Consider the following 224,593-nt stretch of genomic DNA (forward strand, 5'->3'; position numbering starts at 1 on the left):
GGTGCTGACGGTGCGCAGCACCGCCTTCGCCTCGGCCTCGGAGGGCGGCTCGGCCTCGGTCGAGCGGATCGGGGGGGCGGGCGATCCCGGCCTGTCGCGCTTCGTCGAGGAGCGGCTGGCGGAAAGCGAGCGGCCGGAACTCGCGAGCGCGAAGATCGTGGTTTCGGGCGGCCGGGCGCTGGGCTCGAAGGAGAAGTTCGAGGAAGTCGTCTTGCCGCTCGCCGACAAGCTCGGCGCGGCGGTCGGCGCGTCGCGCGCGGCGGTGGATGCCGGCTATGCGCCGAACGACTGGCAGGTCGGCCAGACCGGCAAGGTCGTGGCGCCGGACCTTTACATCGCCTGCGGCATTTCGGGCGCGATCCAGCATCTCGCCGGCATGAAGGATTCCAAGGTCATCGTCGCCATCAACAAGGACGGGGAAGCGCCAATCTTCCAGGTCGCCGATTACGGCCTCGTCGGCGACCTGTTCCAGGTGCTGCCGGAGATGAAGGACAAGCTCTGACGAGCCGTTCCGGGGAGCCGCCGGTCGCCTCTGCGGCAGGGTCGGCGGTTCCTTCAAATTTGACCCGTTTACCTCAATTGCTCACAGAATCGTCGCTTCGCTTGTTCCCCGGACCCGCCTCCGTTAAATGTTTGTAAATTAACAGGCTGCGGGACTTAATTTCGGGCAGGCGGCCGAATCGATCGCTGCGGGCATGAGTCGGAAGTTTTCAGTTCTCGTCGTATTCTGCCTGTTCCTGCTGGGGGCGATCCTTGCGGGCTACTGGGACATGCTGAGCTCCGAACGGCTTCGGCAGGTCCGCGACCGCGCCTCGCAATCCATCACCGAACTTGCCGAGACGGCCCGCTCGTCCATCGCCGATCCGGCGCCGACGCCGACCGCTCCGGCTCCGGCGGGCGACAAGCCGGCAGCGGGCGAGGGCGCTCCGTCCCTCGCTTCCGCCACGCCGGCGCCCGTCGCCGAGGCGAAGGCGGATGCCGGTGCAGGCAAGCCGGCCGGTAATCCCGATGCGCCGAGCTTCGACATCCTGCGCGTCGAGCCCGACGGCTCGGCCGTCATCGCCGGCCGGGCGAAGCCCGGCAGCGAGATCCGCCTGCTCGACGGCGAGAAGGTCGTCGGCAGCGCCAAGGCCTCCGCCGAGGGCGAATTCGCCATCGTGCTCGACCAGCGCCTTGCCGTCGGCGACCATCAGCTGCGCATCGAGGCGGCGCAGCCGGACGGCCGGACCATCGTCTCGGCCGATGCCGCGATCGTCAGCGTGCCGCAGCCGCACGAGCCGGAGAAGCTTCTGGCCATGATCGAGACGCCCGGTCAGCCCTCGCGGCTGATCGCGGTGCCGAAGGCCGAGCCCGCCGCGCCGCCGGCCACCGATCCCGCCGCCTCGACCACGGTCGCCACGGCCATGCCGGCGCCGACCGCGCCTTCGGCCGCTCCGCCGGCCTCGAGCTTCGCCGTCGATGCGGTGGAGATCGAGAACGGCCGCATCTATGTCGCCGGGCAGGCGGCCGGCTCGCAGCCGGTGCGCGTCTATGTCGACGATCGCCTCGCCGGCGAGGATCGGCGACGCGCCAATGGCCGCTTTCTCGTGACCGCCACCCTGCCGCTCGGCGAGGGCGAGCACCGCATCCGCGCCGATATGATCGGGCCGAACGGCGCGGTCGCCTCGCGCGTCGAGGTGCCCTTCGTCAAGCCGCATGGCGACACGATGTCGGCCGTCGCCGCCGCCGAGCCCCGCACTGTCGCGCCCGAAGACGCCAGTGGCGCGGCCGCCGGCGTCGCGACGGCCACCCAGCCGGCGATGGAGACGGTGCAGGCGCGCGTCCTCATCCGGCGCGGCGATTCGCTCTGGCGCATCTCGCGCAAGGCCTATGGCCAGGGGCGGCGCTATACGGTGATCTATCTCGCCAATGGCGACCAGATCCGCAATCCGAACCGCATCTATCCCGGCCAGCTCCTGCAGGTGCCGAAGGATGAGGCGGCGCAGGCGACCCCGGGCGAGACGGCCACCCGCTAGGGCGCGGATGGTTGACGGAGCGGGCGCCGGGCGCCCGCTTTTCTTTGGGATCGTTCCAGCCTAGATCGGGGATGTCACGGCCGCGCCGCGCGCGGCGTTCCGGATTCGAAAATTCCCTTGTCCCATCCACAGCCTAGAACCGTCGATAGCGGGCGCACCTTCGCCACGCTACGCAATCTCTGGCCCTATATGTGGCCGCAGGAGCGGCCGGACCTGCGGGCCCGCGTCCTTTGGGCGAGCTTCTATCTGGTGCTCGCCAAGCTCCTCACCGTCGCCATCCCCTATTTCTACAAATGGGCGACCGACTCGCTGACCGGCGCCAACAGCGCGACGAAGGTGCTGCCGCTGGTGCTGACCGGGGCCGTCACCCTGGTCGTCGCCTATAATGTCGTGCGCATCGTCTCGGTGGCGCTCAACCAGCTGCGCGACGCGCTGTTCGCCAGCGTCGGCCAATATGCGGTGCGGCGGCTCGCCTTCCGCACCTTCGTGCATCTCCATCGTCTGTCGCTGCGCTTCCATCTGGAGCGACGCACCGGCGGTCTGTCGCGCATCATCGAGCGCGGCACGAAGGGCATCGAGACGATCGTGCGCTTCACGATCCTCAACACGCTGCCGACCATCCTGGAATTCGTGCTGACGGCGGCGATCTTCGGCTTCGCCTACGGGCTCTCCTACGTCATCGTCGTCGCGGCCACCGTGTTCCTCTATTCCTGGTTCACGATCTGGGCGAGCGACTGGCGCATCCGCATCCGCAAGGAGATGAACGACTCGGATACCGAGGCGAACACCAAGGCGATCGATTCGCTCCTGAATTTCGAGACCGTCAAATATTTCGGCAACGAGTCGATGGAGGCCGATCGCTTCGACCAGTCGATGGCGCGTTACGAGAAGGCGGCGACGCAGACCTGGGTGTCGCTCGGCTGGCTGAATTTCGGTCAGGGCGTCATCTTCTCGGTCGGCATGGGCGCCGCGATGGTCATGTCGGCGCTGGAAGTGCGGGCCGGCACGCAGACGCTCGGCGATTTCGTGCTGATCAACTCGCTCCTGATGCAGCTTTCGATTCCGTTGAACTTCATCGGCTTCATCTATCGCGAGATCCGCCAGGGCCTCACCGATATCGAGGAGATGTTCACGCTGCTCGACGTGCCGGAAGAGGTGGAGGACCGTCCAGACGCCGCGCCGCTCGCCGTCACCGCCGGCGCGATCCGCTTCGAGAATGTCCGCTTCCGCTACGAGGCGGGGCGCGAGATCCTGAAGGGCATCAGCTTCGAGGTGCCGCCCGGCAAGTCGGTGGCGATCGTCGGCCCGTCGGGGGCCGGCAAGTCGACGCTGTCGCGCCTTCTCTTCCGCTTCTACGATCTCGAAAGCGGGCGCATCACCATCGACGGGCAGGATATCGCGCGGGTGACGCAGTCCTCGCTGCGCGCCGCCATCGGCATCGTGCCGCAGGATACGGTGCTGTTCAACGATACGCTCGAATACAATATCCGCTACGGCCGGATGGAGGCGAGCGAGGCGGAGCTGCGCCAGGCGGCGGAACGGGCCCAGATCGGCCGCTTCATCGAGCTTCTGCCGGAGGGCTTCGCCACGCGCGTCGGCGAGCGCGGCCTGAAGCTGTCCGGCGGCGAGAAGCAGCGCGTCGCCATCGCCCGCACCCTCCTGAAGGGTCCGTCGATCCTCGTCCTGGACGAGGCGACCTCGGCGCTCGACACCCATACGGAACAGGAGATCCAGTCGGCGCTGGACGAGGCGGCGCGCGAGCGCACCACCCTCACCATCGCGCATCGCCTGTCGACCATCGTCGCGGCGGACGAGATCCTCGTCCTGAAGGCCGGCGAGATCGTCGAGCGCGGCAGCCATGCGGGCCTGCTTGAAGCCGGCGGCCTCTATGCCGAAATGTGGCGCATGCAGCGCGAGGCGACCGAGGCGGAGGAAGCCCTGCGCCGCGCCCGCGCCGCCGACGAGTTCGGCATCGTCGATCGCCAGCGCATCGCCTGACGCGCGGCATTCGCGCCGCGAGGCTTGCAACCGCGACCCGTTTCGGGCTTCAACCCGAGGCGACGCGCTCCGACCCGAAAGGACCCCGCGAGGGATGGATATCCTCACCTCGATCCGCAACGTTCTCGTGCCCATCCACCGGGCGGGCTATCCCTTCATCGCGGCCTTCTTCGTCGCCTCGGTGATCCTCGGCTTCTTCTGGCAGCCGCTGTTCTGGATCGGCCTGATCCTGACGCTCTGGTGCGTGTTGTTCTTCCGCGATCCCGAGCGCGTGACGCCGCTCGCCGACCATGTGACGGTGAGCCCGGCCGATGGCCGCGTCTCGCTCGTCGGTCATGTCTCGCCGCCGGCCGAGCTCGAACTCGGCCCCGATCCGATGCTGCGCATCTCGATCTTCATGAACGTCTTCGACTGCCACGTGAACCGGGCGCCGATGCGCGGGCGCATCGCGCGCATCGCCTATCGCGAGGGCGAGTTCAAGAATGCCGAGCTCGACAAGGCGAGCGAGGTGAACGAGCGCAATTCCATGGTGATCGAGACGCCGCGCGGCGAGATCGGCGTCGTGCAGATCGCCGGCCTCGTCGCCCGCCGCATCCTCTGCTTCGCGGCGACCGGCGACCGGCTGGAAGCGGGCGAGCGCTTCGGCCTGATCCGCTTCGGCTCGCGCCTCGACATCTACCTGCCGGAAGGCGCCAAGCCGCGCGTCGCCGAAGGCCAGAAGGCGGTGGCCGGCGAGACGGTGATCGCGGAATTCGCCGATGGCCCGTCCACCTATCCGGCGCGGCGCGACTGACCGATGAAATCGCCCTTCCAGCCCTTCGAGCCGCCGGCGCCCGGATACGAGGGGGGCGAACGCGCGGCGCCGAGCGAGAAGCGGCGCATTCCGCTGCGCCATATCGTGCCGAACCTCATCACCATCGTCGCGATCTGCGCCGGCATGACCGGCATGCGCCTCGCCTTCGAGGGCCGGTTCGAGCTGGCGGTCGGCCTCGTCATCGCGGCGGCGCTGCTCGACGGTATCGACGGGCGGATCGCCCGGATGATGAAGGGCCAGAGCCGGTTCGGCGCGGAGATGGATTCGCTCGCCGATATCGTGAATTTCGGCGTGGTGCCGGCGATGGTGCTCTATGCCTATTCGCTGCACGACGCGGGCTCGGCCGGCTGGATCGCGGCCCTGCTCTATGCCGCCACCTGCGCCCTGCGCCTCGCCCGTTTCAACACGATGCTGGACGCGCCGAAGCCCGCCTGGCAGACCAAGTTCTTCACCGGCGTGCCGGCCCCGGCCGGGGCGGGGCTCGCCTTCTTTCCGGTCTATCTCGGCTTTTCCGGCTTCGATTTCGGCATCGGGCCGCGTCCCGCGGCGCTCTTCGCCGCCGCCTATCTGCTCTTCGTCGGCTTCCTGATGGCGAGCCGCATCCCGACCTTTTCCGGCAAGACGATCAGCATCCGCGTCCGCCGCGATCTCGTCATCCCGGTCACGCTCTGCGTCGTCCTCTACATCGTCCTTCTCGCCAGCTTCCTGTGGGAAACGCTGGTGGTGACGGTGATCGCCTATTTCGTCTCGATCCTCTTCTCGATGCGCGACTACCGCCGTTCGGTCCGCCGCTATGGCATGGCGGTGGAGCCGCTGCCGACCGACGAACGCACGGACACCGATCCTTCCGGGGCATAGCGACATGGCGAAGCAGTTCGGCGAACTCTCGGACGCGCATCGCGAATTCATCGCGCGGCAGCATGTGTTCTTTACCGCGTCCAGCACTCCGGAGAGCCGGGTCAACATCTCTCCGCGAGAGACGCTGAGCCTGCGCGTGCTTGGACCAAAGCAAGTCGCCTTTCGCGATCTGACCGGCAGCGGCTGCGAGACGGCGGCCCATTGTCTCGCGGATGGGCGGTTGACGATCATGTTCTGTGCCTTCGAAGGCCAGCCGCTGATCATGCGCCTTTACGGACGGGGCACGACCCATCGCGTCGGCACGACGAGCTTCGACAAGCTGTTGCAGGACCATTTCGGGGCGGAAGCGCCGCTCGGCACGCGCCAGATCGTTCTTCTCGACATCGATCTGGTGCAGACGTCCTGCGGCTATGGCGTGCCGCTCTTCGATTACGTCGGCGAACGGCCCAATCTCGCACGCTGGGCCGAGCATAAGGGCGAGGCCGGCCTCGTCGCCTATCGGGCCGAAAAGAATGTCGAAAGCCTCGACGGTCTGCCGACGGGTTTTGCCGCCGAGCCCGCCTGACTACACGATGCCGAGGGCGAGAAGGTCCTTCAGCTGAACCAGGCCGGCGATGGCGCCGCCGGCTTCGGTAACGAAGAGCTGCGAGATGCGGCGTTCCTCGCAGAGCGCCAGGGCATCGACGGCGAGCCGCCCGGCATCGATGGAACAGGGCTTGGCGGTCATGATGTCGCGGGCCGCGCGGTCAAGCGTCGGCTGGGCGTCGAGGGCGCGGCGCAGGTCGCCATCGGTGATGACGCCGGCGAAGCGCTCGCCGTCATAGACGGCGGTGGCGCCGCGCTGCCCTCGGCCGATCGCGGCGATCACGTCCGTCATCGGGCTCGCCAGGGCGACGCGCGGCACTTCGCGCAGATGCGGCAGGCGGTCCAGCACCTCGTGCATGCGCAAGAGCTGCGCGCCGAGCCGGCCGGCGGGGTGGAATTTGGCGAAGTCGTCGCGCTGGAAGTTGCGCACCCGGATGAGGGCCGAGGCCAGCGCATCGCCGAGCACCAGGGTCATCGTCGTCGAGGTCATCGGGGCCAGCGACAAGGGGCAGGCCTCCGCCGCGTTCGGCAGGCGCAGGATCGCGTCGGCATGGCGGCCGAGCGAGGAGTCCGGCCGCGACGTCATGGCGACCAGCGTGACCCGGAAGCGCCTGCAATATTCGATCACCGGCTGCAATTCCTGGCTTTCGCCGGAATTCGAGATGGCGATGACGAGATCGGCGCCGCCGATCATGCCGAGATCGCCATGCGCCGCCTCGGCCGCGTGGAGGAAGAAGGCGGGCGTGCCGGTGGAGGCGAGCGTCGCCGCGATCTTCTGGCCGACATGGCCAGACTTGCCGATGCCGGTCACGACGACGCGCCCCTCGCAGGCTTCGATCAGCGCGACGACGCGGTCGAACTCGCCGTCGATCGAGGCCGCCAGCGCGCGCAGTCCCTCGATCTCGATCTCGATCGTCCGGCGCGCCGTGTCGATCGGGCCGAGACCGTCTTCGTGCAGGGAAGCGAGCGCTTGCGACATGGTGTGCGGTGTCTCGTGACGGATGGCGGTCAGGACGGCGTGCGATAGGCGAGGAAGCGGTTCTCGCGCACGTTGAACAGCCCGCCGGTCTCGGTGACGGCGTCGAAGGCGAGCGGCAGGATGCGCGCCGCGACCTCGGCGGCCGAGGGCAGGGAGGCCGGGTCCTCGCCGGGCATCGCCTGCTTGCGCATCGCGGTGCGCGTCGCGCCGGGATCGACGGAATTGACGCGCAGCGGCAACGTGTCCGTCTCGTGCGCCCAGGAGCGGACGAGCGCCTCGCAGGCCGCCTTGGAGGCGGCATAGAGGCTCCAGAAGGCCTTGGCGCTATGGGCGGCGCCCGACGACATGACGATCGCGCGCCCCGCTTCCGCGCGGCGCAGCAGCGGATCGACCGACCGGATGAGACGCCAGGTCGCCGTGACGTTCACCGCCATCGTCTTCTCGAAGACCTTCGCCTCGATATGGCCGATGGGCGACAGGACGCCGAGCAGCGCCGCATTGGCGACGAGCACGTCGAGCCGGCCCCAGCGCTCGGCGATCGCCCCGCCCAGCCGGTCGATGCCGGCCATGTCGGTGAGGTCGAGCGGCACCAGCGTCGCGCTGCCGCCGGCGCCCTGGATCTCGTCGTCGAGCTCTTCCAGGCCGCCGACCGTACGCGCGACGGCGACGACATGGGCGCCTTCGCCGGCGAGAAGCTTCGCCAGTTCCCGGCCGATGCCGCGCGAGGCGCCGGTGACGAGGGCGATCCGCCCGTCGAGCCGCCGTGCCGTGTCAGACATTGCCGGCGAGCACCGGCAGGGCGCGGACATTGTCCGCCGCGTCGAGATCGGTCAGCGAGGTCGGATAGTCGCCGGTGAAGCAGGCATCGCAGAATTGCGGCGCGTGCGGATTGCGCGCCGGCTCCTCGGTCGCGCGGTAGAGACCGTCGATGGAGATGAAGGCGAGCGAATCGACCTGGATGAACTCGGCCATCTCCTCGATCGTCATGCGCGAGGCGAGGAGCTTCGAGGTTTCCGGCGTGTCGACGCCGTAGAAGCAGCTCGACCGCGTCGGCGGCGAGGCGATGCGCATATGCACTTCCTTCGCGCCGGCCTCGCGCACCATGCGCACGATCTTCTGCGAGGTCGTGCCGCGCACGATCGAATCATCGACCAGGATGACGCGCTTGCCCTCGATCATCCGCCGATTGGCATTGTGCTTCAGCTTCACGCCCATATGGCGGATGGCGTCGCCAGGCTGGATGAAGGTGCGGCCGACATAGTGGTTGCGGATGATGCCGAGCTCGAAGGGCAGGCCGGCCTCCTGCGCGTAGCCGATGGCGGCCGGCACGCCGGAATCGGGCACCGGCACCACGACATCGGCGGCGTTCTTCGTCTCGCGCGCCAGTTCCGCGCCGATCCGCTTGCGGATCTCGTAGACATTGCGCCCTTCCACGAAACTGTCCGGCCGGGCGAAATAGACATATTCGAAGACGCAGAAGCGCGGACGCCGCTTCTGGAAGGGGAAGAGGCTCTCGATGCCGTCCTCCGAGATGACGACCATCTCGCCCGGCTCGATGTCGCGCACGAACTCGGCGCCGATGATGTCGAGGGCGCAGGTCTCGGAGGCGAGGATCGCCGCGCCTTCCAGCGTGCCGAGGACGAGCGGGCGGATACCCAGCGGATCGCGCACGCCGATCATCGTCTTCGGCGACAGGCCGACCAGCGAGAAGGCGCCTTCGAGCCGCGACAGGGCGTCGATCAGCTTCTCGTTGAAATGGCGCGCGCCGCTGGTGGCGACGAGATGCAGGATGGTCTCGGTGTCGGAGGTGGAGGAGAAGATCGAGCCGCGCCGCTGCAATTCGCGCTGCACGGTCATGGCATTGGTGATGTTGCCGTTATGGGCGACGGCGAAGCCGCCGGACGAGAGCTCGGCGAAGAAGGGCTGCACGTTGCGCAGGCCGCCGCCGCCGGTCGTCGCGTAGCGCGTATGGCCGATCGCTGTCTGGCCGGGCAGGGCCTCCAGGACGCTCTGCCGGGTGAAGGTGTCGCCGATCAGCCCGCTATGGCGCTCGACATGGAACTGCGCGCCGTCATGGGAGACGATGCCCGCCGCCTCCTGGCCGCGATGCTGCAGGGCGTGGAGGCCGAGCGCCACGAAGCGCGCCGCGTCCGGCTTGTTGAAGATGCCGAAGACGCCGCATTCCTCGTGGAGGGAATCGTCGTCCGGATCGCCGAAAGGAACTTCACCCATGGAACGAGCTCGCCTGCAAAACGGCACGGAAGGCGCCGGCCCGGGAGAGGGGACGGCGGGTGCCGAGCGTCGTTGAAACACTCATATGGTCGTCGTGGCGCCGCGCTGCGAGGTCGCCCGCGGCATGATCATGAACGGGCGCGACATCCGGGGACGGCATCGCCCGCTCCTCTCAGTTCGAGCGCGGCTGGGCCGGCTCGTCGGCCGGCGCCTCGCCGGAATTGCCGATCACGCCCTCGATCGTGTTCGGCTCCTGGCCCGGCTCCTCCGCCGGCGGCTGGTGCTCCAGCTTCTGGCGCAGGCCCGCCGGCAGAAGCTCCATCGGCTTCTGCGGCACCGCCGCCTCGAGCTTGCGGCCGAGATCGTCCAGCATGGGCTTCGACCGGGCATTGGCGACCCAGGTCGGCTGGCTTTCCGGCGGCGTCAGGAAGTTGAAGAGCAGCATCGCCACCACGACGAGGAGGATGCCGCGCGCCGCGCCGAAGGCGAAGCCGAGCATGCGGTCGAGCGCGCCGACCCGGCTGTCGATGATGAAATCGGCGATGCGCAACGTGATGAAGGAGACGACGATCAGCGTGAGGGCGAAGACGATGCCGGCCGCCGCGATCATCGCGATCTTCTCGTTGTCCACATATTTCTGCACATAGGGCGTCACCGGCCCGTAGAGGAAGAAGGCCGCCGCCGCCGCCGCCACCCAGGAGAGGATCGACAGCACCTCGCGGGAGAAGCCCCGGACCATGGCGAGCAGGGCCGAGATCAGCGTCACGCCGAGAAGGATCCCATCCAGCAAGGTGACGGTCATCAGGTCGGGGCCTCGTATTCGCCGGCGCGCCGCGGGCAGCGCGGGGTCAAAAGCACGAAAAGCGCCCGGCGCGCGGCGCCGGACGGTGGGTCACCCGTGTCATAAGCACTTTTTTCTCAGGAATCATAGTCGATCGCGCGATCCTGTCCCCGGCGGCGGCCGCTGCCGGCGACGCGCGCCACGAGATCGGGCAGCGACTCGACCTCGTGGGTGATGCCCTCGCGCATCTTCTGCCCTTCGGCGGCGGCCTGCGGCAGCACCGACTGGGCGAAGCCGAGCTTCTCCGCCTCCTTGATGCGCTGGGCCGCATGGGCGACGGGACGCACCGCGCCCGACAGGCTGATCTCGCCGAAATAGACGCAGTCGGAAGGCAGAGCCATGCCGGACAGGGAGGAGACGAGCGCCGCCGCGACGGCGAGATCGGCCGCCGGCTCCGAGATGCGATAGCCGCCGGCGACGTTCAGATAGACGTCGTGCTGGCCGAGCCGGACGCCGCAATGCGCCTCCAGCACGGCGAGCACCATGGCGAGCCGCGCCGAGTCCCAGCCGACGACCGCGCGACGCGGCGTGCCGAGCGAGGTCGGCGCGACGAGCGCCTGGATCTCGACCAGCACCGGCCGCGTGCCCTCCATGCCGGCGAAGACGGCGGCGCCAGGGGCCTTGGCGTTGCGCTCGCCGAGAAAGAGCTCGGACGGGTTCGCCACCTCGCGCAGGCCGCTGTCGCCCATCTCGAAGACGCCGATCTCGTCCGTCGGTCCGAAGCGGTTCTTCACCGTGCGCAGGATGCGGAAGTGATGGCCGCCTTCACCCTCGAAATAGAGCACCGCGTCGACCATGTGCTCGACGACGCGCGGCCCGGCGATCTGACCGTCCTTCGTCACGTGGCCGACGAGAATCACCGCCGCGCCGCTGGATTTCGCGTAGCGCACCAAAGCCTGCACGCCGGAGCGCACCTGCGTCACCGTGCCGGGGGCGGAATCGGCGAGATCCGACCAGAGCGTCTGGATGGAATCGATGATCACGAGATCCGGCCGCCGGTCGGTGGCGAGCGTCGCCAGGATGTCCTCGACATTCGTCTCGGCCATCAGCTGCACGTCGGTCTCGGCCGCCTTCAACCGTTGGGCGCGCAGGCGCACCTGCGCCACGGCCTCCTCGCCGGAAACATAGACGACGCGGTTGCCGGAACGGCTGAGCCCGGCCGCCGCCTGCATCAGGAGCGTCGACTTGCCGATGCCCGGATCGCCGCCGATGAGAATCGCCGAGCCGCGCACGATGCCGCCGCCGGTCGCCCGGTCGAATTCGGCGATGCCGGCGCGGATGCGCGGCGCCTCCTCCAACTCGCCGGAGAGCGGCAGGAGCGCGACCGGCTTGCCCTTGCGCAGCGAGCCGCGCTGCGGGCCGCCGCCGATGCCGCCGGCCGTGTTCTCCTCGATGATCGTGTTCCACTCGCCGCAGGCCTCGCACTTGCCCTGCCAGCGCGAGGTGACATTGCCGCAGTTCTGGCAGACGAAGGAGAGTTTCTGCTTGGCCATGATCGATCGCGAAGGATACGTCTCCGCCGAAGATGGCATGCGAACAAAAGGGAAACAAGGCCGCCGGCCCGAAAGGCGCGCGGCTCGGCGTCGATCGTCCCGCCTTCTTTTCCACGGCATCGCATGCGATCCGGCCGAACGGAGGGTTTCGCCTTGCTCACCACGCTCGCCATTTCCGGCTATCGGTCCTTGCGCGATCTCACCGTGCCGCTCGATCGGCTGACGATCGTCACCGGCGCCAATGGCAGCGGCAAGACGAGCCTTTACCGCGCGCTGCGGCTTCTGGCGGAAACGGCGCAGGGGCGGCTGGTCGCGACGCTCGCCGCCGAGGGCGGTCTCGCCTCGACGCTCTGGGCCGGGCCGGAGATGATCGGCCGGGCGGTGCGCGCCGGTCTCCATCCGGTGCAGGGCACGGTGCGCCGAGGTCCTGTCAGCCTGAAGCTCGGCTTCTCAGGAGACGATTTCGGCTTCGCGATCGATCTCGGCATGCCGAGCGCGGAGAATCCCTTTCCGCACGACCCCGCGATCAAGGTCGAGGCCATGTGGACGGGCGCGTCGCCCGGCCGCGCCTCGCTCTTTGCCGAGCGCCGCAACGGGCTCGTCCGCCTGCGCCGGGCGAAAAGCCACGAATGGCGCGAGGCGATGACGGACCTCTCGCCCTTCGATTCGATGGTGACGCATTGCGCCGATCCCCAGGACGGCGCCGAACTCCTGGCGATGCGCGAGCGGATGCGGAACTGGCGCTTCTACGACGCGCTGCGCACCGATCCCGACGCCCCGGCCAGGCGCCGCCCGGTGATGACCTATACGCCGGTTCTGGCCGGCGACGGCGCGGATCTCGCCGCCGCCATCGCCACGATCCGCGCCATCGGCGACGCGGAAGCGCTGGACGCGATCGTGGCGAGGGCCTTTCCGGGCTCGTATCTTGCCAGCGATCCCGGCGGTCTCGCCCTCCATCAGCATGGGCTGCTGCGTCCGCTGGGGGCGGCGGAGCTGTCGGACGGGACGCTGCGCTATCTCCTGCTCGCCGCCGCGCTGCTGTCGCCCCGGCCGCCCGAACTGATGGTGCTGAACGAGCCGGAGGCGAGCCTGCATCCATCGCTGATGGAGCCGCTGGCCGAGCTTCTGGCCGTCGCGTCCCGGCGCGGCCAGATCGCCATCGTCACCCATAGCGAAGCGCTGCTCGCCGCGCTGCGGACCGGCGGCGCGGCGGCGGAGATCCGTCTGGAGAAGAGCTTCGGCGAGACCGGCGCGCCCGATCTCGACGCGCCGCGCTGGACCTGGCCGAAGCGGTAGCGCCGAAGGCTCCGCGTCGCCGCGCCTCCTACTCGAACCGTTCCGGCAGATAGGCTTCCTCGGCGAGGTCGCTGAAGCGGGTATATTCCGCCTGGAAGGCGAGGGGCGCCGTGCCGGTCGGTCCGTGGCGCTGCTTGGCGATGATGACCTCCGCCTTACCGCGCGCCTCGTTCATCGCCGTCTCCCAGGTGATGTGCTCCTGGGTGCCGAATTTCGGCTCCTTCGACTGGAGGTAGTATTCCTCGCGATAGACGAAGAGCACGACGTCGGCGTCCTGCTCGATCGAGCCCGATTCGCGCAGGTCCGACAGCTGCGGCCGCTTGTCGTCGCGCGATTCGACCTGACGCGACAGCTGCGACAGCGCGACGATCGGCACGTTCAGCTCCTTGGCCAGCGCCTTCAGGCCGGTGGTGATCTCGGTGATCTCCTGCACGCGGTTGCCCGAGGTCTTGGAGGAGCCCTGCATGAGCTGCACATAGTCGATGATCATGACGTCGAGGCCGCGCTGGCGCTTGAGGCGCCGGGCGCGGGCCGCGAGCTGCGCGATCGAGATGCCGCCCGTCTGGTCGATATAGAACGGGATGCGCTGCATCGTCTCCGAACAGGCGATGAGCTTCACCAGTTCGGAATCGTTGATCGTGCCGCGCCTGATCTTCGAGGAGGAGATCTCCGTCTGTTCCGAGATGATACGGGTGGCGAGCTGTTCCGACGACATTTCGAGACTGAAGAAGGCGACGACGCCGCCGTTCTTCGCCGTAACCGAACCGTCCGACTGCTGCGCCGGCTCGTAGGCCGCCGCGATGTTGAAGGCGATGTTGGTGACGAGCGAGGTCTTGCCCATCGCCGGGCGGCCGGCGAGAATCACGAGGTCGGAGCGCTGCAGCCCGCCGAGGCGCCGGTCGAGCCCGGCGATGCCGGTCGAGATGCCGGATAGGCCGCCGTCGCGATCCTTGGCGGCAGTCGCCATCTGCACGGCGAGCGTCAGCGCCTCGGTGAAGGGCTGGAAGCCGCCGTCGTAGCGGCCGGTCTCGGCCAATTCGAACAGGCGGCGCTCGGCCTCCTCGATCTGGTTCTTCGGCTCCATGTCGACCGGCGCGTCGAAGGCGACATTGACCATGTCCTCGCCGATGCGGATCAGCGAGCGGCGGATCGCCAGATCGTAGATGGCGCGGCCGTAGTCGTTGGTGTTGATGATCGTCGTCGCCTCGGCGGCGAGACGCGCCAGATATTGCGCCACGGTGATCTCGCCCACCCGGTCGCCCGCCGCCAGGAAGGTCTTGATCGTCACCGGATTGGCGATCTTGCCCATCCGGATCATCTCCGACGTCTTGGCATAGATCTCCCGATGCAGCGGCTCGTGGAAATGATCCGGCTTCAGGTAGTCGTGGACGATGTAATAGGCGTCGTTGTTGACGAGAATCGCGCCGAGCAGCGCCTGTTCCGCCTCGATGTTGTTGGGTGCTTCGCGATACGGCGAGGCCGCGTCGCCGTGAAGCTTCAAGACCGCTTCCGCCATGGCCGCCCTTTTCCTTCGATGTCCGAACCCTCGCTTCTACCGAAAGATGGGGGTTCTTTCCAACGGCGAAACCGTCGCGGACAGGAAAATCTTCTTATCCACAGCTGCGGGGAGAAGGTTGTGGAGCCTTTGTGGACGACCTGTGGATTTCGGGCCGCGCCTATTCCGCCGCCTGGCAGGCCGTGCCGCGCAGGTCGAGCCCGGCCTCGCGCAGGCGAAGCTGCCGTTCGGCTTCCGCGATATAGTCCCGCGTGATCGGCACCGCGCCATGGCGCCTGGCAATCTGGAACTGGAAGACGTTGAGGTCCCAGAAGCGGAAGGAGGCCTCCGACCCCGCGAGATAAAACTCCCACATGCGGCAGAAGCGTTCGTCGTAGATCGCCTTCGCCTCGTCGCGCCGGGCGAGGAAGCGCTGCCGCCAGTGCCGCAGCGTATCGGCATAGTGCAGACGCAGGATCTCGACATCGGTGACGATCAGGTCGGCGCGTTCGATCGCCGGCGTCATCTCCGACAGGGTCGGCAGATAGCCGCCGGGAAAGATGTATTTCGCGATGAAGCTGTTGGTGTTGCGCGGCGGCTGATAGTGGCCGATCGTGTGGAGGAGCATCACGCCGTCGCGGTCGAGGAGACGCGCCGCCTGGCCGAAGAACTCGTCGTAGAAGTCCTTGCCAACATGCTCGAACATGCCGACCGAGACGATGCGGTCGAACGGCCCCTCGGCCCGGCGGTAATCCAGGAGCTTGAAGTCGGCGCAGCGCGACAGACCGGCCGCCGCCGCGCGCTGGACGGCGATGGCCTGCTGTTCAGTGGACAGCGTCACGCCCGTCACCCGGGCGTCGGCATGGGCGGCGAGATAGAGGCCGAGGCCGCCCCAGCCGCAGCCGATGTCGAGCACGGAGAGATTCGGCCGGTCCATCACCAGCTTCGCCGCGACATGGCGCTTCTTGGCGAGCTGCGCCTCGTCGAGCCCCATCTCGGGATGCTCGAAATAGGCGCAGGAATATTGCCGGTCGGGATCGAGGAAGAGCGAATAGAAATCGGCGGACAGGTCGTAATGATGCCGCACGTTGCGGCGGGAGCGGGCAAGATCGTTGTGCTGGGCGGCGCGGCGCCAGAGCAGCCGGGCCGTCTCGATGGCCTTCATCCAGACCGTGCCCCAGCCGGGATCGGTGGAATTGATCGCGACGACCTCCAGCACGTCGTAGATCGTGCCGTCGAGGATGTCGATCTCGCCGTCCATGAAGCATTCGCCGAGCTTCAGCGAAGGATTGAGCGCCACCGCGCGCTCGGCCGCGCCCGTGTTGAAGCGAATATGCGCGGAAGGTCTGGCGCCGTTGCCGTAACGGTGCCTGCCGCCGCCGGCATCGGTGACCTCCAGCGTTCCGACACGGATCAGGCGAGCGAGGAAATAGGACAGCAGCCGAAACATCGCGGGCAACTCTCGACGAATGCCGGCTTTTCGGACGGACGGACCCCTGGAAAAGCCGCTCTCAACCCTTGCGAACTGACGAGTTCGATCAAACGATAAGGTGTTGCGGCGCGAAGACAAGGGCTCGCTTCGTTGCAAAGCAAAGGGCCCCGGAGTGGAAAACTCCGAGGCCCCCGTTGCGTTTTTCCGAAAGATCAGGCGGAGGCTTCTTCTTCGCCCGCCTCTTCCTCCTCGACGAGTTCCTCGTCGTAGTTCTCTTCCTCGTCATCGCCATAGATGGCGGCGGCCGAGGTCAGGCTCTCGCCGCGCGCCTGGCGGTCGGCCTCGTCCTGCGAGCGGGCGATGTTGAAGGTGACCTCCAGCTCGACTTCCGGATGGAGCGACAGCAGCACCGGATGCAGGCCGATCGTCTTGATCGGCTGCTTCATCTGCGCCGCGTTGCGGCTGACCTTGACGCCTTCGGCATTCAGGAGATCCGCGACGTCGCGGGCCGAGACCGAGCCGTAGAGCTGGCCCGTCTCGCCGGCCGAGCGGACGATCACGAAGGTGCGGCCGCGCAGCTGGCCGGCGACGCCGAAGGCTTCCTGCTTGCGCTCCTCGTTCCGGGCGATGAGCTCGGCCTTCTGCGATTCGAACTTGGTGCGATTGGCCTCGTTGGCGCGCAGCGCCCGGCCGCTGGGCAGGAGATAGTTGCGGGCGAAACCGTCCTTGACGCGGACGGTGTCGCCCATCTGGCCGAGACGCGCGATGCGCTCGAGGAGAATGACTTCCATGGTTCTTTCCTTTCGAGATGCTTGGAAGCTTCAGGGTGAGGGGATCGCGCTCGGCCGGCGCGCCGTCTCGGACAGGCCGATGATGGTCGCGACGAAGAGCGGGAAGGTGAGGAGCAGGATCGCCATGTAGAGGGCAAAGAGGATCAGCCCGCGCGAGCGCGTCGCCCGCGTCATGCGGTGGATCGCGGCGAGGCCGGCAAGGGTGAAGCCCATGCCGAAGCTGCCGGCGACCACCGCGCCGACATTGCCGAGCGTGCCCGGCGCGAAGCTCGCGACGAGGCCGGCGCCGAAGACGAGAAGCGCCGGGCGCGGCAGCGCCGAGGCCTTCGCCGGCAGGTCGTCGCGCGGCCGGGCGAGCTTGCCGGACAGGCGGGTGATCGAGGCGGCGAAATAGAGGCAAACGGCGAGCATCGCGACGAGCAGCGCCGGCTGCAGGAAGGGAATCAGCGTCACCACCTGATGGGCGAGACGGTCGACCTGGTCCTGGGAGGCGGGATCGCCGATCTGCGTGCTGAGGGCGCGGCCGAGCTCGTCGCCGATGGCGGCGGCGTCGAAGCCGACCAGCCAGCCGACGAAGAGACAGGCGAGCGCGGCGACGAGCGCGATGGCGAAGAGAATGCGCGGCACCGGGAACCAGTCGAGCGCCGGCGCGCCGTTCGGGCCGGCCGGCCGGCCGTCGTCGGCAAGGCGCGCGAGGCCGGCGACATGGCCGATCGCGGCGGCCAGCAGCGCGATGGCGGCGAAGAGCAGGAGGCCGCTCGCCGGCGCGCCGGTGATCGCGCCGATGGTGACGGCGGCCGCGCCCGCCGCGACGAAGCCGACGAGGCTGCCCCAGCCGAGACTGGCGATGAAGATGGGAAGCGGCGCGATCAGCGACAGGACCACGGCCAGCATCGATTGCAGCACCACGCCGGCGAAGAGCAAGGCGGAGGCGAAGCCGGCGGCAAGGCCGATGAGGATCGCGAGCGGGTTCATGCGGAAGGCGCTGTCCTGCGGTGGGGCAGTTAGGAGCGGTGGCGCTCCAACATGGCGGGAATGTCACGCCATCCCGGAGCCGGCGGGATGGGGAACGGCGGGCTGATGCCCGCCGTCGTCATGGCATGAGCCTTACTTCAGGACGTAGGGCAGGAGGCCGAGGAAGCGGGCGCGCTTGATGGCCTGGGCCAGGGCGCGCTGGTTCTTCTGCGACACGGCCGTGATGCGGGACGGAACGATCTTGCCGCGCTCGGAAATGTAGCGCTGCAGCAGGCGCACGTCCTTGTAGTCGATCTTCGGCGCGTCGGACGCGGCGAAGGGATCGGACTTGCGGCGGCGGTGGAAGGGCCGACGGGTCGGCATCTGGGAAATATCGACCATGGCCTATCACTCCCCATCCATGCCGCGGTCGCGGCGCGGCGGACGGTCGTCGCGGTCGCGGCGCGGACGGTCGTCACGGTCGCGGCGCGGACGGTCGTCGCGCTTCTGCATCATGACGGACTGGCTCTCCTCAAGAGCGTCCACCTTGATGGTGATGTAGCGCAGGATGTCCTCGTTGAAGCGCATCTGGCGCTCCATCTCCTGCACCGCCGCCGGCGGGGCGTCGATGTTCATCAGGGTGTAATAGGCCTTCCGGTTCTTCTTGATCCGGTAGGTGAGGGTCTTGAGACCCCAGTTCTCGACCTTGCCGACAGAGCCGCCATTCTCTTCGATCACGCCGCGGAACGCATCCACGAGCTGATCGACCTGCTGGCCGCTGATGTCCTGGCGGGCGAGAAACACGTGCTCGTAAAGAGCCATGGCGCTTCGCCTTTCCTGGTTTTCGTTTCGTCCTGCCCGGAACAGCGGCTAAGCCTCTGCGACTCTCCTGCGCGGGCCGCGAGGGCCGCATGGTCGGAAAGGCGCGTCGTAACGGACGGTCGAGAGCGGGGACACGGGAAGCGGACGCGCGAGGCGACCTCATGCCGGCGAGCCGGCATCCTCCGTTCAGCCCCCGGCTTGTCGCCGGGCAATGACGTTGCGGCCGTTACAGCATCCGAACGGGGATGGCAAGCTTGGACGGCGCCGCCCCGCACTCGCGCCGGCGGGGCGGCGTCCGACTTCGCGTCCTTCTTGACAGATCCTTAACCATGGGCTGATGACGCGCCCACCAAAGGAGTGGGCGATGAGTTTTGCCTTGATCTTCCCGGGACAGGGAAGCCAGAGCGTCGGCATGGGACGGGCGCTCTACGACGCCTTTCCCGAAAGCCGGTCGGTCTTCGAGGAGGTCGACGCGGCGCTCGGGGAGAAGCTGAGCCAAGTGATCTTCGAGGGGCCGGAAGACGCGCTGACCCGGACCGCCAATGCGCAGCCGGCGATCATGGCGGTGTCGCTCGCGGCCTTCCGGGCCCTGGAAGCGCGCGGTTTCGATGCGGCGAGGGCGGCCTTCGTCGCCGGCCATTCCCTGGGCGAATATTCGGCGCTCGCCGCCGCCGGCACCTTCTCGGTCGGCGAGACCGCGCGGCTGCTGCGCATTCGCGGCGAGGCCATGCAGAAGGCCGTGCCGGTCGGCGAGGGCGCGATGGCGGCGATCCTCGGTCTGGAGGCGGAGGCGGTGGCCGCGCTCTGCGCCGAAGCCGAGCGCGAGGGAGGAATCTGTCAGCCGGCGAACGACAATGGCGGCGGGCAGATCGTCGTCTCGGGCTCCGCCGAGGCGGTCGCCCGCGCCGTCGCGCTGGCGCCCGAGCGCGGCGCCAAGCGCGCCATTCCGCTCGCCGTTTCCGCGCCCTTCCATTGCCGGCTGATGCAGCCCGCCGCCGAGGCGATGGCCGAGGCGCTGGCCGGGGCCGAGATGCGGGCGCCCCGCGTGCCGCTCGTCGCCAATGTCACGGCTTCGGCTCTGACCGATCCGGCCGAGATCCGCGCCCGGCTGGTCGAACAGGTGACGGGCCAGGTGCGCTGGCGCGAATCCGTGGAATTCATGGCGCGGTCCGGCGTCGAGACCCTGGTCGAAATCGGCAACGGCAAGGTGCTGGCCGGTCTTGCCAAGCGCATCGAGAAGGCGCTGAAGGTGGTGAATGTCGGCCTGCCGGCCGAAGTCGAGTCGGCCGAGGCCGCGATCGGCCGATAAGAGCCGGACGTCGAGGAACAAGGGAGGCGACATGTTCGATCTGACCGGCCGCAGGGCGCTCGTCACGGGCGCCAGCGGCGGCATCGGCGAGGCGATCGCGAAGGCGCTGCATGCGGCGGGCGCGAGCGTCGGCCTGCACGGCACGCGCCGCGAGAAGCTGGAGGAACTGGCTGCGGCGCTCGGCGAGCGCGCCCATGTCCTGCCCGCCGATCTCGGTAGCCGCGAGGGCCAGACGGGGCTCGCCGAGGCGGCCGAGGCGGCGATGGACGGCGTCGACATCCTCGTCAACAATGCCGGCATCACCAAGGACGGGCTCTTCGTGCGCATGAGCGACGAGGACTGGGACAAGGTGCTGGAAGTGAACCTCACTGCGGCGATGCGTCTCACGCGCGCCCTGACCCATCCGATGATGCGCCGCCGCTTCGGCCGCATCGTCAACATCACCTCGGTCGTCGCCGTGACCGGCAATCCCGGCCAGGCGAACTACTGCGCCGCCAAGGCCGGCATGATCGGCTTCACCAAGTCGCTGGCGCAGGAGATCGCCTCGCGCAACGTGACGGTGAACTGCATCGCGCCCGGCTTCATCGAAAGCGCGATGACCGGCAAGCTGAACGACAAGCAGAAGGAGGCGATCATGGGCGCCATCCCGATGCGCCGGATGGGGATCGGCGGCGACATCGCCGCCGCCGCCCTCTATCTGGCCTCCGACGAGGCCGCCTATGTCACGGGGCAGACGCTGCACGTGAACGGCGGCATGGCCATGATCTGAACCGCCGCTGCCCGTTGATTCGGCTCGTTCATGCGGAAAACTTCGGCATGACGAAGTCGGAACGGCGAGCAAAGCTTGATTCAACCGCTCGCCGCGTCTAACCAGAGCGGCGAAATTCTCCCAACCGAGGAATACACATGAGCGATGTCGCTGAACGCGTGAAGAAGATCGTGGTCGAGCACCTGGGCGTCGAAGCCGACAAGGTGACGGAGAACGCGAGCTTCATCGACGACCTGGGCGCGGACAGCCTCGACACGGTCGAGCTCGTGATGGCCTTCGAGGAAGAGTTCGGCGTCGAGATCCCGGACGATGCCGCCGAGACCATCCTGACGGTCGGCGACGCGGTCAAGTTCATCGAGAAGAACCAGTCCTGACGCGGTCCTGACGCGCACGTCTGGTTGATTGGGAGCGTAATGAGACGAGTCGTCATTACCGGCGTCGGGATGGTGAGCCCTCTCGGCGCCGGGGCCGGCATCACTTGGAAGCGCCTTCTGAGCGGCCGGAGCGGAGCGCGTCGGATCGAATCCTTCGAGGTTTCCGACATTCCTTGCCAGATCGCCTGCGAGATTCCTCGCGGCGACGGTTCCGACGGAACCTTCAATCCCGACCAGTGGATGGAGCCGAAGGAACAGCGCAAGGTCGACGACTTCATCATCTATGCCGTCGCGGCGGCCTCCGAGGCGCTGGACGATGCCGACTGGCATCCCGAGACCGACGAGGACCAGTGCGCGACGGGCGTTCTGATCGGCTCGGGCATCGGCGGGCTGCAGAGCATCCACGACACGTCGCTGCTCCTTTCCGAGAAGGGGCCGCGCCGCGTCTCTCCCTTCTTCATCCCCGGCAGTCTGATCAACCTCGCCTCCGGCCAGGTCTCGATCCGCAACAAGCTGCGCGGGCCGAATTCCTCCGTCGTCACCGCCTGTTCCACGGGCGCGCATGCGATCGGCGACGCCTCCCGGCTGATCGCCCTCGGCGATGCCGACGTGATGGTGGCGGGCGGCACCGAGTCGCCGGTCTGCCGCATCTCGATGGCCGGCTTCTCCGCCTGCAAGGCGCTCTCCACCCATTTCAACGACGACCCGACGCGCGGCTCGCGGCCCTATGATCGCGATCGCGACGGCTTCGTGATGGGCGAGGGCGCCGGGATCGTCGTCCTCGAGGAGCTCGACCATGCCCGGGCGCGCGGCGCCAAGATCTATGCCGAGGTGATCGGCTACGGCATGTCGGGCGACGCCTTCCACATCACCGCCCCGGCCGAGAGCGGCGACGGCGCCTATCGCTGCATGACGGCGGCGCTGAAGCGCGCCGGCATCCGGCCGGACGAGATCGACTATATCAACGCCCATGGCACCTCGACGCCGCTCGGCGACGAGATCGAGCTTCGGGCGATCGAGCGGCTGCTCGGCGACGCCGCCGAAGGCCGCCTGATGTCCTCGACGAAATCCGCCATCGGCCACCTTCTCGGCGCGGCGGGCTCGGTCGAGGCGATCTTCTGCGCCCTGGCGATCCGCGATCAGGTCGCGCCGCCGACGCTCAATCTCGACAATCCCTCCGTCGAGACGAAGATCGATCTCGTGCCGCACGAGAAGCGCGCCGCGAAGATCGACGTCGCTCTGTCGAACTCCTTCGGCTTCGGCGGCACCAACGCCTCGCTGGTGCTGCGGCGCCTCGCCGACTGACGGCGCCCAGCGGAGCCGCAAGCTCCGCTCATCCGTCTTTCGCCACATTGGAAAACTACTCCGACGCGGATCGTTTCGTCCCGCGGGACGAAGCCGGAATTTGGGGTGAGGGGCCTTGAGCGAGGAACCGAAACAGGCCGATGCCGGGCCGCGCGGAGCGGGGCCGGACGCGGGCAAGGGACCGCGCCCGGTGCGGCCGCCGCCGCGCTCGCGCCGCGCCCGCAGCCGCATCGTCGTCTTCTTCAACACGCTTCTGTCCGGCGCCCTCGTCGTCTGCCTCGCCGCGGCCGTCCTCTTCTTCTGGGGGCGCTCCGAATTCGAGAGCCCCGGCCCGCTCGAGGTCGAGAAGGCCGTGGTCGTGCCGCAGAAGGCGCGCGCCGAGGCGATCGGCGACATTCTCGAACGCGCCGGCGTCATCAGCAATGCCCGCGTCTTCCAGGCGGGCATCTGGGCCGAGAAGGCCGGCGCGAAGCTGAAGGCCGGCGAATACGGCTTCGAGCCGGGCATCTCGATGCGCGGCGTCCTCGACAAGCTGATGCGCGGCGACTCGATCCTCCATTCGGTGGTGATCCCGGAAGGCTGGACCGTAAAGCAGATCTTCGACCGCGTCGGCGCCGAGGAGGTGCTGACCGGCGACCTGCCGCCCATGCCCGCCGAAGGCACGCTGCGGCCGGACACCTATCGCGTCCAGCGCGGCATGGCGCGGGCCGAACTCATCCGCAAGATGCAGGAGGCGCAGACCGACCTCGTCGCCGAGGTCTGGGAGCGGCGCGACAAGGACCTGCCGCTGAAGGATATCGGCCAGTTCGTGACGCTCGCTTCGATCGTGGAGAAGGAAACGGGCAAGGCGGACGAGCGGCCGCGCGTCGCCGCCGTCTTCATGAACCGGCTGAAGAAGGGCATGCGCCTCCAGTCGGACCCGACCATCATCTACGCCGTCTGGGGCGGCGCCGGCAAACCCTCGGACGAGCCGATCCGCCAGTCGCATATCCGCAACGAAAGCCCCTACAACACCTATGTGGTGAAGGGACTGCCGCCGGGGCCGATCGCCTGTCCGGGCCGCGCCGCGCTCGAAGCCGTCGCCAATCCGGCGACGACGAAGGACGTCTATTTCGTCGCCGACGGCGATGGCGGCCATGTCTTCGCCTCGACGCTCGAAGAGCATAACGCCAATGTCCGGCGCTATCGCGAGATCGAGAAGCAGCGAAACCTGCCGGTTCCCGCCACCGTCGGTCTGGACGACCCGGTTCTCGCGCAGTAATCCCTGGCCGGGCGCCGCCGCCGGCGGCCGGAAGGGAGACGGCCGATGCCTGTCGCGAGCATGACGGGCTTCGCCCGCGCCGAAACACGCCATGCGGACGAAAGCTTCGTCTTCGAATTGCGGGCGGTGAACGGCAAGGGGCTGGAACTGCGCCTGCGCCTGCCGCCCGGCTTCGAGAGCCTGGAGCCGGAGATCCGCCGCCTCGCGGCCTCCCGGCTGACGCGCGGCAATGTCCAGATCGCCCTTTCGGCCGGCAAGACCGAAAGCCGGACGCGCTTTTCCGTCAACGAGGCGGTGCTGGCCGAGGTGCTGGCCCTCAGCGACCGGCTCGTCGCCGCCGGTCATGCCGTGACGCCGACGGCCGACGGCCTTCTGTCGCTGCGCGGCGTGATCGAGAACGGCGAGGCCGGCATGGCGGAGGCCGCGCCCGGGCCGGAACGGATCGAAGCCGCCCAGGCCGGCTTCGCCGAGGCGCTGGAAGCGCTCGTCGCGGCGCGGCGGGCGGAGGGCGCCGCGATCGCCGACGTGCTCCGGGCCCGGCTCGACGAGATGGCCATCCTGGTCGAACGCGCCGAACGCGATCCGGCGCGCCAGCCGAATGCGATCCGCGAGCGGCTCGACGCGCAGCTGGCGCTGTTGTTGCAGGGCAAGGGCGGGCAGATCGACGAGGCGCGGCTTCTCGGCGAAGTGGCGCTGCTGGCGACAAGGGCCGATATTCGCGAGGAGCTCGACCGGCTGCGGGCGCATCTCGACGCGGCGCGCGCTCTTCTGAACGAAGGCGGCGCCATCGGGCGGCGGCTGGATTTCCTTTCACAGGAATTCAACCGGGAGGCCAATACACTATGCTCCAAATCCAACGCGACGTCGCTGACGGCGATCGGCCTTGAGCTGAAGGTCGTCGTCGATCAGTTCCGCGAGCAGGTGCAGAACATCGAATGACCCTCTCCGCCGCCAAGACCTCGCATGCCGGCATCGAGCGCCGGGGCATCATGCTGATCCTCTCCTCGCCCTCCGGCGCGGGCAAGTCGACCATCGCGCAACGCCTGCTCGAGACCGACGAGCGCTTCTCGCTGTCCGTCAGCGTCACCACGCGCGACCGGCGGCCGAGCGAGATCGAAGGCCGGCACTACCATTTCATCGGGCGCGACGAGTTCGTGCAGCTGCGCGAGGCCGACGCCCTCCTGGAATCGGCCGAGGTGCATGGCAATCTCTACGGCACGCCGCGCGCGCCGGTGGAAGCGGCGATGCAGGCCGGGCGCGACATGCTCTTCGACATTGACTGGCAGGGCGCCGAGCAGATGCAGGCGAAGGCGAAGGCCGACATCGTCTCCGTCTTCATCCTGCCGCCGACCATGGCGGAACTGCAGAAGCGCTTGACGCGGCGGGCGGAGGATTCCAGCGGGACGATCGAGAAGCGGCTGCGCAATGCCCGGCAGGAGATCGCGCGCTGGGTCGATTACGATTACGTCGTCGTGAACTACGATCTCGAACAAGCCTTCGCGGAAGTGCAGGCGATCGTCGCGGCCGAGCGGCTGCGCTGCGCCCGGCGCCCGGGCCTGCGCCACTTCGCCGGCTCGCTCATCGAGCAGAAGCTGGCGGGCCTCGACGTCTGATGGTCAGAGAAGCCGCGCCAGCCGGCAGAATTCCTCGACCGAGAGCGTCTCGGCCCGCCGCTGCGGGTCGATTTCCGCCCGCACCAGCAGAGCCTCGCCGCCGAGGCTCTTCAGGCTCTGGCGCAGCATCTTACGGCGCTGGCCGAAGGCGGCAGCGGTGACCGTTTCGAGCGACTTCAGCGGCACGTCGATCGGCTCCGGTCGGGGCACCAGCCGCACGATGGAGGACGTGACCTTGGGCGGCGGCGTGAAGGCCTCGCGCGAAACGTCGAAGAGAATCGCGGCATGCGCCCGCCAGCCGGCCAGGACGCCGAGCCGGCCATAGGCGGCGATTCCGTGAGTGGCGACGATGCGCTCGGCCACCTCGCGCTGGAACATCAGCACCATCTCGCTCCAGAGCGGCGGCCAGGCGGCGGGCGTGAGCCAGTTCAAGAGCAGCTGCGTGCCGACATTGTAGGGCAGGTTGGCGACGATCTTCGCCGGCCGGCCGCCGGTCAGGCTCGCGATGTCGACCGTCAGCGCATCGGCCTCGATCACCGTCAGCCGGCCCGGATAATGCGCGGCGATCTCGGCCAGCGCCCCGAGGCAGCGGGGGTCCTTCTCGATGGCGACGACGCGCGGCGCGCCCTCGGAGAGGAGCGCGCGCGTCAGCCCGCCGGGACCGGGGCCGACCTCGATCACGACATGATCGTCGAAGGGCAGAGCCTGCCGCGCGATGCGGCCGGTGAGATTGAGATCGAGCAGGAAGTTCTGGCCGAGCGCCCGGCGCGGATCGAGTCCGTGCTCGGTCATCACGGCGCGCAGCGGCGGCAATCCGTCCATGGCGGTCAAGCCGCGGTCGAGGCCGGCCGGCCCGCGCGTTCCGCCATGCGGGCGGCGAGGCGGATCGCGGCGATCATGCTGGCCGGGCGCGCCGCGCCGGTGCCGGCGAGGTTGCTCGCCGTGCCGTGATCGGGCGAGGTGCGGACGAGCGGCAGGCCGAGCGTCACGTTCACGGTCTCGTCGAAGGCGAGGGTCTTCGCCGGGATCAGCGCCTGATCGTGATACATGCAGAGCGCGACGTCGTAGCCGTGCCGGGCTTCCGGGTGGAACATCGTGTCGCCGGGCAGGGGGCCGAAGGCGTCGATGCCCTCCGCCCGCAAGGCCTCGACGGCCGGGCGGATGACGCGCTCGTCCTCCTCGCCGATGGCACCCCGCTCGCCGGCATGCGGATTGAGACCCGACACGGCGAGACGCGGTTCGGGAAAGCCGAGGCGCTCGCGCAGGTCCCGCGCGGTGATGCGCGCCGTCGCGACGATCAGCTCGGTGGTGAGCTGCTTCGGCACTTCGGATAGGGGAATGTGGATCGTCACCGGCACGCAGGAGAGTTCCGGCCCGGCGAGCAGCATCACCGGCATGAAGGGCCGGCCGAGGATCGCGGCGCAGAGATCGGCGAGATATTCCGTATGGCCGGGATGGCGAAAGCCGGCATCGTAGAGCGCCTTCTTGTCGATCGGCGCGGTGACGATGCCGCAGCAGCGCCCTTCGAGCACCAGCCGCACGGCGCGATCGATCGCCTCGATCGTCCCGAGCGCATTGGCGGTGTCGAGCCGGCCCGGCGTCTCCTCGTGGCGATTGGCGAGCGGCAGCACGGGCAGGGCGCGCGGGAAGAGGTCGATGGCCGCTTCCGGCGCCTCGATCGCCTCGATCGCGAGGGACAGGCCGAGGCGCGCGGCGCGGCGGTGCAGCATCGCCGGATCGGCCAGCATCAGGAAGGGCGGCAGGCCGAGCGCGGCGCGGGCCTCGAAAGCCGCGAGGGCGACATCCGGCCCGATGCCGGACGGCTCGCCGACCGTCAGAGCCAAAGGCAGCAAGGAGGGCCCCGCCGCGACGCTCAACGCCGGATGATCGCCGCCTTGGACTTCAGCTTGGCGAGGAGCTTGGCATCCGGCCCTTCGCCGCCGCTGCGGCTCTTCTCCAGATCCTGCGTCTGGAACACCATCGCCGCGACCTTGTCGTCGGAAATGCTGCGGGTGGAGCAGACGGCGATGAACTCGACGCCCTTCTCGGTGGCGAGCGGCGGCGTGGTGCCGCTGCTCGAAATCTTCGAGATCGCATCCTTCCAGGCCTCGGGCAGTTCGGGCTGCGAGACGCGGCCGAGCTCGCGCACCGTCACGTCGCGCAGACCCTTGGCGATCGTGTAATTGCCCTCGCAGCCGCTGAAGCGGTTGCGCATGCCGTTGGCCTCGGTCATCCGCGCCGCCTTCATCGCGTCGCGCTTGGCCGGCGGAATGACGAAGATCACCTGCTGGAGCTGATATTCCGTCGTGCTTGGCTTGTTGCCGCCCTGCGCCAGCATCCGCTGCACGACATCGGTTTCGGACAGGCGCTGGCCGCCGCCGCGCATCGAAGCCTGGACCGCCTGGCCCCAGCCCATCTGCACCCGTATGTAGTCCTTGAAGGCCTTCGGCGAGAAGCCGGCATGGCCGAGAACCTGGCCAAGCTGATCCGCCGTCAGCTTGTTGTCATTGGCGAATTTCGCATAGGCGGCCTCCACCGCCTCGTCCGGCACGCGGATGCCGAGGCGTTTGGTCTCCTGCTTCTTCAGCGCCTCGTCGATCAGCTCGTCCGTCGCCGCCTGCTTCAGGTCGCCCTTCACATGGCGCAGACGCAGGAACGGCACACGCTGCTGGATGGCGAAGCTCGTCACCGGGTCCTTGTTGACGATCACCGCGATTTCCGACTCCGCCAGCGCCGGCAGCGACGCGGCGAGCGTCGATCCCGCGACGACGAGCGCGAGCGCGGTCCGCTTGAACAGATGGCCTCCGATCATTCCCGTGATGTCCCCGATCATCCTGCGGGCGGCCCCGTGGCCGCGCGTCGTCCCCTTAGGCTTCGCAGCGCTGGCTAGCGCGAAGCTTTGGCGAAACAATGGTCAGTCGCCCTCGCCGAGCTTGTATTTGTATTGCGCGTCCGCGACCGTGCGCAGCGAGAGCTTGAACATGATCTCGTTCTGGGAATCGCTCAGCTGGTAGTTGTCGTCCGTCTGCGTGTACTGCGCGAGCAGGCTGAAGCATTCGTCGAGATAGCCGAGACCGAAGGATTTCGAGATCACCGCGTCGTTCTTGATGTCGTAGCCGAGCGAGCCATAGGCCGTCCATTCCTTGGTCAGTTTGACGTTGGCGCTGATGCCGGCCTGGCTGCGATCGACCGGGAACCCGTAGATCGGCTGGGCGGCGATCTGCGAATAGGTGAGGCCGACACCGAAGCGCGAGCCCGAATAGGCTGAGGACAGATCGGTGCGCTTGACGTCGAGCGTCTCCTCGTCGAGCCGCGTGCCGACGCCGAATTGCAGCCCGATCGGCGTGCCGACGGCGACGGAGCCGACATAGTCGGACCGGTTGGTCTCCAGCCCCGAATCCGCTCCGACCAGCGCCAGATCGTAATCGGCGAAGGAATTGCGGCCGGCGAGATGGAAGGATTCGCCGGCGGTGGCGTTCACCGTGTAGCCCGTCTCGTAGGTGCCGGAATAGCGCAGGCCCACATTGGCGCGCGTGCCGCCCTCGATCCGGTCGTAGCCGGAGAACTTGTCGATCGCGAAGAGATTGGTTGTGTTGAAGACGAGGCTCTGCGCGTCCTCGTTCGGCAGGTTGCCGATGCTTGTCTCGTTCGGACGAACGATCAGCTGCGCGATCGGCTCGATGACATGGGTGGAGCCCTGCGCGTCGATGACGATCGGATAGCGCGCGTCGACACCCGCCGCCGCCATGCCGCGGAAGCCGGACGTGTCGATCTCGGTATCGCCGATCGTGATCGTCGGGTTGGTGATGCTGTTGATCGCGAGGAACGGATCGGTGGGCGCGCCGGAATAGCCGTCCGTCGACATGTCGGCGCGATAGAGATCGCCGCGCAGGCTGGCGAAGGGCGTCAGCACCAGACCGCCGTCGGTGGTGAAGGTGCGGCGCCATTCGGCCTCGACCGTGCCGCGCGAATAGTCGCCTTCCAGCGCCCGGCGCCGGAAATAGTCGGTGCGGTAGGGGAAACCGGACAGGAGTCCGGCATTCACCGCCGCGGTGCTGCTACAGCTGCCGTCGATGAAGAAGTCCGGATCGCAGAGCAGGAAGTTCTGGAGATCCGCCTCGTCGCGCCGGATATTGACGAGATTGGCGTTGAACTGCACCTCGCCGCCGAGCGGGCCGTCCTCGATCCGCTCGTAGTCGAAGGTGGGCAGCACCCAGGGCTGCACGTCCTGGTCGCTCTTCACCCGGGTCTGGATGTCGAAGCGCTGGGCGCGCAGGTCGAAGAAGCTGCGGTCGCCGAGGCCGGTCAGATAGACTTCCGACGTGTGGAAGGTCTGGTTGAAGTTCTCGATGTCGTAGGTGTTCGAGAAGTTCTGGTCGCTCTGGGCGAGAATGTCCCAGCCGAAGGTCCAGTCCTCGTTGAGCGCGAAGCGGCCGGTCGTGCCGATCATGCCGCGCTCGGTATTGGTATAGTCCGGCGACAGGCTGACGCCGGTGATCGGATCGCGCGGATCGGTCGTGCGGTCGAAGGCTTGCGGGTCCTGCTGTGACAGGCCGGCAGCCTGAAGCGTGTAGTAGCCGTTGCCGAAGGCCTGACGGAACTCGACTTCGCCGAGGAAGCCCTGCTTCGAGTAATAGGTGCCCGCCACCGTCGCGTCGTAGCTGTCCGACAGGGCGAAGAAATAGGGCACGCGCAGGCCGAAGCCGCGCGCGTCCGACTGGGTGAAGCTCGGCACGAGGAAGCCGCTCTTGCGCTTCACCGTCGGGTCGGGCTGGGCGAAATAGGGCAGATAGGCGAGGGGCGCGCCGAAGAACTCGAAGGCCGCGCCATAGTAGCGCACCACCTTCTTCTGCTGGTCCCAGACGATCTTGCGCGCCCGCACCTGCCAGAGCGGCGCGCGCTCGGGATGCTCCCGGCAGGCTTCGCAGGCCGTGTAGATGCCTTTCTCGAAGGTCGTGACGCTGCCGTTCTCGCGCACGGCGCCCTGCGCCGCGAAGCGGGTATTGTCCGGCGTCTCGATGCGCAGCGCGCGCACGAAGCCATCGGCGAAATCGTCGGTGATGTCGGCGCTGTCGGCATAGACCTTGTTGCCGTCCGGCTGCACGAGCTGCACGTCGCCGGTCGCGATCAGGCGCCGCGTCTTCTGGTTGTAGATGACCTTCTTCGCGACGAGCTTGTAATTGCCGTAGTCGATCTGCACGCCGCCAGCGGCCGTCACGACCGCCGCGTCGCTCTCGTAGGTGACCGTGTCGGCCTCCAGGAACAGCTTCGCGTCAGGCGGCACCGATACCGAGGCCGGCAGCGGATTGATGGCCGCCGCGCCCTGCGCGGCGGCCCCCGTCGCGGCGCAGACGAGCGCGCATAAGGCGACGCCCGCCGCGAGCAGCGTCCGGCGTCCCCATGCATGCACCGGCCGCGAGTTACCCCTCGCCATCATTCTAACCGTCCTCCTGGTGCAGCAGGATCGTCACCCCAAACAACCCTGCCGCGACAACCGGGAACCACGCCGCGACGACCGGCGGAACCACCGAATTGCTTCCCAGCGCCTGCGCCAGGAATGTCACGACATAAAGCACGAATCCGGCGGCGACGCCGCCGAAAATCGTCCTACCAGACTGGCCGGTTCGGGCAAACCGGACAGCGACCGTCGCGGCGACCAGCGTCATGGCGACGAACAAGGCCGGCTTGGCGATCAAGGTATTGAAATGCATCGCGAATGCCTGGGCGTTATAGCCAAGGCTGCGGGCGATCTCGATCTTCGAATAGAGATCCCAGATGGGGATCGCCTGTGGATCGGCGAGGCGCTGCTCGACGAATTCGGGCCGGAGCGATGTCGGCAGGCGCAGGCTGTCGACCCGATGCGGCGTTTCGCCGATCTCGGTCACGGTCGGCGTGTCGAGGATCCAGGCGCCCGGCTCCAGCCGCGCCTTCGGGGCGTCGACCCGCTCCTTGACCTTGCCCTCGCCGTCCATCACGAAGGCGGTGACGCCGCCGAGCGTCAGCCCGTGATCCGACACGGCCTTGGCGCCGATGATCGAATCGACCCCCTCGCTGTTCTGGCGCAGCCAGGGCGCGAGCCGCGTCTCGGTCGGCGCCTTGCCGGCGAGGCTGGTCTCGATCTGGTTGGACAGCGCCTGCGTATAGGCCGCCAGCGGATTGTAGAGGAGCGTCGCGGCTATGCCGAGCAGCACCGATCCGACGAGGAAGGGCCGCAGGATCTGCCAGACCGACACGCCCGCCGCCCGCGCCACCACGAGCTCATAGCGGCGGTTGAGCGTGATCAGCGTGAAGACCGAGGCGAAGAGCACGACGAAGGGAAAGGCCTGCTCGACGAAGGACGGCACGCGCAACGCCGACATGACGGCGACGAGCGTGAAGGGCACCTCGTCGAACTTGCCGCGCCGCGACAGTTCGATGACGTCGATCAGATAGACGAGGCCGAAGATGGCGACGAGCGTCGAGAAGAAGTTCGACAGATAGCGTCGCAGGAAGTAGCGGCTCAGCGTCCCGGCCATGGCTCAGCGTGCTCCGCTATGGGCCGGATCGCGGCGGAACAGCTGGCCGATCCAGCGCAGGCCGTCGCCGAGGCCCGTCAGCAGGCGCGAGCCCGCGACATCGACATCCGCCCAGAGGAAGACGGCGCTGGAGGCGATGGAGGCGAGCGGCAGCAGATAGGCGAGGATCTGGTAGGACGTGTCGTGGTCGATCAGCGCCAGCACGACGAAGCTCAGCGCCTTGAGACCGAGCGCGCCGGAGAGGCCGAGCGCCATGGCCGGGCCGGCACCCTGGCGGTTTGTCCGCGGACGGCCGGCGACGACCAGCGCCCAGAGGGCGAAGGCCAGCGGATAGAGCCAGTCGGAGAAGCGTTGCGTCAGTTCCTTCGCGAAGGCGGACGGGTTGTTCTGCACCGACTTGTCGGTCGCGTCGGCGCGCAGGAGGTCGAGGGTCGAGCGTTCGGAATTGCGGATCCAGTCGCCGTCCCCTTCCGGGCGCAGCGTCGCCAGATCGAAGGCATAGGTCTGGAACTGGATGACCGAGATCGCGCCGTCGGCGACGGTGCGGCGGTGCACCTGGCCGTCGCGCAGCAGGAGATAGCTGTCGTCGTCCCGCTCGGCGATCTGCGCTTCCTTGGCGAAATAGGCGAGGTCGGTCGTCGGGTCGCGCTGATCGGAGATGAAGAGATTGGAGATGGTCGAGCCGCGCACGTCGCCGACGCCGACCACGAACTTGTCCTGGATCTCCTCGAAGCGCCCCGGCGTGAGGAAGAGCGTGATCGCGTCGGCGTTCACGGCGCGCAGGCCGTTGAAGAAGGCGCCCTGCGCCATCGGCCCGATCAGATGCGAGATGACGAGGATCAACGCGGCGCCGGAAAGGCCGAGCGCGACGATCGGCCGGATGACGACGCTGTTGCGCGCCCCGGAGGCGGCGATCACGGCGCGTTCGGAATCGGCGTTCAGCGAGTTCAGCGCCTGGACCGCGCCGATCACCACGGCGAAGGGCACGACGCCGGCGAGAAGGTTCGGGATCAGCATCGTCGCGATCCAGAACATGTTGCCGGCCGCCGATGCGCTGGAGCGCACGATGTCGACGCGCTGCAGCGCCTGGACGATCCACACGATGAGGACGAGCGAGCCGAGGGAACCCAACGAAAAGGTGAGGGCCCTTCGGAAGATGTAGCGCTCGAGAAGGCTCATTGAGTTGTTGTCGTCTTCTCGAAACGCCGGTGGGCAGCCCAACGCGACGCCGGGCCAGCCTCCCGCCGATGCTCGCCCCGTTTGGCTAAGAAAACGCAAACGAAGGCGGTTAACGGTTTCTTAACCGCAGACCGAACCCTTGCAAAGCGGTGCCCCGCATCCACCATTCGCATTGTGTCCTTTGCAACACGATTGCGGTTGTGCGACACCCGTGCCCCGACGCTCCGTCGAACGGGGCGGCCCGATCCGAGCCTTCGCCAGGAGTTCCGATGTCCGAACGTCCGACCGTCCGTTTCTCCGCCCTGGACGTGCCCTCCAGCGGCGTGCTGGTGGTTCTCGCCGGCGAAAATGGCGCCGTTTCGGCCGCGCTGCCCGGCACGCTCGGCGAGACGCTCGCCCGCGCCGCCTCGAAGGCGAAGTTCAAGGGCAAGAGCCTCTCCACCCTGGAACTGATCGCCCCGGCCGGCACCGATCTCGACAAGATCCTTCTCGTCGGCACCAAGGCCGACAAGGCGCTCGGCGCGGAGGACTGGCTGAAGCTCGGCGGCACGATCGCCGCCAAGGCGAAGGGCGCCAGCGCCGTCACCGTGCTCTGCGCGGCGGAGGGCATCGAGATCAGCGCCGCCGAAGTCGCGGCGCTCGGCGCCGGCATCCAGCTGCGTGCCTATGCCTTCGATCGCTACAAGTCGAAGAAGGGCAAGGCGGCGGGCGAGGGCGAGGAGGAGGCCGAGGTTTCCGCCGCCTTCACGCTCGGCGTCGCCGATCAGGGCGCGGCCGAAGCGGCCTTCGCCGCGATGTCGGAGATCGTCTCCGGCGTGACGCTCGCCCGCGACCTCGTCAACGAGCCGGCCAACGTGCTCGGCCCCGTGGAATTCGCCGAGCGGATCGCCACGCTGTCGGCGCAGGGCGTCGATGTCGAGATCCTCGACGAGAAGAAGATGGCCGAACTGAAGATGCAGGCGCTGCTCGGCGTGGCGCAGGGCTCGCCCCGGCCGCCGCGCTTCGTCATCATGCGCTGGAACGGCCGCCCGGACGACGAGGCGCCCGTCGCCTTCATCGGCAAGGGCGTGGTCTTCGACACGGGCGGCGTGTCGATCAAGCCGGCGGCCGGCATGGAGGACATGAAGGGCGACATGGGCGGCGCCGCCGCCGTGGTCGGCCTGATGCGCGCGCTCGCCGGGCGCAAGGCGAAGGTGAACGCCATCGGCATCGTCGGTCTGGTGGAGAATGCCGTCGACGGCAACGCGCAGCGCCCGGGCGACATCGTCACCGCCATGTCCGGCACGACGATCGAGGTGCTGAACACCGACGCGGAAGGCCGCCTCGTGCTGGCCGACGCGCTCTGGTACTGCCAGGACCGCTTCAAGCCGAAATTCATGGTCAACCTCGCGACGCTGACCGGCGCCATCATCGTCGCGCTCGGCCATCACCATGCCGGTCTGTTCTCGAACAATGACGAACTGGCCGACCGCCTCCTCTCCGCCGGCCTCGAGACCGGCGAGAAGGTGTGGCGCATGCCGCTCGGCCCCGAATACGACAAGCAGATCGAAGGCAAGTTCGCCGACATCAAGAATATCGGCAACGGCCGCTCGGCCGGCTCGATCACGGCGGCGCAGTTCCTGCAGCGCTTCGTCAACGACGTGCCCTGGGCGCATCTCGATGTCGCCGGCACGGCCATGGGCTCGCCGTCGAACGAGTACAGCCAGTCCTGGGCCTCGGGCTATGGCGTGCGGCTGCTCGACCGGCTCGTCGCCGCGCATTACGAGACGCCGTGAGCCGAAGGCGGTGGCGGAAGTCCTCTTCTACCACCTGACCGAAAGCCGGCTGGAGGACGCGCTGCCGGAGCTTCTGGAGCGCAGCCTCCAGCGCGGCTGGCGCGCCGTCGTCCAGGCGGTGACGGAGGAGCGGCGCGACGCGCTCGACCATCATCTCTGGGTGTTCCGCGACGAGTCCTTCCTGCCGCACGGCACGGATGCGGAAGCGGGCGGCCACCGTCAGCCGATCCTCCTCACCATCGATCCGGCGCAAGGGGCGAACGACCCGCAGATCCGCTTCATGGTGGAGGGCGCCGTGCCGGCCGATCTCGCCCCTTACGTCCGGGGCGTCTATCTCTTCGACGGACATGACGACAGCCAGCTCGCCACGGCGCGCGCCCGCTGGAAGGCGGAGAAGCAGGCCGGCCACGACGTCACCTATTGGCAGCAGTCCGAGGACCGCCGCTGGCTCAAGAAGGCCTGAGCGTCAGCCCGGCGTCTTCTGCGGAACCGGCCCGGCGACGATCGTGGAGAACGGTGCCGCCCGGTCGCCATCCGCCTCCGGGGCCGAGCCGTTCGGATCGTCGACGAAATCGAGCACCGCCTTGGCATAGCCGGCCGGGTCCTCGATCGGCGCCGAATGGCCGACATTCGGCAGGATCGTCAGCTTCGCGCCGGGGATGGTGTCGGCGAGGAAGATCGTGTGTTCCAGGCTGATCGCCTCGTCATGCTCGCCGATCGCCACCATGGTCGGCACGGTGATCGAGGCGAGGTCCTCTTCGGTGAAGTTCGGCTCGTTCGCCCAGAGCGCGTGGATCTCCTGCGTCACGTCGTCGTAATGGCGAAGCGCCGGCAGATCGCCGGCGGCGACGAGCGCCGCATAGGCGAGCGCGCCGTCCGGCGTCGCGTTCGCCGCCTGGATGAACATGCGCGTCAGGCGCTCGGGGTGCCGGAGCGCGATGTCGAGCCCGATGATGCCGCCGTCGCTCCAGCCGACCAGCGCCACCTTATCGACCTTCAGCGTGTCGAGAAGGGCCAGGTAGTCGTCGGCCATCAGCTCGTAGGTGATCGGCTCGTCGTCGCGCGTCGAGCGGCCCTGGCCGCGGCTGTCGGCGACGATCACCTTATGGTTCTTCGCCAGCACCGGGATCTGCTTGCGCCAGACATCGGCATCCGACAACCCGCCGGGAATGAGGAGAAGCGGCGAGCCCTGACCATAGACCTGATAGAACAGGGAAATGCCGTCCACCTGGGCGAAGCCGGAATCCTTCGGCTTCGGGACGGCGCGCTGATAGGCGGACGCGGAGGCGGCGAAGAGAGCGACGGTGCCGAGCGCGGCCGCGAGCATCGCCATCCTGCCGCGCATCTTGAACCTCCGAACCGTTTACGAAGGATTTATGTATCCGACTGACAAATCGCGGCAAGCGCCGCGATTCACACGAAATCGCGAGTTCACGGCAAATCGCGGAGGGACCTAACCGAGTGCCGCCTCGTGCTCCTGCGACAAGGCGAGCCAGCGTTCCTCGGCCTCGCCGAGTTCGCGCCCCGCCGCCTCGCGCTCGCGCGCCATCTCGCCGGCCCGCTTCGGGTCCTTCTCGAAGAAGCCGGGCGCCGCCATCTTGGCGTCGAAGGCGGCGATGGCGGTCTGGAGCTTCGCCATCCGCGCTTCCAGCGTCCGGATTTCCTTCTGGATCGGGCCGAGCGCGATGCGCTTCGGGGCGGGCGCCGGCGCGGCCTCGCGCGGCTTCGCCTTATCCTCGGCCGGCTCCTTGTCCTTCTTGCCGCCGCGTCGGGCGGCGAGGACGAGCTGCTTGTATTCCTCCAGATCGCCATCGAATTTCGACACGGTGCCGTTGGCGACGATCCACAGGCGATCGACGGTCGCCTCGACGATATGGCGGTCGTGGCTGATTAGGATCACCGCGCCGGGATAGTCGTTCAGCGCCCGGATCAGCGCCTCGCGCGAATCGATGTCGAGATGGTTCGTCGGCTCGTCGAGGATCAGGAGATCCGGCTCGCCGAAGGTCGCGAGACCCATCAGGAGCCGCGCCTTCTCGCCGCCGGACAGCGCGTCGGCCTTGGTGTCCATCTTCGCGGTCGGCAGGCCCATGCGGGCGACCTTGGCGCGCACCTTGGCTTCCGGCGCGTCGGGCATCAGCCGGCGCACATGCTCGACGGCGCTCTCGTCCGGTCGCAGGTCGTCGATCTGGTGCTGCGCGAAGAAGGCGACCTTGAGGCCCGGCGCCTTGATCGTCTCGCCGGAACGCGCCGTGAGGCGCTCGGCCAGCAGCTTGGCGAAGGTCGACTTGCCGTTGCCATTGGCGCCGAGAAGCGCGATGCGGTCGTCGGTGTCGATCCGCACCGTCACGCGCTTCAGGATCGGCGGCGCCTCGCCATAGCCGACGGCGACGTCGTCCATGCGCACGATCGGCGAGGCCGGGCGCCGGGTGGAGGCATCGAAGGCGAAGGGCGCCACGTGATCCTCGATCACCGAGGCGAGGGGCTTCATCCGCTCCAGCGCCTTCAGGCGGCTTTGCGCCTGCCGGGCTTTGGTGGCCTTGGCGCGGAAGCGCTCGACGAAGGCCTCCATATGCTTGCGCTCGGCATCCTGCTTGGCCTTGGCCTTCTGCAGAAGCTCCATCTTCTCGGCGCGCTGGCGCTCGAAGCTGTCGTAATCGCCGCGATAATAGACGAGCTTCTGCTGGTCGAGATGGATGATCGAGTTGACCGCGTTGTTGAGGACGTCGCGGTCGTGGCTGATGACGATCACCGTATGGGGATAGCGCGCGACGAAGGTCTCCAGCCAGAGCGTGCCTTCGAGATCGAGATAGTTGGTCGGCTCGTCGAGGAGCAGGAGGTCGGGCTGCGCGAAGAGCACGGCCGCCAGCGCGACGCGCATGCGCCAGCCGCCCGAGAAGGAGGAGACCGGCCGCGCCTGCGCCTCGGCGTCGAAGCCGAGGCCGGACAGGATCGCGGCGGCGCGCGCTTCGGCGGAATAGGCGTCGATATCGGACAGGCGGATATGGATGTCGGCGATGCGGCCGGGATCGGTCGCGGTGTCCGCCTCGGCCAGCAGGGCGAGCCGCTCGGTATCGGCGGCGAGCACGACGTCGAGCAGCGACTGTTCGGTGCCCGGCGCCTCCTGCAGCACCTGGCCGATCCGCATGCCCTTCGGCACCTGCACCGAGCCGGTCTCGGCGGCGAGATCGCCGGTGATGACGCGGAACAGCGTCGATTTGCCGGCGCCGTTGCGCCCGACGAGACCCGCCTTCGCCCCGTCCGGCAGGCTGAGGCTGGCATGGTCGATCAGAAGGCGCCCGGCGACACGCGCGGTCAGGTCGTTGATCTGCAGCATGCCGGGCTTTTCGCACGCGAAGGCCGGAGGGGAAAGGGCGTTTGTCGGCAGACAAAGTCTCGTCGGGTGATTATCTCTGTTCTACCAGCAAGCGAGGTTCGGAGCCGGCGATGGCGATCACGACCGTGGAAATCGACGAGAACCTTCTACGAGAAGCTATGGAACTGACGAACAGCGACGATGCGCGCCGTTTCATCGAGGAGCATCTTCAGACCCTGGTGAAGCGCCGCATCGCGCAGCGCGAACTGATGAAGCTTCGCGGCAAGATCGAATGGGTCGGCGACCTGGATGAAATGCGGCGCGGGTGAGCGTTCTCATCGATACCTCGGCCTGGATCGATTATTTCAACCCGCGTGAGACGGCTGCGGCCGCGTCCGTGGCCCGCGCGCTTGCCGAGGACGATGTCGTTCTCGGCGACCTCGTGCTCGTGGAACTCTTGCAAGGCATCCGGCAGGATAGACAAGTCGGTCGCACGCTCGAAGAGCTTGGTCGACTCGAGCGCGCATCCTTGTGTGGTCCGGTGCTGGCGGAACTCGCTGCCGCGAACTACCGCCTCCTCCGCCGGAAAGGCCTCACCATTCGCGGCACGATCGACGTGATCATCGCCACCTGGTGCATCGCGAACCGGGTGGCGATCATCCACAACGACCGCGACCTCGCGGTGATGGAGCGCGAGCTCGGCCTCGTCGCCTATTCCGGCTGATCGCCTATTCCGAGGCCGCTCTCGCGTTGGAACAGCACGAGGTCGAGCGAGGGCGCGTCCCGGCCGAAGCCGGTGAGGAGCGCATGGGCCTGGCCGCGATGATGGGTCTGGTGGTTGAAGAGATGCGCCAGCACCGCCGCCACCGGCTGCTCGATCCGGCCGGGCTTCGTCAAAGGGCTGTAGGTGATCGTCGCCGCCAGCCGCGCCGCGTCGAGGCCGGCAACATAGGCGACGAGCCGCCGATCCTCGGCGAGGCGCGCCGCGCGCAACGGCTCGATCTCCGGGAAGAGCACCGCGTCGAGCCGGTCCGGCGCCTCGCCTTCGCCCCTCAGCCGCCGCAGCCAGATGCGGTCGGTGGCGAGGAGATGGTTGAGCGTGCCCATCATGGAGCGGAAGAAGAGGCCGCGATCCTCGATGAATTCCTCATGCGTCAGCCGCTCCGCCGCGTCGTAGAGACGGTCGTTCGCCCAGCCGTTATAGGCGGCGAGCATCGCGTAGATCGAGTGCGGGGACATGGCGGTCGTCTTTCCTGGGGCGGCGGGCGCTTCGCCCGACGGCCGGCGACGATAGCCGTGTGGCGCCGGCGGGCAAGCCTGCCGGGAGGCGAACCCGCGCGCGGCGCCCTTGCCGCCCGGAAAGCCTGCCGCTATGAGGGCGCGAAACCTCCAACCTCCTTAGGATTTCGCGGTATGGCGATCGAACGCACCTTCTCGATGATCAAGCCCGATGCGACGCGGCGCAACCTGACGGGGGCGATCACCAGGATCCTGGAAGAGTCCGGGCTCCGCGTCGTCGCTTCCAAGCGCGTGTGGATGAGCCGCCGCGAGGCCGAGGGCTTCTACGCCGTCCACAAGGAGCGTCCGTTCTTCGGCGAGCTGGTCGAGTCGATGTCCTCGGGCCCGACCATCGTCCAGGTGCTGGAAGGCGAGAACGCCATCGCCCGCAACCGCGAAGTGATGGGCGCCACCAATCCGAAGGACGCCGCCGAGGGCACGATCCGCAAGCTGCACGCCCTGTCGATCGGCGAGAACTCGGTGCATGGTTCCGACGCGCCGGAAACCGCCAAGCAGGAAATCGCCTACTGGTTCTCCGAGACCGAGATCGTCGGCTGATCGAAGCCCGACGCAACCGAGCTTTCGCGAAGCCGCCGCGCCCCGCCGGGCCGGCGGCTTCGTCGCGTTTCGCCGCAGGACCGCGGGACCGGCCGCGCTGGCAATCCGATTCCCCGGACATTAGATTCCGTCCCGGCGGCACTCGGCCGCGAAGCTTCCGCGCGGGCCGCCGCGCCGGACGAGACCTCTAGGCCATTCCACGCATGACGAGCGACGACGAGATCTTCGACGAGATCGATTCCGAGGAGGACGGTGCGGAGGATCTCGACGGGCAGGACACCGGAGAGGAGGGGGCCGGCGACAGCGCGGCGCTTCTCGCCGCCATCGACTGGGATGCCGCCGGCCTCGTCGCCGAGGACGGGCTCGAAGGCGTCGACGTCATCATCGCGGCGGTGAAGCGCCTGCCGAACGATCCCGGCGTCTACCGCATGTTCGGCAAGGCGGGCGAGGTTCTCTACGTCGGCAAGGCGCGCAGCCTGAAGAAGCGCGTCACCAGCTATACGCGGCTCGCCGGCCATACGAACCGCATCATGCGGATGATCCGCGAGACGCGGGCGATGGAATTCGTCACGACGCGCACCGAGACGGAAGCGCTGCTGCTCGAGGCCAATCTCATCAAGCGCTTGCGTCCGCGCTTCAACGTCCTGATGCGGGACGACAAGTCCTTTCCCTATATCCTGATCGGCGACGACCACGAGGCGCCGGCCATCGTGAAGCATCGCGGCGCGCGCTCGCGCAAGGGCAGCTTCTTCGGCCCCTTCGCTTCGGCCGGCGCCGTCACGCGCACCATCAACTCGCTGCAGCGCGCCTTCCTGCTGCGCACCTGCACCGATTCCGTCTACGAGACGCGGACGCGGCCCTGCCTTCTCTACCAGATCAAGCGCTGTTCCGGCCCCTGCACGCGCGAGGTCGCCCTGGAGGACTATCGCGCGCTGGTCGGCGAGGCGAAGGGCTTTCTGTCCGGCCGCTCGAACCAGATCAAGCAGGGGCTCGCCGCCGCGATGCAGGAGGCCTCGGAAGAACTCGATTTCGAGCGTGCCGCCGTTCTGCGCGACCGTCTGTCGGCGCTCGCCCATATCACCAGCCATCAGGGCATCAATCCGCAGGGCGTCGAGGAGGCGGATGTCTTCGCCATCCATTGCGAGGGCGGCCTCACCTGTATCCAGGTCTTCTTCTTCCGCACCGGGCAGAACTGGGGCAACCGCGCCTATTTCCCGCGTGCCGACACCTCGCTGGAGCCGGCGGAGGTGCTGGGCGCCTTCATGGCGCAGTTCTATGACGACAAGCCCGTGCCGCGCCTCGTGCTCGGCTCGCTGGATTTCGAGGACCGGGAGCTTCTCGCCGAGGCTCTCTCGGTAAAGGCGGGGCGGAAGGTGCAGGTGGCGGTGCCGGCGCGCGGCGAGAAGCGCGACCTCGTCGACCATGCCCTCGCCAATGCGCGGGAAGCGCTCGGCCGGCGCCTCGCCGAGACCTCGTCGCAGGCGCGGCTCCTTGCCGGCCTCGCCGAGACCTTCGGCCTGCCCGCGCCGCCGCGCCGGATCGAGATCTACGACAATTCGCATATCTCGGGCACCAACGCGGTGGGCGCCATGGTCGTCGCCGGGCCGCAGGGCTTTGCCAAGAATCACTATCGCAAGTTCAACATCAAGGGCACCGACATCACCCCGGGCGACGATTTCGGCATGATGCGCGAGGTGATGACCCGCCGCTTCTCGCGCCTCGTGAAGGAACATGGCGAGCGTCCGCCGCTCGTCCCGGCCGCGCCGGAAGGCGAGGAGGCGGAGGAGGCGCTGCAGGCCGAGATGCCGGCCTGGCCGGACCTCGTCTTCATCGACGGCGGCAAGGGGCAGATCTCGGCGGTGCGCGCCATCCTGGACGAACTCGGCATCGCGGAGAGCGTCACGACGATCGGCATCGCCAAGGGCGTCGACCGCGATGCCGGACGCGAGCGCTTCATCGTCGCCGGGCGCGAGCCCTTCTTGCTGCCGCCGCGCGATCCCGTGCTCTATTTCGTCCAGCGCCTGCGCGACGAGGCGCATCGCTTCGCCATCGGCTCGCACCGCGCCCGGCGCAAGAAGGAGCTGACGAAGAACCCGCTGGACGAGATCAGCGGCATCGGCCCGTCGAGGAAGCGCGCGCTGCTCCATCACTTCGGCACGGCCAAGGCGGTGTCGCGCGCCGGGCTCGGCGATCTCCAGAAGGTGGAGGGAATCTCGGCTGCGACGGCGCAGCTCGTCTACGACCATTTCCACGAACGGAGCTAGCGGCGAGCTTATTTCCGCAAGGCCGTTGCTTTTCGCTTCGCCGAAGGATTGAAGGAAGGGCGCCGTAGACGTCCTGTACCGAATTCGCGATGGCCTCTCGCTCGTTCAATCTCCCCAATCTCCTCACCTATGCCCGGATCCTCGCGGTGCCGCTGCTCGTGGCCTGCTTCTTCTGGGGAGGGAAGTTCGATGCGAACGACAATGCCCGCTGGTGGGCGCTGGCGATCTTCGTCATCGCCAGCGTCACCGACTTCTTCGACGGCTATCTGGCGCGCGCCTGGCAGCAGACCTCGACCATCGGGCGCATGCTCGATCCGATCGCCGACAAGCTGCTGGTGGCCGCCTGCCTGTTGCTCCTCGCGGCCGGCGAGACGATCAAGGGCTGGTCGCTCTGGGCCGCCATCGTCATCCTCTGCCGCGAGATCCTCGTCTCGGGCCTGCGCGAATATCTGGCGGAGCTGAAGGTCAGCGTGCCGGTGACGAAGCTCGCCAAATGGAAGACGACGATCCAGATGGTCGCCGTCGCCTTTCTGCTGGCCGGCCCTGCCGGCGACAAGCTGGTGCCCTACATGACGGAGGTCGGCATCGTCTTCCTCTGGGTGTCGGCGTTGGTCACGCTCTATACCGGCTACGACTATTTCCGGGCCGGCCTGCGCCATATCGCGGATTGAGGCGATGCCCGGCATCGGGGCGCCGGAACTGCGGGAGAGTCTTGTGAAGCTCGTTTATTTCGCCTGGGTGCGCGAACGGGTCGGCCTCGACGAGGAGATGGTGCAATTGCCGGCGGGCGTCGTCACCGTCGCCGATCTCCTCCACTGGCTGAAGGGGCGCGGCGCCAATTACGAGGCGGCGCTCCAGGCGCCCGAATCGATCCGCGTCGCGATCGACCAGGAACATGTCGATCATTCCGAGCCGCTGGCGGGCGCGAGCGAGATCGCGATCTTTCCGCCGATGACGGGCGGCTGATCGCCTTGACCGCCGAACCGCGCATCCGCGTCGCCGCCGCCCGCATCGATATCGGCGCCGAGATCCGGCGCCTGGAAGGCGGCGGCCGGATCGGCGCGCTCGTCACCTTCGTCGGCTATTGCCGCGACGAGGGCGGGCGGCTGAAGGCGCTGGAGCTCGAACACTATCCCGGCATGGCGGATCGCGAGCTCGGCCGCCTCGCGGCGGAGGCGGGAACGCGCTTCGGCCTCGGCGGCGTGACGGTGGTCCACCGCTTCGGCCTGATCGTCCCCGGCGAGGAGATCGTCTTCGTCGGCGCGAGCGCGCCGCATCGCGGCGCCGCCTTCGAGGGCGCGGCCTTCCTCATGGACTATCTGAAGTCAGAGGCACCCTTCTGGAAGCGCGAGCATCTGGCGGATGGCACGCTCGGTGGCTGGGTGGATGCCAAGGCCTCCGATTCGGCCGCCATGGACCGCTGGCATCGGCTCTAGGAGGCTGTCGGGAAAGTCCCCGTCGGGATCCGGTTCGGGGGCTTGCCGGACAGCCTCGCGGCGGCCGGGAGCGGGGGCTCAGGCGGCGAAGCGCCGGTCGATCGAGACGGCCTGGGCCGTGCGCTGGGCGAGCTTGGCCCCCGCCGATTGCAGCGCGTCGAGCTCGGTCGCGAGGGCGATCGCCTCTTCCTGCGCCTTCAGGAGCCCGGGCGCCTCTTCCTCGTCGAGCGTGAAGATCGTGCCGCCATACATGAACGGCGCCTCGTAGGCCGCGCGCTGCGACAGGCCGATCGGCAGGCGCTCGGTCGGGCGGCTGTCGAGATGCATCTCGACCGCGCGCGCGATCCGGCTCGGGATCTGCGTCACCGCCGTCGCGACGAAGGCGTGGCGCGTCGAATTGCTACGATTGCCGGAGGTGAGGAACTGGTCCGTCGCGGCGGCGGCGAAGGCGGAGAGCGGCGAAAAGCGCACCGGCACCAGCACCGTATCGGCGAGCCGCGCCCCGGTGCGCAGCATGTCGAGCGTCCGGCCGGCATCGATCACCACCAGCGCCCGGCGGTCGATGCCTTCCTGCACCAGCGATTCGAGGCGCACCGGCTTCTCGCAATAGGCGACTTCGATGCGGGCCGGCTGGCCGATCTTATTGCTCCAGGCGACGAGATCCTTGTCCGGCGCGCCGTCGATCAGCATCACCGGCAGTCCCGCCGCGGCGGCGGCGGAGGCGAGCGTCAAGGCGAGGGTGGTCGTGCCGCCGCTCTTCACCGAGCCGACGGAAATGACCGGCAGGTTCGCCTCCCGCCCGCGCCGCAGGCGGCGGGACGCGAAGCTACGTGTTGTCGACGACGGAAGAGCCATCCATTCGATTCCCGAACTTGAGCCTGGGCTGTTCAGGAATTTTTAACTTCCAGCATGGTGCGGAGCTTACCCCCGCTGGAATTTAGCTGGCTGAGCGAGGGTAAAACGCGGATGTGATCGATCGGGATCAGAGACGGGGCTTCACCGCGTCGAGGGCCGGGAAGGCGGCGAAGAAATCCGCGTTCCACTGCCGCAACCGGGGATGGGCCGCCTCCCATTTGCCGGCGAATCGCAGGTCGAGCCAGCTCGTCAGCGCGGCGACGGAAAGATGGCCGATCGTCGGCCGCGCGGGAACCTCGCCGATCTCGGCTTCGAGGATCGCCAGACCCCGTAGCGCCTTGCGCCACTGGCGGTCGGTCCAGGGCGCGTGATGCTTCTCCTCCGGCCGGAAGCGGCCTTCGTAGAGCACGAGGATGGCGGCATCGAGCACCCCGTCCGCCGTCGCCTCGAGACGCTTCGCCTCGCGCCATTCGGCGTCGCCCTGCGGCACGATCGGGTTGCCGAAGGTGCGGTCGAGATATTCGCAGATCACGCGGCTGTCGTAGAGCGCCGTGCCGTCGTCGAGGATCAGGACGGGAATCTTGCCGAGCGGATTGGCCGAGGTCAGTTCCTCCGGCTCGGCCCCGGTGTCGACCGCGACCTTTTCCACACCGATGTCGCAGAGGACGGCCGCCATCCGCGCCTTCGCCGAATAGGGCGAGGCGGGCATCGAAAGGAGGCGCATCGGGATCAGAACCGGCGCAGCGAGGAACAGTTGGCGCCGTAGATGTTCCAGTCGTCGAGGCCGAGCACGCAGCCCTCCGCCTTCCAGCCGAAGGAGGCGTAGCCGAGCGGATAGGAGACGCGATAATAGACCGTGTGCCGCTGCTGGTTCGAAAGAAGCACGCTGCCCTGGCAGTAGCGGCGCTCGACCGAGGCATTGTCGGTGCGCGGCAGATAGGCCTTCTCGGTGAGATTCGAGAATTCGGCGATCGTCACGTCGCTCTGCAGCATGTGCGGCGCGCCGTATTCGAACTGGTCCTCGACCTGGCCGAGAACGCGCGGATCCTCGCAGGAGGGCACGAGCCCGACGACGACCTGAGCCGGCGGCGCCTCGCGCTCGATATAGTCGGCCGCGTTGGCGGCGAACGGCGCCGCGACGAGCGAGGCGGCGAGGACCAGACTTTCCACGATACGCATCGCGTCACGGCTCCGGGGAGGCTGCCGCGCGGGCCGCGCGGCGTGTCGAATCAAGGTTCTAGGGCCGCTCGGATGCGATCGCAACGACGCGCGAGCTTGCGCCGCCGCTTTTTCCGAGAGGCTGTTCCAGAATTGCCATGATGGCGGCTGCCTCTTGCGCAAAGGTAAAGGGCGGGTTCACCACGGCGAGGCCGGTGCCGATCAGCCGATCCTCGGCGCCGGGCGGCTCGCGCAGGAATTCCGCCGCGACGATGTCGGGAATGCCGGTCGCCGCCAGCGCGGCGTGCAGCCGGTCGCGCTCGGCGGCGCGCTTGATCGGATACCAGATCGCGTAGATGCCGCCCGGCCAGCGGCGATGCGCCGCCGCGAGGCCGGCGGCGATGCTGGCGATCTCGTCCTTCGCCTCGAAGGGCGGATCGATCAGCACGAGGCCGCGCTTCTCCTTCGGCGGCAGATGGGCGCCGAGCGCCAGCCAGCCGTCCAGCGCGAAGGTCTTCACCTGCACGTCGCCGGCAAAGAGCGCGGCGAGGCGCTCGGCATCGACCGGATGAAGCTCGTAGGCGGAGAGCCGGTCCTGGCGGCGCAGGAGGCGCCGCGCGATGAGGGGCGAGCCGGGATAGGCTCCCGGCCCGTCGACCGACACGGCGTCGAGATAGGCGGCGAGCGCAGCGGCCTCAGCGGCCGGCGAGGCGCGCAGCGCGTCGATGCCCGCCAGATGCTCGCCGGTGCGGCGCGCCTCCTCCGAGGACAGGTCGTAGAGGCCGATGCCGGCATGCGTGTCGATGACGCGGAACGGCTTCTCCTTGCGCTTCAGATAAGCGACGATGGCGACGAGGAGGGCGTGCTTCACGACATCGGCGAAGTTGCCGGCGTGAAAGGCGTGGCGATAGTTCAAGCGTCCTTCCTTTGGAAACGATGCGTTCGCGGCGGCGTTCGCTGCAATGCGGAACATTGTTCCTATGTAAGCGCGGCATCGCCGCCAAGCGGCGCGATGCGGAATGCAGCCCAGGAGACAGCATGGCCCCCTCGAAACTCTTCGAGCCCTTCGACCTCGGACCCCATCACCTGCGGAACCGCTTCGTGATGGCGCCGCTCACCCGCAGCCGCGCCACGTCCGACGGCGTGCCGAAGGACATCCATGTCGAATATTACCGCCAGCGCGCCGAAGCGGGCCTCATCATCGCCGAGGCGACCAACATCTCGGAAGAGGGGCGCGGCTATGCCTGGACGCCGGGCATCCATAGCGACGAGCAGGTGACGGCCTGGAAGAAGGTCACCGACGCCGTCCATGCCGAGGGCGGCAAGATCGTGCTCCAGCTCTGGCATGTCGGCCGCATCTCGCATCCCGATCTCCAGCCGAACCATGCCCTGCCGGTCGCGCCCTCGGCGGTGCGCCCGAGCGGCAAGGCCTTCACCGAGGAAGGCTTCAAGGACCACGAGACGCCGCGCGCCCTGGACGAGAGCGAGCTGCCGCGCCTCGTCCAGGACTATGTGAAGGCGACGCGCAACGCCCGGGCGGCGGGCTTCGACGCCGTCGAGGTCCATTCGGCCAATGGCTATCTCCTGGACCAGTTCCTGCGCGACGGCACCAATCAGCGCACCGACCGCTATGGCGGCTCGATCGAGAACCGCATGCGTTTTCCGCTGGAGGTGGTCGATGCCGTGGTCGGGGCCTGGGACAAGGAACATGTCGGCATCCGCATCTCGCCCGTTACCGTGATGGGCGGCTCCAGCGAGAGCGACCAGCAGGGCGTCTTCAACGCCTATGTCGAGGAACTGGCGAAGCGGGGCCTGCTCTATCTCCACGTCATCGAGGGCCAGACCCAGGGCGACCGGCAGAAGGACGGCTTCGACTACGAGGCGCTGCGCCAGCGCTTCGGCGGGGCCTATATCGGCAACAACGAATACGATCTCGATCTCGCGGTGCGGCGCCTCGAAGCGGGCGAGATCGATCTCGCCTGTTTCGGCCGGCCCTTCATCGCCAATCCCGATCTCGTGACGCGCCTGCGCCTCGGCGCGCCGCTGAATGAGATCGACCGCGACACGCTCTATGGCGGCGACGCGCGCGGCTATATCGACTATCCGGCGCTCTCCCCGGAGGAGAAGGCCCGCTACATGCAGGCCGCCTGAACCCGCGCGCCGGCCGGCGCGACCTCCGCCTCGGCCGGCGCTGATTCCTCCCATCGCGGAAATGAATTTTCCTGCGGGACGGGCAGGGCGTATAGCTTCACCCATGAACCAGCTCGCCCCGCTCCGCACCGGCCACAGCGCCTGTCCGCACGACTGCCCCTCGACCTGCGCGCTCGATGTCGAGATCCTGGGGCCCGCCACGGTCGGGCGGCTGCGCGGCGCGAAGGGAAACAGCTACACGGCGGGCGTCATCTGCGCCAAGGTCGCGCGCTATGCCGAGCGCATCCACAGCCCGAACCGCCTGTTGAAGCCGCTTCAGCGCGTCGGCGGGAAGGGGGCGGGCGAGTGGCGCGAGATCGCATGGGACGACGCGCTCGATCTCGTCGCCGAGAACTTCCTCGCCGCCGAGGCGCGTCACGGTTCGGAAAGCGTCTGGCCCTATCACTATGCCGGCACGATGGGCCTCGTGCAGCGCGATGGCATCCACCGGCTGCGCCATGCCAAGCGCTATTCCAATCAGTTCGACACGATCTGCACCAACATGGCCTGGACCGGCTGGTTCGCCGGGGCCGGACGAATGACCGGCGTCGATCCGCGCGAGATGGCGAAATCGGACTGCGTGGTGATCTGGGGCACGAATGCCGTGGCGACCCAGGTGAATGTGATGACCCATGCGGTGGAGGCGCGCCGGACGCGCGGCGCGACCATCGTGGCGATCGACATCTACGACAACGCCACGATGGCGCAGGCCGATATGGCGCTGAAGCTGCGGCCCGGCACGGACGGCGCGCTCGCCGCCGCGCTGATGCATGTCGCTTTCCGCGACGGCACCGCCGACCGCGCCTATATGGCGCGCTTCACCGACGATCCGGCCGGGTTGGAGGCGCATCTGAAGGACCGGACGCCCGAATGGGCGGCGGCGATCACCGGGCTCGCGGTGGCCGAGATCGAGGCCTTCGCGGCCCTTCTCGGCCGCACGAAGCGCAGCTTTTTCCGCCTCGGCTACGGCTTCACCCGGCAGCGCAACGGCGCGCCGGCCATGCATGCCGCGCTCTCGGTGCCGGCCGTCTACGGCCATTGGCAATATGAGGGGGGCGGCGCCTTCCACACCAATTCCGGCATTTTCGGCCTCGACAAGAGCCTGATCATGGGCACGGCGCTCCGCGATCCGGCGGTCCGCTCGCTCGACCAGTCGCGGATCGGCGCCGTCCTCACCGGCGATCGCGCGGCGCTCTCCGACGGGCCGCCGGTCGCGGCGATGCTCGTCCAGAACACCAATCCGGCCAATGTCGCGCCGGAACAGCGTCTCGTCCGGCAAGGTCTGGCGCGCGAGGATCTCTTCGTCTGCGTCCACGAGCAGTTCATGACCGACACGGCCAAGCTCGCCGATCTCGTGCTGCCGGCGACGATGTTCCTCGAACATGACGACATCTATCGCGGCGGCGGCCAGAACCACATCACCCTCGGGCCGAAGCTGGTGGACGCGCCGGACACGGTGCGGACCAATCATTTCGTCATCGAGGAACTCGCCAGACGGCTCGGCGTCGCCGACCGGCCGGGCTTCGGTCTCAGCGAGCGCGAACTCATCGACGACATGCTGCGTCGCTCGAATCGCGGCACGCTCGCCGCGATCGAGGAGGGGCGCTGGCTCGACTGCCAGCCGGATTTCGAGACGGCGCATTTCATGACCGGCTTCGGCTGGGCGGATGGCAAGTTCCGCTTCCGGCCCGGCTGGCAGGGCGTCCGGCTCGGCCCGGATACGCCGCCGGCCTCGCTCGGGCCGCAGGGACCGGTGGCGGACCTGCCGGAATGGCCGGACCATGCGTCGCTCAACGAGGCGGCGGACGAGAAACATCCCTTCAAGCTCGCCACCTCGCCGGCGCGCCAGTTCCTGAACTCGACCTTCTCCGAAACGGCGGGCTCGCGCTCGCGCGAGCGGCGGCCGGAACTGATGATCCATCCCGAGGACGCGGCGGTGCTCGGGCTCGCCGAGGCGGAGCTCGTCACGATCGGCAATCACCGGGGCGAGATCCGGCTCCACGCGACGCTCACCGAGGCGGTGCGGCCCGGCGTCGTCGTGCATGAGGGGCTCTGGGCGAATTCGGATTTCCTGGACGGCGAGGGGATCAACACGCTCGTCGGCGCCGATCCCGTCGCCCCCTGCGGCGGCGCGGCCTTTCACGACACGAAGGTGTGGATCGTGAAAGGAAGCTGATTGATCAGGGGGAAGGCGAGGCGGCTTCGAGGCGATCCTGCAATGCATCGACCTTCGCCTCGACCCTTCCGATCGAGGCCTCGATCGAGGTTTGCAGATTCGCCAAGGCGCCGCCGAGTTCCATCTTCACCGTCAGTTCCAGATCGTCCCGGGCTTCCGACTGGCGACGTTCGACACGCCTTGCGAAATCATAAGTCTGGAGAGTCAGCGTCCGGATGTCGCCGATCTCCTTCCTGACCTGTCGGGTCTCGTCCAGGAGATTTTGAACTTGGCGCAAGAGGAACTGTAGATCGAGTGTCGAGCTCATAGTCCTGGCCGAGCTTTGCATCGCGTCATGATCGACAATCTAGTGTGGAAATCGCGTTCTCGCTATGCGCTTTCGAAACGCGCTTCGCCCCGCAGCACCGTCGCCAGGGCTTGCGGGTAGAGGCGATGCTCTTCCTTCAGGACACGGGCGGCGAGGCTGTCCGGCGTGTCGCCGGGGAGCACCGGCACGCGGGCCTGGGCGATCGCGGGGCCGGCATCCATCTCGGCGGTGACGAAATGCACCGTACAGCCATGCTCGCTCTCGCCGGCGGCGATGGCGCGGCCATGCGTGTCGAGCCCCGGAAATTTCGGCAGTAGCGAGGGGTGGATGTTGATCAGCCGGCCGCGATAGCGCTCGACGAAATCGGCCGAGAGAAGCCGCATGAAGCCGGCAAGGCAGACGATGTCGGCGCGCGCCGCCTCGATCGCCGCGACGAAGGCCGCCTCGTGCTCCGCCTTCGAGCCGTAGTCGCGGCGGGGAAACGCCCGGCCTTCGATGCCGGCCTCGGCGGCGAAGGCGAGACCGGCGGCCTCCGGCTTGTCGGCGAGGACGGCGACGATCTCGCCCGGGAAGTCCGGCTGCCGCGCCGCCTCGACCAGCGCCATCATGTTGGAGCCGCGTCCGGAGATCAGGACGGCGACGCGCTTCCTCGGCCCGCTCAAAGCGACAGATCGCCCTGAAGGATCACCGCCTCGCCGGCGCGCTGCACCAGGGCGCCGAGCCGCGTCACGGTCTCACCCTCGCGGGTCAGCACCTCGGCGACGGTCTCGGCGGCCTCGGCCGCCACGACGACCACCATGCCGATGCCGCAGTTGAAGGTGCGTGCCATCTCGGCCGGAGCGACGCCGCCCGTCCGCGCCAGCCAGCGGAAGACCGGCGGCACGGGGATCGCGCCGGCATCGATCTCGGCCGCGAGACCGTCCGGCAGGACGCGCGGAATATTCTCCACGAAGCCGCCGCCGGTGATATGGGCGAGCGCCTTCACGCCGCCCGTCTCACGGATCGCGGCGAGGAGCGATTTCACGTAGATGCGCGTCGGCTCGATCAAGGCGGCGCCGAGCGTCCGCCCGCCCGCCTCGAAGGGCGCCGGCGCGTCATAGGCGGCGCCCGAGAGTTCGACGATGCGCCGCACCAGCGAATAGCCGTTGGAATGGACGCCGGAAGAGGCGAGGCCGAGAAGCACGTCGCCGGCCGCGATGTCGGGGCGCGGCAGAAGGGCGCCACGCTCGGCCGCGCCGACCGCGAAGCCGGCGAGATCGTAGTCCTTCTCGGCATAGAGGCCGGGCATCTCCGCCGTCTCGCCGCCGATCAGCGCGCAGCCGGCGAGGCGGCAGCCGTCGGCGATGCCCTTGACGATGGCCTCGCCCTGGTCGGGATCGAGCTTGCCGGTGGCGAAATAGTCGAGGAAGAACAGCGGCTCGGCGCCCTGCACCACGAGATCGTTGACGCACATGGCGACGAGATCGATGCCGATCGTGTCGTGGAGCCCGGTATCGATGGCGATCTTCAGCTTGGTGCCGACGCCGTCATTGGCGGCGACGAGGACGGGATCGGTGAAGCCCGCCGCCTTCAGGTCGAAGAGCCCGCCGAAGCCGCCGATCTCGCCGTCGGCGCCCGGCCGGCGCGTCGCGCGGACATGCGGCTTGATCCGCCGCACCAGTTCGTTGCCGGCATCGATGTCGACGCCTGCCTCCGCATAGGTCAGGCCGTTGCCGCTCTCGCTCGTCGCCATTTCTCTTATCCCGGACATTTCCGTCCGACTGGCACGCGGCGCGGCCCTCGGCAAGCCCCCGCGCGCCCTTGACCCCAGCATGGGCTCGCTCCTATCTCCCGAAAGGCGCCCGATAGAGGGGCCCGCGCCCGAGAATTCGCCGAGGGAGATGGATTTGACTTCGGCCAATCGCAGCCGCCTCCTGCGCCGGCAGGTGATGTTCTGGAGTCTCGCCGCGCTCCTCTTCGTGGGGCTGCTCTTCGTCTTCTCCTCGGTGCTCCTGCCCTTCGTCCTCGCGATGTGCATCGCCTATTTCCTCGATCCGGTGGCCGATGCGCTGGAGCGGCTCGGCCTGTCGCGGCTGATGGCGACGCTGGTCATCCTTGTGCTCTTCGTCGTCGTCCTGGCGGCGGCGGTGCTGGTCTTCGTGCCGGTGATCGTCACGCAGATCGACGGCTTCGTGCAGAACCTGCCGCAATACCTCCAGCGCTTGCAGTCGCTCGGCGCGGAACTCCGCCAGGGCCGCCTCGGCTGGCTCTTCGCCAAGGACCCGCAGCAGCTCCAGCAGGACATTTCCGGCATGTTCGGCCAAGTGAGCAGCATCGTCAGCTCGCTGCTCGCCTCGCTCTGGACCTCGAGTCTGGCGGTCGTGAACTTCCTGTCGCTCTTCGTCGTCACCCCGGTCGTCGCCTTCTATCTCCTGCTCGACTGGGATCGGATGATCGCCAAGGTCGATTCCTGGGTGCCGCGCCAGCATCTGCACACGGTGCGGCGCCTGGCCCGCGAGATTGACCAGTCCGTGGCGGGCTTCGTGCGGGGGCAGGGCAGTCTCTGCCTGATCCTCGGCAGCTATTACGCGATCGGCCTCAGCCTCGTCGGCCTGAACTTCGGCCTCCTCATCGGCCTCTTCGCCGGGCTCATCTCCTTCATTCCCTATGTCGGCTCGCTGACCGGCCTGCTGCTCGCCACCGGCGTCGCCCTGTTCCAGTTCTGGCCGGACTGGATCTGGATCGCCGCGACCCTCGCCGTCTTCTTCTCGGGCCAGTTCTTCGAGGGCAACATCCTCCAGCCGAAGCTCGTCGGCGCCTCGGTCGGTCTCCATCCCGTCTGGCTGATGTTCGCGCTCTTCGCCTTCGGCGCGCTGTTCGGCTTCGTCGGCCTCCTCATCGCCGTGCCGGCGGCGGCGGCGATCGGCGTCCTCGTCCGCTTCGCCATCCAGCAATATCTCCAGAGCGAGATGTATTTCGGGCGCGTGGCGGAGCCGGTCCATCCGCAGGTCGAGACGGTGGAGACCGGGCCGATCCGGGTGATGCTGGAAGCCGAGTTCGACCCCGCGCAGCAGACGACCAAGGTCGCGGAATGACGGGCGGTCCTCCCCGCCAGTTTCCCCTCGATCTGCCGCACCGGCCGGCCTTGACCCGCGACGACCTCGTCGTCACCGAGGCCAATCGCATGGCCGTCGCCGCCGTGGACCATTGGCCGAACTGGCCGCATCCCGTCACCGTGATCGTCGGGCCGGAAGGGGCGGGCAAGTCGCATCTCGTCGCCGCCTGGCGGGAGATGACCGGCGCCCGTACCTTCGACGGGCGCCTGCCCGAGGATCGGCCCTTCGCCGTCGCGATCGACGATCTGGAAGGCGAGACGGCGCGGGAGGCGGCGCTGTTCGATGTGCTGAACGCGGCGCGGCTCGGCGGCGGCTTCGTGCTGGCGACGGCGCGCCGCGCGCCGGGCGAGCTGCCCTTCCGATTGCCGGATCTGCGCTCGCGCCTCGGCGCGGCGGCGCTCGCCACCATCGCCGCGCCGGACGACGCGCTGCTGCGCGGCGTTCTTGCCAAGCTCTTCGCCGATCGCCAGCTCGACGTCGACTTGCGGTTGATCGACTATCTGGCGAGCCGTATGGAGCGCTCGCTCGGCGCGGCGCGGCGAATCGTGGACAGACTCGATTCCGAGGCGCTCGCCGCCAAGGAGCGGGTGACGCGGGCTTTGATCCAGCGCGTGTTGTCGGATAAATCCTTGGCCGACCAAGCGAGGGCTGGTCACGGCGACTGAACGGCGTTGTCTGGGCGGCCGGCGCCGGATGCGAGGAGAGACGAAGGCGGTGGATAAGGCAGAGGGTACGGACAAGGGCGGCGACAAGCTGGCGGGCAAGGATGCCCCGCTTCCCGACGACGCCATGGGCGGCGCGGAGACCGAATCCGCGCAGCGCCGGCGCCAGGCGCGGCGCCGCTTCGATACCGACGGCGTTCTCGCCGGCCTGCCGCAGGCCGCGAGACTGGCCGATGTCAGCGTCGCCAGCATCAAGGAGAGGCTGGAGGCCAATTCCGCCCAGGCCGCGCCGCCCGTCGTCGCCGAACCGCCGCCGGCCGACAACGAACTGCCGGCGGACCGCTTCATCAATCGCGAGATCTCCTGGCTGCAATTCAACCGGCGGGTGCTGGAGGAGGCGCAGAACGCCTCCCATCCGCTGTTGGAGCGCCTGCGCTTCCTGTCGATCTCGGCCGGCAATCTCGACGAGTTCTTCATGGTGCGCGTCGCGGGCCTCGCCGCGCAGGTCCATGCCAACATCACGCTGAAGAGCGACGACGGCCAGACCCCGCAGGACCAGCTCGATTCCGTCCTCGCCGAGGTCGATCGGCTGCAGGTCGAGCAGCAGGCCTCGCTTGCCACCCTCGTCAAGGAACTGCGCGAGCAGAACATCCACATCATGGCGGCGGGCGATTTCGCGGGCGCCGACAAGGCCTGGCTGGAACAGCATTTCGACGAGGCGATCTTCCCGATCCTCACGCCGCTCTCGGTCGATCCGGCCCATCCCTTTCCCTTCATCCCCAATCTCGGCTTCTCGGTCGCGCTATCGCTGGTGCGCGAGCGCGACGGCCAGAAGATGAGCGCGCTTCTGCGCATCCCGGCGGCGCTGCCGCGTTTTGTCGAGATGCCGCCGGCCCAGGACGGCCCCGGCGCCCTGCGCTTCGTGCCGATCGAGAGCGTCGCCGCGCTCTTCGTCGGCCGGCTGTTCCCCGGCTACCGCATGCGCGGCTCCGGCGCCTTCCGTATCATCCGCGATTCCGACATCGAGGTGGAGGAGGAGGCCGAGGACCTCGTGCGGCTGTTCGAATCGGCGCTGAAGCGGCGGCGGCGCGGGCGGGTGATCCGCATCGAGTTCGATTCGACCATGCCGGAGGACCTCCGCAACTTCGTTGCCAGCCAGGCCGGCGTGCCGGATTCGCGCGTCTCCGTGATGCAGGGCATGCTGGCGCTCGAAGCCGTCTCGCAGATCGTCAAGTCGCCGCGCGACGACCTGAAATTCGTGCCCTACATCCCGCGCTTCCCGGAGCGCATCCGCGAGCATCACGGCGACTGCTTCGCCGCGATCCGCCAGAAGGACATCGTCGTCCACCATCCCTATGAGAGCTTCGACGTCGTGGCGCAGTTCCTGCGTCAGGCGGCGGCCGATCCGAACGTCATCGCGATCCGGCAGACGCTCTACCGCACCTCGGCCGACTCGCCGATCGTCCGGGCGCTGGTCGACGCGGCGGAAGCCGGCAAGTCGGTGACGGCGCTCATCGAACTGAAGGCGCGCTTCGACGAGGAGGCGAATATCCGCTGGGCGCGCGACATGGAGCGGGCCGGTGTGCAGGTCGTCTTCGGCTTCATCGAGAAGAAGACCCATGCCAAGCTCTCGCTCGTCACGCGGCGGGAGGACGGCAAGCTCGTCAATTTCGTCCATGTCGGCACGGGCAACTATCACCCGATCACCGCGAAGATCTACACGGACCTGTCCTATTTCACGGCCGATCCCGACATCGCCCACGACGTCCTTCTCGCCTTCAACTACATCACCGGCTATGCCGAGCCGACCGGCCTGAAGAAGCTGGCGCTGTCGCCGCTGAACCTGCGCAAGCGCATTCTCGATGACATCGCCGCCGAGATCGCCCATGCCAAGGCAGGCCGACCGGCGCAGATCTGGATGAAGATGAACTCGCTGGTCGATCCGAAGGTGATCGACGCGCTCTACCGGGCGAGCCAGGCGGGCGTCGAGATCGACCTCATCGTACGCGGCATCTGTTGTCTCAGGCCGCGCGTGCCCGGCCTGTCGGAGAATATCCGCGTCAAGTCGATCGTCGGCCGCTTCCTGGAGCACAGCCGCATCTATTGCTTCGGCAATGGCGCCGGCCTGCCGTCGGATCACGCCAAGGTCTATATGAGCTCGGCCGACCTGATGCCGCGCAATCTCGACCGCCGGGTCGAGATCATGGTGCCGGTGACCAATCCGACCGTGCACAGCCAGATCCTGTCGCAGATCATGCTCGGCAACATTCTCGACAACCAGCAGAGCTGGTCCGTCCTGTCCGACGGCGCCTCGCGCCGCATCGTTCCTTCCGAGAAGGAACAGCCCTTCAACACGCAGCGTTACTTCATGACCAATCCCAGCCTTTCCGGCCGGGGCAAGGCCCTGAAATCCGACGCGCCGAGACTGATCGCAAGACAGCGTGCAGAACATTCCCGCTACGACTGAACCGAACGCGCAGGGGCGCATCGCCGGACGTCGGCCCGTGGCCGTCGTCGATATCGGCTCGAACTCGGTGCGTCTCGTCATCTACGAGGGCAATGCCCGCGCGCTGACGATGCTGTTCAACGAGAAGGTCCTGTCCGGCCTCGGCAAGGGCATCGCCCAGACGAACCGGCTGGACGACCGCTCGGTGGCGAGCGCGCTCGCGGCGCTGCGCCGCTTCCGCAAGCTGATCGACCAGTCGGATGTCGAGGAGGTCTATCCGCTGGCGACGGCCGCCGCGCGCGAGGCGACGAACGGCCCGGACTTCGTCCGCGCGGCCGAGGAGGCGATCGGCGTGCCGATCCGCATCCTGTCCGGCCATGACGAGGCCTTCTATGCCGCGCAGGGCGTCGCCGCCGGCTTCCACGCGCCGAACGGCATCGTCGGCGATCTCGGCGGCGGCAGCCTCGAACTCGTCGACATCGCGAACGGGACGATCGGCCAGGGTCTGACCCTGCCGCTCGGCGGCCTGCGCCTCCAGGACCTGTCCGGCAACGACATCGCCAAGGCCCGCGCCATCGCCGACAGCCATGTCGCCGGCTGCGGCATGACGGGCAGCGCCGAAGGGCGGCCGTTCTTCGCGGTCGGCGGCACCTGGCGCAACCTCGCCAAGCTCCATATGGAGCAGCGGCGCTATCCGCTGCATGTGATGCATGGCTACGAGATCCCCGCCGCCGAGATGGCGAGCTTTCTCGACCAGGTGATGCGGGGCGATCCCGACCGCATTCCCGGCATCGCCGCCGTGTCCAAGCCGCGCCGGGCGCTGCTCGCCTTCGGCGCCGTGGCGCTCCAGGCGGTGATCCGGCATCTCAAGCCGGCCCATGTCGCGATCTCGGCGCTCGGCGTGCGCGAGGGTTTCCTCCACACGCTCCTCAGCGAGGAGGAGCGGCGCAAGGATCCGCTGATCGAGGCGGCGCACGAATTCGCCGTGCTGCGCTCGCGTTCGCCGCGTCATTCGGAAGAGCTGGTGCGCTTCTGCCAGCGCACCTTCGAGACGCTGGGGATCGAGGAGACGCCCTACGAGGAGCGGCTGCGCCATGCCGCGGTTCTCGTCTCCGATGTCGGCTGGCGCGCCCATCCCGACTATCGCGGCACGCAGAGCCTGTCGATGCTGGCCCATGCCTCCTTCGAGGCGATCGACCATGCCGGTCGCGGCTATCTGGGCCTTGCCAGCTACTATCGGCACGAAGGCGACTTCGAGCGCACCGGCATGCCGGAGATCGAACGGCTGGTCGGAGCGCGGCTCCTCGAAAAGGCGAGGGTGCTCGCTGCCCTCTTCCGCGTCGCCTATATCCTGACCGCCTCCATGCCCGGCATCCTCGACCGGCTGCGCTGGCGGCAGGACCCGCGCGGCGGCTTCACGCTGCTCCTGCCGAAGGATCTCGCCGGTCTCATCAGCGACAAGCCCGTCGCCCGGCTCGAACAGTTCGCCAAGGTGGTCGACCGCCGGCTGCGCCTCGACGTGGCCTGAGCCATTCCGTGCTGAAATGGGCCTCGCTCTTTCTCGGGATCGCGATCGGCGTCGCGATCTTTCTCGGCTTCAAGTGGCACGCCTATGTGACGCGCGGGCCCTCGCCCTATGACGAACTCGGCATCGAGCTGAACGGCCTCGTGCCGCAAAGCCTCGGCGACTGGGGCTGCGCGCGGCTGGCGGAACGCTTCGCGCAGGCCGTGCCGCCGCAGGGCTGCGCCGGACCGGACGGCCGCTGGCGGGTGCCGGGAGCGGAGCGCCCCTGAGGCGCTCCCGCGTGCCGCGACCGGGGGCGCTGCCCGTCAGGACACGCTGATCACCGCCACCTTGCGGTCGCGGAAGCAGAGCGCGGCGCGGCCGTCGAGAAGATCGAGCGCCCGCTCGCCGAAGAGCTTGCGGCGCCAGCCCTCCAGGGCCGGCACCTCGGCCTTGGCGCCGTCGACCGCGAGCTTTTCGAGATCGTCGGTCGAGGCGATGAGCTTGGCGGCGACGCCCTCCTCGTCGACGACAATTTTCAGCAGCACCTTCAGGAACTCGACCGCCGCCGCCGTGCCTTCCGGATAATTGGGCTGCTTCGGGATCGGCGGCAGGGCGGATTTCGGCAGGGCATGCGCCCGCGCCACGGCGGCGAGGATCGCGACCCCCGTTGCCGAGCGCTCGAAGCCCTTCGGCAGGGCGCGCAGCCGCGCCATCGCCGCCTCGTCGCGCGGCTGCTGCTGGGCGATCTCATAGAGCGCGTCGTCCTTGAGGATGCGGCCGCGCGGCACGTTGCGATTGCGCGCCTCCTGCTCGCGCCAGGCGGCGATCTCCTTCAGCACGGCGAGTTCGATCGGCTTGCGGGCCCGCATCTTCAGCCGCTTCCAGGCATCCTCGGGATGGAGGTCGTAGATCGAGGGATCGGCGAGGGCGGCCATCTCCTCGTCCAGCCAGCGCTCGCGCCCCTCGGCCGCGATGCGCTTCTGGAGCACGCGATAGACGTCGCGCAGATAGGTGACGTCCGCGAGGGCATAGGTGAGCTGGTCGTCCGAAAGCGGGCGGCGGCGCCAGTCGGTGAAGCGCGAGGTCTTGTCGATCCGCCCGTTCGTCGTCCGGGCGACGAGCTGGTCATAGGCGACCGATTCGCCGAAACCGCAGACCATGGCGGCGACCTGCGTGTCGAAAAGCGGCTTCGGGATGATGCCGCCGAGCTTGTAGATGATCTCGACATCCTGCCGGGCGGCATGGAACACCTTCACCACCCGCTCGTCCGTCATCAGCGCGAAGAAGGACTTGAGATCGAGGCCGGGCGCCAGCGGGTCGACCAGCACCGCCAGTTCGTCGCAGGCGATCTGCACGAGGCAGAGTTCCGGCCAGAAGGTCGTCTCGCGGATGAATTCGGTATCCACGGTGACGAAGGGGGCCTCGGCGAATTTCGCGCAGGCGGCAGCGAGGGCTTCGGTCGTGACGATGGTCTCCATCCCCGATCCATAGACCACCGGGCGCGCGCGAGGGAAGCGGCCGCAACTTGACAGAGCCGGGGGTTGGTGTGCTTTTCCGCCGACTTCTTTTCCCGCAAGCGCGGGACGACGCCCGCCGGCCCGCCGGTGAGGGACCAACTGGAAAGACCTCTGTCATGCATCGCTATCGCAGCCATACCTGCGCCGGACTTCGCGAGGCCGATGTCGGCACGAGCGTTCGCCTGTCGGGCTGGGTGAATCGCGTGCGCGATCACGGCGGCCTGCTCTTCATCGACCTGCGCGACCATTACGGGCTGACGCAGATCGTCGTCGATCCCGATTCCGGCGGCTTCGCCACGGCCGAGCGCCTGCGCTCGGAATGGGTGGTGCGCGTCGACGGGCAGGTGAAGGCCCGCAGCCCCGAGACGGTGAACGCCCGGCTCGCGACCGGCATGGTCGAGGTCTTCGCGACCGAGATCGAGGTTCTGTCCGAAGCCAGGGAACTGCCGCTGCCGATCTTCGGCGAGCCGGACTATCCCGAGGACGTGCGGCTGAAATACCGCTTCCTGGATCTGCGCCGCGAGACGCTGCACGCCAATATCGTGAAGCGCACGCAGATCATCGCCGCCATGCGCCGCGAGATGACGGGGGCGGGCTTCGCCGAATATACGACGCCGATCCTCACCGCCTCCTCGCCGGAAGGGGCGCGCGACTTCCTGGTGCCCTCGCGCATCCATCCCGGCACGTTCTACGCGCTGCCGCAGGCGCCGCAGCAATACAAGCAGCTTCTGATGGTGGCCGGCTTCGACCGCTACTTCCAGATCGCGCCCTGCTTCCGCGACGAGGACCCGCGCGCCGATCGCCTGCCGGGCGAGTTCTACCAGCTCGATCTCGAAATGAGCTTCGTGACGCAGGACGACGTCTGGAACACGATGACGCCGGTCATGACCCGGATCTTCGAGGAATTCGCCGAAGGCAAGCCGGTGACGCAGGACTGGCCGCGCATTCCCTATGACGAGGCGATCCGCAAATACGGCTCCGACAAGCCGGACCTGCGCAACCCGATCGTGATGCAGCCGGTGACCGAGCATTTCGCCGGGTCCGGCTTCAAGGTCTTCGCCAACATGATCGCCTCGAATCCGGGCGTCGAGGTCTGGGCGATCCCGGCGCGGACCGGCGGCAGCCGCGCCTTCTGCGACCGCATGAATTCCTGGGCGCAAGGGCAGGGTCAGCCCGGCCTCGGCTATATCTTCTGGCGCAAGGAGGGCGAGGCGCTGGAGGGCGCCGGCCCGCTCGCCAAGAATATCGGCCCCGAGCGCACCGACGCGATCCGCGCTCAGCTCGGCCTCGGCGACGGCGACGCCTGCTTTTTCGTCGCCGGCGAGCCGTCGAAGTTTTACAAGTTCGCCGGCGAGGCCCGCACCCGCGCCGGCGAGGAGCTGAATCTCGTCGACCGCGACCGGTTCGAGTGCTGCTGGATCGTCGACTTCCCGTTCTTCGAATATAACGAGGACGAGAAGCGCATCGACTTCGCCCACAATCCCTTCTCCATGCCGCAGGGCGGCATGGCGGCGCTGGAAAGCCAGGACCCGCTGACGATCAAGGCCTTTCAGTACGACGCCGTCTGCAACGGCTTCGAGATCGCGTCCGGCTCGATCCGCAACCAGTCGCCGGAGCTGATGGTGAAGGCCTTCGAGATGGTCGGCCTGTCCCAGGCCGATGTCGAGGACCGGTTCGGCGGCATGTATCGTGCCTTCCAGTACGGCGCGCCGCCGCATGGCGGCTGCGCCTTCGGCATCGATCGCGTGGTGATGCTGCTCTGCGGCGCGAAGAACCTGCGCGAGATCACGCTGTTCCCGATGAACCAGCAGGCCTTCGACCTTCTGATGAACGCGCCGTCGCCCGCGACGCCGACGCAGCTGCGCGAACTCGGCATCCGCGTCGCGGTGCCGCCGAAGGCCTGATCAGGCGAGAGGACGGCCGGCGAAGGGAAACGCGCCGGCCGCTTCCCAGGGACCGCCGCGATAGCGCCACAGGAGAAGCTCGGTGCCGGTCGCGTCGAAGGGCGTGAACTCGGCCTGAAGGCACGCGAACAGCGCCTTCGCCTCGCCGGCCGGCGCCTTGTTCTGGATCGTGACATGCGGGCGGAAGGGGCTCGCGTCCTGCGGCGTCAGCATCGTCCGCCAGCGGGCGGCGAGATCCTGCCGGAGGGCGACGAGCGCCGGTGCCTCGATCGCGAAGGCGGAGCCGTAGCCGAGGAAGCGCAAGCCCGCGACCGCCAGCGGGAGCGGGGGCCGCGCCAGGCTCGCCTCGCGCAGCGTCGCGGCGATCGCCGCTTCCTCTTCGCCGTCGAGATGGTGGAACAGCGTCAGATGCGCCGGCAGATGGTTGCGCGCCGGCGGGAAATGCCGGCGGCGCAGCGCGTCGAACGTGGCGAAGCTCGCCGCGTCGAAGCCGAGCGTCACGATGAGCGGCGGGGCGGGCCGGTCGTCCGTCCGCCCCGCGCCCGGCATCACTGCGCGGTGCCGGCGCCGTCCCCGTCTTCCGGCTCGTCCGTCGTCTGGTCGTTCGCGGTCACCTGGAGTTGCAGGACGTTCGGCAGGGTCTGCGGCGCGCCCATCGCCGCGCCGAGGATCTGCGTCGCCGGGATCGGCTGCGTCGGATTGACTGCGATGGTCAGCGATTGCGGGTCCTTCAGGAACTTATCGACCGCCGTCGCGACCTCCGTCTGGAAGGCCGGGTTGTTCAGGCCGGCGAGAGTCTGCGTCACCATCTGGTTCAGCGTCGAGACCAGCTGCTCGCGGCTCTCGCCGTTCTTCTTGGAATAGTAGTCGAGCAGCTTGCCGGCCAGCGAGGCGTCGCTGAAGCCGATCTCCAGCGAACCGACGGAGAGCTGCGACAGAAGGCCGATGATCGCCATGCCGGAGGACTGCGCCGCCTTCGGATCGGCCGCCATCTGCTGGCGGATCGCGGCGAGCGAGCGGGCGAAGGCCGGCGTATAGCCGCCGATCGCATAGGAGACGGCGAGATCGCCGGCATTCTCGATGGTGAGCTGGAAGGGTTCGACCGAGGTGTCGCCGGTCTTCGGATCCCAGCTCATCTCCATCGAGCCGTTGCCGTTGAACTGGTCGTAGCCGATCTCGCGCAGCGTCTTCGCCGCCTCGTCGTTCTCCGGGAACTTCAGGATGAAGTCGCCGAGCGAGAATTGCGAGTTGATCTTGTCGCTCGTATCGACCGTGTTGACGAAGGTCGAGGCGCCGAGGCTGAAGAGATCCTTGCCGTCGTCCGTCACCTTCAGGCTGCCGAGCGTCACGCTGTCGAAGAAATAGGGGCTCTCGCCGGGCAGCTTCGAGGTGCCTTCCTTCTGCGGCAGCTGCAGGCCCTCGATCGCCATGCCGGACACGGCGAGGTGCTTGCCCTTCTCCGTCGTATCGACATCGCGGAAGGGCACGCGCGCCACCTTCCAGCCCTCGGCATCCGAGCCCGTCACCGTCTCGAAGGTGACGTCGCCGAACCTCGCCGCGTCGTCGCCCTTGCCGACGGAAACGCCCTTCAGCACGACATTGTCGCCGGCGGCTTCCGCGCCCTGGAATTCGAGCGGAATGGAATTCGCCGCCGCCACGTCCTTCAGCCGGTTGGCGAAGGCCTGGGCATCGGCGGCGAGCGCCGAGCCGGAACCGGCGAGGAGGAGGCCGAGGCCGGCGAGGATGCGGCGGGCGGGCGACACGGTCATGGGAATCCTTCGACGCGGGAAACGGGATGTTCGGAAAACGGGACGCGGCGACGCCGGCCCGGAGGAATCGGCTCCGCGACGTAAGACGGGAACTACAGGCAAAATATGGCGGATGCAGCCCCGGCGCCAGCCGGGCGCGTTCCGGTCTTGTTCCGGTCGGCCGAGTGCCGTAAATCGGCGGCATGGGAAAACCGAACGATCCGCCTTCCGGCAGCGGCACCATCGAGCTCGTCGACCTGAAGTCGGCGCTGGAGGAGCGCTATCTCGCCTATGCGCTCTCGACCATCATGGGGCGCGCGCTGCCGGATGTGCGCGACGGCCTGAAGCCGGTGCATCGGCGCATCGTCCACGCGATGCGCGAACTGCGCCTCGATCCCGGCCAGGGCTACAAGAAGTCCGCCCGCATCGTCGGCGACGTGATGGGCAAGTTCCACCCCCATGGCGACGCCTCGATCTACGACGCGCTCGTGCGGCTCAGCCAGGATTTCGCCATCCGCTATCCGCTGATCGACGGCCAGGGCAATTTCGGCAATATCGACGGCGATAGCCCGGCGGCCATGCGCTATACCGAGGCGCGCATGACCGATGTCGCGACGCTCCTCCTGCGCGGCATCGACGAGGACGCGATCGACTTCAAGCCGACCTATAACGAGGAGGACGAGGAGCCGGTCGTCCTGCCCGGCGCCTTTCCCAATCTCCTCGCGAACGGCTCGTCCGGCATCGCCGTCGGCATGGCGACCTCGATTCCGCCGCACAATGCCGCCGAGCTCTGCGACGCGGCGCTGAAGCTTATCGAGGAGCCGGGCGCGACGGTCGACCAGCTGTTGCGCCTCGTCCAGGGGCCGGACTTTCCGACCGGCGGCATCATCGTCGATTCGCCCTCGATCATCCGCGAGGCCTATGCGACGGGGCGCGGCGGGTTTCGCGTGCGCGCCCGCTGGGAGAAGGAGGAGCAGGGGCGCGGCGGCTATCAGATCGTCGTCACCGAGATTCCCTATCTCGTGCAGAAGTCGCGGCTGATCGAGAAGATCGCCGAACTGCTCGCTGCCAAGAAGCTGCCGCTTCTGGCCGATGTCCGCGACGAATCGGCGGAGGACGTGCGCATCGTCTTCGAGCCGAAGAGCCGCACGGTCGATGCCGAGCTCCTGATGGAGGCGCTGTTCCGCCTGACGGATCTCGAATCGCGCATTCCGCTCAACATGAACGTCCTGTCGGGCGGCAAGGTGCCGCGCGTCCTGAACCTCAGGGAGGTTCTGACCGAATGGCTGGCGCATCAGCGCGAGGTGCTTTTGCGGCGCACCCGCTTCCGGCTCGCCGCGATCGAGCGGCGCATGGAGGTGCTCGGCGGCTATATCATCGCCTTTCTCAATCTCGACGAGGTGATCCGCATCATCCGCGAGGAGGACGAGCCGAAGCCCGTCCTGATGCGACGCTTCGAGCTGACGGACGTGCAGGCCGAGGCGATCCTCAACATGCGCCTGCGCTCTCTGCGCAAGCTCGAGGAATTCGAGCTGAAGCGCGAACATGACGCCCTCGGCGAGGAGAAGCGCGAGCGCGAGGCGCTGCTCGGTTCGGAGGCCTTGCAATGGAGCGCGCTCGACGCGGAGGTGCGCGAGGTGCGCGAGACCTTCTCGAAGAAGACGCGGATCGGCAAGCGCCGCACCACTTTCGCGGTGGCGCCGGCCCGCGCGCTGGAAGACATCAACAACGCCTTCATCGAGCGCGAGCCGGTCACCGTCGTCCTGTCGCAGAAGGGCTTTCTGCGGGCGCTGAAGGGCCATGTCGCCGATCTCTCGACGCTGTCCTTCAAGGAGGGCGACGGGCTCGCCTTCGCCTTCCCGGCGATGACGACGGACAAGATCGTGTTCCTGTCCTCCGACGGGCGCGCCTATACGCTTTCCGCCGACAAGCTTGCCGGCGGCCGCGGGCAGGGCGAGCCGATCCGTCTCGCGATCGAACTCGACGACGCGGCGCAGATCGTCCTCGGCTTCGTCTCGGTGCCGGACAGAAAGCGCCTCGTCGCGGCCAGCGACGGCAGCGGCTTCGTCGTGCCGGAGGCGGAACTCCTCTCCGGTACGCGCAAGGGCCGGCAGGTGCTGAATGTCGGGCCGGGCGTCACGCTGAAGCTGGCCGTGCCGGCCGAGGGCGACACGGTGGCGATCGTCGGCGACAATCGCAAGATGCTGGTCTTCCCCTTGAGCCAGGTGATGGAGATGTCGCGCGGCAAGGGCGTGCGTCTCCAGCGCTACAAGGATGGCGGCCTGTCCGACGCGCGCGTCTTCCAGCTCGCCGAAGGCCTCACCTGGCAGGGCGCCGGCGGCCGCAGCTTCCACCGCTCCGCCGAGGAACTCTTCGAATGGCGCGGCGACCGCGCCCAGGCCGGCCGCATGGTGCCGAACGGCTTTCCGAAATCGAACCGGTTCGGGTGACGGAATAAGCGCCGATCCGGCGGATCATTAGCCCGAGCGGTCCCGCTATCGCCCCGTCGAAAGCTGCAACCCATCAGCATCGTCATCCCGGCCTTGAGCCGGGATCCATGCCAAATCAGCAGCAAGAGAACGCAACGTTCCTATGCGCGCTCCCGTCTGACAAGATCTATTCCTGCAAAGTCGAGGAATGGATCCCGGCTCAAGGCCGGGATGACGAAGTTGAAAGGAGGGATGCGAGCATCCTTAATTCATTTCCGAATGCCGTTCCTTATGTCAAATCTCACCATCCCACCCCCCGATACAATTCGTTCCAATCTGGATTGAGGCTCTCGATCAGGGCGATCTTCCAACGGCGTGGCCAGCGTTTGATGGTCTTCTCGCGCGTGATCGCATCGCGGATATCGGAGTGCTCCTCGTACCAGACCAATCGGTGACAGCCGTAACGTGAAGCGAAGCCGGGTGTCTGGCTTGTCTTATGTTCGTGGATGCGCCGTGACAGGTCGCTCGTCATCCCGACATAGAGCGTCCCGTTCTTCGCGCTCGCCATGATGTAGACGTGACCGGCCATATCGACGCGCTTCGAAGTGAAGAATGTCTTTGGACAGACTCCTGCTGAGCGGTCGTCTCAGCCTTGCTCGGCTTCGTCCGGCACATAGCGTTCCCAGCCCTTCGGGCCGAGATGATCCTGCGGCTGGAAGCGGATCTTGTAGGCCATCTTGCGCGAATCGCGCACCCAGTAGCCGAGATAGAGATAGGGCAGGCCCATCTTCCGGGCGCGCTCGATATGGTCGAGGATCATGAAGGTGCCGAGGCTGCGCTCGGCCTCGTCCGGCTCGAAGAAGGAATAGACCATCGACAGCCCGTCGCCCATCACGTCGGTGAGGGCGCTGGCGATCAGCGCGCCGTCGGAGCGCTCGCTGAAGCGCGAATCGGGACCCTTCCGGCGATATTGCACCAGCCGCGTGTCGACCTGGCTGTCCTCGACCATCATGGCGTAGTCGAGCACCGACATCTCGGACATGCCGCCGAAGGCATGGCGGCTGTCGAGATAGCGGCGGAAGAGCGAATATTGCTCGCTGGAAGGTTCGGGATCGCCGATGCGCCCGACGAGATCCTGGTTGCGCTGGGCGACGCGCCGCATGGAGCGCGTCGGCACGAACTCGTCGACGAGGATACGCACGGAAACGCAGGCGCGGCAGCGCTCGCAGGCGGGGCGGTAGGCGATGTTCTGGCTGCGGCGGAAGCCGCCCTGCGTCAGGAGATCGAGGAGATCGGGCGCCCGCTCGCCGATGAGATGGGTGAAGACCTTCCGCTCGAACTGGCCGGACAGATAGGGGCAGGGCGACGGCGAGGTCAGAAAGAACTGCGGCGTCTGCGGATGAACTGTCATGGGCGCGTCGGGCCTCGGTCCCATCGCGGAAGACAGGGAAGTGCGAGGGAAAGCAGCTTTAAAACATAACGCGCCCGCTATGGAAACATACGGGCGCGTCGCGTTTCGGTCCGACGGAGCTGGATCGCGCCGCCGCTCAGCGGTCGCGGACGATCACCGTGCCGAGCAGCAGGTCGTGCAGCAACTGCTTGCGCCCGGTGAAGAGCGCGACGAGCAGCACGAAAGGCGTGAGGAAGGTCACCGAGGCCCAGAACAGCACGCCATGCAGGATGGCGAGCGGCGGATCGACGCGCCCGCCGTCGAGCTTCTCGACCCGGATGCCGGCGAAGCGCATGCCGAGCGTCGCCTGCCGCGACCCGCCCATGGTGAAGGCGAGATAGAGGATCGCGATCGCCGGCAGGAGGATGGCATAGAGATGCCAGCCGATGCCGAGCGTCAGGATGCCGAGCAGGAAGACGACGATGGCGGCCGGAATCGCCAGCAGTAGCACGACCAGATAGTCGAAGAGAAAGGACAGGACGCGCCGGCTGCGCACGCCGTCGTAGAGACGGGGTGCATCGAGATCCGCCCGCAGGCCGTCGCGATAAAGGGTGCCGTTGTTGCTCATCGTCCTTCGGGTCTCCGGCCGGCGCGAGTGCCGGCGTCGGAACCCCATGTGGGAAGGCCGGGGCGCCCGCGCAACGGCCCGATCAGCCCCGGCGCAGCGCCGCAGCCGCGCGGGGCGCGAAATAGCTGAGGATACCGGCGGCGCCCGCCCGCTTGAAGGCGGCGAGACTTTCCATCATCGCGCGCTCGCCGTCGAGCCAGCCGTTGCCGGCCGCCGCCTCGATCATCGCGTATTCGCCGGAGGTCTGATAGGCGAAGGTCGGCATGCCGAATTCGGCCGCAAGCCGCGCCACGATGTCGAGATAGACCATGCCCGGCTTCACCATGATCATGTCGGCGCCCTCGGCGATGTCCTGCGCCGCCTCGCGCACGGCCTCCTCGGCATTGCCGAAATCCATCTGATAGGTGCGCTTGTCGCCCTTCAGGAGATCGTTCGAGCCGACCGCGTCGCGGAACGGGCCGTAGAAGGCGGAGGCGTATTTCGCCGCATAGGACATGATCATCGTGTCGCGCAGCCCCTCGGCGTCCAGCGTCTCGCGGATCATCGCCACGCGCCCGTCCATCATGTCGGACGGGCCGATGATGTCGCAGCCGGACCGCGCCTGGACGAGCGCCTGGCGGCAGAGGATCTCGACGCTCTCGTCATTGTCGATCCGTCCGCCGCGCATTACGCCGTCATGGCCGTGGCTCGTATAGGGGTCGAGCGCCACGTCGCAGAGAATGCCGACCTCCGGCACCGCGTCCTTGATGGCGCGGCTGGCGCGGCAGACGAGATTGTTCTCGTTCAGCGCCTCGCTGCCGCGATCGTCGCGCCTGTCGCGCGTCGTGAATGGAAAGAGCGCGACGACCGGGATGCCGAGATCGCGCGCTTCGCGCGCCGCCTCGACCGCGCGCGCCACCGAGCGGCGGGCGACGCCCGGCATCGACGGTACCGCCTCGTCGGCGCCGGCGCCCTCGCGCACGAAGATCGGCCAGATGAGATCGGCGGGCGAAAGCTCGGTCTCGCGCACGAGGCGGCGCGACCAGTCGTGCTGGCGCAGCCGCCGCAGCCGCCGGCCGCCGGTCACGGCGTCGATGCGGGTGGACAGGGTGGGGCGGTCATGCTGCAGAACCATCGGCGGCTCCGTCGTCTGGCGTGGGAGGAACCGTCCGATCGGCCGGCCGGCGGGCGTGTCGTTAGGCCCTTCTTTCCACAGCTTCAACCATTGATCGGCTAAGGGCGCTGACCGATTTCGGTGATGGGGACAGGAGGGGCGGGCTGGCGCTTCGGCGCGGCTTCTGGCCAAGTGGCGCGAATGACGACATCTCCGGCAACGAACGAGAGAACGGAACGGATCGTCCGCTGGGCGATCCTCCTTCTCCTGCGCGCGGCGGGCCTGGCGCTTTTCGGCCTCGGCCTGTTTTATTGGATCATGCTTGTCGGAGTGTTTCCGGAATCGGGCTGGCGTTTCGACCTGATGCCGCTGGAATGGCGCGTCGCGGCGGCGGCGCTCGCCGTCCTCTGCCCCGTCGCCGGGGTCGGGCTCTGGCTCACGGCCTCCTGGGGCAGCGTCGTCTGGCTGCTCGTCGCCGCGCTCGAAGGGGCGATGCATGTGCCGCTACAGCGGCAGTTCGGCGGTCCCGGTCCCGAACTCGCCTTCCATTGCGCCGGTCTCCTGGCGCTCGGTCTGCTGCGGATCGTCGAGTGGCATCTCGGCCGCACCCGTCGCCGCTGACGCGACGGCAGGTGCGGGCGCCGAAGCGATGCCCCGGAAATCCGAACGAAAACAGTAACGTGCTCTTAAGCGTGGACTTTAAGTCGACTTTTAGCCGGGCGGGTTAGGGTGTTCTTCAAGACGGAGCCATTCGAGCATCTGTCAGCGACAACAGCGGAGCCGATCATGAAGACCCAGACGAAGAGCCAGCCGGAAAAGGTCACGGAGCCCGAAAGCGAACTGAAGAGCCTTTATCTGGAGACGGTTCAACTCGTCGAACGTCTGCATCGCCGCCTGCTCGACGTCATCAAGGACGAGTTCGACCGCAATGGCCGCACCGACATCAACGCCGTCCAGGCGCTGCTGCTCTTCAATATCGGCGATTCGGTGCTGACGGCGGGCGAGCTGCGCACCCGCGGCTTCTATCTCGGCTCGAACGTGTCCTACAATCTGAAGAAGCTCGTGGATCTCGGCTTCATCGACCACCAGCGCTCGCGGGTCGATCGGCGCGCGGTGCGCGTGCAGCTGACGAAGGCGGGCGCGGAAGTGGCCGCGATCGTCGCCGATCTCTATCAGCGCCATATCGGCTCCATCGATAAGGTCGGCGGCCTCGACGAGCAGGAATTCCAGAAGCTGAACAAGGCGCTGCAGCGGCTCGACCGCTTCTGGAACGACACGATCGCCTATCGGCTCTGAAGCCTTACCGGCGCCGAAACGCGCCGCGCCATCAAACCCCCGTGAGCCCCGACCGGGCGCGCGGGGGTTTTCTTGTTGCAGGGATGCAACCCGCCCGCGCCCAAGCGTCCGCGAAACCTGACGAATCCTTGCTTTGGCCATATTGGCATGGCCTTCGGAGGCCCTGGCGCCCCGTGTTCGAAGACAGGCTCGAGCCTTGGCGCGTTGAGATTCCGTTTACGTTGACGGGTCGATAATCCCGCAGACAAGATCGACGGCCGAAGAGGGGCATCCATGCTGAACGACAAGCGCTTTGGTTCGGGCCGGATGTCCCGCCGCCAGTTCGTGGCGGGCGTCGCCGCCATGGGTGCGACGCTGGCGTCGGGCGGAGCCATGGCGCAGGAGGCGCTGAGCGATCTCCTGATGGCGCCCGATCGCGGCAATTGGGACGATCAGTTCGACACGCGCTCGACGGGCGTCGCCAAGCTCGATTCCAACACGCCGGTCTTCTCGCAAACGACCGTGGCCTCGCTGTCGGAGGCGATCCAGAACTATCGGTCGATCATGATGGCCGGCGGCTGGCCGAGCGTGCCGGAAGGCGGCAAGCTGCGGCTCGGCATGGAGGATGCGGCGGTGGGCCCGCTGCGCCAGCGCCTCGCCGTCTCGGGCGACCTGCCGCGCTCGGCCGGCATGTCGAACTCCTTCGACACCTATGTCGATGCGGCGGTGAAGCGCTTCCAGGCCCGGCACGGCCTGCCGGCCGACGGCGTCGTCGCCGACATGACCTACAAGGCGCTGAACGTGCCGGTCGACGTCCGCGTCGGCCAGCTCCAGACCAATCTCGTGCGTCTCCAGTCGATGAACGGCTTCCTCGGCAATCGCTTCGTGATGGTGAACGTGCCGGCCGCGGCGCTGGAGGCCGTGGAGAACGGCCGCGTCGTGCAGCGCCATATCGCCATCGTCGGCAAGATCGACCGCCAGACGCCGATCCTGAACTCCAAGATCACCAATCTCAACCTCAATCCCTACTGGCACGCGCCGGCCTCGATCGTGGAGAAGGACATCATTCCGCTGATGCGGAAGGATCCGACCTATCTGTCGCGCAACGACATCAAGATCTTCGGCCCCGGCGGCCAGGAGATCCCGCCGACGGCGGTCGACTGGAACACCAACGAGGCGGTGAAATATCTTTTCCGTCAGGAGCCGGGCAAGAACAACGCCATGGCCTCGGTGAAGATCAACTTCCCGAACCCCTTCAACACCTATATGCACGACACGCCGCAACAGAGCCTGTTCTCCAAGCTGATGCGTTTCGAATCCTCCGGCTGCGTGCGTGTCCAGAACGTGCGCGACCTCATCGTCTGGCTCGCCCGCGACGAGCCGGGCTGGGACCGCCAGCATATCGAGCAGATCATCGCCGCCCGGCAGCGCCAGGACATCAACCTGTCGACCCCGGTGCCGGTCTATTTCACCTATCTCACCGCCTGGGCGACCGACCCGAACGTCGTGCAGTTCCGCGACGACATCTATCACCGCGACGGCTCCGAGCAGCTGGCGATGAACGACGTCGCGCCGCAGGCCTATCAGCCCGGCGAGCAGGTGCAGACCCAGGCGCCCGATCTCGCCAACTGAGATCGCGCCTTCGACGAACGAAGCCGGAAGGTCGCCGCGCCTCGCGCCGCGGCCTTCTTTGCGATGGACGGTTGGCCGTCGCAAACGAGCATGCTATCGGCGCGGTGCATCCGATAAGGACTTAAGTCCGACAAAGGAGGGACCCCGATGTCCGAACTGCGCAAGCCGGAAGCCGCCGCCGAGTTCGATACGTTCTTCACCGGCAATCTCGCCTCGACCGATCCGGCGCTGTTCGGCGCGATCAAGGGCGAGCTTCACCGCCAGCAGACCGAGATCGAGCTGATCGCTTCGGAGAACATCGTCTCGCGCGCGGTGCTCGAGGCGCAGGGTTCCGTCCTGACCAACAAATATGCGGAAGGCTATCCGGGTCGCCGCTATTACGGCGGCTGCCACTTCGTCGACATCGCGGAGGATCTGGCGATCGAGCGCGCCAAGCAGCTCTTCGGCTGCGCCTTCGCCAATGTCCAGGCGAATTCCGGCAGCCAGGCCAACCAGTCCGTCCTGATGGCGCTGTCGAAGCCGGGCGAGACCATTCTCGGCATGAGCCTCGATGCCGGCGGCCATCTGACGCATGGCGCCAAGCCCAATCTGTCCGGCCGCTGGTTCGACGCCGTGCAATACGGCCTCGACACCGAGACCGGCATCATCGACTACGAGGAAGTCGAGCGCTTGGCGGTGGAGAAGAAGCCGCGCATCATCATCGCCGGCGGCTCGGCCTATTCGCGCATCATCGACTTCGCCCGCTTCCGCAAGATCGCGGATGCCGTCGGCGCCTATCTCTGGGTGGACATGGCGCATTTCGCCGGCCTCGTCGCCGGCGGCCAGCATCCGAGCCCGTTCCCGCACGCCCATGTCGTGACCTCGACCACGCATAAGACGCTGCGCGGCCCGCGCGGCGGCCTCGTGCTCACCAATGACGAGGACATCGCCAAGAAGATCAATTCGGCGATCTTCCCGGGGCTTCAGGGCGGGCCGCTGATGCATGTCATCGCGGGCAAGGCGGTCGCCTTCGGCGAGGCGCTGACGCCGGCCTTCCGCGCCTATGCGGCAGCGGTGGTGGAGAATGCCAAGGTCCTGGCGCAGACCGTGCGCGAGGGCGGCCTCGACATCGTGTCCGGCGGCACCGACACCCATCTGATGCTGGTGGACCTGCGCCCGAAGAACCTCACCGGCAAGTCGTCGGAGAACGCGCTCGGCCGCGCCGCCATCACCTGCAACAAGAACGGCGTGCCGAACGATCCGCAGAAGCCGACGATCACCTCCGGCATCCGGCTCGGCACCCCGGCGGCGACGACGCGCGGCTTCGGCCCGCAGGAGTTCCGCGAGGTCGGCCAGCTGATCGTCGAGGTGCTCGACGGTCTGCGCGAGTCCAATTCGGACGAGGGCAATGCCCGCGTCGAGGCCGCCGTGAAGGAAAAGGTGCTGGCGCTGACCAGCCGCTTCCCGATCTACGGCCAGTCCGCCTGATCTGAAACGACGACGCGAGCCGCAGAACGATGCGCTGCCCCTATTGCGGCTCGCAGGACAGCCAGGTGAAGGATTCGCGGCCGACCGAGGACGGCGCCGCGATCCGTCGCCGACGCGTCTGCCCGGATTGCGGCGGCCGCTTCACCACCTTCGAGCGCGTGCAGCTGCGCGATCTCGTCGTTTTGAAGCGCTCTGGCAAGCGCGTGCTCTTCGAGCGCGACAAGCTGGCCCGCTCGATCGAAGTGGCGCTGCGCAAGCGCCCGGTCGATCGCGAGCGGGTCGAACGGCTGATTTCCGGGATCGTGCGCCAGCTGGAATCCAGCGGCGACGCGGAGGTCACCTCGCGCCAGATCGGCCTTCTGGCCATGGAGGCGCTGCGCGGGCTGGACGATGTCGCCTATGTCCGCTTCGCCTCCGTCTATCGCGATTTCCACGAGGCGCGGGATTTCGAGGACGTGATCCGCGAGCTGACCCGGCCGCCGGAGGTCGAGGATCTCGGATCGGCCGATGCGGACGAGCCGGAGGCCGCGCCCCGTGCCTGAGCTCTCGCCCGACGACGACCGGCGCTTCATGGCGGCGACCATCCGCCATGCCGAGCGCCATGCTGGGCTCACCGGCACCAATCCCTCCGTCGGCACGCTGATCGTGCGAGACGACGGCGCCGGCCCGGCGATCATCGGCCATGGCGTCACGGCGCTGGGCGGCCGGCCGCATGCGGAGGCGCAGGCCCTCGCCGAGGCCGGCCCGCGCGCGGCGGGCGCCACCGCCTATGTCAGCCTGGAGCCCTGCGCCCATCACGGCCGCACGCCGCCCTGCGCCGAAGCGCTGATCCGCGCCGGCGTCGCGCGCGTCGTCTATGCGGCGAGCGACCCCGATCCGCGCGTCGACGGCAAGGGCGCCGCCATGCTGCGCGCCGCCGGCATCGCCGTCGAGGGCGGCGTTCTGGCGGCCGAGGCGCGGCGCGCGCTCGCCGGTTATCTCGCGCGTGTCACGAAGAAACGTCCGGAAGTCACGGTGAAGATCGCGGTTTCCGCCGATGGCAAGATCGGTCGGCGTGGGGCGGGGCAGGTGGCGATCACCGGGCCGATCGCCAATCGCCAGACCCATCTCCTGCGCGCCCGCAGCGACGCGATCCTGGTCGGCGCCGCGACGGTGGCGGAGGACGATCCCTCGCTGACCTGCCGCCTGCCGGGTCTGACCGAGCGATCACCGCTGCGCATCGTGCTCGACGGCAGCCTGCGAACCTCGCCGGCGGCGCAGGTGGTGGCGACCGCGCGCGAGGTGCCGACCGCCTTCGCGACCCTCGATCCGCAGGATGCGCGCGCCGAGGCGCTGCGCCGGGCGGGCTGCGAGATCATCGCCTGCGAGGCTGATCCCGGCACGCGCCGCGTCGCGCTGCCCGAACTCCTCGAAGACCTCGCCGCGCGCGGGCTGTCGACCCTCCTGGTCGAGGCCGGCGGTGAGCTCGGCCGCTCGCTGATCTCCGAAGGCTTCTGCGATCGGCTGATCGTCGTCGAGGGCGAGAACGAGATCGGCGCCGACGGCATCGCGGCGCCCTGCGGCGCGAGGCAGCCGCCGGCGGGCTTTCGTCTGGCGCGCGAGTTCCGCTTCGGCCCCGACCGCTGGCGCGAGTTCGAACGTTTCGCCTGACATTCGGAAAGGACACGTCCATGTTCACGGGAATCGTGACCGATATCGGTCGGATCGAGACGGTGACGGCGCTGCCCGAGGGCCGGCGCTTCCGCATCGAGACGACCTATGATCCGGCCGGCATCGCCATCGGCGCCTCCATCGCCTGTTCCGGGACCTGCCTCACCGTGACGGCGCTGCCGGACGAGGGCGCGAACCGGCGCTGGTTCGAGGTCGAGGCCTGGGAGGAGGCGCTGCGCCTCACCACCGCCGGCGGCTGGGCCGAGGGCACTCGCCTCAATCTGGAACGCGCCCTGAAGCTCGGCGACGAGCTCGGCGGCCATCTCGTCTCCGGCCATGTCGACGGGCAGGCGGAGATCCTGTCGCGCGAGGAGGAGGGGGACGCCGTGCGCTTCCGCCTGCGCGTGCCGGAAGCGTTCAAGCGCTTCATCGCGCCGAAGGGCTCGGTCTGTCTCGACGGCACGTCGCTGACGGTGAACGCGGTGGATGACGACGTCTTCGACGTCCTCCTCATCCGCCATTCGCTGGAGGTCACGACCTGGGGCGAGCGGCAGGCCGGCGATCGCGTCAATCTCGAAATCGACCAGATCGCCCGCTATGCCGCGCGTCTCTTCGCGGCGGATGCGACGAAGGTCTGAGCCGGCGCGTCTTCTCCCTACCATCGGGACCCCGAATTGGGTTATGAGCCCGGCTCCCCCGCAAGGCGGCGCTTCGGCGGCCGAACGTGACATCCCGAAAGGTGACCTATGGCAGCTCCGCATCTCCTCATCGTGGAAGCCCGCTTCTACGACCACATCGCCGATGCCCTTCTCGAAGGCGCGCGGGCGGCGCTGGAGGAGGCGGGTGCGACCTATGACGTCGTCTCCGTTCCCGGCGCCCTGGAAATCCCGGCCGCGATCGGCTTCGCTTTGACCGGCGCGGACGAGGGCGGCCGCGAATATGACGGCTTCGTCGCGCTCGGCTGCGTGATTCGCGGCGAGACCTATCATTTCGATATCGTGGCCAACGAATCCTGCCGCGCCCTCATGGATCTGTCGGTGGAGGAGGGGCTTGCCATCGGCAACGGCATCCTGACCGTCGAGAACGAGGAGCAGGCGCTGGTGCGCGCCCGCAAGTCCGACAAGAACAAAGGCGGCTCGGCCGCCGAGACGGCCCTCACCATGATCGCGCTGCGCGATCGGTTCGGAGCGTGACGGTGAGCGACGCTTCGCCCCGGCCGGTGCGGCCCGCCAACAAGCGCGGCGCCGCCCGGCTCGCCGCCGTCCAGGCGCTCTACCAGATGGATGTCGGCGGCACGAGCCTGCTCGAGACCGTCGCCGAATACGAGACGACGCGCCTCGGCCAGGAGATCGACGGCGATACCTATCGCGAGGCCGATGCCGCGTGGTTCCGCGACATCGTTTCCGGCGTCGTGCGGTCGCAGAAGGCGATCGACCCGCTGATCCACACCTCGCTGACCGCCGACTGGCCGCTGTCGCGGCTCGACACGACGCTGCGCGCCATCCTGCGCGCCGGTGCCTACGAGGTGATGAACCGCAAGGACGTGCCGACGGCGGTGATCGTCACCGAATATGTCGACGTGGCGAAGGCCTTCTTCGGCGACGACGAGACGCGGCTGGTGAATGCCGTGCTCGACCGCATCGCCCGCCGCTCGCGCGGCGAGGGCCGGGGCACGAACCCCACCAAGGAGTGAGCCGAACCGAGCCGAGCGGCGCTTGACGCCGCTCCGGGCTCGCGTAACCTCGATTCCGTCCAGTCGGCCAGGGGCCAGAGGGCCCGTCGACCGTCGGAGGAGGACCGATCGGTCGAAGACATCGCAGGCCGGTGGCAGGGGAGGTCCATGTCCACAGCCTTGATCGTCGTGCTTTTGTGCGGAGTGCTTTCGCTCGCCTATGCGGGCTGGGCGATCCGTTCGGTTCTCGCGTCCGACCAGGGGTCGGCGCGCATGCAGGAAATCGCGGGCGCGATCCGCGAGGGGGCGCAAGCCTATCTCGCCCGCCAATACACCACCATCGCGGTTGTCGGTGTCGTCGTCTTTCTCGGCTCCTGGCTGCTTCTCTCCATCCATGCGGCGGTCGGCTTCCTGATCGGCTCCGTCCTGTCCGGCGTCGCCGGCTTCATCGGCATGAATGTCTCGGTCCGCGCCAATGTGCGCACGGCCCAGGCGGCGTCGCGCTCGCTCGCCGCCGGTCTCGACATCGCCTTCAAGTCGGGCGCCATCACCGGCATGCTCGTCGCCGGCCTCGCGCTGATCGGCGTCGCGGCCTATTTCCTGTTCCTGACCGGCCCGTCCGGCTATGCCCCGACCGACCGCACGGTGATCGACAGCCTCGTCTCGCTCGGCTTCGGCGCCTCGCTGATCTCGATCTTCGCGCGTCTCGGCGGCGGCATCTTCACCAAGGGCGCCGATGTCGGCGGCGATCTCGTCGGCAAGGTGGAAGCCGGCATCCCGGAGGACGATCCGCGCAATCCGGCGACCATCGCCGACAATGTCGGCGACAATGTCGGCGACTGCGCCGGCATGGCGGCCGATCTCTTCGAGACCTATGCGGTGACCGTGGTCGCCACCATGGTGCTCGGCGCGATCTTCTTCGCGGGCAGCCCGGTCGTCGCGACGGCGATGCTCTATCCGCTGACGATCTGCGCCGCCTGCATCGTCACCTCGATCGTCGGCACCTTCTTCGTGCGGCTCGGGGCCAACGGCTCGATCATGGGCGCGCTCTACAAGGGCCTTTGGGTCACGACGCTGCTCTCGGTCGTCGGCATCGGCCTCGCCACCGCCGCCACCTTCGGCTTCGGCCGGGTGGAAGGCGGCGATACCGGCATTTCGGGCCTCAACCTGTTCTTCTGCGGTCTGGTCGGCCTCGTCGTCACCGGGCTCATCGTCTTCATCACAGAATATTATACCGGCATCGGCTACCGGCCGGTGCGCTCGATCAGCCAGGCCTCGGTGTCCGGCCACGGCACCAATGTCATCCAGGGTCTCGCCGTCTCGCTGGAGGCGACGGCGCTGCCGACGATCGTCATCATCGCCGGCATCATCGCCACCTACCAACTCGCCGGCCTCTACGGCACCGGCATCGCGGTGACGGCCATGCTGGGCCTGGCGGGCATGATCGTCGCGCTCGACGCCTTCGGCCCGGTGACGGACAATGCCGGCGGCATCGCCGAGATGGCCGGGCTGCCCTCCGATGTGCGCAAGTCCACCGATGCGCTGGACGCGGTCGGCAACACGACCAAGGCGGTGACCAAGGGCTATGCGATCGGCTCCGCCGGTCTCGGCGCGCTCGTGCTCTTCGCCGCCTATAATTACGACCTGCAATATTTCATCGCGCAGGCGAAGGCCGGGCAGGGCTATGCCTATTTCCAGGGCGTCGCCCCCGACTTCTCGCTGACCAATCCCTTCGTGGTGGTCGGCCTCCTGCTTGGCGGCCTGATCCCCTATCTCTTCGGCGGCATCGCGATGACGGCGGTGGGCCGCGCCGCGAGCGCCGTGGTGGAGGAGGTGCGCCGCCAGTTCCGCGAAAAGCCCGGCATCATGGAAGGGCGCGAGCGGCCGGACTATGCCCGGGCGGTCGACATGCTGACGCGGGCGGCGATCCGCGAGATGATCGTGCCCTCGCTCCTGCCGGTGTTGGCGCCGCTGGTCGTCTTCTTCCTGGTGCTGCTCATCGCCGACAAGAGCCAGGCCTTCTCGGCGCTCGGCGCGATGCTGCTCGGCGTCATCGTCACCGGTCTCTTCGTCGCCATCTCGATGACCTCGGGCGGCGGCGCCTGGGACAATGCCAAGAAGAGCTTCGAGGACGGCTTCGTCGATGGCGCCGGCACGCGCCACATGAAGGGCTCGGACGCGCACAAGGCGTCCGTCACCGGCGATACGGTGGGCGATCCCTACAAGGACACGGCGGGACCCGCCGTCAATCCGGCGATCAAGATCACCAATATCGTGGCCCTGCTGCTTCTCGCCGTGCTCGCGCACGGCTGACGCTTCCGGGCGGTGGGCGCGAAATGCGTCCGCCGCTCGGTCTCATCCCCGGACGGCGATCAGCCGCCGGCGGGACGGTTCGGATCGGCGCCGGCCGTCGCACTCCCGGTGCCGATGCTTGCCGGCGCGCCGGGCGAGAGCATCTGGCCGAGCAGGCTCATGTCCTTGCCCCCCGTCGGCGTCGTGCGCGAGATGAAGTCGAAGAGCTTGCCGTTCTGCATGCCGTAATTGGCGATCTGCTTCACCGTGTCGTCCGAGCCGAAGTAGATGGCGAGGACGCGCTGATCGACGATATGCGGATTGAGGAAGGCGACCGGACGGACGCGCTTCTGCGAGATGTAGTAGAAGACCTCGTTGTCGAACGTCGCCTTGGTCGAGGGCGTGCCGAGCGCCGTCAGCACCTGCTCGCGGCTCGAGCCGACCGGAACGAGCTGGATCGTCTGGTCGTCGACGATATAGCCCTGGTTGAGGACCTCGCGGGTCGTGCAGCCGCCGGCGATCGAAAGGGCCAGCAATCCAGCCGACAAGGTGGCTGCGCGAATGCGAAAGCGACTCAAAGTCAGGGCCTCCCTGTGAAGCGATGGGCGCGATGTCCTAGGGAGCACTCGCGTCATAAAAGCGGCAGCCCCCCGCGAACCGATCGTCCCACGCGGCAGCGCTCGTAAAGCAGTCGGGTGATTGTTGCAATCGTGCCGCAGCCGTGCGACGCGAACCGCCGGTCCGAGCCGAGACGCCGAGATGCTGAAGTCCTTCAGAATACGCCAGCGGAATCGCGAGATCATCGACGCGCTCTATCACGGCATCGTCGCCCGTTCGCGCACGCCCCGATTGTTTCTCGATTTCGGCGTGCCCGATACGGTGATGGGGCGCTTCGAGGCGCTGTCCCTCCATGTCTATCTGGCGCTGCTGCGCTGCCGGGACGACGCCGCGGCCAAGCCCGTCGCCCAGGATCTGGTCGATCGTTTCGTCGCCGATGTCGAGGATTCGATCCGCGAGATCGGCGTCGGCGACGTGGCGGTGCCGAAACGCATGCGCCGACTCGCCGGGCGCTTCTACGAGCGCGTCGCCGCCTATGACGGGCCGATGCTGGCCGGCGACGTGCCGGGCCTCGCGGCGGCGTTGGCGGAGCGGGCCTTGGCGGACGCGCCGCCGGAGCGCCGCGACGCCGCCGGATTGGCAACCTATATGATGGCGACGCAGGCCGAACTGGCGGCGGTGACGACCGACCGCATCCTGTCCGGTCATCTTTACAGCGAGGAAGAGGCGCGATGAGCGCGGATACGAACGGTATCGGTGGCGAGGTTTCCTTCGATTTCCAGGCCGCCCGCCTGCCGCAGGACGGCTTGCCGCTGTCCTTCACGGCCAGCGAGGCGCAGCGGGCGGCCGTCGCCCGGCGTTTCGATCTCGTTTCGGTGGAAAGCCTCGGCGCGGAGCTCGTCGCCACGCGCTGGCAGCGCGACGGCGTGACGGTGGAGGGCCGGCTGACGGCCGATGTCGTGCAGACCGATGTCGTGACGCTGGAGCCCCTGCCGGAACATGTCGAGGAGGAGGTGCGCCTCTTCTATGTGCCCGAACATTCCCGCCTTGCCCGGCCGGCGGCGGAGGAGGGCGAGGAAGTCGAGGTCGATCTCGCCGACGAGGTGCCGGAAAGCTTCAAGGGCGACCGCGTCGATCTGGGCGAGGCGCTGGTCCAGATCCTCGGTCTCGCGCTCGATCCCTATCCGCGCGCCCCGGACGCCACGTTCGAGGAGCGGCGGGAGGGAGAAGCGGAGCCGTCGCCCTTCGCCGTTCTCGCCCGTCTGCGCGACGAGGGTGCCTGACGAGGCGATGCGAGACGCGATGACGGTTGAGGTCGGGCCGAAAAAGGTTAAGAGACTTCCGCGAATTCCAGCTTCGCGACGCTTCGGGGCCGCCATCCGATCGGCGGGGTCTTGCGTGACGGGACCGCTGGGGCGAGACAGGAAAGCGAGCCGCATTTGAGTGCCAGTTCAGGTGTGACGATCTCCGTCGACGCGATGGGCGGCGATCATGGACCGTCCGTCGTGCTGCCGGGCGCCGCGATCTCGCTGCAGCGCCATCCGCGCACGCGTTTCGTTCTCTATGGCGACGAGAGCGTCGTCCTTCCGGTCCTCGACACGCTGCCGGCGCTGAAGGCCGCCAGCACCTTCCACCATTGCGACGTCTCGATCCGCATGGACGAGCGGCCGTCCCAGGCGCTGCGCCAGGGCCGCTACAAGTCCTCCATGTGGAAGACCGTCGAGGCGGTGAAGACCGGCGAGGCGCATGTCGCCGTTTCCGCCGGCAATACCGGCGCGCTGATGGCCATGGCGAAGTTCTGCCTGCGCACCATGGCGAAGGTCGAGCGGCCGGCCATCGCCGGCATCTGGCCGACGGTGCGCGGCGAGAGCATCGTGCTCGACATCGGCGCGACGATCGGCGCCGATGCGCAGCAGCTCGTCGACTTTTCCATGATGGGCGCCGCGATGGCCCGCGCGCTCTTCGGCATCGAGGAGCCGACCGTCGGCCTTCTCAATGTCGGCGTCGAGGAGGTGAAGGGGCAGGACGAGGTGAAGGAGGCGGCGCGCTTCCTGAAGGAGAATCCGATCGCGGGCCTCTCCTATCGCGGCTTCGTCGAGGGCGACGATCTCGGCAAGGGCACCGTCGATGTCGTCGTCACGGAAGGCTTCACCGGCAATGTCGCTTTGAAGACGGCGGAAGGCACCGCCAAGCAGATCGCCGGCTATCTCCGCGCGGCGATGAGCCAGACCTGGATGGCTCGGCTCGGCTATATTCTGGCGAAGAGCGCCTTCGATCGCCTTCGCGACAAGATGGACCCACGCAAGGTGAATGGCGGCGTGTTTCTCGGCCTCAACGGCATCGTCATCAAGAGCCACGGCGGCACGGACGCGGAAGGCGTCGCGGCGGCGATCGATCTCGCCTGCGCGATGGCCGAGAACGGCCTTCTCGGCAAGGTCGAGGACTCGCTGCGCCTTTTCCACGAGCGCCTGACCACCAACGGCCCGACCGCGGCCATCGCGCCGGAGACGATTTGATGCGCGCCCGCCGTTCGCTCATTCTCGGCACGGGCTCGAGCCTGCCCGCCCGGATCGTCTCGAATGCCGAGCTCGAAAGGACGGTCGAGACCTCCGACGAATGGATCACCCAGCGCACCGGCATCCGCAATCGGCGGATCGCGGGCGAGGGGGAGACGACCGTGTCGCTCGGCGAGGCGGCGGCGCGGGCCGCGCTGGACGCCGCCGGCCTGACGCCCGCCGATATCGATCTGGTGATCCTCGCCACCGCGACGCCCAACAACACCTTTCCGGCCTCCGCCGTGCAGGTGCAGAGCCGGCTCGGCATCCATCACGGCTTCGCCTTCGACGTCCAGGCGGTGTGCAGCGGCTTCGTCTACGCCCTGACCACGGCCGATCTCTATCTGCGCTCCGGCATGGCGCGGCGCGCGCTCGTCATCGGCGCCGAGACCTTCTCGCGTATTCTCGACTGGGAGGACCGGACCACCTGCGTCCTCTTCGGCGACGGGGCGGGAGCCGTGGTGCTGGGCGCCGAGGACGCGGACGCGGCCGGCGAGCGCGGCGTCCTCGTCTCCAAGCTGCGGGCCGACGGCGCGCATGAGGAGAAGCTCTATGTCGATGGCGGACCCTCCACCACCGGCACCACCGGCAAGCTGCGCATGCAGGGCCGCGAGGTCTTCAAGCATGCGGTCGGCATGATCACCGATGTCGTCGAGGATTCCTTCTCGGCGCTCGGTCTCACCGTCGATTCGATCGACTGGTTCGTGCCGCATCAGGCGAATCGGCGCATCATCGAGGCTTCGGCGAAGAAGCTCGGCATCGCGCCGGAGAAGATCGTGATCACCGTCCAGGACCACGGCAATACTTCGGCGGCTTCCATTCCGCTGGCCCTCGATACGGCCGTGCGCGACGGGCGCATCAAGCGCGGCGATCTCGTGCTTCTCGAAGCCATGGGCGGCGGTTTCACCTGGGGTGCGGTGGTCATCCGGTGGTAGTATAGGAAGCTTGGCGAAGCGCAGCGGAACCGCTCGCTGAGCCTTGATTCATCTTAAGGATTGCGTATCTTCGCCCTGTTTGCCGGCCGCCGGCGACGCTGGGGAGCGGATTCGGCAGGCTGATCTCGGGGATAGGCATGAGCGAAAAGACGATCACCAGAGCGGATCTCGCGGAAGCCGTCTTCCGCAAGATCGGACTGTCGCGGACGGAGTCCGCCGCCCTGGTCGAGATGATTCTCGAAGAGATCTGCTCGACCATCGCGCGTGGCGAATCGGTGAAGATCTCGTCCTTCGGCTCCTTCCTCGTGCGCGACAAGAACGAGCGCATCGGCCGCAACCCGAAGACCGGCGAGGAAGTGCCGATCCTTCCGCGCCGCGTCGCCGTGTTCAAGCCGTCGAACGTGATGAAGGACCGCATTCTCGAAGCGCATTCCAAGCGTCTCGACGCCCGTTCCGCCGAATTGAAGGCGGCCGAATAGCCGCTCCCGCCAAGGTGCAGTTCGAGACATGACCGGCAAAAGCGTCGACGCCTTCCGTACCATCAGCGAGGTCGCCGAGGATCTCGACCTGCCGCAACATGTCCTGCGCTTCTGGGAAACGCGCTTCACGCAGATCCGTCCGATGAAGCGGGGCGGGGGCCGGCGCTATTATCGGCCGGACGATGTCGAGCTGCTGAAGGGCATCCGCTATCTTCTCTATGTGCGCGGCTTCACCATCAAGGGCGTGCAGCGTATCCTGAAGGAGAACGGCAACCGCTTCGTCATCGGGATCGGCGCCGGCGACGTCGCCGCGCTCGATTCGGCGCAGTTCGGCCGCGCCGATCAGGAACCCGACGACGATCCGAACGACGATCCGACCATGTCCTCCGAGCCCGAAGACGCCCCGCCGGCCGCGCCCGAGCCGCAGCCGCCGGCCGAGCGGCGCAGCGCCTTTTCCGCCTTCCTGCGCCGCGACCGCGGCGACGATGCGCCGGTCGGCCTCGCCAAGGAAAGCGTCGCCACGCTTCAGGACGTCCTCATCGAACTCCTGGAATGCAAGCGGCTGCTCGACCAGTCCCGCTGAACCGCCGCATCCGTCCGCGGGCGGGCTGCCGGAAGGCCATCGTCGCATCGAGCGTCGGCGTTCTCCGCGCGAAGGGATGGAAAGACGGTTGCCTTTCGCACCCTGTTTCTCTAAGGGTTCTCGCAGTCGGAGCGTAGCGCAGTCTGGTAGCGCACTTGGATGGGGTCCAAGGGGTCGGAGGTTCAAATCCTCTCGCTCCGACCATTTTCTCCCACGAAATATCCTGTCTCTTCAGCCGATTCCGCGTCGCTCGCCCTGTTGCGCGTCCGCCTTTCGGCTCCCGCATCCCCTCTAAAATTCACCATGGCCTTGCGGGAACGAAAAGTCTTACCGCATGTTAACCATCGACTCTTCGGTGATTGGGGAACTGGGGGCCGGCCGATGTTCGTTGTGCGCATCCAAAATGACGAAGCGACGCTCTATCGCGCCTTCCGGCGCTGGCAGGGGGCGAAGCTCTGGGCCGAAGAGAAGAATCTCGAACACAGCGCCAATCTGGTCGACGTCTTCGAGGCGTCTGGCGCGGGTGACGATCGCGCCGCCGTGCGGGCCGTGCGGGAGGATCGCGCCCGCCTCGTGGTGCGGGGCGAGGCGCTCGTCCCGCCGGTGCTCGCGATGCGCGAGCTCCATAGCGATGTCAGCCTCGGCACGGCCTTCGACTACGCCTGATCTCGCGCCTCAATAGGCGTTTTCCGTTTTCAGCAGCCGGATCGGCGTCAGGACGAGGATCTTGATGTCGAAGAGGATCGACCAGTTGTCGATATAGAAGAGATCGTAGTCGAAGCGGTGCTTCAGCTTCTCCGGCTGGTCGATCTCGCCGCGATAGCCGTTGATCTGCGCCCAGCCGGTGATGCCGGGCTTCACCTTATGACGGCCGAAATAGTCGTCGACGATCTCGATGAAGGCTTCCTGCGTGCTCGATTGCGCATGGACGGCATGGGGGCGGGGGCCGACGAGCGAGAGCTCACCCCGGATGACGTTCCAGAGCTGCGGCAGCTCGTCGATCGACGTCTTGCGGATGAAGCGGCCGACCGGGGTGACGCGCCGGTCGCCCTTGGTCACGACCCGCTTCGCCAGCGGGTCGGCCATCTCGTGATACATCGAGCGGAACTTGAAGACCTCGATGATCCGATTGTTGAAGCCATGGCGTTTCTGCTTGAAGAAGATCGGGCCCTTCGAGGTGAGCTTCACGGCGAGCGCCGCCGCGACGAAGACGGGCGACAAAGCGAGGATCGCGAAGCTGGCGACCACGATGTCGAACAGGCGCTTCACGATCGAATTCCAGTCGGCGATCGGCTTGTGGAACACGTCCAGCATCGGCACCCGGCCGACGAAGGAATAGGAGCGCGAAGGAAAGCGCCTCTGCGCGCTATGGGCCGCGAGGCGGATGTCGATCGGCAGCACCCAGAGGCTCTTCAGGAGTTCGAGAACCCGCTTTTCGGCCGAGACCGGGATCGAGACGATGAGCAGGTCGATGCTGGCCCGGCGGGCGAATTCCACGAGATCGCGGACATTGCCGAGCTTGGGATAGCCGGCGACGCTTGCCGGCGAGCGGCGGTCGTCGCGATCGTCGAAGATGCCGCAGATCCTGAGGTCGTTCTCTGGCTGCCGCTCGATCTCCTCGATCAGCTTCTCGGCGGCGGGTCCACCGCCGACGATCACGGCGCGGCGCTCCAGCTTGCCGGCGCTGGCCCAGCGCCGCACGCGGAGGCCGAGCGCCATGCGGGCGGAGAGGAGAAGCGCTGCGCCGAGCGTGAACCAGAGCGCCAGCCAGACCCGCGACATCTCGTTCTGGATCTTCAGGAAGAAGAAGCCCAATGCCAGCATCGCCACCGCCGTCGCCCAGCCAGCGGCGACCGGCACGAGCTGGCCGTAAAGCCGGCGGAAGGTCGTCGTCTCGTAGCCGCCGAAGGTCTGGATCGCCGAAATGCCGGCGATGCCGCCGCAGAGCGAGACGATGACATAGCGCCAGAGCACGGGGCCGCTCGGCATGTCGTAGAGCGCGATGATCGCCAGCGAGACGGCGGTGAGCGCCACCATCTCGACCAGCCGCCAGAGATCGGCGAGAAGGCTCGGCGAGATAACGCGCGGCGCCAGGCGATCGGCGATCTCGGCGGCGCGTTCGCTGAGAATGCCGGGCGTCGCGCCGGTCGGCGCCTTCGTGGCGCGCACGGCGGCGGCGGAGAAGGGCAGGATGTCCACCGCGGTAAAGGGCGGCGCGGCATTGGCGGTGCCGGCCGGACCGGAGGTTTCCTGCACGCTCGACGCTTGTGGCACGGCCTGTTCCCCGCAAAGGTCCCGGATCGATCGCCGCCGTGGCGTTGCAGGCGCCGGCGCGAGCGATTTCCCGGAAGGCTAAGGCCTGCCGCTCACGGTTCCGTGAAACGGATGCGGACAATTCGAACGACCGGCGACGATCGGGCTTGGTGCGGGCGGCGCGTCAGAACCAGCGCTCGCGCACGAAGATCGTGTCGCCCGGCTGGATCGGATCGGAGACGAGCACACGGCCCGTCTCGATCTTGCCGTTGACCTGGCGCGTCAGATCCGCGTTGCGCTGCTCGGCGCGCGCGGTGAAGCCGCCGGCGATGGCAATCGCCTTCTGGACGGTGAGACCCGGAACGTAGCTATATTGGCCACCTTGCGTCACCTCGCCCATGATGAAGAAGGGGCGATAGGTCTCGACCTCGGCGGCGATGCTCGGATCGCGCAGGAAGCCGTTGCGCAGCCGGTCGGCCACCGCCTTTTCCAATTCTTCCGTCGTATGGCCGCGCGCCGGCACGCTGCCGATCAGCGGCATGGCGATGAAACCGCCTTTGTCCACCGCGTAGCTGTTGGTCAGCGCGTCCTGTTCGAAGACGGTCACCCGCACCCGATCGCCGCTGTCGAGCCGGTAGGGCTCGCTTAGCGTCCGGTGGAAGGCGGGCGAGGGCGGCTGGTAGCTGGCGCAGGACGACAGGGCTGCTCCGAGCGCGCAAGCGATCGCGATGTTCCGAAGCAGCATGCCCAAACCCGTTCAAGGCCGGCTGCGGCCGGCGTGCCGATGGAGCGATTATCGCCTCGTTAGGGTTAATCGCGAGTTAACCCTGTTCGGCCGTTTCACCGGCGGATCCTTAACCCGAGGGTTAGGGAGCCGCGCCAGACTGCGCCTCACGGCATTGCGGTCGGAGGGAGACGATGGGCCTGTTTTCGGGGATCGGCGGTCTGTTCCAGGGGCGGCATGCCATTCCCGAACTCTTGACCGCGTCTGCGGCGGAACCCGCCACACCGCCGCCGACGGCTCCCGCCGCCGAGCCGAAGCCGGCGGAGGAGCGGATCGAGTTCGTGACGCCGGACGATCTCGTCGCGGCGATCGCCACGGCGCGTATCGCGCGGATTCTTCTCGTCGGCAGCGCCGAGGCGAACCGCATCGGCGGCACAGTCCTCGCCCGTGCGCTCGCCGCCCGCAGTCCGTCGACCATCCTTCTCGATCTCGGCGGCGGCGCGGCGCGCGACATGGGCTCCATCGCGCCGGCCGAGAATATCGGCGAAGTCGTGTCGAGCCCGACGAGCTTCGCCCACGCGATCCAGCGCGACCGCGCCAGCCGCGCCCATGTCATCGCCCTGCGGCTCGGGCCGGGGGACCTGGACGAAACGCTGCGCGAGGCGACCGAGACGGCCTTCGCGGCGCTGGCCGAGGCCTATGCCCGGTCGGTCGTCGTCTTCGAGAGCGTGCCGGTCGATTGGCTGCCGCATCTCGCCGACGACAACACCGCGCTCGTTCTGCCGAGCTTCGGCCAGGGGCGGCGGGCAAGCCTCGGCATCGAGGCGCGCCTCGCCGAGATCGGCGTGACCGAACTCGTCCATCTCGCCCTGCCGGAGATCGAAGCGCAGTCGCTCGCCGCCTGAGCGGCGAGACGCGGGACTCAGCGCGGCCGCCCGGAATAGCCTTCCATCCAGCGCACCAGGAACGCGGCCGGCGCCACCCAGAGCACGCCGCTGAACAGGAAGAAGGCGAGGTGCACCCAGCCGCTCGCCTGGCCGAGATAGAGCGAGGCGAAGGCCGTCGCGAAGATCGCATAGACCGTCACGAGCAGGATCAGCACCACGGTGCCGATCAGTTTGCGCAATCTCAACCGCATGGGTCCGCTGTCCTCCCGCCCGCCGGTTATGCCGGTGCGGCGGTGAAAAGACCAGTCCGCGCAGCGCGCATGCGGCCTCGCGGTGCCTTGCCTTGGGCCGGCGTTCGGGCCAAATCGCGGCGGGGCCGGCGATGTGCGCCGGGCCGCAACGCGGGACCCGCCGAGGACGCATGACGAGTGCCATCTATCCCGTGCGCGACCGTGTCGCGCCCTCCCGCAATCTCGGCGCGGTGCGCCTCTGGCTCTATGTCGTCGCGGCCGTGGTCCTTGCCCTGGTGCTCGTCGGCGGCGCGACGCGGCTGACCGAGAGCGGCCTGTCCATCACCGAATGGAAGCCGATCCATGGCATCGTTCCGCCGCTGTCGCAGAGCGAATGGGACGAGGAATTCCGGCTCTACCAGCAGATCCCGCAATATCAGGAGCTGAACCAGGGCATGACCCTCGACGGTTTCAAGACGATCTACTGGTGGGAATGGGCACATCGCTTCCTGGCGCGCACCGTGGGCCTCGTCTTCGCGCTGCCGCTCGCCTTCTTCTGGGCGACGGGCCGGCTGCCGGGGCCGCTAAAGCCGCGCCTTCTCGCGATTCTCGCCCTCGGCGCGATCCAGGGCGGCATCGGCTGGTGGATGGTGGCCTCCGGCCTGACCGCCCGCACCGATGTCAGTCAGTATCGGCTCGCCGTCCATCTGACGACGGCCTGCCTCATCTTCGCCGCGACGCTCTGGGTGGCGCGGGGCCTCGCCCGCCATTCGGACGACATGCCGCCCTCCGAAGGTTCGGTCTATGCGGCGGGGCTCATCGTGTTCCTCGCCTTCTGCCAGATCTATCTGGGCGGTCTCGTCGCCGGTCTGAATGCCGGCCTCACCTTCAACACCTGGCCGCTGATGGACGGCCGGCTCGTGCCGGAAGGCCTGTTCGTCATGCAGCCGGCCTGGCGCAATCTCTTCGAGAACGTCATGACGGTGCAGTTCCTGCACCGCCTCGGCGCCTATACGCTCTTCGCCGTCACCCTCATCCATTCGATCGCGGCCTGGGCGCAGGCGCCCGGCACCACGCATGCCCGCCGCGCCCTGGTGCTTCTCGGGCTCGTCACCCTCCAGGCGATGCTCGGCATCACGACGCTGCTTCTCGCCGTGCCGATCGGCTGGGCGCTGCTGCATCAGGCGGGCGCCCTCGTCGTCCTCGCCTTCGCGGTCGCCCATGCGCGGGGCCTTGCCGGCCCCTACGCCTTCGCGCGGCGCTGAAGGGCTCAGCCCTTCAGCATCAGGTCGAGATTCTGCACCGCCGCGCCGGACGCGCCCTTGCCGAGATTGTCGAGCAGCGCGACGAGATTGACGAGGCGGCCGTCCGGCGAGGCGAAGACGAAGAGCTTCATCCGGTCCGTGTCGGCGAGTTCGGTCGGGTCGATGCGCTTCAGCCCCTTCGCCTCGGCGAGCGACACGACGGTCACGACGTCCTGGCCGGCATAGTGGTCGGCCAGCGCCGCATGGATCGTCTCGGCGCCTGCGCCCGTCTCCTCGATCCGCAGCGGCACCTGCACGATCATGCCCTGCGGGAAGCGGCCGACCGAGGGCGCGAAAAGCGGCTCGGCCTTCAGGAGGCCGTAGGTCCGCATCTCCGGCAGATGCTTGTGATGGAGATCGAGTCCGTAGAGAAAATGCGGCGCGGCGAGATGGTCCGGCCGCGTCGCGTCCTCGATCTGCGCGATCATCTGCTTGCCGCCGCCGGTATAGCCGGACACGGCATTGACGGAGACCGGATAGGTCTCGGCGATCAGGCCGGCGGCGCGCAGCGGCCGCAACAGCGCGATCGCGCCGGTCGGATAGCAGCCCGGATTGGCGACGCGGCCGGAGGCGGCGATCTTCGCGCCCTGCGCCTTGTCCATCTCGGCGAAGCCATAGGCCCAGGCCGGATCGACGCGATGCGCCGTGCTGGTGTCGATCACCTTGGTGCGGTTGTTGCCGCCGAGCAGCGCCACCGCCTCGCGCGAGGCGTCGTCCGGCAGGCAGAGGATCGCGACATCGGCGCTGTTCAGAAGCTCCTCGCGCAGCGCGGCGTTGCGGCGCTCCGCCTCCGGGATCGACAGAAGCTCTACATCCGTCCGGCCGGCCATGCGCTGGCGGATCTGCAATCCGGTGGTTCCGTGTTCGCCGTCGATGAAGATGCGCGGGGCCATCGTCTTCACGCGCCTTTCTTATCCGAGAGAATGCCGAGGACATACATCGCGACCGTCGCCGCCGCGACCGCCGTCATGTCCGCATGATCATAGGGAGGTGACACTTCGACGACATCGGCGCCGACGATCTGAAGATTCTTCAGGTGGTGGAGCACCGCCAGCATCTTGGCGCTGGAGGGGCCGCCGGCCACCGGCGTGCCGGTGCCTGGCGCGAAGGCGACGTCGAGGCAGTCGATGTCGAAGGTCAGGTAGCAGTGGGTGCCGCCGGTCCGCTGGTAGATCCGCTTGGCGATCTCGACGCTGGATAGGTCCTCGACCTCGTTGCCGTGCAGGATTTCGAGCCCGAGCGTCTCCGGCGCATGGGTGCGGATGCCGATCTGGATCGAGCTTTCGGGGTCGACCAGCCCCTCGCGCACGGCGGCGGTGAGGAAGGAGCCGTGGTCCACCCGCGCCCCGGCGGTCGGCCAAGTGTCCTGATGGGCGTCGAAATGGACGAGCGACAGCCGGCCGTGCCGCTCGGCATGGGCCTGGAGCAGCGGATAGGTGATCGAATGGTCGCCGCCGAGGGTGAGAAGGAAGCCGGTCTCGCCGAGAAGCCGCATCGCCTCCCGCTGGATCGTCGCATGCGCCTCTTCCGGCAGGCGGTAGTCCAGTAGGCAGTCGCCATAGTCGACCACGGCGAGGCTCTCGAAGAGATCGTGCCGGAACGGATATTGCGGATCGTTGTCGAAGATCTGCGAGGCGCGCCGGATCGCGGCCGGCCCGAAGCGGGTGCCCGGCCGGTTCGAGACGGAGGCGTCGAAAGGAATACCCCAGACCGTGACATCGGCACCGTCCGGCTGCTTCGTCAGGCGGCGGCGCATGAAGGAGGCGATACCGGCATAGGTCGGATCGCTCGCCGCGCCGAGGGCGCTCGTCGCCGTGAAGGCATGGTCGATGGATTTGGAGGCCATGGGTACCCTTTGCGATCGAGAACCGGCCGCGCGCCTGAAGGCGCGGGGAAGTGGACGGTGCAGCGCCCGGCGAGGCCTATAGCCGAAGACGGCCCGGCGATGAATGACATCCGTCGCGTCGCTCGCGCCCGCAACGAAAAGAGGCCGCGGATTGCTCCGCGGCCTCTCGTGAGACGATCCCGAAAGGGGCGCGGATCAGCGCTTCGAGAACTGGAAGGAACGACGGGCCTTCGCCTTGCCGTACTTCTTGCGCTCGACGACGCGGCTGTCGCGGGTCAGGAAGCCGCCCTTCTTGAGGACTGAGCGCAGGCCCGGCTCGTAATAGGTGAGGGCCTTCGAGATGCCGTGGCGCACGGCGCCCGCCTGACCCGAAAGACCGCCGCCGGCGACGGTGGCGACGATGTCGAACTGGCCGTCACGGTCGGCCGCGACGATCGGCTGCTGGAGCACCATCTGGAGCACCGGACGGGCGAAATAGGCCACGAATTCCTTGCCGTTGATGGTGATCTTGCCGGTGCCCGGACGGACCCAGACGCGGGCGACCGCGTCCTTGCGCTTGCCGGTGGCATAGGCGCGGCCCTGGGCATCCAGCTTCTGGACGTGGCGCGGCGCCTCGGCGACGGCCTCGACCTGCTGCAGGTCCTGGAGCGAGTTGAGCTGCGACATCAGGCGGCCCTCTTGTTCTTCGAGTTCAGGCCGGCGACGTCGAGCGTCTCGGGCTGCTGCGCCTCGTGCGGATGGGTCGAGCCGGCATAGACGCGAAGGTTGCGGAGCTGCTGGCGGGCGAGCGGGCCCTCGGGGAGCATGCGCTCGACGGCCTTCTCCACGACGCGCTCGGGGAAGCGGCCCTCGAGGATCTGGCGCGCCTTGCGCTCCTTGATGCCGCCCGGATGGCCGGTGTGCCAGTAATAGGTCTTGTCGGTATATTTCTTACCGGTCAGGACCACCTTGTCCGCATTGATGATGATGACATTGTCGCCATCGTCGATGTGGGGCGTGTAGGTGGGCTTGTGCTTGCCGCGAAGGCGAAGCGCGACGAGGGAAGCGAGGCGGCCGACGACGAGCCCTTCGGCGTCGATCAGGATCCACTTCTTTTCCACCGTCTCGTTCTTCTGCGAGAAGGTCTTCATTCAGAAATCCTACGGGTTCTTGCGGGACGACGCCGCCTCCGCCGGGCAGGCCCGAAGGAGAGGCGGCCGATGCCGCCGCGTCACGCGTTCCCATAGCGATCGAGCGTTAGGACGTCAAGCGAACATGCTGGAGGGCTATCGGTGAAAGTGCAGCAAAAACAATGCAATAGAAGAAAGGTATTCTGATACCGCCAATTTGGTATCCTGTTACCGCTTGTTTTCAGGGTTTCATCCCTGGTGGTTTCCTTGGCTTCGATCTGCATCAGATAGGGATGCACTCGGACAAGGGGCGATCCATGGCGAACCGTGAAAGCGACGACAGCCTCAGGCGCATTCTCCGCGAGACGCGCATCATCGCGATGGTGGGGGCGAGCCCGAAGCCCGATCGCCCCTCGCACGGCGTCCTGCGCTATCTCCTTGCGCGCGGCTACCGCGTCTTTCCGATCAATCCGGGCCATGCCGGCGAGCTGATCCTCGGCACCGTGTTTCTTCCCGATCTCGCCAGCGTGCCCGAGCCGATCGACATGATCGACGTCTTCCGCGCGAGTTCGGCGCTGGGCGGTCTGGTCGAGGAGGCGCTGGCCCTTGCTCCGCCGCCCAAGGTCATCTGGACGCAGCTCGGCATTCGCGACGACGACGCGGCGGCGCGGGCAGAAGCGGCCGGCATCGAGATCGTCATGGATCGTTGCCCGAAGATCGAGATCCCGCGTCTCGGACTGTAGGAGGCGGGGAAGAAAATTCGCCGGATCGCCCGAATGCCGGCGATGATTTCGCTTTTCCCCCGGGGCCCGCCGCTTATGGTGGCGGCGAAGGAGACCATAGGGGGAATCGCCGATGAGCAACGCGCCTGGCTTCGAGACCTTGGCGATCCATGCGGGAGCGCGGCCCGATCCGACGACCGGGGCCCGGGCGACGCCGATCTACCAGACGACGTCCTTCGTCTTCAACGATGTCGACCACGCGGCGGCCCTGTTCGGGCTCCAGCAGTTCGGCAATATCTATACGCGCATCATGAACCCGACGCAGGCGGTGCTGGAGGAGCGCGTCGCCGCGCTGGAAGGCGGCACGGCGGCGCTCGCCGTCGCCTCGGGCCATGCGGCGCAGCTGCTGGTCTTCCACGCGCTGCTTCAGCCCGGCGACGAGTTCGTCGCCTCGCGCAAGCTCTATGGCGGCTCGATCAACCAGTTCGGCCATTCGTTCAAGTCCTTCGACTGGCACGTGAAATGGGCCGATCCCTTCGACCTCGCCAGCTTCGAGGCGGCGATCGGCGAGAAGACCAAAGCAATCTTCATCGAATCGATCGCCAATCCCGGCGGCATCGTCACCGATATCGCCGGCATTGCCGAGATCGCCCATCGGCACGGGCTGCCGCTCATCGTCGACAACACGATGGCGACGCCCTATCTCTGCCGCCCGGCCGAGCACGGCGCCGACGTGGTGGTGCATTCGCTGACCAAGTTTATGGGCGGCCACGGCAATTCGATGGGCGGCATGATCGTCGATTGCGGCACCTTCGACTGGTCGGCGAGCGACCGCTATCCGATGCTGTCGCAGCCCCGGCCGGAATATGCCGGCATCGTGCTGCACCAGACCTTCGGCAATTTCGCGCTCGCCATCGCCTGCCGCGTGCTCGGCCTGCGCGATCTCGGGCCCGCCATCTCGCCCTTCAACGCCTTCATGATCCTGACGGGCATCGAGACCCTGCCGCTGCGCATGCAGCGTCACTGCGACAACGCGCTCGGCGTCGCGCGCTTCCTCAAGGGGCACGAGAAGGTCGCCTGGGTGTCCTATGCTGGGCTCGAGGACGATCTCGGCCATGGCAACATGCTGCGCTACAGCCCGAAAGGAGCGGGCGCGGTCTTCACCTTCGGCCTGAAGGGCGGCTACGAGGCGGGCGTCGCCTTCGTGGAAGGCCTGGAGATGATCTCGCATCTCGCCAATATCGGCGACACGCGTTCCCTGGTGATCCATCCCGCCTCGACCACGCATCGCCAGCTCGCCGCCGATCAGCAGATCGCCGCCGGTGCCGGGCCGGATGTCGTGCGCCTCTCGATCGGCATCGAGAATATCGAGGACATCATCGCCGATCTCGACCAGGCGCTGGCCAAGACGTGAGCTCTCCCATGTCCGACACTCTGCTGCTCTTCGATCCGAACAAGGTGGCACCCGAAGACGGCGCGCCGCCGCCGGATCGGGTCCTGGCCGGCACGCCGATCAATCGCACCTGGAACTTCGAGGACGATGGCGCCGGGCTCTATTCCGGCATCTGGGAGGCCGAGCCCGGCGAGTGGCGGGTCGATTATTCGGAATGGGAGTTCTGCCACATCCTGGCGGGCCATTCCGTGCTGACCGAGGAGGGCGGCGCGCCGGTTGAGCTGAAGGCGGGGACGAGCTTCGTCATCCGTCCCGGCTTCAAGGGCACGTGGCGCGTCGTGGAGACGACGCGCAAGCTCTACGTGATCAGGTCGTAAAGCGCAGATCGAGGCGCTCCAGACCCCGGAAATGCCAGCTGTCGCGAAAGCGCGGCGGCGCGGCGAGACGCAAGCCGGGCAAGCGGCGGAACAGGGCGGCGAGGGCGATCCGCAATTCGAGCCGCGCCAGCGGCGCGCCGACGCAGAAATGCAGGCCCGCGCCGAAGGAGAGCGGGGCCGGCCCCTCCCGCGCCGGGTCGAAGCGGTTCGGCGCGGCATGGACGGCCGGATCGCGGTTGGCCGCCGCGAGAAGGAGCGCGACATCCTCGCCGCGTCTCAGGGCGAGGCCTTCCGCGAGCGTCACATCCTCCAGCGCCACGCGGCGGAAGAGATGGAGTGGGGTGTCGAAGCGCAGCATCTCCTCCACCGTGCGGGCGGCGACGCGCTCGTCGGCGAAGAGGCGGCCGGGATCGTAAAGTCCGGCCTCCAGCACGGCCTTCACGCCATTGCCGATCTGATGCACCGTCGCCTCGTGCCCGGCATTCATCAGGAGAACGACCGTCGAGATCATCTCGTCCTCGTCGAGACTGCCGCGTTCCGTTTCCGCCGCGATGAGGGCGGAGAGGAGATCGTCGCCGGAGCGGCGGCGTTTCGCAGCGATCGCCTCGCGGATGAAGGCACGGAACTCGGCCGCCGCCCGGTCGGCCTCCCGCTCGACCGCTTCGGTCCGGCCGAACTGATACATCGCCACCATGCGATGCGACCAGTCGAGGAGGAGCGCCGCGTCCTCGGCGCCGATGCCGATCAGCTCGGCGATCACGGTGACGGGAAGGGGCGTCGCGAAGGCTTCGACGAGTTCGACTTCGCCTGTGTCGGCAAAGCCGTCGATCAGCGCCTCGGCGAGGGCGGCGATGCGCGGCGCCAGACGCTCGATGCTGCGCGAAACGAAGGCCTTCAGCACGAGCCCGCGAATGCGGGTATGAGTCGGCGGTTCGAGATCGAGCAGCGAATGGCGCTCGATCGCATAGAAATTCCGGAGATGCGCTGGGATCGCTTCGTAGGACGGACGACCATCCTCGCCGGCCGGCAGGATGCGGCCAAACCGCCGATCGCGCAGGAGCGCCGAGACGAGCCCATGGCCGACGACCGCCGGATTGCCGAGCTCCCGCCAGTGGACGAACGGGCCGATGGCATGCAGCGCGGCATAGGTGGGGTAAGGGTCCTGGAAGAATCCCGGATCGCGCGGATCGAGTTCTATGCCCCTGTCGGAAATCCGGGCGAAGCTTGGCGGCAGGGAGGAAGGCGCTGAGTCCATTCCGGAAGCTTAGCGCGTCGCGCCGCCCATCGGCGATCCCGTCGTGCGAATGCCCGCCGGTCGAAACGGCGGGCATTCTGATGTCGCAGCGCGGTCAGCGCTCGACTTCGATCAGGATCTCGTTGCGCTTCAGGAAGCCGGGCGTCCAGGGCGGGTTGTAGAAGGCATATTCGGGATCGCCCTTCTGCTTCAGGTTCTCGTCCGCGATGTAGTTGTAGAGGGTCATCAGCTTCTTCGAGGCGAGGCTCGCCGTGAAATTGCCGGGGAAGCGGATCGCGACCATCCGGCGGGCCGGGAATTCGCGGATCTTCACGTCGCCATCGGTCGGCGCCGGCAGGCTCGACGCCGTGTATTTCTTCGGCATCACGAAGCGGATCGCCCAGCCCTTGGTCTGGCCTTCGCCCTCGGAAAGCTGCTGGAGCACCGGCGCGGTCATCGGGATCTTCTTGCCGGAGCGGTTATGCGCCGAGATATAGTCGGCGAGGACGTTGAAGCCGACCTTCCGGGCCTTCTCGTGGTAGCCGGCCTTCACGGTCTCCGCCACGACCAGCGCGTCGTAGTCGCGAACCTCGATATCGCCGTCGCGGCGGACGACATCGTAATCCGGCTCCTCGGTATGGTCGGCGATCTTCTTCGTGATGTAGATGGCGCCGCCGACCGCCAGGATCGCGCCACCGGCGATGAGAACGGTGGTCAGCGTGTCATTGTCGCGCAGGCGATCGGTCGTCCGCCGCCGCGACGGCAGGCCGCGCTGCAGGCTGGCGAGGCTCGGCAGGCGGGCATCCGGCAGCTGCGAGCGCACGTCCCTGGCGGTGCGGCGCCAATCCGGCAGCTGATCGGCCCAGCTCGACAGCGACGAACGCAGGTCGGACAGCGAATGCGCGGCGCTGCGATAGGCCCCGCGCGCGTCGTCGCTCGTCGGCACCGACCAGCCGCGCGCGAAATCCGGCAGATAGCGCGATACGCCGGAGGAATGTCCCGGCAGATGATCCGCCACGGCGCGGCGGGCGCGTTCGGTGAGCGAGGGCGTCGGGTTCACCCGCTCCGCGATGCTATGCTCCAAATCCGCCAGCCGCTCGCCGATATCCGTCAATGCATCGGAGACTCGGTCGTAGGCGCTGCTCTTGTCGCGGAACATGGGGAACTCCAGCAGAAGCGGCTGGCCGCCGCAGTTGAACGGCCCGGCGCCGGGAGCGGCGCAGGGCGACAAACTAACGCGGCATGGAAGCCTTGGTTGCGCCGCAAGGCGCGACGGAACGGCAGGGGTGCGGATCGGGCGGTAGACGGGGCGGCATGAGGGCGATCGAGCCGGCCGGGCGGCGTTCCGGCCCATGCGCAACCAAATCGGCTCCCGTGGATTCATCCTCCATCGGGTTCACCATGACCTGATACTCCAGTCGAATTCGGGCGGCCGTCGTGCCGCCCTTTTTTTCGCGCCGCGCCGCCGGCCATCCCAAGATTTCAGTGATCACTCCGCCATGGACCGGCGATTCGTTTCAGGGAACCGAAAGCTTTCTTGGCTAACGGTAAGTCGGGAGAGAGGCATCTCAACGCCGCGTCGCGTGATGCCGAACATGTCGGGAGTGCAGGCATTCGATGCCCAGTCAGTTCTGGAAAGGATATGTTGCCGGGCGGCGCCAGGAAATTCGGCACACCTTCGCCGGGGTCGGAATCGGTAGCTCCGTCTGCGTCGCGGGACTGGTCATCGATTCCCAGATCCGCTCCATCCTTGGCCTGGATGCGAGCCTGAAGTCGACCTTCTTCTCGACCCCCATGCACAGTTTCGCGCTGATCGCGCCGGTGCTCCTCGGCTATGTGTTCCGCTCGATCGGCGTCTGGCGCCGGCGATTGGACGACACGCTGCGCATGACCCGGCAGCTGGAGGCTGCCGCGCGCGAAAAGGCCGCCCGCGATCCCGTCACCGGCCTGTTCAACCGCAACCATCTGATGCAGCTCCTGGAAGAGGGGCTGGCGATGCGGTCCTGGTCGCGGCGGGACGCGATCCTCTATCTCTTCGATCTCGACGAGTTCAAGCTGATTAACGACACCCATGGCCACCATGTCGGCGATCTGGTCCTGGTCGAGATCGCCCGGCGCATGCGGATGCTCTGCGGGTCGGAGGATCTCGCCGTGCGGCTCGGCGGCGACGAGTTCGTGATGGTGCATTTTCCCGGGGCGGGCTGCGAAACCGGCGGCGCGGATTTCGCCGCCGTGATCGTCGCGGCGCTGTCCGAACCGATCTTCCTCGGCAATTCGCGGATCGAGCCGCGCATATCGATCGGCTTCGCGCAGGTCGGCCGGGACGGCGCCACCTGTTCCGACGTGCTGAAGGCGGCCGACCTCGCGCTCTACAAGGCGAAACCGCAGCCGGGCAGCGCTTTCCAGGCCTTCACGCCGGCCCTGCGCGAGGAGCACGATCGGCGCGTCCGGCTCGAGAACGAAATGCGCGCCGGCATCGCGAAGAACGAATTCTTCCTGGAATATCAGCCGATCTTCGGCACCGAGAGCGGAGCCTTACGCAGCTTCGAGGCGCTTCTGCGCTGGCGCCATCCCGAACAGGGGCTGGTGCCGCCGCTGGACTTCATCCCGCTTGCCGAAAGCACCGGCATGATCCTCCAGATCGGACGGAACGCCCTGGCCCAGGCCTGCCGCGCCGCCCTGTCCTGGCCGAAGCCGGTGGGCGTCAGCGTCAATCTCTCGCCCGTCCAGTTCAACGACCCGCAGCTGGTCGACCATATCGAGGCGGTGCTGGCGGAAACGGGGCTCGCGCCGGGGCGGCTCGACATCGAGATCACCGAATCCATGCTGCTCGAAGCGAGCGCCCGGGTGTCCGGCATCGTCGCGCGTCTGAAGGCGATCGGCGTGCGGGTGACGATGGACGATTTCGGCACCGGCTTCTCGAGCCTCAGCACGCTCAAGAACTTTCCCTTCGACCGGCTGAAGATCGACCGCTCCTTCACCCGCGATCTCGCCACCGACCCGGACGGAGCGGAGATCGTCCGCGCCATCGTCCGGCTGTCGCGCGCGCTTCGGATGGAGACGATCCTCGAAGGCGTCGAGACGGTGGACCAGCTGAGCTTCGCGCGGCGCGAGGCCCTGACCGAGGTTCAGGGCTACTACTTCTCGCGACCCCTGTCGCTGGGCAAGGCGGCGGAACTGGCCCAGGCGCCGGACCGGTCGTCACTCTTGGCCGGCGCGGCCTGACGCCGCCTTCAGGCGGCGCCTTGCTTCGCCTTGGCGATGAGAGCGTCGTCGATCTCGCGCGCCCGGACGGCCGCCGGACGATCCTTCAGCCTATCCCAATAGGCTTCGAAGGCAGGGCGGCGTTCGAGCGTGCCGAATTGCAGGCCCCAGCCGACATGGGAGCCGACATAGACATCCGCCGCCGTGAAGTGTCCGCCGGTCACATAATCGGAAGCGGCGAGATGCGATTCCAGCGCATCCAGCGTGGTCTCGTAGGAGCCGTAGCCGACGAAGCGGCGCTGGTCTTCGGTCGGCACGACGCCGAGCGCCCGGTTCGTCACCGCCGCTTCCAGCGGCCCGGCGGCGAAGAAGGTCCAGCGATAATAGGCGCCGCGCTCCGTGCTCGCCGGGGCCGGCGCGAGCCCGGCCTGCGGAAAGGCGTCGGCAAGATAGAGGCAGATCGCCGCGACTTCCGTGACGATCACCTCGCCATGGGCGAGCGCCGGAACCTTGCCCATCGGGTTGAGGCGACGATAGTCGCCCTTCATCGCCTCGCCATAGCCGAGGATCTCGGCGCGGTAAGGCTGGCCCAGCTCCTCCAGCATCCAGCGGACCATGCGCCCGCGCGACATCGGATTGGTGTAGAAGACGAGTTCCGCAGACATCCGTTCCTCCGAGCGCTTGCGCGCCTCCTCTTGTCCCGCCTTGTTACAGCAGGACCGGCGGATCGTCGCGTCCGCGCATGGGCATGTCGAGCAGGAAGGTCATGCCCGCCTGCGGATCGGCCGCGCGCGTCGTCTCGTCCATGCCTTCCCAGGCGCTGGTCACGATCATCCGGTCGAGATTCGGGCCGACGAAGGCGGGACAGCTGGCCTGGCGGGCCGGCACCGCGATCTCGCGCTTGAGGGCACCGGACGGATCGAAGGCGCTGACGCGCGCGCCGCCCCAGCGGGCGACCCAGATGAGACCGTCGGCATCGACCACCGCGCCGTCGAGCCCGGCCTCCTCGCCGCGCGCATCGGCGAGCGCTACCGGCTCGCCGAGCGGCAGGCCGGTCGCGGGATCGAGCGGCACCCGCATCAGTCGCCCGTCCATCGTGTCGGCGAAATAGCCGGTCGCGCCGTCCGGCGAAAAGCAGATAGCGTTCGGAATGCTGATTTCGGAAAAGAGCCGGCGCAATTCGCCGCCCCGGAACCAGTAGACCGCGCCGGCGCCGCGTTCGGCCGTCCGGCTCATCGTGCCGATCCAGAGCGCGCCGGCCGGATGGGTGCGGCCGTCATTCGAGCGCAGACCCGGATCCGACTCCAGCGGCGCGAGATGTTCGAGCGAGCCGTCCGCCACGCGCCGCAGGTAGAAGCCGGCATCGGTCGCCAGCAATTGCCGGTCGGCATCGACGAAGGACAGCTGGCTCGCCATCATCGGCAGGGCATGGCGCCGCGTCTCGCCGCTGGCGAAGCGGTGCTCGAACAAGGTCTTGCCGAGGATGTCGAACCACCAGGCCGTGTCGGTGGCCCGGTCATAGGTCGGGCCTTCGCCGAGATGGCAGCGCTCCGCGTGGAGCACCGCGACCGCCGTTTCCGCCGTCATCGCTCGCTTCCCCCGAAGACCGCGTCATAGGCTTCGACCGCCGCCCGGCCGCGCGCGGCGACGTCCGTCGCCGTCATGCCCGGCTTGAACAGGCTGGAGCCGAGGCCGAAGGCCTTGACGCCCACCTTGGCATAGGCGCCGAAATCGGCCTCCGAGACGCCGCCGACGACGCCGAGCACCGCATGGGCCGGCAGAACGGCGCGGATCGCCGCGACGCCGGACGGGCCGAGCACGGAGGCCGGGAAGAACTTCAGGGCCGAGGCACCGGCGGCGAGAGCCTGGAAGGCTTCCGTCGGCGTGAAGCAGCCGGGCATGGTCACCATGCCGCGCGACGCGGCGCGGGCGAGGACGGCCGCATCGACATTCGGGCTGACGAGCAGCCGGCCGCCGGCATAGGCGAGGGCATCCACCGCCTCCTGCGACAGGACGGTGCCGGCCCCGATCAGCACATGGTCTGGCGCGAGCTTCGCCGCGATCTCGATCGAGCGGAAGGGCTCCGGCGAGTTCAGCGGGATCTCGATCGCCTCGAAGCCGGCCTCGATCAGGCCGCCGACGGTGGCTTCCGCCTCCTCGGGCCTGAGGCCGCGCAGGATGGCGACGAGCGAGCGTTTGAGATGGGGCCAGGGCACGGCCGGCGCATAGGAGGGAATCACGATCTCGTCTCCGTCTCGATCGGGAAGCAGCACTCGGCAGCGGCAAGGAGCCCCTGCCGCACGGCCGCGTCGGCATCGGCCTTCGCCACCTCAAAGCCGGCCACCTCCAGGGCGGCCGCATAGAGATCGGCGAGCGGCCCGGACACGACGAGCACCACCGAGCGCTCGCCGGGCAGCAGGGAACGGGCGCCGGCGATCTCGCTGCCGATCAGGAGGCCGGACAGGCGCGCCGCCGCCTCGGCGCCCTCCGACAAGCCGAGCAGCGGCCCGGCGCGGAGCGCGAAGAGGCGGTTCAGCAGCAGTTCCGGCTCGTTCAGCCCCGCCTCGACGCCGCGCCCGAAGGCCTCCGCATGGGCCAGCGCGTCGCGATCGGCGCCGACCGTGTGGCGCAGGATGGACTGTTCGGCGAGAAGGGCAAAGACCTCGCCGGTCATGAAGGTCGAGAAGGCCTCGATCCGTCCCGCCCGGACCGCCGCCCATTTCGAATGGGTGCCCGGCAGGCAGACGAGACCCTCGCGGCCGAGGCCGACGATCTGCGTCTCCTCGCCGCGCATCACGTCCGGCCGCGCCGCATCGCGCTGGGCGACGCCCGGCAGGATGCGCACGTCCCGCGCGACACCCGGCACGGGAAGCGCGCCGGCGGCGATCGCCTCGAAGGGCGCCGGCGCGTCGACATAGGGCACCTCGACCCAGCCCTGCTTCGCCCCGGCCATGCCGCAGACGATGACGGGCAGGTCCGGCGCCGCGCCGAGCGCGCCGAGATGCGTTTCGAGCACCGCCGCGAAGCCGCCCGCCGCGACGGCGGACTGCATGCCCTCGCGGCTGCGCTTCTCGCCGAGCACGGTCCCGTCCCGGGCGAGAAGCCAGAGACGGAAGCTCGACGTTCCCCAATCGGCCGCCGCGCAGAACGGCACCGTTTCGCTCGCCATCGTTTGCGCCGCTCAGTGATTGTCGCGCGGCAGACCCTTGGTCTGGGCGATGCGCTGATAGGCGATGGCGGGCTCCAGCACCGCGCCGGTGGCGAGCTGGCCGACCACCGAGCGCTGGATCTCCTGCCAGGGCGTCTGGTGATCGGGATACTTGTAGCCGCCTTCCGCCTTCAGCGCCTCGCGGCGCGCCTGCAGCTCCTCGTCGGAGATCAGGATGTCGGCGCTGCCCTTCTTCAGATCGATCCGCACGCGGTCGCCGGTCTGCAGAAGCGCGAGACCGCCGCCGGCCGCCGCTTCCGGCGAGGCATTGAGGATCGAGGGCGAGCCGGACGTGCCGGACTGGCGGCCGTCGCCGATGCAGGCGAGGGAGGTGACGCCCTTCTTGATGAGATAGTCGGGGGCCCGCATGTTCACGACCTCGGCCGCGCCCGGATAGCCGATCGGGCCGGCGCCGCGCATGAAGAGGACCGTGTTCTCGTCGATCTCCAGCGCGGGATCGTCGATCCGGTGATGGTAGTCCTCCGGCCCGTCGAACACGACGGCGCGGCCCTCGAAGGCGTCCGGGTCGGCCGCGTTCGACAGATAGCGCTGGCGGAACTCGTCCGAGATGACGCTGAGCTTCATGATCGCCGAATCGAACAGGTTGCCGCGCAGCACGCGGAAGCCGGCATGCTTCTTCAGCGGGTCGGCGAAGGTGCGGATGACCTTGCCGTCCTCGATCTTCGCGCCCCGGCAGTTCTCGCCGAGCGTCTTGCCGTTCACCGTGAGGGCGTCCTCGTTGATGAGGCCCTGTTCCATCAGCTGGTTAACGACGGCCGGCACGCCGCCGGCATGGTAATAGTCCTCGCCGAGATATTCGCCGGCCGGCTGGAGGTTCACGAGAAGCGGGATCTCCTCGCCGAAGGTCTGCCAGTCGTCAATGGAAAGCTCGACGCCGACATGGCGGGCGAGCGCGTTGAGATGGATCGGCGCGTTGGTCGAGCCGCCGATCGCCGAGTTGACGCGGATGGCGTTGACGAAGGCGTCGCGCGTCAGGATGTCGGAGGGCTTCAGGTCCTCGTGCACCATCTCCACGATGCGCTTGCCGGTATAGTAGGAGACCTCCTGGCGGTCGCGATAGGGCGCCGGGATCGCCGCCGAGCCGGGCAGCTGCATGCCGAGCGCCTCGGCCAGCGAGTTCATCGTCGTCGCCGTGCCCATCGTGTTGCAATAGCCGGTGGAGGGGGCCGAGGACGAGACGAGCTTGATGAAGCCCTTGTTGTCGATCTCGCCGGCGGCCAAAAGCTCGCGCGCCTTCCAGACGATGGTGCCGGAACCGGTGCGCTCGCCGCGGAACCAGCCGTTCAGCATCGGGCCGACGGACAGGGCGATCGCCGGGATGTTCACCGTCGCCGCCGCCATCAGGCAGGCGGGCGTGGTCTTGTCACAGCCGATGGTGAGGACGACGCCGTCGAGCGGATAGCCGTAGAGCACCTCGACGAGGGCCAGATAGGCGAGGTTGCGGTCGAGACCGGCGGTCGGGCGCTTGCCCGTTTCCTGGATGGGATGGACCGGGAATTCCAGCGGGATGCCGCCGGCCTCGCGGATGCCCTCGCGCACCCGCTTGGCGAGTTCCATGTGATGGCGGTTGCAGGGCGAGAGGTCGGAGCCCGTCTGCGCGATGCCGATGATCGGCATGCCGGACTGCATCTCCTCCAGGCTGATGCCGAAGTTCAGGTAGCGCTCGAGATAGAGCGCGGTCATGTCGATATTGTCGGGATTGTCGAACCAGGCGCGCGAGCGGAGGGGCTTCGGGCCGTTCTCGTTGGTTTTCAGCATGGTCGTTCGGCTTCTTCGGTCAGGAGATGAGGGTCAGACGAAGGCTTCGACGCTTGCGCGCCGGCCCAGCATGAAGGCGTCCGCGACGAGCGTCAGCGGGGTGAGATCGACATCCGAGCGGTTGTCGCGGGCGAGTTCGGCGAAACGGCGATAGATGCCGGGATATTCGTTGTCGCGTCCCTCGACCACGGTCCTGCCGTCGATCGAGAGAACCGCGCCGCCCTTGGAGATCTTGAGATGTCCCTTGTCGGCGACGACGTCGACGTCCCAGGTCTGCGGGCCCGTCTGGCGCCAGTCGAACTCGGCTTCGACCGGCACGCCGGCGAGATCGGCGAAGGAAAGGCGCGCGGCGATCGGCGTCGCGCGGTTCGACGGGAATTCGAGATCCGCGGCCTTCAGATGGATCGGGCGGGGCAGGATGGCGGTGACGATCGACAGCGCGTTGATGCCCGGATCGAAGACGCCGAGGCCGCCCGGCTCCCAGATCCAGTCCTGGCCGGGATGCCAGTGGCGCACGTCCTCCTTCCAGGTCACGGTGGCGCGCTCGATCCGGGCATTGGCCAGCCAGTCGCGGGCCGGGGCCACGGCGTCGGCGAAGCGCGAATGCCAGGTCGCGAAGAGAGTGCGCTTCGCCTCCGCCGCGAGGCGGACGAGCGGCTCGATCTCGGCCAGCGTCGCCGCCGGCGGCTTTTCGAGGATGACGTGCTTGCCGGCCGCGAAGGCCTTCAGCGCATAGTCCAGCCGTGCGGTCGGCGGCGTGCAGAGCGACACGGCATCGATCTCCGGCATCGCCCGCAGCATCTCGTCAAAATCGGTGAAGCTCGCGACGCCCTCCAGCGTGGCATTGCGGCTGCAGGCGGCGACGAGCTCGACGCCCTCCTGGCCCGCGATGGCCGGAACGTGCTGGTCCCGCGCGATCTTGCCGACGCCGACGAGGGCGATGCGAATCGAGGTCATGAAAGGCTGTCCGTGGTTTCGTGATGCTTGGGGCGCCGCGACGCTCCGCCGCCCGTCTCGGCGGGGCCGAGGGGCGTCGGCGGCCTAGCGCCTTCCGGCTCGCCTGGATAGAGCGAGGCGAGAACGTCCTCGCAGGCGCTCTCGATCAGGCGCCGCATGAAGAGCGCGGCGGCATCGCCGTCGCCGCGCTCGATCGCATCATAGACGCGGCCATGCTGGATCACCGTCTCCTCCTGGGGATTCTGCCGCCAGCTCAAGGAGAAGGAGATCGACAGGCTGCGCTCGATCACCGTGCCGAGCGAACGCAGGATCGGGTTGCCCGTCGCTTCCAGGATGATGCGGTGGAAGTCGAGATCGGCGGCGACGAGTTCCGGCGAGCCGCGCGGATTGTTGGCCATGCCGCGCAGGGCCTGCTGCAAGGCTTCCAGCATGGCAGGCGAGATGCGCGCGGCGGCGAGGCGCGCCGCCTCCGGCTCGTTGATGAGGCGCATCTCGTAGAGCGCCTCCACGAAGGAGCGCCGCGCCCCGGAGGTGAGATGCCAGCGCAGGACGTCGGTATCCAGCATGTTCCATTCGGTGCTGAGCCGCACGCGCGTGCCGACCTTGGGGCCGACCGCGACGAGGCCCTTGGCCGCCAGATGCCGGATCGCCTCCCGCACCACCGTGCGCGAGACGCCGTAGCGCGACTGGATCTCGCCCTCGGTCGGCAGGACCGTGCCGGCGGGCCATTCGCCGGATGTGATGCGACAGCCGATCTCGATGGCCAGCGCCATCGTCCGGTTCGCGCTCCCCCTCTTGCCGTTTCCGGTCACCCTCGTTGTCCCACGAGTTGCGGCCGCCGCTCGTCCCGCGACCAATGATCCTATCATTGATGCCTCGGGACGCTTTTGCAACCATATCCGTAAAGGATTTGATCGTTTGATACGATGATACGATGAAGCCGGCCTTGACAGTCCGTGCGATCGAAATCAAGAGTTCACCCGCATTCGTCGCATGTGGCTCGTCGGGAGGACGCTTCACGATCCGAAGGGTTCAGCGCGGCACGGATGCGACAACGGTCACCGACCAGAGTTTCGCAAGGTCCATCGATGCGCGTTCGTCGCGTCGTCGCATCGGCATCATGCCAAAGGGGAGAGTTATGAAAGCAATGAAGATGCTGCTGGCCGGCGCCGCGCTCGGCCTCGCCCTGTCGACGCCCGCGGCCTTCGCGCAGGACAAGGCGAGCGTCGGCGTCGCCATGCCGACCAAGTCCTCGACGCGCTGGATCGCCGATGGCGACAACATGGTGAAGCAGCTCAAGGACAAGGGCTACAACGCCGATCTGCAATATGCCGAGGACGACATCCCGACGCAGCTCTCGCAGATCGAGAACATGGTCACGAAGGGCGCGAAGTATCTCGTCGTCGCCTCGATCGACGGCACCACGCTGTCCGACATCCTGAAGCAGGCGCACGACGCCGGCGCCAAGGTCATCGCCTATGACCGCCTGATCCGCGACACGCCGAATGTCGACTATTACGCGACCTTCGACAATTTCCAGGTCGGCGTGCTCCAGGCGACCTCGATCGTCGACGGCCTCGGCCTGAAGGACGGCAAGGGTCCGTTCAACATCGAGCTCTTCGGCGGCTCGCCGGACGACAACAACGCCTTCTTCTTCTACAACGGCGCGATGAGCGTGCTGCAGCCCTATATCGACCAGGGCAAGCTCGTGGTCGCCTCCGGCCAGACCGGCATGGACAAGGTCGGCACGCTACGCTGGGACCCGTCCGTGGCGCAGTCGCGCATGGACAACATCCTGTCGGCCTATTATTCCGACAAGAAGGTCGATGCCGTCCTGTCGCCCTATGACGGCCTGTCCATCGGCATCATCTCGTCGCTGAAGGGCGTCGGCTACGGCTCGGGCAGCCAGAAGATGCCGATCATCTCTGGCCAGGACGCCGAGGTGCCTTCGGTGAAGTCGATCATCGCCGGCGAGCAGACCTCGACCATCTTCAAGGACACGCGCGATCTCGCCAAGGTCACCGTCGACATGGTCGACGCGATGGCCAGCGGCAAGGAGCCGCAGGTCAACGATACGAAGACCTACAACAACGGCGTGAAGGTCGTTCCGTCCTATCTGTTGAAGCCGGTCCTCGTCACCAAGGACAACTATAAGCAGGTTCTGGTCGATAGCGGCTATTACACGGCCGACCAGCTGAAGTAATCGCAGCATGATCCTGTCGGCCCGGGCGTTTCGATGCGCTCGGGCCGGCTTGCCATAAGGGAAGCGTCGGCTCTAGCTTGCGGAAGGCAAGGCCGACGGGCGGAAATGGGCCGGCCGGGCGGCCCGTCGCGGCGGAGGCGCGGATGACCACCATCCTCGAGATGCGCAATATTACGAAGACGTTTCCAGGCGTTCGCGCCCTGGACAATGTCAATCTGGCCGTGCGCCAGGGCGAGATCCATGCGATCTGCGGCGAGAACGGCGCCGGCAAGTCGACCTTGATGAAGGTTCTTTCCGGCGTCTATCCGCACGGCTCCTACGAGGGCGAGATCCTCTACGAGGGCGAGCCGCGCGAGTTCCGCACGATCGCCGATTCCGAGAAGCTCGGCATCATCATCATCCACCAAGAACTGGCGCTGGTGCCGCTGCTGTCGATCGCCGAGAACATGTTCCTCGGCAACGAAGTGGCGAAATACGGCATCATCGACTGGGACGCCGCCTTCGCCCGCACGCGCGAGCTTCTCGCCCGCGTCGGCCTGAAGGAGGCGCCGACGACGCTGATCAAGGATCTCGGCGTCGGCAAGCAGCAATTGGTCGAGATCGCCAAGGCGCTGGCCAAGAAGGTGAAGCTGCTCATCCTCGACGAGCCGACCGCCAGCCTGAACGAGACCGACAGCCAGGCGCTTCTTGATCTGCTCCTCGAGTTCAAGTCGCAGGGCATTTCCTCGATCATGATCTCGCACAAGCTGAACGAGATCGCCCGCGTCGCCGATTCCATCACGGTCATCCGCGACGGTTCGACCGTCTCGACGATGGACTGCCGGACCGACGGGGTGAGCGAGGACCGCATCATCCGCGACATGGTGGGCCGCAATCTCGCGGATCGCTATCCGCCGCGCCAGCCGAAGATCGGCGAGGTGATGTTCGAGGTGAAGGACTGGAACGCCTTCCACCACCTCAACTCGCAGCGCCAGATCCTGAAGAACGTCGCGGTCAACGTGCGCCGGGGCGAGGTCGTCGGCATTGCCGGCCTGATGGGCGCCGGGCGCACCGAATTCGCGATGAGCGTCTTCGGCAGAGCCTATGGCCGCAACATCTCCGGCGAGGTGCTGATGCACGGCAAGCCGGTCGACGTGTCCACCATCAACCGCGCGATCGACGCCGGCATCGCCTATGTCACCGAGGACCGGAAGCAATACGGCCTGATCCTCGATGACGACATCCGCCAGAACATCCCGCTTGCCAATCTGCCGGGCATCTCGGCAGGCGGGGTGATCGACACGCATAAGGAACGCGAGATCGCCAATTCCTACCGCGATCAGCTGCGCATCCGCTCGTCCGACATCTATCACAAGACGCTGAATCTCTCCGGCGGCAACCAGCAGAAGGTGGTGCTGTCGAAATGGCTCTTCTCGAACCCGGATCTCCTGATCCTCGACGAGCCGACGCGCGGCATCGATGTCGGCGCCAAGTTCGAGATCTACTCGATCATCAACAAGCTCGCCGACGAGGGCAAGGCCGTATTGATGATCTCGTCCGAGATGCCGGAGCTCCTCGGCATGTGCGACCGCATCTACGTGATGAACGAGGGGCGGATCGTGGCCGAGATGCCGGCCGCCGAAGCCAGCCAGGAAAACATCATGCGGGCGATCATCCGGTCGTCAGGGAGGACCCATGAGCATTAAGACCGCAGACGAAGGGTTGCCCGCCGGCCAGGGTGGCGGCTTCAACCTCGGCTTCCTCAAGTCGCATATCCGCGAATACGGCATGCTGATCGCGCTCGTCGTGATCATGCTGTTCTTCCAGGTGATGACGGGCGGCCTGATCGACGGCGTGCTGATGAAGCCGCTGAACCTCACCAACCTGATGCTGCAGAACAGCTACATCGTCATCATGGCGATCGGCATGCTGCTCATCATCATCACCGGCCATATCGACCTGTCGGTCGGCTCGGTCGCCGGCTTCATCGGCGGCCTCGGTGCCGTCCTCATGGTGAAGTACCAGTTCGACGCCTTCTCGGCGAGCGTGGTCTGCCTCCTCGTCGGCGCCATCGTCGGCGCGACGCAGGGCTATCTCGTCGCCTATTTCAAGGTGCCGTCCTTCATCGTGACGCTGGCCGGCATGCTGGTCTTCCGCGGCCTGACGCTGAAGGTTCTGGGCTCGGCCTCGATCGGCCCCTTCCCGGAATCCTTCCAGAAGCTGTCCAAGGGCTTCATCCCGGACTTCCTCGGCGGCGGGCCCGGCCTCCACACCACGACGCTGATCCTCGGCGCGGTGGCCGTCGGCGCTCTCGTCCTTCTCAACGTCCGTCGCCGCCAGAAGCAGACCCGCTTCGGCCAGGCCGACGAGCCCTTCGGCATCTTCGTCGGCCGCAACGTCTTCATCGCGGCGGCGATCATGCTGATCACCTACCTGCTCGCCACCTATAACGGCTTCCCGAACGTCCTGATCCTGATGGCGATCCTGATCCTCGCCTATGGCTTCATGACGACGCGGACCACGGCCGGCCGCCGCATCTATGCCGTCGGCGGCAACGAGAAGGCCGCCAAGCTCTCGGGCATCCGCACCGAGCGCCTGACCTTCATGACCTTCGTCAACATGGGCATCCTCGCCGCGCTGGCGGGCCTGATCTTTGCCGCGCGTCTCAATTCGGCGACGCCGAAGGCGGGCGTCGGCTTCGAGCTCGACGTCATCGCGGCCTGCTTCATCGGCGGCGCATCGGCCTATGGCGGCGTCGGCAAGGTGCTCGGCGCGGTGATCGGCGCCTTCATCATGGGCGTGATGAACAACGGCATGTCGATCCTCGGCATCGGCATCGACGACCAGCAGGTCATCAAGGGCCTCGTGCTGCTCGCCGCCGTCTGCTTCGACGTCTACAACCGCAACAAGGCCTGACCCGGCCGCGTCGCGACGATCGAGACGAGCCCCGCCCGAGCGATCGGGCGGGGCTTTCGCGTTTTCAGGAGGGCGTTTCGCCGGCGGCCTGCGGCTCGGTCCGCTCGGGCTCCACCACGCCGCGCCGCTCCAGCCAGCGGGCGATCAGCCACCAGAGCAGCGCCCAGGCGCTGCCGACCGCCCAGCCCGCCGCGACGTCGCTCGGCCAATGGACGCCGAGATAGACGCGGCTGATGCCGACGACGATGGTGAGAAGCGCCGCCAGCGCGAAGATATAGACCTTCAGCCCCCGGCTCGGCTGGACGCGGGCGACGAGGGCGGCGAGCGTCAGATAGGTGACGGCCGAGAGCAGGGCATGGCCGCTCGGAAAGCTCGCCGTATAGGTGATCGAGCCATGCGGCACGAGGTCGGGACGGGGGCGGTCGAAGCCGGCCTTCAGCAGCGACGAGACCACCATGCCGCTCGCGATCGCCGCGATGGTGAGGAAGAGCGAGCGCCGCTGGTGCTGGATATAGAGGAGACCCGCGGCCGCCAGCGTCACGAGGCTGAGGATGCCGACGCTGCCGAAGCCGGTGAAGTCGCGCATCAGCTCCTGGAACCAGCCGGGGCCGAAGGGCATCTGCGGATCGAGCGGATTGCGGAGGGCGAGGAGCACGGCCCGGTCGAAGGCCAGCGTCTCGCCTTCCGCCACGTCCTCGGCGAGGAAGATGAAGAAGCCGATCGCGCCCGAAATGCCGAGAAGGACGAGGAGCGTCGGCGTGCCGACGAGATGCGACGCCCAGCCGACGAGCCGGCCTGGGCCGCGAATTCCCATGCGATAGAGCTTGCGACCGTCCATTGCCTCTCCGCCAGCTTGCCGCCGCTCTGGCGCGGCGCGTCGTGAAACGCTTAGGTGGGCGCCGAAACCGCACGGGGAATGGGGGCGAGGATGGGATTCGAGATCGCGGCGACGGATGCGCTGATCGTCGTCGACATGCAGAACGACTTCTGTCCGGGCGGGGCGCTGGCGGTGCCCGGCGGCGATGCGCTGATTTCGCCCATCAACGCGATGATGGCCCGCTTCCCGATCGTCGTCGCGACTCAGGACTGGCATCCCGCCAGCCATGCCTCCTTTGCCTCCGCCCATGGGCGCGCGCCCTTCGACACGATCGAGCTCGCCTATGGCACTCAGGTGCTCTGGCCGGACCACTGCGTCCAGAGGACGCAGGGGGCGGAGTTCCATCCGGCGCTCGACACGGACCGTTTCCAGATGGTGGTGCGCAAGGGCTTCCATCCCGGCGTCGACAGCTATTCGGGCTTCGTTGAGGCCGATCGAAGCACCGTCACCGGGCTTTCGAGCTACCTCCGCGAGCGCGGCGCGAAGCGTCTCTATCTCGTTGGTCTGGCGCTCGATTTCTGCGTCGCCTGGACGGCCTTCGACGCGCGCGCCGCCGGTTTCGAGGTGGTGGTGGTCGAGAACGCCTGCCGCGCCATCGATCTCGGCGGGTCGCTGGACGTGGCCTTCGCCGAATTCGAGAGGCTCGGCATCTCGCGGCGCGACTGGCCTTGAAATGCCGGCGGCGAGGCCGAGCTTCTCATTGACGGGGAGGGGAAGTTCGGCCACCCTTCCATCCTGAGGTTGTGGGAGGCCTCGTGAAGCGCGAACGGGAGTCGCGCCGTCGCCCGCCACTTCGAGACGACATGGCAGCAGAGCCGGCCGAGCACATCTGGGAGGATGTCCGTGGTATTCAAAGGTTTGACGCTTCTCCTGACCGGAGCCGCGAGTCTTCTGGCGGTCGGCATCGCCTCGGCCGACGAGGTGGCCGTCGCCTCCGGCTCGAACGGCACGGATATTCAGGAGCTCACGGAAGCCGGCAAGCGCTTCACCGAGAAGACCGGCCATACGATCAAGATCGTGACGCTGCCGGCCTCCACCACCGACCAGTTCGGCCAGTACCGCCTTTGGCTCGCCGCCGGCAATTCGGATATCGACGTCTATCGCACCGACGTCATCTGGGCGCCGCAGCTCGCCGACTACTTCCTCGACCTGAAGCCGCTCGTCGGCGACGAGGTCGGCAAGCACATCCCGGCGGTGATCGAGAGCCAGACCGTAAACGGCAAGCTCGTCGCCATGCCGACCTTCGCCGATGCGCCGGCGCTCTATTATCGCAAGGACCTTCTGGAGAAATACGGCAAGCAGCCGCCGAAGACCTGGGCGGAGCTGGCCGCGACCGCCAAGGAGATCCAGGACAAGGAACGGGCCGCCGGCCAGGGCCAGCTCTGGGGTTTCGTGTTCCAGGGCGCGCCCTATGAGGGCCTGACCTGCGACGGGCTCGAATGGGTGGCCTCCTCCGGCGGCGGTCGCATCGTCGAGACGGACGGCACGATCTCGATCAACAATCCGAAGGCGGCGGCCGCGCTGGAGACGGCGAAGAGCTGGGTGAACACGATCGCGCCGCCCGGCGTCCTGTCCTACAAGGAGGAGGAGGCGCGCGGCGTCTGGCAGACGGGCAACGCGGTCTTCATGCGCAACTGGCCCTATGCCTTCTCGCTCGGCAATGGCGGCGACAGCGCGATCAAGGGCAAGATCGACGTGGTGCCGCTGCCGGCGGGCGAGGGCGGCAGTTCCGCCGCGACGCTCGGCGGCTGGAACATCGCGATCTCGAAATTCTCCAAGCATCAGGAGGCGGCGGCGGCCTTCGTGAAATTCTGGTCCTCGGCGGAGGAGCAGAAGCTGCGCGCGATTAACTATTCGCGCCTGCCGACCATTCCGGCGCTCTACGACGATCCCGAGATCAAGGAGAAGCAGCCGCTCGTCGCCCGCTGGCGCGAGGTGTTCCTCGCCGCCGTGCCGCGCCCCTCGGCGCCGACCAAGGCGAAATATAACGAGGTCTCCAGCGAGTTCTGGACGGCGGTGAACAACACGCTGGCCGGCAACGGCACGGCGGAAAGCAATCTGAAGCGGCTGGAAGCGAAGCTGAAACGGCTGAAGGGTAGCAGTTGGTAAGGCGGTACATCGGGGACGGGAGGCTTCGATGGCGCTGACATCGGCGGAAGACAGGGCGGGGCGGACGGCCCTCGATGAGAGCGGCATCTATCGGGGCCGCTCGGAACTGCGGTCGCAGCGGATCCGCTCCGCCTGGCTGTTCCTCGCGCCGATGCTCGTCGTGCTCGCGGCGGCGGCCGGCTGGCCGTTGGTGCGCACGATCTGGTTCTCCTTCACCGATGCCAAGCTCTCGACGCTCGGCAGTGCCGGCTTTACCGGCTTCGCGAACTATCTCGAATATGTCGATTACGGCGACGGGACGGGCGAATATTTCGGCCTTCTCGCCGAGCCCGGCTGGTGGAGCGCCGTCTGGAACACGGTCTACTTCACCCTCGTCTCCGTGGCGCTGGAAACCGTCTTCGGCCTCGTCGTCGCCCTCGTCCTCAATGCCGAGTTCAGGGGCCGCGCCCTGGTCCGCGCCGCCGTGCTCATCCCCTGGGCGATCCCGACCGTCGTCTCGGCTAAGATGTGGGCCTGGATGATGAACGACCAGTTCGGCATCCTCAACGACATGCTGATGCGCGTCGGCCTGATCTCGGCGCCGATCGCCTGGACCGCCAATCCCGACACAGCGATGTGGGCGGTGATCATCGTCGACGTCTGGAAGACGACGCCCTTCATGGCGCTGCTGATCCTCGCCGGCCTCCAGATGGTGCCGGGCGACATCTATGAGGCGGCGAAGATCGACGGCATCCATCCGGTGAAGGTCTTCTGGAAGGTGACTTTGCCGCTGATCCGTCCGGCGCTGATGGTCGCCATCATCTTCCGCGCGCTTGATTCCCTACGGGTCTTCGACCTCATCTACGTGCTGACGCCGGCCAATGACCAGACCAAGACCATGTCGGTCTTCGCCCAGGAAAACCTCTTCCAGTTCGACCAGTTCGCCTATGGCTCGGCCGCCTCGACCCTGCTCTTCCTGACGATCGCGCTGATCACGATCGCCTATATCAAGCTCGGGCGCGTCGATCTCGGCTCGGAGGGCCGCTGATGACCGCGACCAAGGCGCTGAAGACCGGAGGCTTCTACCTTCTCGTCGCCGTGATCGTCGTCCAGGCGGTCTTCCCCTTCTACTATGCCGTGATGACCTCGCTGAAGTCGGGCACGGCGCTCTTCGCCATCGACTATCTGCCGAAGGCCTTCTCGCTCGCCAACTATCAGGCGGTGCTCGGCAGCGGCACCTTTCCGCGCAACTTCCTGAATTCGGTTCTCGTCGCCACCGTCGTCGTGGCGCTGTCGCTGCTACTCGGCCTCACCGCCGCCTTCGCGCTGTCGCGTATCTCCTTTCGCGGCCGGGGGCTTCTGCTCCTGACGGTGCTGTCCGTCTCGATGTTTCCGCAGATCGCGGTGCTGGCCGGCCTGTTCGAGATCATCCGTCTCTTCGGCATCTACAACACGCCGCTCGCCTTGATCTTCTCCTACATGATCTTCACCCTGCCGTTCACGGTCTGGGTGCTCACCACCTTCATGCGCGACCTGCCGATCGAGATCGAGGAGGCGGCGATCGTCGACGGCGCCTCGCCCTGGACGATCATCACGAAGGTCTTCCTGCCGCTGATGTGGCCGGCTCTGGTGACGACGGGCCTGCTCGCCTTCATCGCCGCCTGGAACGAGTTCCTCTTCGCGCTGACCTTCATCTCCGGCGACGACCAGCGCACGGTGCCCGTCGCCATCGCGCTCCTTTCGGGCGGCTCGTCCTTCGAGATTCCCTGGGGCCTCATCATGGCGGCGTCGATCATCGTCACCGTGCCGCTGATCGTCCTGGTGCTCGTGTTCCAGCGCAAGATCATTTCCGGCCTCACCGCCGGCGGCGTGAAGGGCTGACCCGCCGGGCGGGCGATATTCCAAGATCGGTTGTGGAGTGAGGGAAGGCGCGATGGCGGATCTGAAGCTCACCAAGGTGAAGAAGTCCTTCGGGGCGGTGGACGTGATCAAGGGTGTCGATCTCGACATCCGCGCCGGCGAGTTCATCGTCTTCGTCGGCCCCTCCGGCTGCGGCAAGTCGACCCTTCTGCGCCTCATCGCCGGGCTGGAGGAGATCACCGGCGGCACCTTCGCCATCGACGGGCAGGTGGTGAACGGGCTGCCGCCGGCCAAGCGCGGCATTGCCATGGTGTTCCAGTCCTACGCCCTCTATCCGCATATGACGGTCTACGAGAACATGGCCTTCGGCCTGACGCTCGCCAAATCCGACAAGGGCGAGATCGACCGCCGCGTCCGCCGTGCGGCCGAGATGCTGCAGCTTACCCAATATCTCGACCGCCTGCCGAAGCAGCTGTCGGGCGGCCAGCGCCAGCGCGTCGCGATCGGCCGCGCCATCACCCGCGATCCGAAGGTCTTCCTTTTCGACGAGCCGCTGTCCAATCTCGACGCGGCGCTGCGCGTCGCGACGCGGATCGAGATCGCCAAGCTGCACGAGACCATGCCGACAACGACCATGATCTATGTGACGCACGATCAGGTGGAGGCGATGACGCTCGCCGACCGCATCGTCGTCCTGAATGGCGGCCGCGTCGAGCAGGTCGGCTCGCCGATGGAACTCTACCACCATCCCGACAATCTCTTCGTCGCGGGCTTCATCGGCTCGCCGGCGATGAATTTCGTCGAGGCGCGGATCGGCGAGGGTGGCGGGCTGGAACTGCCGAGCGGCGCCCGACTGGCGACGGCGGTGGAAATTCCCGCCGGCGCGCGCGGCGGCAAGGCGACGCTCGGCGTGCGGCCGGAGGATCTGACGCTTTCGAACGGCGCGCCGCTCTTCTCCGGCACGGTCGAACTCGTCGAGAAGCTCGGCGAGGTGACGCTCGTCTATGTCGATGTCGGCGGCAAGGAGCCGATCGTCGCCAAGCTCGACGGCGAAAGCCCGGTCCGGCGCGGCGAGACGGTATCGCTGGCGGCGGCGCCGGAGGCCCTGCATGTCTTCGGCCCGGACGGACGCGCCTTCCGCCGCACCCGGCCCGACGCGCTGGTGGCGTGAGATCGGCGCGCCGACGGGATCGGCTCAGGCGGGCGAGACTTCGACCGGACCGGTGAGGTCCGGCGCCGACTCCTCGTGGCCGGTCTTCTCCTTCACGCCATAGGCGCGCTTGATCGCCTCGCGGATCTCCGTCTCGATCGCCTCGCGCTCCTCCTTCGGCAGCGCCTTCAGCGATTCTTCCGTCAGATCGTGCCGATGGAGGATCTGCGCGCGAATGCGCTCGGCGGGCGACATCTTCGCCCATTTGCCGAATTCCACCACCGCCGTCTCGCCGCTCGCCTTAGCCTTGGTGGCGCGGGACTCGACGTCCATGCCAGCGAGCGTCCGGGTCAGGGCGCGCGTGGACGAGCCGTCGGAGGAGACGGGCGCCGAAGCCGGAGCCGCCGTCGGCGCGGCGTTCTCGCGCCGCGCTTCGAATACGAGAGCGGCGGCTTCATCGCCGCCACGATCGCGCGACGTGTCCGGCCGGGGCCGGAACAGGGATTCGCCAACTCGCATCGCAGCTCTCCAAGCCAAAACCGGCGACCTTATCGCTCAGTGAACTGTCGCCGATCTTGCGGATGCGCGGGAGGCGGGTGCTCAGGCGAAGGCCTGAAGTCCCGTCTGGGCCTTGCCCAGGATCAGGGCGTGCACGTCATGCGTGCCCTCGTAAGTATTGACCGTCTCGAGGTTCTGGAGGTGGCGCATGACATGATACTCGCCCATGATGCCGTTGCCGCCATGCATGTCGCGGGCGGTGCGGGCGATGTCGAGCGCCTTGCCGCAATTGTTGCGCTTGATGAGGCTGATCATTTCCGGCGCGGCCTTGCCCTCGTCGAAGAGCCGGCCGACGCGGAGCGAGGCCTGGAGCCCGAGCGCGATTTCGGTCTGCATGTCCGCCAGCTTCTTCTGGACGAGCTGCGTCGCGGCGAGGGGGCGATTGAACTGGCGCCGCTCCAGGACATAGGCGAGCGAGCGCTTCCAGCAGTCCTCCGCCGCGCCCATCACGCCCCAGGAAATTCCGTAGCGCGCCCGGTTGAGGCAGCCGAACGGCCCCTTGAGGCCCGACACGTTGGGCAGAAGGTTCTCTTCCGGCACCACGACGCCGTCCATCACGATCTCGCCCGTCACCGAGGCGCGCAAGGAGAGCTTGCCGCCGATCTTCGGAGCGGAGAGGCCCGGCATGCCCTTTTCGAGAATGAAGCCACGGATCTGGCCGTCATGCGCCGCCGACTTCGCCCAGACGACGAAGACATCGGCGATCGGCGAGTTGGAGATCCACATCTTGGCGCCATGGAGACGATAGCCGCCCTCGACCTTCTCGGCGCGCGTCTTCATGCCGGCCGGGTCGGAGCCCGCATCGGGCTCGGTCAGGCCGAAGCAGCCGATCCATTCGCCCTTGGCGAGCTTCGGCAGATATTTGCGGCGCTGCGTCTCGTCGCCATAGGCATAGATCGGATACATGACGAGCGAGGACTGGACGCTCATCATCGAGCGGTAGCCGCTATCCACCATCTCGACGGCACGGGCGACGAGACCATAGGCGACATAGGAGGCGCCGGCGCAGCCGTAGTCCTCCGGCAGCGTGACGCCGAGAAGGCCGAGTTCGCCCATCTCGCGGAATAGTTCCGGTTCCACCGTCTCGTTCGCATAGGCCTCGACGATGCGCGGCCGCAGCCGTTCCTCGGCGAAGTCGCGGGCGGTCTCGAAGATCAGCCGTTCGTCCTCGGACAGTTCGGCGCCGAGAAGTAGCGGATCGGCCCAGTCGAAGGCGGCGCGCACCAAGGGCGCGGGGCTGGACGCATGCGCGAGGCTCATGTCGGAACTCCCTATCGGACGCGGACTATAGTGGGGCCGAAAGGCATGGTCCATGCCGGCGGTCGTTCTCGCCTCATGCGTGCGCGCCGCTGGAACTTCGCGTCCGATATGCTATTCTCAAGGTCGAAGGGGGTGAGGCAGCCTCGCCTTCGGCGGGACCGGCATTCGCGCCGGCCCCTTTGGGCTTAGCTCCAGGTCAGTGTCAGGGTGCAACCGAACAGGCTGATCCGAAGCGTCACCTTCCGAAGTCTCACATGCCTCACCTCCTTCCTTGCCGCCGAAGCGAAAGGCTCCGGCGAAGGAAGCTTCGCCTGAACGACGAGCCTGATCAACCCTTGCGGGTGTCGGTTTCCTGTTCGATCCGCAGCCATTCGAAGCCGTAGGGCGCGAGGCGCAGCAGGCATCGGCCGTCCTCAGCGCGACGCAATTCGCCGTTCTGACGCAGCAGATCATGCGCCGCCCGGCCTTCGCCGACGCTGGCACCGATATCGATCATGACCGGCCGGTCGGAGAGATTGTGAAGCGTCAGCACGCTGCCGCCACGCCATTCGGACAGGAGCGCCAGGGTCGCCGGGTCCTCGGTCTCGACCACCTCGGCCTCCGCCCAGCCGATCTCGCGGCAGGAGCGTCGGATGCGGATCAGCCGCTGGATGGTCGAGAAGAGCGAGTTCGGATCGGTGCGCTGCGCCTCGGCATTGACGAAGGGATGGGCGAAGGGCCCGTCCGGGATCGGCGCGCGCACCCATTTCGCCGGCTCCGCCGCCGAGAAGCCGCCATGGCCGCGCGGGTGCCATTGCATGGGAATGCGCACCGGGTCGCGTTCCGGCAGCGCCATGTTCTCGCCCATGCCGATCTCGTCGCCATACCAGATCACCGGCGTGCCGGGCAGGGCGAGCATCAGGCTGAAGGCCATGGCAATCCGCCGCTCGTCGCCGCCGAGCATCGGCGCGAGGCGCCGGCGCAGGCCGCGATCGTAGAGCTGCATCGCCTTGTCGGGGCCGAAGGCGGCGAAGACCTCCGCCTTCTCATCCGGCGCCAGTCGGCCGAGATCGATCTCGTCGTGATTGCGCAGGAAGGTGGCCCATTGACCGACCATCGGAAGTTCGGGGAGAGCCTTCAGGAAGTCCCGCACGGGCGTCGCGTCTTCGCGGGCGAAGGCGAGGAAGAGCTTCTGGTTCAGCGGAAAGTTGAAGATCACATGCAGGCGGTCGCCGCTGCCGAAATAGTCGGCGGCCTCTTCCATGGTGATATTGGCCTCGGCGAGCAGCATCGCCTCCGCCTCGCGCCAGGACAGGAAATGCTGGAGCTCGGCCAGATAGGCATGCGGATCCGCGCCGTGGATCTTTTTCAGATCCTCCAGGATGAAGGGCGCGGCGTCGATGCGGAAGCCGGAGACGCCGAGTGCCAGCCAGAAGCCCATGATGCGCTGAATCTCCTCGCGCACCGCCGGATTGGCGATGTTGAGATCCGGCTGGTGGTCGTAGAAGCGGTGGAAGTAATATTCCTGGCGCTTGCGGTCATAGGTCCAGGTGGTCTTCTGGACACCCGGGAACACCATGCCCTTGTCGGCATCGGCCGGCTTCTCCTTCGACCAGACATACCAGTCGCCATAGCGCCCGGTCGGATCGGCCCGGCTCGCCTGGAACCAGGGATGGTCGATCGAGGAATGGTTGACGACGAGATCGACGATGACGCGCAGCCCGCGATCCTTCGCCGCCTGGATGAAGTCGACGAACTCGCCGAGCGAGCCGTAGCGGGGATCGACGCCGTAATAGTCGGCGATGTCGTAGCCGTTGTCGCAATTGGGCGAAGGGTAGAAGGGCAGGACCCAGATGCATGTCGCGCCGAGCGCCTCGATATGGTCGAGATGGTCGGCGAGGCCCCGGAAGTCGCCGATGCCGTCGCCGTCCGAGTCGAAGAAGGAATCGACGTCGAGACAGTAGATGACCGCGTTCTTGTACCAGAGATCGAGCATCGTCCGCCCCGCCTGCGCCGCCGATTGCAGGCGGAACTAGCGCGGAGGCGCGCGGGCGCTATCGCGCCTCGCTCCGTTTCGCGTCAGTTCGGCAGGAGGAGAAGGCCGATATAGGCGCCGACGACGACGAGAAGCGAGCGGAAGGCGAGGATGACGAGGCGATATTTCGCCTGGCAGATCAGCGCCAGCGTCTCGGTGTTGCGCATCAGGTCGTCGGCGATGAAGGCGTTGTCGCTTTCGCACCAGGCGGCGCGCAGGCGCTGGCCGGCATCCGGCCAGGCGCCCCAGTAGAAGACGCTGACACCCGGCCGCGAACGCGGTAGCACGACGCAGATCGCGGCGCAGAGCGCCGTGACCAGCGAGGCGAGCAGCACCAGCGACAGAACGAGGACAGCCGGATCGGCGACCATCAGCTGCTTCAGGTTCACGGCCCGCCGGGTTTCCGCCGACCAGACCATCAGGGCGAGCACGAAGGTGAAGATATAGGCCGCCTTCTGATCCGCGACGCGGATCTGGTCGACGAAGCTGCGATTGGCATCGAGCAGGTGCTGGTGAAACGGATCGGGCATCGAACCGGTCTGCGACAGGGCGGGCGCGACCGCCGTCGAGCCTGAAGAATGGAATCCCATAGCGCGGCGAAGCGAGACGGGAAAAGGCGATCGCGTCGCGACTAGCTTGTTTGCGTCCTGCGGGCTTCGGCCGCATGCCGGCGGGTTTCGGGCCGTCCCCCTTCCTGCCCGCGCCGCGCGATCTATGTCGCACTGAACTGATGAGTTCGATTTTGGGCCGTGTCTTCGTTGCCGGCCACCGGAAAGACGACGATGCCCGACGATCAGCGCCTGCCCGACGACGACGAAACCGCTCGCGACAAGATGGCGCCCGAGGACGGGACGCGGCTGGACGACTGGCAGCGCGACGCGGTCGCTAAGGCGAAGTCGAAGACAAACGAGACGAAAACCGACACCGAGGACGACAACGGTGCGAAGGCCGAGCCCGAGGAGCAGGCGGACGAGCGGCAGGAGCCGAAGCGCTCGTTTATCCGGCGCCATCCGGTGGCGATCGTCGTCGGCCTCGTTCTTCTCGTCGCGGCGGCGGTCGGCGGCTATTTCCTGTGGCTGACCTTCTTCTATCCCTATGAGACGACCGACGACGCCTTCGTGGATGCGCGCCAGTTCTCCGTCGCCGCGAAGGTCTCCGGCTATGTCACTGAGGTTCCCGTCACGGACAACCAGCATGTCAAGGCCGGGGACGTGATCCTGAAGATCGAGCCGCGCGACTATCAGATCGCGCTCGACCAGGCGAAGGCACAGGTGGAATCGGCCAATGCCGGCATCCGCAACGCCGATGCGCAGATCGCCGCCAGCAAGGCCGCCGTCGAACAGGCGAAGGCGCAGGTCAGCTCCGCCCAGGCGGCGCTGCAATTTTCGCAGGACGAGGCGAGCCGGCAGGACGCGCTGGTGAAGTCCGGCGCCGGGACGGTCCAGGCGGCGCAGCAGGCGCGCTCGAACCTGTTGCAGGGGCAGGGCAGCTTCCAGGAAGCGCTGGCCGGCCTCGCCTCGGCCACGAAGAACGTCTCCTCCGCCGAGGCCCAGCGGGCCAGCGCCGTCGCGAGCCTGCATCAGGCCGAGGCGCAGGTGGAGGAGGCGGAGCAGAACCTCGCCTATACGACCGTGGTCGCCGCCCAGCCCGGGCGCGTCGCCCGCCTTTCCGGCGCCAAGGGCCAGTTCATCGATGCCGGCCAGAGCGTTTCGATGTTCGTGCCGGACGAGAAATGGGTGACGGCCAATTTCAAGGAAACCCAGATCACCGACATGCGGCCCGGCCAGCCGGTGGATATTCGCATCGACGCCTATCCCGACCATCCGCTGAAGGGCCATATCGATTCGGTGCAGCCGGGCTCCGGCACCGCCTTCTCGCTGCTGCCGGCGGAGAACGCCACCGGCAACTACGTCAAGGTCACGCAGCGCGTGCCGGTGAAGATCGTCGTCGACAACTGGCCGACCGACGTCTCGATCGGCCCTGGCATGTCGGTCGTGCCGACCGCCACCGTTCGGCCGCGGCACTGACATGGCGAGCGCGGAGAGCGCCGCCGGCGGCGCGACCGGCGGCACCAATCCCTGGCTCATCGCGCTCGTCGTGTCGCTGGCGACCTTCATGGAGGTCCTGGACACGACGATCGCCAATGTCGCCCTGCGCTACATCTCGGGCGGTCTCGGCGTCAGTTCCGACGAGGCGTCCTGGGTGGTCACCACCTATCTCGTCTCCAACGCGATCGTGCTAGTCGCGTCGAGCTTCATCGCCAAGCGCTACGGGCGGCGATCCTTCTATCTCGCCTGCCTCGCCACCTTCACGCTGGCCTCGATCCTCTGCGGCCTAGCCTGGAACCTCGAATCCCTGCTGCTCTTCCGCGTCATCCAGGGCTTTGCCGGCGGCGGCATGGTGCCGGTCTCGCAGTCGATCCTCGCCGACAGCTTTCCGCCCGCCAAGCGCGGGCAGGCCTTCGCGCTGTTCGGCGTCGCCGTCGTCGTCGCGCCGGTGATCGGGCCGACGCTCGGCGGCTACCTCTCCGACAACTATTCCTGGCACTGGTGCTTCCTGATCAACGGCCCGGTCGGCGTCTTCGCCTTCGCGCTCGTCTGGTTCCTGGTGAAGGAGCCGGACTCGCTGCGCAAGGAGCGGGCGGAACTCCGTCGCAAGGGCATCCGCTTCGACATCGTCGGCTTCGCGCTCGTCGCGATCTTCCTCGGCGCGCTCGAAGTGGTGCTGGATCGCGGCCAGACCGACGACTGGTTCAACTCGACCTTCATCATCGTCGTCTCGGCGATCTGCGCGCTGGCCTTCCTTCTGTCGATCCCCTGGCTCCTCACCAAGGAGAATCCGGTGCTCGACGCGCGCCTACTCGGCCAGCGGCAGTTCGGCTCCTGCTTCATCGTGATGGGCGCGACCGGCGCCATCCTGATCTCGACCACCCAGTTCCTGCCGGAGCTCCTGCAGGAATTCTACGGCTATACCGCCACCTGGGCCGGTCTCGCGCTGTCGCCGGGCGGTCTCGTCACCATGATGATGATGTTCATGGTCGGCCGGCTCTCCTCGCATGTGCAGCCGAAATATCTGATCGCGCTCGGCGCGGCGATCATCGCGGCGGCCATGTGGGACCTGACGCGGGTCTATGGCGACCTCAACTTCTGGTTCTTCGCCGAGTCGCGCATCTATATCGGTCTCGGCCTGCCATTGATCTTCATCCCGATCACCTCGGCCTCCTATTTCGGCCTGCGGCCGGACCAGACCGACCAAGCCTCCGCGCTCCTCAACGGCGCGCGCAATACGGGCGGGTCGATCGGCGTCTCGATCGCGTCGAATGTGCTTGCCCATCGCGAGCAATGGCATCAGAGCCGCCTCGTCGAGCATGTCGTGCCGACCGAGCCCGCCTATCAGCAGACCCTGCAATCGCTGACCCAATATTTCGCGCAACGCGGCGCGACGCTGCCGGAAGCGCAGTCGCAGGCCATCGCCTTCATCGGCCGGCAGGTCGACACGCAGCGCGGCTTTCTTGCCTATATCGACGTCTTCTACACGCTGATGCTCATCTCGCTCTGCGCCGTGCCGCTGGCGCTGATCCTGAAGAACATCAAGCTCGGGGAAGGCGGAGGCGGAGGGGCGCATTGACGCCGGCGCCGGCGCCGGCGCCGGCAGGCGTCAGCGCGGGCGACGCCCCGGCACATGAAAAAGGGCCCGGCGCAGTGCCGGGCCCTTTGGTTTTCGCTGTCGCGATCGGAAGCGATCAGCGGCCGTTCCAGAAGTGAACGGTATTGGCCGCCGCCTTGGCGAAGCCGCGCGAGATATGGGCGAAGGAGCGCTGCGCCGCCGCGTTCTCCTCGTCGTCCACCGGCTCCAGCACAAAGATCAGGAAGGAGCGTCCCGTCACCATATATTCCGAGCCGAAGTCGAAGGGCACGAGCTCCGAGCGGTCGGGCAGATTGGTGTCGATGACGCAGTGCCAGCGCTCGCCACCGCGCGCTTCCGGCAGCTTGAAGTTCACCACGTCGTAATGGGCGTTCATCACGATCAGCATCGTCGCGTCGAGGCCCGGACGGCGGATGCCGCTGGCCTGGGCGCGCCCGTCGAGCAGCATGCCGAAGCAGCGCGCGCCGCCATCGGCCCAGTTCTTCTGATCGAACTCGACGCCGGCCGGCGTGATCCACGCGAGGTCCTTCACGCCCAGTTCCTCGTCGTAGCCGCCGGTGAGGAACTGACCGCGCCGGAGCATCGGCAGCGACTGGCGGAGCAGGATCAGCTTCTGGACGAATTCCGCCAGATCGCGGCTCTCGTCCGTCACCTCCCAGTCGACCCAGCCGATCTCGTTGTCCTGCGCATAGGCGTTGTTGTTGCCGCCCTGCGTGCGGGCGAACTCGTCGCCGGCCAGGATCATCGGCGTGCCGCGCGAGAAGAGCAGCGTCGCGAAGAAGTTGCGCAGCTGCCGGTAGCGGATCTCGGTGATCTCCTCGTCCTCGGTCGGCCCCTCGACGCCGTAATTGTTCGAGAGATTGTGCGAATGGCCGTCGCGATTGTCCTCGCCATTCGCCTCGTTGTGCTTGTCGTTGTAGCAGACGAGGTCGTGCAGCGTGAAACCGTCATGGGCGGTGATGAAGTTCACCGTCGCCCAGGGCTTGCGGCCGCGCCGGTTGAAGATGCCGGCCGAGGCCGTGATCTTGTCGGCGACGGCCGGGATCTTGCCCTCGTCGCCGCGCCAGAAGGAGCGGATCGTGTCGCGATAGCCGTCGTTCCACTCCGCCCAGCCCGGCGGGAAGCGGCCGACCTGATAGCCGCCCGGACCGCAGTCCCAAGGCTCGGCGATGAGCTTCACCGAGGCGAGGAGCGGGTCCTGCATGCAGGCATGGAGGAAGCTCGACTCCTCGTCGAAGCCGTTCGGCTCGCGGGCGAGGATGGTGGCGAGGTCGAAGCGGAAGCCGTCGACGCGGCATTCCTCCGCCCAATAGCGCAGCGAATCCGTCACCATCTGCATCACGCGCGGATGGCTGGTATTCACGGTGTTCCCGGTGCCCGTATCGTTGATGTAGTAGCGCTTCTGGTCGGGCAGCAGGCGATAATAGGTGGCGTTGTCGATGCCCTTGAAGGAGATCGTCGGCCCGAGCTCGTTGCCCTCGGCCGTGTGGTTGTAGACGACGTCGAGGATCACTTCGAGCCCGGCATGGTGGAACTGCGACACCATCTCCTTGAACTCGCCGATGAAGGGCGTCGCGCAATAGCGCGGCTCCGGAGCGAAGAAGCCGATCGTGTTGTAGCCCCAGTAGTTCCGCAGGCCCTTCTCGACGAGATAGCTGTCGTCCACGAAGGAGTGGATCGGCAGGAACTCGACGGCGGTGACGCCGAGGCTCTTGATATAGCCGATGACGTCGCGGTTCAGCATGCCGAGGAAGGTGCCGCGATGCTCCTCCGGCACGGCCGGATGGCGCTCGGTGAAGCCCTTCAGATGGGTCTCGTAGAAGATCGTCTGTTCCCAGGGCGTGTTCGGCCGCTTCTCGTCGCCCCAGGTGAAGGCGGGATCGATGACGCGGCATTTCGGCACGAAGGCGGCGCTGTCGCGCTCGTCGAAGGACAGGTCCTTGTCATTGTGGCCGATCGTGTAGCCGAAGAGGGCGTGGTCCCACTTCACCTCGCCGATATGCTGCTTGGCATAGGGGTCGAGCAGGAGCTTGTTGGGGTTGAAGCGGTGGCCGTTGTCCGGCTCGTAGGGGCCGTGGACGCGGTAGCCATAGGTGAGGCCGGGCCGCGCTTCCGGCAGATAGCCGTGGAAGATCTCGTTCGTATATTCCGGCAGCTCGATGCGCTCGAGTTCCGTCGTGCCCTCCTGGTCGAAGATGCAGAGCTCGACCTTGGTGGCATGGGCGGAAAAGATCGCGAAATTGACGCCGAGCCCATCCCAGGTCGCGCCGAGCGGAAAGGGGCGGCCTTCCTCGATGCGCGACCGCCGGACCGCCGGCTTGGCGCTGAAGGGCTTCAGGTTGACGGACGGAAGCTGAATGTTCACTGGGGCGGGCTCCGCTCACGAATGGCGAAGCCGAAAGGTTTTTCGTCCTTTATCGTTCCATCGCAGTGAGCAATTCGTCACCCGCAAAGCACGGGCGCGCCACCGGATCGCGCCGACTGTTGCTGCGCCGCACTATGTCGCGGCGAGGAAACGCCGGAAGGCCGCCAGCGTTTCCTCGCCGACATGGTGTTCGATCCCTTCCGCATCCAGTTCCGCGGCCGCCTCGCTGACCCCGATCGCGACCAGGAAGTCGTGAACGAGGCGATGGCGCTCGCGCGCCGCGATCGCCATCCGGCGGCCGCGCTCGGTGAGGAAGATCGAGCGATAGGGCAGGCTTTCCACCAGCCCGTCGCGCGCGAGGCGCTGGATGGTGCGGGCCACGGTGCCCGGCGACACGCCGAAGCGATCCGCGAGGTCGGCGGCGCGCGCCTCGCCCTGCTGGTCGATGAGATCGGCGATCATCTCGACATAGTCCTCGGCGAGTTCCTGCTGGTTCGCCTGCCGCACGCGCGCGAAGCGCTCGGCATCCCGCGCAGGTCGCCGCTCCTCGTCGTCCATCCGCTTCGTCGCATCCGCTTCGATCGCGCGTTCCTAGCGGATCGCTTCGCTTCGAGCAAAGTTTGTCACTGGACAAACCTTATGCCGAGCGCCATTCTTTTGCGGCGAGGGTGAGGGATCGAGCGATGACGCAAGCGGTGGAGACCTGTTCCGAGGCCGACGGCTGGCGCCGGTCGGGAGGCGAGGGGTCGCTTCTCGACGTGCATCGCACGATCGCCGTCGCCAAGGACGGCCCGCCCTGGCGCAAGGCCTTCGCCTTTCTGGGGCCCGGCTATCTCGTCGCGGTCGGCTACATGGACCCCGGCAACTGGGCGACCTCGATCGCCGGCGGCTCGGCCTTCGGCTACACGCTCCTGTCGATCGCGCTTCTGTCGAACATCATGGCGATCGTCCTGCAATCGCTCTGCGCCCGGCTCGCCATCGGCTCCGGCCGCGACCTCGCCCAGGCCTGCCGCGACGCCTATCCGCGCTTCGTGTCCTATCCGCTCTGGTTCCTGGCCGAGATCGCCATCGTCGCGACCGACATCGCCGAGGTCGTCGGCACCGCCATCGGCCTCAATCTCATCTTCGGCCTGCCGCTGGAGATCGGCGTGATCCTCACCGCCGTCGACGTGTTCCTGATCCTTTATCTCCAGAAGCTCGGCTTCCGCTGGGTGGAAGCCTTCATCATGACGCTGCTCGCGGTGATCGCCGTCTGCTTCACGGTGCAGATCGCGCTGGCCGATCCCGACTGGGGCGCGGTGATGCGGGGCTTCGCGCCGACGGTCGAGATCGTCCAGAACCCGCAGATGCTCTATCTGGCGCTTGGCATTCTCGGCGCGACCGTGATGCCGCACAATCTCTATCTCCATTCCGGCATCGTGCAGACGCGGGCCTATGGCGAGACGCTGGACGAAAAGCGCCAGGCGCTGCGCTTCGCCACCTGGGACTCGACCATCGCGCTCTGCTTCGCGCTGCTCGTCAACGCCTCGATCCTGATCCTCGCCGCCTCCGCCTTCCACGGCACCGGCCGGACCGAGATCGCCGAGCTCGGCGAGGCGCATAGCCTGCTCGCGCCGATCCTCGGGGCCGCGATCGCGCCGACGCTCTTCGGCATCGCGCTGCTCTGCTGCGGCCTCAACTCCACCGTCACGGCGACATTGGCCGGCCAGATCGTCATGGAAGGCTTCCTTCAGATCAAGATCGCGCCCTGGCTCCGGCGTCTCGTCACCCGTCTCCTCGCCATCATCCCGGCGGCGCTCGTCACGCTCTGGTATGGCGAAAGCGGCACGGCCGAGCTTCTGGTGCTGACCCAGGTCGTTCTCAGCCTCCAGCTCTCCTTCGCGGTGTTTCCGCTCGTCGCCTTCACCGCCAGCCGGACGAAGCTCGGAGCCCTCGTCGCGCCGCGCTGGCTGAGCGCGCTGGCCCTGCTGATCGCCTTCGTCATCGCTGGGCTGAACGTCAAGCTGATCGGCGATTTCCTCTTCGGCTGAATGATTACCGCGAGTTCACTGACACTTCAGCCGAAGACGGGCTAAGGGAGCCGCCACGAGACGCAGTTCTGCGGGTGGCGGCCCATGTTCCGATCTTTCTTTCCCAGTCCGAAGCCGTTCTTCCTGTCGGCCATCGGCTGGACGTTGATCTGCGTCCTCGCCTGGTACGGCGCGATCCGCGATCTCGGCGCGAGTCTCGGCTTCGGCGCGCCGGCGGAGGGCGCCGAATCCTTCATCGGCGTCTCGCTGTTCTGGTCGGGACCGTTCCTCTGGTTCTACCTCTATTTCGGCGTCGCCGTCGGGCTCTTCCATGCCTTCTGGCGCGTCTATGCGCCTCACCCCTGGGCGCGATGGTCGGTGCTCGGCTCGGCGCTCATCCTCTTCGTCACCTATTTCCAGGTGCAGGTCAGCGTCGCGATCAACGACTGGTACGGGCCCTTCTACAATCTCATCCAGGCAGCCGTGTCGAAGAGCGGCGAGGTGACGCTCGGCCAGCTCTATGCCCAGATCGCGACCTTTCTCGAGATCGCGCTGGTCGCCGTGGCGATCGGCGCGCTGACGCGCTTCTTCGTCAGCCACTTCATCTTCCGGTGGCGCACGGCGATGAACGACTATTACATGGCCTATTGGGAGAAGCTGCGCAGCGTCGAGGGCGCCTCGCAACGCGTGCAGGAAGACACGATGCGCTTCTCCACCACTATGGAGACGCTCGGCGTCAGCCTGATCGACGCGGTGATGACGCTGATCGCCTTCCTGCCGGTGCTGATGCGCCTGTCGGAAAACGTCACCGAACTGCCGATCCTCGGCGCGGTGCCGCATCCGCTCGTCTCGGCGGCGCTGCTTTGGGCCGCCTTCGGCACCGCCTTCCTGGCGCTTGTCGGCTTCAAGCTGCCGGGGCTGGAATTCAAGAACCAGCGCGTCGAGGCCGCCTATCGCAAGGAACTCGTCTATGGCGAGGACGATCCGCGCGCCGCCCAGCCGCCGACCGTGGCGGCGCTCTTCCACAATGTCCGGCAGAACTATTTCCGCCTCTACTTCCACTATGTCTATTTCAACATCGCGCGGATCGGTTATCTCCAGATCGACAACGTCTTTCCCTATCTGGTTCTCGGCCCGGCGATCGTCGCCGGCAGCATCACGCTCGGCACGCTGAACCAGATCACCGGCGCCTTCGACCAGGTGCGCGGCTCCTTCCAGTATCTCGTCAATTCCTGGCCGACGATCGTGGAGCTCCTGTCGATCCACAAGCGCCTGCGCGGCTTCGAGGCGACGATCAAGGGCGAGCCGCTGCCGGTGATCGACCAGCAATATCGCGATCGCGTCGCGGCCGGCGCCAGCTTGGCTGAGGCGACCCGGACGCATTGAGGCCTTGAGGCGCCGATGTCCGGCGGCTTCGGCAGCCGGCTTCGCATTCGCGGCAGAGAGTTTTTGCGTCGAGCGAGACGGGGGCGTAAGGGAGGCTTCGCGCCATCGCCGCCTCGCGGTCCTCCCGGCGTCGCATCCTCCCAGCGGAAACGCATCGTTCCGCATTCCCGCGGCTGGGCCGGGCAGGGCCCGGACAGCCCCATCGCAGACGACTGACATGCAAGACGGTCTTCCCCAACCGCAGCGCTCCTTCGCTTTCGCGACGGTGGCGCTCGCGCTTTTCGTGGCGGTTCTCGACAGCGCCGTGGCCAATATCGCACTGCCGCCCATCACCCGCGAGCTGAACATCCGCCCGGTGGACGCGATCTGGGTGGTGAACGCCTATCAGCTCGCCGTCACCATGGTGCTCCTGCCGCTCGCCAGCCTCGGCGAGATCGTCGGCTACCGGCGCGTCTATCTCGGCGGGCTCGGCCTCTTCACGCTGGCCTCGCTCGGCTGCGCGCTCTCCGATTCCCTGCCCGCGCTCGTCGCGGCGCGCGCGCTCCAGGGCCTCGGCGCGGCCGGAGTGATGAGCATCAACATCGCGCTCGTCCGCTTCATCTTTCCCCATGCCATGATCGGCCGGGCCGTCGGCTATGTCGCCATGATGGTCGGAGTGTCCTCGGCCGCCGGCCCCTCGATCGCCGGCGCGATCCTCGCCGTCGCGCCCTGGCAGGCCCTGTTCCTGATCAACCTGCCGATCGGCCTTCTGGCGCTCGTCGTCGGCGCGATGACCCTGCCGGCGACACCGCGCGCCAAGCGCCGCTTCGATCTCGTCAGCGCCGTGCTCAGCGCCGCGACCTTCGGCCTCGCGATCTCGGGCGTCAACGGGCTCGGCCATTCGGAGGGCCTGGCGATCGCGGTTGGCCAGATCGCCGCCGGCATCGTGATCGGCATCGTCTTCGTGCGGCACCAGCTGCGCCAGCCGGCGCCGATGCTGCCGGTCGACCTTCTGCGCCTGCCGATCTTCGCGCTGTCGGCCGTCACTTCCGTCTGTTCCTTCAGCGCGCAGGCCATGGCCTTCGTCTCGCTGCCCTTCTTCCTCCATGACGGTCTCGGCCGTTCCGCTTCCGAGACCGGGCTTCTGATGACGCCCTGGCCGATCGCGACCGCGACCGCCGCCTTCATCACCGGGCGGCTCGCCGATCGCTTCGATCCGGCGAAGCTCTGCGCGGTCGGGCTGGCGCTGTTCTCGGCCGGCCTCGTCTCGCTGGCGCTCCTACCGGCGGCGCCGAGCGATGCCGATCTCATCTGGCGGCTCGTCCTCGCCGGCTTCGGCTTCGGCGTGTTCCAGACGCCGAACAACAAGGTGCTGATCACCAGCGCGCCGCGCGAGCGCAGCGGCGGGGCGAGCGGCATCCAGTCCAGCGCCCGGCTCGTCGGCCAGTCGATGGGCGTCGCGGTGCTGGCGGTGATCTTCGGCCTGCTGCCGGACTATCGCACGGAAGCCGCGCTCTGGCTCGCCGCCGCGCTGGCTGCCGCCGGGGTGTTGCCGAGCTGGCTGCGCCGGACCGACCGCCGGCGCGGGGCCGGCAACGGTCCGGAAGAGGGCGCAGAGCTTCCGGCGGGGTCCGCCTCAGCCGGCGACGCCGCGTGACGGCGCCTTGCCGCGCACCGGCGCGCAGTTGAACCACGCGGAACGGACCGTCTTGCCGCTCTTCGACTTCGTGGTCAGCGCAAGGTCCACGAGTTCCGCGCCCTGTTCCTGGCACAGCCGATTGTCGCGAAACAGCATCGTCTTCGTTTCGAAGGAATTGTCGCTCGCCTGAATGTAGAGCGTGAGGATAAAGGCTAGGCTCAACATCGGCGCTCCCGTCGCGACGCAGGGAAAGCTAGCGCATCGGCGACGAAGAGCCAAAGCCAATCAGGAATCTGACTAACGGGCATCTGCAGGTTGCATGAACGGCTGACTGTCGGCGATCTGGAATTCCTGAAACCGCTCCAGCGCCGCGTCGACCGCCGCCTTCGTCTCGGCGGCGGGCGTCTCGAGCCATGTCGCCTTCTGGATGAGAAGCCTGCGCGCCGTCCGGTCGGTCTTCAGGTCGAACACGGCGGCGACGCGGTCGCCGACGAGGATCGGCAGGGCGAAATAGCCGAAGAGCCGCTTCTCCTTCGGCACATAGGCTTCGAACCGGTGCTCGTAGCCGAAGAAGAGGGATAGGCGCTTGCGTTGGATGATCAGCGGATCGAAGGGCGAGAGGATATGGACGGGCTCGGCGTCCGGCGCGGCCGTATCCTCCAGCGTCTCGGGTGTCGCCCAATGTTCGACGCGGCCGGCGCCTTCGACGGCCACCGGCACGAGACGGCCGCGCCGCAGCCGCGCCTCGATCCGCGCGCGCACCGCCGGCTTGCGGCTCGGGGCGAGATGGCAGATTGAATCGAGGCTGACGAGACCCTGCGCCCGTAGCGCCCGGTCGAGCCAGTAGTCGAGGATCTGCGTCTCGGTCGCCGGGCGCGGACGCGCCTCCCAGGCGAAATGCCGATCCGTCGCCTCATAGGTCTTCAGCATGCCGGCGCGCGCGCTGACCGTCAGCGCGCCGGTGAAGAAGGCGAGTTGCAAGGCGCGCTTCGACGGCTTGCGGCTCGCCCAGGCATGGTCCTTCTCGACGAGGACGTCGTCCTCGATGTCGCGGATGGTCAGCGGTCCGCCCTCGCGTACGAGCCGCATCACCTTGGCGAGATCCTTGGCGGTGACGGAGGCGAACCAGGCCTGCGGATTGGCGCGGTGGCGCCGCATGTCGGGCAGGAAGAAGCGGAAGTCCTCGGAGGGGATATAGGCGAGGGCGTGGGTCCAATATTCGAAGAGGCTGCGATCGATGCTCTGCGCCTGATGCAGATGCTCGCGCCGATAGGTCGGAATGCGGCTCCAGAGGATATGGTGGTGCGAGCGTTCGATAACGTTGATCGTGTCGATCTGCACATAACCGAGATGCCGGACGGCGGCCGGCACCGCCTCAGGCCCGGCGCCGAAGGGCGCGGTCTCGTCCAGCCGCTGCGCGCGCAGCCAGAGACGCCGCGCCAGGGCGCCCGGGATCGGGTAGGGGGACAGCGAAGACGGGCGGGGCATGGGCGGCGGCGGGGTTCCTCGCGCGTCCGGCCGCGACCGGAGCGCGCCGACGACCCTAGCGAGCCATGTCGATCCTGGCGAGGCGGCGACGGAATTTTCGCGCTCTTGCGCTCAAGTTTCGATCAAATCTCGGACAGTCACGAGATTCTCGCTTTTATTGCATAGGTTCTCGATCATTAGTGCAAGGGAGGCGTCCGCTTTCCCGCGCCGATCCATCGTCGTCATACCGCCAGCTTGCCTCACGGGTCTTCATGAGCACCTTCCTTGCCCATCTCTCCCAGGTCATCGAGACCCACCAAGCCTGGACCGTGCCGATCATCATGCTGATCTCGCTCGGTGAATCGCTCGTGCTGGTCGGCCTCTTCATTCCGGCGACCGCCGTGATGCTGCTGATCGGAGGGCTTGTCGGCTCGGGCGTCATCGGTCCGGTTCCGGTGCTCGTCGGCGCGATCGTCGGCGCGGTGCTCGGCGACATCGTTTCCTACGTGCTCGGCCGCTGGCTCGGCCCCGGCATCGTCCACCGTCCGCCGCTGCGGCGCTATCGTCACGCGGTGGCGAAGACGCGCCTGTTCTTTCGCAAATATGGTTTCGCCGCCGTGCTCATCGGCCGCTTCCTCGGCCCCATCCGCTCCACCGTGCCGCTCGTCGCCGGCATGATGGCCATGGACCAGACGCGCTTCCAGATCGCCAACGTCCTTTCCGCCGTTCTCTGGGCGCCGGTGATGCTGGCGCCGGGCTGGCTGGCGGCGCGCGGCGTCGCCGAACTCGACAGCCTGGGCGGCGAACACATGATCGGCCTTCTCGCCCTGGTGCTCGTCGCGACGGGCATCGGCACGGTCGCCTTCGCGCGCCAGCTCGGCCGGCGCGATCGCACGCGGCGCGGCCGGACCTTGAGCGCGGCGGCGCGGCCCTGAACCCGGCCCGGGGCGATTGACAGCGCCGGGCGAAGGGTCTTCGCTCCCCTGAGGAGGGATGCGATGAGCCACGATGACGACCACGAAACGCCGCGCTGGAAACATGACGGCGTTCAGGTAATTCCCGGCGACCGGCTCGACAGCAACACGCCGCAGACGCCCGGCATGTTCCGGCAGGCGGCGATCGACCGGGCGCGGGCGGGCGCCCAGAAGATCTGGGCCGGTACGGTCACGATCCAGCCGGATGCCAAGACCGGCGTTCATCATCACGGCGAATTGGAAAGCGTGATTTACGTCCTGCGCGGCCGGGCGCGCATGCGCTGGGGCGACCATCTGGAATTCGTCGCCGAGGCGGGACCGGGCGACTTCATCTTCGTGCCGCCCTTCGTGCCGCATCAGGAGATCAACGCCTTGCCGGACGAGCCGCTCGAATGCGTGCTGGTGCGCTCCGACAACGAGGCGGTGGTGGTGAACATCACGGACATCGAGCCGGTGGAGCGCCCGGAAACGGTGCATTGGATCGATCCGGTCCATCGCGATCCCGGTTCATGACGCCGCGAAACCGAGGTCGCGGTCCCAGGGCGGCAGCGCGCCGAACCGTCCCGCCAGGAAGTCGCTGAAGGCGCGCACCTTCGCTGGCGGCCGGCGGCTGGAGGCATGAACGACGAAGATGCCCGGCAGTTCGAGCGGCGGCTGCTCGAAGCCGAGCGGCACGAGCCGTCCGGCGCGGATATGGTCGCCGACGAGAAAGGTCGGCTCGTAGATCAGGCCCTGTCCGGCCAGCGCCGCCGCGACCAGCGCGTCGCCATTGTTCGCCTGGAGCGAGCCGCCGACTTCGATGCCGGTCGCGCCATCGGCGCCGAAATGCCAACGATGCGGCCCGAGCGCGCTCGACAGCGTATAGCCGAGGCAATTGTGGCTCGCGAGCTCCGCGAGACTGCGCGGCACGCCATGCTCGGCGAGATAGGCTGGCGCGCCGGCGACCAGGAGCCGGCAGGGCGCGATGCGCTGGGCGACGAGATCGAGCTGCTGGAGGCGGCCGATCCTGACCGCGACATCCCAGCCTTCCTCCACCAGATCGACCATGCGGTCGTTGAGGCCGAGATCGATCACCAGTCCCGGATGCTGCCGCGAGAAGAGAGCCAGAAGCGGCGCGAGTTCGCGGGTGCCGAAGGAGACCGGGGCGTTGACCCGGAGCGTGCCCGTGACCTCGATCCGCTCGGCGACCGCCAGCGCCTCGGCGTCGGCGAATTCGGCGAGAATGCGCTCCGCGTGTTCGAGATAGCGCCGGCCGGCCTCGGTTAGCGTGATCTTGCGCGTCGTGCGATGCAGGAGCTTCACGCCCAGCCGGTCCTCCAGGACGGCCATGTGCTTCGTCGCCATGGTCTGCGACATGCCGAGGCTGCGGGCCGCGCCGGATAGGCTGCCCTGCGATGCCACCCGCGCGAAGACCTGCAGGCCGGTGATCCGATCCATGCTTCACCTCACTCTCTGGGTGTGAAGTGTTATGCCGAAAGCGCGGATTATCAAAGGTCTGGCCCGGGCGCATGGTGGTGCCACGTTTCTCCATCGGGGCCATTCCCATGATCGACAGTCGCACCGCGCCCTATGCCGCGACGCTCCTGCGCGCCGCGCTCGGCATTCTCTTTCTTGCCCATGCCGGCCTGAAGCTCTTCGTCTTCACGCCGGCCGGCACGGCGCAGTTCTTCGCCAGCCTCGGCCTGCCCGGGCCGCTTGCCTATCTCGTCATCCTCGGCGAGACGGCCGGCGGCCTTGCCCTGATCCTCGGCATCTACAGCCGGATCGTCGCTTTGGCACTGACGCCGATCCTGCTCGGCGCCATCGCCACCGTCCATGGACCGGCCGGCTTCTTCTTCACCAATCCGAATGGAGGCTGGGAATTCCTGGCGCTCTGGATCGTCGGCCTCGTCGCTCTGGCGCTCGTCGGCGACGGCGCCTATGCGCTTCGCCCGACGCCGGGCGGCAGCGGACGCCGCGTCACCGCCTGACCCATCCGCCTACCCATCGAGACCGTGCCATGACCCTTCTCGCCGAAGCACCGCATCGGATCGGCGCGGTGACGCTCACCGTCAACGACCTCGACCGGGTGGCGGCCTTTTACGAAACGGTCATCGGTCTCACGCGTCTCGACGCGGAACGCGGCGCGATCCGCCTCGGCACGACGCGCGGCGTCCTCATCGAGTTGCGGCACGACCCAGAAGCCCGACGCCGCTCGGCGCGCGAGGCCGGCTTGTTCCACACCGCGTTTCTCCTTCCCACACGGGCCGATCTCGGCGCGTGGCTGCGTTTCGCCGCAGCAAGCCGCGTGCCGATCCAGGGCGCGTCCGACCACCGCGTCAGCGAGGCGATCTATCTCGCCGATCCCGAAGGCAACGGCATCGAGATCTATGCCGACCGTCCCGATGCGGAATGGAGCCTGCCGAACGGGATGATCGCGATGGCGACCGATCCGCTGGACTATCAGGCGCTGCTCGAGGCCGGCGCCGGGCACGACTGGGCGGGCTTTCCGGCCGGCGGCACCATCGGGCATGTGCATCTCCAGGTCGGCGCGATCGCGCCCGCCGAGACCTTCTATTCGGATCTGCTCGGCTTCGATCTGACGGCCCGCTATCCCGGCGGCAGCTTCTTCGGCTCGGGCGGCTATCACCACCAGCTGGCCGCCAATATCTGGAACAGCCGGGGCGCGGGACCGCGCGCCGAGCCGGTGACGGGCCTGCATGACGTGGAGATCCTGACCGATCGAGTTGCGCTCGACAGGGTGCGGTCGCGCCTCGCCTCGCCGCCGCCCGGCGAGTCCGCCCTCGCGCTCCGCGACCCCTGGGGCCTGTCGATCACCCTCGTCGCGCGATGAGCGCGACGCCTCGAACCGGAGAGACATCGTGCTCGTGAACGGCAAATGGGCGGCCGATTGGCAGCCCGTCCAGGCGAAGGACGCGAAGGGCGGCTTCGTGCGCCAGACCTCCAGCTTCCGCCATTGGGTCACGCCGGATGGCGCGCCGGGGCCGAGCGGCGAGGGTGGCTTTCCGGCCGAAGCCGGGCGCTACCACCTCTATGTCGGGCTGATCTGCCCCTGGGCCTGCCGCACGCTGATCGCCCGCAAGCTGAAGCGGCTGGAGGCGGCGATCGATGTCTCGGTGGTGGAGCCGGCGCTGACGGATCAAGGCTGGCGCTTCGGCGACTTTCCGGGCGCCGACCGCGATCCGCTGAACGGCGCGACCTATCTCCACGAGATCTATACGAAGGCCGATCCGAGCTTCACGGGCCGCGCCACGGTTCCGGTTCTTTGGGACAAAGAGCGGCGGACGATCGTCAACAATGAATCGGCCGATATCGTTCGCATGATGAATTCCGGTTTCGGCCGGCTCGCCGACGACAGCGTCGATCTCTACCCAGCGGCGCTGCGGAAGGAGATCGACGCGCTCAACGACCGGCTTTATCCGCACCTCAACAACGGCGTCTATCGCGCCGGCTTCGCGACCACCCAGGCGGCCTATGAGGAGGCCTTCGGCGAGGTCTTCGGCATGCTGGACGAGCTGGAAGCGCGGCTTGCCGGCCGGACCTTCCTGTTCGGCGAGCATCCGACCGAAACGGATATCCGCCTCTTCGTCACGCTCGTCCGGTTCGACGCGGCCTATCACGGGCTCTTCAAGTGCAATCTGCGGCGGATCGCCGACTATCCCGCGCTGAGCGCCCATATCGAGCGCATGCTGGCGCTACCCGGCGTCGCGGCGACCGTCAGCCTCGACCACATCAAACGCGGCTATTATTCGATCAAGAGCCTGAACCCGTCCGGCATCGTCCCCCTTGGCCCGGATCTGCCATTCTCGCATTTGCTGCTTGGCTGAGAGCCGGGGCAGGACGGCGCCCCGGCTTCGGCATGCGAAGAAAAACCCGCGCTCAGGATCTCGGACAGCGAGATCGGCGAGGTTCCCGTTTCGCAGAGGCTCAGCAGGGTCGAGTGACGGAACCTCGGATCGCCGGTCACCTCGTCGCCCAGCCAGTTCGGTCGAGCGAAGGTCTGCCCTTCGTCCTCGAGTTCGATCTCGGCCCAGACCAACCCTTCGAGGCGGCCGTGAAACGTGTCGACGATCCACATGTCCGCCCCATGGGGCACGAAATGCCGTGTCTTTTCGATCAGGTGGCCGGTGCAGACGTTGCGGATAAGGTTCTCCGCATCGTCGATCGGGATCTCGTATTCGTATTCCGGCCGCGCGATGCCGAGACGCTTGCCCTTGACGGTGAGCCAGGCGGCCGCGTCGTCAATGCGCACCCGAACCTTGCTGCCCTCGGACTGGCTGATCAGGCCGTCCCTCAAGGGCCGCCACGAGATCGCGCTCGGGCGCCAGGAATGATCCTTCACCAGGAACTTCCGCTCGATCTCAAATCGCATGCGGGCCTCGAACGTCGAGTCGTTGCGTCGAAAGATAGACGGGCAACAAATTAAGCCCCTTCGGCGCGAGATGCAAAGTGCCTGCCGAGGCTTTTGCGGCGCAATCAAAGAGAGAGGGGAGAGGGTTCGGCGTCTCGGAACGGCGCGAGCACGAAAAAGCCGACCATATCGATCGAACGACCGCCGTGCCGGTGACGTCCGCCGCGATAGGGGGATGTCGGTCTCCGCTCCGAGACAGCCCGTCGCCGGCCATCGATCGAAGGCGCCACTTTCGAATTCGCGCGAATGCCTCACAGCGGTCGATCCGTCGATCACCAGGCCGGGCGGCGTATCTGAAACTGGCTTGAATGCAGCAAGCCGGACCCGCTCCCGATCGAGGAACGATCAGGCGGAATCCGGCGATGCATGTCGAAAGGAGTGGCGCGGCCGTTCAGCCGCGAGCCTTGGCCTTCGCCTGCGGCAGCAGACCTTCGCGCTGCGCCTGCTTGCGGGCTGCCTTGCGGGCACGGCGCACGGCTTCCTGCTTCTCGCGGGCGCGGCGCTCCGACGGCTTCTCGTAGGCCTGACGGGACCGCATCTCACGGAACACGCCCTCGCGCTGCAGCTTGCGCTTCAGAGCGCGCAACGCCTGCTCAACGTTGTTGTCGCGAACCAGGACCTGCAATGATATCTCCTTTCGACTGGCGGCAGGGCCGCCTCAATGGGTGGTAGCCCGCAGCCCTTGTCGGATTGCGGGCGAAAGCGTTTCGACGGTCAGTCGATGATCTGGAGGTTGCCGGCGGAGGTCTTGCCGCTGCGGCGATCCGTCACCAGCTCGTAGCCGATCTTCTGGCCGTCATTGAGACCCGTGAGGCCGGCACGTTCCACCGCGGAGATGTGAACGAACACATCGGCGCCACCGCCATCGGGCGTCACGAAGCCATAGCCCTTCTGGGAATTGAACCACTTGACGGTTCCGGTTGCCATGGGGGACGTCCTTTCTAGTGCATGCCATCGCGGGTCCAGAGCGGACCCAATTGAAAATCGACTATGCGAGGAGAATCGGCAGCCGAGCGTTGCCACAGCACCGCACGCGGCTTATGAACGAAAAACCCGGCTTTGCCAAGCGCCCCCCTTGAACCGGCGCCGAAGTCCGGCCGCGCCGTGCGTTTCGCCTCTCGGGCGATCGCTGCGGGACGCCGTTTTTCCGACTTAGCGAATTCGGAAGGCGCGGGGCGTAGAGAAGGGGTGTTGCATCCTTTCCGCCGGAGAATACAGGTGCGCCTCGCGATCGTCGGATGCGGCTTCGTCGCCGACTATTACATGACGACCCTCGTCAACCATCCCGAATTGCGCGTGGTCGGCATCCATGACCGCGACGACGCGCGCGGCAAGGCCTTCGGCGTCTTTCACGGCCTGCGACTCTATCCCAGCCTCGACGCGCTTCTCGCCGATCCTGAGGTCGAGATGGTGCTGAACCTCACCAATCCCTCGAGCCATTACGCCGTGTCCCGCGCCGTTCTCGAGGCCGGCAAGCATGTCTGGTCGGAAAAGCCGCTGGCGCTCGATCTGGAGGAGGCGCGCGATCTCGTCGCACTGGCGCAAGCGAAGGGCCTCGCCATCGCCTGCGCCCCCGCCACCATGCTCGGCGAGGCGGCCACGGCCATGCGGAAGGCGATCGGCGCCGGCCGGATCGGCCGCGTGCGTCTCGCCTATGCCGAGATGGAGGACTCGATGGTCTTCCGCGAGGATTACCGCAAATGGCGCAGCCGCTCGGGCGCGCCCTGGCCGGCGGAGGACGAGTTCGCGACCGGCTGCACCCTCGAACATGCCGGCTACTATCTCACCTGGCTCTGCGCCTTCTTCGGTCCGGTGGCCGAGATGACGGCCTTCGCCGCCCGGCTCTTCGACGACAAGGGCACTGGCCAGCCGCCCGAGACCATCGCCAACGACTTCTCCGTCGCCTGCCTGCGCTTCCGTTCCGGCGTCGTCGCGCGGCTCACCTGCGGCCTCGCGGCGCCGGTCGATCGCTCGCTGCATATCGTCGGCGACGAGGGCATCCTGTCGATTTCGGACGGCTGGAACACCCGCTCGCCCGTGTTCCTGCGCGATCGGTACGGCCGCGCCACGAGCCGCCTGCCGAAGCTCGGCAAGCTCCTGGCGGTCGCCGAGCGCCGGCTGCCGTTCCGGCAATGGTCCGGCCGGCGCCTGCCTCTGGAGGGCGGCGAGGTGGTGACGCCGCCCTATGCCTCGCGCATCGATTTCGCGCGCGGGCCGGCGGCGCTGGCCTCGGCGATCCGCGCGGGCCGGGCGCCCGCGATCGACGCGGCCTTCTCGCTGCATGTGACCGAACTCTCGCTCGTTGCCCAGCATGCCGAGCGCCATGCCATGCCCTATCGGCCGATCTCCAGCTTCGAGCCGGCGCCCGTCGGCTGATCCCTCTATGAGGCGAGCTGCCGCTGCGCCGCCTCGATCAGGCGAAGCGCTTCAAGGCTGGCCGCAAGCGGCATGACCGGGCTTTCGAGGCGACCCTCGGTGAGGCATTCCGCCACATGGTCGGCCTGATACTGCAACCCGCTGCCCTCGAAGACGATCGGGAAGCGCCGGGCGCGGAGCGGGCGCAGCATGGCCTTCGCCGAGCCGAGCCAGGGAAGGCGCGGGCGGTCGGGCAGGGCGGACGGAAGACCTTCCGACGGTTGCGAGGCGGCCGACATGCGCCGCAAGGTCAGGAGGGATGGACAGAAGAAGGGGCTCGCCGCCGTCAGGACGCCATCGGTGCCCGTGACGACGAGCTCGTTCGCGCCCTCGGCCGCAAAGCCGCAGGAAAAGCTGGCGAGGGCGTTCGGATAGGAAAGGACGAGCGAGGCGGATCGCCGATCCGCCGTTTCGGCCGCGACGACGCTTGTCGGCGCGCCGACGAGGGCGAGGACGAGGGACAGCGGATAGACGCCGAGATCGAGAAGCGGCGGCGTGTCGATCCGGTCGTTGCGGAAGGAGAGGTCGGCTCGGATCGAGCGGATCTCGCCCACCGCGCCACGATCGACGAGCGCCTTCAGGCGGCGGAAGCCGGGCGTGAACCGCATCCACATCGCCTCCATCGCGAAGAGACCGGCGCCGGAGGCGGCCTCGGCGATCTCCTCCGCCTCGGCGAGACGGGTGGCGAAGGGCTTTTCCACCAGCACGGGCTTGCCGACGCGCAGGGCCCGAAGGGCGACGGCGCGATGGTCCTCGTTGCGGCCGGCGACATAGACCGCCGTCACGGCCGGGTCGGCGAGGATCGCGTCGAGCCCGCCGGCCCGGACCTCCGGCCCGATGGCGCCGGCGAGACGGCGCGCCCGATCGGCGTTGCGCGAGGCGATCGCGACGACGCGTCCACGCTTGGCATGGCGCATATCCGCGGCGAAGCGTTGCGCGATCGCACCGGTGCCGGCGATCGCCCAGCCGATGGAAGCCTCAGCCATGACGGAACCTCGATCGGAACGCGGAAGGGCGCTTCTTGTCGCCGAGCGACCGCCGCGCCGCAAGAGCCCGTCAGGACCCTTTCCGCATCTCCTGGCGACGCATCGGCATCGCATCGATCGTGGAGAAGAGCGCCTCCGCCGCGATGGGGCTGCCGGAGCGGCGCTTCACGCCGCCGTCCTTGCCGATGAGAAGCACCGTGAAAGCGGCGGGATCGATACCGTAGGCCCGACGCGCGCTCGTTGCATTGATCGGGCCGAGGCCTTCGACCATCGTCGTGCCGGTCCTCGGCACCGCGACGAAGACGACGTCGCGCGCCCGCAGCTCGGCCGCCGGCAGGAGATCTTCCTGGCGCCGGACCGCGCCGGCGGGCTCGCCCTCGAAGGCGACGACGAGGCGCTTCTGCCAGTGCAGCGGCCCGAAAGGATCGGCGGAAACGCCGCCGGTCGAGAGCATCAGGGCGGCAAGCATCGTCATGGTCCTGGTCATCGGCTCGCGGCAGTGGGCTTCGATAGGATCGGCAACGCCACCTTCGCCGACGGGTTGCAGGAGCGCCCGCGCCGATCGTTCAAATTGTCTTGACGGCCGGAAGATTGGGCTAACCCTTCGCTGAAAGATCCTGTGCCGAAAACGACTTGCGTCGGTGTTTTTCACCAGCGGGCAAGAGCTTTCGCCGAATTCTGCCACCCGAAGCGTGCCAGCCATGCCGGAAGGGACAGGAGCCATGGACGTTCGCCTGACGCAGCGACATCGCCCGGTCTATGCCGATCTCGACGGCACGGTGATCAAGTCGGATCTCCTGTGGGAGACGCTGTTCATGCTCGCCCGCCAGACGCCGGAAAGCCTCTGGCGCGTGCCGCTCTGGATGGCGGCCGGCAAGGCGCGGCTGAAGGCGGAACTCGCCAACCGCATCGAGTTCGACGCCTCGCTCCTGCCTTATCGGGAAGAGGTGATCGCGGAACTCGCCCGGGCCCAGGCCGAGGGCCGGCGGACCGTGCTGGCGACCGGCGCGAACGAGAAGCTGGCCCACGCCGTCTCGACCCATCTCGGCGTCTTCGACGAGGTGATGGCGAGTTCGGAAACCGTGAATCTGACCGCCGAGGCGAAGCTCGACCGCATCCGGCGCGAGGGCGATCGCGAGGGCTTCGACTATCTCGGCAACAGCCACGAGGACATCTGCCTGCTCGAGGCGGCGACCGAGCCGACGGTCGTCGCGCCCGATCGGGAAGCGCGGCGCTGGCAGCGGCGCACCGGTGCGCATCTCGTCGGGGCCGGGGATCGCTCGCGGCTCCTGCGCGACTGCCTCAAGGCGATGCGGCCGCATCAATGGGCGAAGAACACGCTGGTCTTCGTGCCGCTGGTGCTGGCGCACGACTACACCAATGTCATGATGATCCTGGAGGCGATCGTCGCCTTCGTCGCCTTCTCCTTCGCCGCCTCCTCCGTCTATATTGTCAACGACCTTCTCGATCTCGACGCCGATCGCCGGCACCGCACGAAGCGGCATCGCCCCTTCGCCAGCGGCGCGGTGCCCATTCCGATCGGCGTCTGGCTGGCGACCGGCCTCCTCACCCTGGCGGTGGCGCTGGGCACGACGCTCGGCCTCGGCTTCCAGGCGGTTCTCGCCGGCTATCTCGTGCTGACGACCGCCTATTCCTTTGCGCTGAAGCGCATGCTGCTCGTCGATGTCCTGGCGCTCGCGGCGCTTTACACGATCCGGGCGATCGCCGGCGGCGCGGCGATGGGCATCGAACTGTCCTTCTGGCTGATGGCCTTTTCGAGCTTCTTCTTTCTGTCGCTGGCGCTCGTGAAGCGCTTCACGGAACTGGCGGAAAGCGATGCCGCCCCCGGCCGCAAGATCGTCGGGCGCAGCTATCGCGCCAGCGATCTCGAAGCGATCGGGCAGGCGGGCATGACGGCGGGCTTCGCCTCGGTCCTCGTGCTCGCCCTCTATCTCGACTCGCCGGAAGTGCGGGAGATCAACAACCTGCCCTGGCTGCTCTGGCCGCTCTGCCCGCTTGTTCTCTACATGGTGGTGCGCATCTGGATCCTCGCCCGCCGCAACGAGATGCACGAGGACCCGGTCGTCTTCCTGCTTCACGACTGGCGCTCGCAGATGATGATCGCCTTCGGCGCCGCGCTCTTCGCCATCTCCGCCTATGTGTGACGCCGCCGTTCGGAGCTGGGGCCGGCCGGCGCGGCCGGGCCGGGTGGTGCGTCCAGCCGAGGACGCCTGGCTTCCCGCCGGAGCGCCCGACACCGTCCTGCCCTTCGGCAACGGCCGCTCCTATGGCGATACCTGCCTCAACGATGCCGGCACGCTGCTCGCCACGCGGCCCTCGGCGCAGATCCATGCCTTCGATCCGGCGAGCGGCCTTCTGGAGGCGGATGCCGGCGTCCTTTTGTCCGACATCACGCGGCGCGTCGCGCCGGAAGGCTGGTTCCTGCCGGTGACGCCCGGCACCCAGTTCGTGACGCTCGGCGGCGCCATCGCCAACGACGTCCATGGCAAGAACCATCACCGGCGCGGCAGTTTCGGCTGCTGGGTCGAGGGCTTTACCCTGGAACGCTCCGATCGCGGCCTGATCCATTGCGATCGGGATGCGGACCCCGAACTCTTCGCCGCGACGATCGGCGGCCTCGGCCTCACCGGTCTCATCCGCCGCGCGACGATCCGCCTCCTCGCCGTGCCGTCGCTGACCATCCGCCAGAGCGTGACCCGCTTCGACCGGCTCGCCGACTATTTCAACCTCGCGGAAGATGCCGACGAGCGCCACGAATATGCCGTCGCCTGGATCGATTCCCTTTCGAAGGGCAGGGCGTTCGGACGCGGCCATCTCATCACCGGCGACCATGCCGCGAGCGGCAAGCGCTGCGGCCTGGCCCGTCCGCCCGCCTTGCGCATTCCCGTGACGCCGCCCATCAGCCCGCTCGGCGGCCTGCCGCTCCGCCTCTTCAACGAAGCCTATTTCCGCAAGGCGCCGAAGGGCGAAAGCCGGCGCGAGGTGCCGTTCGACGCCTTCTTCTATCCGCTCGATCGCATCGGGGAATGGAATCGCCTCTATGGGCCGTGCGGGCTGCATCAGCATCAGAGCCTCGTGCCCTTCGCGGACGCGCCGGCCGTGTTGCGCGCGCTCCTCGACTGCGCGGCCGCCCATCGCCAGGGCTCGTTTCTCACCGTGCTGAAGCGCTTCGGCAGCGTTCGGAGCCCCGGCCTTCTGAGCTTTCCGACCCCCGGCTACACGCTGACGCTCGACTTTCCCGACCGAGGCGAACGGACGGCGCGGCTGCTCGACGCGCTCGACAGCCTGGTGATCGAGGCGGGCGGCCGGATCAATCCCTACAAGGACGCCCGCATGGCGCCCGAGACCTTCGCGCGCGCCTTCCCGCGCTGGCGCGAGCTGGAGGCGCGGCGTGACCCGGTGATCCTCTCCGATTTCTGGCGGCGCACCGCGATGCGGCTGCCCGTACCGGCGGAGGAGGCCGAAACGGCGAGACTTCGACCGGTCGCCGTAAGCAGCGCTTCACCACCCGAAACGAAAGGCCTGTCGATCGCCGGAGCGGCGGCAAGGCTTAACGAGACGGCGACAGCAACCTGCTAAGCCGTTGAGTCACAAAGCTTGGTGCGGGACGGCGGACAGTCCGAAATGGCGAAGTATCTTCCCTTCATTCTCTTCACCGTCTTCACCAACGCGGCGGCGCAGCTGATGCTGAAGCATGGGATGATGCAATTGGGGCCGCTCGGTCTCGCCGGGCTCAACCCGGTGATGAAGCTCCTGGCGATCGTCTTCAGCCCCTTCGTCTTCCTCGGGCTCTGCACCTTCGTCGTCTCGATGGCCTCGCATCTCTTCGTCCTGTCGAAGGTCGAACTGTCCTATGCCTATCCCTTCCTGTCGCTCGCCTATGTGGTGGTCGCCGTCGCCACCTACTTCCTGTTCGGCGAAACCATGAACGCCTTCCGCCTTGCCGGTATCGCGCTGATCTGCCTCGGCACGGTCCTCATCGCGCAGGGCGGCGCCAAGCTCCATGACGAAGGCGAGGCGACGCCCGTCGCCGCCAATGCGTCCTCCCTGACCGAGGTGATCCGATGAAGCACATTCTCTTCGGCGGCGACGGCTTCGTCGGACGCCATCTCGCCGCGAAGCTGGCGGAGGAGGGCGAAGAGGTCCTCGTCGTCGACATCGCGAAGTCCGACCTGCCGCATTACGGCCGGGTGCGCCATCTGACCGTCGATGTGACCGACGAGGCGGCGGTGCGCCGGGTGCCGATGAGCCCCGGCGACATGGTCTACAATCTCTCGGCCAAGATGCTGTCGCCGATCCAGGTCCGCTCGAAGCGCCACGAGTTCTTCTATCCCGTCAACTTCCACGGCACGAAGCACATCATCGAGGCGATGGACCGCGCTGGGCTCGACCGGCTGGTGCATTTCACCACCGACATGATCTACGGCCATACCCTCACGACGCCGATGACGGAGGACCACCCCGTCGCCCCGCTCGGCGAATACGGCATGTCGAAGCTGGAGACGGAGGAGCTCGCCCAGAGATGGCGCGAGCGGGGCATGCGCATCTCGCTCTTCCGGCCCCGTCTCATCATCGGCCCGGGGCGGCTCGGCATTCTGGAAAAGCTCTTCAAACTGATCGACGCCAACCTGCCGGTGCCGATGATCGGCTCGGGGCGCAACCCCTATCAGTTCATCTCGGTCTTCGACTGCGCCGAGGCGGCGCGCCTCGCCTGGAAGGCGGAGGTGCCGAACGAGGCCTATAATCTCGGCTCGCTCAACCCGCCGCCGGTGCGCCAGCTGCTCGGCGACCTCGTCCGCCATGCCGGCTCGAAATCCTTCCTTCTGCCGACGCCGGCCTGGGCGGTGAAGCGGACGCTCGATCTCCTCGATCTCGTCAACCTGCCGCTGATGGACCCGGAGCAATATCTCATCGCCGACGAGGAATGCGTGCTCGATGTGTCGAAGGGCGCCCGCCAGCTCGGCTGGGTGCCGCGCTACCGCGACGAAGACATGCTGATCGCGGCCTATGACGAATATCGGGCGAAACGGCTCGGCCAGCCCCTGGCCCGCGCCGCCGCGCCGCTTCCCGCCGAATGAGGAGTGCCGCCATGCTCGATCGTCCAGCCCATGTCGCGCCCGTCATCGACGAGCCCTATTTCCGCCGGGGACCGGCCAAGCCGGCGCTTCTTTCCGTCGAGGATGCCAAGGCCCTCGACCTGCGCTCCATGGCCGAGCTCTTCAAGGAGCACGTCAATCCCGGCCAGTTCCATTTCATGAAGCTGCTCGGCTTCCACAAGGTGAAGGTCGAGCGCGCCGAGGGCATGTACTATTACGACCAGAACGGCCGGAAGATCCTCGACTTCTTCGGCGGTTTCGGATCGCTCGCCTTCGGCCACAACCATCCGCGCATCCTCGATGCGCGCAGGCGCTTCCAGGACGAGGGGCGGCACGAGATCGCCATCGCCTTCCTGTCGCAATATGCGGCGGCGCTGGCGAAGAATCTGGCGACGATCAGTCCCGGCGATCTCGACATGGTATTCCTCGGCTCCTCGGGTTCGGAGGCGATGGAGGCGGCGATCAAGGTGGCCGAGCGCGCTTCCGGCCGCCGGAACTGCAAGATCGTCCATGCCGAGAACTCTTTCCACGGCAAGACGAAGGGCGTTCTGTCGATCACGGATTCCACGCTCTATCAGGGCGACTTCAAGCTGGTCGAGAACCGCTGCAAGGTGCCCTTCGGCGATCTCGAGGCGCTGACCCGCGCGATCGAGAGCGATCCAGAGATCGGCGTCGTCGTGCTCGAGACGGTGCAGGGCGGCGGCGGCATCATCGAGGCGACGACCGACTACTGGCGCGGCGTCCGGGCGCTCTGCGACAAGCACAAGGTGCTCTGGGTCGCCGATGAGGTGCAGTGCGGCTATGGCCGCACGGGCACGTTCTTCGCCTTCGAGCGGCATGGCGTCGTGCCGGACGTGACGGCGCTCGCCAAGTCGCTCGGCGGCGGCAAGGCGGCGATCGGCGCGATGATCGCGCGGCGCGAGGTCTATATGAAGGCCTATGGCACGCCGAAGACGGCGATGATCCACGCCCATGCGACCTTCGGCGGCATCGGCGAGGCCTGCGTCACCGCCATCGAGGCGCTGAACACGCTCTACGACGAGGATCTGATCGGCAATTCGGCCTCGGTCGGCGACTATCTCCTGGCGCGGCTCCGCGACATCAAGGCGAAATATCCCGACATCATCAAGGACGTGCGCGGCCGTGGGCTGATGGTCGGGCTCGAGTTCCAGGACTTCTCCCGAGCGCTGCCCTTCGCACTGCGGCCGATGGTGGCGATCCTCGACGACAAGCTGAAGGGGTCCCTGTCCGGCTTCGTCGGCGCGCTGCTCCTGCGCGACTACGACTGTCTGGTCGCCTTCACCGAGTATAACCGCAACGTCATCCGGCTGGAGCCGCCGCTGGTCTGCGGCGAGGACGAGGTCGACACCTTCTGCGACGCGCTGGACGATCTCCTCGGGCGCGGCATCGTCGGCATCGTCAAGGACTTCATCAAGACTCAGATCGGCTGAGCCGATCGCTCGCGGCACGAAAGAAAGGGCCGGGCCGGCGGGCTCGGCCCTTTTCTTGTGTCCGGCCGGGTCCTACGGCTGCAGCTTCAGTCCGCTCCGCAGATAGGCATCCCAGCAGGGCGTCAGCTCCACGCGGCGATGCTGGTCGAGGAACGGGCGATAAAGGGCGAGAAGCTCGGCATTAGCCGCCATGACGGGGCATTTGGGGTAGAGCAGCAGGTCGGTGGCGCGGATCGCCGCGGCGGTTTCGGCGTTCGGCGGCGGGATCGTGCGTTCGGGATCGGCGCCGATCGAGATGTGCTTCGTCGCGTGCCGTCCCAGCAGCCAGGGAAACGGATTGACGAAGTTGAGGTTCATGATCGTCTCGAAATGCAGCCCCTCGGCCATTTCGAGAAGCCGCACCGCGTCCACCGCCTGATCGACCGCCTTCAGATAGGTGAGATGGAAATCGGGTTCGAGCGTCAGGGCGAAGCTCGGCGAGACCCCTTCGCGCCGCATGTCGTCGAAGGTCTCGCCGTGCCGCGCATAGAGGGCGAGCATTTTATCGGCGCGGTCGATCATCAGGCCCCGCTGCGAGACGAGGCCGAGCACGCCAAGATTGTCGGTGTCGAGCGGCACGTAGCGCGACGGTGCCACCATGGTGCGGGCGGCGCGCGCCAGGATGCCGATCGGCGTCGGCAGCACCGTGGCGGCGGCGAGGGCGGCCGCGAGGAGGGCGCCGGGCCGCCGGAGATCGCGCAGCGCGAGCGAGGCACGCAACACCGCCGGCCAGACGAGGATGAAGACCTGGCTGCCGGTATTCTGCGTCTCGAAGAACAGGCCGGCGAGACCGCAGGCTCCGATCCAGAAGCCGGGCCGGTCGAATAGCACCGCCAGCCGCAGCCGAAGCGGCGCCATCGCGAGGCGCCGCCACCGCCGGAGAAGCGAAGCGCGCGAGGCGAGGACCAGAACCGCCGCCAGCGCCATGCAGGGCACGAAGACGTCGAAATGGATGGAGGCCGCCTGGAAGAACCGTCCGACGAGCCCGCCTTCGTTGATCGCGACGAGCTGTTCGATATCCTTGAGATAGGCCGAGACGACGCCGAAGCGCAGTTCCAGGCCGAGAAGCGCCGCGAGCACGGCGAGCGCGCTGCCGATCGCCACGCGCGGCCGCACGCGGCCCGCCGCGAGCGCGAAGGCGCAGAGACAGCCGCCGGCGATGAAACCGGTGATCTTCGTCAGGAACAGCGCCAGCATCGTCCCGGCGATCACGATGCCGCCGCGCCACGCGCCGCGCGAGAAGATCAGCCCGGCGGCGAGCACGTAGAGAAGGCGGTCGCCCTGCCGGTTGTAGAGGCCGTAACCGTCGATGCCGACATAGGAATAGTAGACTTCCTTGTTGTAAGGCAGCACCGAGAAGAACAGGAAGGGCAGAAGCAGCGCGAAGGCGAGGGGGCGCGAGCGGCGGTCGACATCGGCGACGACGAGCGCCATCAGCGGCGCGGTGACGGCAAGCAGCGACCAGTCGACGACGAGTAGCGGATGCGCCGTCGGAAAGAGTTTCATGCCGGCGGCGAAGAGCCAGTAGCCGAGCGGCCCGACCGGCGGAAAGAAGTCGACGCTCGGCACCTGCCCATCGAAGATGCGGTTGGCGGCGTCGAGATAGATGTAGAGGTCCCAGTACATCGGCCCGAGCGGCAGCACGATGCGCCGCGTGAGGAGGGCCGCCAGCGCGGCCACGGTCAGCGCGAGAACGAGGCCGGGGGACAGCGCGAGACGCAGGCCGGGAGCCAGGCCCCGCTTTCGCGGAAGGGAGAAGTCGCTCATGTCGATCCCCGGCGGGACAGGAGGCTTCATCATCGCCGAAGGTTCTGAGGAATTCTTTACCATGCCGGCGGCGGCCGGCGGGCCCGCTTCGGTTCGGCCGGACCAGCGGATGTCGCAAAGAGGATGTTCGGCCCCCTGTCGGCTGAACTAGTGTCGCGGACCATCAGAATCCGCCACGCCGTCCCTGGAGTGCCGAACATGCAGAGCTTTGCCCGTGCCGTCGTGATCGGAGGCGGTGTCGTCGGCGTCTCGACGCTCTATCACCTCGCGCGGAAGGGCTGGACGGATGCCGTCCTGATCGAGCGCAAGGAGCTTACCTCCGGCTCGACCTGGCATGCGGCGGGCCTCCTGCCTTTGTTCAATCTCAGCTACTCGGTCGGTCAGCTCCACAAATATTCGGTGCGCTTCTACAAGGAGCTGCAGGAGGAGACCGGCATGAATGTCGGCTTCTCCAACGTCACGAATATCCGCCTCGCCCGGACCAAGGACCGGATGGACGAATATCGCTACTATGCCGGCATCGCCGAGACGATCGGCGTGCCGGTGAAGTTCCTGACGCCGGAAGAGCTGAAGGAGGTCTGGCCGCTCTGCGAGACCGACGGCATTCTCGGCGCGCTCCAGCACCCGGAGGACGGCTATATCCAGCCGGCCGACCTGACGCAGGCGCTGGCCAAGGGCGCGCGCGATCGCGGCGCGAAGATCTACCGCCACACCACCGTGTCCGCGATCGAGCGCCTGCCGAACGGCCATTGGAAGGTCGTCACCGACAAGGGCGACATCGAATGCGAGCACATCGTCTCGGCCACCGGCAATTTCGCCCGCAAGACCGGCGCGATGGTCGGGCTCGACGTGCCGGTGATCCCGGTCGAGCACCAGTATATCGTCACCGAGCCGCATCCGGCGATTCTGGAGCGGCGCCGGCAGGGCCTGCCGGAAATGGGCGTGCTGCGCGAGAGCGATTCCGGCTGGTACATGCGCGAGGAGGCGGGCGGCCTGATCCTCGGCCCCTACGAGAAGGGCGCGCCGGTCTGCTATGTCGACGGCCCGGACCCGGAATCCGAATACGAGCTCTTCCAGGAGGAGCTGGAGCGGCTGATGCCGCATATCGAGACCGCCATCGCCCGTGTGCCCGCCTTCGGCGAGGTCGGCATCAAGAAGGTCTATAATGGCGCCATCGCCTATACGCCGGACGGCTCGCCCATCGTCGGCCCGGCGCCCGGCCTCGACAATTTCTGGCTGAACGAGGGCCATTCCTTCGGCATCACGGCGGCCGGCGGCGCCGGCTGGCAGCTCGCCGAATGGATGGTCGACGGCGCCCCGACCGTCGACATGGTGGGCGTCGATCCGCGCCGCTTCGGCCCCTATGCCAGCGAGGGCTATCTGAAGGCGAAGAACGAGGAGGCCTATTCCAACGTCTTCACCATGCATTATCCGGACGAGGAGCGCCTCGCCGGTCGGCCGCTGAAGACCTCGCCCTCCTACGAGCGGCAGAAGCAGCTCGGCGGCGTCTTCGGCTCGGTCTATGGCTGGGAACGCGCCAACTGGTTCGCGCCGGAGGGCTACGAGGTGCCGGCCGAGGAATTGTCCGTCGGGGCGGACGTGCTTCTCGGCGAGAACCACCCGCCCGCCGACTATACCGGCCGCATCCGCGAGCGCTGGAGCTTCCGCCGCTCGAACTATTTCGAGCATGTCGGCAACGAGGTGCGCAACGTGACGGAGCGGGTCGGCCTTCTCGACATGACGCCCTTCGCCAAGGCGCTCGTCACCGGCCCCGGCGCGCGCGAATGGCTCGACGGGCTCTTCGCCAACCGCATCCCGAAGAAGCGCGGCCGCATCGCGCTCTGCCATCTCCTGACCGAGACCGGCGGCGTGAAGGCGGAGTTCACGCTCTACGAGCGCAGGGAGGGCGAGTTCTACCTCGTGTCCGGCGGCGCGCTGGAATCGATCGACCACGACACGATGCGCCGCCTCCTGCCGAAGGACGGCAGCGTGACGTTCCGCACGATCACGCAGACGACGGGCGTCCTCGTCCTTGCCGGACCGCGCTCGCGCGACGTCCTCGCCAAGCTCACCCGTGCCGACCTCTCCAACGCCGCCTTTCCCTGGCTCACGGGCCAGCGCATCTCGGTCGGCCCGGTCGGTCTCGACGCGCTGCGCGTCAATTTCGTCGGCGAGCTCGGCTGGGAGCTGCATCATCCGATCGAGATGCAGAACGCCCTCTACGACCTTCTCATGGAGGCCGGCGCCGAATTCGGCATCAAGCCCTTCGGCATCCGCGCCATGGGGGCGATGGCGCTGGAGAAGTCCTACCGCCAGATCCCGCGCGAATTGTCGATCGAATACAACGCGTTGGAATCCGGCCTCGAACGCTTCGTCCATCCGGCGAAGGGCGCCTTTCTCGGCCGCGACGCCGTGGTTGCCTGCCAGGAGAACGGCTATCGCTGGAAATTCGCGACGCTCGAGGTCCATGGGATCGAGGATGTCGACGCGCGCGGCTCGGAGCCGATCCACAAGGACGGCGTCCTGATCGGCCGCGTCACGAATGGCGGCTATGGCTGGCGGGTCGGCAAGAGCCTGGCGCTGGCGATGTTGAAGCCGGATTTCGCGGCGGATGGCACTACGATGGAAATTTCCATTCTCGGCAAAGCGTATCGCGCGACCGTAATCCCCGAAAGCCCGTTCGACGCGGACAATGCGGTGCTGCGGGCCTGAAACCGTAACGGCAATGTGAATTGCCGCCGAAGCCCGCCGGCCCGACGCTTCCGCTTTGCGCTGGAGGATCGGGCCGATGGTCGTCAGGGCATGTCTTGCCGCCTTGTGTCTTCTCGCCGCATCCGGCGGGGCGCTTTGCGAGGAGCGATCGCCGCGCGGCCTCGGCGCCGCGGGCGGCGCGGCCGAGACGGGCGTGCCGGTCGATGTCGAACTGATCCTCGCGGTCGACGTGTCCTGGTCGATGGATCGCGGCGAGCAGGAGATCCAGCGCAACGGCTATGTCGCGGCCTTTCGCGACGCCGAGGTGCAGAAGGCAATCCTCGAAGGCAATCACGGCAGAGTCGCCGTCGCCTTCGTGGAATGGGCGGGCACCTTTACCCAGAACGTCGTCGTGCCCTGGACGCTGATCGATTCCAAGGAAGCCGCCGACGCCTTCGCCTATCGCCTGTCGGTGGAGGAGCCGGATCGCGAGCGCCGCACCTCGATCTCGGGCGCTCTCGACTTCGCGGTGCCGATGTTCGCCGATAACGGCTTCGCCGGCCTGCGGCGCGTCATCGACATTTCCGGCGACGGGCCGAACAACGAGGGCCGGCCGGTGGCCGAGGCCCGGGCCGCCGCGATCGCCGCCGGCATCACCATCAACGGCCTGCCGCTGATGACCTCGCAGGAGGATCAGTATGGCGGCTGGGGCGCGATCGCCGATCTCGACACCTATTATGCCCAATGCGTCATCGGCGGGCCGGCCGCCTTCATGATCCCCGTCCACGACTGGCAGCAGTTTCCGCAGGCGATCCGGCGCAAGCTGGTGATGGAACTCGCCGACCTCTGGCCCTCGCGGCCGCGCGCCGACGAACGCCCAATCCTGAAGGTGGCGGATGGGCCGGGCGCCGACTGCCTCGTCGGCGAGAAGCAGTGGCAGCAGCGCCAGGATTTCTGGAACAAGTAGGCGCGGCCGCAGCGCGCGCGCCGCCTGGCGCTCAGGCGGCGTTGGCGGTCGCGGCGACGCGTAGCGCGCGCTCCTGCTGCGGCGAGCGGCCATAGAGCTCGCGATAGCATTTCGAGAAATGCGAGGCCGAGACGAAGCCCGCCGCGACCGCGATCTCGACGATCGGCAGCGAGGATTGCAGGAGAAGCTGGCGCGCCCGGTCGAGGCGGATCTCGAGATAGTAGCGGGCCGGCGAGCGGCCCATCTCCTTGTCGAACAGCCGCTCCACCTGCCGGCGCGACAGGGAGACGCTCTTCGAGATGTCGACCAGCGACAGCGGCTCGTGGAGATTGGCCTCCATGATCTCGATGATCGCCAGCACCTTCGCATGCTGGACGCCGAGCCGGGCACGCAGCGGCAGGCGCTGGCGGTCGCTGGACGAGCGCACGCGGTCCATCAGCGCCTGCTCGCAGACGCGGTTGACGACCTCCTCGCCGCAATCCTCGCCGATCAGCGCCAGCATCATGTCGAGCGAGGCCGTGCCGCCGGCGCAGGTGAAGATGTTATGGTCGATCTCGAAGAGATCGGCGCGCACGTCGGCGCGCGGGAAGGCCTCGGAGAAGCCCGGCAGGTTTTCCCAATGGATCGCGCAGCGCCGGTCGGCAAGCAGCCCGGCGCGGGCGAGGATCCACGCGCCGGTACAGAGCCCGCCGACGCTGATGCCGCGCTGATGCGCCTCGCGCAGATAGGAGAAGCTCGTCCGGTCGCTGAAATCCTCGACATAGATGCCGGCGCAGACGAAGACCATCGAGGGACGCTGCTCGCCCAGCAGGGCGCGCCGCTCGCTTTCCACCGAGCCTTCCACCGCCATCTCGCAGCCGTTCGACGCCTTGACCGGTCCGCCGTTCGGCGAGACGAGCCGCCAGCGATAGGCCTCGAAGCCCAGCATGCGGTTGGCGATGCGCAAAGGCTCGATCGCCGTCGCGAAGGCGATCATCGAGAAGTTCGGTGTGAGGAGAAAGACGATCGTCCGCTTGAGCTCGCGCGGACGCATCACGACGCGGGAAGGATCCTGCAGCATAGGTCCAGCCATATCTCGAGCCCAATCGCTCAGAAGACTGCGCCGCCGATCCGCCGATTTCAAGGACTTGTCGGCGAAACCCGGAACGATTCCACGATTGTGGCGCCTTGCCGCGTCCGCCCGCGCCGATCTTCGCCGGGGAGTGCCGCGATGCGCGGCAGTCCCTGGCGCATCAATGGGCGAGACGGCGGCGGTTCTCGCGGACCTTGACGACATAGGGGTGCAGGCCCGCCGTCACCAGCCGGTCCAGATCGCGCAGAAGATCGGGACCCGAGGCGGGCGTCGCCGGCGCCATGCCGTAATCCAGTCCCATGCGGAGTGCCGTAAGCTGCATCGCGACGAGGCTCTCGTTGAAAGCCTGCACCTTCTCGCTGACCATCAGCATGGCTTCCCGCCGCCAGCGCGTGGTGGGCGCATAGGCGTCGAACCAGAGGCCCGTGAGGCGGCTGGCGATCACCAGCGGCGAGAGGGTGGCCAGCGCCAGAGCCTCGGACGCCATGTTGGACGGGGACTGCTGCATGACACCCTTCCGGCGCGATTCGGTACAGACATAGGCGCCTAAAGGCGTGAGCAAACTGTGGCGGAAGGGCCGCAGCCGCATGATACCGGCTTGTTCCCCGCGAAAATCGCCGCGCTTCGCCGGAACTCGGACGCAGTTTCGCCGTTCCAGCGCCACATCACGTTGCGGAGTGTTCAATGAAAACCCGTCTTGCGGCCCTGTCCCTCGCCCTCGTCGCGGCCGTCTCGCTGTCGGCCTGCGCGAACACCATTCGCGGTGCCGGCCGCGATATCGGCAATACGGTCACCGGCACCAAGGGCGCGGTCAACGACGTCGCCCGTCGCTGATCGGGCCGCGGGAAACCGTCGCCCTCAAAAGGCGAGGCCGTCTTGGCCGCAAGCGGTGGCAGGCGAGAGATCGCCTGCCATTAACGTTTGATTAGTCGTGTGAACGCAAACTGGCCGCAAATCAGCCGAGGCCGAGACGTGGCAAGGAATCTCACCCGACAGATCGCCGATGGTTCGGCCGTCGAAAACGCCCAGACGGTGGAGGCGCTCGTCGACATGCTGTCCCGCACCGGTATCGGACGGACGCGGATCGACGCCTTGATCAGCAAGGCTTCCTATCCGAACGCCCACTCTCTCGCCGCCGCCAACACGGCGGGCGGCATGCCGAAGGCGAAGCCGCAATCCGCGCGTCCGCAGAAACTGTCCTGAAGATAGGCATGCGGCCGTCGCGACGGATCGGCGGACTTTTCGCAAAATGCTTCCGATTTGATCCTTGCCCTTAGGGCGGCTCTAAAGGCTCCCCAGGCATAAAGGACGGGCCAAGCGATCGGCGGGGCCAAGCGGAACAGGTCTCGCGTACCGAAGGACCGCCGAGCGCATTCAGTTGGTAGATGAAGGCCGCGCAGCGTCTTGAGGACGTTGCGCGGTCTTCTCGTTCCAGGCTTCCCGCCCGCCCACCGCGCCACCATTCCGTCGGGGATGGAAACTGAGGTTCCGGCGCGGGCGGAAGCGGGCCGGGGAGAGGATGCCGGCGCTCTCAGACTACCGCGCTATCGACACGACCTTGACCGGCCGCTCCCTCGGCGCGTGCGTGTGTCCCCGGACCCTCGCGAGCCTGCTCGCGAGGTCAGTTCACGAGGGGACCCTCGTCAGACCGCGATGGACACTCTGGATGTCTCGGGCAGAGCGGGGTCGCGCGCCGCCGGTTGGGCGGCCATCCGCTCCGAGAAGCGGCCGAGCACCTCGGCGGCGGCGACCTCGGGCGGCATCGGCTTGCCGAAGAGATAGCCCTGCAGAAGGTCGCAACCGAGCGAATGCAGGAGGTCCGCCTGTTCCCGCGTCTCGACGCCCTCCGTCGTCACCGTCATGCCCATGAGATGGGCGAGCGAGACGATGGTGCCGAGGATCGCCTTCACATTCGCCTGGCCCTCTTCGAGCGCCAGCATGAAGGAGCGGTCGATCTTCAGCTTGTCGAAGGGGAACTTCCAGAGATAGCCGAGCGAGGAATAGCCGGTGCCGAAATCGTCCATGGCGATCGTCACGCCGAGCTTCTTCAGTTCGCGAAGCTGCGAGATCACGCTGTCGGTGCGGTCGAGGATGAGCGATTCCACCACTTCGACCTCGATGCGCTTGCCTTCGATCCGCGCCGCTTCGAGGGCGTCGCTCACGATGCGGACGAGATCGCCGTCGCGGAACTGGATGGCCGAAAGGTTGATCGAGACGACGATATGGTCCGGCCAGAGGGCTGCCTGCCGCGTCGCTTCCCGGATCACCCAGCTGCCGATATCCTTGATATAGCCACGCGCCTCGGCGATCGGCACGAATTCGGCGGGCGAGACATATTGGCCGCTTTCGTCGCGCATCCGCAGCAGCGCCTCGAAGCCGTGCAGCGACAGGCCGTCGCTGCCGACGAGCGGCTGATAGGCGAGCTCGAAGCCCTCCGTGTCGATCGCGCGCTGGATCAGATCCTCGACATAGCGGCGGCGATCGGTCTCCTCGTCCATGAAGGGCTCGAAGGCCGCATAGTCGCCGTTGCGCTCCACCTTATGGCGGGCGAGGGCGAGCTGGGCATGCTTGACGAGCTCGTTCTGGCTCTTGCCGTCGCGCGGCATACGGGCGACGCCGATCGAGATCTGCGGCCGGATGAGACGGCCCTTGAGCTCCACCGGCTCGGCCACCGCGGCGCGCATGCGGGCGGCCAGCGCCTCCATATCCTCGACCTTCTCGGCGCGGCGATGCAGCAGCGCGAAGTCGTCCGCCGCGATGCGGGCAAGGAGGTCGCCGCGATCGATCGTCGCCGCGAGGCGATTGGCGACGACGCGCAGCAATTCGTCGCCCTGCGCTTGGCCGAGCTCGTGATTGATGCCGCCCAGCCCGTCGATATCGATGCAGCAATAGGCGATCTCCTCGCGCGTCACCCGCGCGGCGGAGATGATGCGCTCCACCTGTTCCTGCATGCGGCGGCGGTTGAGGAGGCGGGTGATCGGATCGTGATTGGCGAGGAAGTCGATCCGCGCCACGGCCTCGGTGATCTTGTGCTTGCGCTTCAGATAGACGAGGGCCGGCACGCCCGCCGCGACGAGGAAGATCGCGGCGAGTTTCAGGCAGGCCTCGGCCAGCGTTCCGGCGAAGCCGGCGCTGTCCTCGCTGACATCGGCCACTAGCGAGACATAGCCGACGAGCTGGCCGTCGCGCAGGATGGGCGCGGTGGCGCTGATCCGCCCGGGCCCTTCGTCCTGCACGAGCTGGAACGGGGCCGGCATGCGCAGGATGCTGGCGGCGAGCCGGTTGTTCGACTGCATGCCGCCGGCCCGGTCGCGCAGCAGCCATTCATATTTGTCGGAGCGCGTTCGATAGGCTTCCCGCCCGTCGGGCGCGAAGATGGCGAAGCTCTCGATTCCCCCCAGCGTCGCGAGCTCGCGCAGCTTGGTCTCTTCCTCGGGATCGCGGGCGAGGCCGGTGAGAAGGGCTTCGAGAGCCCGAGGCTGACCCGCGACGAGGGTCTGGAAATGCTCCGCCTTGCGGACGGCCGACATTTCCAGGATGTCGTCCACCGTGCGGCTGCCGATCGTCGCCGTGCCGACGACGACACCGGCCGCGATCACGGCGAAACCGGCGACCGTCGCCCAATATCTTTCGACGAACCGACGCATCGTCGCCCCTGCACCCATTCACGGGCACGACATTAGCTTCGGATGGTAAAGGATTTCGCAAAAAGACGTTTCATCGGTTCACCGATGCAGCATTCGGCGTGCGCAATCCAGGCGGGCGCCGGCTCCGCTAACGGAAGCACAAGCAATCCGCGCCAGGATCGGAGCGGCGGGAGGCCGCGCGACGGGGACGACCGTCTCGCCCGTGCCGTCCCGCCGTCCCGCGCCCCGGAGTTCCCGCCGCATGTCTCGATGGATCGTTTCGGCTCTCGCCGGTCTCGGCCTCTTCGCCTCCGCCCTGGAAGCCGAGGCCGGCGGGCGTCTCGTCGCCTTCGTCAGCATCGCCGAACAGACGATGACCGTGTCCTATGACGGCTCGGTGGTGGACCGCTGGCCCGTCTCGACGGCGCGGCGCGGCTATTCGACGCCGACCGGCAGCTACCGGCCCTTCCGGCTCAGCCGCATGTGGTATTCCAAGAAATACGACAACTCGCCGATGCCGCATTCCATCTTCTTCCGGGGCGGCTACGCCATTCACGGCACCGGCTCGATCCGAAGTCTCGGCCGGCCAGCCTCGCATGGCTGCGTCCGCCTGCACCCGCAGGACGCGGCGACGCTCTATTCGATGGTCCGCGACGTCGGGCTCGGCAATACCGAGATCGTCATCACGCGCTGATCGCGCCGCTCAAGGCCCCAGCTTGCGGGCGGCCTGCGCCGCGAGCTTCGCCCGCGCCGCCTTGCCGACATGCCAGCGATCGTGGAACCACATCCACTGCTCGGGATTGTCGCGCACCCAGCCCTCGACCACGTCGTTGAGCAGCTGGCAGCTCGCCGGAATGTCGATCGCCCCGTCCGCGCCGCGCGGCAGGTCGAGGCGCGGCTGGAGTTCCAGCCGATAGCGGCCGTTCGGCAGGCGGATCGAGCGGGCCGGATAGACCTCGCAGTCGAACTGGCGGGCGAGCTTCGGCAGAAGCGGATTCGAGAGGCATTCGCGCCCGAAGAAGCGCGTCAGGACGCCGTTGCGGAATTTCTGGTCGACCAGCATCCCGACGGCGCCGCCGCGATCCAGCGTCGAGGCGAGCGACCAGGCGGCGCCGGCCTTCGAGGGAACCAGATGGCCGCCGCTGGTGCGCCGCGCCGCCAGCAGCCGCTTGGCGATATGCCGGTTGTTCGGCGGGCGGAAGAGGGCGGTGATCTCCAGCCCGAAGGTCGCCGCGCAGACCGGGAGCAGCTCGAACGAGCCGAGATGACCGGTGAAGAAGATGAAGGGCCCCTTGCGCTCGCGCAGTTCGAGGAAGCGCTCGACGCCGTCCACCTCGATCCGGCCGACATTGGGATCGTTCGGATCGAAGTCGAAGATCTCGTCCAGAAAGACATATTCCGCGACGAAACGGGCCATCTCCTCCCAGTTGCGCCGTACCGTCGCCTCGATCCAGGCCTCGTCGCGATCGGGAAAGGCGAGGCGGAGATTCTCCTTTGCCAGCTGATGGCGCGCGCTGAACGGGCCGAAGGTCCGGCCGAGCCAGGCGGCGATCTTCAGGCTGCGATCCGCCGGCAGCCGGCGCAGCAGGGCGAGCAGGGCGAAGGTCGCCTGCGCCCAGGCATAGTCGATCGGCCCGGTGCGCAGCGTCCGGGCGATCTGGAAGAGGCGGACGCGGTTCAAGCGGCGGACGAGCCCCGCCGCAGGTCGAGGATGATCTTGCCGAAGACCTGCCGGCCTTCCATCCGATCGAGCGCCACCGTGATGTCCTCGAAGCCGACCGTGGTGTCGATCACCGGCCGAACCAGGCCTTCCGCCATCTTGCGCATGGCGTTCGCCATGTTCTCCATGCGGCAGCCGAACGAGCCGATGAGGCGCAGCTGCTGCTGGAACAGCATCATGAGATTGGTGGAGGCGGCCGGGCCGGAGGTCGAGCCGCAGGTGACGAGCCGGCCGCCGCGCTTCAGGCAGAGCATCGAGCCCGCCCATGTATCGGCGCCGACATGCTCGAAGACCACGTCGACGCCGCGCTTCTTCGTCAGCTTGCGCACCGCGCCCTCGAAACGGTCGGTTCGGTAGTTGATCACGTGATCGGCGCCGAGCGCCTTGGCGGGCTCGATCTTCTCGTCCGAGCCGACCGTCGCGATCACGCTCGCGCCGTGCCGCTTGGCGAGCTGGATCGCCGCCGTGCCGATGCCCGAGCCGCCGGCATGGACGAGCACCGTCTCGCCCGGCTGGAGTTCGGCATTGTCGAAGAGCATGTGCTCGACCGTGCCGAAGGTGACCGGTGCCAGCGCCGCGCCGATCGCGTCGCAGCCATGGGGCGCCGGCACGAGCTGGCGGGCGGGCAGGTTGGCATGGTCCTGCGCGAAGCCGTTGAGATGGAAGCCGTGCACGCCGCCGACATGTTCGCAGAGATTGTCGCGGCCCTCGCGGCAGGGCCGGCAGAGCCCGCAGGTGCGCGCGCCGTAGATCGACACGAGCTGGCCGGGCAGGACATTGGCAACGCCCGGGCCGATCGCCTCCACGATGCCGGAGGCCTCCGCCCCGACGGTCAGCGGCAGCTTGCGCTTGGCGAAGGCCATGCCGCGCCAGCCCCAGACGTCGATATGGTTCAGCGCGACGATCTGGAGACGCACCCGCGCCTCGCCGGGACCGGGCGCGCCGGGCTCCTCGATCTCCGTGGTTCGGAGGTCGCGATCGCCGAAAAGCTGCAGAGCCCGCATCGTCGGATGAATTCCCTTGTTGGCCGTCAGGTCTCAGCGCGGCGCGCGCGCCAGGACCAGGCTGACATTCTGGCCGCCGAAGCCGAAGGAGTTCGACAGGACCGCCCCGACCTCGGCGCGTCGCGCCTCGTTCGGCACGGTGTCGAGCGCGATGGCCGGGTCCGGCAGGTCGTAATTGATGGTCGGGGGCAGCAGCCCCTCGCGGATGGTGAGGAGCGAGAAGACCGCTTCGATCGCGCCCGCCGCCGTCAGCGTATGGCCGATCATCGACTTGTTGGAGGAGATCGGCGTTTCGGCCAGCGCCTCGCCGAAGACGGCCGCGAGGCCGCCGGCTTCCATGCGGTCGTTCTCGGGCGTCGAGGTGCCGTGGGCGTTGATATAGCCGATGTCCCGTGGCGTCAGATCCGCGTCGGCCAGAGCCGCGCGCAGCGTCGCGATGATCGGCGAGCCGTCCGGCTTCGACCGGGTGCGATGGAAGTCGTCCGCCTTCTCGCCAACGCCGGCGACGATGCCGAGCACCGTCGCGCCGCGCGCCCGGGCGCTTTCCAGCGATTCGAGCACCAGTGCGCCGGCGCCCTCGGCGATGACGAAGCCGTCGCGATCCCTCGAGAAGGGCTTCGAGGCCTTTTCCGGCGTCTCGTTGGCCGTCGACAGGGCCGAGAGGAGGGAGAAGCGGATCAGCGATTCCGCCGTCACCGAGCCGTCGGTGCCGATGGCGAGCGCGCGCTCGGTCTCGCCGCGACGGATCGCCTCGACACCGAGCTGGATCGCCGTCGCGCCGGAGGCGCAGGCGGTGGACAGGGTGATCGGCAGGCCCGTCGTCTCGAAGCGATCGGCGAGGCGGTCGGAGATCTCGCCGAACAGGGTCTGGCGATAGAGTTCGGGATCGTTGTCCTCCTGGAGGAGCTCGATCAGGCGGTCGTAGCCGGCTTCGCCCCGCGCGGCATGGCCCTGACGCCGGTCGAGCGCGAAGCGATGCTTCCACTCGATCTCGATCGGCGGCGCGGCGAGGAAGAGCGGGCCCGGAAAGCTCGCGCCGAAGCCCGCCATGGCGATCGCCTCGGCGCCGGCCGATTCCGCCATCGCATAGGAGCGGTCGGTCGAATTGTCGGCGCCTTCGAGGAAATCGACCGTGCCGGCGATGGTGGTCCGCAAGTTGTCGGTCGGGAAACGCGTGATGCGGTGAATGCCGGACCGCCCGGCGACGAGGGCGTTCCAGTTCTCGGCCACGCCCCGGCCGAGGGAGGAGACGACGCCGAGCCCCGTCACGGCGACGATCGGCCGGCCCTTGGAATCCTTGTCCGCGCTCATCTCGTTCTCTCCGGTTAGCGGCCGTCGACCGGCTGGAGCAGGCAGACGCCCTCCGCCTGGACATGGCCCACCGTCGTCACCAGCGCGCTGGCCGGCGCATAGCCGACCGCGTTCTCGACCCGCCCGTCGAAGGGCGGGAAGCTCGTCCGCCGCGCCAGCGCCGCCGCGGCGAGCGCGACGCCCGCCGTGAACTGCGCCTCGAAGGAATGGCCGAGCACGGTGCCGTAGCTGCGCAGCGCCGCCTGCGGAAAGCGCTGGCGCAGCACCTCGCGCTCGAGACCGGACAGCGAGGCGATGCCGCTCGCGCCCGACAGGATCATCAGGTCGCGATCCTCGGCGCCGCTGCGCTCGATGAGCGCGTCCAGCCGGGCGCGCAGCCGCTCGTCGCGGCGCGGTCCCCGGTCGCCCGAGACATGGCCGATCCCGGCATAGGCCACCGCGCCCCGCGCGGCGGCGTGTTCCGCCGATTCCACCACGATGAAGGCGCCGACGCTGCCGATGGCGAGCCCGTCATGGCCGGGCGTGCGGCCGAAGACCGGCCGCCATTCGTTCTTGAGGAGCAGGCCGGCCATTTCGTAGTTGAAGAGCAGGTCCTTGCGCTCGGCCGAGAAGGCGCCGCCGACGAGACATATGTCGCTCTGGCCGCTGGCGATGCGCGCGACCGCCGTCGCCAGCGCCGAGATGCCGGCGCCTTCCTCGCCCATGAAGGTGCGCGACGAGCCCGTGACCTTGTGGACGATCGAGATATTGCCGGCGAGGAGATTGGAAAGCTGCGCCAGGAATAGCGTCGGGCGCAGTTCGGTCATCAGCGTCTCGTTGACGACGGCCGCCGAATCCTCCGCCCGCGCTCGCTCCATCACCAGCGCGTCCACCACCGGATCGCGTTCGCCGCCGCCGGCCGCGACGATCATGTCCACCTTGGAACGGGTCGCCTCGTCCTCGGCGACGCGGGCATCGGCCAGCGCCAGCCCGGCGGCATAGGTGCCGAGCTTCTGCCAGGTCTCCATCTGCCGCTGGTCGCCCTTCTTCGGGATCTGCTGCGACCAGTCGAGCGGCGGCAGCGGATGGACGAAATAGGGCGCGAAGCGTTCGCTCTCGATCACCGGCTGGGGCGCCGCGCCGCCGGCGAGGCGGTCGAGATGCGTGTCGATGCCCTCGCCGAGCGAGGACACGAGGCCGAGCCCGGTGACGAGCACTGCGCGGGGAGGGTGGGTCATGCGGCGTCCGGCTTGCGAGACACCGGCGGCGAGAGGCCGCCGGAGGAGGGTCTTCGGTCGATCAGGCGGTCTTGGCGGCGCGCAGCTCGTCGATCTTGGCGCAGAGATTCTTCAGGACGAAATATTCCTCCGTCGCCGCCTCGCCGTCGTTCACCCGCTGCGTCCACTTCTCCAGCGGAATCTTGATGCCGAATTCCTTGTCGATCGCGAAGACGATGTCGAGGAAATCCAGCGAGTCGATGCCGAGATCGTCGATCGCATGGCTTTCGGGCGTGATCTGGTCGCGGTCGATCTCGCTCGTTTCGGCGATGATGTCGGCCACCTTGTCGAAGGTCGAAGACAAAAGACTTACCTCGTTCGAAGGAATCCGCTATCCGCGTGAGACGCGGCATAATCGGGCGAAGCTATAGGCAAGTCCCGGCAAAAAGCAAAGCAGCCCGTGCCCCGGACGACGAGGGGCCGGCCGCCGCGCCAAGGAGAGCCATGACCGAAACTCCGCCGACCGGCGGGCGACCGCGCTTCGCCGTCGCGCCGATGATCGATTGGACCGACCGTCATTGTCGTTTCTTCCATCGGCAATTGTCGCGGGAGGCGCTGCTCTTCACCGAGATGGTTGTGGCCGACGCGGTGATCCACGGCGACCGCGAGCGCCTGCTCGGTTTCGACGGTGCCGAACATCCGCTCGCCCTGCAACTTGGCGGCGCCGATCCCGAGAAGCTCGCCCGCGCGACCCGCATCGCCGCCGAATTCGGCTATGACGAGATCAATCTCAATGTCGGCTGCCCGTCCGACCGGGTCCAGTCCGGCACCTTCGGCGCCTGCATGATGCGGGTGCCGGATCTCGTCGGCGAATGCCTTCAGGCGATGCGCGAGGCCTCGCCCGTGCCGGTCTCGGTGAAGTGCCGAATCGGCGTCGACGAGCAGGACCCGGAAGAGGCGCTCGACCGGCTGGCCGACGCGGCCGTCGCCGCCGGGATCGGCACGATCTGGGTCCATGCCCGCAAGGCCTGGCTGCAGGGCCTCAGCCCGAAGGAGAATCGCGAGATCCCGCCGCTCGACTACGACCGGGTGCATCGCCTGAAGCGGCGGCTGCCGCGGGTCTTCGTCGGGTTGAATGGCGGGCTCGCCACCGTCGCGGCGGCTCTGCCGCATCTCGCCCGTCTCGACGGCGTGATGATGGGGCGGGGCGCCTATCAGACGCCGGCCGAACTCGCCCTTGTGGACGCCGCCCTCGCGGGAGGCGCGCCGGAGCCCGTCGACTGGCGGCAGGTCGTCCAGACCATGGCGGATTATGCCGAAGGGCATATCGCGCGCGGCGGGCGCCTGCACCATGTCGCGCGGCACATGGTCGGCCTCTTCACCGGGCGGCCCGGCGCGCGGCGCTGGCGGCAGATCCTGTCCGAAGCCGGCAGCCGGCACGATGCGCGTCCGGACCTTCTCCTGGATGCGTTTTCGGAAGTCGATCTCGGCGCGCCGGCCCGCGCCGCCTGACGCGTCAATCGGCGAGAATCAGCCGGCCGTCCCGGAACTCGACGGAAGACAGGGTGCCGAGAAAGCTCATCCCGAGAAGCGCGATGCCGTCGCCGCCGCCATCCATCACGGCGGCACGGACATTCCGCCGCTCGATGCCGCCGATCCGCACGCGGTCGAGCATCACCGGCGCGGCCCGGGCCGTGCCATTCGCGGTCTGGACCACCATGGTGAAGGCGATGCCGTCGGCATCGAAGCCGAGCCGCCGCGCCGTCGCCCGGTCGAGGGCCATCATGCTGGCGCCCGTATCGACCAGAAAGCGCACGCGCTCGCCATTCACCTCGGCCGTGACATGGAAATGCCCATCATCGGCCCGCATCACCATCTCCGCCGGCCCGCGCGCGCCGGCGACGCTGATCGCGTGGCCCGGAACGAGCGCGGCGACGATCCGGTCGCCGACCTCGCGCAATTCGGCGCGATAGGCATAGAGGCCGATGAGGACGACGAAGCCGGCAATCCAGAACAAGGCGGCCCGCGCGGTCGCGCCGAGATCCAGCCGGGCCCGCGCCAGGACGCCGACGCCCAGCACCGCCGCGATCACCGCGAGATAGCCGCCGCGCGCGATGTCGTCGGCCGCGAAACCCGCGATCGGCGCGCCGCCGGACAGGACGAGGAGACCGGCAAGAAGCGCGATGGCGGCGAGGATGACGAGGAGAAACCGGTTCGAACGCATGGCGTCAGGCCGTTTCGCGGGCGGCGCCGAGTTCGGCCAGCCGCGCCGGCAGGCGGGCGAGGATGGCCCGCCGCTCGTCACCCGACGAGCCGGCCCAGCCGGCGATCTCGTCCAGCGTCCGGCCGCAGCCGATACAGAAGCCCGTCGCCGGATCGAGCCGGCACAGGCGGATACAGGGCGAATCGGTGGCGGGCGATGACGGGCTCACGAGAGCAATATAGGCGGCTCGGCGCGCGATGCTCAGCCGATCTCGCTGAAGGCCGGCATCACTTCGAGAACACGCGAATGTGGGAAGACCGCCGTCGCCTCCGTACCCTCCCGGAGCTTCGAGGTGAGGACGAAGTCGCCGTCATGCATGTGGAGGAGGGCCTGCACGATCGGCAGGCCGAGGCCGGTGCCCTGTTCCGCCGCCTTGATGGCGCTGGAACCTTGGCCGAAATTCGACAGGACGACCGGGATCTCGTCCTCGGGAATGCCGGGGCCGTTGTCGCGGATCGAGACATATTGGCCGCCGCCCGCCGTCCAGCCGACCCGCACGCTGACGGTGCCGCCGGCCGGGGTGAACTTCACCGCGTTGGACAGGAGGTTGAGGACGATCTGCCGGACGGACCGCTCGTCCGCCCAGAGCTGCGGCATCGCCTCCTCCATCTGCACCTTCAGGCGGATGTCCTTGGTCTCGCATTTCAGGCGGACATAGCCGATGCAGTCCTGAGCCACGGCGACGAGGCTGACCGCCTCTTCGTTGAGATCGTAGCGGCCGGCCTCGACGCGCGAGAGATCGAGGATCTCGTTGATGAGGTCGAGGAGGTGCTGGCCGGAGGCGTGGATGTCCTTCACATATTCCCGGTAGGAGGCGTTGCCGACGGGCCCGAGGATCTCGTTCGAGATCACTTCCGAGAAGCCGAGAATGGCGTTCAGCGGCGTGCGCAGCTCGTGGCTCATCGTCGCCAGGAAGCGCGATTTGGCGAGATTGGCCTCCTCGGCACGGCGCCGCGCGTCGTCGGAGACGATCCGCGCCGCGTCGAGCTCTGCGATCAGCTCGTCCTTCTCGGCCTGATGCTTCATGCGCTCCAGCGTGTTGTCCCGCATCTTGGCCGCGACGAAGGCGAAGAAGGGCACCGCGCCGAGCAGCATCAGGCGCATCGCCGCCGTCGCCGGCTCGCGGAAATCGTCGAAGCCGGCGAGAAGCGCGCCGACGAGCGGCATGAAGGTGAGAATCACCACATGGCGCAGCGGCCAGGAGATCATCGCCGTCAGCGCGATGGCGAGAAACAGCACCGCGAACTGGAAGATTTCGAAGCGCAGGAAGCCGCAGGCCGGGCAGTCGAGCGTCGCGAGATGGGCCCAGGCGATGCCGGAGGCGAAATGGCCTGCCTGGAACATCGTGGTCCAGCGGCGCGAATCGATGGGCACGCCGCTCTTCGATTCGAAGCGGCGCAGCAGCGCCAGGAGCGCGGCATAGCCGGCGACCGCGATCGAGATCCAGACGAGAGCCGGCGTCGGGCCGGCGAAGAGCGAGAGGCCGCAGGCGGTGAGGAAGAGCGGCAGCGGCGTGACGGCCGCCGCCGTATGCTGAGCCTGCACATGCAGGGCCAGGAGCTCGCCGTCGAAGCGCGGCGAGTGGCCGGCGCGCAGCTGGAGCCGGTCGCGCGCGAGTCGCAGGGTGCGCGCGAGCTCCGTGCGCCGGGGCTCGAAGCGGCGCCGCGCCACATGCGGTTCGTAATCGGAAGGGGCGGCGGCAGTCATGGCTCGCTAAGGATGTCACCGGTTCGCTTCGTCGGACGGCGCCCATTCTCTTTCGCCAAGCTTAAAGAATTGCCTTAAGAAACATCGAAGGCTCGAACGGTGCGGGCCGCCGGCCCTTTGGCGCCGGCCAGGGACGAGACGCGATGGACCGGCTGGACAAGAAGATTCTGCGACTGCTGCAAGAGGATGCGACGCTGGCCGTCGCCGACATCGCCAAGCGCGTCGGCCTGTCGACGACACCCTGCTGGCGGCGCATCCAAAAACTGGAGGAGGACGGCGTGATCCGCCGCCGCGTCGCGGTGCTCGATCCGGTGAAGGTCAATCTCGGCGTGACCGCCTTCGTCGCGATTCGCACCAATTCCCATTCGACCGAATGGCTGCGGCGCTTCGCGGAAGTCGTCGGCGACTTTCCGGAGGTGATGGAATTCTACCGGATGAGCGGCGAGGTGGACTATCTCCTGCGCGTCGTCGTGCCGGACATCGCCGCCTATGACGCCTTCTACAAGCGGCTGATCTCGCGCATCGAGATCCGCGACGTCTCCTCCTCCTTCGCGATGGAGCAGATCAAGTACACGACCGAGCTGCCGCTCGATTATCTGGCGCTGGAAAAGGAGCCGCGCGAATCCTGACGCGGCGCCGGGGCCTCAGCGCTTCAGGTGCCGGATGAGGCGACGCTCGGCGAAGTTCGTCGCGTGGCGCAGAAGCTCGACGAGCGCCAGATAGAACACCGCCGCCCAGAGATAGGCCTGGAAGTCGAAGGTGCGCGAATAGGCGCGGCGAGTCTCGCCGAAGAGGTCGAGAACCGTGATGATCGCCACGATCGCCGAGGCCTTGATCATCAGGATGATCTCGTTGGCATAGGGGCGAAGGGCGACGATCATCGCCTGGGGCAGGATCACCTTCCAGAACACGACATAGGTCGGCAGGCCGAGCGAGCGCGCGCCCTCCCACTGGCCCCGCGGCACGTTGGCGATCGCGCCGCGCAGGATCTCGGCCTGGTAGGCCGCCGTGTTCAGCGACAGGGAGAAGATCGCGCAATACCAGGCGTCGCGGAAGAACCACCAGAGACCCACGGTCTCGAAGGCGCCGCGAAACTGCCCGAAGCCGTAATAGACGAGGAAGATCTGCGCGATCAGCGGCGTGCCGCGGAAGAAATAGACATAGGCGAAGGCAAGGGCCCGCGCGACCGGGTGGCGGGAGACGCGGCCGAGCGCCACCGGCACCGACAGGATCGCGCCGATGACGAAGGACAGGAGGACGAGGACGATGGTCGTCTCCAGCCCGCTGAGATAGAGCGGGCCATAGCGCGCGATGAGATCGGGGTCGTAGCCGGCCGCCAGCGTATAGACCAGGCCGATGCCGAGAAGCGCCCAGAGCGCCAGGGTGAGGATTCCGGCGACGCCTGGCCGGCGTGGCGAGACGACGGGTGCGGCGCCGCTCATCGCGCGGCCTCGCCGCGCTTCGTCCAGATCTCGATCGCGCCGATGACGAAGGAGGACAGGATGGTGAGGACGAGATAGATCACGATCGCCGCGCCGAAGAAGAGGAAGGGCTCGCGCGTCACCCGCGCCGCGACGCCGGTCTGGCGCATCGTGTCGGCGAGACCGACGACGGAGACGAGCGAGGTGTCCTTCAGGAGGTTCATGTAGAGATTGGCGAGGCCGGGCAGGGCGTAACGCAGCACCTGCGGCAGGATCACCAGCCGCATCGCATTGAAGCGCGACAGGCCGAGCGCCATGGCGCCTTCGCGCTGACCCTGCGGGATCGCGCGGAAGGCCGAAAGGAAGACCTCGCTGGCGAAGGCCGAGAAGACGAGGCCGAGAGCGAGCATGCCCGAGACGAAGGGCGAGATTTCCTGGTTGGCGAAGCCGAGCGCGTCGGTGACGAGGTTCAGGACGCGTTGCGCGCCGAAATAGATCAGGAACAGCGTGAGGAGTTCCGGCAATCCACGGAAGATCGTCGTGTAGACGTCGGAGGACAGGCGGAGCGCCGGGTCCCGCGACTGCTTGCCGAGCGCGATGAAGAAGCCGGCGGCGAGGCCGAGCGGCAGGGTGGCGAGCGCGAGCGTGATCGTGACGACGACGCCCCCGAGAATCGGCAGGCCCCAGCCGGTCGGCCCGAAGCCGAGGAGCGTCAGGCTATCTGGCATCGGCGGGCGCCACCATGGTCGGACACTGCGAAGGCCATGTCGGGTCGGTGCCGGGGCGGCAAAGCGCCGCCCCCGGTCGAGCGGGCATCTCAGCCGCCGTAGACGTCGAACTTGAAGTACTTGTCGTTGATCTGCTTGTAGGTGCCGTTGGCGCGGATGGCGACGATCGCGTCGTTGAACATCTTCTTCAGCTTCTCGTCGCCCTTGCGGATGCCGATGCCGGCGCCCTTGCCGTAGATCGACTGGTCGGCCGGCAGGGTGCCGAGCAGCTTGCAGCAGGCGCCGTCCGGCGTTTCCAGCCATTGCGACAGCGTCACCACGTCGTCGGAGACGGCGTCGAGGCGACCGTTGGCCATGTCGAGGCGATATTCCTCCGCCGTCGGATAGACCTTCTCCTCGGCGCCGGGGAAGAATTTCTCCACCGCCTGGGCATGGGTGGTAGAGCCCTGGACGCCCACCGTCTTACCCTTCAGCGAATCGGCATTGGTGTCCTTGATGTCGCTGTCCTTGGCGACGACGACCGCGCCCGGCGTGTTGTAGTACTTGTTGGTGAAGTCGATCTGCTTCAGCCGCTCCTCGGTGATCGACATGGAGGCGATGAACGCATCGAACTTACCATTCTGCAGGGCCGGAATCGCGCCGTCCCAGTCCTGTGCCGCGAAGGTGCACTTCACCTTCATCTGGTCGCAAAGCGCCTTGGCGATGTCGATGTCGAAGCCCTGAAGCTCACCGCTCGGCGAGAGCGAGTTGAACGGAGGATAGGCGCCCTCCGAGGCGATGCGGATGGTCGACCAGTCCTTGTTCGCATCGTCCGCCTTGGCGGCGCCGAGACCGAGGGACAGGATGCCGATCGCCGTGGCGGCGGCAGCAAAGGCGCGGGCGAACTTCGTCATACTCGTCTCCAGATGCGGGCAGGCCGACAACACGATGCGATATGAGGCATGCCCCTTTCGAGGGCGATACTCATCCATTTTTTTTCCAAAGCGCAACAACGGAATGGAATATGCGCTGCCGTCTCAACGGGAAATCCAGGCGCGCGCCTCGGCGAGTTCCTCGGGCGTATTGACGTTGAAGAACGGATCGCCGCGCGGCGCCTCGGCGCTCGGCGCGAAGGGAATGTCCTCGAAGCCGAAGCGATGGGCGAAGCCGAGGAGCGAACGGTCCGACGCCGTCGAAAGATGATCCGCCAGCTCATCGAGCGCCGGGAGCGGCCAGAGCGCCGCGACCGGCTGCAACCTTCCGGCGAAGCTCGCGAGCCTTGGTCCTTCGCCGCCGGCCGCGCCCAGTCGCGCCGCGATGTCGGGCGGCAGGAAGGGCGTGTCGCCCGGCAGGCTCAGGAGATGGGTCGCGCCGGGTTCCTCCCGGCGCAGAAAGGCGGCCGCCGCGTCGAGGCCGGCGAGCGGCCCCTGGAAGTCCGGCACGCGATCCGACACGATCGGCAGGTCCAAGCCGGCGAAGGCGGCCGGATCGGCGGCGCTGATGAGGATTGGCGCGAAGGGTAGGGCGAGGCGATCGAGGACATGGGCGACGAGCGGCCGCCCGCGAAGCTCGACCAGCGGCTTCGGCCGGTCGGCGCTGAGCCGCGAGCCGCGCCCCCCGGCGAGAATCACGGCCGCGACGCGCATCGTCAGTGCACCTGCGCGCGCCCGGCGCTGATCGGCCGGCCCCGCACCCTTTCGCGATAGATCGAATAGCCGCCGCTACCGACGACGATCGCGGCACCGAGAAGCGTCGTCGGATCGGGAATGTCGCCGAAGACGAGGAGACCCATGCCAATGGCGAAGACGAGGATCGCATAGCGGAAGGGCGAGACGAAGCCGATGTCGCCGCAGCGCATGGCCTCGACCACGCAGACATAGCCGACGGCGATCGCGACCGAGGCGGTGGCGAAGATCGCGTAATCGCGCGCCAGCACCGGCTGCCAGCCCCAGGCGGGCGTCAGCAGCCAGCCGCTCACCGACACGGCGCCCGCCGTCACCGCCGAGATCAGCAGCGACGGCATGCGCCCCGGCAGCCGCCGCGTCAAAAGATCGCGCGCCGCGCTGCAAAGGACGCAGAGCAGCACCAGGATGGAATAGACCGTGAAACCCTCGGCGCCGGGCCGGACGATCACCACGACGCCGACGAAGCCGACCGCGATCGCCAGCCAGCGCCGCCAGCCGACCGGTTCGCCGAAGAAGAGCGCGGCGCCGATGGTCATCACCAGCGGCAGCGCCTGGAAGATGGCGGAGGCATTGGCGAGCGGCATGTGACCGAGCGCGACGATATAGGTGATCGTCGCGCCGATATCGGCCAGCGTCCGCAAGGCCAGAACTGGATGGGCCAGTCGGCGCGGACTGTGCAGCTCGCCGCGCAGGCCCGCGACGGCGAGAAGCAGCGCCACGGTGAACAGGCTGCGGATCGCCATGATCTGCGGCGCCGTGACGTCGGCGATCGCCAGCTTGGTGCAGGTGTCGTTGACGACGAAACCGGCCATCGCGACGAGCATGAAGAGGCAGGCGCGAAGATTGCCGCTGGCGGAAGATGGGGAGGAGGAAGGCAAGGATCGAGCACGCCGACAAAGGTCGCCGTCCTCATAGGCCGGTGCGCCGCGCCTGACGACACCGAACTTCGCGCATGACGACGAATCAGCCGCCGGTGACGCTCATATGCCGCGACAGCGCCGGGCGGCGGCCGGCGCGATCGATCACGAAATCATGGCCCTTCGGCTTCCTCGCGATCGCGCGGTCGATGGCGTCGAAGAGCGGCGCGTCCTCGCCCGAGGCGCGCAGCACCGCCCGCAGGTCCACGGCATCCTCCTGGCCGAGGCACATGAAGAGCGTGCCGGTGCAGGTGAGGCGGACGCGATTGCAGCTTTCGCAGAAATTATGCGTCAGCGGCGTGATGAAGCCGAGCCGGCCGCCCGTTTCCGCGACATCGACGTAACGGGCCGGGCCGCCGGTGCGGAAGGGCACGTCGACAAGCGTCATCTCGCGTTCCAGCGCGCGGCGCATCTCGGACAGCGGCAGGTAGCGGTCGGTGCGGTCCTCGTCGATCTCGCCGAGCGGCATCGTCTCGATCAGGGTGATGTCCATGCCGCCGTCATGCGCCCAGCGGATCATGTCGGGAATCTCCGCCTCGTTGAATCCCTTCAGCGCCACGGTGTTCAGCTTGATCTTCAGCCCGGCCTCCCGCGCCGCGCGCAGGCCGGCGAGAACGGGCTCGAGTTCGCCCCGCCGGGTGATCGCCCGGAACTTCTCCGGGTCGAGCGTGTCGAGCGAGACGTTGATCCGGCGGACGCCGCAATCGGCGAGCTCGGCGGCGAAGCGTTGCAGCTGCGAGCCGTTGGTGGTGAGCGTCAGCTCGTCCAGCGCGCCGGTGGCGAAATGCCGCGACAGCGAGCGCACGAGGCTCATCAGATTGCGGCGCACCAGCGGCTCGCCGCCAGTGAGGCGCAGCCGGCGCACGCCCTTGGCGACGAAGGCGCTCGCCAGCCGGTCGAGCTCCTCCAGCGTCAGGAGATCGCGCTTCGGCAGGAAGGCCATGTCCTCCGCCATGCAATAGGTGCAGCGGAAGTCGCAGCGATCGGTCACCGAGACGCGCAGATAGGTGATGCGGCGCCCGAACGGGTCCTGCAGGCCGCCCAGGCCGGCGGCGGCGAAGCGTTCCGCCGGCGCCGACGACGTGCTATCGGCCCCGAGGCGATCGATGACGGCTGTATCCATGCCGGCGAATGTGGAAGCCGGGGTCGTCCGGGTCAAGCGGCCACCCGCCGGGCCGCGGAGGAAATCGAGCCATGTCAAGCCGGACCGCGCCGCAGGAGATCCGGGTCTCGCCCGACCGCCGGCGCCTCACCCTGCGATTCGCCGAAGGGCCTGAAGCGAGTTTCGAGGCCGAGATGCTGCGCGTCCTGTCGCCCTCGGCCGAGGTGCAGGGCCATTCGCCGGACCAGCGGGTGACGGTCGCGGGCAAGCGCGCGGTGACGATCGCCGACATCGTGCCGGTCGGCCATTACGCCATCCGCATACGATTCGACGACGGTCACGATACCGGCATCTTCAGCTGGAGCTATTTCGCCGATCTCGACCGCGAGTGGCAGGCGCGCTGGGACGCCTATCTGGAAGAGCTGGCGGCGAAGGGGCTTCGCCGCGACGCCTGATCAGGCGGCGAGCTCGACCATGTCGCCGACGCGCAGTTCCTCGAACTCGACGCGGTTGCGCCCGTTCGCCTTCGCTTCGTAGAGCTTGCGATCCGCCAGCCGGTAGAGCGCGGCGAAGGAGGCGACCTGACAGAAATAGACGGCGCCGATCGAGACCGAGAGGCGGACCGTCTCGCCTTCGTCGCTGCGCAGTTCGATCGCGGCGACGCGGGCGCGCAGACGCTCGGCCGTCTCGCTGGCGCTGGTCGGCCCGGCGCCTTCCAGGAACACGCCGAATTCCTCGCCGCCCAGCCGCCCGACGAGATCGGCCCGATGCGCCACCTTGCGCATCTCCGCCGCGATGAGCACGAGAGCCCGGTCGCCGACCGAATGGCCCCAGCGGTCGTTGATGGCCTTGAAGTGATCGGCATCGATCACGAAGAAGGCGCCGCGCGTGATCGGGCAGTCGCGCATGGCATGCAGCCGCGTCTCGACCGCCTCGCCGAAGGCGCCGCGATTGAGCAGCAGCGTCAGGCTGTCCTGGCCGGCGGCCGAGAGCAGTTCCCGGTTGGCCACGCGCAGGCGCAGGACGTGCAGCGACAGGAGGGCGAAGTTCGGCACGGCGAGAATCAGCGTCAGAACCACGCCCGACACGATGCCGCGCGCCAGAAGACGCGGCTCCTCGTGCCAGAACATCGCGGCGCTGAAGACGATGGCGACGAAGACGCAGATCGTCATGCCGCAGACATTCAGGCGCGCGAGGCTGCGCAGGTCGTCACGGGTCAGGCGGCCGATGCGCCAATGTCGCTCAATCGATCGCGCTATCATTCGTCTCGGCCTGGCGGCGACGCGCCGCGAAGTGAAGGTCAGGTGACGAGCGGCACGATCGGACACCACCGGCGAACAAAGACTGAAGATCCGCCAGCGAAATCATTGGCCAGGCATCAAGTCTTCACGCAGCCGCGCCTTTCCGGCGCGGCCTTTCAGTCTTGGTGGCCCACCCCGTGAGGAAAGGGTGGCAGACGGTCGAACGCGGTCTTCAGCGATTCCGACCAGCCTTCCGAGATTTCCTTGTAATAGGCGTCGCGGTGGTCGAAGCGGTGCCGGTAGCCGGCGACCAGGCTGTCCGTCTCGTAAAACTGCACGTCGATCGGCAGGCCGACCGAGAGATTGGAGCGGATCGTCGAATCGAAGGACACGACGAGCAGCTTGGCGACATCCGCCAGTTCCATGTCGCGGGCATAGGTGCGGATGATGATCGGCCGGCCGTATTTGTGCTCGCCGATCTGGAAGAAGGGATTGTCCTGCCCGGCCTCGATGAAATTGCCTTCGGGATAGATCATGAAGAGGCGCGGCTTGCCGCCGTTGATCTGGCCGCCGAGAATGAAGGAGCCGAGGAAGCGGCTGTCGGCCGACTCGCCGGTCGGCGAGCTGTCCTTGATGACCTCCTTCAGCGTCTCGCCGACGAGCCGTGCCGTCTGGAACATCGAGGGCTGCGACAGGATCGCCGGCTTGCGCTTCGACGGCTCCACCAGCCGTTCCTCCAGCATGGAAATGGTGGACTGCGTCGTCGCCAGATTGCCGGCGGACAGGAGGCAGATGAAACGCTCGCCCGGCACTTCCCAGGTCCGCATCTTGCAGACCACCGAGATGTTGTCGATGCCGGCATTGGTCCGCGTGTCGGACATGAAGACCAGACCACGGTCGACGAGCAGGCCCACGCAATAGGTCATCGGTCGCACCCTCCGCGGCGATCGACAGGCGGCGACAGCGTTCCGCCATCCGCGACCGCGACAGTTCCAGCCACCCCGGAACCCCCGGCCCGGGTTTCAGGCCCTTCTCGCGGCGGCTCGCCGCCCTTCGGACGAAGGGTGCGCCGGCGCCGCCAAACGTGGAAGCTCTAGGGCGCCGGGCCGGCTTATCGCAAGAGCGCCCTGCAGAGCGAGCCGCCCCTGTGGCGATAAGACCACAGGGGCGGCGTCGCGCCGGATCTCAGGCGTAGAACCGATAGGCCTCGGCGATCTCGAGCGCCAGCCGGTTATGGCTCGCCATGAACTCGGCCAGGTATTCGTGGAGCCCCGAATCGATGACATTCTGAACTTCGTCCTGCCGGAAGCTCTGTCGGATCCGCTCCGCCGTCGCATGGCAGGGATGGCTGTCGCCATAGGTCTCGGCCAGATAGTTCAGGCTCTCGAAGATGCACTCGTAGCTATAGGCGAGCGAGCGCGGCATCCGCTTGTTGAAGATCAGGAAGTCGATGATGTCGATCGGCCGGTATTCGGCATTGTAGACCCAGGTATAGGAACGATGGGCCGAGACCGAGCGCAGGATCGACCCCCATTGCAGGTTGTCGAAGGACGAGCCGACCGCCGAATGCTTCGGCAGCAACAGCCAGTACTTCACATCGAGGATACGGGCGGTGTTGTCGGCCCGCTCGATGAAGGTGCCGAGATTGCAGAAGTCGAAGATCTCGTTGCGCAGCATCGTGCCGTGGAACGTGCCGCGCATGTTCGACGTGTGCTTCTTCACGAGATCGAGCACGGCGGGCAGCTCGCCGTCGCGTAGCGGCGCCTGGAGCTTGCGACGCAGGACGATCCAGCCCTCGTTCAGCGATTCCCAGACATCGCGGGTGAGGGCGGTGCGCACCATGCGCCCGTTCGTCCGCGCGGTGTCGATCGAGGACAGGATGCTGGAAGGATTGTCGGGATCGCGCAGCAGGAAGTCGATGATGTGCTGCGGCTCGAAATCGGCATGCTTGGCGCGATAGAGATGTTCCACGCCGGCGCTGGTCAGCACCGAATGCCATTCGTCGTTGTCCGATGGCAGGTTGGTGAGCGACAGGCGCAAACCCGCATCCATCAGGCGCGCCATGTTCTCGGCGCGCTCGATATAGCGCTGCATCCAGAAGAGCCCTTGGGCGGTTCGTCCGAGGAGTGCCACCGGCTCAGTCCTCCAGCACCCAGGTATCCTTCGTGCCGCCGCCTTGGCTGGAATTGACCACGAGGGAGCCCTCCTTGAGCGCGACGCGGGTGAGCCCGCCGGGAATGATCTTCACTTGATCGGAAACGAGCACGAAGGGCCGCAGATCGACATGGCGGGGCGAGAGGCCCTTCTCGGCGAGAATCGGCACCGTGGACAGCGCCAGCGTCGGCTGAGCGATGTAGTTGCCGGGCCGCTCCTTCAGCTTGGCGGCGAAGAGCTCGCGCTCCGCCTTGGTCGAGGTCGGGCCGACGAGCATGCCGTAGCCGCCCGAGCCGTGCACCTCCTTCACGACGAGCTCTTCCAGATGCGCCAGCACATAGGCGAGGCTTTCGGCCTCGGCGCAGCGATGGGTCGGCACATTGGCCAGCTTGGCGGTCTCGCCCGTATAGAACTCGACGATCTCCGGCATGTAGGAATAGATCGCCTTGTCGTCGGCGATGCCGGTGCCCGGCGCGTTGGCGATGGTGATGCCGCCGTTGCGATAGACCTCCATGATGCCGGCGATGCCGAGCACGCTTTCCGGCCGGAAGGCGAGGGGATCGAGAAAGGCGTCGTCCACCCGGCGATAGAGCACGTCGATCGCCTTGTAGCCTTCGGTCGTGCGCATCTGGATGCGGCCGTCGACCAGCTTCAGGTCCTGCCCTTCCACCAGTTCGACGCCCATCTGGTCGGCCAGGAAGGCGTGTTCGTAGAAGGCCGAATTGTGGATGCCGGGGGTGAGGACGGCGATGACCGGCGGGCCGTCGCAGGCCGGCGGCGCGACGCGCTCCAGCGAGCGGCGCAGATGCTGCGGATAGGTTTCCACCGGCCGCACCCGATTCTGGGCGAAGAGCTCGGGAAACATCTGCATCATCGTTTCCCGGTTCTCGATCATGTAGGAGACGCCTGAGGGCGTGCGCGCATTGTCCTCGAGCACGTAGAACTGGTCCTCGTCGACGCGCACCAGATCGACGCCGATGATGTGCGTATAGACGCCGCCCGGCGGCGAGAAGCCGACCATCTGCTGGAGGAAGGCCTCGTTTCCTTCGATCAGCGATCGCGGCACCTTGCCGGCGCGGACGATGTCCTGGTCGTGATAGATGTCGTGGAGAAAGGCGTTCAGCGCCTTCACCCGCTGTTCGATGCCTTCCGCCAGCCGCGTCCATTCCTGGCCGGCGATGATTCGCGGCACGAGGTCGAAGGGAATCAGGCGCTCGGACGCCTCGGCATCGCCGTAGACGGCGAAGGTGATGCCGGTGCGGCGAAAGAAACTCTCGGCCTCGTTGGTCTTTTCCACCAGGGATTCGGGGTCCTGGGCGCGAAACCAGCGATGAAAGCGCTCGTAGGGGCCTCGCACGCCGGCTTCCGCCGCCAGCATCTCGTCGAATGGCTTCACGCGAGGGACTCCGTTGTCACGACCGCTGGCTCCAGAGAAGAAGTCATCGACAGGAAAAGCAAGCGTCCCATCTTCCGCACAGTCGGCTCATGCCACCTCAGCGCGAGTTGGCCAAGCCCCGACCGCGACCCGCCTTGCGCAAGTCGCGCCTCGCGCCGTATCTCATGCACGAACGGGAGAGAGGCGGCTTTGACGAGAGCCCGGGGGGACGATCTTTCGCGACTGGACGATGCGGCACGCGCCGGCTGGCTCTATTATGTCGCGGGCAACACGCAGGACCAGATCGCCGTCAAGCTCGGCATCTCGCGCCAGTCGGCGCAGCGCCTCGTCTCGCTCTCGATCTCCGCCGGTCTCGTGAAGGTCCGCATCGACCATCCGATCGCCGAGTGCCTGGAAGCCTCGGCCGCGCTGGTGGCGCGCTACGGCCTGCGCTTCTGCGTCGTCGTGCCGTCCGATCCCGATTCCAGCTCCACCACGCTCGGCATCGCCGAGGCCTGCGCCGCCGAGATGGAGAAGCGGCTGCTCCAGCCCGATCCGCTGGTCATCGGCCTCGGCACCGGGCGCACGCTGAAGGCGGCGGTGGAGCGCCTGCCGACCATGGTCGCCAGCCAGCACCGCATTGTCTCGCTCACCGGCAATATCGCGCTCGACGGCTCGGCCTCGATCTACAACACGATCTTCACCATGGCCGATGTCGTGCGCGCCCGGCACTATCCGATGCCGCTGCCCGTCGTCGTGTCGAGCCCGGAGGAACGGGCGCTGCTGCACGAGCAGAAGGTGGTGCAGACCACGCTGAAGCTCGCCTCCCTGGCGCAGGTGACCTTCGTCGGGCTCGGCGATCTCGGGCCCCGCGCCCAACTCGTCGCCGACAACTTCATCACCCCGGAGGACCGGCAGGAACTCGCCGGGCTCGGCGCCGTCGGCGAGATCACCGGCTGGGCCTTCGATCGCGGCGGGCGGATCATCGCCTGCCGCTACAACGAGCGCGTGGCGAGCGCGCCGATCCCCAGCCGCGCCACGGGCGAGGTGATCGTCGCGGCGATGGGGCGCCAGAAGGCGCAAGGGATTCGCGCCGCGATGCTCGGCGAGCTGATCAACGGCCTTATCACCGACGAGGCGACCGCCGAGACGCTGCTCGCCCGTTAGGACAATTGCGCGCAGCCGAGGCGTGTTCCGCGTCTTCGCGCGCCTTCGCGTCTTCGACTTTCGATTCTTTCGCGCCAATTGCTGCGATGCCGCACGATTATCGTTTGACAAACGACGCCGCCGAGTGAGAATTTGCCCTTCTGGTGATCATTTGCTCATCATACGGCTGGGAGGCTTGAGAATGAGAATGGTGAAGATAGCGATGGGCGCGTTGTCGCTCCTCGCGCTGACGGCGGCTGCGCAGGCCCAGTCCACGACCCTGACGATCGGTACCGTCAACAACAACGACATGATCGTGATGCAGGGGCTCAGCTCCGAATTCACGAAGAAGCATCCCGACATCCAGCTGAACTGGGTGACGCTGGAAGAGAACGTGCTGCGCCAGCGCGTCACGACCGACATCGCCACCAAGGGCGGCCAGTTCGACATCATGACCATCGGCACCTACGAGGTTCCGATCTGGTCGAAGCAGGCCTGGCTGGCGCCGCTCGACAATCTCGGCTCCGGCTACGACGTCGACGATCTCTTGCCGCCGATCCGCAAGGCGCTCTCGACCGAAGGCAAGCTCTTCGCCGCGCCGTTCTACGCCGAAAGCGTGATGACCATGTATCGCAAGGACCTGCTCGACAAGGCCGGTCTGAAGATGCCGGAAAAGCCGACCTGGGACTTCATCGCGCAGGCCGCCGAGAAGATGACCGACAAGTCGGCGGGCGTCTACGGCATCTGCCTGCGCGGCAAGCCGGGCTGGGGCGAGAACATGGCCTTCCTCGGCAACATGGCCCGCGAGTTCGGCGCCAACTATTTCGACGCTTCCTGGAAGCCGCAGTTCCAGAGCGAGGGCTGGAAGAAGGCCGTCACCCTCTATGTCGACCTGATGAAGAAGTACGGCCCGCCCGGCGCGGCCGCCAACGGCTTCAACGAGAACCTGTCGCTCTTCGGCCAGGGCAAGTGCGGCATGTGGATGGACGCGACCGTCGCCGCCTCCTTCGTCACCGATCCCAAGCAGAGCCAGGTGCCGGACAAGGTCGGCTTCGCGCCTGCGCCCTGCGGCGTCGCGAGCTGCCCGAACGACGGCTATAACTGGCTCTGGGCCTGGTCGCTCGGCATTCCCGCTTCGTCCAAGAAGAAGGATGCCGCCGAGACCTTCATCGCCTGGGCGACCTCGAAGGAATATTCCGAGCTCGTCGCCAAGGAGAAGGGCGTCGCCAACGTGCCGCCCGGCACGCGCACCTCGCTCTACAAGAACGCCGAATATCTGAAGGCCGCGCCCTTCGCCGAGCAGACGATCGCCGCGATCAACAAGGCGGACCCGTCGGCCGGCGCCGACAAGCCCTATGTCGGCCTGCAATTCGCCGCGATCCCCGAATTTCAGGGCATCGGCACGGCGGTCGGCCAGCAGATGTCGGCGGCCCTGTCCGGTTCCGTCACGGTCGATCAGGCGCTCGCGGCGGCCCAGGCCCAGGCGACGCGCGACATGACCCGCGCCGGCTACATCAAGTAAGCTCGCCAACAGCCCGGCCGGCGCCCCTCGCGCCGGCCGGCTCCAGGCCCGGCCTCGTTCCGGCCTGTCGGCCGCGCGACGCGGCTCGCCCTTCCGCACTTGGCGGCGGCACGATTTTTCCACAGCGGCGCCGAGCCGCGTCCCCGACCTCGCTAGACAAGCTCGACGCCTGCTCCCAAGATCGCAGGCCCTCGTCGGATCGATCCTATGGCCACATTGCACACGAAATCGGCGGCGCGGGCGATGATGGCGCCGTCGGTGATCGCCCTCTTCATCTGGATGATCGTGCCGCTGGCACTGACCCTCTGGTTCTCGACGCTCCGCTACACGTTCTACGACCCGCTGACGCCCTTCATCGGCTTCGAGAACTACACCTACTTCCTCACCGATCCGCGCTTCATCAGCGCCTTCGAGAACACGCTGATCCTCGTCCTCGGCGTGCTTCTGATCACGGTCATCGGCGGCATCCTCATCGCGCTGCTCCTCGACCAGGATTTCCACGGCCAGACCGTGGTGCGCCTTCTCGTGCTCGCGCCCTTCTTCGTCATGCCGACGGTCGCCGCGCTCGTCTGGAAGAACATGATGATGAATCCGGTCTACGGCGTCATCGGCCAGACGCTGAACGCGATCGGCATCGGCTCGATCGACTGGCTCACCGATTATCCGCTTCTCTCCATCATCATCATCGTCGCCTGGCAGTGGCTGCCCTTCGCGACCCTGATCCTGCTCACCGCGCTCCAGTCGCTGTCCGAGGACCAGAAGGAAGCGGCCGAGATGGACGGGGCGGGGCCGATCTCGACCTTCTTCTACATCACGCTGCCGCACATGAAGCGCGCGATCACCGTGGTGATCCTCATTCAGACGATCTTCCTTCTGTCGGTCTATGCCGAGATTTTCGTGACGACCGGCGGCGGTGAGACCTCCTCGAACCTGCCCTTCCTGATCGCCTCGATCATCTCGCTGGAAGGCGATGTCGGCACGGCATCCGCCGGCGGTATCGTCGCCGTCGTCCTCGCCAATATCGTCTCGATCTTCCTCGTCCGCCTCGTCGGCAAGAACCTGGAGGCCTGATCCATGGCACGCCGCATGCCTCGGAACCGCAAGCTCGCTATCACCGCGCTGGCTTGGCTGGTCGGCTTCCTGATCTTCTTCCCGATCCTCTGGACGATCCTCACCTCGTTCAAGTCGGAACTCGACGCGATCGCGATCCCGCCGAAGTTCCTGTTCTTCGACTGGACGACGGAGAACTACGTCGCGATCCAGGAGCAGCGGAACTACTTCTCCTTCCTCGCCAATTCTTTCTACCTGTCGATCGGCTCGACGGCGCTCGGCCTCGTCTTCGCCATTCCGGCGGCCTGGGCCATGGCCTTCTCGCCGACCCCGCGCACCAAGGACGTGCTCCTCTGGATGCTGTCGACCAAGATGATGCCGGCGGTCGGCGCGCTGGTGCCGATCACCATCCTCTTCCGTAATTTCGGTCTGCTCGACTCGCGCTTCGGCCTGATCGTCATCCTGTTCCTGATCAACCTGCCGATCGTCGTCTGGATGCTCTACACCTATTTCAAGGAGATCCCGGGCGAGATCCTCGAGGCCTCGCGCATGGACGGCGCCAATCTGCGGCAGGAGCTCTTCCAGGTCCTCGCGCCGATGGCCGTGCCGGGCATCGCCTCGACCATCCTCCTCAACGTCATCCTCGCCTGGAACGAGGCCTTCTGGACGCTGCTTCTCACCACCACCAACGCGGCGCCGCTCTCGGCCTTCATCGCCTCCTTCTCCAGCCCGCAGGGCAATTTCTACGCGAAACTTTCGGCGGCTTCGACACTGGCGATCGCACCGATTCTCATCATAGGTTGGTTCTCGCAGAAGCAGCTCGTGCGCGGGCTCACCTTCGGCGCGGTGAAGTAAGGGAGATGTAGCGGGATGGCCTCCATCAATCTCAAGAACGTCCAGAAGCGGTTCGGCGAAGCGGTCATCATTCCGGGCCTCGATCTCGACATCCGGGACGGCGAGTTCGTGGTCTTCGTCGGCCCTTCCGGCTGCGGCAAGTCCACGTTGCTGCGCCTCATTGCCGGTCTGGAGGACGTCTCGGGCGGCACGATCTCGATTGACGGCAAGGACGTGACCGAGGTTCCGCCGGCCGGGCGGGGGCTGGCCATGGTGTTCCAGTCCTATGCGCTCTATCCGCATATGTCGGTCGCGGCCAATATCGGCTTCCCGCTGAAGATGGCCGGCGAATCGAAGGAGGCGATCGACAAGAAGGTGAAGGCGGCGGCGGCGACGCTGAACCTCACCGACTATCTCCACCGCAAGCCGCGCGAGCTTTCCGGCGGCCAGCGCCAGCGCGTCGCCATCGGCCGCGCCATCGTGCGCGCGCCGAAGGGCTTCCTCTTCGACGAGCCCCTGTCCAATCTCGACGCGGCGCTGCGCGTCAACATGCGGCTCGAGATCTCCGAGCTGCACGCGCAGCTGAAGACCACCATGATCTACGTCACGCACGATCAGGTCGAGGCGATGACCATGGCCGATAAGATCGTGGTGCTGAATCGCGGCAATATCGAGCAGGTCGGCTCGCCGCTGGAGCTCTACACCAATCCGCGCAATCTCTTCGTCGCCGGCTTCATCGGCTCGCCGAAGATGAACTTCCTGTCCGGCGCCGCCGCCGAGCGGCACGGCGCGCGGACGATCGGCATCCGGCCGGAACATCTCGCCATCTCCAAGGACCAGGGCGAGCTGAAGGGCACGGCGGGCGTCTCGGAACATCTCGGCTCCGACACCTTCGTCCATGTGCGGCTCGACAATGGCGAGCAGGTGACGGCGCGGGGCCTCGGCGACTATCGCGTCAGCCATGGCGACCCGGTCTATCTGACGCCGGAGCCGCACCGCATCCACCGCTTCGACCAGCAGGGCCTCGCGGTCGCCGCCTGATCGACACGCGGGCGTGAAGCGCCGCCCGGCTTTCCACGGCGGCGCGAAACGGCTACGCCCCTTCCGGACATGGCTTCGGGAGGGATCATGGCGACGGTGTTCATCGGCATCGATGTCGGAACGGGCAGTGCCCGCGCCGGCGTCTTCGACCTTGCGGGCCGGCTTCTCGCCGCCGCCCGCCATCCGATCCGTATCTGGCAGGACGAGGGTTCGATCGTCGAACAGTCCTCCGCCGACATCTGGGCGGCGGTGGTGCATTCCGTGCGGGAGGCGATGCGCCTCGCCGGGGTGGCGCCGGAGGCGGTCGGGGGCATCGGCTTCGACGCCACCTGTTCGCTGGTCGTCCTCGGACCCGGCGGCGAGCCGCTGCCGGTCGGTCCCTCGGACGATCCCCAGCGCGACGTCATCGTCTGGATGGACCATCGCGCCCTCGACCAGACGCGGCGCATCAACGAGACCGGCCATCCGGTGCTCGACTATGTCGGCCGCTCGATCTCGCCCGAGATGGAAACGCCGAAGCTGCTCTGGCTGAAGGAGAACCGCCCGGCGACCTTCGCCGGCGCCGGCCATTTCTTCGATCTCGCCGACTTCCTGTCCTGGCGCGCCACCGGCAGTCTCCGGCGATCGGCCTGCACCACCACCTGCAAATGGACCTATCTCGCCCATGAGGGGCGCTGGGACGCGGACTATTTCCGCCGCATCGGCCTCGGCGAATTCACCGATGAGGATTTCCGGCGCATCGGCTCGGAGATCGTCGACATCGCGACGCCGCTCGGCGCGGGCCTGACGGCGGAGGCGGCGGCCGAGCTCGGCCTCGCCCCCGGCATCCCGGTCGGCGCCTCGCTGATCGACGCCCATGCCGGCGGCGTCGGCACGCTCGGCAGCCGGCGGGCGGACGGCAGCGTCACCGAGCCGAGCCGCGAGGTCGCCTTCATCATGGGCACCTCGTCCTGCGTCATGGCGGTGACGCGCGAGCCGGCCTTCGTCAACGGCGTCTGGGGACCCTATTTCGCGGCGATGCTGCCCGGCTACTGGCTGCTCGAAGGCGGCCAGTCGGCCTTCGGCGCGGCGCTGGACGCGATCGTCGCGATGCATCCGGCCTTTCCGGCGGCGCGCGAGGCGGCGCGGGAGGCGGGCGTGCCGGTGCTCGACTATCTGGAAACGCGGGCGCTCGCCCAGGCCGGCTCCGTCGAGGCGGCGGCGCGTCTCGCGGCGAACCTCCACATCGTGCCGGAATTCCTCGGCAACCGCGCGCCGGAAGCCGATCCGGCGGCCACGGCCGTTCTCGCCGGCCTGAAGCTGGAGACCGGAACGGAAAGCCTCGTCCGCCTCTTCGTCGCGGCCCTTTGCGGCCTGTCCTACGGCGCGCGCCGCATCTTGGAGGCGATGGCGCGGGAGGGCATCGCGATCGAGACGATCGTCGTCAGCGGCGGCGCAGCGCGCAGCCGGCTGCTGCGCCGCATCCTCGCCGATGCGACCGGCATGAAGGTCGCTCTGCCCGAAACGCCGGAACCGGTGCTGCTCGGCAGCGCCATGGTCGGCGCCGTCGCGGGCGGCGCCTATGCGGATCTTCAGGCGGCGGCCGGCGCCATGTGCCGGACCGGCGAGGAGATCGCGCCGGCGGGCGGCGCGATGGCGGAGTTCCACGCCCGCAAGGCCGAGGCCTATGACGTGCTGAAGCGGGCGGAGCTCGAATTGCGCCGCCTGATGCGGGACGCCTGAGCTGCGGGGCTCAGGCGGTCGCCGCGACCGACTCCCGCACCGCCGCGACGATGCGGTCCTGCACCGCCTCGTCGAGATAGGCGTGCATCGGCAGGCTCACGACCTCCTCGCAGAGCATGTCGGAGACGGGGAGCCGGCCGCCCGCCGCCGGGAAGTGGCGATAGGCGGTCTGCTGGTGAAGGTGCTTGCCGTAATAGATGACGGTCGGCACGCCGCGCTCGCGCATCGCGGCCATGAAGGCGTCGCGCTTGCCGCCGGCGACGCGCACCGTGTATTGCGCCCAGGTGGAGACCATGCCGTTCGGCAGGGCCTGCGGCGTGACGACATCCGAAAGGGCGGTCGTGTAGCGATGCGCGATCCGCATGCGCCGCTCGATCTCCTCCGGGAAGATCGTCAGCTTCTCGAGAACGACGGCCGCCTGGAGCGTGTCCATGCGCGCGTTCATGCCGATGCGGACATTGTCGTAGCGGTCCGTGCCCGAACCGTGGACGCGCAGCGAGCGCATGATCGCGGCGAGCTCGGCATCGTTGGTCTGCACCATGCCGCCATCGCCGTAGCAGCCGAGCGGCTTGGCCGGGTAGAAGCTTGTCGCCACCACATCGGCGAAGGCGCCGATCATCCGGCCCTCGATCGTCGCGCCATAGCCCTGCGCCGCGTCCGACAGGAGCTTCAGTCCGTATTCGTCGGCGATGACGCGGAAGCTTGGGTAATCGGCGGCCTGGCCGAAGAGATCGACCGTGACGATGCAGCGCGGCTTCAGCTTGCCCGCCTGCCGCACCTCGTCGATCGCGAGGCGCAGATTGTCCGGGTCCATGTTGAACGTATGGGGCAGGCAGTCGACGAAGATGGCCGTCGCGCCGAGCATCGCCACCACTTCGGCGGTCGCCGCGAAGGTGAAGCTCGGCACGAAGACGGCGTCGCCGGGTCCGATCCCCCAGGCGGCGAGCGGCAGGATGAGGGCGTCGGTGCCCGAGCCGCAGGACAGGGTCTCGCTCATGCCGCCGAAGCGCGACAGCGCCTCCTCCAGCTCGGCGACGTCCGGCCCCATGATGAAGGCGCCGGTGTCGAAGATGCGCTTGAACCGCGCCTCGATCCGATCACGCACGCGATCGCGCTGGGGGCCAAGGTCGATGAAGGCGATCGGCTGCGACATGAGAAGCGGATTCCAGACTGCGTTTTCCGCCCGGCGCGGGACCGGGCGGCGGGATTTATAACGGAACAACGACATTCGCGGCCCTCAAGAATTGTCGCAAGGGGGCCGCCCCCGTGAAACGCCTCGGCTTGACGATGCGGAACGGGCGGGGCAGCTAGCTTCCCGATTTCGCCAGGGAGGCCGATCATGACATTCGCCCGCTATCCGAGCCTGAAGGGCGCCGCCATCCTGGTGACGGGCGGCGCGTCCGGCATCGGCGCGGCGATGGTCCGGGCCTTCGCCGAACAGGGCGCGAAGGTCGGCTTCATCGATCTCGACGCCGCGCGGGGCGATGCCCTGGCCGCAGAACTGGCGAACGAGGCCGAGATCCGCTTCGAGCCTTGCGACCTTCGCGACATCGATGGGCTGAAGACCGCCTTCGCCAGTCTGGAGGCCGCGCATGGACCGGCCTCCGTCCTCGTCAACAACGCGGCGCGGGACGACCGTCATGGTTGGGAGGCGGTGACGCCCGCCTATTGGGACGAGCGGATGGCGACGAACCTGCGCCATATGTTCTTCGCGATCCAGGCGGTCGCGCCGGGCATGATCGCGGCCGGCAAGGGCTCGATCGTCAATTTCGGCTCGACATCCTGGATGATGGGCAATGGCGGCATGCCGGCCTATACGACGGCCAAGGCCGCCGTCCACGGCATGACGCGCTCCTTCGCCCGCGATCTCGGCCCCCACAAGATCCGCGTCAACACCGTCGTGCCCGGCTGGGTGATGACCGAGCGCCAGCGCGAGCTCTGGGTGACGCCGGAGCGGCTGGCGGCCATGCTGGAGCGCCAATGCATCCCGGTCGAGATCGAGCCCGGCGATCTGGCGCGCATGGTCCTGTTCCTCGCCGCCGACGATTCGGCCATGTGCACGGCGAGCGAGTTCATGGTCGAAGCCGGCTGCGTCTGAGCCGTCAGCTCAGCCGGCGTCCGGCGCCGATCTCCATCTCGTAAACGACGTGGCGCTCGGCGAAGCCGGCAAGCTCGTAGAGCGCCCGCATCGGCGCGTTCGAGGTCGCGGTGCGCCCGACGATGCGGGTGAAGCCTTCGGCCTCGCAATGGGCGAGCACGGCCCGGAGCAGGGCGATCGCCGCCGCCGGTCCGGCGAGCTTGCCGTCGACATAGAAGCTGCGGAAATCGGCATAGCGGTCGTTGGTGATGAAGTTGCGCCGTTCGGCGACCCAGGCCCAGCCGCAGACCGTGCCCTCGGCCTCCACGACGCGCGTCCAGTCGTCGCCGTATCTAACGAGCTTGCCGAGCTTCTTGCGGTAATGGTCGAGATCGGTCACCGCCTCGTCGGCGAAGGAGCGGACGGCGATCTCCGCCTCGAAGCGCGCCACCGCGTCCACGTCCTCGGCCTTGAACTTGCGGATCGCGAAGCCGCGCTGCCCGTCCGATACCGTCCCGTTCGCCATCGCTCGATCCCATTCTTGCCGCTCGCAGCTCGGCGGCCTATAGCATCGGTGGCGGGGAAGGACCCATGGCGCAAGTCCTGCAAAGCGGTGGAACGACATGAGAATCCGGCAGGTCCTCGCGGACATGCGCAATTGCGAAAGCCTCATCGACGACGAGGTGAAGCTTCTGGAAGCCGCGATCGCCGCCGCCAAATCCGTCGGCGCCACCGTGATCGGCGAACATGCGCAGCGCTATGTGCCGCATGGCGTCACGCTGGTCCTGTTCCTCGCCGAAAGCCACATCATGCTGACGACCTGGCCGGAATATCGCATGGTGCTGGCCGATATCCTGCTCTGTAGCCCGGACATGGACGAGAACCGGGCGATCGACGAGATCGCGGCGCGCCTCTGCCCGAACGGCGTGGTCGAGCGCTCCTATGTCACGCGGCAGATCGAGCCGCTTCCGGCGTGAGAGACGTGCCGCCTTTCTGGCGGTTCCTTCCCGATAGCGAAGCCCCCGGCGCGCCGGGTCTGCGGCGGGCCGGCGCCGAAGGACGGGGCGCGCTCGCGCGAGCGCTGCGCGATGCACGCCATCGCTTCGGCGCGCAGCGGGCCGCCGCGCTGCTGCGGCAGGCGGAGGCGGGCGAGGGCGGTTTCATGCGTCCTCTCAAGGTCCTTCTCGCCAGCGCCTTCCAGCCCCGCGCGATCGAGGATGCGCTGCGCCTCGGCTTCGCGATCGAGGGATTTTCGCTCGTCCTTCGCCCCGTGGACGGACTGGCCGCCTTGGAAGCGCTGCTGGGGGAGGCCGAGCCGCCGGCCCTCGGCGATCTCGATCTCGCGCTCCTGCCGCTCGTCGCGCCGACTGCGGCGGCGATGCGGGCCGCGAGCGACCTTGCCGCGCGCCTCGCGGCGAAAAGCCTCGCGCCGGTGCTGCTCCTCTTCGTCGGAGCCGAGGGCGAGGCGCCGCCGCTGGACGATCCGCCGCCCGGCGTGACGGTCCTCACCGTCGCGGTGCCTGGTCCCGCCACCGACGATCGCTTCGCGCGGACCTTCGGCCTGCTGCCGAGCGCGGCGGCGGCCGACCGGCTGGCCGATGCCGCCGCCGCCGAGGCGGCCCGGCTACGGGGCATGGCACCGAAGCTTCTCGTCACCGATCTCGACGGCACGCTCTGGGCCGGCACGCTCGGCGAGGACGGCGCCGGTGCGTTGCGGCTGCATCGCCCCTATGCGGCGGCGCTGCGGCGATTGTCGGATCGCGGCATTGTCCTCGCCATCGCCAGCCGCAACGATCCGCGCGATCTCGACGCGAGCTTCGCCGCCCATCCCGATTGGCCGCTCGGCACGCGCGATTTCGCGGCGACGGCGCTCGGCTGGGACGACAAGGAGGTGCTCGTCGCCGAGGCGCTGCGCCGCCTTGGCCTCGCCGCCGAGCACATGGTCTTCGTCGACGACGATGCCGTGAACTGCGCCCGTGTCGCTTCGCGCTTCCCGGACGCGGATATCCGCCATTTCGACGCGGCGTCGATGGAGGATTTCGCGGCCGCCCTCGCCGACGATCCCCGTCTGGCCGGAGCGGTGCCGAGCGGCGGCCACGAGCGCGCCGACCATTATCGCCGCCGCGCGGCGGTGGAGGCCTTGCGGGCCGAGACGCCGGATGTCGGGGATTTCCTGAAGCGGCTGGACAGCAGGCTGACGCTCGAACCGCTCGGCCCCGCCCTCGTGCCGCGCGCCGCCGAACTCGGCGCCCGCGTCAACCAGTTCCTGCTGACGGGTTTCCGGCCGAACGCGCCGGACCTCTCGCGGCGCGCCTCGCCCTTCGATTTCATGGTCCGCCTCGACGACGTGTTCGGCGCGCATGGGCTGGTCGGCCTCGTGCTCGCGGCGCGGGACGGCGATCGCGTCCGGCTCGACAATCTCTTCCTGAGCTGCCGCGCCCTCGGGCGCGGGGTCGAGGACGCGATGCTCAGGGCGCTGGGCGATCTCGCGCGGCAGGCGGGGGCCGCGGCGATCGCGGTTCGGCTGGACGATCTGCCGCGCAACGAACCGGCGCGCCGCTGGTTTTCACGCTATGGCGATTGGGCGCGGCGCGAAAAGGATTCTATGCTGCTCGACACGGATCGGTTGATCGATCCGCAGGACCTGACGGTGCGATGGAACAGAGCGACGACCTTCTGATCGGCGGCTGCGACGCCGACGAATCCTCGGCCGCCGACGGCCTGAACGAAAGGGTCGTCGCGATCGTCGCCGAGGTGCTGGGGCGCCCGCGCGGCGAGTTCGGGCTGGAGACGCGGGCCGCCGATGTCGAGGGCTGGGACAGTTTCGCCCATGTGCGGATCGTGCTCGCCATCGACAGCGCCTTCCGCGTCAAGCTCTCGATGGAAGCCATCGAGAAGGCCGACGGCATCGCCGGCCTTGTCGAGGCGGTCGAGGAGGCCTGCGCGACCCGTTGACCCCTCAGCGGCGGACGAGACCCTCGCGCCGGAACCGCGTCTCGCCGCAGGCGGGACAGCCGGCCGCCTTCAAGCGCTCGATCGTCGCGAAACTCTCGCCATGGCCGACGACCACGGCCGTGCCGCAGTTCTGGCAGCGATAGCGCCGCAGCTTCGGCCGCACTTCGCCCGTATAGATCGGCGCGGCGAAGCGCTCCGCCTCAACGGCATCCGGCACCTCGTCCGTCGTGCGCAGCTCCAGCAATTGCCCCGTCGAGCCGAGGATCGAGGCGCCGGCATAGCGGTTGAACGACGGGCGGATGCGCGAGGCGGCGAGGCCGAGCGCGGCGAGCTCACGGAGACACGCCAGCTGGTCGCCGGGGGCGAGATCGCCATAGGACAGGAAGACCGGCAGCCCGGTCTCGCGCCGCAACGCCTCCAACCCGCGCCGCAGGAACAGCGCCATGCCGGGCAGCGTATAGGGCGGGTCGGTTTCGAGGACGTCGAACCCGCCATGGAAGCCGGCGGGCAGGGGATCGCGCAGGTCCTGAGGCACGATCTCGACCGGCGCCCCGATGCGCTCGGCCGCTTCGCGCAATTGCCGGCAGCGGGACGGATCGAGTTCGAAGACCGTGATCCGGCGCGGCCCGCCGATGCCGAGCGCCCGCGCGACGAGCGGAATGGCGACCGACATCGAATCGTCGTCGCCCATGATGGCGATGTGCCGACCTTCGACGGCGCCCGCCTCGTGCATGGCGAGCGCCCGGCGCAGCGCCGTTTCCGGTGTGCAGGGTGCCTGATCGAGCGTCACGTCGACCGGCGGTCCCGCCGTAACCTGTTCTTCCATCGCGCCGAGCACGGCGTGCAGCGCCTCCGGCAGGTCCGGGCCGGCGGCGACCGGGGCGACGGGTCTTGGCTGGGCCGAGCCTTCGAGGCCGAGCGTTTCGGCGCAGAAGGCGCGCCCGGCCTCGGTGAGCCGCACGCCGCCGCCGCGTTCGAAGAGCGCCGCATTCTCGAGTTCCCGCCGCACCGCGCCGGCGACCGGCAGCGGCAGGCGCGCCTGCCGGGCGAGGTCGCGCAACGGCAGCGGCCCGTCGCGAAAGACGATCCTCAGGACCTGCGCCACGCCTTCCGGCCCCTCGCGCAGCGCCGTCGCTTCGGCGATGCGCGCCGTCAGGGTCGAGTCGGGAGAATGGGAAGAAGGGGCGGGCGTCACCATGGCCGCATCTAGCCCATCCGCCACCGCCGATCCATCGCAGAAGGCCTCTGGAGACGGGGAGGTGTTACAATGGGTTACAACATGACCAAGAGTTCACGCGGCGCGCCATTGTGACGTCTCGCGCCGGTGCGATCTATCACCGAAGCTTGATTCGTCCCTCGTCCGGTCCCTTGCCCATGCGTCCCATCGCCCTCTTCCTCGTCTGCGCTCTCGCCGCCGGCGCCTATATCGAGCGCGACGTCTGGCTGCCTTATGCGCCGAGCGTCGTCGCGAACGCGCTCGGTCCGGCGAAGTCGGAGGCGAGCGTCGCGCCGGCCGAGAAGGGTGGCGGCAAGCATGGCGTCGGTGGCGGTGGCGGTGGGGGCGGCGGGTCGCGCAGCGTCGCCGTCACGACGGCGCCGGCCGAGGAGGGCAGTTTGCCGATCACCCGCCGGACGATCGGCTATATCCGGCCGCTCGCCTCCACCGAGCTCGCCGTCGAGACCAACGGCATCCTGCGGGAGATCGACGCCAAGGACGGAGCGCTGGTGAAGGCCGGCGATCTCATCGCCCGGTTGGACGATCGCGCCGCCAACGCGAATGTCGCGAAGGACCGCGCCGCGCTCGCCCGCGATCAGGCGACGCTCGACAATGCCCGGTCCAATCTCGACCGCATCACCCGCCTCGTGAAGAGCGGCGCGACCTCGCCGCAGGCGGGCGACGACGCGCAGGCGACGGTGAAGAGCGCGGAGGCGACGGTGGGCGTCGACGAGGCGCAGCTCGAAGCCGATCAGGTGACCCTGTCGAAGACCGAGATCCGCGCGCCCTTCGACGGGCGGCTCGGCGCCTTCACCCTCTCGGTCGGCGCGCTGGTGCAGCCGGGCACGTCGATCGTCGGCATCGCGCAGGTCGCCCCGGTCTATGCCGAATTCGCCCTGCCGGACACGGATCTCGCGACGGTGCGAAAGGCCATGGCGGACAAGACGCTGAGCGTCGAGGTCCGGCCGTCTTTGGCGCCGCCCGGCACGCCGGCCGAGACCGGGCCGATCGTCTTCATCGACAACAAGATCGTCGAGGCCTCCGCCAGCGTGACGCTGCGCGCCCTTCTCGACAACAAGGATCAGGCGCTCTGGTCGGGCCAGTCGATCGACGTGACGATCGCGGCGGGCGAGCAGAACGACATCGTCGTCGTGCCGGGGGTCGCCGTCCAGCCGCGCGAGAAGGGCTCGGTCGCCTATGTCGTCGGGCCGGACAACAAGATCGAGGTGCGGCAGGTCGAGGTGGCGCTGCGCGCCGGCGACAAGGCGGGCATCGCCAACGGCCTGAAGGCGGGCGAGCGCGTCGTCACCGAGGGCCAGGTCGATCTCGTCGCCGGCACGCCGGTGCGCGAAACGGCGCCGGCCGACCGCCAGTCGGCCGATGCCAGCGCGGATACAGCGCGATGAGCGTCTCCGCCCTCTTCATCCGCCGCCCCGTCGCGACGATCCTTCTCGCCATCGGCGTCATCCTCGCCGGCATTGCCGGCTATCGCCAATTGCCCGTCGCCGCGCTGCCGCAGGCCGATTTCCCGACGATCAACGTCTCGGCCCAGCTCGCCGGCGCTTCGCCCGACACGATGGCGGCGGCGGTCGCGACGCCGCTGATCAAGCAGTTCGAGACGATCGCCGGCATCGACACGATCAGCGCGCGCTCCTCGCTCGGCAATACCAACATCACCATCCAGTTCGAGCTGTCGCGCGACATCGACGCGGCGGCGGCGGACGTTCAGGCGGCGATCGCCCGCTCGTCGCGGCAATTGCCGAGCAATCTCACCTCGACGCCGAGCTACCGCAAGGCCAATCCCGCCGACGCGCCGGTGCTGCTTCTCGCGCTGACCAGCGACGGCGCGCCGCTGACCAAGGTGGACGACATCGCCGAGAACGTCATCTCCCCGGCGCTTTCCACCATCAGCGGCGTCGCCCAGGCGCAGGTCTTCGGCGCCAAGACCTATGCGGTGCGCGTCGAGGTCGATCCGCGCAAGCTCGCCAGCCGCAACCTGTCGCTCACCAATGTGCAGCAGGCGCTGGCCTCCGCCAACAGCCAGACGCCGGTCGGCACCTTGCAGAATGCCGGACAGGCGCTGACCATCGACGCGCCGACGCAGCGCACCGACGCCGAGTCGTTCCGCAGCCTGATCATCGCCCGCGCCAACGGCGCGCTCGTCCGCCTCGACGACATCGCACGGGTGGAGGACAGCGTCGAGAACGTCAACCAGGGCAGCTGGCTCGACGGCAAGCCGGCCATCGTCCTCGCCGTGCAGCGCCAGCCCGACGCGAACACGGTGGATGTGGTCGACGCGATCAAGGCCCGCCTGCCGGAACTTCAGGCCTCGCTGCCCGCCGGCATGAAGATCAACATCACCAACGACCAGTCGACCGCGATCAAGGCGGCGGTGGAGGACGTGCGCTTCACGCTGCTTCTCACCATCGCCCTCGTCATCCTGGTGATCTACCTGTTTCTCGGCCGGGCGCTCGCCACCTTCATCCCGGGCGTCGCCGTGCCTCTGTCGCTGATCGCGACCTTCGGCGGCATGTATGTGCTCGGCTTCTCGATCGACAACATCTCGCTTCTCGCCCTGACCCTCTCGGTCGGTCTCGTCGTGGACGACGCGATCGTCATGCTGGAGAACATCGTGCGGCACATGGAGGAGGGCCTGCCGCCGCTCCAGGCGGCGCTCGTCGGCTCGCGCGAGGTGGCGGGAACGATCGTCTCCATGTCGCTCTCGCTCGTCGCGGTCTTCCTGCCGATCCTCCTGATGGGCGGCGTCGTCGGCCGGGTGCTGAACGAGTTCGGCGTCGTCGTGACGCTCGCGATCCTGTCCTCCGCCGTCGTGTCGCTGACGGTGACGCCGATGATGGCCGCGCGCCTGCCGCATTCCGACGCGCCGGTCGGCGGGCTCGTCGGCCTGTTCAACCGGGTCTTCGCCTGGGTGACGAGCCTCTACGACCGCTCGGTCGGCTGGTGCCTGCGGCACCGCTTCACCATTCTCGTCCTGTTCCTTCTTTCGGTCGCCGGCTCGGTCTGGCTGATGTCCACCCTGCCGCGCAGCTTCATCCCGGAAGAGGATATCGGCCTTCTCACGGTCTCGACGCAGGCCCGCCAGGACATTTCCTACGAGGCGATGCGCGATCTCCAGGGCAAGGCGGCGGCGATGATCGGCAAGAACCCGGCCGTCGCCCATGTCACCTCGACGCTCGGCGCCGGACCGGGCGGCGCCACCTTCAACACGGGCTCGATGTTCGTGCAGCTGAAGCCCCACGACCAGCGCCCGGCCTTGAAGGACACGATCGCGGGTCTGCGCCGCACGCTCGGCGACCTGCCGGGTCTGAAGACCTTTATCACGCCGGTGCAGTCGCTGCGCTTCGGCGGGCGCTCGACCCAGAGCCAGTACCAGCTCGTCGTCCAGGCGCTGGACGCCAATGCGGTGCGCGAATGGTCGGCCAAGCTCGCCGAGGCGATGCGCGGCGACCCGGCGCATTTCGTCGACGTCGCCTCCGATCTCCAGGCGAACGGCCTCCAGGCGCGCCTCGTCGTCGATCGCGACAAGGCCGACATGCTCGGCATCACGTCGGAGACCATCCGCTCGACGCTGGAGGCCGGCTTCGGCACGCTGACGGCGACGCAGATCCAGGCGACCGGCAACAGCTACGACGTCATTCTCGAATATGATCCGTCGATCCCCTGGTCGGAAACCGTGCTGCGCAACATCCACGTGCCGACCGCGAACGGCACGCTGGTGCCGCTCGCCTCGATCGCCTCGATCGAGCGCGCCTCGGGCCCGGTCACGGTGAACCAGACCGGGCAGCTCACCGCCGTGACCATTTCCTACAACCTGCCGGTCGGCGTCTCGCTCGGCACGTCCACGGCGGCGATCGATCAGCTGAAGACGACGGTCGGCCTGCCGGCGACGGTCTTCACCTCCTATGCCGGCACGGCGCAGGTCTTCCAGCAGTCCTCCTCCAACGAGGGGCTGCTGATCGGCGCGGCGATCCTGACGATCTATGTGGTTCTGGGCGTCCTCTACGAAAGCTTCGTGCACCCGCTGACCATCCTGTCCGGCCTGCCGGCGGCGGCGCTCGGCGCGCTGGCCTCGCTCCAGGTGCTCGGCTTCGACCTGTCGCTCATCGCGATCATCGGTCTCCTGATGCTGATCGGCATCGTGAAGAAGAACGCAATCATGATGATCGACGTGGCGCTGGCTTTGCAGCGCGAGGAGAACCGGCCGCCGGCCGAGGCGATCCGCATCGCCTGCGAGCGCCGCTTTCGGCCGATCATGATGACGACCTTCTGCGCGCTGCTCGGCGCCCTGCCGGTGGCGATGGGCAGCGGCGCGAGTTCGGAGCTGCGTCAGCCCCTCGGCGTCGCGGTGGTGGGCGGCCTGCTCGTCAGCCAGGTGCTGACGCTGTTCATCACGCCCGTCATCTATGTCGAGATCGAGCGTCTGGCCGGCTTCTTCCGGCGCAAGCCCTCGCATCATTCGCCGCTCGGCCAGCCGGCCGAGTAGGCGGGATCACAGGCCGCCGTCCGTTCCCGGCAAGGAGCGGACGGCGCGGCGGTTTCCGCGTCCCGGCCGATGGCTCAGGCGAGCGCGTCCGTGACGTCGCGCGCGATGGCGAGAAGGCCGTTCGCATCCCAGGCCGAGCGGCCGATGAACAGGCCGTCGATGCCCTCGCGCGTCGCGAGATCCACCGCGTTGCCGGGATTGACGCTGCCGCCGTAGAGGAGCGGCAGGTCGCGGCCGACGACCGAACCGAAGAGCTGCTTGATCCGGCCGTGCTGCTCCTCGACGAAGCCAGGCTCGGCCGGGGTGCCGCGCACGCCGATCGACCAGACCGGCTCATAAGCGACGACGACCGTCGGTTCCCCGGCCGTCCAGTCGATCTTCGAAAGGGCGATCTCGGTCTGCCGCTTCAGGACCTCGGCGGTTCGACCCGCATCGAACTCGTCGCGCGTGTCGCCGATGCAGACGAGGGCGACGAGGCCCTGGCGCAAGGCGGCCGCCGCCTTCAGCGCCACCGTCTCGTCGGTCTCGCCGAACATCTCGCGCCGCTCGGAATGGCCGATCAGGGCAAGGCGCGCCCCGGCATCTCTGGCCTGCACCGCCGAGACTTCGCCGGTGAACTGGCCGGCATCCTCCCAGTGGATGTTCTGCGCGCCGACCAGCACCTTGGTTTCCTTCAGCGCCTCGGCAACGCGCGAGATGGCCGGGAAGGACGGAATGGCGAAGAGCTGCGCCTTCGCGCCATCGGCGAAATCGGAACCGGCGACGATGCGGGCGAACTCGTCCGCTTCGACGAAGGTCTTGTTCATCTTCCAGTTGGTGCCGATCCAGGGCCGTTTGGCCATGCTGCTCTCCCTCTTGTCCTCGACGACTGCCGGCGCCCGCGGCGGCTCAGGCCGCCTTCGTCAGGCCCGTATCCGTGTGTTCCGACCAGAATTCCACCGATTCGCGCATGGCGGCAACCACTTGGCGGTCGGTCGGCTCGCGCTCGCGGAAGGCGAGTTCGAGGCAGAGCTCGTTGTCGGTGCCGCCCCCTGAGCGGATTTCCGCCAGGAGCCGATCCGGCTGGATGCGGCCGTTCTCGTTATAGGCGCGGGTGAAGGGCCAGTGCCCGCCTTTGTTCATCGAGGACTGCTTGATGTGGATGATCGGCGAGCTCGTCGCGAAGCTCCGCGCCCAGGCGAAGGGATCGGTATCGGCCGGGTCGGCGGAGGACACGTCGCCATGGTCGATATCGACCATCGGCTTCAGCGGGATCGGCAGGGCCGCTCGGTCGATCACCTCCTGAAGCGCCCGCGTATCCCGGATTGTATGGCCGAATTCGCGCCCGACCGACATCGGCTCCCAGAAGAGCCAGGTCAGGCCGTGGCGCGCCGCGTGCTCGGCGACCTCGCGCCAGCAGTCGAGAGCCGTCGCGATCATCGCCGCCCGCCGCTGCGGGTCGTCGTAGTCGGCATAGGTGAAGATCGCGAACTGGGTGCCGATCGTGCGGCAGTCCAGATCCTCCGCCACTTCGGCCAGCGTCTTGAACCATTGGACATAGTAGTCGCGCACGCCCTTGTCCGGGTGGCCGAAATGGTTAAGGCGGCCATAGGGGCCGGTCATCAGCGAGGTGATCCTCACCCCTTCGGCGGCGCAGGCGGCCGCCGTTTCCGCGACGAGCGGCGCCAGCGTCGCCGCCGGCCACGACGGATTGACGAATTCGTGCGTCAGCTGGACATGGCCGATGCTGATCTCGCGCCCGATCACCCGGACGAGGTCCTTCGGCATGGCGAAGCGGTTGACCAGCGGATTGGTGCTGATCGAAAGCGTGAAAGTCATGCCGCCCTCCCAGACGGTTGCGATCCGCGGCGGAAATCCTCGGGCCTCTCCTGCGCCAAGCCTTCCCCGCATACAAGACTGCTTCGCATCGGATTGGCGCCATTCGCCTTTTTCGCTCGGCAAGGTGCCCGCGCCCGATGCGGATCGGCCAGCGATACCATATTTTGCGGAATGCGAAGTCGTTTCCCGTCAAATTTTGCAGGAAGCGAAAAATTTTGCATCCGTCCGGGCGGCGAGCTATCGCGACCCCCGGGCGGCGATCCGCGGCCATTCGGGAGCAAGGGAAGATCTCATGCGCATCATCATCGGGGGAGACGGCGCCGGACAGCCGCTGGTGAAGGCCATCGCCGAGCATCTGAAGGCCAAGGGCGTCGAGTTCGAGGATGCGAGCCCGAGCGCGGAGGCCGCCAAGGACGAGAAATACGCCACGACCTCCGACCGGGTGGCGAGCGCCATCGCCGAGGGTCGCTTCGAGCGCGGCATCCTGTGCTGCGGCACGGGCATCGGCGTCTGCATCTCGGCCAACAAGGTGCCGGGCATCCGCGCCGCTTTGACGCATGACACCTACTCGGCCGAACGCGCCGCCAAGAGCAACAACGCCCAGATCATCACGATGGGCGCGCGGGTCATAGGCTCGGAGCTCGCCAAGGCGATCGTCGACAAATACCTGGAATCCGACTTCGATCCGCAGAGTTCGTCGGGTCCGAATGTCGAGGCGATCGACGCGCTCGACCGGAAATACCATTCGGCCTGAGCGGCGCGCTCTTCGCGCTGCAAAAAATTTCGCGGCCTGCAAATTTCTTGCGGGCCGCTCGTCGGCATGCCATGGTTCATCCACCGAATGCGACAGGGCGGCGAATCGCCGTCCCGTGATTTGAAGAATTCGCGTCGGTATGGTCCGGTCAGCTGGGAGGCGACCGGTTCCGGGAGAGGACGATGCTGGTGGAGGCGCCGAAAACGCGCGAGGGACGGGAAGAGGCGAGCCTCGCCGCGCGTGCGGCCTGGCTCTATTTTTCCAGCGGCATGACGCAGGCCGATGTCGCCAAGCGGCTCGGCATTTCCAGCCTGAAGGCGCATCGTCTCATCGCCAGGGCGAGCCGCGACGGCCTCGTGCGCATCTTCGTGGATGCCGAGGTCTCGGAATGCCTCGAACTGGAGGATCGGCTGGTCGAGCGCTTCAAGCTCGATTTCTGCCGCGTCTGCCCCGATCTCGACGAGAATGCCGACTTGCCGCTCCGGGCGCTCAGCCTCGGCGGCGCGAGCTTCCTGAAGAACGAGATCGAGCGGGCCGAATACGATCTCATCGGCATCGGCTACGGGCGCACGCTCGCTTCGGCGGTCGCGGCGCTGCCGCAGGTGCCGGCGGCGGAGATGCGCTTCGTCTCGGTGCTCGGCGGCTTCACCCGCCGCTTCGCCGCCAATCCCTATGACGTGATCCACAAGCTCGCCGAGCGCACGGGGGCGGAAGCCTTCCTGATCCCATTGCCGACCTTCGCCAACACGGCCGAGGACAAGCAGGTGCTTCTGAACCAGCCCGGCATCGACGGGGTCTTCGCCATGGCCTGCTCGGCCCGGCTCGTCCTTGCCGGCATCGGCGACGTGTCGCGCGAAAACTTCTTCTACGGAACCGGCCTGATCGGCGACGCGGAACTGGAGCTTCTGGCCGAGGCCGGCGCGGTGGGCGAACTGCTCGGCCATTTCTTCGATGCCGGGGGCGAAGTCGTGGCGACGGAGTTCAGCCGCCGCGCTTTGTCGCCGGATATCGAGCAATTGCGAAACGCGAAGGTCGTCGCTCTCGCTGGAGGAGCGAAAAAAGCGGCGGCCCTCGGTGCGCTCCTCCGGAGCGGCATCCTCAACGGCCTCATCGTGGACGAGGCGACCGCGGTCAAGCTCGCGGGGGAGACGGGGATCTAGGGGAGGGGCGGCAGCCTACGCATGGCGTGCCGGCATGCGCAACATATCCGGCCTGGGAGGGTTCAATTCATGTCCGACAAGCATAAGGACCTTATCGACGCCTTCGTGCGCGGCGAGATGGGACGGCGCGAGTTCCTGGCGCGCAGCGCCCGGATGGGCGCGGGTCTGGCGCTGACCAGCGGCCTGCTCGGCGCCGCCGCCAGCCGCGCCATCGCGCAGGATGCCGATATCGACTGGATGAAGTACAAGGGCACCAGCCTGAAGCTTCTCCTCAACAAGCATCCCTATGCGGATGCGATGATCGCCGATCTCGAGAATTTCAAGAAGATGACCGGCATGAACGTCACCTATGACGTCTTCCCGGAGGACGTTTATTTCGACAAGGTGACGGCGGCGTTGTCCTCGGGCTCGTCGGAATACGATGCTTTCATGACCGGCGCCTACCAGACCTGGAGCTACGGGCCGGCCGGCTGGATCGTGGATCTCAACGAATATATCAAGGACTCGGCCAAGACCTCGGCGAAATGGGCCTGGGACGACGTTCTGCCGAACTTGCGCGCCTCGACCGCCTGGTCGGGCGTGCCGGGCGAGGCGCTGGGCGCGGGCGAGGCCAAGCAATGGGCGCTGCCCTGGGCCTTCGAGCTGAATTCCATCAGCTACAACAAGCGGCTAATGGATCAAATGAGCATGACGCCGCCGGAAAATCTCGACGACCTCATGGCGAAGTCCGAGAAGATCTCGAAGGACGGCAAGATCTACGGCATCGGCGTGCGCGGCTCGCGCTCCTGGGCGACGATCCATCCGGGCTTCCTGTCCGCCTATGTCAATTTCGGCGCCTCCGACTTCACGGTGCAGGACGGCGTGCTGAAGGCGGCGATGAACGGCGCCGAGGCGAAGAAGTTCACGGCGCAATGGGTCAAGATGATCCAGAATGCCGGCCCGAAGAACTGGTCGACCTATACCTGGTATCAGGTCGGCAACGATCTCGGCGGCGGCGCCTCGGCGATGATCTACGACGCCGACATTCTCGGCTATTTCCAGAACAACGGCGACACGAAGGAGAAGGGGAATATCGGCTTCCACCCCTTCAAGGCCAATCCCGCCGCCAGCCAGCCGACGCCCAATGTCTGGATCTGGTCGCTCGCCATGTCGAACTACTCGAAGAACAAGGACGCGTCCTGGTACTTCCTCCAGTGGGCGACGTCGAAGGAGCACGATCTCTTCGGCGCGACCAAGATGGACATGGTCAATCCCGTCCGCAATTCGGTCTGGGAGAACGAGGACTTCAAGGGCCGCATGCAGCAGAATGCCGGCTATCTGGAGCAGTTCCGCCAGTCGGCTCCGGGCGCGAAGATCTACTTCACGCCGCAGCCGCTGTTCTTCGACATGACCACCGAATGGGCCTCGACGCTCCAGCGGATGGTCGCCAACGAAGTGCCGGTGGACGAAGGTCTCGACCAGCTCGCCGCCTCGATCGACGGCCAGCTCCAGTCGGCCGGCCTCCAGTAAGGCCGGTTCTTCCGGCACGGGCGGCCTGACCGCCCGCGCCCTCTCCCGATCGAGGGGGAGGGCCTTCGCGGCGCCGCAGACCGGCGCCTCGCGATCGCGGGCCGCTGGCCCGCCTGTTTCCTTCCGCCGCCTGCCGCGCCGGGAGCCGAGCGCCGATATCTTCGCCGCTCGGGCGGCAAGCGACCTCGTAACGACAACCGAGCGGGACCCTTTCCCGCAGCGGGGAGGCCCTGGGAATGTCAGCCGTCGAAGAGACAAGCGCGAGTGGTGCCGGCATCGTGCCGAAGAAACGCCCGCGCACGATGCTGCCTTATCTTCTGAGCCTGCCGGCTCTCCTCGTCACGGCCGGGATCTTCATCCCCTTCGTCACGGCGGTCTATTATTCGATGCTGCGCTATCGTCTGTCGCTGCCGCAGTTCCGCCGCTTCGTCTGGTTCCAGAACTATATCGAATTCCTCACCGATGGCCGCTTCTGGTACACGGTGCAGGTCTCGCTGCTCTATACGGTGCTCACCGTGGTGGTCGAGCTTCTGCTCGGCCTCGGCATCGCGCTGCTGCTCCAGCGCTCGACGCGCTTCAACAATCTCGCCGCGATGCTGCTCCTCCTGCCGCTGATGGTGGCGCCGGCCCTGGCGTCGCTCATGTGGAAGCTGATGACTGATCCGAATTTCGGCATCCTCTCCTATCTATTGAACGTCATCGGCATCACCGGCTTCCACTGGGCTTCCGATCCGTCCTCGGCGCTCTTCACCGTCGTCCTGGTGGATGTGTGGGTCTATACGCCCTTCATCGTGGTGCTGCTCCTCGCGGGCCTGCGCTCGCTGCCGCGCCAGCCCTTCGAGGCGGCGGCGCTCGACGGCGTGCCGAAGACCTTCGTCTTCTTCCGCATCACCCTGCCGATGCTCCTGCCCTATATCCTGACGGCCTCGCTGTTCCGGCTGCTGGAATCCATCCAGCAATTCGACATCGTCTATGCGATGACGCAGGGCGGACCCGGCAATACGCTGACCGTCTTCCAGGTGGAGTCCTATCTCCAGTTCTTCCAGTTCACCAATGTCGGGCGCTCGGCGGCGCTGCTGATGGTGCTCTGGGCGATCACCTACTTCCTGTCGAGCGTCTTCGTGAAGAACTGGCTGCGGCTGCGCGAACGCGCCCACGGCGCGGCCTGAGCGGGGAGGGAGCATCCATGGATTACACGTCCCCCGGCGAGCGCGTGTTGCGCGGCATCCTCATCGCCCTCGTCCTGATCTTCTTCCTGTTCCCGATCTTCTGGATCTTCCTGATGTCGTTCCAGACGAACGCGCAGATCCTCCGCATTCCGCCGAGCCTGTTCTTCACCCCGACGCTCGACAATTACGTCTCGCTGATCACCGGCGAGCTGAAGAGTTCCGCCGGCGTCCTGAAGCTCAACTTCATGAACAATCTCTGGAACAGCTTCATCCTGTCGGTGAGTTCGGTCATCATCTCGCTCTTCCTCGGCGTGCCGGCGGCCTATGCCTTCGCGCGCTACAAGTTCCGCTTCTCCGAGGACATCGCCTTCACGCTTCTGTCCTTCAAGTTCGCGCCGCCGCTGCTGGTCCTCCTACCGCTGACGATGTATTTCCAGGCGATCGGTCTCGCCAATACCTATATCGGCCTGATCTGGATCTACCAGCTGATCACGCTGCCGCTCATCCTCTGGATCGTGCGCGGCTATTTCGAGGATATCAGCCCGGATATCGAGAACGCCTATCGCATCGCCGGCTTCTCCTGGGCACGGATGTTCTTCAAGATCTCGATCCCGCTGGCCATGCCCGGCATCGCGGCGGCGGGCCTCCTGTCCTTCATCTTCGCCTGGAACAACTTCGTCTTCGCGCTCGTCCTCGCCTCGGCGGACAAGCAGCCGGTGACGGTCGGCGCGCTCGCCTTCGTCACCGCCTCCGGCATCCAATACGGCCAGATCGCCGCGGCGGTGGTGCTCTCCATCGCGCCAACGCTCGCTCTCGCCCTCTTCGCCCAGCGCTACCTCGTCGAAGGTCTGTCGCTCGGCGCCGTGAAAGGCTGACCGCCATGGCCACCATGTTGAAGCTCGACCGGCTGACCAAGCGCTACGGCGCGGAGACGGTGCTGGACGGCGTCTCGCTCAGCGTCGCGGAAGGCGAGACGGTCGCGATCTTCGGGCCGTCCGGCTCCGGCAAGACGGTGCTCCTGCGCCTCATTTCCGGCATGAGCGAGCCGGAGGACGGCGAGCTCCTGATCAATGGCCGCGACGTCGTCGGCACCGCACCGGAAGAGCGGGGGGTCGGCATGGCCTTCCAGAACTTCGCGCTGTTCCCGCATATGAGCGCCTACGAGAACATCGCAAGCCCTTTGCAGGCGCGAAAGTCGACGGCGGCGAAGGTGAAGGAGGGCGTCGATCGCGTCGCCCGGCTCCTGAAGATCGATCACGTTCTCGGCCATGCGCCGCGTCAGCTCTCCAACGGCCAGAAGCAGCGGACGGCGCTCGCCCGCGCCCTCGTCGCGGCGCCGAAGCTCCTTCTCCTCGACGATCCCCTGCGCAATGTCGATGCCAAGCTCCGCTTCGAGATGCGGCTCGAACTGCCGCGCCTTCTCCAGGGCTTCGGTTCGACCGTGCTCTACGTCACGCAGGACTACCGAGAGGCGATGGCGCTCGGCAACCGCATCGCGGTCCTGGTCGGCGGCCGCTTCGTGCAGGTCGGCAACCCGGAGGAGATCTACGATCGGCCGGCGACGGTGGAGGTCGCGCGGCTCTTCGGCGACCCGACCATCAATCTCATCGAGGCCGAGATCCAGGCCGGCAATGGCGGCCCGGTCGCGGTCGTCGGCGAGGGGCGCCTGCCGCTGGCGCCGGGTTACGACGGACTTGTCGGACGCCGCGCGGTGCTCGGCATCCGGCCGGAAGACATCGACTATGCCGAGCCCGGCGACCCGCAGGCCGTGCCGGTGCGCGTCGCCGCTCTCCTGCCGCTCAACGACCGTCTGGTCCGCCTTCTCGTCGGCAGGGACGGCCAGGAGTTCAACGCCTCGAAGGATGCCGGCGCCCGTTCCCTCGGCGAGGGCGCCGAGACGGCGTTCCGCGCCGCGCCCACCTCCATCATCCTCTTCGATCCGGCCACCGGCCAGCGCATCGCGCCGCAGGCGCACTGATCCGGCCCGCAGGAACCGAAAGCCACGCCCATGTCCGCTTCCGTCTCGCTTCGCCACGTCAACAAGGTCTACGCCCAGCGGGCGAAGAATCCGATCTACGCCGTCAAGGACTTCAACATCGAGATCAAGCCGGGCGAGATCGTCGCGCTGCTCGGCTCCTCCGGCTGCGGCAAGACCTCGACGCTCCGGATGATCGCCGGCTTCGAGGAGGTGACGGAGGGCGAGATCCTGATCGGCGACCGGCCGGTGCACCGCTTGGCGCCGGCCAAGCGCAACGTCGCCATGGCCTTCGAGGGCTATTCGCTCTATCCGCCGCTGACGCTGCGGCAGAACATCGCCTTCGCGCTGAAGGGCGAACGGCTGGACACGGCGGAGGTGAGCCGGCGCGTCGATGCGATCTCGAAACTGCTCGAGCTCGACAAGCATCTCGACCGCTACCCGTCCTCCGTCTCGGCCGGCCAGCAGCAGCGCGCCAGCCTCGGCCGCGCGCTGGTGCGCAAGGCCGACATCTATCTTCTGGACGAGCCGATGGGGCAGCTGGAGCCGCAGCTTCGCGCCGCGCTGCGCGGCCGCCTGAAGCGCTATCTGCGCGAGCATCGGATGACCGCCATCCTCGTCACGCACGACCAGACGGAGGCCAATGCGCTCGCCGACCGGATCGCGGTGATGGAAGGCGGCCGGCTCCAGCAATTCGCCTCGCCGGGCGAGTTGAAGGACGCGCCCGCCAATCTCTTCGTCGGCACCTTCATCGGCGAGCCGCCGATGAACGTCTATCGCGTGCGCCCGAGCCTCGGCGAGGGGCGCGTCTCCTTCCGGGGCGCCGGCGACGGCAAGGCCGAAGTCCTCTCCTATGCAGAAAGCGAGTTTTCCGCGCCGATCCGTCAGCTGATCGGCAAGGGCGAGGAGATCGTCCTCGGCATCCGGCCGCATGATGTGAGGGTCGGCGAGGGGGCCAGCCTCGGCGAGATCGTCTCCAACCAATGGATCGGCGACCAGACCCATATGGAAGCCGCCTTTCCGGGCGGGGTGATCGTCTCGACGCTCGACGCGCGCCATCCGGGGCGGATGGGCGAGCCGGTCAAGCTCGCGATCCCTGCGGGCAAGCTGCACATCTTCGCCGGCGACGGACGCGCGATCGCCCATGGCACGCGGCTCGTGTGAGCCGATGGCGATGATGGAGGACTTCAGCCCGAGCCCGCCGTCCCGCGGCTCCGTGATCATCGGCATCGATGCCGGCACGTCCGTCGTGAAGTCGGTCGCCTTCACGACGGGCGGACGGCAGATCGCCGAAGCCGCGCGCCCGAACCGCTATTGGCGGGTGGAGGACGGCGGCGTCGAGCAGAATATGTGCAAGACCTGGGAGGACACGGCCGCGACGCTGCGCGAGGTCGTCGGCAAGCTGCCGGACGGCGCCGCGAGCGTGCTCGCCGTCGCGGTGACAGGACAGGGCGACGGCACCTGGCTGATCGACGCGGCCGGCGCGCCGGTCGCGCCCGCCTGGCTCTGGCTCGACGCCCGGGCCGGGGCGCTCGCTTCCGCCATTCGCGGTGCTTCCGCCTATGCCCGCCAGTACGAGGCCACGGTGACCGGCCTCAATGCCTGCCAGCAGAGCGCCCAGCTCCTCTACATGAAGTCGGCGATGCCGGAGCTTCTGGAGCGCGCGACGACCGCCTTCCATTGCAAGGACTGGCTCTATTTCCGCCTGACCGGCGAACGGGCGACCGATCCGTCCGAAGCCTGCTTCACCTTCGGCGATTATCGGTCCCGCGACTATTCCGAGCCGGTGATCGACGGGCTCGGTCTCGCCGAGGAGCGCCGGCTGCTGCCGCCGATCGTCGACGGCGCGACGACGAGCCATCCGCTCTCGCCGGAGGCGGCCGCGGCCACCGGGCTTCCGGTCGGCACGCCGATCGTCCTCGGCTATGTTGATTTCGGCTGCACCGCCATCGGCGGCGGCCTGATCAGCTCCAAGGGCGACGTGGGCTGCTCGATCCTCGGCTCCACGGGCATCCACATGCGCTATGTGGCGCATGCCGGGGATGTCGTGCTCAATCCCGATCGCAGCGGCTATCTGATGCTGCTGCCCGGCAGAAGCGCCGTCGGCCAGATCCAGTCCAACATGGCGGCGACGCTGAACATCGACTGGATGCTCGACCTCGCCTGCGGCATCCTCGCCTATGAAGGGATCGAGCGCGGCCGGCAGGATCTCGTGAAGGCCCTGGACGAGCGGGTGCTCGCGGCGAAGCCGGTTGGCGCGATCTACCATCCCTATATCTCGGAGGCCGGCGAGCGCGGGCCCTTCATGGACCCGCTGGCGCGGGCGCAGTTCACCGGCCTCCAGTCGGATGCCGGCTTCTACGATCTGATGCGCGCCGTGCTGGAAGGGCTCGCCTTCGCCGCGCGCGACTGCTACGCGGCGGCGGGCGGCTTGCCGGCGGAAGTGCGCCTGACGGGCGGCGCGGCGCGGTCGAAGGCGATGCGCAGCATCCTGGCGAGCGTGCTCGGGCGGCCGGTCCGCACCGTCAGCCGCGAGGAGGCGGGAGCCGCCGGCGCCGCGATGATCGCGGCCGTGCAGGCCGGCCTCTATCCCGATATCCAGGCGGCGGCGGATGCCTGGGTCGAGCCGCTGGTCGGTCCGCCCAGCCTGCCGGAGCCCGGGCTGGTGCCGCTTTACGACGAGGCGTTCGAACTCTATCGCGAATTGCGCGACGCCATCCGCCCGCTCTGGACGAAACTGGCGGCGATCAAGGCGAGGCAGGGAGCATGACCAAGCACGCGATCACGATCATCGGCGATCATTTCATGCTGCCGGAAATCTTCCGGGAGGCGATCGACGAGGCCTGCGGCACGCCGCCGCCGATGGTGCTGCACACCCTCGACTGGCCGGACCGGCCGATGGAATTCGGCATGGCGGGCCTGCGCGAATATCAGGGCACCGAGGACGAGACGATCGAGCGGATCGGCGAGGCCGACATTCTCGTCACCCATCTCGCGCCCTTGTCGCGCGGCATGTTCCAGCAATTGCCGAACCTGAAATTCGTCGCGGTCTCGCGCGGCGGCCCGGTCAATATCGACATGCAGGCGGCGCGCGAGCACGGCGTCACCGTGGTCAACACGCCGGGGCGCAATGCCAGCGCGGTCGCCGAATTCGCGATCGGGGCGATCCTCGCCGAAACGCGGATGATCACGCGCGGGCACGACGCGCTCCGGGCCGGCGAATGGCGCGGCGATCTCTACCGGGCCGACATGACCGGCCGGGAGCTTTCCGAGATGACGGTCGGCGTCATCGGCTATGGCGAGATCGGCTCGCGCGTGGTGAAGCTGCTGAAGGCCTTCGGCTGCCGCATCCTCGTCGCCGATCCCTATATCCAGATCTCGGCCGACGACCGCAATGCCGGCATCGAGCATGTCTCGCTCGACACGCTGCTGGCCGAGGCGGATGTCGTCACGCTCCATGCCCGTGTGACGCCGGAGACGACCGGCTTCATGAATGCCGAGGCCTTCGCGCGGATGAAGCCCGGCGCGATCTTCGTCAACACGGCGCGCGGGCCGATGGTCGATTACGAAGCCCTGACCGAGGCGCTCCGCGGCAACCATCTGCGCGGCGCGATGCTGGAGACCTTCGCGATCGAGCCGGTGCCGCTCGACTGGCCGCTTCTCAAACTGCCGAACGTCACGCTGACGCCGCATATCGCCGGCGCCTCGGTGAAGACGATCACCATCGCCGCGACGCGGGCCGCCGAGGAGATCCGGCGCTATCTCGACGGCGAGCCGCCGCTCAATCCCTGCTGAGCGGCGGCGGGACGCACCGGTTGCAACGGCCGCGCGGCCTGACGCGCCGGCCACAGAAAGGGCGGATGCCTTGAGCGACACATCCGAGATTTTCGACGTTCTGATCGTCGGCGGCGGCGTGAACGGCACCGGCCTCGCGCGCGACGCGGTCGGGCGCGGTCTGACGACGATCCTCTGCGAGAAGGACGATCTGGCGCAGGGCACCTCGTCCCGCTCCGGCAAGCTCGTCCATGGCGGGTTGCGCTATCTCGAATATTACGAGTTCCGGCTGGTGCGCGAGGCGCTGACCGAGCGCGAGGTGCTGATGGACGCCGCGCCGCACATCATCTGGCCGATGCGCTTCGTGCTGCCCCATTCGCCCGAGCAGCGGCCGGCCTGGCTCGTGCGGCTCGGCCTCTTTCTCTATGACCATCTCGGTGGCCGCAAGAAGCTGCCCGGCACGCGCTCGCTGGACCTCCTGCGCGAGCCGGAAGGCAAGCCGATCAAGGACGACTATTCGCGCGGCTTCGAATATTCCGACTGCTGGGTCGACGATGCGCGCCTCGTCGTTCTCAACGCGCTCGACGCGCGGGAGCGGGGCGCGACGATCCTGACCCGCACCGCCGCCACCTCCATCGAGCGCGAGGGCGAGCTCTGGACGGCCGTCCTGAAGAGCGAGGACGGAACGAGCCGCACCGTCCGGGCGCGCTCGGTCGTCAATGCCGCCGGCCCCTGGGTCGAGAACATCGTGCGCAACGTCGCCCGGCAGAATTCCGCCAAGCGGGTGCGCCTCGTGAAGGGCAGCCACATCATCACGCGGAAGTTCTGGGAAGGCCCCCAGGCCTATCTCTTCCAGAACACCGACAAGCGGGTGATCTTCGTCAATCCCTATCAGGGCGACCTGACGCTGATCGGCACGACCGACATCGCCTATAAGGGCGATGCCGGCGAGGTCGCCGTGGACGAGGGCGAGATCGACTATCTGCTGAAGGCCGTGAACCGCTATACCAAGCAGCAATTGCGCCGCGAGGACGTGGTCAGCGCCTTTTCCGGCGTCCGCCCGCTGCTGGAGGACGATGCCGACAATCCGTCGGCCGTCACCCGCGACTATGTCTTCGATGTCGCGGATGTCGAGGGCAAGGCGCCGATGCTCTCGGTCTATGGCGGCAAGATCACGACCTATCGCGAGCTCGCCGAGCGCGGCATGGACCGGCTGCAAGGCTATTTCCCCCGGATGGGCAAGGGCTGGACGGCGCGGGTGCCGTTGCCAGGCGGCGACATGCCGGGCGCCGATTTCGACCGGTTCGAGCGCGACCTCAAGGCGCGTCACGCCTTTCTGCCGCCGGAGCTCGCGCATCACTATGCCCGGCTCTACGGCACGCGGGCGGACCGACTGCTGGCCGGGGCGACGAGTCTTTCGGGTCTTGGCCAACATTTCGGCGGACGCCTCTACGAGGCCGAGGCCCGCTATCTGATGGCCAACGAATGGGCTCGGCGGGCGGACGACATCCTGACCCGCCGCACGAAGCACTATCTTCACATGACGCCGGCCGAGATCGACGCCTTCACCGCCTGGATGGACCGGCAGGAAGGCGCTGAAGCCGCGTGAGGCGCCGCGCCGTCAGGCGCTTGCGCCGTCGAGGCGGGCGATGTCCTCCGGCGTGAGCGACAGCTCGGCCGCCCGGCGCAGGCTTTCGAGCTGCGTCAGGCTGGTGGCGCTGGCGATCGGCGCCGTGACGCCCTCGCGGGCGATGACCCAGGCGAGCGCCACCTCCGCCGGCCTGGCGTTCCGGCGCTCGCCGACCTCGTCCAGGGCGGCGAGAATCGACAGGCCGCGACCGTCCAAATATTTCGCGACGCCTTCGCCGCGCGGCGACTGGCCGAGATCGGCCTTCGAGCGGTACTTGCCGGACAGGAAGCCGGACGCGAGGCTGAAATAAGTGATGACGCCGAGGCCTTCGCGGATGGCGAGATCGCGAAGCGCGCCGTCGAACTGGTCGCGATCGTAGAGATTGTATTCCGGCTGGATCACGTCGTAGCGCGGCAGGCCCGTCTCGTCGGCCGTGCGGAGCGCCGCGCCGAGCTGAGCCGCGTCGTGGTTCGAGGCGCCGATCGCTCGCACCTTGCCCGCCTTGATCAGCCGATCGTAGGCGGCGAGCGTATCCGCATAGCGCGCGTTCTCGTCCGGCCAGTGCGACTGGTAGAGATCGATCGTCTCGACCTGGAGGCGGCGCAGCGAATCCTCCACCGCCCGTTCGATCCAGCGCGAGGAGAGGCCCTTGCGGTCGCCGCCGAGGTCGGAGCCGACCTTGGTGAAGATCAGCACCTTGTCGCGCTTGTCCGGATTCGCCTTCAGCCAGCGGCCGATGATCGCCTCCGACTCGCCGCCCTCGTTGCCGGGCACCCAGCGGGAATAGACGTCCGCCGTGTCGATGGCGTTGAAGCCGGCATCGACGAAGGCATCGAGCAGCTCGAAGCTCTGCCCTTCGTCGATCGTCCAGCCGAAGACGTTGCCGCCGAAGACGATGGGGGCGATCGCGAGACCCGATGATCCCAATTCACGCATCCGCATGGAACTGTCCTTTTCTGACCTTCGGCCGCTCGGCCGGGCTGCGGCAAAAAGGATAGGACAGCGATCGCGGATGGCAGGACCGTGCCGCGCCGCTTGATCGCGTTCCGGGCGGATGGCATGGAAGCCGAGGCGCCGGACGACGGCGCCGGCCTCGTTTCGTCGGGAGAGACCGGATTGCAGGACGAGCGCGAAGAACGGCGGATCCAGTCGGAACTGGCAGGGCTGAGCGACGGCTCCGATCCCTTCGCGGCGGCCGTGCGCTCCACGCGCATGCCGATGCTGATCACCAATCCGCGCCTGCCGGACAATCCGATCATCTTCTGCAACGACGCCTTCGAGAAGCTGACCGGCTATCGGCGCGAGGAGATCTTCGGTCGCAACTGCCGATTTCTGCAAGGACCGGGCACGAATCGTGAGGACGTGGCGCGCCTGCGCCGGGCCGTCGCCGATCTGGTGCCGATCGAGATCGACCTTCTCAACTACAAGAAGAATGGCGAGACCTTCTGGAACCGCCTGCTCGTCTCGCCGGTCTTCGACGGCGGCGAGCCGACCTATTTCTTCGCCTCGCAATATGACGTGACGCCGGAGCGCGAGCGGCTGCAGCGGCTGGAACTCGACCAGGCGACGCTGGAATCGGAGATCCGTCGCCGGATCGTCGATCTTACCGAGAGCGAGGAGCGGCTGCGCTTTGCGCTCCATGCCGGACGGCTCGGCGCCTGGACGCTCGATCTCGTGACGATGCGCTTCGTCGCCTCCAATATCTGCAAGGAGATCTTCGGCCGCCGCGCCGCCGAGGGCTTCGCCTACGAGGATCTGCGGGCGGCGATCCAGGGCGACGATCGGGCGCGCTGGGACGCGGCGGTCGCGGAAGCCGACGGCGGCGATCTCGACGTGGAGTTCCGCATCGCGACGCCGGCGGGCGACACGCGCTGGGTGGAGATCCGTGGCCGCACGAGCCTCGACGCGGAAGGCAAGCGGCTCAGCATGGGCGGCGTCTCGCTCGACATCACCGAGCGCAAGCGCGCGGAGGAACATCGCATCCTTCTGGTGCGCGAGCTCAATCACCGCGTGAAGAACACGCTCGCCACCGTCCAGTCGATCGTGCGCCAGTCGCTGCGGTCGGGCCGTTCGGTGCAGGAGGCGGGCGACGCGGCCGATGCCCGGATCCGCGCCTTATCCGCCGCCCATGACGTGCTGACGGACGAGAGCTGGAGCGGCGCCTCGATGCGCGACATCGTGGAACGGACGCTGCGCCCCTTCATCGACGAGAGCCGGGAGCGTATCCGGCTGGACGGCGAGGCGGTGCGCCTGCCGCCCCGGCCGGCGCTGGCGATCTCGATGGCGCTGCACGAGCTCGCGACGAATGCCGTGAAACATGGTGCCCTCTCCAGCGAGACGGGCACGGTCGCCCTGCGCTGGTCGGCCGGCGGCTCCGGGGAACCGGCCCGCCTGCGGCTGCACTGGGAAGAGGCGGGCGGTCCGCCGGTGACGCCGCCGGAGCAGCGCGGCTTCGGCACGCGGCTGATCGAGCGGGCCTTGGCGAGCGAGATCGGCGGCGAGGCGAAGCTCGACTATCGCCCGTCCGGCCTCGTCTTTACCGTCGACGCGCCGATGGACGGTCTGATGCAGAGCGAAAGCTGAGCCGGACGCGCGGTTTCAGGTCGCGAAGCGGGCGGCGATCGCGTCCGGCGTGAGGAGAACCGTGCCGCAATCCTCGGCGACGGCGTCCGCCAACGCTTCCGCAAGGCGCCGCAGATCCGGGTGAACGCGGCTTGACGGGAACTCGCGGGCATCGATCGCCGCGACCGGCGCGAGGAGCCGCAGGCTGTTGGTCATAAAGACGGCCTCGGCGCCGAAGAGTTCGGCGGGGGCAAGGGACGCTTCCGCCACCGCGAGGCCGAGACGCGGCGCAAGGTCGAGAAGCACGGCCCGAAGGATGCCGGGCAGCACGCCATCGGCCAAGGGTGGCGTCGTGAGCCGTCCGGCCGTCAGGGCGAAGAGATTGCCCGTTCCGGCGCAGGCGACGCGGCCCCGGCTATTGAGAAACAGCGCCTCGTCGAAGCCCTCCCGCCGTGCCTCGCCGGCGGCGAGAACGGCATCGAGATAGTTCAGCGTCTTCAGGCGCGACAAGGGCGAGGTCTCGTTGCGCCGGATCGCCGTCTGGCGCAGCCGGATCGGCGCGAAGGCGACGAGCGGCGCGCCGGCCGCGAAGGTCGCGATCATGGACGGGCGGGGCGAGGGCGGCGGCGCCAGACCGCGCGGCCCGGCGCCGCGCGTCACGGTGAGGCGAAGCGAACCCGCGCCGGCTTCCGCCGCCGCGGCATCCATCACCCGTTCGGCCGCCGCGCGATCGAAGGGGATGGCGAGCGCCGCACAGGCCGCTTCGAGCCGGGCGAGATGCTGATCGCGGAACACGGCGCGGCCATTCGCCACCAGCGCGGTGTCGAAGACGCCGTCGCCGAGAAGGAGACCGCGATCGCCGAGATCGAAGGGCACGCGCGCCGTCTCGAACCGCTCGCCGTCAAGCCAGATGGGCATGGTTCCACCGTTCCGCGATCATCAGGAAATTCCCCAGAAGTGCGTGGCCCCCTTCGGACAGGATCGATTCCGGGTGGAACTGCACGCCGAAGCTCGGATGATGGCGATGGGCGAGCGCCATCACCTCTCCCTCGGGCGAGGTCGCCGTGACGGTGAGATGCTCGGCCATCGCGGCGCTCGGCTCGACGATCAGCGAATGGTAGCGGCCGACGTGCATCGGGTCGGGCAGGCCGGCGAAAAGCCCGTCGCCGCCATGGCGGATCGGGGTCGCCCGCCCATGCATCGGCACGCGGGCGGCCACCGTGCGCCCGCCGAAGGCGGTGCCGAGGCACTGATGGCCGAGGCAGATGCCGAGAATCGGAATGCGGCCCGAAAAGGCGCGGATGAGGTCGAGCGAGATGCCGGCCTCGTCCGGCGAGCAGGGCCCGGGGGAAATGAGGATGGCGCTCGGCCGCAGGCGCTCGATCTCGGCAAGTGTGATGCGATCGTTGCGCCGGATGCGGCTGTCATGGCCGAGTTCCGCGCAATAGCGCAGGATGTTGAAGACGAAGGAGTCGTAGTTGTCGATGACGAGGAGCATCAGCCGGGCCGCTCCACCGCATGGGCCACGAAGCCGGCGAAGATGCCCTCCGCCTTGGCGAGCGTTTCGCGATATTCGGCCTCCGGCTCCGACAGGAGGGTGATGCCGCCGCCGGCATGGAAGCGGGCGCGCTCCTGATCGAGCGTCACCGTGCGAATAGCGATGTTGAGATCGAGGTCGCCGTCGAAGCCGAGATAGCCGATCGCGCCGCAATAGATCCCGCGCGCCGCCCCTTCGAGTTCCGTGATGATGTCCATCGCCCGCAGCTTGGGCGCGCCGGTGATCGAGCCGCCCGGAAAGGCGGCGGCGAGAAGATCGGCGGCGCCGAGCCCGTCGCGCAGATGGTTGGTGACGACCGAGACGAGGTGATGCACCGAAGCGAAGCTCTGCAACTCGCAGAGCTTCGGCACCGCCACGCTGCCCGGCCGCGCCACCTTCGACAGGTCGTTGCGCAGGAGATCGACGATCATGACGTTTTCCGCCCGGTCCTTCTCCGAAGCGACGAGGCGGGCCGCGAGGGCGGCATCCTCGGCCGGATCGGGCGAGCGCCGCGCCGTGCCCTTGATCGGATGCGCTTCCACGGCGCCGTCGCGGCAGGACAGGAAGCGCTCCGGCGAGGCCGAGGCGATCATGCGGTCGCCGAAGGAGAGGAAGGCGCCGAAAGGCGCCGGATTGACGAGGCGCAACGCCTTGTAGAAGGCCCAGGGATCGAAGCCGGCCGGCAAAGCCGCCTCGAAGCGCTGCGCGATATTGGCCTGATAGATGTCGCCGGCGCGGATATAGGCCTGGACCCGTGCCACGGCTTCGGCGAAACCTTCCGCCGTGAAGTTCGAATGCCAGGGACCGACCGACCGGCTGCCCGTAATCCTAGCGGGCCTAGCCTCGCGCAGCAGCGCCAGCCCTTCCGCGAGCCGGGCTTCGGCCCGCGCTTCCCGCGCCGCTCCCTCCGCTTCCGGCAGGCCGGAGGAGAAGAGCCAGGCGCGGCGCTCGGAATGGTCGACGGCGAAGACGAGATCGTAGAAGCCGAAGTCCATCTCGTCGCCGCCCGCGCCCTCCGCCGGTTCCGCCAGCCGCTCCAGCCGCCGTCCGAAATCATAGGCGATGCCGCCGATCGCTCCGCCGCGAAACGGCACCGGACCATCGGCGCGCGGCAGGCGGTGCCGGGCGAGCGCGTCTCGCAACGCATCAAGCGGCGCGCCCGGCAGCGGGGTTCCGTTCCAGAAGGCACGGCCGTCGCGCACGGCGAAACGGGCGAAAGGCTTTATGCCGATGAACGAATACCGGCCGAGCCCGCCGGACGCGGCCGCGCTGTCGAGAAAGGCGAAGCCCGGGCACGCGGCCAGACGGTCCGCGACGGCGATCGCCTCCTCGCAACCGAGTTCGCGCTGCCGCATCCCGTTCACAGCCTCCCGCCGACCTGTCTCGGATTGGCACGGGGGCGGCATGGCGGCAAGTCGGATCATCCGCCGTGAAACAGCGCCGCGTCGATCACTCCTCGCGTCGCAACACGTCCCGGCCGGGCGCGACGTCGATGACGGGCGGCGCCTCGATCGCCGGCAGAACGACCCGGCCGGCCGAACCGAGCCGGAGTTCGTCGGATGTCGAACTCGGCAATGGCGTCTTCCGGCCGATGGCAGCTGCCGGCGCCGGGCGAGCCGTCCCTTCGGGCTCCGCCGCCGGCACGGTCGGCGCCGCGACGCGCATGACCGTCCGATAGGCATGGGCACGCCGGTGTAGCAGGTCGGGACTCTCGCAGCCGGCGAGGATGGCGAGGCCGGTCAGCAGAAGACAGGGGACGAACCTCAAGACGCTTCTCCGCCGGTTGGCGACGAAAGGCGGTCCGCGATCACCCCGTCGAAACGAGGGGCCGGCCGGCCGATGTCATTGCCCCGTCCGATAAAGGACAGGGCTTACCAGGGCGTGTCTTTCGGCGGCTTGTTTCAGGACCGGCCTTGCAGGACCGCCGTCACGAGCTTCGCCACGAGCTCGTCATCATAGGGCTTCGAGAGCTGCGGCAGGTTGAGGTCCGATCCGTCGGGGACGTCGCGATAGCCGGTCGCCAGCATTACCGGCAGACCGGGGCGAATCGCGGCGATCTGCCGGGCGAGATCGGTGCCGGTCATGCCCGGCATCGACTGGTCGGTGATCACGAGGTCGATCGCGGCCCCGTCCTCCAGATGGCCGAGCGCCTGCCGGCCCGAAGTCGCCTCGACCACATGGTGGCCGAGATCCTCCAGGAGGGATACGAGGCTCATGGCGACGAGCGCGTCGTCGTCCACCACCAGAATGCGCGCGGGGGGCGATGCGCGAGGTTTGTCGGCGACATCCGTCATCGCGTCACTAAGTGGGCAATCTTCCGGCAAGGCAAGATGCAATCCAACGCAAATGGGATGCGGGCGAAGGGGTGCGGACATGCGAAAGGCGGCCCGAGGGGCCGCCTTCACCGTCACATGCGGATGATCGCGGAGCGATCGATGCGTTCAGAAGGCCAAGCGGCCGCGACGCACGACCAGCTCGATGTCGCCGCGATTGACGCCGATATCCGACAGCTGGCGGTCGTCCATGCTGGACAGGAGGCTGACGGTCTTGCGGTGATCGCGATACTGACGAAGGCGGGTGGTGAAGGAGTTAAACATCGCTGCGTCTTTCGAACGAACTGATGCTGCTCAGATAGTGTGCGGCGTTGCACAAATTAAGTGCAAACCCTGCACGGCAGTTATGCGGAATCCGCATGCCAGCCGAGCGGCGCGCTTCATCTTCGGTTCATCTCTTCGTGCTTGCTAAGGGTGAGGACGCCTTCGACCCCAAGCGCCTTGCGCCGCCCCCGGCCCGCCACTATTGACGAGTTGGGGAAATCGAGCAGGCCGATCGGCAAATGGACTTCACGCACGCCCGTACGACGATGGTCGACAACCAGATCCGGACGGAGGACGTCACCGACTGGGACGTCCTGCGCTCCTTTCTGACGGTTCCGCGCGAGGCTTTCGTCCCAGAAGGGCAGAAGGCGCTCGCCTATATCGGCAAGGACCTGCCGCTGGCGAACGGTCGCCGCCTGATGGCGCCGTCCTCCTTCGCCCGCCTTCTGCAGCTGCTGCAGATCCGCTCGGACGACGCGGTGCTCGATGTCGGCGCGGGCTGCGGCTATGCCGCCGCCGTGATGGCGCCTCTCGCGAGATCCGTCACCGCGCTGGAAGAGGACGAAGACCTCGCGGCAAGCGCTTCCTCGGCGCTCTCGGAGCTGGGGGCTGCCAATGTTTCCGTGGTGAAGGGCGCCCTGCGCGAGGGCTGGACCACCGGCGCTCCCTATGACCGGATCATCTTCGAAGGCGCGATCGAGGATATGCCGGTGCTCTTCTACGACCAGCTGGCTGAGAACGGCCGCATGGTCGTGGTGGAAGGGCGCGGCAATGCGGCCACCGCGCGCCTTTACCTAAAGGAAGGCGGCGGTGTATCCAACCGCTTCGCCTTCAACTGCAGCCTGCCGATGCTGCCGGGATTCGAGCGTCCGCCGCAATTTGTCTTCTGAGTTCATGCGGTTGATTGTCTACCGATGCGGAAAAAGCGCAGGGCGTGATGTTCAAGCCACATCGGTTCCGCGCAAGGAATGCTAACGATAGCTTTGGACAGATCGCGCTCGGCCGGACCATCGTTCGAGTTTCGGGTCTGAAGGGGGTTCGAAGTCCCGGATAAAGGGTTTCGAATGAAGGATTTGCCGGAGCATGGAACCTTGCGTCTGAGAAACTTGGTGCGGTTCCTGGCCGCGGTGTCGGTGCTCTCGCTTTCGACGGCCGCCGATGCGGAAACGCTCTCCGGTGCGCTCTCGCGCGCTTATCGCAACAATCAGGCGCTGAACATCGCCCGCGCCCAGCTTCGGGCGACGGACGAATACGTGCCCCAGGCGAAATCGGGCCTGCGCCCTTTCGTGTCGGGAACAGGCGCCGCGACCAGCGCGCTCGCCCGCACCACGAATGGCGACAATCTGCGCAGCGAGCGGCAGAACACCAACCAGTTCTCCGGCGGCATTGAGCTGAACCAGACGATCTTCGACGGGTTCCAGACGCCGAACAACATCCGCTCCGCCGAAGCCCAGGTGAAGGCGGCGCAGCAGAACCTCGCCAATACCGAGCAGAACACGCTGAGCGACGTCGTCTCGGCCTATATGAACGTGCTGCGCGATCGGCAGATCGCGGCCTTGCGACGGCAGAACCTTGCCTTCCTCGAGGAGCAGGTGCGCGCCGCCCAGGCCCGCTTCGACGTCGGCGAGGGCACCCGCACGGACGTCGCCCAGGCCGAATCGCAGCGCGCCCTGTCGACCGCCCTTCTGAACTCGGCTCTCTCGCAGGTGGCGTCCAGCGAGGCGACCTATTTCCAGCTCGTCGGAGACGCCCCCCGCGATCTCCAGCCCGGGCGTTCGATCGGCGCGACGATCCTGCCCCGGACCGTGCTCGACGCGACGAACATCTCGCAGCGCGAGCATCCGGCGATTCTCGCGACGCTCTTCGCGGTCGATGCCGCCGCCTATCAGGTGAAGTCGGCCGAGGGCCGCCTTCTTCCGCAGCTGAGCCTCACGGCGCGGGCGCAGGACACCTATGCCACGTCGAGCAGCGATCCGAACACGACGGTGAGCACGCTCGCCAACGGCCTGCCGGGCGTACGCCAGCTCGACACGCTGACCAGCAACACCGTGCAGGGCACCGTCGCGGCGCAGCTCACCATCCCGATCTATCAGGGCGGCTTGCGCGCGTCGGAGATCCGTCAGGCGAAGGAAACGCTCGGCCAGCGCCAGATCGAAGTCGACCAGACGCGCGATCAGGTCCGCGCCGCCGTCGCCTCCGCCTGGGCCGCGCGCCAGGCGGCGCTCGCCAACGTGACCGGCTACGACGCCCAGGTCCGCGCCGCCCGCCTCGCGCTCAACGGCGTGATCGAGGAGCGCAATGTCGGACAGCGGACGACGCTGGACGTCCTGAACGCCCAGGCGGACGTCATCACCGCGCAGATTCTGCTTGCCGGCGCGCAGCGCGACGAGGTGGTGACGAGCTATACACTGGCCTCGGCCATCGGCCGCCTGTCGGCCGCGCGCCTGAAGCTCGACGCGAAGATCTACGATCCGAACGAGCACTACAAGGCCGTGAAGAACAAGTGGGGCGGCACGCGCACCCCGGACGGCCGCTGAAATCAAGTCCTGCCGGCGGTCTACCGGGAATAGCCGTGGATCGCCGCGCGCCGGTCTTCTTGCGCTAGCGCATTCGGGCTAGACTGCCTCCATGAACTCGGCGAGCGGCCTTGAGCCGCCGCGGTCTCGGATCATCGTGATGGGCAGCGCAAATTCATTGAAGGAACCGTCGATGGACGAGATCCTGGCGTCGATTCGCCGGATCATCGAAAGCGGCGACGAACGTGTCGCTCCTCCGAGAAACGAGGCGGCCACCTCGCATGCCGTCGAAACCCGCGCCGCGGCGTCGGCGGAGCCGGAGGCCGAGGACTTGGCGTCGCCCGCCGCTCCGACCTCGGTGCATTATCTCCAGCCCGCCGAAACCGCAGCCGAATCGCCATCCGTCGCGTCGCAGACGGCCGATCATGCCGCCGCGCCGGAGGCCGGCGCCGAAATCCCGCCATCGACCTCGGGGAACTGGGACGATTTGCGCCCGAGCGTCGCCGACTTCGATCCGCCGCCGGTCGCCGCGATCGCCTGGGCTTCGGAAGAAGCGTCGCCGCTGGAGGCGCAGGGTTTGCGGACGGCCGAGAATCAGAACATGTCCGACCTTCGCGCGGCCGAGGGTGCCGCGATCGAAGGCGCGACCGCGCCGACGGATTTCTCGTTCGAGTTCGACGATGCCGCCTTCGAGGCCGAGCTGCGCGGCGACTCGCTCGGTGCCGGTCGTTTGAATTCTACCGCCGATGCCGACCCTTCGCCCTCGGAGATTGCGATGCCGAGCCTGCGCCCCTCCGTTCCCATCGAGATGCCGGAATCGGTCATCGAGGGCGCTTCGGCGCTGCTTTCCGCTCAGGCGGGCGATCAGGTCGCCGCCGCCTTCGACGATCTCGCCCACGCCATCCGCGAAGGGCACATGCGCAATCTCGAAGGCATGGCGCGCGACATCATGCGGCCCATGCTGCAGGAATGGCTGGAAGACAACCTGCCGCGCATCGTCGAGCGCCTGGTGCGCGAGGAGATCGAGCGGATCGCGCGCGGTCCGCGGCGCTGAGGCCCGCGCCGCGAACGCGTTGACAGTCCCGAAAGGTTCGGCTTAACCCGGCGCTTCGTCGCGCGCGGGGCTTGCCGCGCGTTCCGATCCGTCCAGCGGGAACTGCCCGCCGGCCTTTCGGCTGGCGGATCTCGGCATCGGCGGGTGTCATGGCGGGAAGCGGCGTCGCCGCATCCGGCCGCGAGGCCGCGCGGCGCCGGGCCGGAACCCGCTGGACGCATCGAGTGAATCTGCCAGAGGGCCACGGGCCCAGCCGGACGCCAGGATGATCGAGAAGACCTATGATGCGGCCGCGATCGAGCCGCGTATCGCCGAGCGCTGGGACGAGGCGGCGGCCTTTCGGGCGGGCGCCGGGGCGCGCCCGGGCGCCGAGCCCTTCTCGATCGTCATCCCGCCGCCCAATGTCACGGGCTCGCTCCATATCGGCCATGCGCTGAACAACACGCTGCAGGACGTGCTGGTGCGCTTCGAGCGCATGCGCGGCAAGAACGTGCTCTGGCAGCCGGGCATGGACCATGCCGGCATCGCCACGCAGATGGTGGTCGAGCGCCAGCTGATGGAGCGCCAGGAGCCGAGCCGCCGGCGGATGGGCCGCGAGGCCTTCGTAGAGCGCGTCTGGCAGTGGAAGGGCGAGTCGGGCGGCATGATCCTCGGCCAGCTTCGCCGGCTCGGCGCGTCCTGCGACTGGACGCGCGAGCGCTTCACCATGGACGAGGGTCTCTCGCGGGCCGTTCGGCAAGTCTTTGTCGACCTTTATCGCAAGGGGCTCATCTACAAGGATAAGCGCCTCGTGAACTGGGACCCGGTCTTCCAGACCGCGATTTCCGATCTTGAGGTCGAGCAGCGCGAGATGCCCGGCAAGATGTGGTCCTTCGCCTATCCGCTGGCGGACGGCCCGGTGGACGGCGTCTCGGAGATCGTCATCTCGACCACCCGGCCCGAGACGATGCTCGGCGACGGGGCCGTCGCGGTCCATCCCTCGGACGAGCGCTATCGCCATCTCGTCGGCCGCATGGTGCGGCTGCCGATCGCCGAGCGCCTGATCCCGATCATCGCCGACGAATATCCCGACCCCGAATTCGGCACTGGCGCGGTGAAGATCACCGGCGCGCACGACTTCAACGATTTCGAGGTGGCGCGCCGGCACGACATTCCGCTCATCGCGCTGATGGATGCCGAGGCGCGCATGATCTCGACGCCGGAGAACAACGTCCCGGCGCGCTTCGCCGGCCTCGACCGCTACGAGGCGCGCGAGATGGTCGTGCGCGAGATCGAGGAGCTCGGCCTCTTGCGCGGCATCGAGGAGAAGGTGATCGCCCAGCCCTTCGGCGACCGGTCCAATGTCGTCATCGAGCCGATGCTGACCGACCAATGGTATGTCGATGCCGCGACGCTGGCGAAGCCCGCCATCGCCAGCGTGCGCGAGGGGCGCACGGTCTTCGTCCCCAAGAACTGGGAGAAGACCTATTTCGAATGGATGGAGAACATCCAGCCCTGGTGCATCTCGCGCCAGCTGTGGTGGGGCCATCAGATCCCGGCCTGGTACGGGCCGGACGGCGAGATCTTCGTCGCGGCGAGCGAGGAGGAGGCGGTGGCCGCGGCGCTCGCCCATTACGTCACCAACGGCACGATCGACGATGCCGAGGCGCGGCGTCTGGCCGAGGACCCGGCCGCCCGCGACGGCTTCCTGACGCGCGACGAGGACGTGCTCGACACGTGGTTCTCGTCGGGCCTCTGGCCGTTCTCGACGCTCGGCTGGCCGGACAAGACGCCGGAACTTTCGACCTACTATCCGACGAGCGTCCTCGTCACCGGCTTCGACATCATCTTCTTCTGGGTCGCCCGGATGATGATGATGGGCCTCCACTGCATGGGCGAGGAGCCCTTCGGCACGGTCTATGTGCATGCGCTCGTGCGCGACAAGCACGGCGCTAAGATGTCGAAGTCGAAGGGCAATGTCGTCGATCCGCTGGAGCTGATCGAGGAATACGGCGCCGATGCGCTGCGTTTCACGCTGGCGATCATGGCGGCGCAGGGCCGTGACGTGAAGCTCGATCCGCAGCGCATCGCGGGCTACCGCAATTTCGGCACCAAGCTCTGGAACGCCACGCGCTTCGCCGAGATGAACGGCGTGCGCCATGGCGAGGCGGTCGATCCGGCGGTGCTGACCCTGCCGCAGAATCGCTGGCTGCTGACCGAGCTGTCCCGTGCGATCGCCGAGACGACCGAGGCGCTGGAGGCCTTCCGCTTCAACGACGCCGCCGGCGCGCTCTACCGCTTCGTCTGGAACATCCTCTGCGACTGGTATGTCGAACTGTCGAAGCCGGTCTATCTCGGCGAGGACGAGGCGGCGAAGGCCGAGACGCGCCGCGTCACCGGCTATGCGATCGATCAGGTCCTGGCGCTGCTGCATCCCTTCATGCCCTTCCTGACGGAAGAACTCTGGACGGTGACGGCCTCGGCCGAGGCGCCGCGTCGGACGCTGCTCTGCCATGCCGAATGGCCCGGTCTCGACTATCGCGACGAGGCTTCCGCCGCCGACATCAACTGGCTGGTCGATCTCGTTTCGCAGATCCGCTCGGTGCGCACCGAGATGAACGTGCCGCCGGGCACCGAGGCGCGCCTCGTCGCGGTCCAGCCGGACGCGGAAGCGCGGCGACGGCTCGAAGGGCAGGGCGCCTCGCTCCGGCGCCTGGCGCGGCTCGCCACGATCGAAATGGCGGAGGCGCCGCCGCCCGCCTCCGTCCAGATCGTTCTCGGCGCCGAGGTCTTCGCCCTGCCGCTGGAAGGCATGATCGACATCGCCGCCGAGACGGAACGGCTGGGCAAGGCGATCGCGAAATCCGACGCCGAGATCGCGCGAATCGAGAAGAAGCTGTCCAACGAGCGCTTCGTGGCCGGAGCGCCGGCCGAGGTCGTGGCCGAGGAGCGCGAGAAGCTCGCCGGCTATCGGCTCGAACGCGACAAGCTGGTCGCGGCGCGCGAGCGTCTGCGCGGCTGAAAAATCGGTCCGAGGACCGATTGATCGAGGAAGGCGGTGCGATGTCGCGCCGCCTTTTTTCGTGGCGGATCGTCGCCTTTCGCTGCGCGTCGGAGGGGGCGAGAGACCGACGGAGTCGCCGGACTTCCCGAGAGAGTTCGCCCGACCGCGCCCGCCGCAGCATGCCCCTCGTCAGCGCTTGTGGGAGTTCTGCAACAGTATTGCAAAGTCGCATCTGGCGGGATGGCGGGGCAGGGCAATTGCCCCTATGCCGCCATAAAGCACGCCCACGTCTTCAAGGGCTTGCTGAGCCGCCACGGATCGATGCGGGGGCATCATCGGCACGGCGGCGTGAGGGGCATATGGCTGATAATTCAGTCTTTATTTGCGCGTGCGCGGCATATTCCCCGGAAGCGGCCGGGATGCCGGTCGCGGCTGGAATGCGGAGCGGCATCTGATGCGCGCGTCTATGGCAAGCTGGCGGCCTCGCGTCGCGGGCACTGCCGGATCGATCGCCCTGGCGATCGGGCTCTTTTTCGGGCCGATGGGCACCAGTGCCCTCGCGCTCGACCCGAACAGCATGCTCGGTCCCGATGCCGGGCCGGCCGAACTCTTCAATCTCGGTTTCAGCGCCTATAAGCGCGGCAAGAAGACCGAGGCGGCCGAGGCTTTGCGCTATGCGGCGGACAAGGGTCATCCCGGCGCGCGCTGGAAGCTCGGCCGCATGTATGCCGATGGCGACGGCGTGCCGCGCAACGACTACGAGGCGTTCAAGATCTTCCAGGAGATCGTCAACGACGACCAGGAGGACACGGCCGCCTCGCCGAACGCCGCCTATGTGGCGAGTTCGGTGACGGCGCTCGCCGATTACATGCGCACCGGGATTCCGAACACGCCGGTCAGCATCGATCTCTCGCAGGCGCGCCAGCTCTACTTCCACGCCGCCTCGATCTTCGGCGATCCGCAGGCGCAATATCGGCTCGGCCGGATGCTGCTCTATGGCGAGGGCGGCCGCGCCAATCCGCGTCAGGCGGCGCGCTGGCTGAACCTTTCGGCGGAAAAGGGCAATTCCGGCGCACAGGCGCTGCTCGGCCATCTCCTCTTCGACGGCGACCAGATCGATGTCGATCCGGAGCCGGTGCGGGGACTGGCGCTGTTGACGATGGCGCTGCGCAATGCCGGGCCGGGCGACCGCGACTGGATCCGCCAGATGCAGGAAGAGGCGTTCTCGCTCGCGACCGAAGGCGATCGGCGCACCGCGCTCGCCTATGCCGATGCCCGGCTGGTGTCCGCCCAGGCCAATTGAGGCGATGCCGGGCGCCCTGTCGCGCCCGGTTCCGCGCGGTCAGCCCGCCAGATCCACCACCACCGGCACGTGATCCGACGGCTTTTCCCAGGCCCGGACATGCGAATCGATCCCGGCCGAGCGCAGATGGCGGGCCGCTTCCGGCGACAGCATCGCATGGTCGATGCGGAAGCCGTGATTCTTGCGCCAGGCGCCGTCCTGATAGTCCCAGAACGTGTAGAGGTCGCTCGCGTCGGAACAGGCGCGAATCGCGTCCGTCAACCCGAGCGCCGCCAGACGGCGAAAGGCCGCGCGGCTTTCCGGCTGGAACAGCGCGTCGCCCAGCATCGTCTCCGGCCGGCGGATGTCCTCCGGCATCGGAATGACGTTGTAATCGCCGACGAGCGCGAAGGGCTCCTCATCCGCGAGCAGCGCCTGCGCATGGGTCTCGAGCCGCGCCATCCAGCGCAGCTTGTAGTCGAATTTTTCCGTGCCGATCGGATTGCCG

216 protein-coding genes and 1 tRNA gene (1 of these 217 cut by a window edge) are annotated in these 224,593 nt (G+C 67.6%); 116 read left to right on the forward strand and 101 right to left on the reverse strand.

The window, feature by feature from the left end:
* The 6 genes from IEY14_RS00005 to IEY14_RS00030 form a co-directional block, all read left to right on the forward strand.
* Positions 1-502, forward strand: a 502-nt coding sequence (locus tag IEY14_RS00005; RefSeq protein WP_195826171.1) for an electron transfer flavoprotein subunit alpha/FixB family protein, incomplete at its 5' end; no start/stop codon positions are given.
* A 193-nt stretch (positions 503-695) separates the two neighbouring features.
* Positions 696-2,015, forward strand: a complete 1,320-nt coding sequence (locus IEY14_RS00010) for an Ig-like domain-containing protein (protein WP_188906193.1) — start codon at positions 696-698, stop codon at positions 2,013-2,015.
* Positions 2,016-2,132: 117 nt separating this feature from the next.
* A complete protein-coding gene (locus IEY14_RS00015) occupies positions 2,133-4,013 on the forward strand; it encodes an ABCB family ABC transporter ATP-binding protein/permease (RefSeq protein WP_188906194.1) in 1,881 nt (626 codons plus the stop codon).
* A 94-nt stretch (positions 4,014-4,107) separates the two neighbouring features.
* Complete coding sequence (locus IEY14_RS00020; RefSeq protein WP_188906195.1) at positions 4,108-4,806, forward strand: phosphatidylserine decarboxylase; 699 nt, start codon at positions 4,108-4,110, stop codon at positions 4,804-4,806.
* A gap of 3 nt (positions 4,807-4,809) precedes the next feature.
* Positions 4,810-5,685, forward strand: a complete 876-nt coding sequence (locus IEY14_RS00025; protein WP_188906196.1) for a CDP-alcohol phosphatidyltransferase family protein — start codon at positions 4,810-4,812, stop codon at positions 5,683-5,685.
* Between the two features lie 4 nt (positions 5,686-5,689).
* Positions 5,690-6,250, forward strand: a complete 561-nt coding sequence (locus tag IEY14_RS00030; RefSeq protein WP_188906197.1) for a pyridoxamine 5'-phosphate oxidase family protein — start codon at positions 5,690-5,692, stop codon at positions 6,248-6,250.
* On the opposite strand, the gene IEY14_RS00035 is transcribed toward IEY14_RS00030, so the two are convergent.
* The 5 genes from IEY14_RS00035 to radA all read right to left on the reverse strand — a co-directional run bounded on the left by IEY14_RS00035 (position 6,251) and on the right by radA (position 11,815).
* Positions 6,251-7,249 (reverse strand): KpsF/GutQ family sugar-phosphate isomerase, encoded by a 999-nt coding sequence (locus IEY14_RS00035; protein WP_188906198.1) that lies wholly within the window; start codon positions 7,247-7,249, stop codon positions 6,251-6,253.
* Positions 7,250-7,278: 29 nt separating this feature from the next.
* Complete coding sequence (locus IEY14_RS00040; protein ID WP_188906199.1) at positions 7,279-8,028, reverse strand: SDR family NAD(P)-dependent oxidoreductase; 750 nt, start codon at positions 8,026-8,028, stop codon at positions 7,279-7,281.
* On the reverse strand, positions 8,021-9,481 hold the full coding sequence (gene purF / locus IEY14_RS00045) for an amidophosphoribosyltransferase (RefSeq protein ID WP_188906200.1): 1,461 nt from the start codon (positions 9,479-9,481) through the stop codon (positions 8,021-8,023). Before purF ends, IEY14_RS00040 begins: the two co-directional genes overlap by 8 nt.
* 172 nt (positions 9,482-9,653) lie before the next feature.
* Positions 9,654-10,283, reverse strand: coding sequence for a CvpA family protein (locus IEY14_RS00050; protein ID WP_188906201.1), 630 nt, complete (start codon positions 10,281-10,283; stop codon positions 9,654-9,656).
* 116 nt (positions 10,284-10,399) lie between these two features.
* Complete coding sequence (gene radA / locus IEY14_RS00055; protein ID WP_188906202.1) at positions 10,400-11,815, reverse strand: DNA repair protein RadA; 1,416 nt, start codon at positions 11,813-11,815, stop codon at positions 10,400-10,402.
* A 153-nt stretch (positions 11,816-11,968) separates the two neighbouring features.
* Between radA and IEY14_RS00060 the strand changes: the two genes are divergently transcribed.
* Positions 11,969-13,111: an AAA family ATPase gene (locus IEY14_RS00060; RefSeq protein ID WP_188906203.1), complete on the forward strand. Its 1,143-nt coding sequence runs from the start codon at positions 11,969-11,971 to the stop codon at positions 13,109-13,111.
* A 28-nt stretch (positions 13,112-13,139) separates the two neighbouring features.
* On the opposite strand, the gene IEY14_RS00065 is transcribed toward IEY14_RS00060, so the two are convergent.
* The 6 genes from IEY14_RS00065 to rpsF form a co-directional block, all read right to left on the reverse strand.
* Positions 13,140-14,627 carry a replicative DNA helicase gene (locus IEY14_RS00065; RefSeq protein ID WP_188906204.1) on the reverse strand — a complete coding sequence of 496 codons (1,488 nt, stop codon included), beginning with the start codon at positions 14,625-14,627 and terminating at the stop codon, positions 13,140-13,142.
* Positions 14,628-14,787: 160 nt separating this feature from the next.
* Positions 14,788-16,056: a cyclopropane fatty acid synthase gene (locus tag IEY14_RS00070; protein WP_188906205.1), complete on the reverse strand. Its 1,269-nt coding sequence runs from the start codon at positions 16,054-16,056 to the stop codon at positions 14,788-14,790.
* A gap of 194 nt (positions 16,057-16,250) precedes the next feature.
* Positions 16,251-16,829, reverse strand: coding sequence for a 50S ribosomal protein L9 (rplI, locus tag IEY14_RS00075; RefSeq protein ID WP_188906206.1), 579 nt, complete (start codon positions 16,827-16,829; stop codon positions 16,251-16,253).
* Positions 16,830-16,859: 30 nt separating this feature from the next.
* Entirely contained in the window at positions 16,860-17,804 is a 945-nt protein-coding gene (locus IEY14_RS00080) for a hypothetical protein (protein ID WP_188906207.1), read from the reverse strand.
* A gap of 132 nt (positions 17,805-17,936) precedes the next feature.
* Positions 17,937-18,185: a 30S ribosomal protein S18 gene (gene rpsR, locus IEY14_RS00085; protein ID WP_188906208.1), complete on the reverse strand. Its 249-nt coding sequence runs from the start codon at positions 18,183-18,185 to the stop codon at positions 17,937-17,939.
* A gap of 6 nt (positions 18,186-18,191) precedes the next feature.
* Complete coding sequence (rpsF, locus tag IEY14_RS00090; RefSeq protein WP_188906209.1) at positions 18,192-18,605, reverse strand: 30S ribosomal protein S6; 414 nt, start codon at positions 18,603-18,605, stop codon at positions 18,192-18,194.
* 364 nt (positions 18,606-18,969) lie between these two features.
* On the opposite strand from rpsF, the gene fabD reads away from it, so the two are divergent.
* From fabD to gmk, 7 genes are all read left to right on the forward strand, one after another.
* On the forward strand, positions 18,970-19,914 hold the full coding sequence (gene fabD, locus IEY14_RS00095) for an ACP S-malonyltransferase (protein ID WP_188906210.1): 945 nt from the start codon (positions 18,970-18,972) through the stop codon (positions 19,912-19,914).
* 31 nt (positions 19,915-19,945) lie between these two features.
* Entirely contained in the window at positions 19,946-20,683 is a 738-nt protein-coding gene (fabG, locus tag IEY14_RS00100; protein WP_188906211.1) for a 3-oxoacyl-[acyl-carrier-protein] reductase, read from the forward strand.
* A gap of 137 nt (positions 20,684-20,820) precedes the next feature.
* Positions 20,821-21,057, forward strand: coding sequence for an acyl carrier protein (locus tag IEY14_RS00105; protein WP_152045564.1), 237 nt, complete (start codon positions 20,821-20,823; stop codon positions 21,055-21,057).
* 39 nt (positions 21,058-21,096) lie between these two features.
* The gene (fabF, locus tag IEY14_RS00110; RefSeq protein ID WP_188906212.1) at positions 21,097-22,362 is read left to right on the forward strand and encodes a beta-ketoacyl-ACP synthase II; all 1,266 of its coding nucleotides are present in this window, start codon (positions 21,097-21,099) and stop codon (positions 22,360-22,362) included.
* A gap of 115 nt (positions 22,363-22,477) precedes the next feature.
* Positions 22,478-23,623, forward strand: a complete 1,146-nt coding sequence (mltG, locus tag IEY14_RS00115; RefSeq protein ID WP_188906213.1) for an endolytic transglycosylase MltG — start codon at positions 22,478-22,480, stop codon at positions 23,621-23,623.
* 45 nt (positions 23,624-23,668) lie between these two features.
* The gene (locus IEY14_RS00120; protein WP_188906214.1) at positions 23,669-24,562 is read left to right on the forward strand and encodes a YicC/YloC family endoribonuclease; all 894 of its coding nucleotides are present in this window, start codon (positions 23,669-23,671) and stop codon (positions 24,560-24,562) included.
* A complete protein-coding gene (gmk, locus tag IEY14_RS00125) occupies positions 24,559-25,236 on the forward strand; it encodes a guanylate kinase (protein WP_188906215.1) in 678 nt (225 codons plus the stop codon). Before IEY14_RS00120 ends, gmk begins: the two co-directional genes overlap by 4 nt.
* 3 nt (positions 25,237-25,239) lie before the next feature.
* Here gmk and rsmA read toward each other — a convergent pair whose 3' ends face one another.
* From rsmA to IEY14_RS00155, 6 genes are all read right to left on the reverse strand, one after another.
* Positions 25,240-26,067, reverse strand: a complete 828-nt coding sequence (rsmA, locus tag IEY14_RS00130) for a 16S rRNA (adenine(1518)-N(6)/adenine(1519)-N(6))-dimethyltransferase RsmA (RefSeq protein ID WP_188906216.1) — start codon at positions 26,065-26,067, stop codon at positions 25,240-25,242.
* Positions 26,064-27,089, reverse strand: coding sequence for a 4-hydroxythreonine-4-phosphate dehydrogenase PdxA (gene pdxA / locus IEY14_RS00135; protein WP_188906217.1), 1,026 nt, complete (start codon positions 27,087-27,089; stop codon positions 26,064-26,066). Before pdxA ends, rsmA begins: the two co-directional genes overlap by 4 nt.
* A gap of 20 nt (positions 27,090-27,109) precedes the next feature.
* Positions 27,110-28,048, reverse strand: a complete 939-nt coding sequence (locus IEY14_RS00140; RefSeq protein WP_188906218.1) for a SurA N-terminal domain-containing protein — start codon at positions 28,046-28,048, stop codon at positions 27,110-27,112.
* Between the two features lie 102 nt (positions 28,049-28,150).
* On the reverse strand, positions 28,151-30,673 hold the full coding sequence (locus IEY14_RS00145) for an LPS-assembly protein LptD (protein ID WP_244639234.1): 2,523 nt from the start codon (positions 30,671-30,673) through the stop codon (positions 28,151-28,153).
* 1 nt (position 30,674) lies between these two features.
* A complete protein-coding gene (lptG, locus tag IEY14_RS00150) occupies positions 30,675-31,751 on the reverse strand; it encodes an LPS export ABC transporter permease LptG (RefSeq protein ID WP_188906219.1) in 1,077 nt (358 codons plus the stop codon).
* Positions 31,752-31,754: 3 nt separating this feature from the next.
* Complete coding sequence (locus tag IEY14_RS00155) at positions 31,755-32,930, reverse strand: LptF/LptG family permease (RefSeq protein ID WP_188906220.1); 1,176 nt, start codon at positions 32,928-32,930, stop codon at positions 31,755-31,757.
* 269 nt (positions 32,931-33,199) lie between these two features.
* Between IEY14_RS00155 and IEY14_RS00160 the strand changes: the two genes are divergently transcribed.
* Together IEY14_RS00160 and IEY14_RS00165 are read left to right on the forward strand one after the other, a co-directional pair.
* On the forward strand, positions 33,200-34,705 hold the full coding sequence (locus IEY14_RS00160; protein WP_188906221.1) for a leucyl aminopeptidase: 1,506 nt from the start codon (positions 33,200-33,202) through the stop codon (positions 34,703-34,705).
* A 10-nt stretch (positions 34,706-34,715) separates the two neighbouring features.
* Positions 34,716-35,168, forward strand: coding sequence for a DNA polymerase III subunit chi (locus IEY14_RS00165; protein ID WP_188906222.1), 453 nt, complete (start codon positions 34,716-34,718; stop codon positions 35,166-35,168).
* 3 nt (positions 35,169-35,171) lie between these two features.
* Here the strand turns inward: IEY14_RS00165 and IEY14_RS00170 are convergent, their stop codons facing one another.
* Both IEY14_RS00170 and IEY14_RS00175 read right to left on the reverse strand, forming a co-directional pair.
* Positions 35,172-36,050, reverse strand: coding sequence for an alpha/beta fold hydrolase (locus tag IEY14_RS00170; RefSeq protein ID WP_188906223.1), 879 nt, complete (start codon positions 36,048-36,050; stop codon positions 35,172-35,174).
* Between the two features lie 108 nt (positions 36,051-36,158).
* Positions 36,159-38,039: an ABC-F family ATP-binding cassette domain-containing protein gene (locus IEY14_RS00175; protein WP_188906224.1), complete on the reverse strand. Its 1,881-nt coding sequence runs from the start codon at positions 38,037-38,039 to the stop codon at positions 36,159-36,161.
* A gap of 110 nt (positions 38,040-38,149) precedes the next feature.
* Between IEY14_RS00175 and IEY14_RS00180 the strand changes: the two genes are divergently transcribed.
* Both IEY14_RS00180 and vapC read left to right on the forward strand, forming a co-directional pair.
* A complete protein-coding gene (locus IEY14_RS00180) occupies positions 38,150-38,347 on the forward strand; it encodes a type II toxin-antitoxin system VapB family antitoxin (RefSeq protein ID WP_188906225.1) in 198 nt (65 codons plus the stop codon).
* Positions 38,344-38,742, forward strand: coding sequence for a type II toxin-antitoxin system VapC family toxin (gene vapC, locus IEY14_RS00185; protein ID WP_188906226.1), 399 nt, complete (start codon positions 38,344-38,346; stop codon positions 38,740-38,742). Before IEY14_RS00180 ends, vapC begins: the two co-directional genes overlap by 4 nt.
* Here vapC and IEY14_RS00190 read toward each other — a convergent pair.
* The gene (locus IEY14_RS00190; RefSeq protein WP_188906227.1) at positions 38,730-39,257 is read right to left on the reverse strand and encodes a DinB family protein; all 528 of its coding nucleotides are present in this window, start codon (positions 39,255-39,257) and stop codon (positions 38,730-38,732) included. The genes vapC and IEY14_RS00190 overlap by 13 nt on opposite strands.
* Positions 39,258-39,431: 174 nt before the next feature.
* Between IEY14_RS00190 and ndk the strand changes: the two genes are divergently transcribed.
* The 5 genes from ndk to IEY14_RS00215 all read left to right on the forward strand — a co-directional run bounded on the left by ndk (position 39,432) and on the right by IEY14_RS00215 (position 43,554).
* Positions 39,432-39,854 (forward strand): nucleoside-diphosphate kinase, encoded by a 423-nt coding sequence (ndk, locus tag IEY14_RS00195; protein WP_188906228.1) that lies wholly within the window; start codon positions 39,432-39,434, stop codon positions 39,852-39,854.
* Between the two features lie 203 nt (positions 39,855-40,057).
* Positions 40,058-42,118 (forward strand): excinuclease ABC subunit UvrC, encoded by a 2,061-nt coding sequence (gene uvrC / locus IEY14_RS00200; RefSeq protein WP_188906229.1) that lies wholly within the window; start codon positions 40,058-40,060, stop codon positions 42,116-42,118.
* Between the two features lie 89 nt (positions 42,119-42,207).
* Positions 42,208-42,789: a CDP-diacylglycerol--glycerol-3-phosphate 3-phosphatidyltransferase gene (gene pgsA, locus IEY14_RS00205; RefSeq protein WP_188906230.1), complete on the forward strand. Its 582-nt coding sequence runs from the start codon at positions 42,208-42,210 to the stop codon at positions 42,787-42,789.
* 4 nt (positions 42,790-42,793) lie between these two features.
* Positions 42,794-43,084 carry a molybdopterin converting factor subunit 1 gene (gene moaD / locus IEY14_RS00210; protein WP_188906231.1) on the forward strand — a complete coding sequence of 97 codons (291 nt, stop codon included), beginning with the start codon at positions 42,794-42,796 and terminating at the stop codon, positions 43,082-43,084.
* 5 nt (positions 43,085-43,089) lie between these two features.
* On the forward strand, positions 43,090-43,554 hold the full coding sequence (locus IEY14_RS00215; protein ID WP_188906232.1) for a molybdenum cofactor biosynthesis protein MoaE: 465 nt from the start codon (positions 43,090-43,092) through the stop codon (positions 43,552-43,554).
* 78 nt (positions 43,555-43,632) lie between these two features.
* Here the strand turns inward: IEY14_RS00215 and IEY14_RS00220 are convergent, their stop codons facing one another.
* From IEY14_RS00220 to IEY14_RS00235, 4 genes are all read right to left on the reverse strand, one after another.
* Positions 43,633-44,409 carry a P-loop NTPase family protein gene (locus IEY14_RS00220; RefSeq protein WP_244639236.1) on the reverse strand — a complete coding sequence of 259 codons (777 nt, stop codon included), beginning with the start codon at positions 44,407-44,409 and terminating at the stop codon, positions 43,633-43,635.
* Between the two features lie 127 nt (positions 44,410-44,536).
* Positions 44,537-45,133, reverse strand: coding sequence for a glutathione S-transferase family protein (locus IEY14_RS00225; RefSeq protein WP_188906233.1), 597 nt, complete (start codon positions 45,131-45,133; stop codon positions 44,537-44,539).
* 5 nt (positions 45,134-45,138) lie between these two features.
* A complete protein-coding gene (locus IEY14_RS00230; RefSeq protein WP_188906234.1) occupies positions 45,139-45,588 on the reverse strand; it encodes a hypothetical protein in 450 nt (149 codons plus the stop codon).
* A gap of 58 nt (positions 45,589-45,646) precedes the next feature.
* A complete protein-coding gene (locus IEY14_RS00235) occupies positions 45,647-46,483 on the reverse strand; it encodes a 23S rRNA (adenine(2030)-N(6))-methyltransferase RlmJ (protein ID WP_188906235.1) in 837 nt (278 codons plus the stop codon).
* A gap of 122 nt (positions 46,484-46,605) precedes the next feature.
* On the opposite strand from IEY14_RS00235, the gene IEY14_RS00240 reads away from it, so the two are divergent.
* On the forward strand, positions 46,606-47,718 hold the full coding sequence (locus IEY14_RS00240) for an alkene reductase (protein WP_188906236.1): 1,113 nt from the start codon (positions 46,606-46,608) through the stop codon (positions 47,716-47,718).
* A gap of 103 nt (positions 47,719-47,821) precedes the next feature.
* The gene (locus IEY14_RS00245) at positions 47,822-49,933 is read left to right on the forward strand and encodes a molybdopterin oxidoreductase family protein (RefSeq protein ID WP_188906237.1); all 2,112 of its coding nucleotides are present in this window, start codon (positions 47,822-47,824) and stop codon (positions 49,931-49,933) included.
* A gap of 4 nt (positions 49,934-49,937) precedes the next feature.
* On the opposite strand, the gene IEY14_RS00250 is transcribed toward IEY14_RS00245, so the two are convergent.
* From IEY14_RS00250 to purM, 3 genes are all read right to left on the reverse strand, one after another.
* The gene (locus IEY14_RS00250; RefSeq protein ID WP_188906238.1) at positions 49,938-50,240 is read right to left on the reverse strand and encodes a hypothetical protein; all 303 of its coding nucleotides are present in this window, start codon (positions 50,238-50,240) and stop codon (positions 49,938-49,940) included.
* A gap of 62 nt (positions 50,241-50,302) precedes the next feature.
* Positions 50,303-50,902 (reverse strand): phosphoribosylglycinamide formyltransferase, encoded by a 600-nt coding sequence (gene purN / locus IEY14_RS00255; RefSeq protein WP_188906239.1) that lies wholly within the window; start codon positions 50,900-50,902, stop codon positions 50,303-50,305.
* Positions 50,899-51,972, reverse strand: a complete 1,074-nt coding sequence (gene purM / locus IEY14_RS00260; RefSeq protein WP_188906240.1) for a phosphoribosylformylglycinamidine cyclo-ligase — start codon at positions 51,970-51,972, stop codon at positions 50,899-50,901. The genes purN and purM overlap by 4 nt, the downstream gene beginning before the upstream one ends.
* A gap of 148 nt (positions 51,973-52,120) precedes the next feature.
* Between purM and IEY14_RS00265 the strand changes: the two genes are divergently transcribed.
* The 5 genes from IEY14_RS00265 to IEY14_RS00285 are packed head-to-tail and all read left to right on the forward strand — an operon-like array spanning position 52,121 to position 58,237.
* A complete protein-coding gene (locus IEY14_RS00265) occupies positions 52,121-53,314 on the forward strand; it encodes an AI-2E family transporter (protein WP_188906241.1) in 1,194 nt (397 codons plus the stop codon).
* Positions 53,311-54,000, forward strand: coding sequence for a P-loop NTPase family protein (locus IEY14_RS00270; protein WP_188906242.1), 690 nt, complete (start codon positions 53,311-53,313; stop codon positions 53,998-54,000). The genes IEY14_RS00265 and IEY14_RS00270 overlap by 4 nt, the downstream gene beginning before the upstream one ends.
* A gap of 49 nt (positions 54,001-54,049) precedes the next feature.
* The gene (locus IEY14_RS00275) at positions 54,050-56,464 is read left to right on the forward strand and encodes an RNA degradosome polyphosphate kinase (RefSeq protein WP_244639238.1); all 2,415 of its coding nucleotides are present in this window, start codon (positions 54,050-54,052) and stop codon (positions 56,462-56,464) included.
* Positions 56,448-57,971 (forward strand): exopolyphosphatase, encoded by a 1,524-nt coding sequence (gene ppx / locus IEY14_RS00280; protein WP_373288921.1) that lies wholly within the window; start codon positions 56,448-56,450, stop codon positions 57,969-57,971. Before IEY14_RS00275 ends, ppx begins: the two co-directional genes overlap by 17 nt.
* An 8-nt stretch (positions 57,972-57,979) precedes the next feature.
* Complete coding sequence (locus IEY14_RS00285) at positions 57,980-58,237, forward strand: hypothetical protein (protein WP_244639240.1); 258 nt, start codon at positions 57,980-57,982, stop codon at positions 58,235-58,237.
* Positions 58,238-58,273: 36 nt separating this feature from the next.
* On the opposite strand, the gene rnd is transcribed toward IEY14_RS00285, so the two are convergent.
* Entirely contained in the window at positions 58,274-59,428 is a 1,155-nt protein-coding gene (rnd, locus tag IEY14_RS00290; protein WP_188906244.1) for a ribonuclease D, read from the reverse strand.
* 155 nt (positions 59,429-59,583) lie between these two features.
* Here rnd and aspS point away from each other — a divergent pair, with 155 nt between their 5' ends.
* The gene (aspS, locus tag IEY14_RS00295) at positions 59,584-61,371 is read left to right on the forward strand and encodes an aspartate--tRNA ligase (protein WP_188906245.1); all 1,788 of its coding nucleotides are present in this window, start codon (positions 59,584-59,586) and stop codon (positions 61,369-61,371) included.
* Here aspS and IEY14_RS00300 read toward each other — a convergent pair whose 3' ends face one another.
* Together IEY14_RS00300 and IEY14_RS00305 are read right to left on the reverse strand one after the other, a co-directional pair.
* Positions 61,372-61,920, reverse strand: coding sequence for a 2'-5' RNA ligase family protein (locus IEY14_RS00300; RefSeq protein ID WP_188906246.1), 549 nt, complete (start codon positions 61,918-61,920; stop codon positions 61,372-61,374). It abuts the gene before it with no gap.
* On the reverse strand, positions 61,920-63,140 hold the full coding sequence (locus tag IEY14_RS00305; protein ID WP_188906247.1) for an aq_1923 C-terminal domain: 1,221 nt from the start codon (positions 63,138-63,140) through the stop codon (positions 61,920-61,922). The genes IEY14_RS00300 and IEY14_RS00305 overlap by 1 nt, the downstream gene beginning before the upstream one ends.
* A gap of 182 nt (positions 63,141-63,322) precedes the next feature.
* Here IEY14_RS00305 and parC point away from each other — a divergent pair, with 182 nt between their 5' ends.
* A complete protein-coding gene (gene parC, locus IEY14_RS00310; protein ID WP_188906248.1) occupies positions 63,323-65,569 on the forward strand; it encodes a DNA topoisomerase IV subunit A in 2,247 nt (748 codons plus the stop codon).
* 280 nt (positions 65,570-65,849) lie between these two features.
* Here the strand turns inward: parC and IEY14_RS00315 are convergent, their stop codons facing one another.
* The 4 genes from IEY14_RS00315 to hemB form a co-directional block, all read right to left on the reverse strand.
* On the reverse strand, positions 65,850-66,137 hold the full coding sequence (locus IEY14_RS00315; RefSeq protein ID WP_188906249.1) for a GIY-YIG nuclease family protein: 288 nt from the start codon (positions 66,135-66,137) through the stop codon (positions 65,850-65,852).
* A 57-nt stretch (positions 66,138-66,194) separates the two neighbouring features.
* Complete coding sequence (locus IEY14_RS00320; protein WP_188906250.1) at positions 66,195-66,959, reverse strand: arginyltransferase; 765 nt, start codon at positions 66,957-66,959, stop codon at positions 66,195-66,197.
* 136 nt (positions 66,960-67,095) lie between these two features.
* On the reverse strand, positions 67,096-67,566 hold the full coding sequence (locus IEY14_RS00325) for an RDD family protein (RefSeq protein ID WP_188906251.1): 471 nt from the start codon (positions 67,564-67,566) through the stop codon (positions 67,096-67,098).
* A gap of 82 nt (positions 67,567-67,648) precedes the next feature.
* The gene (gene hemB, locus IEY14_RS00330; RefSeq protein WP_188906252.1) at positions 67,649-68,680 is read right to left on the reverse strand and encodes a porphobilinogen synthase; all 1,032 of its coding nucleotides are present in this window, start codon (positions 68,678-68,680) and stop codon (positions 67,649-67,651) included.
* Between the two features lie 180 nt (positions 68,681-68,860).
* Here hemB and IEY14_RS00335 point away from each other — a divergent pair, with 180 nt between their 5' ends.
* The 10 genes from IEY14_RS00335 to IEY14_RS00380 all read left to right on the forward strand — a co-directional run bounded on the left by IEY14_RS00335 (position 68,861) and on the right by IEY14_RS00380 (position 78,668).
* Entirely contained in the window at positions 68,861-69,280 is a 420-nt protein-coding gene (locus IEY14_RS00335) for a DUF6163 family protein (protein ID WP_188906253.1), read from the forward strand.
* Positions 69,281-69,445: 165 nt separating this feature from the next.
* Positions 69,446-69,955 (forward strand): transcriptional regulator LdtR, encoded by a 510-nt coding sequence (gene ldtR / locus IEY14_RS00340; protein ID WP_188906254.1) that lies wholly within the window; start codon positions 69,446-69,448, stop codon positions 69,953-69,955.
* 273 nt (positions 69,956-70,228) lie between these two features.
* On the forward strand, positions 70,229-71,566 hold the full coding sequence (locus IEY14_RS00345) for a L,D-transpeptidase family protein (protein WP_188906255.1): 1,338 nt from the start codon (positions 70,229-70,231) through the stop codon (positions 71,564-71,566).
* A gap of 147 nt (positions 71,567-71,713) precedes the next feature.
* Positions 71,714-73,033 (forward strand): serine hydroxymethyltransferase, encoded by a 1,320-nt coding sequence (gene glyA, locus IEY14_RS00350; RefSeq protein WP_188906256.1) that lies wholly within the window; start codon positions 71,714-71,716, stop codon positions 73,031-73,033.
* A 29-nt stretch (positions 73,034-73,062) separates the two neighbouring features.
* On the forward strand, positions 73,063-73,575 hold the full coding sequence (gene nrdR / locus IEY14_RS00355; RefSeq protein ID WP_188906257.1) for a transcriptional regulator NrdR: 513 nt from the start codon (positions 73,063-73,065) through the stop codon (positions 73,573-73,575).
* Positions 73,541-74,683 carry a bifunctional diaminohydroxyphosphoribosylaminopyrimidine deaminase/5-amino-6-(5-phosphoribosylamino)uracil reductase RibD gene (ribD, locus tag IEY14_RS00360; RefSeq protein WP_188906258.1) on the forward strand — a complete coding sequence of 381 codons (1,143 nt, stop codon included), beginning with the start codon at positions 73,541-73,543 and terminating at the stop codon, positions 74,681-74,683. Before nrdR ends, ribD begins: the two co-directional genes overlap by 35 nt.
* 20 nt (positions 74,684-74,703) lie before the next feature.
* Positions 74,704-75,321 (forward strand): riboflavin synthase, encoded by a 618-nt coding sequence (locus IEY14_RS00365; protein WP_188906259.1) that lies wholly within the window; start codon positions 74,704-74,706, stop codon positions 75,319-75,321.
* Between the two features lie 108 nt (positions 75,322-75,429).
* Positions 75,430-75,876 (forward strand): 6,7-dimethyl-8-ribityllumazine synthase, encoded by a 447-nt coding sequence (locus IEY14_RS00370; RefSeq protein ID WP_188906260.1) that lies wholly within the window; start codon positions 75,430-75,432, stop codon positions 75,874-75,876.
* A gap of 2 nt (positions 75,877-75,878) precedes the next feature.
* Entirely contained in the window at positions 75,879-76,376 is a 498-nt protein-coding gene (gene nusB, locus IEY14_RS00375; RefSeq protein ID WP_373288864.1) for a transcription antitermination factor NusB, read from the forward strand.
* Between the two features lie 147 nt (positions 76,377-76,523).
* Positions 76,524-78,668, forward strand: a complete 2,145-nt coding sequence (locus IEY14_RS00380; RefSeq protein ID WP_188906262.1) for a sodium-translocating pyrophosphatase — start codon at positions 76,524-76,526, stop codon at positions 78,666-78,668.
* A gap of 59 nt (positions 78,669-78,727) precedes the next feature.
* On the opposite strand, the gene IEY14_RS00385 is transcribed toward IEY14_RS00380, so the two are convergent.
* Positions 78,728-79,282 carry an outer membrane protein assembly factor BamE gene (locus IEY14_RS00385; RefSeq protein WP_188907323.1) on the reverse strand — a complete coding sequence of 185 codons (555 nt, stop codon included), beginning with the start codon at positions 79,280-79,282 and terminating at the stop codon, positions 78,728-78,730.
* 124 nt (positions 79,283-79,406) lie between these two features.
* On the opposite strand from IEY14_RS00385, the gene IEY14_RS00390 reads away from it, so the two are divergent.
* The 8 genes from IEY14_RS00390 to IEY14_RS00425 all read left to right on the forward strand — a co-directional run bounded on the left by IEY14_RS00390 (position 79,407) and on the right by IEY14_RS00425 (position 84,423).
* Complete coding sequence (locus IEY14_RS00390) at positions 79,407-79,940, forward strand: ubiquinol-cytochrome C chaperone family protein (protein ID WP_188906263.1); 534 nt, start codon at positions 79,407-79,409, stop codon at positions 79,938-79,940.
* On the forward strand, positions 79,937-80,488 hold the full coding sequence (locus tag IEY14_RS00395; RefSeq protein WP_188906264.1) for a YceD family protein: 552 nt from the start codon (positions 79,937-79,939) through the stop codon (positions 80,486-80,488). The genes IEY14_RS00390 and IEY14_RS00395 overlap by 4 nt, the downstream gene beginning before the upstream one ends.
* A 195-nt stretch (positions 80,489-80,683) precedes the next feature.
* Positions 80,684-81,721 carry a phosphate acyltransferase PlsX gene (gene plsX / locus IEY14_RS00400; RefSeq protein ID WP_244639317.1) on the forward strand — a complete coding sequence of 346 codons (1,038 nt, stop codon included), beginning with the start codon at positions 80,684-80,686 and terminating at the stop codon, positions 81,719-81,721.
* Positions 81,721-82,695: a beta-ketoacyl-ACP synthase III gene (locus IEY14_RS00405; RefSeq protein WP_188906266.1), complete on the forward strand. Its 975-nt coding sequence runs from the start codon at positions 81,721-81,723 to the stop codon at positions 82,693-82,695. Before plsX ends, IEY14_RS00405 begins: the two co-directional genes overlap by 1 nt.
* A gap of 137 nt (positions 82,696-82,832) precedes the next feature.
* Complete coding sequence (locus IEY14_RS00410) at positions 82,833-83,174, forward strand: integration host factor subunit alpha (RefSeq protein WP_188906267.1); 342 nt, start codon at positions 82,833-82,835, stop codon at positions 83,172-83,174.
* A 28-nt stretch (positions 83,175-83,202) separates the two neighbouring features.
* The gene (locus IEY14_RS00415) at positions 83,203-83,757 is read left to right on the forward strand and encodes a MerR family transcriptional regulator (protein WP_188906268.1); all 555 of its coding nucleotides are present in this window, start codon (positions 83,203-83,205) and stop codon (positions 83,755-83,757) included.
* A 127-nt stretch (positions 83,758-83,884) separates the two neighbouring features.
* Positions 83,885-83,961 (forward strand) — tRNA-Pro (locus IEY14_RS00420).
* 177 nt (positions 83,962-84,138) lie between these two features.
* Positions 84,139-84,423 carry a hypothetical protein gene (locus IEY14_RS00425; protein ID WP_188906269.1) on the forward strand — a complete coding sequence of 95 codons (285 nt, stop codon included), beginning with the start codon at positions 84,139-84,141 and terminating at the stop codon, positions 84,421-84,423.
* A 9-nt stretch (positions 84,424-84,432) separates the two neighbouring features.
* On the opposite strand, the gene IEY14_RS00430 is transcribed toward IEY14_RS00425, so the two are convergent.
* Both IEY14_RS00430 and IEY14_RS00435 read right to left on the reverse strand, forming a co-directional pair.
* Complete coding sequence (locus IEY14_RS00430) at positions 84,433-85,956, reverse strand: undecaprenyl-phosphate glucose phosphotransferase (RefSeq protein WP_373288922.1); 1,524 nt, start codon at positions 85,954-85,956, stop codon at positions 84,433-84,435.
* A 238-nt stretch (positions 85,957-86,194) separates the two neighbouring features.
* The gene (locus IEY14_RS00435) at positions 86,195-86,755 is read right to left on the reverse strand and encodes a polysaccharide biosynthesis/export family protein (RefSeq protein ID WP_188906270.1); all 561 of its coding nucleotides are present in this window, start codon (positions 86,753-86,755) and stop codon (positions 86,195-86,197) included.
* A 173-nt stretch (positions 86,756-86,928) separates the two neighbouring features.
* Here IEY14_RS00435 and IEY14_RS00440 point away from each other — a divergent pair, with 173 nt between their 5' ends.
* Positions 86,929-87,639 carry a hypothetical protein gene (locus IEY14_RS00440; protein WP_188906271.1) on the forward strand — a complete coding sequence of 237 codons (711 nt, stop codon included), beginning with the start codon at positions 86,929-86,931 and terminating at the stop codon, positions 87,637-87,639.
* Between the two features lie 17 nt (positions 87,640-87,656).
* Here IEY14_RS00440 and IEY14_RS00445 read toward each other — a convergent pair whose 3' ends face one another.
* Positions 87,657-87,872 (reverse strand): DUF2842 domain-containing protein, encoded by a 216-nt coding sequence (locus IEY14_RS00445; RefSeq protein WP_188906272.1) that lies wholly within the window; start codon positions 87,870-87,872, stop codon positions 87,657-87,659.
* Positions 87,873-88,042: 170 nt separating this feature from the next.
* Here IEY14_RS00445 and IEY14_RS00450 point away from each other — a divergent pair, with 170 nt between their 5' ends.
* Positions 88,043-89,116 carry a COX15/CtaA family protein gene (locus IEY14_RS00450; RefSeq protein WP_188906273.1) on the forward strand — a complete coding sequence of 358 codons (1,074 nt, stop codon included), beginning with the start codon at positions 88,043-88,045 and terminating at the stop codon, positions 89,114-89,116.
* A gap of 5 nt (positions 89,117-89,121) precedes the next feature.
* On the opposite strand, the gene argC is transcribed toward IEY14_RS00450, so the two are convergent.
* From argC to rplM, 4 genes are all read right to left on the reverse strand, one after another.
* Positions 89,122-90,048: an N-acetyl-gamma-glutamyl-phosphate reductase gene (gene argC / locus IEY14_RS00455; protein ID WP_188907325.1), complete on the reverse strand. Its 927-nt coding sequence runs from the start codon at positions 90,046-90,048 to the stop codon at positions 89,122-89,124.
* Between the two features lie 5 nt (positions 90,049-90,053).
* The gene (speB, locus tag IEY14_RS00460) at positions 90,054-91,001 is read right to left on the reverse strand and encodes an agmatinase (RefSeq protein WP_188906274.1); all 948 of its coding nucleotides are present in this window, start codon (positions 90,999-91,001) and stop codon (positions 90,054-90,056) included.
* Between the two features lie 195 nt (positions 91,002-91,196).
* On the reverse strand, positions 91,197-91,667 hold the full coding sequence (gene rpsI / locus IEY14_RS00465) for a 30S ribosomal protein S9 (RefSeq protein WP_373288865.1): 471 nt from the start codon (positions 91,665-91,667) through the stop codon (positions 91,197-91,199).
* Positions 91,667-92,131: a 50S ribosomal protein L13 gene (gene rplM, locus IEY14_RS00470; protein WP_188906275.1), complete on the reverse strand. Its 465-nt coding sequence runs from the start codon at positions 92,129-92,131 to the stop codon at positions 91,667-91,669. Before rplM ends, rpsI begins: the two co-directional genes overlap by 1 nt.
* Before the next feature lie 296 nt (positions 92,132-92,427).
* Between rplM and IEY14_RS00475 the strand changes: the two genes are divergently transcribed.
* The 3 genes from IEY14_RS00475 (at position 92,428) to IEY14_RS00485 (ending at position 94,602) form a co-directional block, all read left to right on the forward strand.
* A complete protein-coding gene (locus IEY14_RS00475) occupies positions 92,428-92,853 on the forward strand; it encodes a CoA-binding protein (protein WP_188906276.1) in 426 nt (141 codons plus the stop codon).
* Positions 92,854-92,965: 112 nt separating this feature from the next.
* Positions 92,966-94,246: an O-acetylhomoserine aminocarboxypropyltransferase gene (locus IEY14_RS00480; protein ID WP_188906277.1), complete on the forward strand. Its 1,281-nt coding sequence runs from the start codon at positions 92,966-92,968 to the stop codon at positions 94,244-94,246.
* An 8-nt stretch (positions 94,247-94,254) separates the two neighbouring features.
* Positions 94,255-94,602 carry a cupin domain-containing protein gene (locus IEY14_RS00485; protein WP_188906278.1) on the forward strand — a complete coding sequence of 116 codons (348 nt, stop codon included), beginning with the start codon at positions 94,255-94,257 and terminating at the stop codon, positions 94,600-94,602.
* On the opposite strand, the gene IEY14_RS00490 is transcribed toward IEY14_RS00485, so the two are convergent.
* Both IEY14_RS00490 and IEY14_RS00495 read right to left on the reverse strand, forming a co-directional pair.
* Positions 94,592-95,857: a cytochrome P450 gene (locus tag IEY14_RS00490; RefSeq protein ID WP_188906279.1), complete on the reverse strand. Its 1,266-nt coding sequence runs from the start codon at positions 95,855-95,857 to the stop codon at positions 94,592-94,594. The genes IEY14_RS00485 and IEY14_RS00490 overlap by 11 nt on opposite strands.
* Positions 95,858-95,951: 94 nt before the next feature.
* A complete protein-coding gene (locus IEY14_RS00495; protein ID WP_188906280.1) occupies positions 95,952-96,995 on the reverse strand; it encodes an SOUL family heme-binding protein in 1,044 nt (347 codons plus the stop codon).
* A gap of 458 nt (positions 96,996-97,453) precedes the next feature.
* Here IEY14_RS00495 and IEY14_RS00500 point away from each other — a divergent pair, with 458 nt between their 5' ends.
* Complete coding sequence (locus IEY14_RS00500) at positions 97,454-99,061, forward strand: putative bifunctional diguanylate cyclase/phosphodiesterase (RefSeq protein ID WP_188906281.1); 1,608 nt, start codon at positions 97,454-97,456, stop codon at positions 99,059-99,061.
* A gap of 8 nt (positions 99,062-99,069) precedes the next feature.
* Here IEY14_RS00500 and IEY14_RS00505 read toward each other — a convergent pair whose 3' ends face one another.
* From IEY14_RS00505 to IEY14_RS00535, 7 genes are read right to left on the reverse strand one after another with little or no spacing between them, the layout of a single operon-like run.
* Positions 99,070-99,705 (reverse strand): glutathione S-transferase family protein, encoded by a 636-nt coding sequence (locus IEY14_RS00505; protein WP_188906282.1) that lies wholly within the window; start codon positions 99,703-99,705, stop codon positions 99,070-99,072.
* A 43-nt stretch (positions 99,706-99,748) separates the two neighbouring features.
* The gene (locus IEY14_RS00510) at positions 99,749-100,627 is read right to left on the reverse strand and encodes an SMP-30/gluconolactonase/LRE family protein (RefSeq protein ID WP_188906283.1); all 879 of its coding nucleotides are present in this window, start codon (positions 100,625-100,627) and stop codon (positions 99,749-99,751) included.
* On the reverse strand, positions 100,624-101,280 hold the full coding sequence (locus IEY14_RS00515) for a 2-dehydro-3-deoxy-6-phosphogalactonate aldolase (protein ID WP_188906284.1): 657 nt from the start codon (positions 101,278-101,280) through the stop codon (positions 100,624-100,626). Before IEY14_RS00515 ends, IEY14_RS00510 begins: the two co-directional genes overlap by 4 nt.
* A complete protein-coding gene (locus tag IEY14_RS00520) occupies positions 101,277-102,209 on the reverse strand; it encodes a 2-dehydro-3-deoxygalactonokinase (RefSeq protein ID WP_188906285.1) in 933 nt (310 codons plus the stop codon). The genes IEY14_RS00515 and IEY14_RS00520 overlap by 4 nt, the downstream gene beginning before the upstream one ends.
* 12 nt (positions 102,210-102,221) lie before the next feature.
* Positions 102,222-104,027 carry an IlvD/Edd family dehydratase gene (locus tag IEY14_RS00525; protein WP_188906286.1) on the reverse strand — a complete coding sequence of 602 codons (1,806 nt, stop codon included), beginning with the start codon at positions 104,025-104,027 and terminating at the stop codon, positions 102,222-102,224.
* 33 nt (positions 104,028-104,060) lie between these two features.
* Positions 104,061-104,984 (reverse strand): Gfo/Idh/MocA family protein, encoded by a 924-nt coding sequence (locus IEY14_RS00530; RefSeq protein ID WP_188906287.1) that lies wholly within the window; start codon positions 104,982-104,984, stop codon positions 104,061-104,063.
* Complete coding sequence (locus IEY14_RS00535; protein WP_244639246.1) at positions 104,981-105,757, reverse strand: FadR/GntR family transcriptional regulator; 777 nt, start codon at positions 105,755-105,757, stop codon at positions 104,981-104,983. The genes IEY14_RS00530 and IEY14_RS00535 overlap by 4 nt, the downstream gene beginning before the upstream one ends.
* A gap of 365 nt (positions 105,758-106,122) precedes the next feature.
* Here IEY14_RS00535 and chvE point away from each other — a divergent pair, with 365 nt between their 5' ends.
* From chvE to mmsB, 3 genes are all read left to right on the forward strand, one after another.
* Entirely contained in the window at positions 106,123-107,187 is a 1,065-nt protein-coding gene (gene chvE, locus IEY14_RS00540) for a multiple monosaccharide ABC transporter substrate-binding protein (protein ID WP_188906289.1), read from the forward strand.
* Between the two features lie 143 nt (positions 107,188-107,330).
* Positions 107,331-108,872 (forward strand): multiple monosaccharide ABC transporter ATP-binding protein, encoded by a 1,542-nt coding sequence (gene mmsA / locus IEY14_RS00545; RefSeq protein ID WP_188906290.1) that lies wholly within the window; start codon positions 107,331-107,333, stop codon positions 108,870-108,872.
* On the forward strand, positions 108,862-110,082 hold the full coding sequence (mmsB, locus tag IEY14_RS00550) for a multiple monosaccharide ABC transporter permease (protein ID WP_188906291.1): 1,221 nt from the start codon (positions 108,862-108,864) through the stop codon (positions 110,080-110,082). Before mmsA ends, mmsB begins: the two co-directional genes overlap by 11 nt.
* 64 nt (positions 110,083-110,146) lie before the next feature.
* Here the strand turns inward: mmsB and IEY14_RS00555 are convergent, their stop codons facing one another.
* The gene (locus tag IEY14_RS00555; RefSeq protein WP_188906292.1) at positions 110,147-110,920 is read right to left on the reverse strand and encodes a phosphatase PAP2 family protein; all 774 of its coding nucleotides are present in this window, start codon (positions 110,918-110,920) and stop codon (positions 110,147-110,149) included.
* A gap of 90 nt (positions 110,921-111,010) precedes the next feature.
* Here IEY14_RS00555 and pncA point away from each other — a divergent pair, with 90 nt between their 5' ends.
* The 5 genes from pncA to IEY14_RS00580 all read left to right on the forward strand — a co-directional run bounded on the left by pncA (position 111,011) and on the right by IEY14_RS00580 (position 116,078).
* Positions 111,011-111,631 carry a bifunctional nicotinamidase/pyrazinamidase gene (gene pncA / locus IEY14_RS00560; RefSeq protein WP_188906293.1) on the forward strand — a complete coding sequence of 207 codons (621 nt, stop codon included), beginning with the start codon at positions 111,011-111,013 and terminating at the stop codon, positions 111,629-111,631.
* A 186-nt stretch (positions 111,632-111,817) separates the two neighbouring features.
* A complete protein-coding gene (locus IEY14_RS00565) occupies positions 111,818-113,068 on the forward strand; it encodes an ABC transporter substrate-binding protein (protein WP_373288923.1) in 1,251 nt (416 codons plus the stop codon).
* 151 nt (positions 113,069-113,219) lie between these two features.
* Positions 113,220-114,095: a carbohydrate ABC transporter permease gene (locus IEY14_RS00570; protein ID WP_244639319.1), complete on the forward strand. Its 876-nt coding sequence runs from the start codon at positions 113,220-113,222 to the stop codon at positions 114,093-114,095.
* Positions 114,095-114,928 (forward strand): carbohydrate ABC transporter permease, encoded by an 834-nt coding sequence (locus IEY14_RS00575; protein WP_188906296.1) that lies wholly within the window; start codon positions 114,095-114,097, stop codon positions 114,926-114,928. The genes IEY14_RS00570 and IEY14_RS00575 overlap by 1 nt, the downstream gene beginning before the upstream one ends.
* 52 nt (positions 114,929-114,980) lie before the next feature.
* On the forward strand, positions 114,981-116,078 hold the full coding sequence (locus IEY14_RS00580; protein WP_188906297.1) for an ABC transporter ATP-binding protein: 1,098 nt from the start codon (positions 114,981-114,983) through the stop codon (positions 116,076-116,078).
* 24 nt (positions 116,079-116,102) lie between these two features.
* On the opposite strand, the gene IEY14_RS00585 is transcribed toward IEY14_RS00580, so the two are convergent.
* The 4 genes from IEY14_RS00585 to IEY14_RS00600 form a co-directional block, all read right to left on the reverse strand.
* The gene (locus tag IEY14_RS00585) at positions 116,103-116,576 is read right to left on the reverse strand and encodes a hypothetical protein (protein ID WP_188906298.1); all 474 of its coding nucleotides are present in this window, start codon (positions 116,574-116,576) and stop codon (positions 116,103-116,105) included.
* Positions 116,577-116,657: 81 nt separating this feature from the next.
* Positions 116,658-117,875 carry an acyl-CoA dehydrogenase gene (locus IEY14_RS00590; RefSeq protein ID WP_188906299.1) on the reverse strand — a complete coding sequence of 406 codons (1,218 nt, stop codon included), beginning with the start codon at positions 117,873-117,875 and terminating at the stop codon, positions 116,658-116,660.
* Between the two features lie 328 nt (positions 117,876-118,203).
* Positions 118,204-119,850: an alpha-amylase family protein gene (locus IEY14_RS00595; RefSeq protein ID WP_188906300.1), complete on the reverse strand. Its 1,647-nt coding sequence runs from the start codon at positions 119,848-119,850 to the stop codon at positions 118,204-118,206.
* Positions 119,851-119,933: 83 nt separating this feature from the next.
* Complete coding sequence (locus IEY14_RS00600; protein ID WP_188906301.1) at positions 119,934-120,419, reverse strand: Pycsar system effector family protein; 486 nt, start codon at positions 120,417-120,419, stop codon at positions 119,934-119,936.
* A gap of 252 nt (positions 120,420-120,671) precedes the next feature.
* Between IEY14_RS00600 and IEY14_RS00605 the strand changes: the two genes are divergently transcribed.
* A complete protein-coding gene (locus tag IEY14_RS00605; RefSeq protein WP_188906302.1) occupies positions 120,672-121,916 on the forward strand; it encodes an HlyD family secretion protein in 1,245 nt (414 codons plus the stop codon).
* A gap of 1 nt (position 121,917) precedes the next feature.
* Entirely contained in the window at positions 121,918-123,516 is a 1,599-nt protein-coding gene (locus IEY14_RS00610) for a DHA2 family efflux MFS transporter permease subunit (RefSeq protein WP_188906303.1), read from the forward strand.
* Between the two features lie 115 nt (positions 123,517-123,631).
* Here the strand turns inward: IEY14_RS00610 and glgX are convergent, their stop codons facing one another.
* Both glgX and mntR read right to left on the reverse strand, forming a co-directional pair.
* Complete coding sequence (glgX, locus tag IEY14_RS00615) at positions 123,632-125,899, reverse strand: glycogen debranching protein GlgX (RefSeq protein WP_188906304.1); 2,268 nt, start codon at positions 125,897-125,899, stop codon at positions 123,632-123,634.
* A gap of 132 nt (positions 125,900-126,031) precedes the next feature.
* A complete protein-coding gene (gene mntR, locus IEY14_RS00620; RefSeq protein WP_188906305.1) occupies positions 126,032-126,457 on the reverse strand; it encodes a manganese-binding transcriptional regulator MntR in 426 nt (141 codons plus the stop codon).
* A 125-nt stretch (positions 126,458-126,582) separates the two neighbouring features.
* Here mntR and IEY14_RS00625 point away from each other — a divergent pair, with 125 nt between their 5' ends.
* The 3 genes from IEY14_RS00625 (at position 126,583) to IEY14_RS00635 (ending at position 130,930) form a co-directional block, all read left to right on the forward strand.
* A complete protein-coding gene (locus IEY14_RS00625) occupies positions 126,583-127,929 on the forward strand; it encodes an Nramp family divalent metal transporter (protein WP_188906306.1) in 1,347 nt (448 codons plus the stop codon).
* Between the two features lie 84 nt (positions 127,930-128,013).
* A complete protein-coding gene (sbmA, locus tag IEY14_RS00630) occupies positions 128,014-129,294 on the forward strand; it encodes a peptide antibiotic transporter SbmA (protein ID WP_188906307.1) in 1,281 nt (426 codons plus the stop codon).
* A gap of 217 nt (positions 129,295-129,511) precedes the next feature.
* On the forward strand, positions 129,512-130,930 hold the full coding sequence (locus IEY14_RS00635) for an MFS transporter (protein ID WP_188906308.1): 1,419 nt from the start codon (positions 129,512-129,514) through the stop codon (positions 130,928-130,930).
* On the opposite strand, the gene IEY14_RS00640 is transcribed toward IEY14_RS00635, so the two are convergent.
* Entirely contained in the window at positions 130,910-131,134 is a 225-nt protein-coding gene (locus tag IEY14_RS00640; protein ID WP_188906309.1) for a hypothetical protein, read from the reverse strand. The two genes, IEY14_RS00635 and IEY14_RS00640, sit on opposite strands and share 21 nt — an antisense overlap.
* Before the next feature lie 75 nt (positions 131,135-131,209).
* Positions 131,210-132,400, reverse strand: a complete 1,191-nt coding sequence (locus IEY14_RS00645; RefSeq protein ID WP_188906310.1) for a winged helix-turn-helix domain-containing protein — start codon at positions 132,398-132,400, stop codon at positions 131,210-131,212.
* A gap of 251 nt (positions 132,401-132,651) precedes the next feature.
* Here IEY14_RS00645 and IEY14_RS00650 point away from each other — a divergent pair, with 251 nt between their 5' ends.
* Together IEY14_RS00650 and IEY14_RS00655 are read left to right on the forward strand one after the other, a co-directional pair.
* On the forward strand, positions 132,652-133,314 hold the full coding sequence (locus IEY14_RS00650; RefSeq protein ID WP_188906311.1) for a DedA family protein: 663 nt from the start codon (positions 132,652-132,654) through the stop codon (positions 133,312-133,314).
* Between the two features lie 63 nt (positions 133,315-133,377).
* Complete coding sequence (locus tag IEY14_RS00655; RefSeq protein ID WP_188906312.1) at positions 133,378-133,866, forward strand: cupin domain-containing protein; 489 nt, start codon at positions 133,378-133,380, stop codon at positions 133,864-133,866.
* Here the strand turns inward: IEY14_RS00655 and IEY14_RS00660 are convergent.
* Complete coding sequence (locus IEY14_RS00660) at positions 133,861-134,790, reverse strand: LysR family transcriptional regulator (RefSeq protein ID WP_188906313.1); 930 nt, start codon at positions 134,788-134,790, stop codon at positions 133,861-133,863. The two genes, IEY14_RS00655 and IEY14_RS00660, sit on opposite strands and share 6 nt — an antisense overlap.
* Before the next feature lie 107 nt (positions 134,791-134,897).
* Here IEY14_RS00660 and IEY14_RS00665 point away from each other — a divergent pair, with 107 nt between their 5' ends.
* Genes IEY14_RS00665 through IEY14_RS00675 form a run of 3 tightly spaced genes read left to right on the forward strand, consistent with a single transcriptional unit; the run spans position 134,898 to position 137,180 of the window.
* Complete coding sequence (locus tag IEY14_RS00665; protein ID WP_188906314.1) at positions 134,898-135,323, forward strand: DoxX family protein; 426 nt, start codon at positions 134,898-134,900, stop codon at positions 135,321-135,323.
* A 29-nt stretch (positions 135,324-135,352) separates the two neighbouring features.
* Positions 135,353-136,186 carry a VOC family protein gene (locus tag IEY14_RS00670; protein WP_188906315.1) on the forward strand — a complete coding sequence of 278 codons (834 nt, stop codon included), beginning with the start codon at positions 135,353-135,355 and terminating at the stop codon, positions 136,184-136,186.
* 28 nt (positions 136,187-136,214) lie between these two features.
* Positions 136,215-137,180, forward strand: a complete 966-nt coding sequence (locus IEY14_RS00675; RefSeq protein WP_188906316.1) for a glutathione S-transferase family protein — start codon at positions 136,215-136,217, stop codon at positions 137,178-137,180.
* On the opposite strand, the gene IEY14_RS00680 is transcribed toward IEY14_RS00675, so the two are convergent.
* The 3 genes from IEY14_RS00680 to IEY14_RS00690 form a co-directional block, all read right to left on the reverse strand.
* On the reverse strand, positions 137,099-137,725 hold the full coding sequence (locus tag IEY14_RS00680) for a CYTH domain-containing protein (RefSeq protein ID WP_308421981.1): 627 nt from the start codon (positions 137,723-137,725) through the stop codon (positions 137,099-137,101). The genes IEY14_RS00675 and IEY14_RS00680 overlap by 82 nt on opposite strands.
* A 430-nt stretch (positions 137,726-138,155) precedes the next feature.
* Positions 138,156-138,389: a 30S ribosomal protein S21 gene (gene rpsU, locus IEY14_RS00685; RefSeq protein ID WP_188906317.1), complete on the reverse strand. Its 234-nt coding sequence runs from the start codon at positions 138,387-138,389 to the stop codon at positions 138,156-138,158.
* An 89-nt stretch (positions 138,390-138,478) separates the two neighbouring features.
* The gene (locus IEY14_RS00690) at positions 138,479-138,691 is read right to left on the reverse strand and encodes a cold-shock protein (protein ID WP_188906318.1); all 213 of its coding nucleotides are present in this window, start codon (positions 138,689-138,691) and stop codon (positions 138,479-138,481) included.
* Between the two features lie 291 nt (positions 138,692-138,982).
* Here IEY14_RS00690 and IEY14_RS00695 point away from each other — a divergent pair, with 291 nt between their 5' ends.
* On the forward strand, positions 138,983-140,140 hold the full coding sequence (locus IEY14_RS00695) for a Gfo/Idh/MocA family protein (RefSeq protein WP_210318238.1): 1,158 nt from the start codon (positions 138,983-138,985) through the stop codon (positions 140,138-140,140).
* A gap of 5 nt (positions 140,141-140,145) precedes the next feature.
* Here IEY14_RS00695 and IEY14_RS00700 read toward each other — a convergent pair whose 3' ends face one another.
* Both IEY14_RS00700 and IEY14_RS00705 read right to left on the reverse strand, forming a co-directional pair.
* Positions 140,146-141,165, reverse strand: a complete 1,020-nt coding sequence (locus IEY14_RS00700; RefSeq protein WP_188906319.1) for a Gfo/Idh/MocA family protein — start codon at positions 141,163-141,165, stop codon at positions 140,146-140,148.
* Positions 141,166-141,235: 70 nt separating this feature from the next.
* Complete coding sequence (locus IEY14_RS00705; RefSeq protein WP_188906320.1) at positions 141,236-141,640, reverse strand: DUF4174 domain-containing protein; 405 nt, start codon at positions 141,638-141,640, stop codon at positions 141,236-141,238.
* A gap of 247 nt (positions 141,641-141,887) precedes the next feature.
* On the opposite strand from IEY14_RS00705, the gene IEY14_RS00710 reads away from it, so the two are divergent.
* Genes IEY14_RS00710 through IEY14_RS00730 form a run of 5 tightly spaced genes read left to right on the forward strand, consistent with a single transcriptional unit; the run spans position 141,888 to position 147,733 of the window.
* On the forward strand, positions 141,888-143,330 hold the full coding sequence (locus tag IEY14_RS00710) for a UbiA family prenyltransferase (RefSeq protein ID WP_188906321.1): 1,443 nt from the start codon (positions 141,888-141,890) through the stop codon (positions 143,328-143,330).
* Positions 143,323-144,765, forward strand: coding sequence for an FAD-binding oxidoreductase (locus tag IEY14_RS00715; protein ID WP_188906322.1), 1,443 nt, complete (start codon positions 143,323-143,325; stop codon positions 144,763-144,765). Before IEY14_RS00710 ends, IEY14_RS00715 begins: the two co-directional genes overlap by 8 nt.
* A gap of 45 nt (positions 144,766-144,810) precedes the next feature.
* Positions 144,811-145,254, forward strand: coding sequence for a DMT family transporter (locus tag IEY14_RS00720; protein ID WP_188906323.1), 444 nt, complete (start codon positions 144,811-144,813; stop codon positions 145,252-145,254).
* Positions 145,251-146,264, forward strand: coding sequence for an NAD-dependent epimerase/dehydratase family protein (locus IEY14_RS00725; protein ID WP_188906324.1), 1,014 nt, complete (start codon positions 145,251-145,253; stop codon positions 146,262-146,264). The genes IEY14_RS00720 and IEY14_RS00725 overlap by 4 nt, the downstream gene beginning before the upstream one ends.
* Positions 146,265-146,275: 11 nt before the next feature.
* A complete protein-coding gene (locus IEY14_RS00730; protein WP_188906325.1) occupies positions 146,276-147,733 on the forward strand; it encodes an aspartate aminotransferase family protein in 1,458 nt (485 codons plus the stop codon).
* 72 nt (positions 147,734-147,805) lie between these two features.
* Here the strand turns inward: IEY14_RS00730 and IEY14_RS00735 are convergent, their stop codons facing one another.
* Positions 147,806-149,539, reverse strand: a complete 1,734-nt coding sequence (locus IEY14_RS00735; protein WP_188906326.1) for a hypothetical protein — start codon at positions 149,537-149,539, stop codon at positions 147,806-147,808.
* A 198-nt stretch (positions 149,540-149,737) separates the two neighbouring features.
* Here IEY14_RS00735 and IEY14_RS00740 point away from each other — a divergent pair, with 198 nt between their 5' ends.
* Together IEY14_RS00740 and IEY14_RS00745 are read left to right on the forward strand one after the other, a co-directional pair.
* Positions 149,738-152,251, forward strand: a complete 2,514-nt coding sequence (locus tag IEY14_RS00740) for a GcvT family protein (RefSeq protein WP_188906327.1) — start codon at positions 149,738-149,740, stop codon at positions 152,249-152,251.
* 76 nt (positions 152,252-152,327) lie between these two features.
* Complete coding sequence (locus tag IEY14_RS00745; protein WP_188906328.1) at positions 152,328-153,197, forward strand: DUF1194 domain-containing protein; 870 nt, start codon at positions 152,328-152,330, stop codon at positions 153,195-153,197.
* Between the two features lie 31 nt (positions 153,198-153,228).
* Here IEY14_RS00745 and IEY14_RS00750 read toward each other — a convergent pair whose 3' ends face one another.
* Both IEY14_RS00750 and IEY14_RS00755 read right to left on the reverse strand, forming a co-directional pair.
* Complete coding sequence (locus tag IEY14_RS00750; protein WP_188907328.1) at positions 153,229-154,230, reverse strand: GlxA family transcriptional regulator; 1,002 nt, start codon at positions 154,228-154,230, stop codon at positions 153,229-153,231.
* A gap of 199 nt (positions 154,231-154,429) precedes the next feature.
* Positions 154,430-154,777, reverse strand: coding sequence for a hypothetical protein (locus IEY14_RS00755; RefSeq protein ID WP_188906329.1), 348 nt, complete (start codon positions 154,775-154,777; stop codon positions 154,430-154,432).
* 176 nt (positions 154,778-154,953) lie between these two features.
* Here IEY14_RS00755 and IEY14_RS00760 point away from each other — a divergent pair, with 176 nt between their 5' ends.
* Entirely contained in the window at positions 154,954-155,103 is a 150-nt protein-coding gene (locus IEY14_RS00760) for an entericidin domain-containing protein (RefSeq protein ID WP_188906330.1), read from the forward strand.
* A 138-nt stretch (positions 155,104-155,241) separates the two neighbouring features.
* Positions 155,242-155,472: a hypothetical protein gene (locus IEY14_RS00765; RefSeq protein WP_188906331.1), complete on the forward strand. Its 231-nt coding sequence runs from the start codon at positions 155,242-155,244 to the stop codon at positions 155,470-155,472.
* A gap of 440 nt (positions 155,473-155,912) precedes the next feature.
* Here IEY14_RS00765 and IEY14_RS00770 read toward each other — a convergent pair whose 3' ends face one another.
* The gene (locus IEY14_RS00770) at positions 155,913-157,916 is read right to left on the reverse strand and encodes a putative bifunctional diguanylate cyclase/phosphodiesterase (protein WP_244639250.1); all 2,004 of its coding nucleotides are present in this window, start codon (positions 157,914-157,916) and stop codon (positions 155,913-155,915) included.
* A gap of 241 nt (positions 157,917-158,157) precedes the next feature.
* Here IEY14_RS00770 and IEY14_RS00775 point away from each other — a divergent pair, with 241 nt between their 5' ends.
* Positions 158,158-158,589, forward strand: a complete 432-nt coding sequence (locus IEY14_RS00775) for a L,D-transpeptidase (RefSeq protein ID WP_188906332.1) — start codon at positions 158,158-158,160, stop codon at positions 158,587-158,589.
* Between the two features lie 9 nt (positions 158,590-158,598).
* On the opposite strand, the gene IEY14_RS00780 is transcribed toward IEY14_RS00775, so the two are convergent.
* The 5 genes from IEY14_RS00780 to IEY14_RS00800 form a co-directional block, all read right to left on the reverse strand.
* Positions 158,599-159,576, reverse strand: a complete 978-nt coding sequence (locus IEY14_RS00780; protein WP_188906333.1) for a lipid A biosynthesis lauroyl acyltransferase — start codon at positions 159,574-159,576, stop codon at positions 158,599-158,601.
* Positions 159,573-160,619 carry a zinc-binding dehydrogenase gene (locus tag IEY14_RS00785; protein ID WP_188906334.1) on the reverse strand — a complete coding sequence of 349 codons (1,047 nt, stop codon included), beginning with the start codon at positions 160,617-160,619 and terminating at the stop codon, positions 159,573-159,575. The genes IEY14_RS00780 and IEY14_RS00785 overlap by 4 nt, the downstream gene beginning before the upstream one ends.
* Before the next feature lie 33 nt (positions 160,620-160,652).
* A complete protein-coding gene (locus tag IEY14_RS00790) occupies positions 160,653-161,930 on the reverse strand; it encodes a beta-ketoacyl-ACP synthase (RefSeq protein ID WP_188906335.1) in 1,278 nt (425 codons plus the stop codon).
* Between the two features lie 14 nt (positions 161,931-161,944).
* On the reverse strand, positions 161,945-163,147 hold the full coding sequence (locus IEY14_RS00795) for a beta-ketoacyl-ACP synthase (RefSeq protein WP_188906336.1): 1,203 nt from the start codon (positions 163,145-163,147) through the stop codon (positions 161,945-161,947).
* Positions 163,148-163,208: 61 nt separating this feature from the next.
* On the reverse strand, positions 163,209-163,490 hold the full coding sequence (locus IEY14_RS00800) for an acyl carrier protein (protein WP_188906337.1): 282 nt from the start codon (positions 163,488-163,490) through the stop codon (positions 163,209-163,211).
* A gap of 140 nt (positions 163,491-163,630) precedes the next feature.
* Here IEY14_RS00800 and dusA point away from each other — a divergent pair, with 140 nt between their 5' ends.
* Entirely contained in the window at positions 163,631-164,638 is a 1,008-nt protein-coding gene (gene dusA / locus IEY14_RS00805) for a tRNA dihydrouridine(20/20a) synthase DusA (protein ID WP_188906338.1), read from the forward strand.
* A 4-nt stretch (positions 164,639-164,642) separates the two neighbouring features.
* Here the strand turns inward: dusA and IEY14_RS00810 are convergent, their stop codons facing one another.
* From IEY14_RS00810 to IEY14_RS00820, 3 genes are read right to left on the reverse strand one after another with little or no spacing between them, the layout of a single operon-like run.
* Positions 164,643-165,350: a retropepsin-like aspartic protease family protein gene (locus tag IEY14_RS00810; RefSeq protein WP_188906339.1), complete on the reverse strand. Its 708-nt coding sequence runs from the start codon at positions 165,348-165,350 to the stop codon at positions 164,643-164,645.
* A 4-nt stretch (positions 165,351-165,354) separates the two neighbouring features.
* Positions 165,355-165,558: a DUF1289 domain-containing protein gene (locus IEY14_RS00815; RefSeq protein WP_188906340.1), complete on the reverse strand. Its 204-nt coding sequence runs from the start codon at positions 165,556-165,558 to the stop codon at positions 165,355-165,357.
* Between the two features lie 32 nt (positions 165,559-165,590).
* Complete coding sequence (locus tag IEY14_RS00820) at positions 165,591-167,096, reverse strand: sensor histidine kinase (RefSeq protein ID WP_188906341.1); 1,506 nt, start codon at positions 167,094-167,096, stop codon at positions 165,591-165,593.
* 143 nt (positions 167,097-167,239) lie between these two features.
* Here IEY14_RS00820 and IEY14_RS00825 point away from each other — a divergent pair, with 143 nt between their 5' ends.
* Positions 167,240-167,725 carry an Lrp/AsnC family transcriptional regulator gene (locus IEY14_RS00825; RefSeq protein ID WP_188906342.1) on the forward strand — a complete coding sequence of 162 codons (486 nt, stop codon included), beginning with the start codon at positions 167,240-167,242 and terminating at the stop codon, positions 167,723-167,725.
* 15 nt (positions 167,726-167,740) lie between these two features.
* Here the strand turns inward: IEY14_RS00825 and IEY14_RS00830 are convergent, their stop codons facing one another.
* From IEY14_RS00830 to moaA, 6 genes are all read right to left on the reverse strand, one after another.
* A complete protein-coding gene (locus IEY14_RS00830; protein ID WP_188906343.1) occupies positions 167,741-168,538 on the reverse strand; it encodes an ABC transporter permease in 798 nt (265 codons plus the stop codon).
* Positions 168,535-169,245, reverse strand: a complete 711-nt coding sequence (locus IEY14_RS00835; RefSeq protein ID WP_188906344.1) for an ABC transporter permease — start codon at positions 169,243-169,245, stop codon at positions 168,535-168,537. The genes IEY14_RS00830 and IEY14_RS00835 overlap by 4 nt, the downstream gene beginning before the upstream one ends.
* A gap of 89 nt (positions 169,246-169,334) precedes the next feature.
* Positions 169,335-170,138, reverse strand: a complete 804-nt coding sequence (locus IEY14_RS00840; protein WP_188906345.1) for an ABC transporter substrate-binding protein — start codon at positions 170,136-170,138, stop codon at positions 169,335-169,337.
* A gap of 123 nt (positions 170,139-170,261) precedes the next feature.
* A complete protein-coding gene (gene mobA / locus IEY14_RS00845; RefSeq protein WP_188906346.1) occupies positions 170,262-170,870 on the reverse strand; it encodes a molybdenum cofactor guanylyltransferase in 609 nt (202 codons plus the stop codon).
* A gap of 2 nt (positions 170,871-170,872) precedes the next feature.
* Entirely contained in the window at positions 170,873-171,787 is a 915-nt protein-coding gene (locus tag IEY14_RS00850) for a DMT family transporter (RefSeq protein WP_244639252.1), read from the reverse strand.
* A gap of 85 nt (positions 171,788-171,872) precedes the next feature.
* Positions 171,873-172,949 (reverse strand): GTP 3',8-cyclase MoaA, encoded by a 1,077-nt coding sequence (gene moaA / locus IEY14_RS00855; RefSeq protein ID WP_188906347.1) that lies wholly within the window; start codon positions 172,947-172,949, stop codon positions 171,873-171,875.
* 71 nt (positions 172,950-173,020) lie between these two features.
* Here moaA and IEY14_RS00860 point away from each other — a divergent pair, with 71 nt between their 5' ends.
* Positions 173,021-173,383, forward strand: a complete 363-nt coding sequence (locus IEY14_RS00860; protein WP_188906348.1) for a gamma-butyrobetaine hydroxylase family protein — start codon at positions 173,021-173,023, stop codon at positions 173,381-173,383.
* Here the strand turns inward: IEY14_RS00860 and IEY14_RS00865 are convergent, their stop codons facing one another.
* The 4 genes from IEY14_RS00865 to IEY14_RS00880 all read right to left on the reverse strand — a co-directional run bounded on the left by IEY14_RS00865 (position 173,384) and on the right by IEY14_RS00880 (position 177,701).
* Entirely contained in the window at positions 173,384-174,190 is an 807-nt protein-coding gene (locus tag IEY14_RS00865; RefSeq protein WP_188906349.1) for a GGDEF domain-containing protein, read from the reverse strand. It lies immediately after the preceding gene.
* A 155-nt stretch (positions 174,191-174,345) separates the two neighbouring features.
* The gene (locus IEY14_RS00870) at positions 174,346-175,095 is read right to left on the reverse strand and encodes a proteasome-type protease (RefSeq protein ID WP_188906350.1); all 750 of its coding nucleotides are present in this window, start codon (positions 175,093-175,095) and stop codon (positions 174,346-174,348) included.
* Positions 175,096-175,354: 259 nt separating this feature from the next.
* Positions 175,355-176,302 carry an alpha-E domain-containing protein gene (locus IEY14_RS00875; protein WP_188906351.1) on the reverse strand — a complete coding sequence of 316 codons (948 nt, stop codon included), beginning with the start codon at positions 176,300-176,302 and terminating at the stop codon, positions 175,355-175,357.
* A gap of 4 nt (positions 176,303-176,306) precedes the next feature.
* Positions 176,307-177,701, reverse strand: a complete 1,395-nt coding sequence (locus tag IEY14_RS00880; protein ID WP_188907331.1) for a circularly permuted type 2 ATP-grasp protein — start codon at positions 177,699-177,701, stop codon at positions 176,307-176,309.
* 207 nt (positions 177,702-177,908) lie between these two features.
* On the opposite strand from IEY14_RS00880, the gene IEY14_RS00885 reads away from it, so the two are divergent.
* From IEY14_RS00885 to IEY14_RS00910, 6 genes are all read left to right on the forward strand, one after another.
* A complete protein-coding gene (locus tag IEY14_RS00885) occupies positions 177,909-178,865 on the forward strand; it encodes a sugar-binding transcriptional regulator (protein ID WP_210318240.1) in 957 nt (318 codons plus the stop codon).
* 181 nt (positions 178,866-179,046) lie between these two features.
* Complete coding sequence (locus tag IEY14_RS00890) at positions 179,047-180,366, forward strand: ABC transporter substrate-binding protein (RefSeq protein WP_188906353.1); 1,320 nt, start codon at positions 179,047-179,049, stop codon at positions 180,364-180,366.
* Positions 180,367-180,573: 207 nt separating this feature from the next.
* Positions 180,574-181,437 (forward strand): carbohydrate ABC transporter permease, encoded by an 864-nt coding sequence (locus IEY14_RS00895; RefSeq protein WP_188906354.1) that lies wholly within the window; start codon positions 180,574-180,576, stop codon positions 181,435-181,437.
* Between the two features lie 3 nt (positions 181,438-181,440).
* Positions 181,441-182,271 (forward strand): carbohydrate ABC transporter permease, encoded by an 831-nt coding sequence (locus IEY14_RS00900; RefSeq protein WP_188906355.1) that lies wholly within the window; start codon positions 181,441-181,443, stop codon positions 182,269-182,271.
* Between the two features lie 15 nt (positions 182,272-182,286).
* Complete coding sequence (locus IEY14_RS00905) at positions 182,287-183,291, forward strand: ABC transporter ATP-binding protein (RefSeq protein WP_188906356.1); 1,005 nt, start codon at positions 182,287-182,289, stop codon at positions 183,289-183,291.
* An 87-nt stretch (positions 183,292-183,378) separates the two neighbouring features.
* On the forward strand, positions 183,379-185,013 hold the full coding sequence (locus tag IEY14_RS00910) for an FGGY-family carbohydrate kinase (protein ID WP_188906357.1): 1,635 nt from the start codon (positions 183,379-183,381) through the stop codon (positions 185,011-185,013).
* A gap of 10 nt (positions 185,014-185,023) precedes the next feature.
* Here IEY14_RS00910 and IEY14_RS00915 read toward each other — a convergent pair whose 3' ends face one another.
* Complete coding sequence (locus tag IEY14_RS00915; RefSeq protein ID WP_188906358.1) at positions 185,024-186,166, reverse strand: DegT/DnrJ/EryC1/StrS family aminotransferase; 1,143 nt, start codon at positions 186,164-186,166, stop codon at positions 185,024-185,026.
* 186 nt (positions 186,167-186,352) lie between these two features.
* Between IEY14_RS00915 and IEY14_RS00920 the strand changes: the two genes are divergently transcribed.
* The gene (locus IEY14_RS00920; RefSeq protein WP_188906359.1) at positions 186,353-187,111 is read left to right on the forward strand and encodes an SDR family NAD(P)-dependent oxidoreductase; all 759 of its coding nucleotides are present in this window, start codon (positions 186,353-186,355) and stop codon (positions 187,109-187,111) included.
* 4 nt (positions 187,112-187,115) lie between these two features.
* On the opposite strand, the gene IEY14_RS00925 is transcribed toward IEY14_RS00920, so the two are convergent.
* Positions 187,116-187,616, reverse strand: a complete 501-nt coding sequence (locus tag IEY14_RS00925) for a GNAT family N-acetyltransferase (protein WP_188906360.1) — start codon at positions 187,614-187,616, stop codon at positions 187,116-187,118.
* Positions 187,617-187,713: 97 nt separating this feature from the next.
* On the opposite strand from IEY14_RS00925, the gene IEY14_RS00930 reads away from it, so the two are divergent.
* The 3 genes from IEY14_RS00930 (at position 187,714) to IEY14_RS00940 (ending at position 190,045) form a co-directional block, all read left to right on the forward strand.
* Positions 187,714-188,067 carry an S-adenosylmethionine decarboxylase family protein gene (locus tag IEY14_RS00930; RefSeq protein WP_188906361.1) on the forward strand — a complete coding sequence of 118 codons (354 nt, stop codon included), beginning with the start codon at positions 187,714-187,716 and terminating at the stop codon, positions 188,065-188,067.
* 185 nt (positions 188,068-188,252) lie between these two features.
* Positions 188,253-189,770, forward strand: a complete 1,518-nt coding sequence (locus IEY14_RS00935) for an HAD-IIIC family phosphatase (RefSeq protein WP_210318242.1) — start codon at positions 188,253-188,255, stop codon at positions 189,768-189,770.
* The gene (locus IEY14_RS00940; protein ID WP_188906363.1) at positions 189,746-190,045 is read left to right on the forward strand and encodes an acyl carrier protein; all 300 of its coding nucleotides are present in this window, start codon (positions 189,746-189,748) and stop codon (positions 190,043-190,045) included. Before IEY14_RS00935 ends, IEY14_RS00940 begins: the two co-directional genes overlap by 25 nt.
* A 4-nt stretch (positions 190,046-190,049) precedes the next feature.
* Here the strand turns inward: IEY14_RS00940 and IEY14_RS00945 are convergent, their stop codons facing one another.
* Positions 190,050-191,243, reverse strand: a complete 1,194-nt coding sequence (locus IEY14_RS00945) for a bis-aminopropyl spermidine synthase family protein (RefSeq protein WP_210318244.1) — start codon at positions 191,241-191,243, stop codon at positions 190,050-190,052.
* A gap of 176 nt (positions 191,244-191,419) precedes the next feature.
* Here IEY14_RS00945 and IEY14_RS00950 point away from each other — a divergent pair, with 176 nt between their 5' ends.
* Both IEY14_RS00950 and IEY14_RS00955 read left to right on the forward strand, forming a co-directional pair.
* Positions 191,420-192,667, forward strand: a complete 1,248-nt coding sequence (locus tag IEY14_RS00950) for an efflux RND transporter periplasmic adaptor subunit (protein ID WP_188906365.1) — start codon at positions 191,420-191,422, stop codon at positions 192,665-192,667.
* A complete protein-coding gene (locus IEY14_RS00955) occupies positions 192,664-195,765 on the forward strand; it encodes an efflux RND transporter permease subunit (protein WP_188906366.1) in 3,102 nt (1,033 codons plus the stop codon). The genes IEY14_RS00950 and IEY14_RS00955 overlap by 4 nt, the downstream gene beginning before the upstream one ends.
* Positions 195,766-195,839: 74 nt before the next feature.
* Here the strand turns inward: IEY14_RS00955 and IEY14_RS00960 are convergent, their stop codons facing one another.
* On the reverse strand, positions 195,840-196,607 hold the full coding sequence (locus IEY14_RS00960; RefSeq protein WP_188906367.1) for a triose-phosphate isomerase: 768 nt from the start codon (positions 196,605-196,607) through the stop codon (positions 195,840-195,842).
* A 46-nt stretch (positions 196,608-196,653) separates the two neighbouring features.
* Positions 196,654-197,583 carry a sugar phosphate isomerase/epimerase family protein gene (locus tag IEY14_RS00965; protein WP_188906368.1) on the reverse strand — a complete coding sequence of 310 codons (930 nt, stop codon included), beginning with the start codon at positions 197,581-197,583 and terminating at the stop codon, positions 196,654-196,656.
* Between the two features lie 292 nt (positions 197,584-197,875).
* On the opposite strand from IEY14_RS00965, the gene derI reads away from it, so the two are divergent.
* From derI to IEY14_RS01015, 10 genes are all read left to right on the forward strand, one after another.
* Complete coding sequence (derI, locus tag IEY14_RS00970) at positions 197,876-198,337, forward strand: D-erythrulose-4-phosphate isomerase (protein WP_188907332.1); 462 nt, start codon at positions 197,876-197,878, stop codon at positions 198,335-198,337.
* A gap of 182 nt (positions 198,338-198,519) precedes the next feature.
* A complete protein-coding gene (locus IEY14_RS00975) occupies positions 198,520-199,497 on the forward strand; it encodes a sugar-binding transcriptional regulator (protein WP_244639254.1) in 978 nt (325 codons plus the stop codon).
* Positions 199,498-199,566: 69 nt separating this feature from the next.
* Complete coding sequence (locus IEY14_RS00980) at positions 199,567-201,006, forward strand: ABC transporter substrate-binding protein (RefSeq protein ID WP_188906369.1); 1,440 nt, start codon at positions 199,567-199,569, stop codon at positions 201,004-201,006.
* Positions 201,007-201,308: 302 nt separating this feature from the next.
* On the forward strand, positions 201,309-202,175 hold the full coding sequence (locus IEY14_RS00985) for a carbohydrate ABC transporter permease (protein WP_373288924.1): 867 nt from the start codon (positions 201,309-201,311) through the stop codon (positions 202,173-202,175).
* 17 nt (positions 202,176-202,192) lie between these two features.
* The gene (locus IEY14_RS00990; RefSeq protein WP_188906371.1) at positions 202,193-203,050 is read left to right on the forward strand and encodes a carbohydrate ABC transporter permease; all 858 of its coding nucleotides are present in this window, start codon (positions 202,193-202,195) and stop codon (positions 203,048-203,050) included.
* Positions 203,051-203,055: 5 nt separating this feature from the next.
* Positions 203,056-204,153 carry an ABC transporter ATP-binding protein gene (locus tag IEY14_RS00995; RefSeq protein ID WP_188906372.1) on the forward strand — a complete coding sequence of 366 codons (1,098 nt, stop codon included), beginning with the start codon at positions 203,056-203,058 and terminating at the stop codon, positions 204,151-204,153.
* Between the two features lie 30 nt (positions 204,154-204,183).
* Positions 204,184-205,314 (forward strand): ABC transporter ATP-binding protein, encoded by a 1,131-nt coding sequence (locus tag IEY14_RS01000; RefSeq protein WP_188906373.1) that lies wholly within the window; start codon positions 204,184-204,186, stop codon positions 205,312-205,314.
* The gene (locus IEY14_RS01005) at positions 205,295-206,920 is read left to right on the forward strand and encodes an FGGY-family carbohydrate kinase (RefSeq protein ID WP_244639255.1); all 1,626 of its coding nucleotides are present in this window, start codon (positions 205,295-205,297) and stop codon (positions 206,918-206,920) included. The genes IEY14_RS01000 and IEY14_RS01005 overlap by 20 nt, the downstream gene beginning before the upstream one ends.
* Positions 206,917-207,945: a 2-hydroxyacid dehydrogenase gene (locus IEY14_RS01010; RefSeq protein WP_188906374.1), complete on the forward strand. Its 1,029-nt coding sequence runs from the start codon at positions 206,917-206,919 to the stop codon at positions 207,943-207,945. The genes IEY14_RS01005 and IEY14_RS01010 overlap by 4 nt, the downstream gene beginning before the upstream one ends.
* A 70-nt stretch (positions 207,946-208,015) precedes the next feature.
* A complete protein-coding gene (locus IEY14_RS01015) occupies positions 208,016-209,533 on the forward strand; it encodes a glycerol-3-phosphate dehydrogenase (protein ID WP_188906375.1) in 1,518 nt (505 codons plus the stop codon).
* A 12-nt stretch (positions 209,534-209,545) separates the two neighbouring features.
* On the opposite strand, the gene IEY14_RS01020 is transcribed toward IEY14_RS01015, so the two are convergent.
* Entirely contained in the window at positions 209,546-210,496 is a 951-nt protein-coding gene (locus IEY14_RS01020; RefSeq protein WP_188906376.1) for an aldo/keto reductase, read from the reverse strand.
* Between the two features lie 174 nt (positions 210,497-210,670).
* On the opposite strand from IEY14_RS01020, the gene IEY14_RS01025 reads away from it, so the two are divergent.
* Positions 210,671-212,137 (forward strand): HWE histidine kinase domain-containing protein, encoded by a 1,467-nt coding sequence (locus IEY14_RS01025; protein ID WP_373288925.1) that lies wholly within the window; start codon positions 210,671-210,673, stop codon positions 212,135-212,137.
* Positions 212,138-212,152: 15 nt separating this feature from the next.
* Here IEY14_RS01025 and IEY14_RS01030 read toward each other — a convergent pair whose 3' ends face one another.
* The 6 genes from IEY14_RS01030 to IEY14_RS01055 form a co-directional block, all read right to left on the reverse strand.
* Entirely contained in the window at positions 212,153-213,034 is an 882-nt protein-coding gene (locus IEY14_RS01030) for an aminotransferase class IV (protein ID WP_188906377.1), read from the reverse strand.
* A complete protein-coding gene (locus IEY14_RS01035) occupies positions 213,018-213,614 on the reverse strand; it encodes an anthranilate synthase component II (RefSeq protein ID WP_188906378.1) in 597 nt (198 codons plus the stop codon). The genes IEY14_RS01030 and IEY14_RS01035 overlap by 17 nt, the downstream gene beginning before the upstream one ends.
* Positions 213,614-215,008, reverse strand: coding sequence for an aminodeoxychorismate synthase component I (gene pabB / locus IEY14_RS01040; protein ID WP_188906379.1), 1,395 nt, complete (start codon positions 215,006-215,008; stop codon positions 213,614-213,616). The genes IEY14_RS01035 and pabB overlap by 1 nt, the downstream gene beginning before the upstream one ends.
* A gap of 94 nt (positions 215,009-215,102) precedes the next feature.
* A complete protein-coding gene (locus tag IEY14_RS01045; RefSeq protein ID WP_188906380.1) occupies positions 215,103-215,420 on the reverse strand; it encodes a hypothetical protein in 318 nt (105 codons plus the stop codon).
* A 134-nt stretch (positions 215,421-215,554) separates the two neighbouring features.
* Positions 215,555-215,896 (reverse strand): response regulator, encoded by a 342-nt coding sequence (locus IEY14_RS01050; protein WP_244639256.1) that lies wholly within the window; start codon positions 215,894-215,896, stop codon positions 215,555-215,557.
* A gap of 198 nt (positions 215,897-216,094) precedes the next feature.
* Complete coding sequence (locus IEY14_RS01055; RefSeq protein WP_188906381.1) at positions 216,095-216,250, reverse strand: DUF1127 domain-containing protein; 156 nt, start codon at positions 216,248-216,250, stop codon at positions 216,095-216,097.
* 239 nt (positions 216,251-216,489) lie between these two features.
* Here IEY14_RS01055 and IEY14_RS01060 point away from each other — a divergent pair, with 239 nt between their 5' ends.
* The 5 genes from IEY14_RS01060 to IEY14_RS01080 all read left to right on the forward strand — a co-directional run bounded on the left by IEY14_RS01060 (position 216,490) and on the right by IEY14_RS01080 (position 224,106).
* Positions 216,490-217,140, forward strand: a complete 651-nt coding sequence (locus tag IEY14_RS01060; protein WP_188906382.1) for a protein-L-isoaspartate O-methyltransferase family protein — start codon at positions 216,490-216,492, stop codon at positions 217,138-217,140.
* 174 nt (positions 217,141-217,314) lie between these two features.
* Positions 217,315-218,787, forward strand: a complete 1,473-nt coding sequence (locus IEY14_RS01065; RefSeq protein ID WP_188906383.1) for a TolC family outer membrane protein — start codon at positions 217,315-217,317, stop codon at positions 218,785-218,787.
* A gap of 91 nt (positions 218,788-218,878) precedes the next feature.
* Positions 218,879-219,820, forward strand: a complete 942-nt coding sequence (locus tag IEY14_RS01070) for a PopZ family protein (RefSeq protein ID WP_188906384.1) — start codon at positions 218,879-218,881, stop codon at positions 219,818-219,820.
* Positions 219,821-220,085: 265 nt separating this feature from the next.
* Positions 220,086-222,821, forward strand: a complete 2,736-nt coding sequence (locus IEY14_RS01075; protein ID WP_188906385.1) for a valine--tRNA ligase — start codon at positions 220,086-220,088, stop codon at positions 222,819-222,821.
* Between the two features lie 436 nt (positions 222,822-223,257).
* A complete protein-coding gene (locus IEY14_RS01080) occupies positions 223,258-224,106 on the forward strand; it encodes a tetratricopeptide repeat protein (RefSeq protein ID WP_188906386.1) in 849 nt (282 codons plus the stop codon).
* Between the two features lie 39 nt (positions 224,107-224,145).
* On the opposite strand, the gene xth is transcribed toward IEY14_RS01080, so the two are convergent.
* Positions 224,146-224,593 carry the 3' portion of an exodeoxyribonuclease III gene (gene xth / locus IEY14_RS01085; RefSeq protein WP_188906387.1) on the reverse strand. It continues 335 nt past the right edge of the window, so 448 of the gene's 783 nt are visible here — the last part of the coding sequence; its start codon lies off the right edge, out of view; it ends in the stop codon at positions 224,146-224,148.

This window comes from Aureimonas endophytica, assembly GCF_014642635.1.
GTDB lineage: Bacteria > Pseudomonadota > Alphaproteobacteria > Rhizobiales > Rhizobiaceae > Plantimonas > Plantimonas endophytica.

Coding starts and splice junctions, on each gene's coding strand:
- IEY14_RS00010 (WP_188906193.1), top strand. CDS start 696: ATGAGTCGGAAGTTTTCAGTTCTCGTCGTATTCTGCCTGTTCCTGCTG.
- IEY14_RS00020 (WP_188906195.1), top strand. CDS start 4,108: ATGGATATCCTCACCTCGATCCGCAACGTTCTCGTGCCCATCCACCGG.
- IEY14_RS00025 (WP_188906196.1), top strand. CDS start 4,810: ATGAAATCGCCCTTCCAGCCCTTCGAGCCGCCGGCGCCCGGATACGAG.
- IEY14_RS00030 (WP_188906197.1), top strand. CDS start 5,690: ATGGCGAAGCAGTTCGGCGAACTCTCGGACGCGCATCGCGAATTCATC.
- IEY14_RS00035 (WP_188906198.1), bottom strand. CDS start 7,249: ATGTCGCAAGCGCTCGCTTCCCTGCACGAAGACGGTCTCGGCCCGATC.
- IEY14_RS00040 (WP_188906199.1), bottom strand. CDS start 8,028: ATGTCTGACACGGCACGGCGGCTCGACGGGCGGATCGCCCTCGTCACC.
- purF (WP_188906200.1), bottom strand. CDS start 9,481: ATGGGTGAAGTTCCTTTCGGCGATCCGGACGACGATTCCCTCCACGAG.
- IEY14_RS00050 (WP_188906201.1), bottom strand. CDS start 10,283: ATGACCGTCACCTTGCTGGATGGGATCCTTCTCGGCGTGACGCTGATC.
- radA (WP_188906202.1), bottom strand. CDS start 11,815: ATGGCCAAGCAGAAACTCTCCTTCGTCTGCCAGAACTGCGGCAATGTC.
- IEY14_RS00065 (WP_188906204.1), bottom strand. CDS start 14,627: ATGGCGGAAGCGGTCTTGAAGCTTCACGGCGACGCGGCCTCGCCGTAT.
- IEY14_RS00070 (WP_188906205.1), bottom strand. CDS start 16,056: ATGTTTCGGCTGCTGTCCTATTTCCTCGCTCGCCTGATCCGTGTCGGA.
- rplI (WP_188906206.1), bottom strand. CDS start 16,829: ATGGAAGTCATTCTCCTCGAGCGCATCGCGCGTCTCGGCCAGATGGGC.
- IEY14_RS00080 (WP_188906207.1), bottom strand. CDS start 17,804: ATGAACCCGCTCGCGATCCTCATCGGCCTTGCCGCCGGCTTCGCCTCC.
- rpsR (WP_188906208.1), bottom strand. CDS start 18,185: ATGGTCGATATTTCCCAGATGCCGACCCGTCGGCCCTTCCACCGCCGC.
- rpsF (WP_188906209.1), bottom strand. CDS start 18,605: ATGGCTCTTTACGAGCACGTGTTTCTCGCCCGCCAGGACATCAGCGGC.
- fabD (WP_188906210.1), top strand. CDS start 18,970: ATGAGTTTTGCCTTGATCTTCCCGGGACAGGGAAGCCAGAGCGTCGGC.
- fabG (WP_188906211.1), top strand. CDS start 19,946: ATGTTCGATCTGACCGGCCGCAGGGCGCTCGTCACGGGCGCCAGCGGC.
- IEY14_RS00105 (WP_152045564.1), top strand. CDS start 20,821: ATGAGCGATGTCGCTGAACGCGTGAAGAAGATCGTGGTCGAGCACCTG.
- fabF (WP_188906212.1), top strand. CDS start 21,097: ATGAGACGAGTCGTCATTACCGGCGTCGGGATGGTGAGCCCTCTCGGC.
- IEY14_RS00120 (WP_188906214.1), top strand. CDS start 23,669: ATGCCTGTCGCGAGCATGACGGGCTTCGCCCGCGCCGAAACACGCCAT.
- gmk (WP_188906215.1), top strand. CDS start 24,559: ATGACCCTCTCCGCCGCCAAGACCTCGCATGCCGGCATCGAGCGCCGG.
- IEY14_RS00140 (WP_188906218.1), bottom strand. CDS start 28,048: ATGATCGGAGGCCATCTGTTCAAGCGGACCGCGCTCGCGCTCGTCGTC.
- IEY14_RS00145 (WP_244639234.1), bottom strand. CDS start 30,673: ATGATGGCGAGGGGTAACTCGCGGCCGGTGCATGCATGGGGACGCCGG.
- lptG (WP_188906219.1), bottom strand. CDS start 31,751: ATGGCCGGGACGCTGAGCCGCTACTTCCTGCGACGCTATCTGTCGAAC.
- IEY14_RS00155 (WP_188906220.1), bottom strand. CDS start 32,930: ATGAGCCTTCTCGAGCGCTACATCTTCCGAAGGGCCCTCACCTTTTCG.
- IEY14_RS00160 (WP_188906221.1), top strand. CDS start 33,200: ATGTCCGAACGTCCGACCGTCCGTTTCTCCGCCCTGGACGTGCCCTCC.
- IEY14_RS00170 (WP_188906223.1), bottom strand. CDS start 36,050: ATGCGCGGCAGGATGGCGATGCTCGCGGCCGCGCTCGGCACCGTCGCT.
- IEY14_RS00175 (WP_188906224.1), bottom strand. CDS start 38,039: ATGCTGCAGATCAACGACCTGACCGCGCGTGTCGCCGGGCGCCTTCTG.
- IEY14_RS00180 (WP_188906225.1), top strand. CDS start 38,150: ATGGCGATCACGACCGTGGAAATCGACGAGAACCTTCTACGAGAAGCT.
- IEY14_RS00190 (WP_188906227.1), bottom strand. CDS start 39,257: ATGTCCCCGCACTCGATCTACGCGATGCTCGCCGCCTATAACGGCTGG.
- ndk (WP_188906228.1), top strand. CDS start 39,432: ATGGCGATCGAACGCACCTTCTCGATGATCAAGCCCGATGCGACGCGG.
- uvrC (WP_188906229.1), top strand. CDS start 40,058: ATGACGAGCGACGACGAGATCTTCGACGAGATCGATTCCGAGGAGGAC.
- pgsA (WP_188906230.1), top strand. CDS start 42,208: ATGGCCTCTCGCTCGTTCAATCTCCCCAATCTCCTCACCTATGCCCGG.
- moaD (WP_188906231.1), top strand. CDS start 42,794: ATGCCCGGCATCGGGGCGCCGGAACTGCGGGAGAGTCTTGTGAAGCTC.
- IEY14_RS00220 (WP_244639236.1), bottom strand. CDS start 44,409: ATGGCTCTTCCGTCGTCGACAACACGTAGCTTCGCGTCCCGCCGCCTG.
- IEY14_RS00225 (WP_188906233.1), bottom strand. CDS start 45,133: ATGCGCCTCCTTTCGATGCCCGCCTCGCCCTATTCGGCGAAGGCGCGG.
- IEY14_RS00230 (WP_188906234.1), bottom strand. CDS start 45,588: ATGCGTATCGTGGAAAGTCTGGTCCTCGCCGCCTCGCTCGTCGCGGCG.
- IEY14_RS00240 (WP_188906236.1), top strand. CDS start 46,606: ATGGCCCCCTCGAAACTCTTCGAGCCCTTCGACCTCGGACCCCATCAC.
- IEY14_RS00245 (WP_188906237.1), top strand. CDS start 47,822: ATGAACCAGCTCGCCCCGCTCCGCACCGGCCACAGCGCCTGTCCGCAC.
- IEY14_RS00250 (WP_188906238.1), bottom strand. CDS start 50,240: ATGAGCTCGACACTCGATCTACAGTTCCTCTTGCGCCAAGTTCAAAAT.
- purM (WP_188906240.1), bottom strand. CDS start 51,972: ATGGCGACGAGCGAGAGCGGCAACGGCCTGACCTATGCGGAGGCAGGC.
- IEY14_RS00265 (WP_188906241.1), top strand. CDS start 52,121: ATGGATTTGACTTCGGCCAATCGCAGCCGCCTCCTGCGCCGGCAGGTG.
- IEY14_RS00270 (WP_188906242.1), top strand. CDS start 53,311: ATGACGGGCGGTCCTCCCCGCCAGTTTCCCCTCGATCTGCCGCACCGG.
- rnd (WP_188906244.1), bottom strand. CDS start 59,428: ATGGAGACCATCGTCACGACCGAAGCCCTCGCTGCCGCCTGCGCGAAA.
- aspS (WP_188906245.1), top strand. CDS start 59,584: ATGCATCGCTATCGCAGCCATACCTGCGCCGGACTTCGCGAGGCCGAT.
- IEY14_RS00300 (WP_188906246.1), bottom strand. CDS start 61,920: ATGCCGGGCGCGGGGCGGACGGACGACCGGCCCGCCCCGCCGCTCATC.
- IEY14_RS00305 (WP_188906247.1), bottom strand. CDS start 63,140: ATGACCGTGTCGCCCGCCCGCCGCATCCTCGCCGGCCTCGGCCTCCTC.
- parC (WP_188906248.1), top strand. CDS start 63,323: ATGGGAAAACCGAACGATCCGCCTTCCGGCAGCGGCACCATCGAGCTC.
- IEY14_RS00315 (WP_188906249.1), bottom strand. CDS start 66,137: ATGGCCGGTCACGTCTACATCATGGCGAGCGCGAAGAACGGGACGCTC.
- IEY14_RS00320 (WP_188906250.1), bottom strand. CDS start 66,959: ATGACAGTTCATCCGCAGACGCCGCAGTTCTTTCTGACCTCGCCGTCG.
- IEY14_RS00325 (WP_188906251.1), bottom strand. CDS start 67,566: ATGAGCAACAACGGCACCCTTTATCGCGACGGCCTGCGGGCGGATCTC.
- hemB (WP_188906252.1), bottom strand. CDS start 68,680: ATGGTTCTGCAGCATGACCGCCCCACCCTGTCCACCCGCATCGACGCC.
- IEY14_RS00335 (WP_188906253.1), top strand. CDS start 68,861: ATGACGACATCTCCGGCAACGAACGAGAGAACGGAACGGATCGTCCGC.
- ldtR (WP_188906254.1), top strand. CDS start 69,446: ATGAAGACCCAGACGAAGAGCCAGCCGGAAAAGGTCACGGAGCCCGAA.
- IEY14_RS00345 (WP_188906255.1), top strand. CDS start 70,229: ATGCTGAACGACAAGCGCTTTGGTTCGGGCCGGATGTCCCGCCGCCAG.
- glyA (WP_188906256.1), top strand. CDS start 71,714: ATGTCCGAACTGCGCAAGCCGGAAGCCGCCGCCGAGTTCGATACGTTC.
- nrdR (WP_188906257.1), top strand. CDS start 73,063: ATGCGCTGCCCCTATTGCGGCTCGCAGGACAGCCAGGTGAAGGATTCG.
- ribD (WP_188906258.1), top strand. CDS start 73,541: ATGCGGACGAGCCGGAGGCCGCGCCCCGTGCCTGAGCTCTCGCCCGAC.
- IEY14_RS00365 (WP_188906259.1), top strand. CDS start 74,704: ATGTTCACGGGAATCGTGACCGATATCGGTCGGATCGAGACGGTGACG.
- IEY14_RS00370 (WP_188906260.1), top strand. CDS start 75,430: ATGGCAGCTCCGCATCTCCTCATCGTGGAAGCCCGCTTCTACGACCAC.
- IEY14_RS00380 (WP_188906262.1), top strand. CDS start 76,524: ATGTCCACAGCCTTGATCGTCGTGCTTTTGTGCGGAGTGCTTTCGCTC.
- IEY14_RS00385 (WP_188907323.1), bottom strand. CDS start 79,282: ATGACGCGAGTGCTCCCTAGGACATCGCGCCCATCGCTTCACAGGGAG.
- IEY14_RS00390 (WP_188906263.1), top strand. CDS start 79,407: ATGCTGAAGTCCTTCAGAATACGCCAGCGGAATCGCGAGATCATCGAC.
- IEY14_RS00395 (WP_188906264.1), top strand. CDS start 79,937: ATGAGCGCGGATACGAACGGTATCGGTGGCGAGGTTTCCTTCGATTTC.
- plsX (WP_244639317.1), top strand. CDS start 80,684: ATGGGCGGCGATCATGGACCGTCCGTCGTGCTGCCGGGCGCCGCGATC.
- IEY14_RS00405 (WP_188906266.1), top strand. CDS start 81,721: ATGCGCGCCCGCCGTTCGCTCATTCTCGGCACGGGCTCGAGCCTGCCC.
- IEY14_RS00410 (WP_188906267.1), top strand. CDS start 82,833: ATGAGCGAAAAGACGATCACCAGAGCGGATCTCGCGGAAGCCGTCTTC.
- IEY14_RS00415 (WP_188906268.1), top strand. CDS start 83,203: ATGACCGGCAAAAGCGTCGACGCCTTCCGTACCATCAGCGAGGTCGCC.
- IEY14_RS00425 (WP_188906269.1), top strand. CDS start 84,139: ATGTTCGTTGTGCGCATCCAAAATGACGAAGCGACGCTCTATCGCGCC.
- IEY14_RS00435 (WP_188906270.1), bottom strand. CDS start 86,755: ATGCTGCTTCGGAACATCGCGATCGCTTGCGCGCTCGGAGCAGCCCTG.
- IEY14_RS00440 (WP_188906271.1), top strand. CDS start 86,929: ATGGGCCTGTTTTCGGGGATCGGCGGTCTGTTCCAGGGGCGGCATGCC.
- IEY14_RS00445 (WP_188906272.1), bottom strand. CDS start 87,872: ATGCGGTTGAGATTGCGCAAACTGATCGGCACCGTGGTGCTGATCCTG.
- IEY14_RS00450 (WP_188906273.1), top strand. CDS start 88,043: ATGACGAGTGCCATCTATCCCGTGCGCGACCGTGTCGCGCCCTCCCGC.
- argC (WP_188907325.1), bottom strand. CDS start 90,048: ATGGCCCCGCGCATCTTCATCGACGGCGAACACGGAACCACCGGATTG.
- speB (WP_188906274.1), bottom strand. CDS start 91,001: ATGGCCTCCAAATCCATCGACCATGCCTTCACGGCGACGAGCGCCCTC.
- rpsI (WP_373288865.1), bottom strand. CDS start 91,667: ATGTCGCAGCTCAACTCGCTCCAGGACCTGCAGCAGGTCGAGGCCGTC.
- rplM (WP_188906275.1), bottom strand. CDS start 92,131: ATGAAGACCTTCTCGCAGAAGAACGAGACGGTGGAAAAGAAGTGGATC.
- IEY14_RS00475 (WP_188906276.1), top strand. CDS start 92,428: ATGGCGAACCGTGAAAGCGACGACAGCCTCAGGCGCATTCTCCGCGAG.
- IEY14_RS00480 (WP_188906277.1), top strand. CDS start 92,966: ATGAGCAACGCGCCTGGCTTCGAGACCTTGGCGATCCATGCGGGAGCG.
- IEY14_RS00485 (WP_188906278.1), top strand. CDS start 94,255: ATGTCCGACACTCTGCTGCTCTTCGATCCGAACAAGGTGGCACCCGAA.
- IEY14_RS00490 (WP_188906279.1), bottom strand. CDS start 95,857: ATGGACTCAGCGCCTTCCTCCCTGCCGCCAAGCTTCGCCCGGATTTCC.
- IEY14_RS00495 (WP_188906280.1), bottom strand. CDS start 96,995: ATGTTCCGCGACAAGAGCAGCGCCTACGACCGAGTCTCCGATGCATTG.
- IEY14_RS00500 (WP_188906281.1), top strand. CDS start 97,454: ATGCCCAGTCAGTTCTGGAAAGGATATGTTGCCGGGCGGCGCCAGGAA.
- IEY14_RS00505 (WP_188906282.1), bottom strand. CDS start 99,705: ATGTCTGCGGAACTCGTCTTCTACACCAATCCGATGTCGCGCGGGCGC.
- IEY14_RS00510 (WP_188906283.1), bottom strand. CDS start 100,627: ATGACGGCGGAAACGGCGGTCGCGGTGCTCCACGCGGAGCGCTGCCAT.
- IEY14_RS00520 (WP_188906285.1), bottom strand. CDS start 102,209: ATGGCGAGCGAAACGGTGCCGTTCTGCGCGGCGGCCGATTGGGGAACG.
- IEY14_RS00525 (WP_188906286.1), bottom strand. CDS start 104,027: ATGCTGAAAACCAACGAGAACGGCCCGAAGCCCCTCCGCTCGCGCGCC.
- IEY14_RS00530 (WP_188906287.1), bottom strand. CDS start 104,984: ATGACCTCGATTCGCATCGCCCTCGTCGGCGTCGGCAAGATCGCGCGG.
- IEY14_RS00535 (WP_244639246.1), bottom strand. CDS start 105,757: ATGGCGCTGGCCATCGAGATCGGCTGTCGCATCACATCCGGCGAATGG.
- chvE (WP_188906289.1), top strand. CDS start 106,123: ATGAAAGCAATGAAGATGCTGCTGGCCGGCGCCGCGCTCGGCCTCGCC.
- mmsA (WP_188906290.1), top strand. CDS start 107,331: ATGACCACCATCCTCGAGATGCGCAATATTACGAAGACGTTTCCAGGC.
- mmsB (WP_188906291.1), top strand. CDS start 108,862: ATGAGCATTAAGACCGCAGACGAAGGGTTGCCCGCCGGCCAGGGTGGC.
- IEY14_RS00555 (WP_188906292.1), bottom strand. CDS start 110,920: ATGGACGGTCGCAAGCTCTATCGCATGGGAATTCGCGGCCCAGGCCGG.
- pncA (WP_188906293.1), top strand. CDS start 111,011: ATGGGATTCGAGATCGCGGCGACGGATGCGCTGATCGTCGTCGACATG.
- IEY14_RS00570 (WP_244639319.1), top strand. CDS start 113,220: ATGCTCGTCGTGCTCGCGGCGGCGGCCGGCTGGCCGTTGGTGCGCACG.
- IEY14_RS00575 (WP_188906296.1), top strand. CDS start 114,095: ATGACCGCGACCAAGGCGCTGAAGACCGGAGGCTTCTACCTTCTCGTC.
- IEY14_RS00580 (WP_188906297.1), top strand. CDS start 114,981: ATGGCGGATCTGAAGCTCACCAAGGTGAAGAAGTCCTTCGGGGCGGTG.
- IEY14_RS00585 (WP_188906298.1), bottom strand. CDS start 116,576: ATGCGAGTTGGCGAATCCCTGTTCCGGCCCCGGCCGGACACGTCGCGC.
- IEY14_RS00590 (WP_188906299.1), bottom strand. CDS start 117,875: ATGAGCCTCGCGCATGCGTCCAGCCCCGCGCCCTTGGTGCGCGCCGCC.
- IEY14_RS00595 (WP_188906300.1), bottom strand. CDS start 119,850: ATGCTCGATCTCTGGTACAAGAACGCGGTCATCTACTGTCTCGACGTC.
- IEY14_RS00600 (WP_188906301.1), bottom strand. CDS start 120,419: ATGCCCGATCCGTTTCACCAGCACCTGCTCGATGCCAATCGCAGCTTC.
- IEY14_RS00605 (WP_188906302.1), top strand. CDS start 120,672: ATGCCCGACGATCAGCGCCTGCCCGACGACGACGAAACCGCTCGCGAC.
- IEY14_RS00610 (WP_188906303.1), top strand. CDS start 121,918: ATGGCGAGCGCGGAGAGCGCCGCCGGCGGCGCGACCGGCGGCACCAAT.
- mntR (WP_188906305.1), bottom strand. CDS start 126,457: ATGGACGACGAGGAGCGGCGACCTGCGCGGGATGCCGAGCGCTTCGCG.
- IEY14_RS00625 (WP_188906306.1), top strand. CDS start 126,583: ATGACGCAAGCGGTGGAGACCTGTTCCGAGGCCGACGGCTGGCGCCGG.
- sbmA (WP_188906307.1), top strand. CDS start 128,014: ATGTTCCGATCTTTCTTTCCCAGTCCGAAGCCGTTCTTCCTGTCGGCC.
- IEY14_RS00635 (WP_188906308.1), top strand. CDS start 129,512: ATGCAAGACGGTCTTCCCCAACCGCAGCGCTCCTTCGCTTTCGCGACG.
- IEY14_RS00645 (WP_188906310.1), bottom strand. CDS start 132,400: ATGCCCCGCCCGTCTTCGCTGTCCCCCTACCCGATCCCGGGCGCCCTG.
- IEY14_RS00650 (WP_188906311.1), top strand. CDS start 132,652: ATGAGCACCTTCCTTGCCCATCTCTCCCAGGTCATCGAGACCCACCAA.
- IEY14_RS00655 (WP_188906312.1), top strand. CDS start 133,378: ATGAGCCACGATGACGACCACGAAACGCCGCGCTGGAAACATGACGGC.
- IEY14_RS00660 (WP_188906313.1), bottom strand. CDS start 134,790: ATGGATCGGATCACCGGCCTGCAGGTCTTCGCGCGGGTGGCATCGCAG.
- IEY14_RS00665 (WP_188906314.1), top strand. CDS start 134,898: ATGATCGACAGTCGCACCGCGCCCTATGCCGCGACGCTCCTGCGCGCC.
- IEY14_RS00670 (WP_188906315.1), top strand. CDS start 135,353: ATGACCCTTCTCGCCGAAGCACCGCATCGGATCGGCGCGGTGACGCTC.
- IEY14_RS00680 (WP_308421981.1), bottom strand. CDS start 137,725: ATGCGATTTGAGATCGAGCGGAAGTTCCTGGTGAAGGATCATTCCTGG.
- IEY14_RS00690 (WP_188906318.1), bottom strand. CDS start 138,691: ATGGCAACCGGAACCGTCAAGTGGTTCAATTCCCAGAAGGGCTATGGC.
- IEY14_RS00700 (WP_188906319.1), bottom strand. CDS start 141,165: ATGGCTGAGGCTTCCATCGGCTGGGCGATCGCCGGCACCGGTGCGATC.
- IEY14_RS00705 (WP_188906320.1), bottom strand. CDS start 141,640: ATGACGATGCTTGCCGCCCTGATGCTCTCGACCGGCGGCGTTTCCGCC.
- IEY14_RS00710 (WP_188906321.1), top strand. CDS start 141,888: ATGGACGTTCGCCTGACGCAGCGACATCGCCCGGTCTATGCCGATCTC.
- IEY14_RS00715 (WP_188906322.1), top strand. CDS start 143,323: ATGTGTGACGCCGCCGTTCGGAGCTGGGGCCGGCCGGCGCGGCCGGGC.
- IEY14_RS00720 (WP_188906323.1), top strand. CDS start 144,811: ATGGCGAAGTATCTTCCCTTCATTCTCTTCACCGTCTTCACCAACGCG.
- IEY14_RS00725 (WP_188906324.1), top strand. CDS start 145,251: ATGAAGCACATTCTCTTCGGCGGCGACGGCTTCGTCGGACGCCATCTC.
- IEY14_RS00730 (WP_188906325.1), top strand. CDS start 146,276: ATGCTCGATCGTCCAGCCCATGTCGCGCCCGTCATCGACGAGCCCTAT.
- IEY14_RS00735 (WP_188906326.1), bottom strand. CDS start 149,539: ATGAGCGACTTCTCCCTTCCGCGAAAGCGGGGCCTGGCTCCCGGCCTG.
- IEY14_RS00740 (WP_188906327.1), top strand. CDS start 149,738: ATGCAGAGCTTTGCCCGTGCCGTCGTGATCGGAGGCGGTGTCGTCGGC.
- IEY14_RS00745 (WP_188906328.1), top strand. CDS start 152,328: ATGGTCGTCAGGGCATGTCTTGCCGCCTTGTGTCTTCTCGCCGCATCC.
- IEY14_RS00750 (WP_188907328.1), bottom strand. CDS start 154,230: ATGCGTCCGCGCGAGCTCAAGCGGACGATCGTCTTTCTCCTCACACCG.
- IEY14_RS00755 (WP_188906329.1), bottom strand. CDS start 154,777: ATGCAGCAGTCCCCGTCCAACATGGCGTCCGAGGCTCTGGCGCTGGCC.
- IEY14_RS00760 (WP_188906330.1), top strand. CDS start 154,954: ATGAAAACCCGTCTTGCGGCCCTGTCCCTCGCCCTCGTCGCGGCCGTC.
- IEY14_RS00770 (WP_244639250.1), bottom strand. CDS start 157,916: ATGCGTCGGTTCGTCGAAAGATATTGGGCGACGGTCGCCGGTTTCGCC.
- IEY14_RS00775 (WP_188906332.1), top strand. CDS start 158,158: ATGTCTCGATGGATCGTTTCGGCTCTCGCCGGTCTCGGCCTCTTCGCC.
- IEY14_RS00785 (WP_188906334.1), bottom strand. CDS start 160,619: ATGCGGGCTCTGCAGCTTTTCGGCGATCGCGACCTCCGAACCACGGAG.
- IEY14_RS00790 (WP_188906335.1), bottom strand. CDS start 161,930: ATGAGCGCGGACAAGGATTCCAAGGGCCGGCCGATCGTCGCCGTGACG.
- IEY14_RS00795 (WP_188906336.1), bottom strand. CDS start 163,147: ATGACCCACCCTCCCCGCGCAGTGCTCGTCACCGGGCTCGGCCTCGTG.
- dusA (WP_188906338.1), top strand. CDS start 163,631: ATGACCGAAACTCCGCCGACCGGCGGGCGACCGCGCTTCGCCGTCGCG.
- IEY14_RS00810 (WP_188906339.1), bottom strand. CDS start 165,350: ATGCGTTCGAACCGGTTTCTCCTCGTCATCCTCGCCGCCATCGCGCTT.
- IEY14_RS00820 (WP_188906341.1), bottom strand. CDS start 167,096: ATGACTGCCGCCGCCCCTTCCGATTACGAACCGCATGTGGCGCGGCGC.
- IEY14_RS00825 (WP_188906342.1), top strand. CDS start 167,240: ATGGACCGGCTGGACAAGAAGATTCTGCGACTGCTGCAAGAGGATGCG.
- IEY14_RS00830 (WP_188906343.1), bottom strand. CDS start 168,538: ATGAGCGGCGCCGCACCCGTCGTCTCGCCACGCCGGCCAGGCGTCGCC.
- IEY14_RS00835 (WP_188906344.1), bottom strand. CDS start 169,245: ATGCCAGATAGCCTGACGCTCCTCGGCTTCGGGCCGACCGGCTGGGGC.
- IEY14_RS00840 (WP_188906345.1), bottom strand. CDS start 170,138: ATGACGAAGTTCGCCCGCGCCTTTGCTGCCGCCGCCACGGCGATCGGC.
- mobA (WP_188906346.1), bottom strand. CDS start 170,870: ATGCGCGTCGCGGCCGTGATTCTCGCCGGGGGGCGCGGCTCGCGGCTC.
- moaA (WP_188906347.1), bottom strand. CDS start 172,949: ATGGATACAGCCGTCATCGATCGCCTCGGGGCCGATAGCACGTCGTCG.
- IEY14_RS00860 (WP_188906348.1), top strand. CDS start 173,021: ATGTCAAGCCGGACCGCGCCGCAGGAGATCCGGGTCTCGCCCGACCGC.
- IEY14_RS00865 (WP_188906349.1), bottom strand. CDS start 174,190: ATGATAGCGCGATCGATTGAGCGACATTGGCGCATCGGCCGCCTGACC.
- IEY14_RS00870 (WP_188906350.1), bottom strand. CDS start 175,095: ATGACCTATTGCGTGGGCCTGCTCGTCGACCGTGGTCTGGTCTTCATG.
- IEY14_RS00880 (WP_188907331.1), bottom strand. CDS start 177,701: ATGCTGGCGGCGGAAGCCGGCGTGCGAGGCCCCTACGAGCGCTTTCAT.
- IEY14_RS00890 (WP_188906353.1), top strand. CDS start 179,047: ATGAGAATGGTGAAGATAGCGATGGGCGCGTTGTCGCTCCTCGCGCTG.
- IEY14_RS00895 (WP_188906354.1), top strand. CDS start 180,574: ATGGCCACATTGCACACGAAATCGGCGGCGCGGGCGATGATGGCGCCG.
- IEY14_RS00900 (WP_188906355.1), top strand. CDS start 181,441: ATGGCACGCCGCATGCCTCGGAACCGCAAGCTCGCTATCACCGCGCTG.
- IEY14_RS00905 (WP_188906356.1), top strand. CDS start 182,287: ATGGCCTCCATCAATCTCAAGAACGTCCAGAAGCGGTTCGGCGAAGCG.
- IEY14_RS00910 (WP_188906357.1), top strand. CDS start 183,379: ATGGCGACGGTGTTCATCGGCATCGATGTCGGAACGGGCAGTGCCCGC.
- IEY14_RS00915 (WP_188906358.1), bottom strand. CDS start 186,166: ATGTCGCAGCCGATCGCCTTCATCGACCTTGGCCCCCAGCGCGATCGC.
- IEY14_RS00920 (WP_188906359.1), top strand. CDS start 186,353: ATGACATTCGCCCGCTATCCGAGCCTGAAGGGCGCCGCCATCCTGGTG.
- IEY14_RS00925 (WP_188906360.1), bottom strand. CDS start 187,616: ATGGCGAACGGGACGGTATCGGACGGGCAGCGCGGCTTCGCGATCCGC.
- IEY14_RS00930 (WP_188906361.1), top strand. CDS start 187,714: ATGAGAATCCGGCAGGTCCTCGCGGACATGCGCAATTGCGAAAGCCTC.
- IEY14_RS00935 (WP_210318242.1), top strand. CDS start 188,253: ATGCGTCCTCTCAAGGTCCTTCTCGCCAGCGCCTTCCAGCCCCGCGCG.
- IEY14_RS00940 (WP_188906363.1), top strand. CDS start 189,746: ATGGAACAGAGCGACGACCTTCTGATCGGCGGCTGCGACGCCGACGAA.
- IEY14_RS00945 (WP_210318244.1), bottom strand. CDS start 191,243: ATGGTGACGCCCGCCCCTTCTTCCCATTCTCCCGACTCGACCCTGACG.
- IEY14_RS00950 (WP_188906365.1), top strand. CDS start 191,420: ATGCGTCCCATCGCCCTCTTCCTCGTCTGCGCTCTCGCCGCCGGCGCC.
- IEY14_RS00955 (WP_188906366.1), top strand. CDS start 192,664: ATGAGCGTCTCCGCCCTCTTCATCCGCCGCCCCGTCGCGACGATCCTT.
- IEY14_RS00960 (WP_188906367.1), bottom strand. CDS start 196,607: ATGGCCAAACGGCCCTGGATCGGCACCAACTGGAAGATGAACAAGACC.
- IEY14_RS00965 (WP_188906368.1), bottom strand. CDS start 197,583: ATGACTTTCACGCTTTCGATCAGCACCAATCCGCTGGTCAACCGCTTC.
- derI (WP_188907332.1), top strand. CDS start 197,876: ATGCGCATCATCATCGGGGGAGACGGCGCCGGACAGCCGCTGGTGAAG.
- IEY14_RS00975 (WP_244639254.1), top strand. CDS start 198,520: ATGCTGGTGGAGGCGCCGAAAACGCGCGAGGGACGGGAAGAGGCGAGC.
- IEY14_RS00980 (WP_188906369.1), top strand. CDS start 199,567: ATGTCCGACAAGCATAAGGACCTTATCGACGCCTTCGTGCGCGGCGAG.
- IEY14_RS00985 (WP_373288924.1), top strand. CDS start 201,309: ATGCTGCCTTATCTTCTGAGCCTGCCGGCTCTCCTCGTCACGGCCGGG.
- IEY14_RS00990 (WP_188906371.1), top strand. CDS start 202,193: ATGGATTACACGTCCCCCGGCGAGCGCGTGTTGCGCGGCATCCTCATC.
- IEY14_RS00995 (WP_188906372.1), top strand. CDS start 203,056: ATGGCCACCATGTTGAAGCTCGACCGGCTGACCAAGCGCTACGGCGCG.
- IEY14_RS01000 (WP_188906373.1), top strand. CDS start 204,184: ATGTCCGCTTCCGTCTCGCTTCGCCACGTCAACAAGGTCTACGCCCAG.
- IEY14_RS01005 (WP_244639255.1), top strand. CDS start 205,295: ATGGCACGCGGCTCGTGTGAGCCGATGGCGATGATGGAGGACTTCAGC.
- IEY14_RS01010 (WP_188906374.1), top strand. CDS start 206,917: ATGACCAAGCACGCGATCACGATCATCGGCGATCATTTCATGCTGCCG.
- IEY14_RS01020 (WP_188906376.1), bottom strand. CDS start 210,496: ATGCGGATGCGTGAATTGGGATCATCGGGTCTCGCGATCGCCCCCATC.
- IEY14_RS01030 (WP_188906377.1), bottom strand. CDS start 213,034: ATGCCCATCTGGCTTGACGGCGAGCGGTTCGAGACGGCGCGCGTGCCC.
- IEY14_RS01035 (WP_188906378.1), bottom strand. CDS start 213,614: ATGCTCCTCGTCATCGACAACTACGACTCCTTCGTCTTCAACATCCTG.
- pabB (WP_188906379.1), bottom strand. CDS start 215,008: ATGCGGCAGCGCGAACTCGGTTGCGAGGAGGCGATCGCCGTCGCGGAC.
- IEY14_RS01055 (WP_188906381.1), bottom strand. CDS start 216,250: ATGTTTAACTCCTTCACCACCCGCCTTCGTCAGTATCGCGATCACCGC.
- IEY14_RS01060 (WP_188906382.1), top strand. CDS start 216,490: ATGGACTTCACGCACGCCCGTACGACGATGGTCGACAACCAGATCCGG.
- IEY14_RS01065 (WP_188906383.1), top strand. CDS start 217,315: ATGAAGGATTTGCCGGAGCATGGAACCTTGCGTCTGAGAAACTTGGTG.
- IEY14_RS01070 (WP_188906384.1), top strand. CDS start 218,879: ATGAACTCGGCGAGCGGCCTTGAGCCGCCGCGGTCTCGGATCATCGTG.
- IEY14_RS01075 (WP_188906385.1), top strand. CDS start 220,086: ATGATCGAGAAGACCTATGATGCGGCCGCGATCGAGCCGCGTATCGCC.
- IEY14_RS01080 (WP_188906386.1), top strand. CDS start 223,258: ATGCGCGCGTCTATGGCAAGCTGGCGGCCTCGCGTCGCGGGCACTGCC.